The sequence below is a fragment of the Yoonia litorea genome, from assembly GCF_900114675.1.
GTDB classification, from domain to species: Bacteria; Pseudomonadota; Alphaproteobacteria; order Rhodobacterales; family Rhodobacteraceae; genus Yoonia; species Yoonia litorea.
In genome coordinates, this window is the sequence record NZ_FOZM01000001.1 from 1,747,643 (window position 1) to 1,976,622 (window position 228,980).

The following is a 228,980-nucleotide window of genomic DNA, read 5'->3' on the forward strand; positions in this document are numbered from 1 at the left end:
GCTGTCGCGTCACCGCAGCCGCAGCTTTGATGAGATGGAGGATTGGGGCGATGACCTGTCGTCCTTTGACCTCGTGCTGGCGCTATCACCGGCGAGCCAGCGTCGGGCGCTGGATCTGACGCGGTTTTACCATCTGGATGTGGAATACTGGCCGATCCTTGATCCGACCGGACTGGGCGACAGCCGTGAGGCCCGTCTGGCGTCATATCGGCAGGCCCGCGACCAGATCAGGGACAGACTGATTGCGCGGTGGGGGCCGGGCATTGAGGAGGAGGACGAGCATGCATGATGCAAGAGAGGTGCTGCGCGCCTATTTCGCGGCTTTCAACGCAGGCGACACCGAGGGGATGCTGGCGCTTTTGACAGATGATGTCGCCCACCACGTCAACGAAGGGCAAGTGCGGATCGGCAAGGACGCCTTTGGTGTGTTCTGCGCGCATATGCAGAAATGCTATGACGAGACCCTGACGGAGCTTGTCCTGTTTTCGGCAGAGGACGGCACGCGGGCTGCGGCTGAGTTCATGGTCAACGGCACCTATCTGCAAACGGATGCAGGACTGCCGGAGGCGCGTGGACAGACCTATCGCCTGCCCGGGGCCTCGATGATGAGCCTGCGCGACGGCAAGATTGCCCGCGTCACCACCTATTACAATCTGGCTGACTGGTTGCGTCAGGTCTCATGACGGTCGATGTGCGTCCGTTGGCTGGTGCGGACATTTCGCGTCATCTTGATGATGTGGCGCGTCTGCGCATGACAGTCTTTCGCGACTGGCCCTATCTTTATCAAGGCACCTTTGATTACGAGCATCGCTACTTGCAAAGTTACCGCGACAGTGCTGGCGCGATCCTTGTGGGTGCGTTTGATGGCGACCATCTGGTGGGGGCCGCGACCGGCACCCCGATGGAAGATCATGCCGATGATTTTGCAAAGCCTTTCGCGGCGATCTCGCAGCCGCTGACGGATATCTTTTACTGTGCAGAGTCCGTACTCTTGCCTGATTACCGCGGACGCGGGATCGGACATGCCTTCTTTGACGTCCGCGAGGATCACGCCCGCGCACTTGGCCGGAAGGTCAGCGCCTTTTGCGCGGTCGTTCGCCCTATAGATCATCCCTCCCGCCCAGCGGATTATGCCCCACTCGATCCCTTCTGGCGCAAGCGCGGTTATACGCCAATAGACGGGGTGGTCGCCTCGTTTGACTGGCGCGATGTGGGTGATGATCGCGAAACTACCAAGCCGATGCAGTTCTGGAGCAAAATCTTATGAAGATCGCGACCTGCGCTTATCAACCTCAGTGGCATCCCGACCGAGAGAGCCTACAAGCCAAGCTGGAGGCCCGCGTGGCAGATGCGGCACGGGACGGAGCGGAGATCATTGTCTTTCCGGAATATGCCGGGGTCGAGGCGGGACTGATCGGGCCGTCGCAAGACAATTCTCCGACGGGCTGGGTCGCATCTCTGATGCCTCACTATGACTGGTGGACCGAATTGCACAGCAATCTGGCCCAGAAATATGGGCTGCATATCCTTGCTGGCAGCTTGCCCCGCCACGCAGGGCGCAAAGCCACCAACGCGGCTTCTTTTTGTGCGCCAACTGGCAAGGTGGTCATTCAGGACAAGATGATCCTGACCCCCTATGAACGCCGAGAAATGAAACTGGCGGCGGGTGACGATTTGAAGCTGATTGACACGCCGCTTGGGAAGATCGGGATTCTGATCTGCTATGACAGCGAGTTTCCCTTGCTGGCCCGCACTCTTGTTGCCGCAGGCGCTGAAGTAATCCTCGTTCCATCCTGCACCGAAGCGCCTGCCGGCCAGACGCGCGTGCGCCAGTCCTGCCGCGCGCGGGCCATCGAAGGTCAATGTCTTGTGGTGCAAGCGCCATTGGCAGGCATTGTCTCCGATTGCGAGATTATCGACGTCAGCACCGGGCGCGCCGGGATTTTTTGCCCGCCAGACATCGGCCTGCCGCCTGACGGGATCATCGCCCAAGGTCTGACGGATGACACCGCATGGGTCATTGCTGATGTTGATCTTGCGCCAATCAGCGCCGTCCGCACAACAGGCCATGTAGGCAATTTCAGTCATTGGGAAGAGCAGGACAGCCGTCTCAATCATATCACAACGGTCAGTTTGCGCTGATTAGCCCTTGAAAAATACCCATTTCGAGCGCATTTAAGCGCCGTCCACGATGGGTGGATGAAACTATAGGAGATCACATGGCCAAGGAAGAACTGCTCGAATTCCCAGGTGTCGTGAAAGAACTTCTGCCAAACGCGACGTTTCGGGTCGAGCTGGAAAACGGCCATGAGATTATCGCGCATACGGCAGGCAAGATGCGCAAGAACCGCATCCGCGTTCTGGCAGGCGACAAAGTGCAGGTTGAAATGACGCCTTATGACCTGACCAAGGGTCGTATCAACTACCGCTTCAAATAGGCCGAAACGCATGTTTCGGCCCGCGCAGGTGAGCGATTGCCGTCTGCAATTCTGGCTGCGCCCGGTGGCATCCTGGATACTGACATGACCACCCTGCCCCCTGACACTTCATTGAAACTTGTCCTCGGCTCCGGCTCGCCGCGCCGGTTGGAGCTGTTGGCCCAGCTTGGGCTGACCCCATCGGACATCCGGCCCCCGGACATTGATGAGGATGCGCTCAAGGGTGAGCTGCCCCGCGACTACGTCAAACGCATCGCTGCCGAAAAAGCAGCCGCTGTCAGTGCTGCAGCAGATGAGGTCGTGCTGTGCGCAGATACCACCGTCGCGCTCGGCCGCCGCATCATGGGCAAACCTGCAGATTCGGATGAGGCTGCAGCCTTCCTGCGCGCCATGTCGGGTCGCCGTCATAAAGTGATCACGGCTTTGGCGGTCAAACGCGGGGCCGACATCTGGACAAAAGACGTGCAAAGCACTGTTGCTATGAAACGCCTGTCTGATGCCGAAATTGCCGCTTATATCGCAAGCGGCGACTGGCAGGGCAAAGCAGGCGGTTATGCCATTCAGGGGTCCGCAGGCGCGTTTATCCCCTGGATCAACGGATCTTATACAGCAATTGTCGGGCTGCCCCTGACCGAGACGGCGGGGCTGCTGACTGCAGCCGGACTGGTGATCTACGGAGAGACCGCATGAAGGGTCGCATGATCATTCTCGATCATATCGGAGAGGTCGAGGCCGCTGCTTTGATGGTGGATGGCAAGCTCGACGATATCCTGATCGACGCATCTGATGCGCCGCGCCCCGGTGCGATCTTCCGCGCGATCTGCGACCGTCCGATCAAAGGGCAAGGCGGGATGATGCTGCGCCTGCCCGATGGCGAGACTGCATTCCTCAGACAGGGTAAAGGCCTTCGCCCCGGTCAGCCGCTGCTGGTGCAGGTCACAGGCTATGCCGAAGGTGGCAAGGCCGTGCCAGTGACAGACCGTGTGCTGTTCAAGAGCCGCTATGCAATCGTGACGCCCGGCAAGCCCGGGATCAATGTCTCGCGCCAGATCGGTGACGATGACAAGCGCGATGCGATCCTCGCCATTGCGCATGATGTTTACGACGGCGCGCACGGGCTGATCTTGCGCTCGTCCTGCGAAACCGGCGCGGCTGAGGATATTGCCGAAGACATCGCCGCGATGGCGGCACTCGCAGATGCGGTGCTTGGGGATGCCGAAGGCAAAAACGCTGAGGCTCTGACCGAAGGTGACGGTCCGCACGCGCTGGCCTGGCGCGAATGGACGCGGCCCGCGCAGGTCGTGACAGAGGCAGGATCATTTGCCGATCTGGGTGTGCTTGATCAACTTGTCATGCTTGAAGATCCACATGTGCCGTTGGCCGAGGGCAATATGTATGTTGAACCCACACGCGCACTGGTGGCGGTCGATGTGAACACCGGCAACGACACCTCGCCCGCCGCAGCACTGAAAGCCAATCTGGCGGCGGCCCGTGCTCTGCCCCGCGCCTTGCGGCTGCGCGGTTTGGCCGGGCAGGTCAGCGTCGATTTCGTCTCGATGTCCAAAGCACACCGTAAACAGGTCGAACAATCCCTGCGCGCCGCTTTCAAGGCCGATCCGATCGAGACTTCGCTTGTCGGCTGGACCCCGATGGGTCTCTTTGAATTGCAGCGCAAACGCGAGCGCGCGCCGCTGCCGACCGCTTTGTTGAGGAACCTCTAGATGCCCTGCCCGATCTGTGACCGGCCGACCGTCAAAGACTACCGTCCGTTCTGTTCAAAGCGCTGTGCTGACAGGGATTTGGGCAAATGGTTGAGCGGCTCTTACGCGATCCCTGTTGAGACGCCCGAGGACGAGGAAGAGTTGGACGAAGCTCTTCAGGAAGCTCTTCGTCAAAAGCCGCACTGATGCAATATCGGCGGCGTTCGGTTGCAGCAAAATCCTATGTTCGCTTGGCTGAGACCTGAGCACTCAGAAAGCATTGATTTTCGCACAAATCCCTCTGGACACCCCCCAGCCTCGCGTCTACAACGCCGCTACCCAACGCGAGGGTTCGCGTTTCCCGTGCCCGGGTAGCTCAGGGGTAGAGCAGTGGATTGAAAATCCTCGTGTCGGTGGTTCGATTCCGCCCCCGGGCACCACTTTTTAAAGCAAAATCAATATTTTACACATCGCACAGTTTTCACTTCTTGCGTTACACACTCATCGCACAGTTTTGTGGTGCGTTGATACAGGGATTTGCGGGCTGAAGAAGCTGTGTCGAACACAGTGTTTGGAATCAATGTGTTGGCCAGAGCAAACCCATCACAGTTATTGTCCCACAGTAACTTCAACACAGTAGCTGAACTTACTCTTGGAACACATCAACTCAGCACCGTCTCCGACCACACCAACTCCAAACAAGCCAGAGCCACGCTCTAAACAGAAAGCAGACCTTCGCGCTTTGTTCGGCGAGCGGCAGCTAGGGGCCTAAACTGTGCGCAACTTGTAAAAACCAAGCCGGTCTGACACGGTTGATCTACAACGCATCATGATTGATCAAGGCACGCGAAAGGAAAGCAGAATGCCGTATCCAGATTTTATAACAGCATTTCCGAGTATTGACATTCCCTTCCCCGATGATGTCGTGCAGACAGCGGTGGTGCGGTCAGACAATGGTCTGGTGGCCTTCTTCACCTTCCTCAAGGATATGGAACTTCCCCCACATTCTCATGGTGCGCAGTGGGGCACTGTCGTCGAAGGGCAAATCGAGTTTACTATCGGTGGGGAGACGAAGATTTACAGAGCCGGTGACAGTTACTCAATTCCGGCAGGCGTTGAACATGGGGCTTTGATCAAGTCCGGAACGCGCGTCATAGACGTCTTCGAAGAAGCTGATCGATACTCAATCAAGCAGTAGCGTGCGTCCCTCCGTAGACGGACCAATGCCTCTGCCAAACGTTAGCCGACTCCTTCCCCGACTATGCGTATTGTTTGGTCCGTCCGCGGCACTGCTGGGGTCGCCTTTCATGGCATAAGGCGCACAAAAATTGTGGCCCCCGGATCTACGAATTTCCTCCCTTGATCGGAGGTCCTCCATACCGCTCGGCCACACAGTTCCCATCGACAACGCACGAGGAAGATAACCATTTCAGCGACCCAGCATCTTCATTTCAGGGTCTGCGGCGAGTGAGGGACGGTTCAGATTCATATTCGGTCAAGCATGCGCAACCAGCGTACTTGCAGAACGAGCTTTCACTGAAGCGGCTTTGCTTTGTCGATTTCAGGGGCTCCGTGCAACGCCTTAGTTCGCGCATCAGTTTATTTCTGCGGCTTGCGACCGTCCGGAACGCTGGATAGTGTCTGAGGGCAGTGCTTGGGCTAGATGAAATCGGAATGACGACAGCAGATGTCTTGGTGCTGCTTGCCGCAGGCATGTTTGTCCTCGGCTACCTGCTTATCAATCAGGTCTATCTGCGTCTCATGCTGTTGATCGGGACGATACTCTATATCTGGTACTATGCTGTTGTTGATGATGCGCCGCTCTGGTCTGCGATCTTCGCAAGTGCGGCTACCGGCACTGCCAATCTTGTCGGACTGCTGAACCTCCTTTATCGAAGTTCGCGGTTTGCGATTCCCAGAAAATATCGCGACATTTATAGCCGGTTTTCGGTTTTGCCTCCGGGTGATTTTCGCAATCTGATGGCGCTGGCAAAACGCGTCAGGCGCCCTGCCGGGCATCTCCTGACGACCAAAGGGCAACGCCCCGAAAACCTATATTTCATCATTGAAGGTCAGATAGAGTTGGAAAAATTTGGCAAAAAGTTCCACCTGCCTGACGGCATATTCGTGGGAGAAGTCGCCTATCTGAAGAACACCGGGGCATCAGCGACAGTCGTGCTGCACAGGGAGAGTGAGGTTCTGGAATGGGATACTATTGCCTTGCGGAAAAAGTGCAGACGGCATCCTCGCTTCCGCCTTGCGCTAGATGCGCTGCTGTCACTCGATCTGGTCGAAAAAGTAGCGCGCGCAGGACCACCAGATGACGTATCTCAGGCGTCTGTTGCCGGCTCCACATCTATGCGGGATTGAGCAACCAGCAAGTGATCTTGTCATTGCTGCTGATCGCACAAAGAGCTTTGATGGGCGGTCTCATTTCCTGCAATCAATAGCTGCCGGCCATCAAATTTCCATAGCGCTGGGGACAAGTGACGAGCAGAGACGGTTTCTTCGCGCCAAGCGCGGCTGGTTTTCAGGTAGGATCGCTTGCTGCCAGGGTCATTCATCAGGATGCAATGGCTTTAGGTTGGAGCTGCGCAAAGACTGAATGGTGTTACAATCACAAGCGCGCCATCCAGCAGGTTCAAAGCTGCGAAGCTCCAATTCACTCCCGCCACATGGCGCCTGCCCTCTTTATTCTGCTTTGACGACGAAGCCTTCATAGGCAGCGCGACGTGCGGGATCCGACGTAATTAGGCGTGATGCGATCAATGCAATGACGTAATGACCGAATTCGGGATGCTGACGATAGAGACCCATAAAGGTCTTGCCGTCGACTGCAGCAATGGTGCAGTCGCTGGCGCAGACAGCAGATGTCGTGCGTTCCGCTGCGTTGGTAAAATAGGCCATCTCACCAAACAAGCTTGGGCCCTCAAGGCGCACGTTGACCTCAGGCAGGCTGATTGCACCAGTTTCAAGCAGGTAAACCTTGTCCGGCTTATCCCCTTGGCTGAAAATTGTATCGCCTTTCTTATAGGCCTTTGTCTTCAGGAAAGGCGTCAGAACATCAAGAGGCTGCTTGCCGGAACGCACCTCCTTCATGCGTCTCATCCCGCGCTGAATCTCGTAGAGCCGAAATGCATTCAACGGGAAAAGGCCGAGATGCAAAACAAGCATGGGATAAACCGGGACCAAGGCTCCGTATGTCATAAAAGCGAGATTGGCAGCCAATGCGATAATCCGCAGAGGAAGCATATTTCGCATTGAATATGCCGTGAATGTCAACAGCGTGCCGAGCCAGCCTGCGATTTCGACATATGCCATCATTTATTCCTCTAGGACGCAGGAATTTCCGAGCGGTGGATGTCAGTTTGACGTACCAGTCGCGCCTCTACAGGTCCGCGACGTTGGTCAACTGTTACCGATCCGCATTTTGTCTGCCGCTCCCGCCTAATCAAAAGGGTCATAACTTTGCCAGAAGTTCGCGTGTCTGCGTTTCATGAAACTTCGCCCCACACCGACTGAAAATTTCGACTGCCCTTTGCAGCCTTTCCCGCGCTTGCGGCTTGCGCCGTTCAGCTTTGTCTATGAGGCCTTGAAAGACCAACAATCGCGCGAATTGAAAACCGTCCGTGTACCCCATCTTTTGATCCAGGTGCGAAATGATCTCTTTCACCATCGCGATCGCGCCGAAGCGTAGCCGCATTCCAAACACCAAATTAGACAAGGACATGCGCGGCGGCTTCACAGTCGGCGGTAAAAGGCCACGGATCGTCAACAACAACTCTGCCTTCTTGAGCCAGTACTGAGCCAAAAGACCGCGATCGAGACCATTTTCCATGACAACTTCGAGCTTTTCCAGCCGGTGCCATCCCTCGCGTAGCCGCCCCGACAAAATGTGGAGGCCGGCTGAATACCAACCAAGAAGAACAGCCACGGCAAACTCCGATGAGTTCATTAGGCTTTCGTAAGTTGCTTCCAACTCTTCATTGGTCGTTTCTGGCGCCCCTATCGCGATTTTTGTCCCCCGCAAGAACACATTTGCGGTGAAATGATCCAAGGTGCCAGGTATCGAATATTTCAGGCTTTCCTGACAATCGGACATTGTATCGTCGTGATGCTCCAGCATGGCGTGGACCGAAGCGCGGGTCCAATAGCCATAGGCATAGGCGTGCCTGTCGTCATGGCTTTCGCCGTATTGCAGCATCTCGTTGGCCGTTGCCATGGCCTTGGGGACATTACCTGTGCGCCTAAAGCATGAAGTCATGACGTAGAGCCGCTCAAGGGCCAGATGTGGGTCTTTCCCCGAGTTTGCGTAACTTTCGGTTTCGGCAAAAAGCTGCTGAATTTCAGCAAAATCACCAAGAAAACTTTCGTTCAGTAAGTGCATCTTGGCGATCTTTGCGCGTGCCGCGCTATCATCATCGCCAATCTCGTCCGCGATTTTCAGGGCAGCCTCGGCCGTTTCGAGTGCATCGTCCCATTGCAACAATTCGCTTTGTGCTTTCGCTTTCAGGGTCAGTAGATGCGACAGTGCAGCCTTATCCGATTGTTCTTGCAGGGCAGCCAGAAATTGCTCCGAGACATCAATCACCGTTTCGTACTTGCCGGAAATGTCCAGAACCTTGCAATAACTTACAATAAAGTCGGCAAGTATATGATCAGGAACACGAAAGCTGCTTTCCGCGATCATCTCTCTGATCCGCTCAAAAACCGCCCATGCTTCGTCCAGAGCATAAACGCGCCAGTGCGATCTTGCGACTGTCAGGTAGAAGCCAATTGCTTCTTCCGGCTTGCCTGCAAGATCAAGGTGGCGAGCAAGCGCGGGGGCAAGATCGTCGCGCCTTGCAACTTGAGTAGACTGGATAACGTTGGCGGCGTCAGCATGAAACGCCGGTAGATCCATATCGGGAATGCTCGCGACGATTGCGTCCCTGATAAGGACATGCGCGAAACGCCAGTGGAGCGTTCCAGGCGCCCTTTCGACCAACCCGTTTTCGATGGCCCCCTCAGCTATTTGGTCTGCTTTTTCATCAGTGCCCGCAAACCAGACCAAATGGTCCCGACGGATCAGACGACCGACTACTGCCAATTGCTTTAACAGGTGTTTATCTTCCGGCGAAAGCCTGTCGAAACGCGTGAAAATCAGATTCTGAATTGAGCCGATAGAGGTTTCACTCAGCGTCCCTGCCCCACTTTCTTTGTGAGCGGTCTTAAGGTGGCGCATGATCTCCTCGGCAAAAAGAGGATTACCTTCGCAGCGACGGGTCAGAAGCTGGATTATCGCTTCATCATTCGCGAGATCCGGTAAGGCCGACCGTACCAACTGGGTAACCTCTCCACTGGAAAGCGGTTCGAGGGAGATGGCCGCTTGCGCGGGTGCATCCAAATCATCGGTAGTGCGACTGGTAACAAGAAGCCGGGACCCAGCCGGAGCGCGCTGCAACGCCTGCGTCAAAACTTGACGGCTGATTGCGTCAAGCCAATGGGTGTCCTCAATCACCAGTCGCAAGTCCGGGCGCGCCAACAATGAGACCAGGATTGTTACAAGCTGTTCGCGCAGGGCGTCGGCAGAATAACCGTCCGTATTATTGTTGTGCGACGCGACACCCATCAGCAAATCCACCAACGCATCGCGCGGTGTCGCGCCGGACACGAGGTTTTGCCGAATCCATTCGGTCAGTTGATCGCGATTCTTCGCAGTCGTTTGCCCGGCCGCATCCCTGATCAAGGATACGACAGGTCGCAGCACGGCCGATTGATCTTCGCTTGCGGTATAGGCGAAAACGACTGACGGCCCGCCTTCAAGTTGATCAGCGACGTGGCGGACAAGGCGCGATTTCCCCATACCGGCGGGCCCAGAGACACACATCAACGTTGCTGTAGGTGCGTCATCAAGCAACCACTCCCGCAATGCTGCAACCTGATTATCACGGCCAACGAAAGCCGTCTTTGAACGCGCCATGCGCCCGCCAAGCGACGTCTGATCCTTGACCAAGGCCCCAACGCTAAAGAGCTGATTTTTTCCTTCAAATCCCTTGAGCGAGACTTGTTGCGCGAAATCGGTCGCCACAAAGCCTTCAAGTTCGGCCCTGACAGCTTCTGAACACAGAATCTGACCGGGGGCAGCAGCTGCTTGAATGCGGGCCGTCAGATTAACAGCGCTGCCAAGAGCATTCAGGCTTTCTTCTCCTGTAATGCCCATCTGCGCGACAAGCACTTCCCCGCCAGCCAATCCGATACGGATCTGAGGCTCAACACCATGACTCTTCAGGTATGCCGGCGCCGCCTCGCGCACCAGCGCCATGGCAGCCTGCGCGGCGCGGGCCGCTTGAATGGACGACTGTTCCATAGCGACTGGCGCACCAAATATCGCGAAGGTATTGTCACCTGCAAAGCTGATATTACGCCCGCCGTATTCCGTCACCACCGATGCAATCCGCGTCAGCAGATCCTTCACCAGCATGAACGTCTTTTCAGGCCCGAGTTTCTCGGTCAACTCAGTTGAGCCGACAATATCGGCCATAAACGTCGTCACCCAACGCTTCTCACCTGTAACGCTCTGGTTCAACGCTTCACTCTCAATAATCAATTGCTCCTGACTTTTGCGACGCAAGCCTATGACGAGACGTGGTTATTCCGCATCACAGCGGCCATCTTGACTGATATAAACTCCAAAGTTGCCCTAAGGGAAGCTTCTGACTAAGGTCAACCGTGAGTTTAGGATGGACCATTGCCTCATTATACGATTGTAGTGTCTGACTTTCATGCAGGTGCAAGCAATAGCCTGATCACGGAGTTGGCTGAAGACTACTCACCACGCACGGGTGAGATCAGCGAAACGGCAGCTACTTTCGCAGTTGCATTGAATCAGACACTGGCCAACTTCCCAGAAGGATCACGTTTCGATCTCATACTTCTTGGCGACATGCTGGATTTTTCACTTGCCCGCCCTGATGTCAGCAGCAACGTGTTGGCCTGTTTTCTGGACAAACTCGACTTTGTGAAGAAAGCAGATCGTGCCGTTTATGTGCCGGGCAACCACGACCATGCACTCTGGACCGCCGAAAGGTTCGGTGCGCTTGCCGGACACGGCACGGATCCCGGTACCGCCGAATTCTGGAGCCACATCACCCCGATGGCGGGAAGCGAGGCATACCTCGGGCATAGCACCATCATGGGTGCCGTCCTTGCTCAGGCCGGGTTTGGGGGACAGGCGCTGACCGCATACCCCAACTATGTGATGGGACGCTCTTCGAAGTCAGGCACGGAAAAGATGATTGCGTTTCATCACGGCCATTTCATCGAGGACGCCTACAGGGCGATGACAAACCTGCTGGAGGCATTGACCGGTGAACCAGCACCGCCATTGACCGTCGAACTCCTTGAGGGACAAAACGGCGCGTGGATTGATTTTGCTTGGTCCACTTTGGGCGACTTGGGCGCAATCGGGACAGACGGTGCTTTAGCACAAAGGTTCCTTGAGACAGGTGGCGCCGCGCATGCGTTTCAGTCCTATCTTGCCAGGCTGATGGCGCAAGCCGTCAGAACGCGTTTGCCAATCCCGTCATTTGATTTGATGGACAAGGCAATTGATTACGGTGCGGCCGGCCTTGTTGATTACACCGTCGGCGCATTTTCACAGCTTGAGCGTTTTTCTTATCAGGAAGTCCTGTCGCGGGCGTCCATTGAAGGGTTGAAGGACTACATCGGCGGTCCGCTCAGGCAACAAATGATTGATGATTTTGGTGAGGAGGCGCTGCCGAGGGAGTTAAGCTTTGTCTTCGGTCACACACACAAACCTTTCGCAGACCAGATTGTCGTGGATGCGTTCAAGCGCCCAGTGACGGTTTACAATAGCGGCGGGTGGGTTATGGACACCGTCCTGCGACACACGGTTGAAGGTGCCAGCATCGTGGTCATTGACGACGACCTACATACGGCGGCGCTTCAACTCTACCGTTTGACGGGCTCAACGGTCGCACCGCCCGAAGTTCAGTCAGCCGACCCCATACCGGATGCTGACAATCCCATGTATTCCACGCTGGATACGGCGCGCGCTGGTGCACAAGCCGCTTGGGCAAAATTCACAGAGTCCGTTGATCGTACGCTGGCACAGCGGCAGGACATGTATCTGGCCAATGGCCGTACCGCGGAATTGAAACTTCAAAGACAGGGCAAACTGCCATGAGCGTCACGATGGACCGGATTTCGCACGCTTTTGGCAAGGTGCTGAAAGATCCACCGAAAGGGTGGGATCTGGACGACATCCAGGACGCTATCGTCATCGGTTCGGGCTATGGCGGTGCAATTTCGGCATCACGGCTTGTGGAAATGGGGCTGACTCCGATGTTGCTGGAACGCGGTCGCGAGATCCTGCCAGGCGAATATCCGACAAATCTTGAAGAGGCGCGTCGGGAAACACAGCTGACACTGCGCCAACGCGGCAGGATAACCACAAACAACGGTCTGATGGATGTGCGCGTGAACGATGACATGCATGTTGTCGTCGGTTGCGGACTTGGAGGGACTTCGCTTTTGAATGCGAATGTTGCTTTGAGGGCGGACCCGGCTGTTTTTCAACAGACAGATGCGGATGGGCAGCTCCTCTGGCCCAGAAAGTTCAGCAAGGGCGATTTTCTGGGCGAAGCATACGATGAAGCCGAAAAAGGGCTGGGCACAACAAAAATTCCCAAAGATGTCACTTTGCCCAAGATGGAGGCCCTGAACGTTGCCGCAAAGGCGCTTGGCCGCAAGCTCAAGCGTGCACCGATCAACGTCACATTCGAAGAGGGCGCAAACTTCTTCGGGAACTATCAGGCCGCTTGTACGATGTGCGGCGACTGCTGTTCAGGCTGCAACTTCGGAGCCAAGAACACCACGCTGATGAACTACCTACCCCACGCCCAAGCAAACGGAGCACGCATCGTCACAGAGGCGGTGGTCCATTGGGTTTCGGTGGATGACGGACTTTGGACCGTGCATGTTGCACCTTGGGGAGATGACCACATCACGGAAATTCGGACAAAGCTGCTTGTCATTGCGGCGGGCACGCTTGGGTCGACCGAGTTGTTGCAGCGCTCTGCCCTAAAGGGGCTACCGCTTTCCGCCGCAAACCTTGGACGCGGCTTTTCTGGTAACGGCGACATTCTGGGTTTTGGTTTTGATGCCAACTACACCCATAAAACCGGCACCAACGCAAAAGCGAAACCGATCTATTCGGTCGGTGCCGGCGCCCACCAGAAAGACCTGATTGGCAGCGGCGGGAATGGTGATCTGGCGAAGTTCAAGCCAGGGCCCTGTATCACCGGATACATCGAGATTGATCAGGGCGACCCCATCAATGGCCTTGTGATTGAGGATGGCGTCGCACCCGGCCCGCTTTCAACGGTCTATCCGCCCCTTTTCTTCCTGCAGGATGCGACCACCGCCGACCTTATGGCCTTCCCCGACGCGGCGAGGCGTCTTCCAAGCCTGGCTGAACTCGGGACAGGTGTGCAAAATCACCTAGGCGCGGATGCGCTGACCTATGAAGGCGCGGTTTCACAGACGCAGTCCTATCTTGTGATGTCACACGACGACGGCAGTGGGTGGCTGCGTCACGACACTGACCTCGATATCGTCTATGTTGACTGGCCGGGCGTAGGACAGCGGTTTCCCTATCCACGCGACAACGAAATTCTAGAGAAGGCAGCTTCTGCAATCTGGGGCAACTACCTGTCAAATCCGGTCTGGTCAGGGCAGTTCGGCTGGAATCTGGTGACAGTCCATCCTGTCGGGGGATGCCGGATGGCTGACTCGGCCGCGGACGGTGTGGTTGATGGGGAGTGCCGTCTTTACAATGGCACCAAGGATCACGTCTACGAAAATGCCTTGGTTTGTGACGGGTCGGTGATCCCGACCTCGCTGGGCTTAAACCCGCTGCTGACGATTTCAGCCGTCACGATACAGGCCATGGACGCATTGAAGGAACGTCGTGGCTTTGGCGAAAAACGCGACCTCAAATACGCGGAAAGCTCTTATCCTGCCTCAGGTGCACCGTCGAAACCCGAAGATGATCCGTTCGCTGCGATGATCGCACAACTGATTTCGGCAAAAGCGGCAATCGAACGTGCCATCATAGGAATGGGTGTTGATCCCGAAAAAGTGCGTGAGTTCATTAAGACACAGGCCAACGCCTTTATCGACAGCTCAAACATGAACTTGTGGCAAAAAGGGATGGCCGAGACTGCCATTGACGGCGCGATTCAAAACGCCGACCTGGTAAAAGATGTCCCCGGCGCCTGTCGCACTCTGCTGGACTACATCCAGTCGCTGCTTGACGCGCTTGGGACAGAAGGAAGCGCAAGCGACCAGACCCGCGCCACACGGGCGCTTGAGGCACTGCGGAAAATCATCGGCAACGTCTCGGCCGGTGCTTCATTTGACGAACAAATGCGGGGCTCGGTGGCGCCGGTCATCCACAAGAATCAGACAATCGGTGACCGCTATGCCGTAGGTCGACGGCAGGGTGAGGCAGATGGCACCTGGATCGAGGCACAGCTTCACGTCGCGACACCCAATGCGGCGGATATGATCGATGATAAGAACAAGCAGTTTGCGGCAAAGCTTTCGGGTAAAATCGCCATTACCGGCGATGCGCCAATTGCCGGGACCCACAAAGTTGCCAATGGCACATTTAACTTGCTCAAGAACGACGCAAAAGCCGTTGAGTTGTGGGAAATGGACTATCAGTGCGACCTGACCGACACGCTGAAATTTGAAGGCCGGAAAACACTGCAAAAGCGCCCCGGCAGCCACTGGTGGACGGATCTGACCCATTTGTTCACAACGATCACGGATACTTCACAGAATCCACCCGTCGTTTACGAGGGACGTATCGACCTGAACCTTCAGGACTTTCTGACCGAACCGGGCAGTGTAGAGACACCGTTCAAAGCAGACCCCAATGAAGGCGCCCAAGAACTTGGCATGCAGTTAGCAGACGCGCTGAGCAGTCATGATTTCAGCAAACTGGTCGCAGACCAGAAATGGCTCAGTGGGCTTTTCCACTACGTCTTGGCCAACTATGGCAATGGTCCCGACGGGAAACCTCTGGCCGCGGTTTCGGCTTTGGGCCTAATGACTGCGATGCCGCTGGCACAACGAATCCCGATGCAGGTCTTCCGGACCTACGGCGGCCTTGCTGCGTATCTCAACAACTTCCCCGCGATCGACCAGCCGAGCGAACCCAACGATGCGTTTCCCTCTGCGGTCGATGGCAAGATCATCTTCGAAGGCATCATCGGCGAAGTCATCACTGAAGAGGCAGAGCCGCATTATCCAATCCGTCTGACCCGTTTCAAAGGCGGAGACTACGGTCCTGTCATCATCTCTTCGGGGCTTGGTGTGCGCGCGCTGAGCTTTGGGCTCAAGACGAACGAAAGCTCGATCCTGAAGGAATTGATTAAAGCGCGCTATGATGTCTGGGTCTTTGATCATCGATCGAGTCCTGCCAATCAGCTCCCCAAGAAGCCAGACTATGCCGTAGATAATATTGCGCTCTATGACTGGCCCTGGGCGATTGATACGGTGACAACCAAGACCGGCAAACCAACCGTCCAGATCATGGCGCATTGCCTTGGGGCACTGACAGTGATGATGTCACTTGCGGCGAAGCCCACATCCAAAGTGCGCCAGTTGGTCATCAATCAGTTTAGCCTCCACCCGGTCACCAACTGGTTCAATCAGCTCAAGGCTGACACCAACATGGCCGAGCTGATCCATGACGGCCTTCCGGAAACCTGGCGGATGGTGCTTGACTCAATCACCAACAATCCCGAGCTTGGCACGCTTTTAGCACCCCACCCGACCTTTGACCTGTCCACGCAGCCACCTGACTTGTCCGGGGGAAATACCACGGACATGACGATAGATGCTCTGCTTTATGGGATCCCTTTCCCGGACGACAATCCCTGTCTCAGCCCAACATGCCACCGTGTTTTTGGCGTCTTTGGTCCAGTCTGGCTGCACAAGAACCTCAATGAGGCAACACATAACGTTCTAGGTCTGACTTGCGGCACTGTTGCGACCTACCAGTTTGAACAGTTAGGTCTGATCATGAAGCTGGGACGCGCCGTGGATAAGGACGGGAATGACACATACCTCCGCTCTGCCAAGGGTCTGGACATGCCAATTCACTTCATGGCGGGGTCCGACAACCAGCTTGTGATGCCTGAAACCACGCTGCGCACACAAAGGTGGCTACAACAGGCCTTGCCCCATAGTGCCCACAAATTCACGCGCGAGGTCTTTGGGGGATATGGGCACCTTGATTGCTTCTTCGGACAAAACGCACATCAAGATATCTATGGTGCGATCCTTGGCGCGTTGGAGCAATTTAAGGACGGGTGATCTGACCTTCCATGGCCTTTGATGGCCTCCCCTCGCATATTCACCGTGCGGTAGCGAAGACATCCATGTAGGGCACTTGTTTTTGATATCCCTGCCGAGGATATGTTCAACACGGTCGCACCAGAGGTTAGCGAAGATGGCGCCTTGAGCTTCTGTCTTCAATACGCAGGGTCGCCTGAGAAGCATAAGTGTTGGTCGCACCGTCATTCGGCAACGTGCGCTGCTCCAAAAAGACTGTTTGCGGTGAGAACGATCCATGGAATCCGCTGGCTCTTAGAAGATCACTGCACGCGCTGACACCAGAAGCAAGTTTCGGCAGCACGCCGGGTGTCTGCCGTCTACCGCGAGCTTGAGCCACCAGAAGTTGTTTTGGATCAAATTGAAGCGCGTCTCTGACCGGTCTGTGCCGCTCTTTGTCCTACTACAACCCTAGCGAGGACGCACTACTGGCGTTGTGTCGCCATACTGCAATATGTGCTTGGATAGCCCATCTTCCTTGCTCGTGCAAAGCAAGTTCAGTCCAGCACTTGCCGCAGGAAGTCGATTGTGACACGCACTTTCCGCGGAAGGAAGCTGCGCGAAGGATAAAGAATCCACGCTGCTGTATCAAACTCGGTCGCGGTACAGTCGTGATCGGGGAACACGTCAACGAGGGTCCGATCCGCGATATCTCCTTTGACAAGCCAGTCCGCAAGCAATGCAGGACCAAGACCGTCGAGCGCGGCACGGCGCAGAGATAGCGCGTTTACGATAATCAAATTTCCTGACACAAGAACTTCAGTCGGGTCGTCGTTCATAGTCCGAAATCGCCACCTCGTTCGAAACTCGGGCATGGCAGATCGAAGACAGTTGTGGGACTGCAAGTCGGTTGGCATCGAAAGCGGGGCGCTTTCCGCCAAGTATTCAGGCGACGCCACAACACGATACCTCGTGTTCATTAACTTCGCGCTGATCAGGTCGCCTGTCGGTTCCGGAGCGAGGCGAATGGCCAAATCGATGGAATTGGCCGCCAAGTCGAGGTTCGCATCGCTGGGCAGGATCTCGAGCGAAATGTCCGGATATCGGGACGTGAAGTCAGCAAGATGTGGCACGACACAGGTATGCGCAAAAGCGACTGAGGTGGTTATGCGCACAGTCCCTGCTGGATGGCGCGACACAGCGCGCGCGTCGTCCTGGGCATGTTCCAACCCCTCAAGCAGTGGCACGAGGCGGCTGAGATAGACCTCTCCTTCTTCCGTGACCGACAAGGACCGTGTTGAGCGTTGGAACAAACGCAGTCCCAAAGCCGCCTCTACCGAAGCGACGGTTCGTGACACCGATGACGGATCAACCGAAAGTACACGCGCGGCCGCAGCGAAACTCCCCTGCTGGGCGACAAGTGCGACGATCTTGAGAGCTTCGATATCCGTTCGTGCATTTTTTGCACGACAATCACGCATTTAGAAGCATTTTTCGACAGTGTGCACATCAGTATCTCCATTGCATCGCAACACCAATTGGAGAACATCCATGCAAATCAAGAATTCAGTCGCTCTTGTGACAGGGGCAAATCGCGGCGTTGGTCGCCACTACGTCGCTCAGCTGCTCGAGAAAGGCGCGGCAAAAGTGTATGCCGCGGCCCGCAATGTCGACACCCTCGCCAAGATGGTCGCCCTTGACCCTCAGCGCGTTGTGCCGCTCACATTGGATGTCACCAACAGTGCCATCATCGAAGCAGTTGCAAGCAAGGCAGAAGACGTCACGCTTTTGATCAACAACGCTGGGTCGTTGACCTTTGGCGGAGCGCTTGACGTGACCGAAGCGAAATTGGCCAAGGATATGGCCGTGAACAACGATGGCCTCCGCGACATGACACGCGCCTTTACTCCGATTATCGAGGCAAACGGCGGTGGTGCTGTTGTTAACATGCTGACGCTGTTGTCGTTTGTTAGCGCGCCTGGGTTCGCCGGATACAATGCGTCAAAGGCGGCCGCCTAGTCGATGGCCATGTCTTTGCGCGCCTATCTTCGCCCCAAAGGCATTCAGGTCATCAATGCGTTTCCCGCTGGCATCGATACCGACATGCTGGCCGGCGTCGACGCACCAAAAGACAGCCCCGACGCTGTCGTGCGGGATGTGTTGGCCGCCGTGATGTCGGGGCAGGAAGATGTCTACCCGGCGTCTGCGTCTGATGTCTTTGAAGCTTGGCGCAAGGACCAAAAATCCGTCGAATCCGCCTTTGCCGAAATGATGTGATCCCCACAGAACTCAGGAACAGCCAGATGAACCAAGTCAGAAACAAGACCGTTGCCATCACCGGCGCCAGCCGCGGTATCGGAGAAGCCGCCGCGCGGCACTTTGCAGAAGCTGGCGCGCACGTCGTGCTCGCCGCACGTTCGGAAGCGCGGATCAACGAGATCGCGCAAGAGATCAAAGATGCCGGTGGCGCTGTAACGGCGATCCGCTGTGACGTCAGCAAGGCTGCCGACGTTGAGGCCCTGATTAATACGTCCATCGAAAAGACCGGCGCCATCGACGTGCTGATAAACAACGCCGGTACGATCAACCCCATCGCCCGATTGGCCGATAGTGATCCGGAGGCGTGGTGCCAAATTGTCGATGTCAATCTCAAGGGCGTGTACCACGGGCTGCGTTATGCCATCCCAAAGATGGTCCGCGCTGGCGGTGGAACGATCATCAACATCAGTTCTGGCGCCGCGACCAGCGCGCTCGAAGGCTGGAGCCACTACTGCGCGACCAAGGCTGCTGTCCTCTCGCTGACCCGCGTGGCGCACAAGGAATATGGCGATCATGGCGTGCGGGTTGTTGGCCTGAGTCCCGGGACTGTCGCAACAGATATGCAAGTGTCAATCAAAGCATCCGGCATAAACCCGGTCAGCCAGCTAGATCCTGACGCGCATATTCCGCCTGAATGGGTCGCGAGGGCGCTGATGTGGCTCTGTGGCGCAGAAGCCGACCGGCATCTTGGGACTGACTTCTCCATCAAAACTGACGAAGGGCGCGCTGCTGTGGGTCTGGCATTAGAGCTTTGAGGGTGGGTCGACTGCGCACTTTTGAAATCAGGGCAACATCAATTGGCGTTCATTTACTGGCACTGAGACAAGTCTCTAAAAAAGTTGAGAATTTCAAAAAATTACTCATCTAGCCAGTTGAGAGGTTTGTGAGCGTGACAGCCTATGCCAGAGCGTCGGTCTTTTAGTTGCAAAGAAACGGTAATGACCGTTATTTTGCACATTTCTGCAGCCTTCGTGGTTTGTAAGCTCCTGCCTTCTCAGCCTGGCACACCTAGGCAGTCACCCAAAGAAAATGGCCTCTGAAACCAGAGGCCATTTGCCGTGTTCGAAGCAGTCGAAGTTAAGCAAGTTCTGCAGAGACGTCTTGCAGAAAGTCGAGCAGGCTGTCGACGTTGATCGCTTCTGGGTTGACGTTTTCGCTCGGGAAGTAGCGCAGGAAGATCTTCTTGGTTTCTTCCCCCATGCCTTCGTGCAAGCCCATCGACCATGTCGGGAAGATACGTTCGCGGACATCTGAGGCAGACATCAGAATGATGTTGATGTGGCGGGGATCGGCAGCAATCCGGTGATAAATCGCACTTACCTCCGCGCGGCCGCCTTCCAGCACTTGCAGGAAGTAATTGCCGTTGAAGTGCAGGATGCCCGTGACGTTCATACGGGAGTTGTTGCGCTTGCAGACCTCTAAAAGCTCGGGGACGTTGAGGCTCATGGAAGGGTTGCGCTGGCTGTAGTAGACAAGTCGTGTCAGGTTCATTTCTTTGGCTCCAGTTTAAGCAATTTGGGAATGTCGGGCGACGGGTTTAGACGCGCTCCAGAGTTTTGGGGGTTTCAACAAGGCGTGGTGTCGGAGCGCGACGCGCGCCGGTTGCACCACGGATCGTGTCGCGGCGGCGTTTTTGGCGTTCACGCTCAATCTCAAGCTGCGCTTTACGCAATTCGGCCTTGGCTTGCTGAATCTTTCGGTTCGCTTGAAGCAGCTCGGCTTGGTAAAGCTGTTCCACCTCATCACGGACACTGTCTTTTGCAGCACTCGCGCTGAGCCGGACTGCGTATAGCGCCAGCACAAATGCAACGACCAAGGCAGCATCCGGAATTGGGAACTCGACGCGTAGAGTCCAGTCTGCCCATTGGCTCAGATTTGTGGTGATAGTGTCGAAGTCAGGCAAGTTTTCCATGAAACGGCCTCCGGTTAATGAACAAGGAATGCGATGGGTTGGCCATCTTCGGTCAAGACTGCCGGTGTCACTTTGTTACCGGTGCTTTCGATGACGGCGAGACTTAGGCTGGCTGCACTTCGGTTCCAGCTGACCTGCAAATCGGCGAGCGCAGTGGCGGCAAGGTCGAAGTCGCCGTCCAGTGTAAAAGTGGCAAGTTCACAATCCAGAACGGCCTGAACCGTGTCACGGATGTGCTGGCGTTTCGTGTCCCATTGCGTGCCAGTCACATCGGCCCGATACAGGTTGGTCAGATGACGTTCGACAGCGTTGACACAAGGGGGGAGAACCGGTCGCGGCGCAAAGACCTGTCTTTCCGGAACCGTCTGTATGGCAGGCGCGACTACTGCGGTCGCCGGTTCTGTAGCAAATGGCGCCGCTACGGGCTCAGGTACAGCGGTGTCATTCAGCGCAACTGCCTGTGTATTCTCCGGCTCTTGGATGATCGGCGACACAGCGCCACCTTCCTGGGCGTCCCCAAGTGCTGCAGCCGCACTCGGTGCGCCGCTCGAATAGAAGTAGCCACCAATACCGAGCAAAGTGACCGCAAGTATACCGACCACAGCAGGGGCGGCAGACTTCCTATTTGCACTTCGGGCTTCAGCCTGCTTTGCAAGGCGCTGTGCGCGGGCTAGCGGAACGCCTGCGCGAGCACGTCCGGCATTGTGGTTCTTGGGTTCCGCTACCATCACTGCATCCGTTGGAACTTGAATAGAACGCTGCCGTTGGCAGCCGCTATTTTCTTCATTTCGACACCCATGCCCGCGGCAACTTCGCTCAGCATGGCTTCGTTATCGGCCAGCGACACCGGAGAATTCTCATCCGTGAGGATCATATCCAAGCCAAGCTCGATCACGAGTTGCTGGAGAACGCCGGAAAATCGGTGTGAATAAACAATCATTGGCTTTCGTACTCACTTTCATATTGCTGTCGGTCCGGGTGTGAACGCGGGTCGCCGACGTTTTCTTCAATGGGCAGGTCCTACGGCACCCCGAAACGGTGGACTGCAGTCGGCACCGGTAGCTTTGGCCCTAGGAGTTTTTGTGGGTCGTTCGGTTAATGGGTCTTGGCCTCTTTTCAGAGTTCGAGCGCTTGGTTGAGCAGATCGGACGCTGTTTCGACGTCTCGATCTTCGTCTTTCGGTGCCCTCGTCTGAACAAGGACCGGCTCGTTGTCAGGGGGGCGTACGACCTGTGCTGGCGCATCCGAGGCGACCTTGATGACAAGTATCGAGACATTGTCCTGTTCCGGATCTTGAACCGCATGTACGCTTTGCAAGAGCGCCTTGGTAATATCGTCCGCAGAGCTTTTGCGATTGCGATAGATTGTAGAACGGATGCTTTCATCCTGCAGGGTCTGGATGCCGTCACTTGCAAGAACAAGGATATCACCGGCAGTCAGCGTGACCGGCTTTTCAGGACAATGCCGGCGTGCGATTTCATTTCCACATACCGCAGCGGTCAACTCGTGCCGTTGAGGGTGGTTTCGGCCTTGCTCAGCGTCCATGATACCGGAGGCAACCATTGCATCAATCTGGGCCGCCATTGAATGGTTGTGGTTCAACTGCTTCAATTGGCCATCCCGATAGCGATAAAGCGGTGAGTCACCGACAGACGCCCAGTAGAGATTTGGCCCAATGGTCGCCACGACGACCAAGGTCGTGCCCATTCCTTTCAGCTGCGGATCTCGGGCGATCTTTTCGCCCAGTGCAGCGTTGGCGCGGTCAACGGCAGCGCCTAAGGAACTCGGAATGGCCTCTTGCTCTAACCGTGATGCGATTAAACTGGTTTTGGCCACCGCGAAGGCAGTCGATGACGCGATGTTGCTCGCGATTTCACCGCCAACATGTCCGCCCATGCCATCTGCAAGAACAGCGATGCCAACGTCGTCACCGTTGACGAAATTTGAAATGAGAGCGTCCTGTTGATACAGACGGCACCCGATATCGATTGCCGAGGCGACATCAAAACGGTCCTTGATCGGGCGACCCGTAAAGGAAGCGACAGGCTCTGGTCGGCGCCGGAATGCTAGTGTCTTTGACATCATGGATTAGTCCCCCGCCTTGAGGGCAACATCTGCGATCCAGAGTGAATTGTTGCGTCTTACAGCGAACTGCATACTGGTCCGGCTTTCTGCCCATGCCTGTTCGGTGAACTCGGCAAGTGCCGTGGCGGACTCCAAGCGTTGGTTTTCAGGCAATAGAGCAATGATCTCGTCGCCCATCTGCAGTGCCACATCAGGATTGCCTTCCAGTCCGACCAGCTCAGTGCGCCACCCCTCGTCCATGAACCGAGATTCAAACGCCAGACCATTTTCAAACCTTGTCTGATAGACCACATCTGCCGCGACAGTCGTTGTGGCCATGTCAGCGCCCTGTGGGGCAGCCCATGCGAGGTTCAGCGTCACTGCGTGCCCGTCTGAATTGTTGACGGCCTCTTCAATCGCTGCCATCGCGGCATCTCGACTGTTCACGGGCAAACCATTGACGACAACCAGACGCGCTTGCGCCGGAATATCAAGCCGAGCGCCATCAATCCAAGTGACGGTTCCGCTCTCATCCAGTGCGAAGGGCAGATCAGCATGCCAGTCGATCGTGATCTGCCCTTCGGCCCAAACCGTGCGCAGGTCAAGGCGCTCAGGTGTCGGGCTGGATGGCTGCACAAGTGTTGGCGTTGGCTGTTGAACGGGTTCAACTGGAGCCTGAACCACGAGAGTCGTCGATTCATCAGTGAGTGGTGCCAGCACTGGTGCAGCGGGTGCTTCGGTGGAATTTGCATTTGAGATTTCTGGCAGGGAAGTCGCGACCACTGGCGCCGACGCCTCACCGCCATTGGGCGCCCACAGCGAACTAGCAACCAAGACTGCCAACGCCGCAGTTCCAATGGCCAGTGCAGGCAGACGCTTCGTCTTCTTTTTGGCAGCCTTGGTTGGCGTTGGCAGAATCGCCCTGCTGGGTTTCATCGTACGGACCTGCTCTGCCAAACGACGCGAGGGCACTTTCGGCATGCTGCGGGAGCCCTTGGACGTTTGCGCGACTTCCAGCAAATGTCGCCACTCATTGGCCGACTGAATTCGATCGCGCGGCAAAATCGCAAGCGCCTTGTCAATTGCTGCGCAAAAGGCAGCGTCATAGCCGTCTGTCTTGTTGCCCAAAGGCACGTAGGGGTCACCTTCGTTGGCTACATGGGCATTTAGACGAATCTGGCTGTCAGGCGGAATCTCACCCGAAGCCAGATGATAGAAAGTAGCTGCGAGCGAGTAGAGATCACTTGAAGGCGACTGGGTGCTGCCGGCGAGATAGAACTCTTGTGGTGAGTAGCCGTCCTTGACGACCCGCAATGCAGACAAAGCCTGTGTCGCCTTTGACGCCTTCTGGCGTGCAGCACCAAAATCGATCAGGATCGGCTCGAAAGACTTTGTGAGGATGATGTTATCTGGCGAAATATCACGGTGCAGAATGCCAGCGTCATGCACAAAGGCAATCGCGTCCAGAACCTTGGAGAGAGTGGTCCTGATCTGTCGCGGCGTAAGCTGTTTGCCGGGATTTTCGATGTAGGTCAGTAGATCGGCGCCATCGACAAAATCGAGAACCATGTATGCGGTCCCGTTTTCTTCGAACACCTGATGCACGCCAACGATGTTCGGATGCTCCAGCTTCGAAAGCGCCTGCGCTTCCTTGATGAACAGGCGTATGACGCTTTCAACATCCTTTTGATGGGCGCGCGAACGTGCCTGCACTGCAAGGCGGCTGCGGCGGCACATCGCTTGCGGAAAGCATTCTTTGATGACAACCGGGCGGCCAAGGCTGTCATTGGCCAGGTATGTCAGTCCAAAACCACCATGGTTGAGATACCCGGTGATCTCATACTGACCCGACATAAGCTTTGTGCCTGATGGCAATTCTTCATTCGAATCATATGCAAGTTCTGCATTACTCGTAGGGGACATAGTTCGACCTTAAAACTCATTACACGATCCTTATATTTTGAGAGATTGGAGAATTTAAGGCACAATTTTGCATCAAATCTGTCTAAAAAATATACAAAACATAACAAATAAGGAAAGTGAATCTTATTTTTTGAGATTTATCGCATTTTTTGACTGAATTGCAGGTTGTCTGTGCGTAAGATGACATCAGACATGCACAGATGCACAAAAGGGATAGAAATTAGGTGTCAAAATCGCATCTACAGCCTGCGGAATCTGAAGCTGACGCGTACACTTATGTTGGGCGTGAGTTGCGCAAGTTGCGACTCGAGCGTGGGATGACGCAAGCGCAGGTCGCAGAGATTATTTCTGTAAGTCCACAGCAGTACCAGAAATATGAAGACGCGCAGTCGAAATGCAGCCTGAACAACCTGATTGCCCTCGCTGACCATTACGGGACCTCCCTTTCCCGTTTTCTTCCCGGTAGTGCGGATGAGAACGAGAAGTCTCCAGAACCGATCGAGAATGAGGCCGACTTGCTCGCACGGCTTGTCACAGCTTTTGTCTCTCTTGACGATGGCCCTGAGAAACTGAGATTGGTGCAACTTGTTGAAGCGATCGGGGCGGCAAAGCAGCGTCCATACAAAGATGAAGTCGAATAACAGTCGTAATGAGTTTGAGGCGTTCCTACGCCTAAATGTTGATCCAGATACGCGCGAAGTTCTGCGTGGCAACTCGGCAGTGATTTGCCTGGCATCGTCCGGCACGCCCGTCATGTATGTCTCTGATGCTTTCGAGGCTCATACGGGTTACCCCGCCGCCGAGGTTATCGGCCGCTCTCTGAAAATCCTGCAAGGACCTGAGACGGAACCCGAGTCGATCTCCCACTTTCGTCGGCTGATCAAAGATGGTGTCTCTGGCATTGTGCGCATCACGAACTACAGGAAAAACGGCAGCCCGTTTTTGCATGAATGCGCCCTTCGCCCCATTCGGTCTGCCTCAGGCGAGTTAACCCATTTCGTCGCCATTCAGACCCCCGTGGTCTTTTGCCCGGAAGCAAATAGTTAGAAGGTGGCGGACGCAACTCTTGCTGGGTCTGTTTCAAGCCTCCAAGTCGTTACTAACCAAAACCTCTACGGCAAAGGCGTCATGTCATGACAGCCCCGAGCCCGTCTTGGTTTGACGCCTTGGAGACTGAGGTTGAAGAGATAACCGGGGTGGGAAAGCGCCCGGTGGCCCCCAATTTTCACAGCACGTCAGGAACGCTGCACCGGTCTAATTGCGCACGCAAATTGCCTGTGGCCAAACTGACCTTATGCGTTCACTCTTGCTATTGAACTCAAATTCAATTTGATCGCCGGCCACATGAATTTTTCCATAACTTATACTTGCAAGGACGTTCTGCCCGCTCGGCGCCTCTCGGGTCTGGCCTACGTCGGACCAGACATCGTTGTCGGCGATGAGGGCTATAAAAACTTTGCTGCCGAAAGACAGCAAACCATACGTCCTGGATCTGATGGCGCATATGTAGTCATCAATGAGCAACCTGACTGTTTCGAAATCGGAACGGACTTCGGCGGGTACTCTCAGATCTATGTTTATCAGGATGGCCCTCTATGGGCGTTTTCGAACTCTTTTTATGATCTGGCTCAGCGGGTCTCGGGTTTGGAGTTTCCGATGACTCTGTACGCACCGGGTGCTGCCAGCATGCATATCAGCGCTGCCCTTGGGCAGCAGCCACTTTCAGATCGGACACCAATTGCGCAAATCAAACTCCTGTCGCGATCTGAAGTTCTAAGAGTTTCTAAGGACCAACAGCCCCAACTGACCAGAGCACCTGCCCCTGACGATCTTGAAGGCTTTGCCCAAGTCGGGGTCGAATACGCAGATGCCTTGGAGCGATACGTATCAACCTGGGTTGGGCGCTACATCACTATACTGAATTCAGACGTGCACCTAACGTGCGATGTCACTGGCGGGCTGGATTCTCGTACTAATCTGGCAATGCTGATTGCAGCGGCGCAGATCGCGGATTTTGATTTGAATGAAACAGTTCACATCAACTCAAACGCTGGCCTGAAGAAAGATCGCGAGATTTCTGAGCAAATCGGCACGCTCTTCGACTTCGAAATTGGCCGCCAAAAGACAAAGTCTTACCGACGCCCGACCGTTGAGGGTTCGTACGCAAAATGGAAGTCGTATTACCTGCACTCTTACTGGCCAGCATATCTGCCGACAGTTGCTCGATCTTCGAAGCATTTCTGGACTGGTGGTGCAGGAGGTGAGGCGCATAGGTGGATAACCGGGATCGGCCTGGCAAGTTCGTTCGAAAAACTACTGGAACGTAAACGTGGTGACTGCCCCGACCCGCAGCAGTTTGAGCAGCTTATGGCAGACGCGAAACAAACTGTGACTGACTTGAGCAAAATGCGCGGACAGCCGGAGCATTCCCTTGTATGCCACTATCGAAACTTCCGTGAGAGATTTCACCATGGGCGGAGGAGCAATATACTGTACGCATTGTCGCCATTGGCGGGTGCTGGGCTGAGCGCGGTTTCACAGCATGCGCCCGTTAGGGTGCTAAAGACACAAAAGATATTTGCCGATATTATCGCAAACACGGCTCCAGAATTGTTGGGTGTTCCATTTGAAAAAGATTACCCCAACTTCGCCGGTCGAGATGCGCATTCACTCCTGGATTTCGGAGGTCTGGCGAAGCGTGTCAGTGTAAGCGGTAAGGTCTTTGGTGGTGACGCCGTCGAAGATTTAGGGGATTTTCGACAAGTGGACGCGCTAAAACTGATGCGAAGCGATTTTGAAGGATCAGTCGTCGGCGCGCGTGACACAGGACTGGTAACAGCATCGCAAATCATAAACGCCAGAACTTTACTTGAGACCGAAGAAAGACCGTCGGCGGCTGCGTTGAAACCAGTAGCAACGACGATCTTGGCTGGACACATTGCCAACTGGATCTGACCCCCACCACTGAAAGCCCATGCTGTGCCGAACCTGCTTTATGATACTTTGATCGCGCCTCACCGGGAGAATACGAATACGTTCTTGATCTCCGATGACGGCGAAAATCTGACTTATGCAGCGTTCTGTCAGCGTGCGTCCCAGATCGCGCATGTCATCGCTGAGGCCGGTCTTCTTCCGGGTGATCGGCTGGTCGTTCAAGCCCCGAAATCAGGACAAGCCGTAGCGCTCTATGCTGCCGCGTTGCAGGCTGGGGTGGTCTATCTTCCGCTCAATACCGCTTATACGCCTGCCGAAGTTGCCTATTTCGTCGAAGACGCCTCTCCGAGCTTGATTGTTTGTGATCCGGCGCGGGAAGGCGATATGACCGATCTGGCGGCCTCTGTCGGCGCAACCGTTCTGACGCTCGATGAGCTTGGTGATGGCTCGTTGCGCCGTGCGGCAGATGACAAGCCCGCGACATTCCAGACAGCCGATCGTGGGCCAGTTGATCTTGCAGGGCTGCTTTATACATCCGGGACGACAGGTCGGTCCAAGGGGGCGATGATGTCTCACCGCAATCTTTTGTCAAATGCGCGCGCCCTTACAGATCTGTGGCAGATCACCGACAAAGACCGACTTGTCCATGCCTTGCCGATCTTTCACACGCATGGGCTCTTTGTGGCACTCAACACGGCACTTCTGGCAGGTGCCTCAATCCGGCTCATGGCGCGTTTTGATCTCGATATGGTGCTGGAAGAATTGCCACGCTCCACGCTGATGATGGGGGTGCCAACATTCTACACCCGCATGTTGGCCGACCATCGCTTGACCGGTGAAGCCTGCCGGAACATGCGGCTATTCATATCTGGCAGCGCGCCACTTCTGGCAGAGACGCACGACGCTTTCACCGCGCGCACAGGTCACAAGATCCTTGAACGTTACGGAATGACCGAAACAAATATGATCACATCGAACCCTTACGACGGGGACCGCATCGCGGGGACCGTTGGGCATCCGCTGCCCGGCGTTGACGTAAAAATCACAGACAACGGAGCAGAGGTGCCGCGCGGCACAATCGGCATGATCGAGGTGCGCGGTGAGAATGTTTTCAAAGGCTACTGGAACATGCCTGAGAAAACGAAAGAAGAGCTGCGCAGCAACGGCTTTTTTATCACGGGTGATCTTGGCGTGATGGATGCCGATGGGCGTATCAGCATCGTTGGACGTCAGAAGGATCTGATTATCACCGGCGGCTACAACGTCTACCCCAAGGAGATTGAGGATGTTCTCAACCGCTGCGACGGGGTCGCTGAAAGTGCTGTTTTTGGTGTCCCGGATGCTGATTTTGGCGAAGCGATTGTTGCAGCCATCGTCGGAAGAGCCGACGAAGATACCCTGAGATCAGCTGTCGCGGATAAACTGGCCAAGTTCAAATGGCCTCGCCGTTATGTGATGATGGACACCCTGCCCCGCAACACGATGGGCAAAGTTCAAAAGAACATCCTTCGCCAGGATTACACTGGTGTTTGACCCGGCAAATTTGAAGTATCTCTTTACGCCAAATTAAGTCACCGCCCGCATAACATCTTTCGATGCAACACCAGCACGTGTTTTGTTTGAAAGACGGGGCCACATGCCAGAAGAACATTCCTCATTCGTCTTGCCGCCGGTCATGAAGGCGGAGGATTGCGTTTCATTGCACAAAGATCTCAGCAGACAACCAGACCTGCCAGTTTCGCTTGATGCCAGCGGCGTTGAACGGCTTGGCGGCCAAACTGTGCAAGTCATCGTGGCGCACATCCGACTGCGTTCGATGCGCGATATCAACATGGTGATTTCAGCACCGTCGCCGGCGTTTCTCGCCACATTTGCCACTCTCGGGCTTACCCAAGTGGTACAGGATGCAATGCAATGACCACCCATGTTCTTGCAATCGACGATTCACGTACGATACGCACCCTTCTGACGATGGCGTTGGAAGAAGCGGGGTTCAAGGTCACGACGGCTGTCGACGGCGTCGAAGGCGTTGAAAAGTTCGGGCAGGTTGATCCGGATCTGGTCATCACGGATGTCAACATGCCGAAGAAGGATGGCTTCGGTGTCATTGAGGATATCCGCAAAGGCGACAGGAACCGCACTGTTCCTGTACTTGTTCTGACAACCGAAAGCGGCGCTGCGTTGAAAGAACGCGCACGCGCCGCTGGTGCGACCGGTTGGATCGTCAAACCATTTGAAGATGCATCGCTGATCAGCGTCATCCGGCGACTGACAGGAGGCTAGGCATGGCAATGGACAACGCCATCCTCGACGCCTTCTTCGAAGAGTGCGAAGACTTGTTGGCCTCCCTCGTCGATGGGTTGGCCGAAATGTGCGCTGGCACAACTGATACCGAGACCATCAACGCGGTTTTCCGCGCTGTGCACTCAATCAAGGGGGCTGCGGGGGCCTTCTCGATGGATGCTTTGGTCAGTTTCGCTCATAAGTTCGAGACGGTTCTCGATGCCTTACGCGCTGGTCAGATAACAGCTGACGACACGCCACTCAAAGTTTTGCAAAGGGCTGGCGACGTGCTTTCAGATCTCGTTGAGGCTGAAAGAGATGGAACGATTGTCCCGGAAGATCGGGTTGACCCGGTGCTAGCGGATTTGAACGACTTCCTTGGTGATACGCAAACTGACGACGACGAGGCATTTTCCTTCGAAGCTCTCTCTCTCGATTTGGGCTCAGCCGACGTATCACACAGCTATCTATGCACTTTCACTCCTAGAAAGGCCTTCTACGATACTGGCCACGATCCTCTCTTGCTGATCAAGGCGCTGAAAACTCTTGGTCCCGTACAGGTCAGATGTGATCTGCAGACCCTTCCGACAAAGCTGGCCGATTTTGACCCTCAGGACGGCTACCTCACTTGGCAAGTTTCGGTCGGCGACCAAAGCGATGATCTGAAAATAAGGGAAGTCTTCGAATTTGTAGATGATCTTAGCGATCTACAGGTGACGCTGGCGGACGAAAGTGCCGACAGTGTTGACCATCGCGTTCAGTCACTGCCCGTCGAAGAAGGCGCCGCGCTAATCGATTTGCCGCCACCGCCGGCGTCCGATGATCTGCCAGTCCCCGAAGCGCAAAACACGCAAATCCCTCCAAAACCGGCCACCCCAGATCGTGGAACGCGAAAATCCTCCGCATCACTGCGCGTCGATCCTGAGCGCGTGGATCGACTGATCAATGCCGTCGGGGAGTTGATAATCAACCAGTCGGTTATTTCACAGCGCATACAAGAAGCGGCGCTGCCCACTTCGTCTGACATCTTCTCTGACCTTGACGACTACAAACTTCTTGCGCGTGAGATCCAGGAGGGCGTCATGGCCATTCGCGCCCAGCCAGTGAAACCGCTTTTTCAACGCATGTTGCGCATTGCCCGCGAAGCTGCTGATGCTACCGGCAAATCAGTATCGATCCTCACTGAAGGCGAAGCCACCGAAGTCGATAAAACAGTCGTCGAGCGGCTTGCCGACCCGCTGACGCACATGATCCGAAATGCCATTGATCATGGCCTTGAAGACCCCGAGACACGCCTTGCCTCAGGCAAAACAGAAACAGGGACATTACGTCTCACCGCAAGCCAGAAGTCAGGAAGCATCGTCATCGAAGTCAGTGATGACGGTGCGGGTCTTAATCGTGAACGTATTTTCGAAATAGCTGTGGAGAAGGGGTTGATTGAGCGTGACCTCCAACTTTCAGAACCCGAAATTGACCTCTTGCTGTTCGCACCCGGCTTTTCCACTGCGTCGGAAATTACAAACCTCTCTGGCAGAGGCGTCGGAATGGATGTGGTCAAGACAGCCATCACGGAACTGGGGGGCAAGATCTCGATCGCAAGTACAGCAGGCGAAGGCACGACTTTCACGATCAGCCTGCCACTAACCCTCGCGGTGATGGACGGTATGGTAATCAACGTCGGCGGACAGACAATGGTCGTGCCGATCGCAAGTATCATTGAAACTGTGAGGCCCACCGCGACAGACCTTGCGACGATAGGGTTACAAGGCAATCTGCTCCGGATCCGGGGGGAATACGTGCCGATCATCGATCTTGGCGCAAGACTTGGCGATCACCAGGCCTCATGCTCTCTAACCGACAAAGTGCTGCTTCTCATTCAAACCGAAGCAGTCCAGCAATGCGCTCTCGCGGTCGATGAAATATTCGATCAGCGCCAGATTGTCGTGAAAAGCATGCAAGGCAACTATGGCGAAATTCCTGGCATTTCAGGTGCAACAATCCTGGGTGATGGCAAGATTGCCTTGATCATCGATACAGACTCCATCGCGTCGCAATCGCCACCGCATATGCCTGACCCACAGAATTTGACGGAGGATTTCAGACGTGTTGGATAACGCAGCAAAAGGGGACGATCTTCAGCAGGAATTTGTGACCTTCATCGCTGGTGGTCAAAACTTTTGCATTGAGATTACACAGATTCGCGAAATTCGTCGCTGGGCGCCGGTAACCGTTCTGCCACACTCGCCACGGCATGTTCTCGGCGTGATCAACTTGCGCGGTGCCGTCATTCCGATTGTCGATCTTGCTGCCAAGCTCGGGTTTGCCCCCATCGAACCGACTGAGCGTCATGTCATCATCATCGTCGCAGTTTCTGACCGCATCATCGGGCTCCTGGTGGAATCTGTTTCCGAGATTCTCGGTGTCAGGCAGTCGATGGTGAAGGAAACACCCCGCACTCAGGAAGATGAAGCCGTGAAAGCGATTGAGGGGATCATTCCGCAAGAGCAAGACATGACAAAAATCATCAACCTGGGCATTCTATTGCCGCAAAGCGGGCACCTTGCAGCATGACAGCGCAATATCAACCCCCGATTGCGAGCCATCCGAGCTCCACTGATCTTTCTGATGCTGACTTCGAAACGATCTCAGAAATCGCAAAATCGCGTTTCGGCTTGGACCTGCAGCCGTCCAAGCGCCCACTCGTCCATTCACGACTGTCAAAGCGGTTGCGTGCGCTCAGCATTGATAGCTTTGCCGAGTACTGCGACCGTCTCAAACGCAAAATGGATGAAGGAGAGGAAGACCATCTTCTCAGCGCACTCACGACAAATGTCACACACTTCTTCCGCGAGCCACACCATTTCGCATTCTTGCGTGATAAGATCGCACCGCAACTGCGCAAGCGCGCAACGTCAGGACAACCCATTCGGATTTGGTCTGCGGCATGTTCCACAGGTCAAGAAGCATACTCTATTGCTGGCACACTGATTGATGCTCTCCCCGGCATCATAAACCAAGATGTTCGCATCCTCGCAACCGATGTTGACCCAGCAGTGATCCAGACCGCAAGAAGCGCGACTTATAAGGCAGATCAGCTCTCTCAGATACCTCATGCCATCCGCCCTCTCCTCTTGGATGGGGCGCCGAGCAATGGATATTTCACCATCAGACAAGAGGCGCGTAGGCTTGTGCGCTTTGCCCCCCTTAATTTGATGGACGAATGGCCGATGCGCCGCCGCTTCGATCTGATTTTCTGCCGCAACGCTGCGATCTACTTCGACAAACCGACCCAGAGCAGACTTTGGGAAAGGTTCGCACAAAGTCTCAATAACCAAGGTCATCTGATGATTGGACATTCTGAGCGGCTCAGCGGACCAGCGTGTCAAACCATGAAAAACGTCGGCACAACCACCTACCAAAAGAACAGCCTCGACTTCAATCTTGCCAAAGGAAATCACTCATGAGTCTCAAGGACAATTTGCGTGTCATGGTTGTCGACGACATGGGCGTCAGCCGTGGCCTTCTTATTCAGGCGATCGAAGAGTTGGGGATCTGGAAAAATGAAGCCGAAAAGGACGGGCGCGCCGCATTTGAAAGGCTCGCCAAGGATCCGGTCCACCTGGTGCTTTCTGACTATAACATGCCCGGGATGGATGGTTTGGCCCTGCTTCAGGCACTGCGGCAAAATCGGACAACCGCCCGCATCGGTTTTATTTTGGTCACAGGCAATCCGACTGCAGAGATAGTGGCCAAAGGCAAGGCGCTCGGCCTCAACAATATGATCAAGAAACCGTTTTCGACAGCAGCGCTGAAGCAATGCATCGAGAGTGTCGTAGGCCGCTTGTAATGCAACAGTCGTCCCCTGAGAACTGTCGGGATCCAAAACATACACAACATGATTTCGATCGTCTCTTAGTCGGGGCTGCCAATGTCGTGTCTATGATTAAATGTCAGTTGGCGGGTGCGGAAGCCGCCGCGCTTGCCGTTCTGCGGTCTCAACAAATTGATAACGAAACCCGACACAGCTTGCAGTCCTTCGACAGGCTTCTGCAGTCACTCAGTGAGGTCGAGCAGCTTCTGAGATGTTGTGCAGACGTCGATAGCTGTCAGACGGGCGTTTCGCGGTGTATCAATCAGATAAAGTTGGAAACAGTGCGTGCGTGCTTTGAAGACCAGACACCTCAACAGACCTCCATACGGCCCGAGAATACACCCGAGATCTTTCACGATTAAGAAACGGCACACGGTTTTGAACACTGCCGCTCATTTTCGGGAGCCTCTCGCCCCTTTTTGATCCGCGAAAATAAATTCTATGAAGGCACCGGATGACGAAAAAAATCTTGATTTGTCACAAGTCTCCAAACGCGTCCCGTCAGTTAAGAGACTCCATTAAGGAGGCCATCCCGGAAGCGCGACTAAATCACGTCGGAACACTGACAGAGGCATACAATCTCGTTGAACATCGCCTTCCTGACGCTCTCATTTTGCAAGAGGAACTCGCGCGACAGCCAGAGGCAGAGCTTCTGTTTGCCCTTGCCAGGCTCACCGAGGTCAGGGCAGTTATCGCGACAGATCGAGACAGCCAACCAGTATGTGAAACTCTCGTCGCCTACCCCCGATTGTCACTGACCAGCGGAAGCGATGACATAGCGCGCATTCTCCGCTGTGTTCGACGCACCTCCGAAAGTCAAATTCTCAGCAAACACGAGACGGTTTCCAACAACTATGACCCGGAGAAGATCATACTGATCGGGGCGTCCACAGGTGGCATTGATGCCTTGATGCGGGTGCTGTCACATTGGACAGCCACCTGCCCGCCAACCCTGATCGTCCAACATACCGGAGCATCGCATCTCAATAGCCTCGCAGGTTTGCTGAACCGGGCGTGCGACGCAAGGGTGCATCTGGCAACAGATGGCGAAAGCTTGCAAACAGGTTGCGTCTATCTTGCGCCTGGCGGTAGCGCGCATCTCTGTCTGACACCCGAAAAACGCCGACTACGGCTTGATCCAGCTCCGCCAGTCTCAGGACATCGGCCGTCAATTGACGCGCTGTTTCACTCTGCACGCCCCTATGCTGAGCACGTCGCAGCAGCACTTTTGACTGGGATGGGGCGGGATGGCGCGCAAGGGATACTCGCTTTGCGCGAAGCCGGCGCTCTGACCTTTGGTCAAGACCGCGCTACATCGGTGGTTTACGGTATGCCACGCGTCGCCAAGGAAATTGGCGGTATTGGCCAAGAACATCCCATCGACAAAATTGGCCCAGCGCTTTTGGCCGCATCACAGCGAAAACGGTCAGCCGCATGAGGGGCTCATCAAAAATCGTGACCGTCATTCAGGGCGAGTTCTCCATCTCAGCGGACCCTGACGTGACTCTCACCACGGTATTAGGGTCGTGCATTTCAGTGTGTCTTTTTGACCCTTTCCGGAAAGTCGGTGGGATGAACCACTTTTTGTTGGCGACGTCGCGAAACGATCAAAAAGGTGATCTCAAATACGGCGTTCACGCTATGGAATTGCTGATCAACCATCTGCTCCACGCCGGTGCCTCACGACAGGACTTACTGGCAAAGGTTTTCGGTGGTGCGCGAATGCTTGAGCATTCTGGCGATATCGGAAGGACGAATGCGTCCTTCGCTTTGGACTTTCTCGACAAGGAAGGCATCACTTGCCTGGCGCAAAGCGTTGGCGGGACAAGCGCCAGACGGATCAGGTTTCATCCGACCAGCGGGGCCGCACAGCAAATGCAGGTCAAGACCGCGGTTCGGGAAACGCCTGTTCCCGTCGCTCCGAAGGCTGATGTCACCCTCTTCTGACCAACCGCAAAAGTCTGAAGCAAAACGGCTCAAAACAGGAAAATGTCCGGTGAGCACAGACCTGCAGTCATCCACACTAGCCTTTCAACAAAGCGCAATCAGGAGTCGATGGCTTGCAACCGCTTTAGCAATGATGATGTGTCCCAACGACCGCCACCAAGCTTCTGCACGTCCTTGTAAAATTGATCCACCAACGCAGTGACCGGCAGGCTAGCACCGTTTTCGTCAGCCGTCGAAAGACAGATCCCGAGGTCCTTGCGCATCCAGTCGACAGCAAAACCGTGATCCCATTTGTCGTCAAGCATCGTCTCGTAGCGGTTTGCCATCTGCCAGCTTCCTGCGGCACCCTGGCTGATCACTTCGACCACAGAACGACCGTCGAGACCCGCTTTCTGCGCAAAATGAAGTGCCTCAGACAATCCCTGCACCAGTCCGGCAATCGCAATCTGATTGCACATCTTGGTCATCTGTCCCGCGCCGCTTTCACCGATCCTGCGGCACAGTTTGGCATATGCGCCGATGACGGCCTCAGCCTGTACATAATTGCCTTCGCTGCCACCACACATGATAGAGAGCTGCCCGTTTTCCGCGCCAGCCTGTCCACCGGAGACTGGTGCATCGACGAATCCGATGCCCTTCTCGGACGCTTTGTCATGCAGTTCACGCGTCACTGCTGCCGATACCGTCGTGTGGTCCACAAAAAGGGTGCCTTCGGCCATTGCCGCAAAAGCACCGTCTTCGCCGAGGCAAACAGAGCGCAGATCATCATCGTTGCCGACGCAAGCCATGACCATTTCAGCACTTGCAGCAGCCTCAGAGGGCGTCTTGCCAAGGGCACCGCCATGTTGGGAAACCCAATCCTCGGCCCTTGCCGTGGTCCTGTTGTAGACGGTGACATCGTGCCCCGCAGACTTCAGGTGCCCCGCCATCGGATATCCCATAACCCCGAGGCCCAGAAATGCGACTTTTGCCATTGCGCTGATCCTTCCCTTATCTTGTTGTCAGGGAACTTAGCTCGCGACCTCCCAAGGAACAGTATAGGCATTCAACGCATTGCCGATTTCTTCGTCGGTCGCGTCGCCGGTTTTCCGGATATGCGCAACGAGCCCGCGTTTCTTGTCTTCGGTCACTTCCTTTACCTCGGCAGACAAATCTACAAGTGCTTCGTCGAAGATCCGGGTGATAGCGCGTTTACGAAGATCAGGTTTGAAGATTTTTCCAACAGCCGTCTTCGGTAGCTCGTCCAGCACCTCAAGATGCTTAGGATGGGCTGCACGTTCATGGATATGGGACTTGGCAAATTCCATAAGGTCTTGCTCGGTCACGTCCGCGCCATCAACCAATTCGACGTAGACGCATGGGACTTCGCCAGCGTGTTTGTCGGGCTGGCCGATTGCACCGGCAAAGGCAACAGCATCATGTCCTGCCAAGGCTTCCTCGATTTCGGCCGGGTCGATATTATGGCCACCACGGATGATCAGGTCTTTCGCCCGCCCCGTGATCCATAGATAACCATCGGCATCCTTGCGCCCCAGATCGCCGGTGCGAAGATACTGCGTGTTGGACTTGTCGCCTCCGCGGTACAGATCAGCATTTTTATCAGGTTCGGTGTATGTGTCACCATAGGCGACGCCGGGGTTGCTGACGCAAATCTCACCGATTTCATCAACCCCGAGTTCTTCCCCGCTCGTTGGTGAAATAATGCGCACATCTGTGTATGGGAACGGCACACCAATCGAGCCTACACGCTTTTCCCCTTCAGGCGGGTTAATCGATACAAGACAAGTCGCTTCGGTCAGGCCATAGCCCTCACAGATCGTCACGCCGGCAGCTTCTTCAAACCGGCGGTACAGTTCTAGCGGCAAGGGTGCCGAACCGCAGAACGCCAGACGAAGGGTCGAGATGTCCGCATCGACCTTGCGCTGCATCAGCGCCGACATCGCCGTCGGCACCGTGATCATAAAGGTCACCTTATGCTTTTCGACCAGCTTCCAGAAGTTATCGAAGACACCTTCACCGCGGTAGCCTTGTGGCGTGGGAAACACGATCTGCGCACCGGACCCCAACGAGGCCCCGAGAGACACGATTGTCGCGAACACGTGGAAGAGCGGCAGCGGACAGATTTGCACGTCATTCTCGGTAAAGAGCAATCTGTCGCCTAACCAGGCATTGTAGATGATGCCTGAGTATTTGTGCTGAACGACCTTGGGCATTCCGGTCGTGCCGCCGGTATGGAAATATGCAGCGACGCGATCAGCCTTGCTGTCTTCGAATTTGAGGGTTTTGGGCTGCTTGGCCAGCTCTGCGTTGAAATCCAGAACCGTCGCTTTATGCGCTACCGGATTTTTGGGACGGATCAGCGGGACAATGAATTTTTTCAATCCGGTAAGATACCGCAGAAGATCAACTTCCAGAACGTGGGTCACATTCGGGGCAAGGCGCACAGCCTCTGCGGCCTTTTGTGCAACATCGGTTTTCGGGAAAGCCTTGAGCGTCACCAGCACTTTCGCTTTGGTTTCGCGCAGGATTGCCGCGATCTGCTCTGCTTCCAGAAGAGGGTTGATGGGATTGACGATGCCAGCGACCTGACCGCCAAGATAGGTCAGGATCGTCTCGGTCGCGTTGGGCATGAGATAGGCGACAACATCGCCTTCGCCCACGCCGAGATCGCGAAACATGTTGGCCGCCTGCGCAGAGTTGTCCCGCAACGTGTTCCAATCAAGCGTTTCACAAGGCGCATTTGGATCGGAGAGCAGACTAAAGCTGGTGGCCTTGCGTGTGCCGAATTTTTCGGCCGTCTGGGTCAGCAAACCGAATGTTGTTATTGGCTTGCTACGGTCTTCCCAAAGCTTTTCGTTTTCGATGGCGTTCCGGTCTGCGATTGTCGCAAATGCCATGGCGTCTCTCCCTGTCTTTATCGTCCGTGCAGCGCACGGCCTCCCCTTTCGGTGCAGGTTGGGGCAAGAACAGGGTCAACCACAAGTCTGACGCTGCGAAAAATTGCAATCTTACTCTGCGGCAACGCCTTCGGTGAATTGTAGCCGCGCAAGGCGCGCGTAAAGTCCACCTTGTGCGACCAGAGCATCATGCGTGCCCTGAGCAACAATTTTGCCGTGTTCCAGAACAATGATCCGGTCGGCCTTCTTCACCGTGGCAAGACGGTGGGCGACAATCAAAGTCGTGCGGGTCTTTGCCAGATCTTCGACGGCGCGTTGTACGGCATATTCGCTTTCGGCATCCAGTGCGCTGGTTGCCTCATCCAAAAGCAGCACAGGCGCGTCACGCAGGATTGCCCGCGCAATCGCAATGCGCTGTTTTTGTCCGCCTGAAAGCATGACGCCTCGCTCACCGACATAGCTGTCGTAGCCGTCTGGCAATGCAATCAGGAACTCATGGGCCGCAGCAGCCTTTGCTGCCTCCTCGACCTCGGCGTCCGTGGCGTCTGGTCGACCGAACCGGATGTTTTCGCGTGCCGTATCGGCGAAAATCACAGGGTCCTGCGGGACGAGTGCGATGTGCTTGCGGAATGCAGGGCGCTCCAGATCACGCAGATCGACACCATCAAGTTTCACCGCACCGCCCTGCGGGTCATAGAACCGCTGGACCAACTGAATAATGGTTGTTTTGCCCGCGCCTGATGGTCCGACCAACGCAACTGTCTCGCCTGCCGTGATATGCAGATCGATACCATCAAGTGCCGAGATATCCGGGCGCGAGGGGTAATGGAAATGCAATCCTTCGAACGAAAGCTCGCCTTTCACCGGCGGTGATAATGTTTGGGGGTTCGCGGGGTCCAGCACCGAATCTTCCGCCGTTAGCAATTCGACAAGACGCTCCGTCGCGCCTGCGGCGCGTTGCAACTCGCCCCAGACCTCGGAAAGTGCAGCGACCGCACCGCCGACCATAATCGTGTAGATCATGAACTGGACAAGACCACCTTCGGTGATTTCGCCCTGACTGACGTCTTCAGAGCCCATCTGCAGGAACAGAACGATGGCTGCAAAAACCATCATGATAACAATTGCTGTCAAAGCCGCGCGGGTCAGAATGCGTCGTCTGGCCGAGCGGTAGCTTTGCTCGGTGACATCATCGAATTTCGCGCGGCTGAGTTCTTCGTGTGTGAAAGCCTGAACAGTTTGTGCTGAGAGCAATTGCTCTGAGGCATCACCGCTCGATTCAGCAATCAGGTCCTGATTTTCCTTCGAAAGGCTTCTGACCCGGCGTCCCAGCAGCAGGATCGGGAACAGGACCACAGGGATGGGCCAAAGCACCATCAGGCTCATTTTGACGGAGGTCGTCAGCATCAGGATGACGCCGCCAAAGAATATCAGGATGTTGCGCAGAGCAATCGAAGCGGAGCTGCCGATGACCGACAGGATCAATGTCGTGTCTGTCGTGATCCGGCTGAGCACCTCTCCGGTCATGATCCGTTCATAGAATGCCGGACTCATCGAGATCATACGATTGAATACCGCCTTGCGGATATCAGCAACGACACGTTCACCCAACCGTGTCACGAGATAGTATCGCGCGGCCGTCCCAAGCGCGAGAAGGATCGCGATAACCATCATGAGGTTGAAGTATTCGCTCATCTGGTCGCTGCTCAGACCAAAAGTGTCCACCACCAGCCGCGCCGCAATTGGCAGTGTCAGAGCGACGGTCGCCGTAAAGACCAGCGCAAAACCCGCTGCAAAAAGATTGGCCTTATACGGTTTGATGAACGGCCAAAGCGCACGCAGCGCGCCAACCTTATTGCCGACGGGGCGATCCTCGGGTCGGGTTTTCTGCGTATCCGCCATGCGTGGTCCTTAGTCGCTTTGGTTCGACATAAAACTGAACCGAGCGTTTCACAAGCAGTGCGTGTGCATCTGTCTTATTTGAAAATGTATGGGATTGGAGCGGGCGACGGGAATCGAACCCGTATCTCTTGCTTGGAAGGCAAGGGTCTTACCATTACACAACGCCCGCGCTCTGCGCTTCTGGTATGCCAGCGTTTGTGTAACGTCAAGCGGGTCACAACGTCTGTTGCCCACTCTTATGCGACTTTCAGCCGCCCTTATCCAATAGATGATTGGGGCCAACATTCTGCCTTTCAGCGGCGGCGGAAGCGCCAATGGCAACCACATCAATATCTGCCAGCAATTTGTTAGCGCAAACCTTTCTGACCCTTCGCAAATAGCTTTCAGATGTGGCCTTTTGGGGGCTTTGTGCTTTACAAGCAGAGCAATCGCAGGCCGGACGCCGGATTCGCCACCCGATGCCCTCTGACCTGTGCAAGTAGCTAGCCGGGGGATCGCGTGTCACTCTTCATTATTGTTGCCCTGCCGTTCTTTGGGGCGCTTTTGCCCGGCTTGATGAATCCCGCAGGCCGATCTGCGACCGCAGGTGTGACGTTCACCGTGACACTGAGCGCTTTTATCGGTCTGCTCACAAACCTTCCGGCCATCATCGCAGGTGAGGTCGTCACGGCGCGGATCGATTGGATGCCGCTGCTGGGTCTCAACTTCACACTGATGCTTGACGGTCTTGGATTCTTTTTTGCCATGCTCATTCTTGGCATCGGCCTTTTGATTATTGCCTATGCCCGTCAGTACCTCAGCCGCGAAGACAACATGGGCGAATTCCTGACCTACCTGTTGCTCTTCCAAGGTGCGATGGTCGGGATCGTTCTGAGCGACAACATATTGCTTTTGTTGATTTTCTGGGAACTGACGTCGCTATCGTCATTCCTGCTTATCGGATATTGGAAGCATCTTCCCGAGGGGCGACAGGGTGCGCGTATGGCGCTGACCGTCACGGGGATGGGCGGCCTTGCAATGATCGGCGGGATGCTGATCCTTGGGAACATCGTTGGCAGCTATGACCTCAGCGTCATCTTGCAGAATCGCGAATTGATTCAGGCGGATCCGCTTTACCTTCCGGCACTGATCCTGATCCTGCTAGGATGCTTCACAAAATCAGCGCAGTTCCCATTCCATTTCTGGCTACCTCATGCCATGGCAGCGCCCACACCGGTGTCGGCCTACCTGCACTCCGCCACAATGGTAAAGGCCGGCATCTTTCTGATGGCGCGCATGTGGCCGGTTCTCTCAGGCACGCCGGAATGGTTTGTGATCGTGACAACCGCTGGCCTGATCACGATGGTTCTGGGCGCCGTGATCGCTGTCTTCAAGCATGATCTGAAGGCTCTGCTCGCGTTCTCAACTGTCAGCCATCTGGGCTTGATCACGATGCTTTTGGGGACAGGCACCGCTTTTGGTGCCATGGCCGCCGTCTTTCACATCCTCAACCACGCAACATTCAAAGCTGCCCTCTTTATGTCGGCAGGGATCGTCGACCACGAAGCGCATACCCGCGACATCCGACGGTTGGGCGGTTTGCGCAAACTGATGCCTGTAACCTTCGCAATCGTCACCTTGGCAGCACTATCGATGGCGGGCATTCCTTTCCTCAACGGCTTCCTTTCCAAGGAAATGATGCTTGAAGAAGCGACGCATACAGTGCTTTTCGATTTGCCACTGCTTGTGCCTGTCCTTGCGACGATCGGATCGCTGTTTTCCGCCGCCTACTGCTTCCGCTTGATTAGCCACACCTTCCTTGGGCCGGTCCGCGACGACTATCCGTCAAAGCCACATGATCCGAATGCTGCCATGTGGTTGCCGCCCGCGCTCCTGATTATCCCGGTGATCGTCATCGGTGTTGCGCCATTCCTTGTTGAGCCGTTTGTCCGTCTGGTCACCTACTCAGTGCTCGGTGGCGCGGCCGAGATGCCATATGCGCATCTGAAAATCTGGCACGGCTTTGGGCCGGCACTCTATATGTCGATGATTGCTGTGGTCGGTGGGCTGTTGGTACTGGCGCTCTTCAGACCGGCTTTGACTCTTTGGGACGCCACCCCGCGCCCGGAAGCGAAAACGATTTTCGAAGCGCTGATCGCCGCTGTTGTTGATCTGGCGCGAATGCTGACCCTCCCCCTGCACAATGGCGCATTCTCTCGCTATGCCGCTATCGCAACAATCTGGATTGTCGGTGCGGGTTATTTTGCCTGGCGCACAGGTACGGCAAGCCTTGCAGACTATCCCAACCAGACGACAGATCCCGTTCTGATTTCCGGTTGGGCGATGTTGGTTGCAGCGACGCTGGGTATGGTTTTCCTCCATCGCAACCGCTTCTTGTCGCTGATCCTCATGGGGATCGTCGGGCTGATGGTTTCCGTCGGCTTTGTCTTCCTGAGTGCGCCTGACCTTGCCATGACGCAGTTCACCGTCGAGGCAGTGACGATCATCCTGATGTTGCTTGCCCTGAACTTCCTGCCCGAGCGCACACCTGTCGAAAGCACGGTGCTGCGCCGGATGCGGGACACGGTTGTTGCAATCGCGGGTGGCTTGGCCGCCTTTGGCATGGCCTACTATTTCATGCTCCGCGATCCGGTCGCGCCGACCATTTCCGACTTCCACCTAGCAAACTCCTACAAGGGTGGCGGCGGGACAAACGTCGTCAATGTCATCCTGGTTGACTTCCGTGGTTTCGACACCTTCGGCGAGATTATCGTACTCAGCATCGCAGCACTTCTGATTTATGCACTGACAGAGGCACTTTTGGGCGGACCGATCCGGGCGCGCCTGCTCAACCGCAAACCACAGCGCCCGCAGGCCGGTGGTGTGCACCCGATGATGATGGTGGTGCTGACGCGAGGTATGATGCCAGTCGCATTGATGGTTGGTTTCTACATCTTCCTTGCCGGTCACAATGAGCCTGGCGGCGGCTTTATTGCGGGTCTCATCGTCTCAATCGCGGTCGTGATGCAGTATATGGCCAGCGGCTTTGCCTGGGCGTCCGATCGCCTGAGGTATCCTTACCATGGCGTAATCGGCGCAGGCGTTCTGGTCGCCGGTCTGACGGGGATCGGATCATGGTTCGTGAGCAAACCCTTCCTGACATCTGATTTCACCTACGTGCGCATTCCGCCTTTCAACGAGTTTGAATTGGCGACAGCGGCCTTGTTTGACGTCGGCGTGTTCTTGTCGGTTGTCGGTGCGGTGATGCTGTCGCTTGAAAGCTTCTCTCGCTTGGCACGGCGCAAGGACTCACCTGAGAGCGATTACGCGATGGATATCGACCCATCTCGGCATGATCCGGAACCGCAATCAGCACAGGAGGGCGTGTAAGATGGAATTCTTGATTGCCTCTGCCATCGGTGTGCTGACAGCCGCAGGTATCTACTTGCTGCTGCGACTGCGGACCTTTCCTGTCATTTTGGGAATCTCATTGCTGACCTATGCAGTGAACGTCTTTCTCTTTACGACGGGCCGCGTTGTGATCGGCGCACCGCCTGTCTTGCGAGACGATATCGACTTTTACACCGATCCCTTGCCGCAAGCACTTGTCCTCACTGCAATCGTGATCTCGTTCGGGATGACGGCGGTTGTCGTCATGATCGGGCTTGGCGCATTCCTCGGCTCTGACGATGACCACGTGGATGATCAGGTTACGCCCTCAAATGACGGTGAGAAGGAGGGCGCGAAATGACCCATTGGCTGATCGCTCCTATCCTGTTGCCCGCAATGATGGCACCTTTCATCGTTCTGGCGGCGCGCTACCACATCGGGATCCAGCGCGTTTTCTCGATTGCTGGCGTCCTGACGCTGGTGCTGCTGTCGGCGGGCCTCGCTTGGGCTACCTCTGACGGAACAATTCTGTTGTATCAGCTTGGCGATTGGGCCGCGCCATTCGGGATCGTCCTTGTCGGAGACAGGCTCTCGACGCTGATGATCCTGCTGACGTCTGTCCTGGCCCTCTTTGTCTTGGTCTATGCGATCAGCGCCCGCTGGGACGAGCGTGGGCGACATTTCCATGCCCTGTTCCAGTTTCAATTGATGGGGATACTCGGGGCATTTCTGACCGGCGACCTCTTCAATCTCTTTGTTTTCTTCGAGGTCCTGTTGATTGCCTCATACGGGTTAATGATCCACTCAGGTGGTACGCAGCGACTGCGGGCTGGCGTGCAGTATGTGCTGTTCAATCTGATCGGCTCGACACTGTTTCTCTTCGCACTCGGGGCGCTCTACGCAGAGACGGGCACCCTCAATATGGCTGATCTGGCCGAACGCGTGACATTGATTGGCCCAGACGAGACGGCTGGCATCCGTATCGCGGCAGTTCTGCTCTTGCTGGTTTTTGCCATCAAGGCTGCACTGGTGCCATTGCATTTCTGGCTCCCGTCCAGCTATGCCGAGGCCCCTGCCCCCGTTGCCGCGCTTTTTGCAATCATGACCAAGGTCGGGGCTTATGCGATCATCCGGGTTTACACGATGATCTTCCCCACCGATCTGGAGGCCACTTCCGGTCTGCATGATGTGTGGTTGCTTCCGGTTGCTTTGTTGACCCTCATTGTTGGGACCGTCGGCGTATTGGCAGCAAAACAGTTTGATCGGCTCATCACCTTTGCGATCATTGGATCAATGGGGATGGTTGTCGTCGCCGTGGGCCTGTTCAGCCAAGAAGGCATTGCAGCAGCACTCTACTACATCGTTCATTCGACACTGGCTGCCGCCGCGCTCTTTTTGATTGTTGATCTTGTCAGAGCCAGCCGCAGCGATCTCGCTCTTGAGGCTCGACCACCCATCAACGGCGCGATTCCGATCGCCGGGCTGTTCTTTCTGGCCGCGATTGCGATGGCAGGACTACCGCCACTGTCAGGCTTCTTGGGTAAGTTGCTTGTGCTGCAAGCGGCTTTCCCCACGCAATCCATGATCTGGGTCTGGGCTATCGTGCTGGTGACAAGCCTGATCAGTGTCGTTGGCTTTGCGCGCGCTGGCAGCACGATCTTCTGGAAGGCAAAGGCAATTCCTCTGCCTCCCGCTGATCCTGACGTACCAACACAAGCGACCGAACCTGCCACGATGTCCTATGTCGCAGTTGGCAGCCTTGTTGTCCTGCTTGCGCTGCACACAGTTCTGGCGGGTCCGATCCACGGATACACGACACAGATCGCGGCACAGCTGTTCAACCCTGCCCCCTACATCACCACCGTGCTGGAAACGCCGGGCAAGCTCAGCGATGGCGCCAAAGAGGAGGATCACTAGATGAAACGTGCATTCTACTGGCTGATCCCCCACCCGCTATTGACGCTGATCCTGACAATCACCTGGGTGCTGCTGCAAAACGAGCTTTCTGCCGGAATGCTGGTTTTTGGTTTCATTCTTGGCATCTTGATCCCGTGGATGACCTCCGTCTGGTGGCCCGATACACCCAAAAGCTTCCATCCTTTGCGGATGGTTAGCTACAGTTTCGTGGTGATCTGGGACATCATCGTCGCCAACATTGAGGTCGCTTGGATCGTGCTGACGGTTCCGGCCAACAAGCTCAAACCAGCTTGGATTGTCGTGCCTTTGCGCCTGCGCCAGCCAGAAGCGATTACGATGCTGGCTGGCACCATCACGCTGACGCCGGGAACAGTGTCAGCAGACCTGTCAGATCAGGGACGATGCCTGCTCGTGCATGTGCTGCATACAGAAGACCCGGACAGCATCCGTGATGATATCATCAATCGCTACGAAGCGCGGTTACTGGAGATTTTCGCATGATCCTGGCCACTCAATTCCTCAACATCGCGATTGCGATCACCTTTCTGTCTTTGGCGATCGGACAGATCATGTCGATGGTGCGCCTTGTGCTTGGGCCCACCTCGGGTGATCGCGTGCTGGCGTTGGATACAATGGTGATTAACGCCCTTGGGCTGATCATCACCCTCGGTATCTATAAGGGCGTTCAGATTTACTTCGAAGTCGCACTACTTATTGCGATGCTGGGCTTTGTGTCCACGGTCGCTTTGGCGCGCTTTATCTTGAGAGGAGACGTAATCGAATGACCCCTCAGATTATCGGCACCTATATTGCTTCGCTTTCGCTGATCATCGGATCAGGCTTCGTGCTGGTTGGCGCGATTGGACTGTTGAAGTTCAACGACCCCATGACGCGTCTTCACGCACCGACGAAGGTAGGAACCTTGGGGATCGGGATGCTGCTCGTCGCCTCGGTTATTCATTCGTTCGATATCGGGCGACCATCAATCCACGAGTTTCTGATTATGGCCTTTCTCTTTGTCACGGCGCCAATCTCGGCAAACTTTATTGCCAAGGTGAACATCCACCGCCGCGCTTGTGAAACGCCGCCTGATCCATCGCACGATACGACCTGGTCGACCCTGAGTGACGATCTGGACGAACAGGCAGTCGAGACAAAATAAAAAACGCGCCGCAGAAAACTACGGCGCGTTCTTCTTCTCAATAAACCTCTCGGCTTATTTCATTGTGATGCGGCCATCTGTGTATGGCTGGTAAGGCGCATTTTCAGCCAGATACTCTGCTGTCACATCAGCAAGGTCCGGTCCGAAGTCATAAGCGTTATTGGCATCTTCAAACATCGAATAACCGTCGCCGCCGTTGCGCACATAGTTGTTGGAGACAACACCATATGTGGCTGCAAGGTTGATGGCTTCGCCACCCACCATGACGTCAGAGATCCGCGAACCTGCCGGTGCTGAAGCGTCCACCGTAAAGGACATCCCCGCAACCTGAGGGAAGCGGCCTGCGCCTTCTTCGATCTGGCCGACACCGTTTTCAAGTGCTGCGACGATATCGCCACCGGTCACTTCAAACGTGGACAGCGTGTTCTGGAAAGGCAGAACGGTCAGGACTTCGCCCATTGTGATCTCTCCAGCGTCGATAGAAGCCCGCAGACCACCGCCGTTCTGGATTGCAATCTGGATGCCCTGATCAGCCACGCGTGCCAGCATCGCGTCTGCAACAAGGTTCCCCATCGGGCATTCCATCGCGCGGCAAACAGAGCGGTCGCCCTCGATCGCTTCGGCAGCATCAGCCACAACACGTGTCTTCATCTCTTCGATTGGACCGGCAAGCTCGGCAACACGTGCAACGGCTGCTTCATCTTCCGCGACGGACGCATCCAGCAGGATCGTGTCGCCGGTTGCAGACGTCACGTTGCCTGCGTCATCAAACTCAAGCGTCAGGTGACCGATATACTTGGAGTAGGCATAAGCCTGCACGACCGGCACACCGTCGACCATTGTCGGATAGGCCATCGCCCCTTCCTCGGTGTTCGAGAAAAGCGTGTGAGAGTGACCGCCAACGACCGCATCAACGCCATCGACAGCTTCGGCGATTGCCATGTCTTTCGTCATACCGACGTGGGTCAGCGCGATGATCTTATCGACGCCCTGTTCCTGCAAAGCGGCGACATCAGCCTGCAGGCTTTCAATCTCGTTAGTGAAGATCACAGCGTCGGATGGGCTCGACGTCTCTTGTGTGTCCACTGCCAGCGCCGAAATAATGCCGATCCGCTGGCCGCCAACTTCCAGAACGACATGGTTCTCGACCTGACCGGCCAAGACGTTCGAGCTCGAGACATCAATGTTGCCAGAAATCACAGGGAAGGAGACGTTATCGGTCAGCTTGCGCAAACCTTCGTCACCGTCGTCGAATTCATGGTTGCCGACCGCCATGACATCGTAGCCGATCTGTTCCATGAATTCAGCTTCGACGTCACCTTTGTAGGTCGTGTACATCAAGCTGCCCTGATACTGGTCGCCCGCATCAAGCAGGATGACGTTTTCTCCGGCGAGTTCTTCACGCAGTTCGTTGATCTTGGTGATGACACGGGCAATGCCGCCGAAGCATTTTCCTTCGGCATTATCTTCGGCGCTACAGGTCGAATCGAAGCGGTTGATTGGCTCGATCCGGCTGTGCAGGTCATTGGTGTGGATAATGTGCAGCGTGTAATCGGCGGAAGCCGCGCTGGCCATCAGCGCAACGCCGCAGGTGGTTGTAAGAATTCTTGTTAGCATTTGGATTTGATCCCCCAGTGTTGGAATACCAGCAGCTTGTCGAGGGCCAGAAAGAGAGTCAAATCCAATCCGCTTTGCCCCGACGTCACTCCCCCTGCCCGATGAGAAATTGGGCGAATGACAGCCGATACTTGACGATCCAAACGACACGCGCCATGACGCGGCCATGCTGATTTACAAGATATTCCGAGCTGACGAATGGGCGCATCTGCAGGCTGAGGGCGAAACCGCAGGCGCCCCGATCGATCTGGCTGATGGATACATTCATTTTTCGACAGCCGAAACCGTGCGCGAGACCGCAGAAAAATATTTTGCCGGCGTCGATGGTCTCATGCTGATCGCAGTCGAAGCCGACAATCTGGCACCTTTGAAATGGGAACCCGCCCGTGAAGGTGTCCTGTTTCCGCATCTCTATCGCAAGATGACCATCGCAGATGTCGTTTGGTCTGAGGCCCTGCCGCTGACGGATGGCAAACACCAGTTTCCGGGGCTTGCATGAAAGCGCTCGAATCTATCGGCCTTTCGGCGCTGCGCAGGATCGACCCGGAAACCGCGCATGGGTTGGCCCTTAAGGCATTGAACATGGGACTGGGACCACGGACTGGTCCTGTGACCTCGGCGCGCCTGAAAACCGATTTTGCGGGCCTGCGCCTCTCTAATCCCGTTGGGCTTGCTGCCGGTTTTGACAAAAATGCGACGGCACTTCACGCTCTCGCAAAAACCGGATTTGGTTTTCTCGAAGTCGGCGCAGCGACCCCGCGACCGCAGCCTGGCAATCCAAAACCGCGGCTCTTTCGCCTTGTAGAAGATCAGGCTGCGATCAATCGTTTTGGCTTCAACAACGACGGGATGAAGGCGATTGCTGGCCGCCTCGCCAATCGCCCGAAAGGAGCGGTGATTGGTCTGAACCTTGGCGCCAACAAGGATAGCCGCGACAAAGCCGCTGACTTCGCCACAGTCCTCGGGCGGTGTGGCGGTGCCGTCGATTTCGCGACGGTGAATGTCTCGTCGCCAAACACTGAAAAGCTACGTGACCTGCAGGGCAAGGCAGCCCTCTCGGCATTGCTCGAAGGTGTTATGTCCGCGCGAGACGCGCTGCAGGTGCCTGTTCCGGTGTTCCTCAAGATTGCGCCAGATTTGTCTCAGGGCGAGTTGGAAGACGTGGCAGAAGTTGCAGACAACAGTGGTGTCGCAGGCATCATAGCGACGAATACAACGTTGTCGCGTGACGGCTTGAAGGGGAGAGACAAGGCAGAAGCCGGAGGGCTTTCCGGCCAGCCTCTGTTTGAAAAATCAACACGGGTCCTCGCACAGCTTTCCGGTTTGACTGACCTTCCGATCATCGGGGTTGGCGGTGTCGGTTCTGCCGCACAGGCGTATGAGAAAATCCGCGCTGGCGCGTCGGCTGTCCAACTCTACACGGCCTTGGTTTATGGCGGCGTTTCTCTGGCCTCCGAAATTGCAACCGGCCTCGATGCCCTTCTCGCGCGCGACGGGTTTGAAACTGTCGCTGAGGCTGTCGGATCAGGTCGCAGCCGCTGGACCTGATCGGGGGCGATCCGCTTCGGCCTCAAGCGCCGGATACTTCCAGGCCAGCGTTAGCCCCCTTACAATAAAGTTCAACAGCAGCCCCAGCCAAAGCCCATGGTTGCCAAAGGCAGCCATGAGCGGAACGACAGTCGCAAAATAAGTGATTGCCGAGACAATCATCATGTTGCGCATATCTTTCGTGCGCGTCGCACCGATAAAGATCCCGTCCAACATCCATGCAGCTATCCCGACAATCGGGGCCGCGACCATATAGGGCAGATACGTGCGACTGGCCTCCCGCACATCGGGTGCAGTTGTCATGATATCGATCGCAATTGGACCAAAAATCGCAAAGCAGATTGAAAGCCCCACACAGATCACACCGCCCCAAAAACTTGCAAGCAGCGCCGAACGTCTAAGCGTGGCCCGTGCGCGTGCACCCAGCGCATTCCCGACAAGCGCTTCTGCCGAAAACGCAAAGCCATCGAGGGCATAGGCGGTCACCTGCAGAAACTGCATCAGGATCTGGTTTGCAGCCAGTTGCACGTCGCCGAAGCCAGAGCCAAAGAACAGAAAGCTCACAAAGATCGCTTGCAGCAAGACCGACCTGATCAGGATATCGGAGTTCACGACAGCCATATGTTTCAGGCGGACCAGATCGAAAATGCGCGCGGCCGTCCGCCATGCTGTGCCGGCAAACACATGCCTGCAAAACCAAAGGCCCAGCGCCAGACCACCCCATTCAGCAATAAAGGTGGCCCAGGCGACGCCTGATATGCCCCACCCCATTTGCAGGCCGAGCATATAGCTGAGAATGATGTTTCCGCCGTTCATCGCAACCTGCAGCACCAGAACCGTCTTTGTCCGTTCTTGTGCGATCAGCCATCCGGTGATGCCGTAGAGTGCGATGGTCGCAGGTGCCGACCAGATCCGGATTTCCATATAGTCGCGGGCGAGGCTTTCGACTTCGGCGCTTGCAGGCGACAACCAGAACGCACCTTGGAAGATCAGTGCCTGCCCCAAAATCATCACAAGGCCCGCCGTAACGCCGATGAGCAACGCACGCGACAAAAGCGCGTGGACTTCGTCAGTGTCGTCTGCGCCGACTGCCTGACTGGTCAGACCTGTCGTTCCCATCCGCAGGAAGCCAAAAATCCAATAGACGGCAGAGAGGATGATTGCTCCGATACCGACGGCGCCGATTGGTGCGGCTTCGCCAAGCTGACCAACAACGCCTGTATCCACGACCCCCAAAATTGGCACGGTCGCATTCGACAGCACAATCGGCAGCGCAATACCCAATACGCGCCGGTGGGTGACATTACGGACGTTAGCCATCGCGGCTTGGCATCAGGAAGTGACCTGTTCCTTGCGCGATAAGACGGTTGCGGTTGTCCTGCCATGCCTCGACGTGGACCGACGCAAACCGGCGACCGGAGCGATTGACGCGCGCCCGCGCGTAGGCATCGCGCGGCAGACCGGACCGCAGGTAATCAATTGTGAAATCGATTGTCTTTGGAAACGACAGACTGGGCGCGGCTTCATCCAGACGCCCGGCTTCAAGGTCATCCCAGATCATCGCCCAGCTGAGTTCAACGATGGCCGTCACCTCAAGAAATGCCGCAGTCACACCCCCATGAAGCGCAGGTAGCATCGGATTGCCAATCAGCTTGTCGGCGTAAGGCAGGATGGCAGTCAGTTCATCGCCCCGTCGATCCACCTGAATGCCCAAGAACTGGATATACGGTACGCCCGCAATAAGCGTCTGGAGTGCTGCATCGCGGCGCTGTTTGACCACCTGGACTGGCTCAGGCTTGCGGATCATGGCTTGCCCCTTTCCAAGGCAAATGCCCCTGTTGCTGTTGCCACCGGCCGTGATGGGTCTCCGTCCACGGCCGTTGCGCGGACAAATGCGACCGACCGGGTCACATGGTAGCATTCCGCCACTGCCGTGATCGTCTCACCAGGCGTTGCCGACCGCATATAGTCAATCCGCAGGTCAAGTGTCGCTGTCGCAACAGGCGAAGACGGATGCGCCATCACCGCCGCACCGGCACAGGTGTCCATGAGCGTGGAAACGGCCCCACCATGTATGACGCCGGTTTCAGGGTCTCCCACGAGCCGTTTGTCATAGGCCATGCTGATGGTCGCTTTCCCATCAGCTATTTCGCTCAATTTCATGCCAAGCTCGCCCGCATGGGGGATGGCCTCGATAAATTTACGCGCAATCATCTCGCGGCGGCTATCAGTCGTTTCTGACATTGCAGTCTCCGGTGTGTCAGGTTCCGCGTTACAGACTTTGGCAACCATTTGCCAGTTCTGCCGCCGGCGAGTTTGTGACCACAGGGCTGGATATGGCGTTGTGCACACCTACCCTTGACGCTACGGTATGGCGCAGGGAGGAATTAATGTCAGAAATACGCCTGTCATTTAAAGAAATGTGCGCGAAATTCGATGTGACACCGCGCACGCTCCGCTACTATGAATACATCGAACTTCTCTCGCCTGAGAAAGAAGGACGCTCGCGTTTTTACGGACCCAAAGAACTTGCGAGGATGACACTCATTCTGCGCGGGCGCCGTTTCGGGTTCTCGCTTGAAGACATCCGTCAATGGCTGCTGATCTACGAACACGAAGGTACTGAGGCGCAGATGCGCGAATGGGTGGCGCTGGCTGACAAGCAGTTGGTGGAGTTGGCCGACCAGAAAAAGCAGCTCGAAGAGACGATTCAGGAATTGCAGAATCTCAGAGACGAGACCGCCGAAACACTCGGATAAGCAGCGGCGCTTCGCCAAACGAACCTCACAATGAGATGAGTATTTGGGCAACCAATCGACCTGCCTCCTTGTCCTCCGGCGTTGATCCGACGTTTCTGGATGGACAACAAAGAGTCCAAAATCCCATACTTAAAACGTTTGCGGCGACAAAATTGAAAATCTTCCGAGAATTTTTATTGCGTCAATTCCACCTCGTTTTTTCCTGACCTTTCGTCAGCTTCGCTGTGACGCCACGTTACGTTTACGTGCGCGTCAACTTTGCTTGTATGGTGCCTATATCCTTCGCAAGTGCATGGCATTCGGAACACGCACATAGGAATGAACAGATGACGACCGAGACGCTGAATATTCGAGAAATGTGTGACGCATTTGATGTGACGCCACGCACACTTCGTTTTTACGAAGCCAAGGAACTGCTTTTCCCGATCCGCGAAGGGCAGAAGCGCCTTTTCACAAAGCGCGACCGCGCACGACTGAAGCTGATCCTGCGCGGCAAGCGCTTCGGCTTTAGCCTCGAAGAAATCCGCCAACTGCTCGACCTGTACCACATGAACGACGGTCAGGAAGCTCAGTTGTCAAAGACATACGTTCTTGCCGAACGGCACCTCGCAGCGATGGAGGCCCAAAAGGCCGAGCTGGAAGAAGCAATCGGTGAGCTGAAAGAGCAAATGGCCTGGGGCGCTGAAAAGCTTGCGCAACTTGCCAAGAAAAAATCCTCGGCTGCCTAAAGGCACGCCCGAGACCAACCCAAACGGAGAGACACAAGATGCCGATCTACAATGCACCCACAAAAGACATTCAGTTTGTGCTGCATGACCTGCTGAAAGTCAGCGAACAGGATATTCCCGGGTTCGAGGATCTCGACCGCGACTTTACCAATGCGGTTGTCGAAGAGGCCGGTAAGGTCGCATCTGAAGTGCTCCACCCGCTGAACGTCGTGGGCGACACGGAAGGTTGCGTTCTGGAAAACGGCGTGGTTCGTACTCCGACCGGTTTCAAAGAAGCGTTTGAGCAAATGAAAGAAGGCGGCTGGACCGCAATGGACTGCGATCCGGAATACGGCGGCCAGGGTCTGCCATATGTGATGCACACAGCGGCACAGGAACCGTTTGTCTCTGCCAACATGGCCTTCAATATGTATCAGGGCCTGACGCATGGCGCCTATTCGGCAATCCATGCGCATGGTTCGGAAGAGCAAAAGCAGAAATACCTGCCCAAGATGGTCACTTGCGAGTGGACCGGCACCATGAACCTGACTGAGCCGCACTGCGGCACCGACTTGGGTCTGATGCGCACCAAAGCAGTCCCTCAGGGTGATGGCAGCTACAAAATCTCCGGCCAAAAGATCTTCATCTCCGCCGGTGAACACGACATGGCTGAAAACATCATCCACCTCGTACTGGCCAAAATTCAGGGCGGTCCGGAAGGCATCAAAGGCGTCTCCCTCTTCATCGTGCCCAAGTTCCTTGTGAACGATGACGGCTCGCTGGGTCAGCGCAACGGTGTCGCCGTTGGCAAGATCGAAGAAAAGATGGGCATCCACGGCAACTCGACATGTGTGATGAACTACGACGAGGCCGTTGGCTATCTTGTCGGCGAAGAGCACAAAGGCATGCGTGCGATGTTCACGATGATGAACGAAGCGCGTCTTGGCGTCGGCCTGCAGGGCTACGCGCAAGCCGAAAGCGCCTACCAGAATGCGGTTGCCTATGCTGTTGATCGTCTGCAGGGACGCGATGTCACCGGCGCCAAGAACCCTGACGGTCCCGCCGATCCGCTGATCGTGCATCCTGATATCCGCCGCAACCTGATGGACCAGAAGTCCTTCGTCGAAGGTGCACGTGCTTTCACCTTCTGGGGGGCCTATCTGATCGACCGCGCCCACAAGAACAACGACGCGGACGCTGACGGCCTCATCTCGCTTATGACACCGGTCATCAAAGGTTTCCTGACCGATAAGGGCTTTGAGTATGCAACAGCGGCCCAGCAGGTCTACGGTGGCCATGGCTACATCGAAGAATGGGGCATGTCACAGTATGCGCGCGATGCGCGTATTGCCATGATCTATGAAGGCGCGAACGGCATTCAGGCACTTGACCTTGTGGGCCGCAAGCTCGCACAGGACGGCGGCAAGCATGTCATGGCGTTCTTTGAAATGATCAAGACTTTCATCAAAGAGAACGAAGGCAACGAAGCGCTGAAAAAGGACTTCCTTGATCCGCTGAAAGCCGCGTCGAAAGACCTGCAAGCCGCTGGCATGTATTTCATGCAGAATGGCATGAAGAACCCCAACAATGCGCTGTCAGGCTCTTATGACTTCATGCACATGATGGGTCACGTCTGCCTTGGTCTGATGTGGGCACGGATGGCGAAGGCTGCGATGGAAGCGCTGGAGGCCGGTGCATCTGACACCGCATTCTACGAAACCAAAATCGCGACTGGCCGCTACTACATGGCGCGCCAACTGCCAGCCACATCGATGCATCTTGCCCGCATCAATACCGGTGCCGACACTGTCATGGCACTTGAGGCCGCAAACTTCTAAGGCCTCGCTCTCGTGATACTGCAGGCGGCGCAATCCAGTGACCGGATCGCGCCGCCAGTGATACCCCTCGGAGCCTCCGGCGGGAGTTTTTAGGCCAAGATGAAGGTGGAAGCTCCACCCCGGCCTTGAGACAAGAACCGGGGCTTCACCTTGGACGCCAAGTCGCTCTCCAGCTATTGGCGCGCTCCGAGGGTCGGCCATTAGGGTTAACGTTCTGCTAACGCGGAATCGCCTCCCTTCATCTTGGCCAAAAACTCAAATCCGGCCCGCGAAAACGGGCCGCCGTTCTGGGAGGAGCGCGGACGATGAAACTGCATTGCTTTGGCGAAAGCGGAAACGCCTACAAGGCGGCGTTAACTCTGACACTGGCCGAAGAGCCGTGGGAGGTCGCCTTTGTGAATTTCTTCAAAGGCGCCACCCGCACACCGGAATACCGTGCCCTTAACGTCATGGGCGAAGTCCCTGTGTTGGAAGATGGCGATACTGTTCTGACCCAATCTGCTGTCATTCAGGATTATATCAGCAGCAAAACCGGCAAGCTGGGCGGGAAATCCGCAGCTGAGCGCCGTGAGGTCTTGCGCTGGATGTTTTTTGACAACCACAAGGTCAGCGGTGTCGCCGGTTCCTTGCGCTTCAACATGAATTTTCTGCCTGAAGAAAAGCGCAATGCGGAGGTGAACGATTTTTTGGCGATGCGCCTGGCCTCTGCGCTCAAGGTCATGGAGACGCATTTGGGCAGCCAGAAATGGCTTGCTGGAGACGAGATCACAATCGCTGACATCGCGTGCTGTGGATACCTCTTCTATCCCGAGCACTTTACGTTTGATCGTCAGCACTACCCGAACATCGACACGTGGCTGGATGCAATCGCTGACCAGCCAGGTTGGAAACACCCCTATGATTTGATGCCGCGCGCCTTGGGTGCCGTGGAATAACCGGAGGAAATAATGACCGAAGCCTATATCTTTGATGCAATCCGTACACCGCGCGGCAAAGGCCGCAAGGACGGCAGTTTGCACGAAGTCACCTCGGCACGCCTGTCGGCTGGCGTGCTGAACGCCCTCAAGGACCGCAACGGTCTTGAAGGCCATGCCGTCGAAGATGTGATTTGGGGCAATGTGACCCAAGTGGGCGAACAGGGCGGCTGCCTTGCCCGCACGGCTGTGCTCGCATCGGACCTTGACCAGTCGATCCCGGGTCTTGCGATCAACCGCTTTTGTGCTTCGGGCATGGAAGCGGTGAACCTTGCCGCAAACCAGGTCAAGGGCGGTGCCGGTGGGGCGTATATCGCCGGTGGTGTCGAAATGATGGGTCGTGTCGCGATGGGTTCCGATGGGGCGGCGATCGCTGTGGACCCGTCCATTGCGATGGAAACCTATTTCGTACCGCAAGGCATCTCTGCTGATATCATCGCGACGGAATACGGCTTTAGCCGCGATGATGCCGACCAGCTTGCCATGGAGAGCCAGAAGCGCGCCAAGGCGGCTTGGGACGATAACCGTTTTGAAAAGTCCATCGTGGCCGTCAAAGACGTCAATGGCCTGCCAATTCTCGACCACGACGAATACATGCGGCCTGAGACCAACATGCAGACGTTGGGCTCATTGAACCCTGCCTTCCAGGCGATGGGCGAGGTGATGCCGGGCTTCGATAAAGTTGCGCTGATGAAGTATCCGCATCTTGAGAAAATCAACCACATCCATCACGCCGGCAACTCGTCGGGAATTGTCGATGGTGCAGCAGGTCTGTTGATCGGTTCTAAAGAATGGGGCGAGGCCAACGGTCTGAAGCCGCGCGCGCGCATCAGGGCCACCGCGAAAATCGGGACCGACCCGACGATCATGCTGACGGGTCCTGTGCCGGTGACCGAGAAAATTCTGGCTGACGGCGGCATGGCCATCGGCGACATCGACTTGTTTGAGGTCAACGAAGCATTCGCTTCGGTGGTGCTGCGCTTCATGCAGGCCTTTGACGTGGATGACAGCGTCGTCAACGTCAATGGCGGTTCGATCGCGATGGGTCACCCGCTTGGTGCCACCGGCGCGATCATCATCGGTACCCTGCTGGACGAGCTTGAGCGCACTGGCAAAGGCACTGGTCTTGCGACGCTTTGCATCGCCTCAGGCATGGGTGCTGCGACAATCATCGAGCGGGTGTGATCATTGTCCGAGAGCAATCTCATCTCAGCAAGTGACATTGCCATGGCGGTTCTTGAGGTCACCGGCGAGGCGCTCCTCTCCGGTGATTTCGAGATGTTTGCCAGCGTCTTCCAGGTGCCGCAAACCATCGTGACCCTCGATCAAAGGATCAGCGTGGCAACGCTGGACGATCTGCGCCGGGTTTTCGAGGGCGTTCATGCCCACTACGTCGAAACCGGCGTTGTTGAACTGGACCGCAAGGTCGTTGAGGCCGCCTATCTGTCACCCACGAAGGTTGTCTCAACCCATACCACTGTGACGCGCTCCCCGACTCACGGGGAAACTGTCCGCCAACCTGTTTTTTCGACAATCGAGAAAATTGGAACGACGTGGAAAGTTACCAGCGGGGAATACGCTCTCGACAAGAATGACGGGCGCGCCAAGGCGATGGCCCTCGCAGCACAGAATGACGCGGGAACCGAGTGAGGATCCCGGATAAATTTTAACGGAGGCTCTGGCAGAGCCTGAACAGCGGAAAACGAAATGACAGACTTTACATTGAGCACTGACGCCGACGGCGTCGCCACAATCACCTGGGACACGGTTGGCAAGTCCATGAACGTCATGACCCTTGAGGCATGGGACGATCTGGAGGCACTTGTTGATCAGGTGCTTGAAGACGATGCGATCAAGGGCGCGATCATCACGTCGGGAAAGCCTGGCAGTTTTGCTGGCGGCATGGACCTCAAGGTCATTGCCAAGATGAAGGAAATGGCTGGCGATGATCCGGCCAAAGGCCTTTTTGATGGCATCATGAACGCCCACCGCATCATGCGCAAAATCGAGCGCGCTGGTATGGACCCAAAGACCAACAAAGGCGGCAAACCGTTTGTGGCCGCACTTCCAGGCACTGCATTGGGTATCGGCCTCGAGATTCCACTTTCATGCCACTACATCATCGCGGCAGATAACCCTAAGGCGAAAATCGGCTTGCCTGAAATTCTTGTTGGCATCTTCCCGGGTGCCGGAGGCACAACGCGTCTGTCACGCAAGCTTGGTGCAATGGGCGCGTCGCCGCTCTTGCTCGAAGGCAAGCTGAACGATCCCAAGAAGGCGAAAGCCGCAGGGGTCATCGACGAGGTAGTGCCTGCAGATGAATTGTTGAGCGCTGCAAAGGCATGGGTTCTGTCCGAGCCAAAGATCGTCAAACCATGGGACGAAAAGGGGTACAAAATGCCAGGCGGTGCCCCTTACCACCCGGCTGGCTTCATGACCTTCGTTGGTGCGTCCGCGATGGTGAACGGAAAGACCCAAGGTGTTTATCCAGCGGCCAAAGCGTTGCTTTCTGCCGTTTATGAAGGCGCACTGGTGCCATTCGACACGGCAATCAAAATCGAGGCACGCTGGTTCACCAACGTTTTGATGAACCCGTCGTCCTCTGCGATGATCCGCAGCCTCTTTGTGAACAAGGAAGCGTTGGAAAAGGGTGCAAACCGTCCAGATGCGGCTGATCAGAAGGTTTCAAAAGTCGGTGTCATCGGTGCTGGTATGATGGGTGCCGGTATCGCACTTGTCTCAGCCCTTGCTGGCATTGAGGTCGTTCTCATCGACAACTCTCAGGAAGCTGCGGACAAAGGTAAATCCTACACCGAAGCACATCTCGATAAGGGCATGGCACGCAAGAAAGTCACTCAAGAGAAGAAGGACGCGGTTCTTGGTCTGATCAATGCCACCACAGACTATGATGCGCTGGCCGGTTGCGATCTGATCGTTGAGGCTGTGTTCGAGGACGTGGGCGTCAAGGCCGAAGTGACACAGAAAGTGCAAGCCGTCACCGGACCTGACTGTGTCTTTGCGACCAATACGTCGACTTTGCCAATCACCGAGCTTGCCAAGGCCTCAGCCGACCCTGAAAAGTTCATCGGGATTCACTTCTTCTCGCCTGTCGACAAGATGTTGTTGGTCGAGATCATCAAGGGCAAAGAGACCGGCGACGTGGCGGTGGCCAAGGCGCTCGACTACGTGCGCCAAATCAAGAAGACACCAATCGTCGTCAATGATGCGCGCTTCTTCTATGCCAACCGCTGCATCATTCCTTACATCAACGAAGGTATTCGTATGGTGAAAGAAGGTGTTGAGCCTGCACTGATCGAAAATGCTGCCAAATTGGTCGGTATGCCGCTTGGTCCGTTGCAACTGGTTGACGAAACCTCCGTCGATCTGGGTGTGAAGATCGCGAAAGCGACGAAAGCGGCAATGGGCGACTCCTACCCTGACGGCGAAGTCGACGAAGTCCTTTTCTGGATGTTTGACGAAGGCCGTCTGGGTCGCAAATCGAACGCGGGCTTCTATGAATATGACGAGAAGGGCAAGCGTCAGGGCCTTTGGGAAGGTCTGGCCGCACAATACCCGGCTTCGGACGAGCAACCTGATCTGATTGAGGTCCAGCATCGCCTGCTCTTTGCACAGGTCCTCGAAGCTGTCCGTGCCTTGGAAGAAGGCGTTTTGGAAGACATCCGCGAAGGTGACGTGGGTGCGATCCTTGGCTGGGGTTTTGCGCCTTGGTCTGGCGGCCCATTCAGCTGGCTTGATATGATCGGCGCGCCTTACGCCGCTGATCGCTGCGATGCGCTGACAGAGGCCTACGGTGACCGCTTCAAGACACCGGCATTGTTGCGCGAAATGGCTGATAAGGGGCAAGAGTTCTACAAACGCTTCGGCTCAGATGCAAAAGCAGCTTAACCAAACAAGGGCGCCCCATCCGGGCGCCTTTTTTCATTCCGGGCTGTAACCGAACTGAGCGATGTCCTGCCCTGCGAGGTCAGCAACGATCTCAATCTCTTCGGGTCCATAGTAAACCCGCCAGTCTTTGGCGCGCTCTGATGCATTGAGATGGGGCAAGGTCAGGCGAAAGCCCAAGTGCTCCCAGACAGGTGCGAAATCGTCCGGAAATTCGATCCGGACAAAGACCGTCTGTCTGTTTGCGCCATCGGAACCCCTGACATAAGACTTGGCCGCGCTATTGCGTTCCGCGTTCTGGATTGACGGATCTCGCAGGAACGCTTTGAATTCCTGAGACTTTGCGATGGCTACGGCAGGATGCGAGAATGATTGTGCGCGAAGCCAGTAATAGTAACTGACCATGCGGTCCCACGGGTTTCGGACCAGCGCGCAGACCAAGAAGTCCTCACCAACCAGATCGCCGACGTCCGACATACGGCTGTGCTTCCATAGTCGGCCCGGGGTTTTCAGTCGGTCCAGTCGATGCCGCCTTCGTCGGGCTTTGGGAGTGTCTCCGATCAGGATGTCATCAGCAGCGGCACGGTCCTCATAAGCGCGCATGAAGCTCGTCCCACCTGTCTTCGGGATGTGCACGAAGGCAAACTTACGTTTCGGCGAAATGATCACGCTCTGCGCCTTAGCGTAACGATGACACCGGAGAGAATAATCAGTGCCATGCCCAAAAAACCCAGCGGCGGGATCGTCTGCCCCCACAAATACCAGGCCCAACCGCTGGCAAAGATCAGCAACGAATACTCAAAGACAGCCACATGGCTTGCCTCGCCGACTTGATAGCCGCGAAAAATGCAGAAAATACCAATCATTGCACCAACGGCCAGCACCGCGAGCCAAAGCAACATATCGCTGGTCAACGGCATCCACCCTCGCGCAGAAAATCCGTCTGGCCCACTGCCCGTGCCTGGAAGCACAATGCAACCGATCACGCCAAAGAGGCCCAGTGCCAAGAAGAACCCAGCGCTAAGCGTCATGGTCCCCTCCCCCTCGCACCAAGCACGCGTCGCGACTGCACCGACCGCATAACATAAACCTGCCAAGACAGGCAGGAAACTCACCCAATCGATTGCCTGAGGATCAGGACGGATGACCAGAACGGCACCGCAGAACCCCAAAGCCACTGCGACCCACTGACGGCCAGCCAAGGGCTTTCGCTGATAGATCGAAGAAATGAGCGCGACAAACAAAGGTGCTGTGAAGAAACCTGCGACCACAACACCGATGGGCATGATCGCAAGGCAGCCGAAATAGATCAAAAGGGCCACACCGAGGATCGCACTTCGCCCTGCAACTGCGGTCCACCGCCGTGGTCGCAACCCGCCAAAACCCGATGCTGCCACCAAGCCAAGCATGGCAAGAACCATCAGGCTGCGCATCAGATGGAACTGCCAAAGCGAGCTGTCGTCCGTCAGATGAACAATCAGATTATCCGAGAAGCCCAAGGTCGCCATTCCGACCAGCACCCAGAGGGCGGCTTTGGCCGGTGCCACATCTGTCGCCATCTATGATCCCTTTCCGGCCACAATTTCGTCTTTCAAACTCAACAATCTGACGCGATACTCAACCCTCAAAGTGCCGTATATGTAGGAGATCAGCATGGGTTGGATGCGCGAAGAAACCGGTCTGGGCAAAAGAGCGGCGAACTATGTACCGCTTACGCCGCTGTCGCATCTGCAAAGGGCGGCGCTGGTCTTTGCTGACCGTGAAGCCTTGGTCTATGGCAACACGCGCCTGTCTTACGGGCGCTATTACCGTCGCGTGTCGCGCCTTGCCTCAGCCCTGACCAAAGTGGGTGTTGAGCCAGGCGACGTGGTCGCAACCATCCTGCCAAACGTGCCAGCCCAATCCGAAGCAGCCTTTGGCGTTCCGGCATGCGGTGCCATTCTGAATACAATCAACACCAGACTGGATGTCGATACGGTCACCTACATCCTAGAGCATGGTGAAGCCAAGGTCGCGCTGGTGGACAGCCAGTTCCTACCTCTCGCCATGGAAGCGCTGGAGATTATGGAGACCGAGCCGCCACTGATTATCGAAGTCCCCGACACCGAAGCAGGCATCGCAGGGATCGGTGAACAGCAGGACTATGAGGACTTTCTGGCCACCGGCGATCCCGAGTTTCCTTGGGTGCTCCCACAGGATGAATGGGAAAGCCTTGCTTTGAACTACACGTCGGGCACCACGGGCCGTCCCAAAGGCGTGGTTTACCATCACCGAGGTACCTACCTAATGACCATGGGCACCCCGATCAGTTGGGAATTGCCGCTGTTCATGCGGTATCTTCAGATTGTGCCTTTGTTCCACTGCAATGGCTGGAACCATACCTGGATGATGCCAGCGCTTGGCGGAACCGTTGTGTGCTGCCGCGACATTACGGCAGAGAACATCTATGACGCGATCGCCAATGAAGGCGTGACACATTTCGGCGGGGCACCCATCGTGCTGAATATGCTGGTCAACGCCCGGCAAGAAGACCGCAAGCCATTTGACCACACAGTTGAGGTGTTCACGGCCGGCGCCCCGCCTGCCCCGGCAACGCTCGCTGCAATCGGCAAGCTCGGATTCAACGTCAAGCAGGTTTACGGCCTTACTGAGACATATGGTCATGTCACCGAATGTATCTGGGACGATGCATGGAATGACCTGCCTGATGACGAACAGGCCGCAATCAAAGCCCGCCAAGGTGTTGCATTTCCAATGATGGAAGACGTGACGGTCGTGGATGAAAACATGTGTCAGGTGCCAGCGGACGGCGCGACACAAGGCGAAATTGTCATGCGCGGCAATGCCGTCATGAAAGGCTATCTCAAAAACCCGCGCGCCACAGAGAAGGCATTTGCTGGCGGCTATTTCCATTCAGAGGACTTGGCGATCCAGCATCCTGACGGCTCAATTCAGATTTCAGACCGTGCAAAGGACATCATCATCTCGGGTGGCGAAAATATCAGCTCTGTCGAAGTCGAGGGCGCATTGATGCATCATCCAGCGGTAAACCTCTGCGCCGTGGTCGCAAAACCGGATGAAAAGTGGGGCGAGGTGCCGTGTGCATTTGTCGAACTGAAGGAAGGCGAGCAAGCGGACGAAGTCGACATCATTGCATTTACGCGCCAGCGCCTGGCGGGCTTCAAGTGCCCCAAGCACGTCATCTTTCAGGAACTCCCGAAGACGTCGACCGGCAAGATCCAGAAATTTGAATTGCGGAAGCTGGCAAAGGCGCTTTAGTCCCTTCCTCGCTTTCACTCGTCTGCGGCGTGTGCCGTCGCTTGCAGCGCACCGCGCTGCATGACAAACCGCCTGAAAGAAGCTAGGATTTCTGAAAAATGGCGGGCAGTAGATGACAGCGCTTGAACGGTATGTGCGGTTGGAAAGCGATGCGCTCTGGCGCGCGACGCCGGATGACCAACGCCGTGACGTCGTGATCTCGTTTGGAAAAGCCACACTTGTGATTGCAGATCAAGCCGGCCGGCCTTTGGCGCATTGGTCGCTCACCGCCCTCATCCGCAAGAACCAAGGGGTTCAACCTGCCCTCTATGTCCCCGACGAGGACGAAAGCGAACTGCTGGAGATCAGCGACGACACAATGGTTGAAGCCATCGAAGAGGTCCGCAAAGCACTTTCAAAGTCACGCCCTCACCCAGGCAAACTGCGTCTGTGGCTGACTGGACTGGGGATTACCGCTGCGGTTCTTCTTGCGACGCTCTGGTTGCCATCAGCGCTGACGCGTCAAACACTGGCTGTGGTTCCGCCCGCAAAACGCAGTGAGATCGGGATGGTCATGCTGGATCATATGACGCAAACGACCGGACCCGTCTGTGATGACCCAAGAGCAAAACGTGCATCTGGCCGACTGGCAGAGCGGCTTTTTGGGGCGGAAACGCCAGTCAAAATCTTCGTCGTGCCAAGTCTTCCGGCAAGAAGCTTGCGACTGCCTGGGGGCATCGTTGTGATCAGTTCCGACATGTTGCGCCTTATCGACGATCCAGCCTCCGCCGCCGGGTTCATACTGGCTGCCTGGATGGATGATGAGATGGATGATCCACTGGAACCGATACTCGATGAAACCGGCGTGGGATCGACGCTGCGATTGCTGACAACCGGCGGCATCGACGACGCAACTTTGCAGGCCTATGCTTTGCGTCTGGCACAGGAAGAGGCCCAATCACCAGAACCGCAGGTGATCGCAACTGCACTGGCAACTGCTGGTGTGCCTTTTGGCCCTTACGTGAATGCAATCGACAAACTGACGGGATCACGCCCTGAACTCGGACCTGATCCGCTGAGCGGTGTTGGCTACACTCCGATCCTGAATGACAGTGACTGGGTCAGCCTTCGGAATGCCTGCGACACCTGAACCTAACGCGTGCCGAACATCCGGTCGCCCGCATCGCCAAGTCCCGGAACGATATAGCCCTTCTCATTGAGGTGGCTGTCGATGGCTGCAGTGACGATTGGAACATCGGGGTGCGCCTCTTTCATCCGTGCGATGCCTTCCGGAGCTGCCAAGAGACAAAGAAACCGGATGTTCGTCGCGCCCGCCTCTTTGAGCAGATCAATCGCGGCGACCGATGAATTGCCGGTGGCCAACATCGGATCAACAGCGATGACCAAACGGTCCTCAAGGGCGGTTGGAACTTTGAAGTAATACTGAACCGGCTCCAAAGTTTCCTCGTCGCGGTAAAGACCCACAAAACCAACCCTTGCCGACGGGATTAGCTCAAGCACACCGTCAAGCAGACCGTTGCCCGCCCGCAAGATCGAGACCAGCGCGAGTTTCTTGCCGTCGATGACCGGTGCATCCATTGGTTCAAGCGGTGTCTCAATCGGCTTCGTCGTCATCGGCAACCCGCGCGTCACCTCATAAGCCAAAAGCTGGCTGATCTCTCTCAAGAGCTGTCTGAAGACGGCGGTCGAGGTGTCTTTCTGCCGCATCAGAGTCAGTTTGTGCTGCACCAAAGGGTGGGTGACGTGGGTGACATGCTCTGTCATTGCGTTTCCTCCAATTGTCTGCCGATCCGCTCACGGGTGTCTTCATCGCAAAACGCAGCCGCAATGGCCGTCCGGTTCAGGGCGTTGAAATCGTCCTCTTCCCAGCCGAAGGTGCGTTGCAGCATTTCGAATTCCTTTGTCATCGTTGTGTGAAAGAACGGCGGGTCGTCTGTCGAAACAGTCACCTTGACGCCTGCGTCTCTCAGCTTTGCAATCGGATGGCTTGGCCAGCCAGAAACAGCCTTCAGCACTACGTTTGAACCGGGACACACCTCAAGAACGATATCCTTTTCCATAATTTCATCAATCAGCGCGTGATCATCAGCAGCGCCGATCCCATGACCGATGCGCGACACACCGAGATCGCGGATCGTCTCGCGTACCATTGACGGCCCGCCCCATTCTCCAGCGTGACAGGTGAGGTTCAGCCCTGCTTCGCGCGCCAGATCAAAACTGTAAGCGTAATCGCCGGGCCGTCCGACCATCTCGCCTCCGGCCATGCCGTAACCTGTGATGAAGCGGCCTTTCGTTTCGGCGGCACAGCGCGCGGCAGGCTTGCACGCCTCTGGACCAAAATGCCTGATGCCAGTCACGATCCCACGCAGGGTAATCCCGAACTTGGTCTCGGCTTCATCGGCGGCATCGACAATGGCAGCAAGGTAATCCCTCCACGCGGCAAGGTCGCCGCCCCCACAGAAATCCGGTGAAACGAAGGTCTCCATATAGATCACGCCGTTTGCGGCCGTCTCTTCGAGGACTGCGAGCGTCAGCCTGCGGAAATCCTCTGGTGTTTGCAGCGTGGTGCACGCGGCTTCGTAGACTTTCAGAAAATGGTCGAAGTCGCGGAAGGCGTAGCCACCATCGGCGTCAAAGATACCGCCGATATCGATCTTTTTCTCGCGTGCGAGGCCGCGAATGAATGCAGGCGGCGCGCAACCTTCGAGGTGCGTGTGCAACTCGACTTTGGGAAACGACTTGAAACTCATAGAAAGCTCTTTCCTTCACCCGCATAGGGTACATTGAGGTAATCAGCGATAGATGCGGCCACATCTGTAAAGGCCAGAAGCCCCAGCTCGCGCGCGCCGATCCCATGGACAAGGACCGGCACACGCTCGCGTGTGTGATCTGTGCCTGACCACGTGGGATCGTTCCCGTGATCGGCTGTCACGATCAGCATGTCGTCTGAGCGAAGCGTTCCAATCAGATCGGCAAGGCGTCCATCAAACCACTCCAGGTGGTCGCGATAGCCTGCGGCATCACGGCGATGCCCGTATTCGCTATCGAACTCTACCAAATTGGCAAAAACAAAACTGCCGTCTGCAGCCTCACCGGACAGATCAAAGAGATGGTCCATCAGGGCCCGATCCCGTCCTTTGCGCAGATCATCAATCCCGCGCATTGAGAAAATGTCGCCGATCTTGCCGACCGCATAGACCTTGCGGCCTGCGGCATGAACATAATCACAGATCGTGTTTGACGGGGGTGCGATTGCGAAATCCTTGCGATGCGCCGTGCGTTCAAACGCCCCCTCATGGCCGATAAAGGGACGAGCGATCACGCGACCGACCTTCATCTCATGCAGCATCGGAGCGACGTCTGCACAAAGTTTCAACAGACGGTCGAGGCCAAATGCCTCTTCATGTGCCGCGATCTGCAGAACACTATCGACCGACGTGTAGCAGATGGGCCAACCAGAGCGCAGATGTTCTGCCCCGTAATCAGCAATCACCTCTGTCCCTGATGCATGGCAGTTGGCAAGAATGCCTTCGGTGCCTGCGGCTTTGCAAAGCGCCTCTGTGACCTTGGCGGGAAATGCAGGTGTCGCTTTCGGGAATGTATGCCAGTCCCAAGGGACGGGCACGCCTGCAAGCTCCCAGTGTCCTGATGGTGTGTCCTTGCCCTTTGATACCTCTGTCGCCGCACCCCACGCGCCGCTGGGCGAAGATGCAAAGCCGGGCAAGGCTATCCCGGATGCACAGGTGACTGCCTGGCCCAACCCAAGCTGCGCGAGTGTCGGGACGTTCAAACCGACATTCTGCGCGATATGCGCAACAGTATTGGCGCCGGTATCAGGCAAATCGCCATTGAAGAACTGATCTGCATCAGGTGCGCCACCGATGCCGACGCTATCAATGACGATCAAAAATACACGTCCCATCAGGCAAGCCCCTCCAGAATAAGTGGCCCGCGCGTAGTCGCCTCACCGATGGTGAAGGCAGCGCGCACCTTTTCTGCCACCGATATTGCCGTATCCTCGTCAGCCGCATGAAGCACACAGAGCGGATCACCCCGGTTCACATGTGCGCCCAAACCAATAACGTCGCTGAGCCCCACCGAGGGATCAATCTTATCGGTTTCGACCTGTCGTCCGCCGCCTAAAGCCACGACGGCAAGGCCGAGGGCTTCTCCGTTGATGGCGCTGATATGCCCGCTCGTTGCGGCCGTGACCTCACCGACGATTGGCGCTTTGGGAAGATGGGTCGGCCAATCCTGCGCCATGTCTGGCGGTCCACCCATTGCGGCGATCATATGCGCAAAACGCTCCATCGCCGCGCCAGAGCGCAATGCATCTTTGACTTTCCGACCAGCGACAGGGTTGTCCTCGCCTTGCATCATCAGCAACTGCGTGCAGAGCGCGACCGTCAGTTCATAAAGGCGTGGCGCGGCATCTGTGTTCCCGGACAGCACTTCCATGCAGACGGCAACCTCAAGCGCATTGCCCAGGGCTGGCGCCAGCGGTTCATTCATGTCTGTGATCAGGCCAGCGGTCCGGCACCCTGCCCCATTAGCCGTCGTCACAAGCGCCTGCGCAAGCGCGATCGCGTTTTGCGGGGTTTTCATAAACGCGCCTGTCCCGCATTTGATATCCAGAACAAGACTGTTGAGACCGGCTGCCAGCTTCTTTGAGAGGATCGAGGCTGTGATGAGGTCAACGCTTTCAACCGTCGAGGTCACATCGCGCACCGCATAAAGACGGCGGTCCGCTGGTGCAATCCGGCTAGTGGCGCTCACGATAGCGCAGCCGACTTCGCGCGTGATTAGGCGCAACTGTTGCTCGGACACGTTGATATTGACGCCCGGGATCGCCTCAAGCTTGTCGAGCGTGCCGCCGGTGTGACCAAGGCCCCTGCCTGAAATCATCGGCACATAGGCACCGCAAGCCGCCAAGACCGGCGCGAGGATCAGCGACACACAATCGCCAACGCCACCAGTTGAATGCTTATCGAGAACCGGACCCGGCAGGTCCCAGCGCAAGACATCGCCGCTGTCGCGCATCCCTTCGGTCAGTGCAATCCGCCCCTGTTCGTCCAAACCATTGAGGACAACCGCCATCGCAAATGCACCAGCCTGCGCATCGCTGACAGACTTGTCTGCCAAACCACGCGCAAACCACGCCAGTTCCTCTGGTGAAGGCGTCTTGTGGTCGCGGACCGCAGCTATGATGGCTCTGGCATCCACGAGGCTAGACGCGGCTCATGTAATCCGCGTCAAAGCTGCCGGGAAGCAGCGCTGCGACGGTCGTTTGATGGACCACACCGTCAGTCGTTGCCAGTGTCACCCTAACGTCTCCTGACGCGAACTCGGCGATTTTCTGACGGCATCCGCCGCATGGGCTGACAGGCTTGGGACTATCTGCGATCACGGCGATTTCGGTTATGCTGGTATCCCCGCCAGCGACCATCGCTGCGATGGCACCGGCTTCGGCACAGGTCCCCTCCGGATATGCCACGTTTTCGACGTTGCAGCCCAAATACACCTTTCCTGACCCGGCAATCAGTGCCGCACCCACCTTGAACTTCGAATATGGCGCATGCGCATTTTCACGCACCCGACGTGCGTCCTCGACCAGCGACATCAATGGCCTCCTTGATTGATCCGCACAGATTGTCCGCAGGCGCTGGCGGATGCAAGCCTGCCCAAGGAACCGCTGACGCACTTTTTGCGTTGAAACTGTAACGTCAACGGAGATGAAATATGTCGACACCTACAAAACCTATCCAAGATCCTGCCGAGGTCATCACCCCAAACAGTGCCGAGGCGACAATGACCGGCGATCAGGCTGACAAGCTGCGCGCATTGTGTGAGGCAACCGGCGAGCCATTTGATGACACGCTGAGCCAGGCACAGGCGGCAAAGCGGATCGCTGCGTTGAGCGAGATTGCAGAAAGCAACTAACGATCAGAAATCGTCTCAAACGCGCCGGACAAGGTGACTTCAAGCAGTTCAAGATCGTCAGTCGGATCTGAATAGCGTGTGCGCATGCCCGGCGGGATGACAAACGCATCACCGGGTGAAAGGGAAAACGGCTCTTTGCCTTCTCCCTCGAGCGTCATGCTCCCTTCCATCACAAAGGTAAAATGGATGTCAGCGTCGTGTTGTGCCCAAGTGGTCTTGCCGTCCCCCTTCCGCAGAACATTCACCCCCGCAACATTCCTTGTATTTGCTGCGATCGTTGTGTCCCGAGCCACAAAGCCGCTCAGCCTTGACGGGGTCCAAACGGCATCTTTGACTTGATTGAAAACGAACTTCTGACCCTGCCACTCTCGATCTGGACGCAGATGAGGCGTTGGCAAGCTCATCTCATGGTCGATCTCCGTGATATGCTCCGCCGGAACACCGATTTCGATCACTTCGATCCCGTCTGAAGCCTCCAAAACGCGGTGCCGGATTTCTGGAGGCTGAATAAAGCAGTCGCCAGCGGTCAGGCGGAGCGGCGGGCCCTGATCCTCGTAAACAACGTCGACCCAGCCGCGATAGCAAAAGATGAGTTGGAAACCGACCTTGTGAAAGTGGACCATATCCGGCACCGGCCCACCGTCAGGGATACGGATATGGCTGGCGATGATTGAACCGCCCAACCGGTTTGGGATCAGGTCGCGGTAATGCATGCCCGCACGACCAATGACCCAAGGCGCTTGATCAGCCAACCTGCGGACAACAAACGCATGTTCGGTCTCAGGCAGCTCCAGCGGCGGGTTCAGCGGATGGACCTCCACGCGTGTGCCACCAGGCGACGTCAAAACCTGCTGTCCGTCGGCGAATTCCTGACGGTCAGTCAGGATGCGCAGTATGCCCGGTGCACCACCCACCGTCTGATCTAGGCGCACACGTAACCCGTGACCGGAATAGACCGCAACCGTCGGATCGTCAGCCGGGTAAATCATATCTAGCCGCATCCCCAGGACAGATCCGAAGAACCCGAGATCGGATTTGAGATCAACCGTCGGCAGGCAAACTTCGGCGCGAATATCGTCAGAATGTTCCATAGCCGATACCCTGTCTTTGCACGGAATGAATTGCAAGATCGGGCGATCCGTGATTAATCACGGCGACGGCTTCCGTTGGGGAAAGAAAATGGTTTAATATTAAACCATCTGGAGGAACAAGCATGAGCGACGATACCAAAGACAGTTTCAGACAGGCGGCGCTTGACTATCATAAGTTCCCGAAACCCGGAAAACTTGAAATTCGCGCAACAAAACCGATGGCGAACGGGCGCGATCTGGCGCGCGCTTATTCACCCGGCGTGGCCGAAGCCTGCATCGAAATCAAGGACACACCAGACGCAGCCAGAGACTACACAGCACGCGGCAACCTCGTCGCGGTCGTCACGAATGGTTCTGCGGTTCTGGGTCTGGGCAACATCGGTGCGTTGGCCTCGAAACCCGTGATGGAGGGTAAGGCCGTTCTGTTCAAGAAATTCGCCAATATCGATTGCTTCGATATCGAATTGAACGAACCTGACCCTGAAAAGCTGGCTGACATTGTCTGCGCGCTTGAGCCGACGTTCGGTGCAATCAATCTTGAAGATATCAAAGCCCCGGACTGTTTTATCGTGGAAAAGATCTGTCGTGAGCGGATGAATATTCCTGTGTTCCATGACGATCAGCACGGCACCGCGATCGTTGTCGGCGCTGCCGCTTTGAATGCCCTGAAAATTGCTGGCAAGTCCTTTGAGGACATCAAGATCGTCAGCACAGGGGGTGGTGCGGCCGGGATCGCCTGCCTGAATATGCTCCTTAAACTCGGGGTTCAGCGCAAAAACGTCTACCTCTGCGACATCGAGGGCCTGGTTTATAAGGGCCGCGAAAAGGATATGACACCGCAGAAGGCGGAATATGCGCAAGGCACAACGCCAGCCTCCCTTGATGACGTCATCGCGGGCGCGGATCTTTTTCTCGGATTGTCCGGCCCGGGTGTTCTGAAACCCGAGATGGTCAAAAAGATGGCCGAGCGGCCCATCATCTTTGCGCTGGCCAATCCGAACCCCGAAATCGACCCTGACGATGCGCGCGAGGCCAGCCCCGGTGCGATCATCGCGACCGGACGCAGTGACTTCCCCAATCAGGTCAACAACGTCCTGTGCTTTCCTTTCATCTTCCGGGGCGCGCTTGATGCAGGCGCGACAGAGATCAACGATGACATGAAGATCGCGTGTGTCGAAGGGATCGCCGCGCTTGCCCGCGCGACAACCAGCGCAGAGGCCGCTGCGGCCTATCAAGGCGAACAACTGACCTTCGGGCCTGATTATCTGATCCCCAAGCCTTTCGATCCGCGACTGATGGGCGTCGTTGCAAGTGCTGTTGCCGGGGCTGCCGTTGAAACGGGTGTAGCCAAGCGCCCGATTGCCGACATCAAGGCTTATAAGGACGCTCTGGATGGTTCGGTTTTCAAATCGGCGATGATCATGCGCCCGGTCTTTGACGCGGCAAGGACCGCCGAACGCACGATCGTCTTTGCCGAAGGCGAGGATGAACGTGTGCTGCGAGCCTCGCAAGCGATGATTGAGGAAACAACGGATACGCCCATCCTGATTGGCCGCCCGGACGTAATTGAGCGTCGCTGCGAACGCGCCGGCCTGACCATCCGGCCCGGCGTCGATTTCAGCATCGTCAATCCTGAGAATGACCCGCGCTACCGCGACTACTGGGGCACATACCATGATCTGATGGCCCGCAAGGGGGTCACGCCCGATCTTGCAAAGGCGATCATGCGCACCAACACCACGGCAATTGCGGCTGTGATGGTCCACCGCGGCGAAGCTGAAAGCATGATCTGCGGGACCTTTGGTCAATTCCTGTGGCATCTGAACTACGCCTGCCAGATCCTCGGGACAGAGACCTTCCATCCTGTCGGTGCTCTGTCACTGATGATCCTTGAGGATGGCCCACTGTTTGTTGCCGACACACAGGTCCATGCCGAGCCGACACCGCAGCAGATTGCCGAAACCGTTGTTGGTGCTGCACGGCACGTCCGCCGCTTTGGGGTCGAGCCGAAGATCGCCCTGTGCTCACACAGCCAGTTCGGCAACCTCGACACCGACAGTGGCCGCCGGATGCGCGAGGCGATGGCAATTCTGGACAGCGCACCGCGCGATTTCGCCTATGAAGGCGAGATGCACGTTGATGCCGCTCTGGATGTTGAACTCCGCAACCGCGTGTTTCCTGCCGCACATTTGCCAGGTGCCGCAAACACACTGATTTTTGCAAATACCGATGCCGCATCAGGGGTGCGCAACATCCTCAAGATGAAAGGCGGCGGTCTGGAGGTCGGGCCGATCCTGATGGGCATGGGCAACCGCTGCCACGTGGTGACGCCCTCTATCACGGCGCGCGGTCTGCTGAATATGTGTGCCGTTGCAGGGACACCTGTCGCCCACTACGGATAGTCAAAAATTTTACTCCCCACCCCTTGGCCCAGCTTGTTTTCCTTGCTGGTCGTTTGCGCGCGGCGTAACACATTCGCGCAAGACCATTGGGAGGGATATCATGGGATACGCAGAGGTTTACGCAGCCGCAAAATCAGACCCAGAAGGGTTCTGGATGGAACAGGCCAAGGCGATTGACTGGGACGAGGCACCGACGAAAGCGCTGCATGATGCGAATGCCCCTCTCTACGAATGGTTCAAAGACGCAAAGGTGAACACCTGCTACAACGCTGTTGATCGGCACGTTGAAAACGGTCGAGGCGATCAGGCGGCCATCATCTATGACAGCCCCGTCACCGACACCAAAGAAACGATCACATACGCCGAGTTGCAAAAACGCGTCTCATCTCTTGCCGGCGCACTCAAGGCCAAAGGCGTGACCAAGGGTGATCGCGTCATCATCTACATGCCAATGATACCGCAAGCGCTGGAAGCGATGCTGGCTTGCGCACGGCTTGGCGCGATCCATTCTGTCGTGTTTGGCGGATTTGCTGCAAACGAGCTTGCGGTCCGCATTGATGACGCCACGCCGAAGGCCATTATCGCAGGCTCCTGCGGGATCGAGCCGGGCCGCGTTGTCCAGTACAAGCCTCTTCTGGATGGTGCGATCGAGCTTGCGACGCACAAACCCGATTTCTGCGTCATCTATCAAAGAGAGCCGGAAATCGCACCACTGACACCCGGCCGCGACTTTGACTGGCACGAAGTCCAATCCGACGTTGCTCCGGCTGACTGCGTTCCCGTCGAAGGCGACCACCCTGCCTATATCCTCTACACATCCGGCACCACCGGCGCGCCCAAGGGCGTCGTTCGTCCGACCGCTGGTCATCTGGTGGCGCTCAACTGGTCAATGAAAGCGATCTACAACATCGATCCCGGAGAGGTATTCTGGGCGGCCTCCGACGTGGGCTGGGTCGTGGGCCATTCCTACATCTGCTACGGGCCTTTGATTGCTGGCAACACCACCATCGTCTTTGAAGGCAAGCCCGTGGGCACACCTGACGCGGGCACGTTCTGGCGTGTCATCGACGAGCACAAGGTCAAATCCTTCTTTACTGCCCCGACCGCTTTCCGGGCCATCAAGCGCGACGATCCAGAAGGCAAATTGATCGAAAACTATGATATCTCGCACCTGCGTGCGCTCTATCTTGCCGGTGAACGCGCCGACCCTGACACCATCGAATGGGCCCAGCGCGTGATGGGTGTGCCGGTCTACGATCACTGGTGGCAGACAGAAACCGGGTGGAGCATCGCTGGCAACCCCGCAGGGATCGAACCTCTCCCCGTCAAGATCGGTTCACCGACGGTCGCGATGCCGGGTTATGACGTGCAAATCCTCGATGAAGCAGGTCACCCGATGCCCGCAGGGGAACTTGGGGCGATTGCTGTCAAACTACCGCTGCCACCAGGCACACTTCCAACGCTCTGGAATGCCGAAGAGCGGTTCAAGAAGAGTTATCTCAACACCTTCCCCGGCTATTATGAGACCGGCGATGCAGGGATGATCGACGAAGATGGCTACCTTTACATCATGGCGCGCACTGACGACGTGATCAACGTCGCAGGCCACCGCCTTTCGACCGGTCAGATGGAAGAGGTCATCGCAGGTCACCCCGACGTGGCCGAGTGTGCTGTGATCGGTGTGACTGACGCGCTCAAGGGACAATTGCCCATGGGCTTTGTATGCCTGAACAAAGGGTGCGACCGCGCTGATGATATGATCAAGGCCGAGGTGGTCAAACGCGTGAGAGACACCATCGGTCCGGTAGCTGCGTTCAAGTTGGTCGCTGTTGTCGACCGCTTGCCCAAGACACGTTCCGGCAAAATCCTGCGCGCAACCATGGTAAAGATCGCCGACAATGAAGAATTCAAGATGCCGGCGACGATTGATGATCCCGCCATTCTTGATGAAATCAAAGAGGCATTGGTCCCGATGGGGTATGCGGGCGCCTAGGACAGCAGCACTGCTAGAAAACCGCTGACACAAAGCTAGGTCAGGATCATGCGCATGATCCTGACCTTATTATTTTTGGCAACAACAGCCGGAGCGGACCCGATGCTGATCGAAGACTTTGGCCAAGATGCGACAGAGCGGTGGGGTTACACCAGCGACCGTGTCATGGGTGGCGTGTCGGATGGGCAGGCCGGGCTTGGCCGCGATGGTGATCTGGAATTCGCGCAGTTGCGCGGTCAGGTCAGCACCGCCAATAACGGCGGGTTCATCCAGATCCGCACGAACCTTTCGTCGCCCTTGCCGGAAGCCGCCACAGGTTTGGCCTTGAGGGTCAGGGGGAACGGTGCGCGCTACTACGTGCATCTGCGCCCCGATACCGCGCGGCGGCCGTGGCAGTTCTATCAAGCCGCATTTGACACCACTGAGGCGTGGGCCGAGGTGCGCATCCCCTGGGCAGCCTTCCGCCCACAAGGCGGACTTCAAGCACAATTCCGCCCGTCCGATATCCGAAGTCTTGGCATCGTCGCCTACGGCGCCGATTATGAGGCGGCGCTGGATGTGGATTGGATTTCAACCACCGACTAAGCGCTTGACTAGAGGCAAGCGGGTTGCGGCAGTTGAAGGACATACTTCGTGGGTGTTTCGCCACCTATGTGGCTGGCACTGCACTGCTTTTTGTGGCGGAAATCCCTGCAGCGATTATGGGCAACGCCATCTTTGGGCTGACAGAAAGCCTTTTCATACTTGTGTTCTACGGCGCGCTCCTCGCGGCACTTCTGACGCTGATCATTCTTGCCATCTGGCTGTGCTTGGCCTTTTTGCAGATACAGGTCCTTTTCCCCGTCGCCCCATTGGTAGCGGCCGTCCTCATCAGTCTGCCAATGACAGCAGAGGCCGGTGTTCCGGGGTTCCTGTTAGGTGTCTTCTTTGGTGCGCTTGCCGGGGTCCATTTCTGGTTCTGGGCATTTGGAACGGTCTGGCGGCAAGAGATGCGCTTTGGCGCGACAAGCAGTCTCGATCAGGTTGAGTAAGCAAGCCTCAGGCGAACTGTTCCCTGATCAACCGTTCCTCCAGCCCGTGGCCGGGATCAAAAAGAATGCGATGCCGGATGCTGGGCTCAGACCGGATTTCGACGCTCACAACATCGCGTACCGACTTACCATCCGCGTCGGCCATCACGGGCCGTTTGGTGGGATTGATCACGTCGAGCCGGACGACTGCCCTCTTGGGAAGCAATGCACCACGCCAGCGCCTTGGTCTGAAGGCGGCCATAGCGGTCAACGCCAAAACGTCAGAGCCAATCGGCAAGATGGGTCCATGCGCCGAATAGTTATAGGCGGTCGATCCCGCAGGCGTCGCAACAAGCGCCCCGTCACAGACGAGTTCATCCATGCGGAGCCGGCCATCAATCGAAATCCGCAACTTCGCCGCCTGAGGCCCGGCACGCAGAAGGCTCACCTCGTTGATCGCCAAGGCCTCATGCATCTCCCCATCCGCAGAAAGCGCTGTCATCCGCAGCGGGTTGATGACCTCTTCCTCGGCCTCATTCAGCCTTTCCTGCAAATCGTCCTGATGAAACTCATTCATCAAAAAGCCTACTGTGCCACGGTTCATCCCGTAGACCGGCACATCAAGGCCCTGCGTGGCGTGCAGCGTCTGCAACATAAATCCGTCACCGCCCAATGCGACAATGACCTCCGCCTGTTCGGGCGGCACGTCACCATGGCGCGCCGCCAGTGCTGCGCGCGCTTGCTCAGCAATCGGCACAGGACTGGCAACAAAGGCGATTCTGGAGCGTGGCATCGCACGAAATCCTTTTGGTTCCGATACGTTGTGCGGTGATCGGACCCGAAACGCAAGGCGGCCATCGGAAACAGCCGATGACGTGCTCATAAACATCATGGTCGTTTTGATGCTTTAGCGTACGCATTTTCCGCGCTATGAGAGCGCCAGATATCATTCCTGCACTCGCAAAGAGGACTGCACCCATGACTGCCAATGTGCGCGATAACGGCTTTTTCACAGAAACGCTTGCCACCCGCGATCCGGAACTCGACGCCGCAATGAAGGCCGAGCTGAACCGCCAGCGCAACGAAATCGAGTTGATTGCCTCAGAGAACATCGTCTCTGCAGCTGTGATGGAAGCCCAAGGCAGCGTCATGACGAACAAATACGCCGAAGGGTACCCCGGTCGCCGCTATTACGGGGGATGCGAGCATGTCGATGTTGCCGAGAATCTGGCCATCGACCGCGCCAAGCAGCTGTTCGACTGCGGTTTTGCGAATGTGCAGCCCAACTCAGGCTCGCAAGCCAACCAGGGTGTATTCCAGGCACTGCTGCAGCCTGGCGATACGATCCTTGGCATGTCGCTCGATGCAGGTGGCCACCTGACCCACGGGGCCAAGCCGAACCAGTCTGGCAAATGGTTCAACGCAGTCCAATATGGCGTGCGCAAGCAGGACAGCCTACTTGATTATGATGAGGTCCAGCGCCTCGCCACAGAACATCAACCAAAGATGATCATTGCAGGTGGATCAGCAATTCCCCGCATCATCGACTTTGCAAAGATGCGCGAGATTGCAGACAGCGTTGGCGCCTACCTCCTCGTCGATATGGCGCATTTTGCAGGACTGGTGGCTGCTGGTCTTTACCCTTCGCCCTTCCCGCACGCTCATGTTGCCACCACAACCACGCATAAAACACTGCGCGGTCCGCGTGGCGGCATGATCCTGACCAATGACGAGGCCATCGCCAAGAAGTGCAACTCAGCGATCTTCCCCGGTATCCAGGGCGGCCCGCTCATGCACGTGATTGCAGGCAAAGCTGTCGCATTCGGAGAGGCCCTGCGCCCCGAGTTCAAAAGCTATCAAGAGCAGGTCATCAAGAATGCCCAAGCGCTTGCCGATCAATTGATGAAGGGTGGCCTTGATATTGTGACAGGTGGCACGGACACCCACGTGATGCTCGTCGATTTGCGCCCCAAAGGCGTCAAAGGCAATGCGACCGAAAAGGCGCTCGGTCGTGCGCATATCACCTGCAACAAGAACGGCATTCCGTTTGACCCCGAAAAGCCAATGGTGACATCCGGCATCCGTTTGGGCTCACCTGCGGCCACGACACGCGGGTTTACCGAAGTTGAATTCCGTCAGATCGCCGACTGGATCGTTGAGGTGACCGATGGTCTTGCCGCAAATGGCAAAGATGGAAACGGCGAGGTGGAGGCGAAAGTCCGCGCCGAAGTCGAGGCACTTTGCGCAAACTTCCCCATCTACCCAGAACTGTAAACCGGATCAGGCCCACCCGCTGGTGGGCCTCATCGGCGCTGGCCGCATCGTCAGATGAACCCACGCCACCAGAGCGTGATGATGACGAGGACTATGGTGGTCAGGATTACAAAACCGACCGCCGCTGCCATGTTCAAAAGCGCGTCGCGCCTTTGCGCGGCAGGGTCGATGCCATCGAGGTAGTCCATCACAGCGCGATGCGCTTGCGTGACGGTGGCAGGCTCTACCAGCTTTGCCAGCTTGGGATTGTCAGCAACAGCCTCAGCACGTGCCAAAACGCGCACATCCTGCTTCACCGAGCGCGGCAGTAGCCGCCCACCATTGCGCAGTTGAACCTCGAGCGAACGCCCGCGCAGCTTGAGCTTTTGGCGCAAGGCATCGCGCACTTCAGCGATCATCTCGGCATGGGTCTGTTTCATTTGCGGTGCGGTACTTGCTTGCTGGCATTTGCTCAATCCCTCTGGCACGCGGGGGCAATGAAGGGTAGCAACAGATGCATGTTGAACACGGTGACATATGACGGACCTGACGCCACGCCGCTTTTGATTGCGCACGGGCTATTTGGGTCGGCGCGCAACTGGGGTGTTCTGGCGAAGCGCTTCTCCGAAGCGCGGCCGGTTGTGGTCGTGGATATGCGCAATCATGCGCTAAGTCCTTGGTATGAAACACACTCTTACCCCGACATGGCTGATGATCTGGCAGAGGTGATGGATCGCCCGATGCATGTGCTTGGCCATTCGATGGGTGGCAAGGCTGCTATGATCCTTGCCTTGCAACGCCCTGATATTGTTGAGAAATTGATCGTCGCGGACATTGCGCCGGTGACCTACTCTCACAGTCAGCAAGGGCCGATTGATGCCATGCGGGGGCTGAATCTGACGTCTGTCACAAACCGCGCTGAGGCCAAAGCGCAGCTGCAAGGGCTTGATCCCGGCGTCGATGACTTCCTGCTGCAAAGCCTTGATCTGAAAGAGAAACGCTGGCGTCTGAACCTCGACATTCTGGAAGCCGAAATGGACAAAATCATTGGTTTTCCTGAGGTTACGGGAGCATTTGAAGGCGAAACGTTGTTCCTCTCGGGGGCCAATTCGGATTACGTCCAGCGCGACGCGCGACCCCAAATCAAGGCGCTTTTCCCTGATGCAAAGTTCGCGAAGATCCCCGGCGCGGGACACTGGCTGCATGCGGAAAAGCCGCGCGAGTTTGCCGCCGCGGTGAGCGCATTTTTGGGCTGATCGGGGCGTACACCGCCCGTACACAAGCTGTACACAACCTGTACACCGCCTGTGCAGACAGGATGCACCGCGCAGCCTGCTTGCCGCCCCCTGACTGCGGCGCTAGATTACGCCACAACGCATGATCCAAAGAGGTTTGCCATGATCCGTATCGCCCTTGTCCTTGCCATTCTTGGCCTCGCCGCTTGCGAAACCATCCAAGGGGCCGGACGTGATATCACGGCCGCAGGCCAGACCCTCGACCGCACGTTCTAAAGACAGGGCGCACCGCCCTGCCGTCACATCATTGAGGTTGCCGATGCTTCGTCTCGCGCTTGTTCTGGCCGTGCTTGGCCTATCCGCCTGTGAAACAGTCAAAGGCGTCGGGCGCGATATCACCCGCGCGGCCTCGGCCGTGGATCGGGCGTTCTAGATCCACACCCGGTCTGCGCTTAGACTTCGCGCGCGTTGGGGTTCGGGATCGGGCCCACGTCTTCGACGCGGCGATGATCAAAGCCGTTGTCGTTGCGCTTGATCCGGCGCGACACGTAGTAGGATACCGGCCAGCTGAGTGCATAGCCAACGATCAACCCGCCGATGATGACAGGCCAGTTATAAAAACCCAGCGACATCGCGACGATGGCGATTGCGCCGCAAATGACGGCGCCGATGGGCAAAGTCAGAAAGATTGATAGACGGTCCATAATTGCCTCCTTTGTGAGAGGACCAACGGATCGCCGCGCGGTTCGTTCCGAAAAGTCGGAGCGGAAGGAATGTGTGTGGATGATTGATCGGCGGTCTGCGGGGGAGCGCGCTCAAGTCTCGCCCCCTGTCATCTGGACTTAAGCCGCGCCCGAACGGAGCAAGCCCCGCCCAACGTCAGACCTGCTGGGTGACGATGGCGCGTGCCACGAGGTAGGACACAGGCAGCGCCAAGACCGCTCCGATGCCCGCTGCAGCAAGGATCGGGATGAACTGGTCATTGCCGGTGACCAACGCCACGACCACCAGCGCACCCCCGAGGGCTGTGGCGATAATTGAGTAAAGTATCGAAGCAAGTCGGACCATCGTCGTCTCCATCAGTGATGTATTGGAGAGATGCTAGATGAGGCGGGCGCAGGGGTCGTTGATGTGGGTCAAGGGGGTGGTGAGAGGGCCTGTTTCTAAACGATGACCACAGTCAGGGAACCCGCGCCCGAACGGAGGAGGGCAGCAGCGCCTGCTCCGTGGGGGTGGGTGAAGCCCGTTTTGGAAACTGTCCAGCGGACAGTTTCAGGGCTGAACGCGCAAAGCGCTGAGTAGGGCGCTACCAAACCTAGAGGGAGTTTCGCAATTTAGTCTTTTGCGGTGCTTTCTTGTAGAATTTCATCGCAAATGACATTTCTTCACCTTTGAGGCCCATGTCGACGGGTCCTCTGATGAATTTGATACCAAAGTTTGCGATCTGACCTGTCGCGTCACACGAATAGAACTTGGACTTGATCTCTCGTAGGTATCGCTGCTCCGTCAGTTTCAGCTTGTTATTTTCAGAGCAGAAACTCTTGTGGAGAGCGTATGCTACTAGGTCTGCTATCGCCAAAGCAGGTTCGTCTTTCTTAGTCACGGCTTGAATGCTCACCGGCATCAAATACGCGAGTTTTGCCGCACGTGCATCAAGCGGTTTCTCAGCAATTGCTGTAAGAAAACGTGCCAACCGACCATAGTCGTGGCCGCGCTTTTGCTCAAAGATTATTGCTATATCCTAGGCGCCGAGTTCCTTTTTGCCGACGTATGCCCCGACCAATTCAAACAAGTATTGAGCACACTTATTGTAATAGTCCTGTGCTTGTTTCTCGCCTTCAATCGACTTTCTGTAGTCTCCGATTGTCGACTTCTTTGAAATTACACCGAAAGCCAACATCCTAAGCTTTTTGACTTCTCTTGCGCAAAAGGCAACTTGGCCATGACTCAAGTCAGTGCAATGAAGCTCCTTAGCATCAATCTTCCCTCTCATTAATTCCAAATCTTTTCGTATTTTCGGGAGGTTTATTGATGGAACTAGAACTGCCCCCATAGTCAGATATGATGAAGCACCAAACGGATTATCATGGGTCATAACTCGGTCGAGACCTTGGTCCCCACTTTCGTCGATTAAAAGTGTTAGTTTCGGAACCATACTTGCTCGCAAAGCTCGCTTTCGAATCCAAGGTTAAGCATGACAGATGCATGTAGTCTCAACCAAAGGTGGTGCTTAGGCAATCCTCGTAGGAGCAAGTAAACCAGATACACCGGATTCTGCTGACCTCGCGCTACGCTATCTATCTCTCCAGCGCATAGGTCTTGCCTCAGGCGTCGCGATCTGCATCCGGGAGAAAGTTACTCGTTCCCCTCACTCCGCCGCCAGCACCGGCTCCCCTGCCAGCAGCGCAGGCACCGAGATATCCTCGTCCAGCGTCTCCCAATGCAGCCCGAACGGGCTAATCTCAACTGCCGTCCGTTCCTCTGCCGTAGCTGCCATTAGCCTAGGAAACCATGCCAGTGGCACACCGAGTTGCCGCCCGTCTTGCAGGCTGACCCACATCAGGTCGTCGTCAAAGTGAACCTCAACCGCCGAAATGCTCATCCCATGCCTCTGAAATCAGTTTGCCATTCGACTCTATCATGCGCGCGAGTTTGCGCAAAGTGCGGGCGTCAAAGCCGTAAGATCGCTCGAGCCGGATCACCGGCCTAACCCAGAACTTGGCTTCAGCCCCGCCCTTCATCACATGGATATGGACCGGCTCGCGCGGGTCGCCTTCGTTCGAGTAGAAGAAGAAGCGATAGCCATCGAGCCGGTAGACGGTGGGCATCGCCCTAGCTATCCATCTTCAGCGCTGAAATAAACGCTTCCTGCGGGATATCCACTTTCCCGAACTGCCGCATCTTTTTCTTACCGGCCTTCTGCTTGTCCAGCAGTTTCCGCTTACGCGTCGCGTCGCCGCCGTAGCATTTGGCGGTTACGTCCTTGCGCAGAGCGGACAGCGTCTCGCGGGCGATCACTTTGCCGCCGATAGCCGCCTGTATCGGGATCTTGAACATGTGGCGGGGGATCAGGTCTTTGAGCTTTTCGACCATGGCGCGCCCGCGCATCTCGGCCCGGTCGCGGTGCACCATCATGGAGAGCGCATCCACAGGCTCTTCGTTCACCAGCACGGACATTTTGACCAGATTATCCTGTTGGTAACCTGTCATCTGGTAATCGAAAGAGGCATAGCCTTTGGTCACGGACTTCAGCCGGTCGTAGAAGTCAAAGACAACCTCGTTGAGTGGCAGGTCATAGACCGTCATTGCGCGGCTGCCTGCATAGGTCAGGTCAAGCTGGACGCCGCGACGCTCCTGACAGAGTTTCAGCACATCGCCGAGGTAGTCGTCGGGCACAAGGATCGTGGCCTTGATGCGGGGTTCCTCGACATGGTCGACATGGGTCAGGTCGGGCATGTCGGCGGGGTTGTGCAGCTCCATCATCTCACCGTCGCGCATGTAGACGTGATAGACGACCGACGGGGCGGTGGTGATCAGTTCGATGTCATATTCGCGCTCGATCCGGTCGCGGATGACCTCAAGGTGCAAAAGCCCCAAGAAACCACAGCGGAAGCCGAAGCCGAGTGCGGCTGAGGTTTCCATCTCGTGGCTGAAGGAGGCGTCGTTCAGGGCCAGCTTGTCGATGGCGTCGCGCAGGTCCTCGAATTCGGAGCTGTCCACGGGGAAGAGCCCGCAGAACACCACCGGCTGTGAGGGCTTGAAGCCCGGCAGCGGGGTGTCGGTGCCTTTTTTCTCGGACGTGATCGTGTCACCCACGCGGGTGTCGCGGACCTGTTTGATGGAGGCGGTGATAAAGCCGATCTCGCCGGGGCCAAGTTCGGCCACGTCCTGCATCTTGGGGCGGAAAACGCCGATCTTGTCGATCTGGTGGACGGTGCCGTTCGACATGAATTTGACGCGGTCGTTCTTTTTCATCACGCCATCGATGATGCGCACCAGAACGATCACACCGAGGTAGCTGTCATACCAGCTATCGACCAGCATCGCCTTGAGCGGCGCGTCACGCTCGCCCTTGGGCGCTGGCAGTTTGGTGACGATGGCCTCAAGCGTTTCCTTGATGCCCACACCTGTTTTCGCGCTGACCTGGATCGCGCCTGAGGCGTCGATGCCGATCACATCCTCGATCTGTTCGGCCACGCGGTCACATTCGGACGCTGGCAGGTCGATCTTGTTGAGCACAGGCACGATTTCGTGGTCGGCGTCGATGGCCTGATAGACATTGGCGAGCGTCTGCGCCTCGACCCCTTGGGTGCTGTCCACGACCAGCAGTGATCCTTCGACCGCGCGCATGGAGCGTGACACCTCGTAGGCGAAGTCCACGTGACCGGGGGTGTCGATCAGGTTCAGCACGTATTTTTCGCCATCATCGGCCAGATAGTCGATGCGGACGGTGTTGGCTTTGATGGTGATCCCGCGCTCGCGCTCGATATCCATCGCATCGAGAAGCTGTTCCTTCATCTCGCGTTCAGTGACGGTGTTGGTGGACTGGATCAGCCGATCGGCCAGGGTGGATTTCCCATGGTCGATATGCGCCACGATCGAGAAGTTACGGATATGCGAAAGCTCTGTCATGGCTGGGATATGGAGCGGATTTCAGGAGCGGTCAAGCGGGATGGTGAGGGTGCACACCGCGTCATTTTCAAAGCAATCTCTCAAAGCCTGCAATCGTGAATTGAAAGACTCGGCATTGGGCTACATAATTGACCCAAATGGACGAAATCCTGACTGACCACCCGCGCATGAACGTGGGGGCGAACAGAGGACAAAACGATGCGGTATATTCTTCTTGCCGGTGCAGTGGCATCGGCCGCAGCTTGCGGCGGTGGCAGTCGCGTCATCACCGGCGATATCTCGGCAGCCTGCCTTGAAGCGGACCGGCGCGCCGCCTCGCCTGCGCTCTGTTCGTGCATCCAGCAGGTGGCAAACCAGTCGTTGTCAGCCAGTGACCAGACGCGGGCGGCAAGCTTCTTTTATGATCCACAACTGGCGCAGGACACGCGTCAGTCGGACAGTTTCCGCGATGAGCGGTTCTGGGATCGCTATCGCGCCTTTACTGATCTGGCTGAACAGATTTGCAGGCCAGCAGGCTAGTCGCCGCCTCCTCAATCAAGTCAAGCGCGCCGTCAAAATCCCTTGTGTAGTAAGGATCAGGCACGTCCTTTTCCGCCATCAGCCGCACGGGTGTCGCATTGTCACGCGGTCTGAGCCGCTCAATGTCGGCAAGGTTCTGGCGGTCCATCGCAACAATCAGGTCAAATCTGTCAAAGTCTGCCGTCTGGAACTGCCGTGCCCTGAGGTCGCTGAGGTCAATCCCGCGCCGCTGGGCCGCTTGCTGCATTGGGCCGTAGGGCGGATCACCGACGTGCCATCCGCCAGTGCCAGCGCTGTCGATCACCCAGTCGGGCGCGCGCTGGCGCATCACACCCTCTGCCGCTGGCGAACGGCAGATATTTCCAAGACACACAAACAGAACCCGCATCAGCGCAAGACGCCTTTACGTGTCATGGCACGGGCATAAAGCCATTGCAGGACGAGAAGGACCGGGATCGCGATCAGAAAGGCGATTGCGGCAGGCCCACCTGTGGCCATCATCGACCCACCCTCAGACAGCCCGTAAGTATAGACAGACGAGGCCAGCAATCCGCCAAGCGAAAGCGCGAAGGCAGTCCCTGCCAAGCGGGACCGTGCGAGCAGCAGAATTGATCCCACCACCGAAAGCCAGACACCGGTGGCCCAAGCCACATGGAACCAAAGCGGCGCCTCTTGCAGCAGGCGCAACGAATCTTCGGGGAGTGCTGCGACATAATCCGGCACTTCGAGTTTCGTCATCAGATAATCAACGGCTCCGCCCGCGTTCCAGACAAGCGACAACACCCCGACGATCCAAAGATGCATTGGCGTTTTTGTCATATCCCTTCCTCCGGCCATGGTATGTGCGCCCCCAGCTTGCGCCCAAGGACAGCAGCCTGTCTAGTATGGCCATGAAGATCGCAATTCTCACAGGGGCGGGTGTGTCTGCCGAAAGCGGGCTTGGCACCTTCCGCGACAAGGACGGGCTCTGGACCAAGTATGACCTCAACGAGGTCGCAACCCCCGAAGGCTTTGCCCGCAATCCCTCATTGGTCCATGAGTTCTACAATGCCAGACGCCGCAATGCGTTAGAGGCCAGCCACAACGCGGCACATACGGCGCTTGCGGCCCTGCAACAATCGGGCAGGCACGATGTGACGTTGATCACGCAAAACGTCGATGACCTGCATGAACGTGCCGGTGCGCGCGGCGTCATCCATATGCATGGGGAACTTATGCGTGCCCTTTGCGCGGCCTGCGGGCATCGCTGGGACGCGCCAGAGGCAATGCATCCGCAAGACCCCTGCCCTGCCTGCACCGCGGCGCGCACACGACCGGATATCGTCTGGTTTGGCGAGATCCCCTATCACATGGACCGTCTGGCAGGCGCGGTCGAGACGGCCGACCTTTTTGTTGCAATCGGCACCTCGGCTGAGGTCTATCCTGCGGCCGGTCTGGTCGAGATCGCGCGCGGTGAGACGCTTGAGATCAACCTCGCTCCTTCGGCGCGCGCCAATGCGTTTGACACACATCGTTACGGTCCGGCATCAGAGGTCGTTCCGGCTTGGGTAGCCGCGTTGATCTGATCCTTCGGGCTGGACCTTTCCTAGCTGACCCGTATGAAGGAGCCATGAGCACGACACGCGATATTCCTGCATTGGCTGATGCGATCAAATCCGGCGAGCGGCGCGCCCTGGCGCGCGCGATCACCCTTGTCGAAAGCGGCCGCGCCGATCACCGCGCAGAGGCGCTGGATTTGCTGGATCGGCTCGGCACCGACAGGCAGGCGTTGCGTATCGGCCTCTCGGGCACGCCGGGCGTCGGCAAATCGACATTTATCGAAAGCTTTGGCCTGATGCTGACCGGCATGGGCAAGCGCGTGGCGGTGCTGGCGGTTGATCCTTCCTCTGCCCGGTCGGGCGGCTCGATCCTTGGTGACAAAACCCGCATGGACCAGCTTTCGCGTGATCCCAACGCGTTTATCCGCCCTTCGCCAAGCCAGTCCCAGTTGGGGGGTGTCGCGCGCCGCTCACGTGAGGCCGTGGCCTTGTGCGAGGCTGCCGGATTTGATGTTGTGCTGATCGAGACCGTGGGCGTGGGCCAGTCAGAAACCGTTGTGGCGCAGATGGCCGATTTATTCGTGCTGTTGCTGGCCCCAGCCGGAGGCGATGAGTTGCAAGGCGTCAAGCGCGGCATCATGGAAATGGCCGATCTTATTCTGGTCAATAAAGCCGATGGTGAACTGAAGTCCCAAGCCACGCGCACCTGTGCCGATTATGCCGGGGCGCTGCGGCTTTTGCGCAAGCGCCCGCAGGACCCTGAGGGGTTTCCCAAGGCGCTGACGATCTCTGCGCTGGAGGCCAACGGGCTGTCGGCGGCATGGGACGAAATGCAGACCCTTGCAGACTGGCGCAAGGATCAGGGTATCTGGGCGGCTACCCGCGAGGCGCAGGCGGGTTTCTGGTTCGGCGAAGACGTGCGCCACGGCCTGCTGTCGCTCTTGCAAAGTGATCCGCAAATGGCGGCGGCGGTGGCCTCTGCCGAAGCGCAGGTCAAGGCCGGCGCGCGCACCCCGGCAGCGGCGGCGGCAGAGGTTCTGGCCCCTTTGCAAAAGCGGCTTGCGGCCAATTCCTGAACTGACGCGGGGACGGAGTGACAGCACCGGCTGAAATTCCCGCTCAGGGCTGGCAAAGCGGGTTGACGGGGTCACGGAATCCGCCTATCTCGCGCTGATCTTATGCACGACCCTGCGGCTGCGGGGTTCTAACCCGACTCACGAGGCCCCGACGATTTGGTCGGCAGAGCCGCAAGAACAAGGAAGAAGCTCATGTCGCGCCGTTGCGAACTGACTGGAAAAGGCCCGATGTCTGGCAACAATGTCAGCCACGCCAAAAACCGTACCCGCCGTCGTTTTCTGCCAAACCTGCAGGATGTCACTCTGCAGTCTGACGTGCTTGGCCGGTCATTCAAATTCAAAGTATCAAGTGCTGCTTTGCGCACGGTAGATCACCGCGGTGGTCTGGACGCTTTCATGGCGAAAGCAAAGGATGCTGAACTTTCCGCTGAGGCGCTGAAGGTCAAAAAGCAGATCCTGAACGCAGCCGCCTAAATCGCAGCCGCACCAAAGATGATGTAAACCCGTCTGATCTTCAGGCGGGTTTTTCATTTCGGGCAGGCCAACTGGTCATGCCAGAGGTGATGTGGCACATCTGCCCTATGACCACCCTGCCGATTGATCCTGTCCTACCAGATGTGACGGCCGCGCTTGCGCGCCAGGGCCGTGTTGTCCTGCAAGCGCCGCCAGGGGCCGGCAAGACAAGCCGCGTGCCACTGGCGATCCTGCAGGCAGGGCTGACTGACCAGAAGATCATCATGCTTGAACCCAGACGGCTGGCGGCGCGCGCCGCAGCCGAACGGCTGGCAGAGGGCCTTGGGGAGCCTGTCGGCAAGACGGTGGGCTACCGGATGCGCGGTGACAGCAAGGCAGGCCAGCGCATCGAAGTCGTCACCGAAGGTATTCTGACGCGGATGGTGCAGTCAGATCCCGAATTGACCGGGGTCGGTGTCGTGATCTTTGACGAATTCCACGAACGCTCTCTGAACGCCGATCTCGGTCTGGCATTGACATGGGAAGTGCGCGAGGCCCTCAGACCCGATCTGATGGTGGTTGTCATGTCGGCCACGCTCGATGCAGCCCCTGTCGCGGCGATGCTGGATGACGCCCCTATCGTCACCTCCGAAGGGCGGACTTTTCCTGTCGAGACCCGCTATCTGGATCAGGCCGTCCCAAAGACAGTCAGGTTCGCGCAGGCAGCGACCGATCTTGTGCACAAAGCTGTATCAGAGACTGAAGGTGGCGTTCTGGTCTTTCTGCCGGGTGAAGGGGAGATCAGACGCGTAGAGGCCGGTTTGCGGGGACGGCTGTCGCCTGACTGCGTGATCAGGCCGCTGTTTGGTGCAATGCCGTTTGCACAACAGCGCAAGGCGATCAGGCCAGAACCACAGGGCCGCAAGATTGTGCTGGCCACATCCATTGCAGAAACCTCGCTGACCATCGAGGATATCCGCGTCGTCGTTGATGCCGGGCGCGCAAGACGCGCGCGGTTCGACCCCAGTTCCGGCATGTCGCGGCTTGTGACCGAAGCGGTCAGCAGCGCAGAGGCCACACAGCGCGCCGGACGTGCTGGCCGTGTGGCCGAAGGGTTTGCCTATAGGATGTGGACCAAAGGGGCACATGGGGCATTGCAACCGTTCCCGCCTGCCGAGATTGAAGCGGCTGATCTGGCGGGGCTCGCGCTTGAGCTTGCGATGTGGGGCAGCGAGGCGTTGAGTTTCCTGACACCCCCGCCAGAAGGGGCTTTGAAAGAGGCGCAATCCCTTCTGCAAAGTCTGGGGGCATTGGACGAGGGAAAGCGGATCACGGCGCACGGGCGCGCCTTGGCCGCAATCCCGTTGCATCCGCGTCTGGGTCACATGTTGCGCGTTGCAGGCGCACAAGCTGCCCCGCTTGCGGCGCTGCTGGCAGCACGCGATCCTTTGCGCGGCGCGCCGGTTGATCTGTCGCTGCGGATGAAAGCAATCGACGGGCACTATGACGGGCCCGGTGCGGTCAGCCATGCAGCCCTTGCCCAGATCAGGCCGGAGGCGAAGCGCCTCGCGCATGGCCTGACCGAAGGCGCACCGCTCTCGCTGGGGCAAATGGCAGCACTCGCCTATCCTGACCGTGTTGCGCTGCGCCGCAAAGGCAATGACGCGCGCTATGTCCTTTCGGGTGGCAAAGGCGCAGTGTTGTCAAACGAAGACCCGCTGGCTGGTGAACGGCTGCTGGTTGTGTCTGACCTTGATGGCGACACGCGTGAAGCGCGCATCAGGCAAGCCGTACCAATCGCAGATGCCGCCTTCAGACAGATCTTCGCCGATCAGATCGCGTGGCAAGACGTGTGTGTGTGGTCCAAACGCGATAGCCGTGTTCTGAGCCGGAGGCAGGAACGCTTTGGTGCGCTTGTCCTTGATGACCGGAGCTGGAGCGACGCGCCAGCAGAGGCTCTAGCTGCAGCCATGTTAGAGGGCATACGCCAGATCGGTCTGCCCTGGCGCGATGCCACGTTGCGGTTTCGGGCGCGTGTTGCCTTGGTTGACGGGCTTCCTGCGATGGACGACGACAGCCTGCTGGCAAACCTTGAGACATGGCTTTTGCCGCATCTGCGTGACGTGCGCACGGCAGAGCAATGGAAGTCATTCGATCTCTTGCCTGCTTTGCGGGCGATGCTGGACTGGGACCAGATGCAGCAGTTGGACCGCGCCGCACCCGCCCATTTTGAAACGCCGCTGGGGCGGCATATTCCCATCGACTATAGCGGGGACGCACCAGAGATTACCCTGCGCCTGCAAGAGATGTTTGGCGTGACGACACACCCTGTCGTTGCCGGCCGCCCTTTGCGGGTGACTTTGCTGTCTCCGGGACAAAAGCCTGTTCAGGTCACGCAGGATATTGTGGGGTTCTGGGCCACGTCCTATGCGGATGTCCGGCGCGATATGCGCGGGCGTTACCCCAAGCACCCGTGGCCTGAAGACCCTACGCAAGCGGATCCAACTTTGCGTGCCAAACCGCGCGGGCGTTGAGCCGGATTTGCCTTCGCCCTGTGGATATGTTACTTTTTATCAATAATAAGAGCATATTGGCGGGTATATGTCATCTGTTGACACATCCTATTGGACTGGACCCAAGGGTTTGGACCTTGATCCGGCTGCGATTTCGCAGGTCGGGGCGCTTTGCCTGCGTGACGGCGCGGCAGGGCCCGAGGTGCTTTTCGTCAAGTCCTCTCGCGGGCGCTGGATCATCCCCAAGGGCTGGCCGGAGGATCATCTGACTGATCGCGAAACGGCCCGCGCCGAAGCCTGGGAAGAGGCGGGTGTGCGCAAGGGCAAGATTAGCAAGACGCCGGTTGGCGGCTACATGACCGAAAAGCGGTACGATGACGGCCGCCGCATTCCCTGCCATGTCAGCGTTTATCGCATTGATGTCCGCAAGACGGCCAGGACCTATCCGGAGGCCGGTATGCGCAGGCGCAAATGGCTGCCGCTGAGCAAAGCGATCAAGAAAACCAAAGACCGCGGGTTGCGTGCGTTTCTAAAGGCTTATCTGGATCAGGCAGAGCCGCTGAAATCGGCAGCCTGATCCTCTTGCATCAGACACCCAAGCAGTAGCGCATGATCGCCTTCTGCGCGTGCAGGCGGTTCTCGGCCTCATCGAAAATCACCGAATGCGGGCCATCCATAACGCTGCTGGTCGCCTCGTCGTCGCGGTGGGCGGGCAGGCAGTGCATGAACAGGCTGTCCTCCTTGGCCTTGGCCATCAGCGCGTCATTCACCTGATACCCCCTTAGCTGGTTGTGCCGCCGCTCGCGCGCCGATTGGGGATCGTGCATGCTGACCCAAGTGTCTGTGACCACAAGATCGGCCCCTTCGACAGCCTCATTGGGATCGCGGACCGTGGTGTAAAGGCCGGTCAGAGCCGGTTCAGGGTCCAATGGCGGCGGGCCGGTAAAGACCAGATCGAACTCGAACTGTTTGGCGGCGTGAGCGAAACTGGCAAAGACGTTGTTGCCGTCACCTGACCAGACCACCTTTTTGCCTTTGATGGGGCCGCGGTGTTCTTCGAAGGTCATGATGTCAGCCATGATCTGGCAGGGATGCGTGCGGTTGGTCAGACCGTTGATCACGGGCACGGTGGCATATTCGGCCATATCCAGCAGCGTCTGTTCTTCAAAGGTGCGGATCATGATCAGGTCCACGTATCGCGACAGAACCCGCGCCGTGTCGGCGATGGTCTCGCCATGGCCAAGCTGCATGTCCGCACCGGATAGCACCATGGTCTGCCCGCCCATCTGGCGGACCCCAACATCAAAGGAAACGCGCGTCCGGGTTGAAGGTTTTTCAAAGATGAGCGCGACCATATGCCCGGCCAGCGGCTGTTCGGCGTCTGGCGTGCCTTTGGGTTTGCCTGCGCGCGCGGTTTTCATGGCTTGCGCGTTGTCGATGATGCCGCGCAAAGCGTCTGTTGGAGTGACGTTGATATCTAGAAAATGGTTCATTGTTTTCGCTGAAGATTTGGGGGCACCGGGGCCCGGAAACTCATAGATGGGTCATAACCTGCACAAGGCGCCCATCGCGGGTCGACGCCAGACGACGCTTCATAAAGCCGGACTGACTGAAAATACGGATGGCGCTGGTATCGGTGGTATTGGGACCGACTGCAACCATAGGATAGTGTCGTCGCAAATCGCGGACGTAACTGTCGATATAGCCCGCCGAATGCCCCTGCCCCAGAAACTGCGTGTCACCAACAAAGGTTGCCATCACCCGTGCACCTTGCGGCAGGTCCGCGTACTGCGGCAAATCGAACGCTCTGGCGTCGTGGTCATGCACATAGGCGAAAGGCTGATTGATCAGGCTTACCAGTGACATGTCGATCTGCGGATTATCCATATCCTGCTCCATCAGCGTAAGCTGCCGTTCCGCGTCGGGCCACCAGACCCTGACATGCGCCTCCTGTAGCCAGCGGCGCATGAGGGGCAGGTCTGACCGGCCCAGTCTGCGGAAGGTATAATTACGCATCGGCCTCCGTCATGGTTGTTGCGGCGGCATCGAGGCGTTTGATCGCCTCGTCAATCTCGGCATCTGTAATTGTCAGCGCAGGCAACAGACGGATCACGTTGTCGGCTGCGGGGACTGTCAGGATGTTCTGCGCATAGCCGGCTGCGACCACGTCGGTGTTTGTTGTCTTGCACTTCAGTCCCAGCATCAGCCCGGACCCGCGCACAGTTTCAAAGACGTCCGGATGAGCGGCCACAAGCCCTTCAAGCTTTTGGCGCAAGTGGCCCGCCTTGCGGTTCACCTCTGCCAGAAAGGCATCATCGGCCACGATTTCCATGACCTTCGCGCCGACCGCGCAGGCCAATGGGTTGCCGCCGTATGTGGATCCATGCGTTCCGGCGGTCATGCTGGAGGCCGCGTTCTCAGTGGCGAGGACCGCGCCAAGCGGGAAGCCGCCGCCGATCCCTTTGGCGACCATCATGATGTCAGGTGTAATTCCCGCCCATTCATGCGCAAAAAGCTTGCCGGTCCGGCCCATCCCGCATTGCACCTCGTCAAAGATGAGCAAGATACCGTGCTGGTCGCAAAGGTCCCGCAGCCCTTTGAGGCATTGATCCGGTAGCGGACGGATACCGCCCTCGCCCTGCACCGGCTCGACCAAAATCGCGGCGATCTTGTCAGAGACCGCCGACTGCAAAGCATCGTGGTCGCCAAACTCCAGATGCGTGAAGCCAGGCAACAACGGGCCAAAGCCTTTGGTCATCTTTTCGGAGCCGGCAGCAGAGATACCGGCGCTGGAACGGCCATGGAACGACCCTGAGAAGGTGATGATCTCCGTACGGTCAGGCTGGCCTTTGTCGTACCAGTATTTGCGTGCCATCTTGACGGCAAGCTCGCAGGATTCAGTGCCTGAGTTGGTAAAGAACACCGTATCGGCGAATGTCTGATCCACCAGCGCATCTGCCAGCTTTTGCTGCGCAGGGATGTTGTAGAGGTTGGACACGTGCCACAGCGCCTGCGCCTGATCAGTCAGGGCCGCAACCAAAGCAGGATGTGCATGGCCCAATGCATTGACCGCAATTCCAGCCCCAAGATCGAGAAAATGTCGTCCATCCGCCTCTGTCAGCCAGGAGCCTTCGCCGGAGACAAATGTCAGCGGCGCACGGTTATAGGTCGGCAGAATAGAAGCGATCATCGCGATCTTCCTTTGAGATATGCCCGATTGGTTCAGAACCTTTCAGGGGTGTCAACAATGTTAAGGGGTTATGAATGGCAGGACAAAAGGCGGCGCGGTTTAGCGTCGGCGTCGGGTTTCGTTTGTCGTCTGCATCATCATGCGCCTTCATTAGACGAGCGGCTGGCTTTGGGGAACCCCCTTTTTGGATGCAGTCGCACCTTGCCGGAATTTCTCACCTGACCAGCGCAAGTGTGATAAACTTGCCCGCAAACCGGGGGATTTATCATGGCACAACCGACTACGACGGTCCTTGTTGGGACGACCAAAGGCGCATTTCTCGTGCAGGCTGCGAAAGACCGGCAAGACTGGTCGGTCCGCGGTCCGTTCTGCAATGGCAAGTCAATCGGACATATCATCGGCGATCCGCAGACAGGGCGCATCTGGGCTGGTGGAGGCGGTGATTTCTTCGGCGCCAGCATCTGGCGGTCCGATGATGGCGGTGCCACATGGACACAAACCCGGCTGACAAGCGGCCAGATTGATCAATGGGCAGCGAGCGATCCGGAGTTTGCAAAATCCATGGGTGTCACAGGCGACCCCCTCCCCTTCGGTGACAGCTTCACAGATATCTGGTCGCTGCATTACGACAATGGCACGCTTTACATGGGCACAAAGCCTGCCTCGCTACTGCGCAGCACCGACAACGGCGAGACCTGGGAAAAGCTCGATGGTTTAACGGACCATCCTTCTGCCGAAAGCTGGAATCCGGGCGCTGCGGGGCTTGTTCTGCATACGATCGTGACGACACCGGAGGATCCGAAGAAGGTCTGGGTCGGCATTTCCGCCGCCGGTGTCTTTGCCACCGAGGATGGTGGCGCAACATGGGAGCGTCGCAACCGGCTGACCAATGCCGCAGCCTGCGAGGGTCACCATCATCCTGCAGCCCCGTCTGGCGGAGACGTAGGCCACTGTGTACACAACATGATGCGCGCGCCTGCTGACGGTGATGTGCTTTATCAACAGAACCACCACGGTGTCTGGCGGTCCCGTGATGGCGGGCGCAGTTGGGATGACATCAATGCGGGCCTGCCTTCGACTTTCGGGTTTCCCATCAGGGTGCATCCGCGTGATCCCGATACGGTCTGGACCTTACCGCTCAACGGTGACAGCGCTGGACGCTTCCCGCCAGATGCCGCGGCGGCTGTGTGGCGGACCAGAGACGCCGGCCAAAGTTGGGAAGCGTGCCGAAATGGTCTGCCTCAGGAGGGATGCTTCTTTACCGTGCTGAGGCAGGCGATGGCCGGCGACACACGCGATCCTGCCGGTGTCTATTTCGGCACCAACAGTGGATCGGTCTTTGCCAGCTTTGACGAAGGCGACAGTTGGGACGAAATTGCGCGTCACCTGCCGACGATCCTTGCCGTTGAGGTGCTTGAGGCGCACTAGCCCACTTGTCTCTGACCAAAGAGCGCGTCACAGAGGCGCATGAGTTTGCGCCCCCAGAATCCCCCTGTTGCCGTTGCCTTCATGCTGACGGCGACCGCGTTTATCGCGGCGACGATGCTGTTTGCAAAATCGCTGGGGACGGAGACGCTCGGTCCCCCGCTGCACCCGCTACAGATCAGTCACGGACGCTTTCTGTTCGCCTTTCTGACCATCGCGACGATGGCGGCTGTCCTGCGCCCTCGGATCAGCCGACCGCATTTCGGTTTGCACATCGGGCGGACCTTGTTCGGGTGGGGTGGCGTGACGCTGATGTTCGCAGCTGTCGCCTATATTCCGCTTTCGGATGCCACGGCGATCAGCTTTCTAAATCCAGTCTTCGGTATGTTGCTGGCCATCCCGCTTTTGGGTGAACGCGTTGGGCCGTGGCGCTGGTTTGCCGCCTTCACCGCGCTACTCGGTGCGCTTGTCTTGCTGCGCCCTGGCCCTGACAGTTTTCAACTGGCGGGGCTGCTGGCGCTGGGTGCGGCGGTTGTCATGGGCATGGAGCTGATCTTCATCAAGAAGCTTGCCAACCGCGAGGGGCCTTTTCAGATCCTGCTGGTCAACAACACCATTGGTCTGGTCATCGCCACCGTCGCGGTGCTGCCTGTCTGGGTCATGCCGACACCTGCACAATGGGCAGCCCTAGCAGGTCTGGGAATGCTGATGGCTGCGGCGCAGGCGTGTTTTGTGAACGCCATGGCGCGGGCGGATGCCAGCTTCATCACGCCTTTCAGCTATATCACGCTTGTGTTCGCGAGCCTTTATGACCTGCTGATCTTTGATGTTGTCCCCGATGCGGTCAGCATTTCAGGGGCCGCGATCATTCTGGGCGGCGCGTCCTTGCTTGCATGGCGGGAACGGCGGGCGAAAGCGGCGTCCTGAGACTGCACCAATACGGTCAAAATCAAGCCATGTTTCTGCTTTAGGCGCAAAGCATGAGCGATACGTTCGAATACCGCCACAAGCCCAAGCGGCCCGTGGTCTGGTTGGCGGCTGCCATGGCAGTGGCCATTGCCGTCATGGTTGTCGCACTCGATCTGCAGCAGCTGATTTGGCTGAGTGTTCTTTTCATCGCGATCACGGTCGGCTGGCTGATGCCGCGCCGCCCCGTTTACGGGATCAAACTGGACGGTGACCATCTGACACTTGCGGCATGGCGCAAACCGCGTCCCGTACCTCTGGACCGGATCGCCTATCTGCAAGCGGCAGAAACATCCGATGAGATCAGCTATGTCATCGTCTATCGTGATGGAGAACAGGAAGGGGTCTTTCCGCTTGATCTGCCGGATGACGACACATTGGTCGAGGTGATGGCCGAGCGCGGGATTCCCGTCAGAGGGCCACTTTAGGCTTTGAGACGGTAGCCGCTGTGCATCCAGCGCAGGCAGATGCCCACAACGACCAGACATGCCGCCAGCACCACAGCAAGCCCCACCCATGGGCTGCTGTCACTCACGCCAATCATGCCAAAGCGCACGCCGTCGATAATATAGAAGAACGGATTGGCATGGCTGAGTGTTTGCATGAGAGGTGGCAAAGCCTCGATCGAATAGAATGTCCCTGACAGAAACGCCAATGGCGTGATCAGAAAATTCGAAATCGCAGAAAGCTGATCAAACTTGTTGGCAAAGATGCCAGCGATCAGACCCAGACCGCCCATCAGGACTGACCCCAGAAAAACAAAAGTGATCACCCAGAGCGGCGATTGGACACCCACACCAAGCAAAAGCGCAGCACCGATCGCGATCACAATGGCAACAAGTGCGCCCCGCGCCACCGCACCTCCGAGATAGCCTGTCACAAGTTCCCCAGCCGAAAGCGGCGGCATCAGCGTATCGACGATATTTCCCTGCACCTTGGCAGAGGCGAGGCTTGAAGAGGTATTGGCAAAGGCGTTCTGGATGACCGTCATGGTCAAGATACCTGGCGTCAGAAACGTCATGAAATCCACGCCCATCACATCGCCCCTTTGCGGACCAATCGCGATGGTGAAGATCATCAGGAAAAGCCCTGCATTGATGAGAGGTGCCATCACGGTTTGTGACCAGACATTCATAAAGCGGCTGATCTCGCGCCGGACCAGTGTCCAGGTGCCCAGCCAGTTGACGCGTCCAAAGCGACGCACGCCCATTTGTGTCTGATCTTGCATGATGGTCCCTCTTCTTGGCCCAGACATAGCGAACCACACCGAAATGACCAGCCATCGCGAGACGGGCAAGAAAACCGCCGCGCTCGCCTTCACATCACCGCGCGCAATGACTAATATGCTGTGGATGCAAAAGACGGCGCCTGCCTGAAGGCTTGGGCGCAAGAGACGCAAAGGAACGTATATGTCCTGGACTGACGAGCGCGTTGAGACGCTCAAAAAGATGTGGGGCGAGGGCCAGTCGGCCAGCCAGATCGCCAAGGAACTCGGTGGCGTGACACGCAATGCCGTGATCGGCAAGGTGCACCGTCTTGGCCTATCGAACCGTGCAGGCTCAGGTGGCTCTGCCGCCAAAGCTGCGCCCAAGGAAAAGCCGGCAGCGGCAGCCAAGGCACCTGCCAAACCGAAGCCCGCGCCAAAGGCCGCCGCACCTGCGCCGGAAAAGAAGGAAGAGCCGGAACTCGACGAGAACGGTATCCCGATTTCTGCCGCGCGCCGCGCGATTATTCCTGCAGGGCAGCCGTTGCCTCCGCAGCCATCGGCCAATGAAATCAGCCCCGAGGCGCTTGCCAAGGTCAACGAGGTCGAAAAGTCAGCTAAAAAGCTCACTTTGATGGAACTGACGGAAAAGACATGCAAATGGCCTGTTGGCGATCCTGCGACAGATGACTTCTGGTTCTGCGGTCTGGCAGTGCAGCAAGGCAAACCCTATTGCGAGGCTCATGTCGGCGTGGCTTTCCAGCCGATGTCGTCGCGCCGCGACAGACGCCGCTGATCAGGTCAAAAATGATGCAAAGCCGCCCTTTGGGGCGGCTTTTTTGCTTTCGCGGGCATGCAGACCGCAGCAGGTGTTGATGTGACAAAAGTCGTGCCCACATGACAGGCAAGCACAGCAAAAGGATAGATCACATGCCAAACACTGCACTTGTCACAGGGGCGTCCTCGGGGATCGGGCGCGAAATTGCCCGCTATCATGCGAAGCGGGGCGGTGATCTGATCATCACGGCGCGCCGCGCTGATGAATTGTCAGCCCTGAAAGAGGAACTTGAACGCGATCACGAAGTCTCCGTAACCACCATTCCGCTCGATCTGGGTGCCGAGGGCGGCGCGCAAGCCCTTTATGACGCCACTGCAGGAGCCGAAATCAACATTCTGGTCAACAATGCAGGCTTTGGCGGACAGGGAGCGTTTCTCGCCCGTGATCTGGACAAGGATCTGGCGATGATCGACCTGAACGTGAAGGCTCTTGTCACCTTGTGCCATCTGGTCGGCAACGACATGGTTGCACGTGGTTCTGGCAAGATCCTCAACGTAAGCTCGACCGCGAGCTATATGCCAGGGCCGTTGCAGGCCACCTATTTCGCAACCAAGGCCTATGTCAGCAGCTTCAGTCAGGCACTGGACGCTGAGATCCGCGAGAAAGGCGTGACCGTCACCGCGCTTGAGCCGGGCTATGTGGAGACCGAGTTTGCCCAAAGCGCCGATCTGGAAGGCACCGGATTGACGGCGCAAAAAGGTGCGACACCGCAGGCTGTCGCCAAATTCGGCTATGACGCCATGCGCCGTGGTGAGTTGCGCGCCGTCAACGACGGCAAATTGCGGTTCATGCTGAACTGGATCATGCCGTTCCTGCCAAGGCGGACCGCGTTGAACATGATCAAGAAGATGCAGTCCAAGTAAGGCACGACAGCACTGGCAACGGTGATGGCTGCGCGGGCAGCCATCGCAGCCGCTTCCCAACGCCCCGACCCCGCGCTATATGCGCGCCATGACACAGAACCCGACGCCGCCCAATCTGGGACCCCGCCCCGATCTTGCTCCTAAAGCGCAACTGACCGACGCCCCGCGCGACGGGCAACCGACCATTGGCATGGTCTCGCTTGGCTGTCCGAAAGCTTTGGTCGATAGCGAGCGCATCCTGACAAGGCTGCGGGCCGAGGGTTATGCGATTTCGCCCGACTATGCAGGGGCCGAGGCGGTCATTGTGAACACCTGCGGGTTCCTCGACAGTGCCAAGGCTGAAAGCCTCGATGCCATCGGCGAGGCACTGAAAGAGAACGGCAAGGTCATTGTCACTGGCTGTCTGGGGGCCGAGCCCGACTACATCCGCGAACACCACCCCCAGATCCTCGCCGTGACAGGCCCGCATCAATACGAACAGGTGCTGGATGCCGTGCATGGTGTTGTCCCGCCGGCACCTGATCCGTTTATTGACCTGCTGCCTGCCAGCGGTGTCACCCTCACCCCGCGCCACTACAGCTATCTGAAGATTTCAGAGGGGTGTAACCACAAGTGCAAGTTCTGCGTCATCCCCGACATGCGCGGGCGTCTGGCCAGCCGTCCGGCTCATGCAGTCCTGCGCGAGGCGGAAAAGCTGGTCGAGGCTGGCGTTAAGGAACTGCTAGTCATCTCTCAGGACACCAGCGCCTATGGTCTGGACCGCAAGTATGACCTGAACCCATGGAAAGGCGGCGAGGTGCGCAGCCATATCACCGACCTCACCCGCGAGTTGGGGCGGTTGGGTGCTTGGGTGCGCCTGCACTACGTCTACCCCTACCCCCATGTGCGCGAGCTGATCCCGCTGATGGCGGACCCCGCGAACGGAGTCCTTCCCTATCTCGACATCCCCTTCCAGCACGCACACCCTGACGTGCTGCGGCGCATGGCGCGGCCTGCGGCGGCAGCGAAGACCCTGGACGAAATCGCTCGCTGGCGCGCCGATTGCCCCGATATCACGCTGCGGTCCACCTTCATCGTCGGCTATCCGGGCGAGACCGAAGCCGAGTTCCAGCATCTGCTCGACTGGCTGGACGAGGCGCAACTGGATCGCGTGGGCTGCTTCCAATACGAAAACGTCGCCGGCGCGCGTTCAAACACCCTGCCAGACCATGTGCCCGCCGAGGTCAAACAGGAACGGTGGGAGCGGTTCATGGAGAAATCGCAGGCCATCTCCGAGGCAAAACTGGCCGCGAAACTGGGCAAGACGCTGGAAGTGATTGTGGACGACATCGACGAGGACGGTGTGGCCACCTGCCGGACATGGGCCGACGCGCCAGAGATCGACGGGAACCTGTTTATTGACGAGGGAACCGAGGGGTTGAGCGTGGGGGATGTGGTGCAAGTGACCGTCGATGAGGCGGGGGAGTATGATTTATGGGCTTGCTTGGCTTCCCGGAAATGATCCAGTGGATCATTTCGCCAAGCAAGGGGCGGAGCCCTAGCGGGTAAAGAAACGATCCGGGGGATCGTTTCCCGCGTTGACGGGCGGAGCCTTCACACTGACGGACGTCCTTCGCTTGACCCAAGTAACGTTAGGCTATGACCACCCGAAGTGAGCGTTTCGTGAAGCTCAATTCCCGCCGCCGATAACAAAACTTCCCACAGTTTATCTTCATCTTCTCTGCATCGGTTCATAAAGTCCTGCTGAACTGATTTCTCCCACTGCGCTTGTAGCGCATCCCAGACTTCTGGTTCTACGTCGGTGACTTTGGTCTCATCGACAATTTCTGGTTTGCCGTGTGCAAGCGTGTCGCGAAATCGCTTCAATTGTGCAATTGTCTGTAGCGGCCGCTGTGACCAGTCGATTTCTAGACCCAATGTCTTTTTGAGCAAGTCGATCTTTTCGCGCAGATTGGCTCTTTCGGGCCAACCATCTTGTAATGTCTTCCAGCCGATGAAGTTCACCTTCGCTTCAACGCTGAATGCGCAAAAGACAAGTGCTGCCATCATGTCCAGTGCACAGCCTTCGCGCTCTCCTGTCTCAATTTTGTTGTTTGCCACACCTTGGAAATGCCAAGCACAGGTCGATAGTTCATTGTGAATAAAGCGCTCTGCAGTTGTTCGGACTTCATATTTTTTGGTCAAACGTAGACTCCGTGTTTCTCATTCTCTCTTGGCACAACTTTATATCCTCGCCCGGCATCGCCGGGCAGCGCCCGGACCTCCCCCATGGGGAGGGCGCTCTTGCAACCTAGCACGCTGCGGATCGCTTGATCATTGTTGTGCTGCCCCACACTGCGGAAAAGGTGCTGCGCCCGCCCCGAGGTCCGCGCCCTGCCCTCTGCTGCGCTCCACCTCAGACGCCCCCGGAACTCCGCCCGTCTGACCCTCAAACCTTCCACCGGACGGTTTGCGAGACGGGCCAAACCCCCTCGGTCCGCGCCCTGCCCTCGGTCGCACTCAGGGCTTCACCTCATCCAAATAAACCCGCACCGCGTCCTGCACCCTGCGAAACCGATCCCCGCCCAGCTTCACCCCGCCGAACCAGCGCGTGACCACCACGATGTGCCCCTCCAGCCCTTCGCGTTCGAGCATCCGCAGGATCACCATGCCCGCCCCGGCCTCTCCGTCGTCGTTCTTGAGCGGGCCGTCAGGCAGCAGCACAGCCCATGTGTTGTGGGTCGCCTTGGCGAATTTCTTTTTCCGGCAGAGTTGTTTGACAAAAGCCCGCGCCTCTTCGGCGCTGCTGACAGGCCCGCCAGCGACCGCATATTTGGAGCCGCGGTCGCTGAGGGCATTTTCAATGATCTTCAGAGTGGCCTCTGACCTTTACGAGGTCACTTCGCGGACAGCGCTGTAGCTACAGCCCATCTTGCCGCCAGCGTGGGTAGTCATGTCGCTTTGTGCGGGGATTGCACAGGCGTTGGCTGCGCTATCCCAGGCAAACCCGTCAGGGCAGCTTTGGGTCTGGGCCACAGGCTCGGTTGGGATGGTAATCGTCGTCTCTTGGGCCTGCGCCGCAACAGGCAATAAAACAAAGGCAAGTACTGTAAGACGCATAAAGTCCTCCGTGCATTGCGAATGACGTAAGGTTAGCGTCCCCGCCCGACATTTCAAATGACGCAAAGTCGCAGGGTTTGCGCCATGTCAAGGCGCAGCCCTGCCATCCGTGCTAGCCGTCCTGCAAACAGCAGATGGAGACGCAGATGAAAGACGCCGTGATTGACGCCCCGCAAGCCGAACCGGTCCAAAAGCGCACCGTGCGCCGTTCCGCGAAACTGGCCCGCCGCCCTTACGAGGCCGAGAAGGCCCAACTGCAGGCAGAGCTGCTTAAGGTTCAGCTTTGGGCGCAAGAGACCGGGCAGCGCTTTGTCCTTTTGTTCGAAGGCCGCGATGCTGCCGGTAAGGGCGGCACGATCAAACGGTTCACCGAACACCTCAACCCGCGGGCGGCCCGTGTCGTGGCGCTGAACAAACCAACCGATGAGGAACGCGGCCAGTGGTATTTCCAGCGCTACATCGACCATCTGCCCACTTCGGGCGAAATGGTCCTTTATGACCGCAGTTGGTACAACCGCGCCGGTGTCGAACGTGTCATGGGTTTCTGCGAGCCTGAAGAATACCTCGAATTCATGCGCCAGACGCCAGAGCTTGAACGGATGCTGACCCGCTCTGGCATCCGGCTTTACAAATACTGGTTCTCGGTCACGCAAAGTGAACAGAAGCGGCGCTTTGACAGCCGCGCCACCGATCCTTTGAAGCAATGGAAGCTGTCGCCCATCGACAAGGCCAGCCTAGATAAATGGGACGACTACACCGAGGCGAAAGAGGCGATGTTCTTTTACACCGACACAAAGGATGCGCCCTGGACGGTGGTCAAATCCAACGACAAGAAGCGCGCACGACTGAATTGTATGCGCCATTTCCTGTCAACGCTGGACTACCCCGGCAAGGATCTTGAGGTCGCCAAAGCGCCAGAGCCTGAGATCGTGGGCAGCGCCAAAAAGGTCGTTCACCATGCCGACCATATCCTCGGCACGGCGCTGCACCCTGACACGCGCCGCGTGAAAGCCTGAAGGCTGACGTGACATGGCTGCCGCGTTGGTCGCAAAGACGGCCAGTGCGGACAGCTTAAGGGTGCTTCTGTCAGTTTTCTGTTTGAAAAACGCACAAGCGAAAGGGTGCCGCACGCTACAGCACCCTTTCTTTTGCGCGATAGGTTACGGTCAGCCCGTTTTGAGCTCCGCGAATGTTTCGCGATTGACGCAATACTCAGGCGCTTCCCCCAAGCGCGGTGCATCCTGGAGCAGCCTGTCGCAACGGTCCACTTGTGTGCAGCCCCGGCAGCCTGTGATCATCGCGGCGTAGTCTTCGACCGTGATCGCACCGTCGTCCAACGCGTTCGACAGATTGACACGATTGGCTTTCGCCATCTTGATGACCCGCCAGAAATGATCTCTCGCATTGCCAAGCGTCTGCATGAGCTATCCTCCAAATGGTGTCATGACCCTAGCGGCGCTGTCAGGCACACGCCTTGCGCTGGATCAATCGCGTTTGGAAAATAAACTTGATCTATGTCTAGTAGGTGTAGCCCACGCCCGAGGAAATCGCCTGCCGCAAGGAAAACTCCGCCCAGGTGCCACGTCCGCCACGTGTGCGGATTTCTGTCAGTTCCGCCTGCGCGAGGTCCATCTGGCCAGCAGCCGCAAACCCCTGCCCCATGTAAGACCGCGCGAGGATATTGTCGGGATCAACCCGTAAGGCCGCCCTGTAGTAAGCAAGCCCCAGGTCGGTGTTTCCCTGCGAACGATGCACAAAGCCGTAATAGGTCAGGACCATGCTGTCATTCTGGTCCTCCATGGTCTCAAGCACGTCGAGGGCGGCTTGCAAATAACCCTCATAGGCAAGCTCACGGGCATCATCGAGGCGGGCGCTGTCGTCATTCGTGCTTTCAGAAGGGGTCAGGCAGCTTTGCGTGGCTTCATCCCAGACCAGACCCTCGGCGCAGACGGTCGTTGTCTCGGACGGTTCAGGCGGTGTCATCGAGCCGCCACCGGCGGCTAAAGCAGCCACCGGAAACAAGGCAAGCGTGAGGGTCGTCATTCGCATGGGTCTCTCCTGTTCAACTGGACAGTCAACCTAGGGCGCGCTTCGCGAAAGTGCAGGCGATGCGGCATTATTTCATTAAATGATCAACCCGCCGATGACACAGACCCAGCCTATCCCGACGCCAACCGCCGTCACCGCCACAGCGGCAGAGCCGCAGTCCTTGGCCTGCTTGGCCGCATCGCGATGTTCGGTGCTGATATCATCGACGACACGCTCAATCGCCGTGTTCATGCACTCCGCCGCCAGAACGATCACGCCACCCATCAACAGAAATCCGCGCTCACCGGCAGAAAGCGGCAGAACAAACGCAAGCACCGCAAAAGCCGCGTTGGCGACAAGCCACTGCATCAGCGAGCCTTCCGTGCGGTAGACATGGACAAAACCATCCCAAGACCAGATTGCCCGCTGTTTGATACGCTCAAGCTGTTGCAGGATCATGTTGCCGCCCTCGTATTGCTGATACCCACGGCATACTGCGTCAGGCAGTCCTGCGAGCCAAGCCTGACCATGACCTTACGAAACATTTGCTTAAGTCCCAATGCGGTATATCTTTTTTACTATGAAAGCGAACCGCACCGGCCTTTATCCAACTGACGCGCTGTCCGAGCGTATTGCCGACGGCGCGGTCCATGCCATTGGCGTGCTGGCTGCCATCACCGGTGCGATCCTGCTGATCAGCTGGTCTGTCTTTCACGCCTCCGAAGGCCAGATCCTCGCCATTGCAATCTACGGCGCAACGCTGATTGCGACATTTGCGGCCTCGGCGTTCTATCACCTGACCCCGTGGGACAGCATCCGCCCTCTGCTGCGCAGATTTGATCACGCCGCGATCTACCTCAAGATTGCCGGGACCTACACACCGTTGGTTGTGATGATCGGCAATGGTTTTGCCTATCTTGTCTTGGGTGTCGTCTGGACACTCGCAGTTGTGGGTGTGGTTCTGAAATTGTTTTTCTGGCGGACACCGGGCCGGTTCGGGCCTGTGCTTTATCTGATCATGGGCTGGCTGAGCCTCGCGCTGATCTGGTCGCTCTGGCCGATTGTGCCACTGTCCGCGATGATCCTGATTGGCGTGGGCGGTCTGCTTTATACAGCCGGTGTGCCGTTTTACGCCACGCACACGATGAAATATTCGACCGCCATCTGGCACGGATTCGTGCTTGCGGCCTCGGCATGTTTCTTTGCTGCGATCGCGATTGGCGCTGCATCTATGGTCTGATCATCTTCGCGACAAACCGTGATTGCGCAGGTCGCGGCCCGCAGCTAGGCTTTGATCATGTTTACAATCGAACACGAATACGACGCCACCGTCGTGACGCTGGTGGATGAAGGGCAAGCGCCGCTTCAGGAAGATGTCATCATCAATGCTTTTGAGGATTGCGTCACTGTTTCACAATTCGACCCGCGCAGCGAAAAGATGATCCAGATCACGCTTTCCATCGCGCAATTGCGCGATCTTGAGGCGGCACTGGACCTGCCCGAAGGGGTCTATCGCTTGCGCAAGGACTAGCAGGGTTTGGGCTTTGCCCCTGACAGGACACCCCCAAGGATATTAGAAAGATAGAAAGACGAGGGCCTGATGACGACAGGGTTTTTCTGGGACGAGCGGTGCTTCTGGCATGCTGGCGGAAATTACGCGGGCATGCTGCCCGTCGGAGGGCTTGTGCAACCGCTTGACGGCGGACTGCCTGAAAACCCTGAAACCAAAAGGCGGCTCAAGAACCTGATCGAGGTCACAGGGCTTGCCGGTGATCTGCAAATGACCGGCGCGCCCTCTGCAACACGCGAGGATCTTTTGCGTGTGCATCCTGCAAGCTACCTTGATGCGTTCAAGGCGCTTTCTGATGCCGGCGGCGGAGAGATGGGACGCAGAACACCCTTCGGGCCCGGCGGTTACGAGATCGCCACCCACTCAGCCGGTCTCGCCAAAGCCGCCGTGGCCGCTGTGGCCAGAGGCGACATCGACAACGCCTATGCGCTGTCACGCCCGCCAGGTCACCATTGTCTGCCGAACTATCCCAATGGCTTTTGCCTTTTGAACAATATCGGTGTCGCAATCGAAGCGGCCAAGGCCGCAGGGCTTGCCCAGCGCTTTGCCGTGCTCGACTGGGATGTACATCACGGCAACGGCACCGAGGCTGTGTTTTATGACCGTGACGATGTGCTGACGGTCTCTTTACATCAGGAACGCAACTACCCGATGGACACAGGGGATTTCGCTGACCGCGGCAACGGGGCTGGTGCGGGCTTCAACCTCAATGTGCCACTGCCACCCGGGACCGGCCACAAAGGATACCTCTCAGCGATGGAGCGCATTGCCTTGCCAGCGATCCGCGATTTTGCACCTGACATCTTGATAATCGCCTGCGGGTTCGATGCGGCTGCCAATGATCCTCTGGGACGGATGCTCGCCACGGCCGAGACGTTCCAGATGATGACGCGGCAAGTGATGGCGCTTGCTGCTGATGTCTGTGGCGGCAAACTGGTGATGGTGCATGAAGGCGGCTATTCGGAAACCTATGTCCCCTTCTGCGGCCATGCGGTTCTGCAGGAAATGTCCGGCAGTGCCATCAGCGCACCGGATCCATTTGCCGAGGTCTTCCCGTTGCGACAGCCCGATGCACGGTTTGACGCGTTCCTTGAGGCATGGCTGGACGACATGGAGGGGGCGCTAGGCTATGCCTGAGGGCGCATCTGTCCTCCTCTATGGATACCGCTATAGCGTCTACACATGGATCGCGAGGTTCATCCTGACCGAAAAAGCCATCGACTTTCGCGAAATCGCTGTCGATCCATTTTCGTCTGAACCAGACCCACGCTATCTGAAGTTGCAGCCCTCCGGGCGCGTGCCAACCTTGGACCATAACGGCTTCGCCCTCTATGAAACGGCAGCAATCACACGCTACTGCGACGCCGTGATGCCCGGACGACCTCTCACGCCCACTGATCCAAAGCGGGCCGCCAGAATGGCGCAAGTGATCGCCATCGCCGACCATGAAGGGTATGTGCCGCTGGTCAGACAAGTTTTTGCGCATGCGGTTTTCCGCCCCGCAGAGGGGTTGTCCGCCGATGCCGACACCGTGCAGCAGGGCCTCACCACTGCAAAGACAGTCCTGTCGGCACTTGAGGCCATCGCCGCTGAGGGTCTGGTGCTCGACGGGGAAACTTTCACACTGGCCGACGGTCATCTGGCCCCGATGATTGCCTATTTTGCCCAAGCGCCTGCGGGCCTGACCGCCCTACAAGACTATCCGTCGCTGTTTGCGTGGTGGGAGCAGATCAAAACGCGACCCAGCCTTGTCAAAACCGATCCCAGCCTGCCCGACCAGTTGCCTTGACCACGCGCTGTGCATATCTGCCAGAGAGATAGTGAAGGACCCTGCTCATGCCCGCCGAAAACCCAGCCGCTCTCGACTTTCTTCTCACGCGGCGCTCGCGTCCTGCAAAGACGCTGACCTCACCTGTTCCGGGACGCGAGACCATCCAGACCCTTCTGACCGCAGCGGCCCGCACGCCTGATCATGGCAAGCTGGAACCTTGGCGCTTTCTCGTGCTTGAGAAGGATGCGCTGACACGTCTGGCCGATCTGGTCGTAACACGCGGTGAGGCAACCGGGATCGACCCTGACAAGATCAAGAAGGCGCGCGCGCAGTTTGGTGATGCCGATCTTGCCATTGCAGTGATCAGCAGCCCCAAGCCTTCTGACAAGATTCCGCAGATCGAACAGGTCTATTCGGCTGGCGCCGTCTGTCTGGCCTTGCTGAATGCAGCCCTCGCGGCGGGATGGGGCGCAAACTGGCTCTCCGGCTGGGTCAGCCATGACCGGACATTCGTCACCGACGGCCTTGGTCTGGCGTCCCACGAAAGCGTCGCAGGCTTCATCCACATCGGGACAGAGACGAATACACCCCCTGAACGCCCCCGCCCTGACCTCGAAAGCATCACCACATGGGTCTCCGCATGATCTTGCGTGCGTTCTTTGCGGCCCTCGGCCAACTGCCGGATCCGCGGTTTCGCGGCGTGCTGTTGCGTGGCATTGGCCTCACGATTGCACTTTTGATCGCAGTCTACGCCGCCTTGTTGTGGGTGATCGACCGGCTGACAACAGAACCACTGGTCTTGCCGTTTGTCGGCGAGGTGACTTGGGTCGGCGATTTGCTGGGCTGGGGATCGCTCGTCGTGGTCCTGCTAATGTCGGTTTTCCTGATGATCCCCGTTGCCTCTGCCATCACGTCGATGTTTCTCGATGAGGTCGCGCAAGCGGTCGAGGATCAGCACTATCCGCATCTGCCACCGGTCCAAGGCGTCGGCTTTACGGATGGGTTAAGGGACACGGTCAGCTTTCTGGGTTTGCTCATCGGGGCCAACCTTGGCGCGCTGGTACTTTATCTGATCTTTCCCTTTGCCGCGCTCTTTATCTTTTACGGGCTCAACGGATTTTTGCTGGGGCGTGAATATTTTCAGCTTGCAGCCATGCGCAGGCTGGGGCGGGCCGGCGCCAAAGCATTGCGCAAACAGCATCAGGCCACGATCTGGGTTGCCGGATGCTTGATGGCACTGCCGCTATCCGTCCCGCTTTTGAACCTGATCGTGCCAATCCTAGGTGCGGCGACTTTCACGCACCTTTATCACAACCTTAATCGAGACTGACCTCTGGCGTCGACATCCGCTCGAACCAGTCGATATCGCGGACACTGACCGCACCGGTCAGCAGGACCGCCGCGATCACAGCCCAGATCGGGAAGGCAAAGATCGTGGTGATCTTTGCTTTCTTCTTGAAGCTGAAATCAGCAGGCGAAGAGGCATGCGTGCCGGGCACGATCTCGCCTTTATCGCCTTGGGTCTCTAGCCGCAGCGGCAGCACGATAAAGAAAACCACCGTCCAGATGACAGCAAAGAGAACAAGACCGGAAACAGGACCCAACGGGCATTCCTTTCAGCAATATGACTTACGGCGAGAGATACGTCGCTGAGGGCTGACGACAAGGTCTAGACCTGCTCCAATTCGACAAGACACCCGTTGAAATCCTTGGGATGCAGAAACAGGACAGGCTTGCCGTGCGCCCCGATCTTCGGCTCACCATTGCCAAGCACACGCGCACCCTCTTTTTGCAGATGATCGCGCGCCGCAAGAATATCGTCCACCTCATAGCAGACGTGGTGAATGCCGCCTGACGGGTTCTTGTCCAGAAAACCCTGAATGGGCGAGCCTTCCCCAAGCGGGTAGAGAAGCTCGATTTTCGTATTCGGCAGATTGATGAAGACGACCGTGACACCGTGATCGGGTTCATCCTGTGGCGCGCCGACGTCAGCGCCCAGCATGGTACGGTATTGCGCGCTTGCCGCCTCCAGATCAGGAACTGCAATCGCGACATGGTTCAGGCGGCCAATCATAGGGTATCTCCTTTGTTTGGCGCTTTATGCCGCAACTGCGAAATAGGCGCAACGGGCGTGACGGTTAAGGATCTGTTCACTCTGTCCTGCTTTGGTTGAGAGGACAGCAACCAAAGGGAAGAATCGCGATGGACGCTCAGGAAGACCTGCTTTTGCACCGCACACCAACGGCCAGACGCCCGCTTTTGGGAACAACGGTTCTGGTGGTCGAGGATAGCCGCTTCGCAAGCGAGGCAATCCGCCTGATGTGTCTGCGATCTGGCGCGCGCATCAGGCGGGCCGACAGTATCGAAACTGCCCGACGGCACCTTGCAATCTATCGCCCCACGGTTCTGATCGTTGATCTGGGTCTGCCAGACGGTTCCGGCCTTGCGCTGATCCAATCCCTGTCAGAGGCGGCATCGCGCATCGACGTTATCCTCGGGACCAGCGGCGATCCCCAACGCGGGGCAGAGGTGATGGCCGCCGGTGCAGACGGTTTCATTGCCAAACCCATTGAAAGCCTTCTGTCATTCCAGCACGAAATCCTGCGGCACCTGCCAGCCGACAGGCAACCGCCATTGCCACGGGTGTTGAACGACGAACACATCCACCCTGATCCGGTGGCCTATCAGGATGACCTCAACCACATCGCTCAGGTGCTTGAAGGGGCCGACGGGGATCAGACCCTCGATTATGTCACGCAGTTTCTGGGCGGTGTTGCGCGCAGTGCCCACGACCATGACCTCGACGCGGCGGTCACGCATCTTGCACAGTTGCGCCTGTCAGGGGGTGATCCGGCAAAGGGGGTCGCTGCGCTTTCGGACATGGTGCAACTGCGGATCGCGCGCGCGGGACCGATCTAGACCTCAGTCGTCGAAGCGAAATCCGGCCGGATAGGCGTGAAGCCCGTCAAAATCGGCCTTGCCGATGTCGACGCCGGCCTGCCGCAGCACCGCATAGACCATCGCCAAATGAAACCACATGTTCGGTAGGGCAAAGCACTGCAGATATTCGACGGCAGGCTGGGTCAGGTCTGCAAAACCGGCGCGATGGGACACCACCCGCGCTTCGGCGCCGTCAAAATCATCATGCGCCAGCGCCTCGACCGCTTCGCGCGCGGCGCTCAACGCGGCCTTCGCTCCGCGCGGCAACTCCGGCACCTGACGTCCGATCAACGGATAGGTCGCGCGCATTGCGACAGAGGCCACAACCTCAAAATGCTGCTCGCAGGTGAACATACCGGCAGCAAGGCGCGTTGACAGCATGTCGTCCGTCGCCTTGCCCAACAGATGCTCTGCCTGTGTCAGCGCTTGCAGGACGGGCGGAACCGCCAGTGCAAACATCAGTTTTCAGGCGGCAAAACGCGCAGGCGCAACTCGCGCAACTGTTCGTTCATCGGCTCAGACGGGGCCCCCATCATCAGGTCTTCGGCCCGTTGGTTCATCGGGAACATGATGACCTCGCGGATGTTGGAGGCATCCGCAAGCAACATCACAATCCGGTCGATGCCAGCCGCACAGCCACCGTGGGGCGGCGCGCCATATTGGAAGGCATTGACCATCCCGCCAAAGCGCTTGCGCACCTCATCCTCGCCATAGCCAGCAATCTCGAAGGCTTTGAACATGATCTCGGGGCGGTGGTTCCGGATCGCACCCGACACCAGTTCGTACCCATTGCAGGCAAGGTCATACTGATAGCCCTTGACCTCCAGCGGATCGCCCAAAAGCGCATCCATCCCGCCCTGCGGCATGGAGAACGGGTTGTGCTCGAAGTCGATCTTGCCGGTTTCGTCGTCACGCTCGTAGATCGGGAAATCCACGATCCAGGCAAAGGCGAAACGCTCCGTGTCCGTCAGACCCAGTTCATCACCGATCACGGTCCGGGCTTTTCCGGCCACCCCTTCAAAGGCTTTTGGCTTGCCACCAAGGAAGAATGCCGCATCGCCAAGACCAAGGCCCAACTGCTGGCGGATCGCCTCGGTCCGCTCAGGTCCGATGTTCTTGGCCAGCGGGCCAGCCGCTTCCATGCCACCTTCGACCTCGCCCGATTTCAGTTTGGCCTGCGCCTCTTTGACCGAGATACCCAGCTCTTGCGCAACGGCATCCGCCGTCTTTTCCCGCCAGAAGATATAGCCCATCCCCGGCAGGCCCTCTTTCTGGGCAAAGGCGTTCATCCGGTCGCAGAACTTGCGCGACCCACCGGTCGGCGCAGGAATCGCGCGCACCTCGGTGCCGTCCTGTTCCAGCAGCTTGGCAAAAATCGCAAATCCAGAACCACGGAAATGCTCCGAGACCACCTGCATCTTGATCGGGTTGCGCAGGTCAGGCTTATCGGTGCCATACCACAAGGCCGCATCGCGATAGGAAATCTGCGGCCACTCAGCAGGCGCATCGACCTTGCGGCCACCACCGAAGTCTTCAAAGACACCGGCAATCACAGGCGCGATGGTGTCGAACACGTCCTGCTGCTCGACAAAGGACATCTCCATATCCAGCTGATAGAAATCAGTGGGCGAGCGGTCCGCGCGCGGGTCTTCATCACGGAAACATGGGGCAATCTGGAAGTATTTGTCATAGCCCGAAACCATGATCAGCTGCTTGAACTGCTGCGGGGCCTGCGGCAACGCATAGAACTTGCCGGGGTGCAGACGGGACGGGACAAGAAAGTCACGCGCACCTTCAGGGCTTGAGGCCGTGATAATCGGCGTCTGGTATTCGCGGAAATCACGATCCCACATCCGCTTGCGGATCGAGGCCACCACGTCAGAGCGCAGCTTCATGTTTTCCTGCATCGCCTCACGACGCAGATCCAGATAACGGTACTTGAGGCGGGTTTCCTCAGGGTATTCCTGATCGCCAAAGACCATCAGCGGCAGTTCCTTGGCCGGACCCAGCACCTCGATGTCGCGGATAAACACTTCGATCTCACCGGTCGGCAACTTGGCATTGACCAACTCAGGGTCACGCGCCTTCACCTCACCGTCGATGCGGATACACCACTCCGACCGGACTTTCTCCACTTCAGAGAACGCCGCCGAGTCAGGGTCGCAGAGCACCTGCGTGATCCCGTAGTGGTCGCGCAGATCAATAAAGAGGATGCCGCCGTGGTCACGCACCCGATTGACCCATCCCGACAGGCGAACGGTCTCACCGACGTTGGCAGAAGTCAGAGCGGCACAAGTATGGCTGCGATAGGCGTGCATGGGTTGGGTCCTCAAAGGGGTTATTCCGGTCGGCCCGATACATCCCTTTGACTGCGCGATGTCAACCGTCCGGCTTATCATTTTGCCCCAAATACTCCCGCCGGAGGCCTCAAGTTTCTAGAAACTTAGGTTGCGCGCGAGCGCAAAGCGGCATGCGTCATGCCCCGTCGCGCAGCATTCCGTTTCCTGACAGCGCAAGCGCGCGTCCACCAGCGTCCGGAAAAGGGTCTCGAAGACCGCCCTGTGCCAGTGGCAAAGCGGCACCTCGCTGACCTCGCCGCGCACGATCGGATTGTCCACAATCGCAAAGCGCAAAGCGCCCTCGCGTGCAAAGCGCCCTGAGCCCGCAAAGGTCCAGGCATGTTTTGCAATCGCCTTTGACAGAAGCGGCGCTGCCAAAGCCGACGGCAAGGCCTTTAACACGGTCTGGGCCGGTGACGGAATGCGGTGCGCCATGATGTAATAGGCGGTCCGCACGCCCGCTTCCCATGCAAGTGACGGCGCCATTTCCGGCTCAAGCGTGCGCAGCGCCTGATGCATCCGCGCCGCAGGCCCCTCTGGCATCATGCCCTGATCTGATGGGGGCGCGAAAACCCCCGCCATCGCCATCACCTGATCGCGAAATCGCCTGCCGCCGGCTTGTTCCAAGACCGGTAAAAGCTGCAAAATGGCATTCGGCCCGATCTGTCCCTGCCCCGCACGAACATCCCTAGGCCTCCTCCATTTGGCCAGATCCCCCGCCGCAGGCTTTCACCGCGGCACCGTTTGGCATCTTGAAATCGGCATTGCGCTGCACGGCGCGCTCCTTGCCTTGGGCACGGATCGCTGCGCGGCGCTCTGCGGCCTTTGCAGCCTTGTCGGCGCTGGCCTCCCAATCCTCCATCTGCGCCTCGGCGATGGTGCGGGTGTCGTCAAACTGGAAGTCGAGCCGCCCTTTTGACTGTGGCCCCGTATAGCCCACCTTGCCAAGGTCGTAGAATGTCCGTGCAAACCCCGCCTTCATAAAGGCCTTGAGGCAGCCCAAGAGATACCGCCTGCGGAACCCTGTCCCGCGCCATGGATAATGGAACAGCGCCTTTTTCATGTAGAACCGGCGGTAGTTATTCATCACACCGTCCAGCAATTCGCCCCGCTCCATCGCTTTTGGTTTCATGATAGGCGTCACGAAGTTGTAACGGCTGAAGTCGAAGACCTCGACCTTGTCTTTCAGTTCCTGAAACAGCGGCGTGAAAGGCCAGGGTGTATACATCGCCCAATTCGCCAGATCAGGCTGCCAGTCCCACGCCATCTTGTAGGTCTCGTTCAGGGTTTCCGGTGTTTCATTGTCGAGCCCCACGATAAACTGCGCCTCGACCAGAATATCCGCCTCGCGCAACAGGCGAATGGCGGTCTTGTTCTCTTCGACTTTGGTTTCCTTGTTGAACTGGTCAAGCTTCATCTGGGCGGCGGCCTCTGTCCCCAGACTGACATGCACCAGCCCCGCCTTGCGATAAAACTTCAGCAATTCGCGGTCGCGGTAGATATCCGTCACCCGCGTGTTGATCCCCCATTTAACGCGATCGGGCAGGCCGCGGGCGATCAGCTCCTCGCAGAACTGCACAAACTTCTTGCGGTTAATGGTCGGCTCTTCGTCAGCAAGAATGAAGAACCCGACACCTTGTTCATTCACAAGACGTTCGATCTCATCCACGACCTTTTTGGGATCACGCACGCGGTAGTCGCGCCAGAACTTCCACTGGCTACAGAAGGAACAGGTGAACGGACAACCGCGCGCCATATTTGGAATGGCCACACGGGTGTTAAGCGGGATGTAGATGTATTTCTCCCACTCCAGGATCGTCCAATCAGGGTCGATGCCATCGAGGTCTTTGACTGTGCTGGCCGCTTGCGTCGCGACAATCTCGTCCCCGTCGATAAAGGCAAGGCCGTGGATCTTGCGCTTGTCCGCCGGCCAGCTGCCATCGCGGACGGCCGTCATCAGCTCTGTGACGATCTCCTCGCCTTCACCGCGCACGATCACATCGACCCAAGGGGCCTCGGAGAGCACCTGTTTGTACATAAAGGTCGCATGAACTCCGCCCAGCACGCGCAAGGCGTCAGGCGCATGCTCCTTGGCCAGTCGCAGGACCTCTTCTGCTTTGTAGATGGACGGGGTGATTGCCGTGACGCCGACCACATCGGGTTGCAAGGCCGCGATCTTCTCGGCCACAACTTCGTCAGAATAATCATTCGTCATAGCGTCGATGAAATGGATATCTTCAAAACCCGCACGGCGCAGCGAGCCTGAGAGATAGGCCACCCATGCCGGAGGCCAGTTGCCTGCGATTTCCGCGCCACCGGATCTGTAATTTGGGTGGACAAATAGAATACGCATGGGGCAACTCCTCTTTGTGTAAATCAAAACTGACACATTAGCTGTCAATCTTGATTGACACAGATCAAACGGCCTTTGCTTTATTGCTTGATTTTTTCTGCGATACGCCGATTCAAGCGCCCGCACCCTCTTGCGCTGCGGCCCGCCATCCCTATAACCCACGACAATTTGGATAACTGGGGGCACTGCCATGCCAAAGCGTACCGACATTCAGTCGATTATGATCATCGGCGCGGGCCCCATTATTATCGGACAGGCCTGCGAGTTTGACTACTCCGGCGCACAAGCCTGCAAGGCGCTGCGCGAGGAAGGCTACCGCGTCATTCTGGTCAACTCGAACCCGGCCACCATCATGACAGACCCCGGTCTGGCCGACGCAACCTATATCGAGCCGATCACCCCCGAAATTGTGGCCAAAATTATCGAGAAAGAGCGCCCCGACGCGCTCTTGCCGACGATGGGTGGACAGACAGGGCTGAACACCTCTCTGGCGCTGGCCGATATGGGTGTGCTGGAAAAATTCGGCGTGGAGATGATCGGTGCCAAGCGCGAGGCCATCGAAATGGCCGAAGACCGCAAGCTTTTCCGCGAAGCCATGGACCGTCTGGGTATCGAGAACCCCAAGGCCACCATCGTCACCGCGCCCAAAGGTGATCTGAATGCGGGCGTGAAACTGGCCATGGACGCGCTGGAAGATATCGGTTTGCCAGCCATCATCCGCCCTGCCTTTACCCTTGGCGGCACAGGCGGCGGCGTGGCTTACAACCGCGAGGAATATGAATTCTATTGCCGCTCCGGCATGGACGCCTCTCCGGTCGGGCAGATCCTGATTGATGAGTCACTTCTGGGCTGGAAAGAATACGAGATGGAGGTCGTGCGCGACAAAGCCGACAACGCCATCATCGTCTGCTCCATCGAAAACGTCGATCCCATGGGCGTGCATACGGGCGACTCGATCACTGTCGCCCCCGCCCTGACGCTGACCGACAAGGAATACCAGTTGATGCGCACGCATAGCATCAACGTGCTGCGCGAAATCGGCGTGGAAACCGGCGGATCCAACGTGCAATGGGCGGTGAACCCTGACGATGGCCGTATGGTCGTGATCGAGATGAACCCGCGCGTGTCGCGGTCGTCTGCGCTGGCGTCCAAGGCCACAGGTTTCCCGATTGCCAAGATCGCCGCGAAACTGGCCGTTGGCTATACGCTCGACGAACTCGACAACGACATCACCGGCGTCACACCTGCGTCATTCGAGCCGACAATTGACTATGTCGTCACCAAAATCCCGCGCTTTGCCTTCGAGAAATTCGCAGGCTCCGAACCCTACCTGACCACGGCCATGAAATCCGTGGGCGAGGCCATGGCGATCGGCCGCACGATCCACGAATCCATGCAAAAGGCGCTGGCGTCGATGGAAACCGGCCTGACCGGCTTTGACGAAATCGACATTCCAGGCGCCCCTGATCAGGCCGCCATCACCAAGGCGCTGGCCAAACAGACCCCCGACCGTATCCGTGTGATCGCGCAGGCCATGCGGCACGGGCTGTCTGACGACGAGATCTTCGCCGTGACGAAATTCGATCCGTGGTTCCTCGCCCGAATCCGCGAGATCATCCAGAAAGAGGCCGAACTGAAGGTCAACGGTCTGCCGGTCTCCGAAGAGGGGCTGCGCCGCGTCAAGATGATGGGTTTCACCGATGCCCGTCTGGCCAAGCTGACGGGCCGCGACGAAGATCAGGTACGCCGCGCGCGTCAGAACCTCGGCGTGAATGCAGTTTTCAAGCGGATCGACACCTGCGCTGCCGAATTCGAGGCCCAGACGCCTTACATGTATTCCACCTATGAAACGCCGGTGATGGATGACGCCGAATGCGAGGCGCGCCCGTCAGACCGCAAGAAGGTTGTGATCCTTGGTGGTGGCCCGAACCGGATCGGACAGGGGATCGAGTTCGATTACTGCTGTTGTCACGCCTGTTTCGCCCTGACCGATCAGGGCTACGAGACGATCATGATCAACTGCAACCCCGAGACGGTTTCCACCGATTATGACACCTCTGACCGGCTTTACTTCGAACCGCTGACCTTTGAACACGTCATGGAAATCCTGCGGGTCGAACAGGAAAACGGCACTTTGCACGGTGTTATCGTGCAGTTCGGCGGACAGACCCCGCTGAAGCTTGCCAATGCGCTCAATGATGCCGGCATCCCGATCCTTGGCACAACGCCTGATGCGATCGACCTCGCCGAAGACCGCGAAAGGTTCCAGGACCTTGTGAACCGCCTCGGCCTCAAGCAGCCCAAGAACGGCATCGCCCATTCCGATGCCGAAGCGCTTGAGATCGCCGATGGCATCGGCTTCCCGCTGGTCATCCGGCCCTCTTACGTGCTGGGCGGACGCGCAATGGAAATCGTCCGCGATCAGGCACAGCTTGAACGCTATATCTCTGACGCCGTTGTCGTCTCGGGCGACAGCCCCGTGTTGCTCGACAGCTATCTTTCGGGTGCGGTCGAGGTGGACGTGGACTGCCTGTCAGACGGCACAAACACGCATGTTGCGGGCATCATGCAGCACATCGAAGAGGCCGGCGTCCACTCGGGCGACAGCGCCTGCTCCTTGCCGCCCTATTCGCTGTCTGACGCGATGATCGCCGAAATCCGCCGCCAGACCGAAGCGCTGGCAAAGGCCCTCAACGTTGTCGGCCTGATGAACGTGCAATTTGCCGTCAAGGACGAAGAAGTCTACCTCATCGAGGTCAACCCCCGCGCCTCGCGCACCGTGCCATTTGTCGCCAAAGCGACCGATTCAGCCATTGCGTCGATTGCCGCACGCCTGATGGCTGGCGAACCGCTGACGAACTTCCCGCTGCGCGAGCCTTATCCGCCAGCGGACAACCCGATGGATGTGCTGCCACTTGGCGATCCGTTCCAACTGGCCGACCCGCATACACCGTGGTTCAGCGTGAAAGAGGCCGTGTTGCCATTCGCCCGCTTCCCCGGCGTCGATACGATCCTTGGCCCCGAAATGCGGTCAACCGGAGAGGTCATGGGCTGGGACCGGTCCTTCCCGCGCGCATTCCTTAAGGCGCAACTTGGCGCAGGGACCAACCTGCCAGAGGAAGGCACCGTGTTCATTTCGATCAGGGACGCCGACAAGACGGCAGATATGATTGAAGCTGCGCAAATCCTCCTCAAGCTGGGTTTCGAAATCGTGGCCACACGGGGCACCGCCCGCTGGCTCACTGAAAACCAAATTGATTGCGAAGTGGTGAACAAGGTCTATGAAGGTGGTCTGACCATCGTTGATCGTCTCAAAGACGGCCATATCGCACTGGTCTTCAACACCACCGAGGGCGCACAAGCCGTCGAGGACAGCCGCGATATCCGCGCCGTCACCCTTTACGGCAAAATCCCCTACTTCACGACCGCCGCCGCCGCTCACGCCGCAGCACTTGCCATGCAAGCCGGCTTCGAAGGCGACGTCGGCGTCAGGGCGTTGCAGGGCTAATCAACCGGCAAGTTCAGTCGGGGGGCAACCGTCACAACAGTCGCCCCCCGCTCACCAGCCGGCGTCTTGCCCGTTCGCCCAGCGCAGCGGGTCGTCGTCTTCGCACTCTTGCGCTTCTCTGATCCGGTCAAGCCGCGCACCGATCTCTGCACGGATCTGGTCGAAATCGAGCTCTTTTTCCTCTGCCTTGGCTGCCGCATCCTCAGCCCCCTCGCGGAAAAATCTGGCGGTCGCGGTGCCTGTCTCCGGTCCTTCCACCACACCGGCCAGCCGGAAATACATGAACGCCCGCAATGCCGCGTTGATCCGCGGCTGATAGCCCTCCCCCATCGCCTTGAAGAACTTGACCACATCCGCATCCAGCCGGATTGTCACACGCTCCGTGCGGGTGTCGCGATGGGCGCGGGTTTTCCAGATGTCATCCCAGCCTGCAGGCAATCCGCCTGCCGCGATAAGCGTCGCGTGCTGGTCCCATTCGATCCGGCGCATCGCATCGACAGCATAGCCCCATTGCGTGCGTTCGGTCTTGGTCATTGGCTTGGGCTTGGTCATAGTGGCCTCCTTGCTGGGACCAGACTGCCTCAAAGGGTTAAAAACCCGGTAACACCAGCGTACGCACAGGCTGTGTACAGTTGGTGCACGGCCTGTGTACGCGTAGTGTACGCTTGGTGCAGCCACTGTTCCCCTACGTCACTCTTGCACCTCACGCCCCCTTCTGGACATGACCTCATGACCGGAATTAGGCTTTGGCCCAGCGCACGGGGGAACGGTTTATGCATAATGTCGCCATCACAGGAACAGGGGTTTTCACGCCCAGCCAGGTCATCACCAATGACGAACTGGTTGCCGCCTTCAACGCCTATGCCGACCGCTGGAACGCCGAGAATGCCGATGCGATCGCCGCAGGAGAGGTCGAGGCCAAACAGCATTCCTCATCCGAATTTATCGTCGCGGCCTCAGGCATCGAGAACCGCTATGTTCTTGATAAAGAAGGCGTTCTCGACCCGTCCCGCATGCACCCCCGCCTTGATCCGCGCCCCGATGACCAGCCGGGCTACATGGCCGAGATCGGCGTAGACGCCGCAACGAAAGCGCTGGCGGCTGCCGGTGTTGAGGCTTCAGAGGTTGACCTGATCTTATGTGCCGCCTCCAACATGGAGCGCGCCTACCCGGCCATTGCCGTGGAAATTCAGGCACTTCTCGGCGCTGGCGGCTTTGCCTATGATATGAACGTCGCCTGTTCCAGCGCCACATTTGGCATCCAGACGGCAGCGGATATGATCCGCGCAGGCTCCATCCGCCGCGCCCTCGTCATCAACCCGGAAATCTGTTCCGCCCATCTGGAATGGCGCGACCGCGACTGCCATTTCATCTTCGGCGATGTGGCAACTGCGACGTTGCTGGAACGTGACGAAGACCTCGACAAACCGAAATTCAAAGTCCTCTCGACCCGCTGCGCGACCCAGTTCAGCAACAATATCCGCAACAATAACGGGTACTTGCGCCGCACACAGGACCAGATGGAAGACCGCCGTGACATGCAGTTCATGCAAAACGGGCGCAAGGTGTTCAAAGAGGTCTTGCCGCTCGTCAGCAAGCACATTCTCAGCCATCTGCAAGAGACTGGCGTTGCCGCCGGCGACCTGCGTCGCCTCTGGTTGCATCAGGCCAACAAGACGATGAACGACTATATCGGCAAAAAGGTTCTCGGCCGTACGCCCGCGCCACACGCACAACCCAATATCCTGCAAGACTACGCCAACACCTCCTCCGCTGGCTCGATCATCGCCTTCTCGCAAAACTCGTCTGATCTTGCACCGGGCGACAAAGGGCTGATTTGTTCTTTCGGGGCGGGGTATTCTGTGGGATCAGTGGTTGTCGAGCGCGCCTGAGCGCCCGCAATCACGGAGGAACTGACGATGAAGGTTATCTTTACCTTTTCCGCGCTAGTCTTGCTGGCAGCCTGCGGTGTGCCATTCGTGCCGTTTGTCTAGCTGCTGACGCGCTTGTGCACAGCGGCAAGTGTTTCAACCTGCTCTGAATAGCGGTCGGTCAACATCTCAGTCCGCCCGCGCGTCATCACGGTAAAGCGGGCCAGCTCCTGCATCACATCGACGATGCGGTTGTAGTAGGGTGACGGCTTCATCCGGCCGCCCTCGAACTCTTGCCAGGCTTTCGCAACGGAAGACTGGTTGGGGATCGTCACCAGACGCATCCAGCGCCCCAGAATGCGTAACTGGTTGACAACATTGAAGGATTGCGAACCCCCGCAAACCTGCATGACGGCGAGTGTCTTGCCCTGCGTGGGCCTGATCCCGCCAATCGGCGAAAGCGGGATCCAGTCGATCTGGGTTTTCATGATCCCCGTCATGGCCCCGTGACGTTCCGGGCTGGACCAGACCATGCCCTCGCTCCACATCACCAGATCACGCAGCTCTGCGACTTTGGGATGTGTGGCCTCTGCATCATCAGGCAAAGGCAAGCCGGATGGGTTGAAAAACCGCGTCTCGCAGCCGAGCGCCCGCAGAACCCGCGCACCTTCTTCGGCAGCAAGTCGCGAATAGCTGGTCTCGCGCAACGACCCGTAGAGCAACAGGATACGTGGCGGATGGTGCGGGCCGTCAGGTCCCGCCAGGCCCTCGATATCCAGCGGTGACAAAGCCTCTGGCTGGATGTGCGGCAGATCGGACAGATCACGCGCCATCGCTAGGTCTCTTCCAGATGCAACTTCATATCCAGAAGCACCTGCTGCAAGGCAACCGTTTCCCGCAGAAGCCGCTTTGCCTCGTTGATGGAAATAACACCATCAGCGATTGACTGATTGTATTCTGCCATCAACAGCGCAAAGCGCTGGCTGAGCTTGATCACATCGGAATTGATCTCGCCTTCGTCGGTGTTAGCCCTTGCGCGGTCATAGGAAATCGAAACGCCCCGCAATTCGGCGAGCGCAGCCGTGACATGGGGAAAGCCTGATTTCGCCTCAAGGGCTGCAACGACATCAACCGGCATGAACCGGTCGGCATGTTCATCGCGGTCAGAATAGTACCGGCCCAGCGTCGCCTTCGACTTGCCCGACAGCACACAGGCCGTTTTGATGCCCACGTCTTTGACAAGGGCCTCAGTGTGTTTTTTGAGGTATCTGGCAGGCAAGGCCATCGGCGGTCATCCTTTTCGGGCGCGTCAAGATATTGCGGGGAAACCGCAGGTCACATTCCCATTAAAGCGCCCGCGCGCTGATGTCATTCTTTTCCCGTCCTCGTGTGGTGAGGATGCTTGTAACGAGTGTCACGAAATTAGGCGTGAGGGGTGTTGGTGGCGATCAACCACTTCAGCAGGGCTATTGCGCCCTGCGTTCCCTCAACGTGGGGTCGCCACCTTTCCTTTGGCTTGCACCGCTTCAGGCAAGCGGCGATATAGCGCGGTATGGCCAAGCTCTATTTCAATTACTCCACAATGAATGCCGGTAAATCGACCGTGCTGCTGCAAGCTTCACACAATTACATCGAGCGCGGCATGCAGACCTATCTGATGACAGCGCAATTCGACAATCGCGCAGGCGAAGGCCGGATCGGCAGCCGCATCGGGATCGGCGCTGATGCGGATACATTCACCGCTGGCGAGGACCTCTTTGCCAAGATCGCGGCACGCCTGGAGGCTGGCCCTTGTGCCTGCGTCTTTATCGACGAAGCACAGTTTCTGGAACGCGAACAGGTCTGGCAACTTGCGCGTGCTGTCGATGATCTCAAAGTGCCCGTCATGGCCTTCGGTTTGCGTGTCGATTTTATGGGCGAGCTGTTCCCGGGCTCTGCGGCCCTGCTCGCTCTTGCCGATGAAATGCGCGAGGTCCGCACCATCTGCCATTGCGGGAAGAAGGCGACGATGGTTGTGCGCAAGGATGATCAGGGCAATGTGCTGACCTCAGGCGATCAGGTCGCGATTGGTGGAAATGACCGCTACGTCTCGCTTTGTCGCAAACACTGGCGCGAAGAAACAGGCACGCGTCAACCTGACGGCCAATAGCCGGATTTCTTGTTATTGCTGGCCGATAAATATCCCCGCCGGAGGCATCTGCCTGCCGGGTTTGGCGGGCGGTCTCAGTAAAAGCTCTGCGGGTCGATATCGATGGCCATCCGCAAGTTCGACGATAGCCGGAACTGTCCCACCCATTCCGACAGGGCGGCCTGCAGTGGTGCGCCTTTCTCGGCCTTGACCAAAAGCCTCACACGGTGACGCCCCCGCACCCTGGCAATCGGTGCCGGGGCGGGGCCAAAGACCTGTGCCCCGATCTGCCGCAGCGGCGCATCACGGCGCGCCATTTCACCGCCCAGATCAAAGACCTCCTGGACATTCGTGCTCGACAGGATGATGCCCGCCATACGGCCATAGGGCGGGACACCGGCACCGCGCCGCTCTGCGGCTTCCGCGGCCCAGAACCCTTCTTCATCACCGGCAAGTATAGCGCGGATCACAGGGTGCTCCGGCTGATAGGTCTGCAACAGCGCTTCTCCCGGCACCTCGGCGCGGCCAGCACGACCAGCCACCTGCCGCATCAACTGGAACGTCCGCTCAGCGGCGCGCAGGTCAGACCCTTGCAGGCCGAGATCGGCATCAATGACGCCCACCAGTGTCAGATTGGGAAAATTGTGCCCCTTTGCGACAATCTGCGTGCCGATGATGATGTCGGCACCACCCTTTGCGATGTCCTCGATATGAGCCTTCATGGCGCGCGCCGACCCGTAAAGATCGGATGACAGCACGGCGATTCGCGCCTCGGGAAAGAGACCTGCGACCTCCTCACCCATCCGCTCAACGCCGGGCCCCACCGCATTCAGCTTTCCTTCCACCTCGCAAGACGGGCAGACGGTGGGCATGGGTTTCGTCTCGCCGCATTGGTGGCACATCAGCCGTTTGAGAAAGCGGTGCTCGACCATGCGTGCATCGCATTGATCGCAGCCGATCTGGTGACCGCAGGCCCGACAGATCGTCACCGGCGCGTAACCGCGGCGATTGAGAAAGATCAGTGATTGCTCACCTTTCTCCAGCCTGTCGGTGATCTTGGCGCGCAGGCTTGGCGAGACCCACTCACCTGACGACAACGCCTCGGCACGCATATCGATTGCGGTCATGTCAGGCAGCACTGCCGCGCCGAACCGTGAGGTCAGCTCAAGGCGTTGATACTTGCCGCTTTCCACATTCGCCCAGCTTTCCAGAGACGGTGTGGCCGAGGCCAGCACAACCTGCGCCCCGTTGATCGCCGCACGCAGCACGGCCATATCGCGGGCGTTGTAAAGCACGCCGTCCTCTTGCTTGTACGAGGTGTCGTGTTCTTCATCGACGACGATCAGCCCAAGGTTCTGGTAAGGTAGAAACAGCGCCGAGCGCGCGCCCACGACAAGCTGCGCATCCCCCTGTCCGACCATCCGCCAGCAGCGCCGCCGTTCGGTCATCGTGACACCTGAATGCCATTCCGCAGGACGCATCCCGAAGCGTTCTTCGACACGGGCAATAAATTCGCCTGACAGCGCAATCTCGGGCAAAAGCACAAGGGCCTGACGCCCCATGCGCAAAGCCTCCGCGACTGCCTCAAGGTAGACTTCCGTCTTTCCTGACCCTGTCACGCCTTTCAGCAACGTTGTACCATAGTGATCACTGCGCAGCGCCTGACGCAGCATCTCTGCCCCTTTCGCCTGATCGGCACTCAACGCCTTGCCGCCGTAGTCCGGGTCAAGCCGTGGATAGGGCGTGTCGCGCGGGGCTTCTTCCTCTGATACAGCACCGAGCTTGACCAGACCTTTCACGACAGAGGTACCGACGCCTGCCATCTCTGCCACTTCGCCCAGCGTGAACGAAAGGCCGCCATAGTCGCGCAATACGTCAAGCACCTTGGTGCGCGCCTCCGTCATGCGGTCCGGCACGGCCCCGCCGAGCCGGTAAACCTTGCGCATCGAAACAGCATCACCCAGCCCCGGCGCACGGGTCGCCAGCCGCAACATCGCCGAAAGCGGCGTGAGCGTGTATTCAGCCGCCCTTTGCAGAAACACGCGCATTTCCTCGCGCATCGGGGCAACATCGAGAACACGCACAACACTGCGGATCTTTGAGATATCGTAATCGCCCTTGCCAGCGCCCCAGACAACACCAAGCACCTTGCGCGGCCCCAAGGGGACCTCAACGAAATCACCGATGCGACACCCGCCCTCAGGGGCCTTGTAGTCCAGCACGCGGTTGATGGGTTGCGTTGTCAGCACGCCCACCAAGTCACCTGTCTGGAAAAAGCTGTCAGTCATCTTTGCCTAAGGGTTTTCGCCACCTGCGCTTTGAGGTAAACGCTCACTGAGCAAACACCAACCCACCTTCGGAGAGAAGAGATGAAGTTTTTTGTGGATACAGCCGAGATCGACCAAATCAAGGAACTCAATGACCTTGGGATGGTCGATGGTGTGACAACCAACCCGTCCCTGATCGCGAAATCTGGTCGTGACATCCTCGAAGTGACCAAAGAAATCTGCGATATCGTGTCAGGCCCCGTCTCTGCCGAAGTCGTGGCACTTGATGCCGACACGATGCTTGCCGAAGGGCGCAAGCTTGCGAAAATCGCTGACAACATTGCTGTGAAAGTGCCTTTGACATGGGCTGGTCTGAAAACCTGCAAGGCGCTCAGTGACGACGGGATCATGGTCAACGTGACACTGTGCTTCTCGGCCAACCAGGCCATTCTGGCCGCAAAGGCCGGTGCGACATTCATCAGTCCGTTCATCGGTCGTCTTGATGATCTGAACATGGATGGCCTCGACCTGATCGAAGATATCCGCACCATCTACGACAACTACGGTTTCGAGACGAATATTCTGGCCGCATCAATCCGCTCGGCCAATCACATGAGCGAATGCGCCAAGATCGGCGCCGATGTGGCGACGGCTCCTCCCGCCGTTATCAAGGCAATGGCAAACCACGTCCTGACCGACAAGGGCCTTGCCGGCTTCATGGCTGATGTCGAGAAGGCCGGGATCAAAATCCTTTAAAACGCTGATGGGCAGGCCAAGGGTCTGCCCTACGCCCCTCTGGGGCAAATGTGCCACGCCAATAGGCGCAATGGGACAAAAGGGCAGGACAAACCCTGCACGACCCTGCTAGTTTGCAAAAAAACAAATGAGAGCAGGCCCATGACCGAGACAGCTATGGCCGATGATCTTCGCGAAAAGATCATCGCAAATCCCGATGTATTGTTGGAAGACGCAGACGTAATGCGTGCGCTCGTCGGCGCGAATGACGAAGCCCAAGGCGGCAATGTCGTCGATCTGCGCGCCATTGCGATGGACCGGCTTGAGGCACGTTTGGACCGCCTTGAGGATACCCACCGGACCGTAATCGCCGCAGCCTATGAAAATCTCGCTGGCACCAATCAGGTCCACCGCGCGATCCTGCGGATGATGGACGCCAGCACCTTTCCGCAGTTCTTGGATGATCTGCACGGCGATGTTGCCGATATCCTGCGCGTCGATGCCCTGCGACTGGTCGTTGAAAGCGACGACCCCGACAAGGCAGGGGTGAGCGACACACATGTTTCGGTCATGCCTGAGGGTTTCGTTGACGGCTACATCACACTCGGGCGCAATATGCCGGCCCGTCAGGTCACATTGCGTCCATTCCACAAAGCCGGAAGCGCGCTCTATGGCGAACGGGGTGGCTACATCAAGTCAGAGGCCTGCCTGAAGATTGATCTCGGCCCCGGCAAGATGCCGGCGATGCTCGTGATGGGAAGCGAGGATGAGACCCTCTTTACTCCGCAGCAAGGGACCGACCTCTTGGCCTTTTTTGCGGGTGTATTTGAACGGGTAGTGCGCCGCTGGATGGCCTGATCCGATGATCTCTCCCGCCCTGACCGATGCTTTGGACCGCTGGCTTGATCACCAACGCGGGCTGGCCGGTGCAGCGGAGAACACACTGAAAGCCTACCATACGGATGTGCTGGGGTTCCTTTGCTTCATGGGGCAACACCATGGCGGCGCGCAGGGGCTTGCGGCAATTGCTGATATTTCGGTCCGCGATATGCGGTCTTGGATGGCACACGAACGCGGGCGCGGCATTGGGGCGCGGTCTCTGGCGCGCAGCCTTTCCGCTGTCAAATCCTTCTATCGCTGGCTGGCAGACCGCGAAGGGTTCGAACCGACGGCCGTGCTGTCTGTCCGCGCACCAAAGTTTCAACGCAAACTGCCCCGCCCTCTCGAAGAAGGCGCAGCAGCCGCCATGATCGAACGCGTCGGCCTGCAGGCGTCAGAGCCTTGGGTCGCGGCGCGTGATATTGCGGTCGTCACACTGCTTTATGGGTGCGGGCTGCGTATCTCGGAAGCCTTGGGGCTGACCGGCAAGGATGTCCCGTTGCCGGAGGTGCTGCGCATCAAGGGCAAAGGTGATAAGGAACGGCTTGTCCCGGTTATTCCTGCCGCGCGTGATGCCGTGGCCGAATACCTGCAACTTTGCCCTTATCCGGTATCAGATGATGCGCCGATTTTCCGCAGCCTGCGCAGCAAACCCCTCTCAGCGCGCGCCATTCAAAAAGTGATGGAACAAGCGCGTTTGCAACTGGGCCTGCCAGCGACGGCCACACCGCATGCGATGCGTCATTCTTTTGCCACACACCTTCTGGCCGCCGGGGGAGATCTGCGGAGCATTCAGGAATTGCTCGGTCATGCCTCGCTCTCGACGACGCAAGCCTATACCGCGGTCGATGCAGCACATCTCATGGCGGTTTACGACAAGGCACATCCGAAAGCCTGATTAACTGTTTGCCCTGAGTGGCATTTTCCAGCATGACTGCGCGAATGAAGATCGAGACCAAAGCCCTGCTTGTTCACCTGCTCACCGCAACCGGTGCTGTTTTCGCAATGCTCGCCATGCTGGCCGCTGTGGAAGAACAATGGAGCCTGATGTTCCTCTGGCTGGTCGTCGCCTTCTTTGTTGATGGCATCGACGGTCCGCTTGCGCGGCGCTATCACGTCAAAAAGAATGCTCCTGAATTTGACGGTGTCTTGCTTGACCTCATCATCGACTACCTGACGTATGTCTTTGTGCCAGCCTATGCCCTGTTTAAGTCGGGGCTTTTGCCGGGCTGGACGGGGTGGATTGCTATCATCATCATCACATTCACCTCAGCGATGTATTTCGCTGACACGCGGATGAAGACCAAGGACAACTCCTTTTCCGGCTTCCCCGGGTGCTGGAATATGCTGGTTTTGGTGATCTTCGCCTTGCAACCGAATTTCTGGGTCTCGCTGGTTCTGGTTGCGGCCCTCGCGATCACGATGTTCCTGCCTTTGAAGTTCGTCCATCCGGTGCGCACAGAGCGCTGGCGCGTCGTGACGCTTCCTATGGCATTGGCCTGGACGTTCTTTGCCGGCTGGGCCGCTTGGGTCGATTTCTATCCTGACAGCTGGGCGCATTGGGGATTGATCGTCACGTCAGTTTATCTGCTGCTTGCGGGCATTGCACAGCAGGCGATCCCTCAACGCAACGCCTAAATCAGCAGGCCTGCCGCACCTTCTAGCCGCAGCAATGCAACCTTGGCTTCAATGCCGCCTCGTCCCGAGTAGCCACCCAGACCATTTGCCGCCAGGACACGGTGGCACGGGATCAAGACAGGGATCGGATTGGCACCGCAGGCCTGACCGATAGCTTGGGCCGTTACGCCAAGTGTTTTTGCAAGATCGCCGTAGGTCCGTGTCTCTCCATAAGGAATGGCGCAGAGTGCTTCGTAAAAACGCAACTGGAATGCGCTGCCGCGCGGGGCCAGTGGTACGGAAAACTCTGTGAGTTCCCCGCCAAAATAGCGGGCAATCTCGTCACTTAGCTGATTGAATAACTGTCCCTCAGTCAGGGTGCCTGCCCTGCCCCAAACGAGCGCGCTAATGGCCCCGTCAGATGCGTCGGCACCCAATGGACCGACGGGTGAGGACTGGCAGATCAACATACGGCCAGCCCCCGAATGCTTAGCTCAGCGCTTCGTCGCAGCGGCCACAGACCCCGGCGTGGGCATGGCTGCCGACGTCAGGCAAGATCTTCCAGCAACGCTGGCATTTCTCGCCCTCGGCCTTGGCGAAAACCACGGCAATACCGGCTACATCTTCGATTTTGAACGCATCAGCCGGTGCGGCGTCGGTCGACACATGGATGCCGGATGTGATGCAAAGATCGTCGAAGGCGACCGTTTCAAGCACTTTGGCGGTTTCAGCATCGACATAGACAGTCGGAGCCGCCTCAAGGGACGCACCGATCACTTTCGCAGTCCGCTGGACCTCCAACGCGCCTGTCACGACACGACGCACCTTGCGTACGATAGCCCATTTGGCGGCAAGTGCCTCATCGCGCCAATCCGCTGGCGTCTCGACAAAGTCTTCAAGATGGACGCTGCTGTCCTCCCCACCGAACCGCTCCAGCCAGACCTCTTCCATGGTGAAGGTCAGCATCGGCGCCAGCCATTTGGTCAAACGGTGGAACAGGATATCGAGCACTGTCCTTGCAGAACGGCGGCGCAGTGTGTCGCCGTCGCAGTAAAGTGCATCCTTGCGAATGTCGAAATAGAACGCCGAAAGATCAACAGTGGCAAAGGTAAAGACTGCCTGAAATACACCCTGGAAGTCGTATTTGGCGTAACCCTCACGAACGGTTTGATCAAGCTCGGCCAACCGGTGCAGGACCCAGCGCTCAAGCTCTGGCATTTCGGCAGGCGCAACACGGTCGCTTTCGGTGAAATCAGCCAACGATCCCAGCATGTAACGCATTGTATTGCGCAGGCGGCGATAGCTGTCGGCCACACCTTTAAGGATCTCATCACCGATGCGCAGGTCGACAGTGTAATCGGACTGCGCCACCCATAGCCGCAGGATATCAGCGCCATATTGCTGGACAACCTGTTCCGGTGCGACCGTGTTGCCGATGGATTTCGACATCTTCATGCCGTTCTGGTCCAGCGTGAACCCATGTGTCAGCACACCGCGATAAGGTGCGTGCCCTTTCGTGCCGCAGGCCTGCAACATGGATGAATGGAACCAGCCACGGTGCTGGTCTGTGCCCTCAAGGTAGAGATCAGCCATGCCGTCCTCGGACCCGTCCTCGCGGTCACGCAAGACAAAGGCGTGGGTTGAACCGCTATCAAACCAAACATCCAGAATGTCGAAGACCTGTTCATAGTCGTCGTGGTTGACTTCATTGCCAAGGAACCGCTCTTTCGCGCCTTCCTTGTACCACGCATCCGCGCCTTCGTTCTCGAATGCTTCGAGAATGCGGGCGTTGACAGCAGGATCGCGCAGCAAGTAGTCGGGGTCGGTCGGCTTGGCCCCTTTCTTGGTAAAGCAGGTCAGCGGCACGCCCCAGGCGCGCTGTCGTGAAAGCACCCAATCAGGCCGCGCCTCGATCATGGAATAAAGCCGGTTCCGCCCTTTCTGGGGCGTCCATCTCACCAATTCGTCGATGGAGCGCAGCGCGCGCTCGCGGATGGTCGTGCCGTAGGTGTCCTGCCCGTCACCGACGGGCTTGTCGATGGCGGCAAACCATTGCGGTGTGTTGCGGTAGATCACCGGCGCTTTTGAGCGCCAGGAATGCGGGTAGGAATGCTTGATCTTGCCACGGGCCAGCAAACCGCCCACCTCGGCCAGTTTGGACATGATGGCAGCGTTTGCATCACCTTCCCAGTTACCCTTCTTGGCCTTCTCACGCAGGATGCGCTTGCCGCCAAAGAACGGCAGGTCCTCGCGGAAGGTCCCATCGTCCATGACGTTGTAGGTGATGACCTGCTGCAGCATCCCCAGATCACGGTAAAGCTCGAATTCCTCCATTCCGTGAGAGGGCGCACAATGCACGAAACCTGTGCCTTCTTCGTCAGTCACGAAATCAGCGGCACGGAAGTCGCGTGGATCGTCCCACTCGCCTTGAGCACCTTCGGCGCCGGCCAATGGATGCTGCAAGGTCATCGCTTCAAGCTGTGCGTTGGTCACATCACGCACGCGCCGCCATTGGCCTTCCTGCAGACGCGCCTTGGTAAAGACCTGAGCGGCCAGCTTGTCAGCGACGATGAACCGCTCACCTTTTGCCGCCCAGCACTCTTCTGGCGTGTCCGTCACTTCATAAAGGCCGTAAGAATAATCCGCGCCCCAGACGACAGCCTTGTTCGATGGGATTGTCCAAGGCGTCGTGGTCCAGATCACGACCGAGGCCCCTTCAAAGTCCTGCGCGAGTTCGGCTTCGATCGAGGCGGTGCTCGTGCGATCATCCAGCGCCACCTCTTCACCCGCTACATCGAGATCGGGCAAAGCGAATTTGGTGACTTTGAATTTCACCCAGATCGTGAAGCTTTCCTTGTCGTGGTATTCCACCTCGGCTTCTGCAAGTGCGGTCTTTTCGACAGGTGACCACATGACCGGCTTGGACCCCTGATAGAGCGTCCCGGTCATGAGAAATTTCTGGAATTCCTCGGCGATCACGCGTTCGGCGTGGAAATTCATCGTCAGATAAGGGTCTTCCCAGTTGCCAGTGATGCCAAGACGCTTGAACTCATCGCGCTGGATATCAACCCAACCTTCGGCAAACTTGCGGCATTCCTGACGGAAGTCGACGACGTTGATCTCGTCCTTGTTCTGGCCCAGCTCGCGGTATTTCTCTTCGATCTTCCATTCGATGGGCAGACCGTGGCAATCCCATCCCGGGATATAGCGGGCATCCTTGCCCATCATCTGCTGGGAGCGCACCACCATATCCTTGAGGATCTTGTTGAGCGCATGGCCGATGTGCAGGTGGCCGTTTGCATAGGGCGGACCGTCATGCAACGTGAAGGGTTGGCGGCCGGTCTTTTCGCGCAGGCGGTCATAGACCCCGATCTTTTCCCAGCGGGCAAGCCATTCCGGCTCGCGCTTGGGAAGGCCCGCGCGCATCGGAAAATCGGTGCGAGGCAGGTTCAGGGTGTGTTTGTATTCAGGGGTGTCGGCGCACATGGGTGGCGTCCTTTATTGCGGAATTCTCAAAAAAGCATGATTGGTCGGTGCGCCAAAGCTGACACCTTTTCCCGGCCGGTCGTCTGGAAGTCAGACCGCCGGGCAAATAATGCGAATGATCATCTGCCACATCATGTGGCGGCTTATAGGATGCCGCCTCGACGGGGTAAAGACTGAGGCGTCTATCATCTTGCCAAAAATACTCCCGCCGGAGGCTCCGGCTTCTGCATCTTGCGGCACCGCGTGGTTAGTCACCTGAGCGGACGAAATCCCAGACCTTCGATATCGCAACCGATCCCTCACCCACGGCAGAGGCGACGCGCTTGACCGACCCTGCCCGCACATCCCCGACCGCGAAGATCCCGGGATGCGAGGTCTCATAAGGCGAATCCTTCTCGACCGCTGGTCCGGTCAGGACAAACCCCTTGTCATCAAGTGACACAAGCCCCGACAGCCACGCGGTATTGGGTGCGGCTCCCACCATGATAAAGGCCGCGCGCGCATCAATGGTCTGGCGTGTCCCGTCACCGCTGTTGCTCACGGTGACCTGCTCCAGATGCTTGTCTCCATGCAATTCTGCGATCTGGGTCTGATAGTGGATCGTGATCGCGGGATCTGCCTCCAGCCGTGACACAAGATAGTCTGACATGGACGCCGCGAGGCTTTCGCCTCTGACGAGGACATGCACATGGCCTGCTGTGCGGGAGAGATACATCGCCGCCTGTCCCGCAGAGTTGCCGCCGCCGACGACGACTGCGTCAGTGTTTCTGCAATAGCGGGCTTCGACGTCTGTTGCGGCATAGTAGATGCCGACCCCTTCAAAATCCTCCAGACGCGGGATGTCCAACCGCCGGTACTGCACACCGGTTGCGACAATCACAGCGCGGGCGCAGACCTCGACACCGTCATCAAGCGTGGCACAAAAGACCCCATCAGACCGCCGCTCCAACGCGCGCACACGGCGCGGGACGGCAAACTGTGTGCCGAACTTCAGGGCCTGCACCTCACCGCGCCAGACAAGATCGGCTCCTGAGATACCGGTCGGAAACCCCATATAGTTTTCAATGCGTGACGAGGTGCCGGCTTGCCCGCCAATCGTCAAATCCTCGACCACTAGCGCGCGCAGCCCTTCTGCCCCGGCATAGACACCGGCCGCCACACCAGCAGGGCCACCGCCAACGATCAGAACATCAAAGACCGTATCGGCATGCACCGCGAGGTCGAGGCCCAAAATTCGCGCAATTTTTGACGGAGTCGGATCGTCAACCACCAATGTCTTGCCGAAAATGACTGCGGGCTTGGCCGCACCGATATTGCACGAATGCGCCACCGCCTCTGCCTCATGTTCGCCAAGGGTCAAGCTACGGAACGGGATCCGGTTGCGGGCTGCGAACGCTGCGATCTGGCGGATGGTCCGGTCCTCTTCTGCCCCGATAAGCGTCAGGCTGGCGTCACCGCTTTCAAGCAGACGACGCCGGCGGGCAGCAAACACCGTAATAATGATATCCGACATCTCGGGAATGCGGGACATCAGATCGAGCATGTCGCCACGATCAAGGGTCAGGATTTCGGATGGTTCCAGACAACGTGCGCCCAGCATCGCCGTGCCACCTGTCAGAAAGCTGATCTCTCCGTAAAACTGCGTCGGGCCCAGGTGACCGGTGCCGTATTGACCGCCTGTCCGCGGGTCGATTGCGGCAACAGCACCGTCGATGACGTAGTGGAAGCTGTCGATCTGATCGCCAGCTTTGACAACGTCCTGACCTTTGTCGAAGTGCGTAACCCGCCCGATTTTGCGCATCTCTGCGACATGCTCGTCATGCAGAGGTGTGCGCACCATCGTCGCGAGATCTTGGGCAAGGGATTCCATGAACGGCTCCTGTTGGTTCGCGCCAGCTTAGACCATCGATTGCCAAAGGTAAGCCCTTTCAGCGGCAGTACCGCCCACTGCGATAGCGCGCTGTATCAAAGTGGAAATGGTCCCGGTGGAAGCGGTTTGCATCAGGCCCCAGAACAGTGCCGAAAGGACCGCAGGCCGCCCGCCACATCTGCCGCAAGCGTGCTGCATGCTGGCTCGAATTCCAGTCAGTGAGAAGCGTGATCTCGGACCCGTCGCGCAGGCGAATCCCCGCGATATCGATCGCCCGTCCAAAAGCGTGTTCCGACAATCGTGCCCCTGACTGATTGTTTCGGGTGCGGCAAGCGTAATCGGAAACCACACGCAGCGATGAGACGCCGCCACCTTCAGCCCCGACGGCTGGCAGCACACCGTTTTCCACCCAGGTCTTGAGCGCCTGAGCGGTCGGGCAGTCGATTGTCGCGCGCGGGCTGAGCGTGACGCCTGCAACAGCGCGCACCTTCACCGCGTCTTCGATCCCGCAAGCCCCCGCGCCGTTGATGCGCCCCATGCGCTGCCCTTGGATTGCGGGGTCCCCACAGACCTGCCCTCGCACCCTCGCTAGGCGTCGCGCGGCGGCAGCCTCTTCGATGACACGTGGCCTGCGTTCCGGCCGCATTGATGTCGCGGTTGCAGACGGACTGAATGCAAAAAGGTCTTGCTCAGCGCGCAGTTGCGGGTCCCGTTGCGCGGCAACACTCAGGTCCGGACGTTGAAAAGGCCTAATTTCGGGACGCACCGTGTAACGCGGCTCTGCCGCCTCGATCTGACGCGGGATGGGTCTGACATCCTGTGCAGCCAACGGCAAGGCCAGCAGCGCGGCGACGCTGAAAGCCGCCCAGCGCATCAGTCCTTGCGGCCCGGTGCACGCCCGAAATTCGGCGCATCGGTGTCCTGCCCGGCCTCGATAATGCCACGGCGGATCGCGCGGGTGCGGGTGAAATAATCATGCAGATGATCGCCGTCACCGCGGCGGATGGCACGTTGCAAGGCAAACAACTCTTCGGTGAAGCGACCGAGGATTTCCAGCGTCGCTTCCTTGTTGTTAAGAAACACATCGCGCCACATCGTCGGGTCGGAGGCCGCGATGCGCGTAAAGTCACGGAAACCCGTGGCCGAGTATTTGATGACTTCGCTTTCACTGACACGTCCCAGATCGTCGGCAACGCCAACCATCGTATAGGCAATCAGATGCGGAGTATGACTTGTCACTGCAAGTACGCGGTCATGCCGTTCGGCATCCATGATTTCGGTCAAGGCGCCCATGCCTTGCCAAAGCGCATCAAGCTGCGCGACCGCGACAGGATCGCTGTCCTTGACCGGTGTGATGATGGTGTAACGGTTGTCGAAAAGCTCGGCAAAACCGGAACGCGGGCCGGAGTGTTCGGTCCCCGCCAGCGGGTGCGCGGGGACAAAATGCACGCCTTCGGGAAGGTGCGGACCAACTGCGTCAATCACAGCGCATTTGACGGAGCCGACGTCACTGACTGTAGCACCGGCTTTCAGAGCGGGGCCGATTTCGCGTGCGACCGCCTCCATCGCACCAACTGGCACGCACAGAACAACCAGATCTGCATCGGCCACCGCGTCACTGGCACTGTCAACCACACGATCACAGAGCCCTATTGCGCTCGCGATCTCGCGGGTTTCGGCGGATCGCGCATAGCCCACAATCTCGCCCACCATCCCAGCGCGTCGCATGGCATGGCTCATGGAGGAGGCAATGTGTCCCAAGCCGATCAGCGCGACGCGATCATAGATCTGTGCCATTATTTGACCCCTTTGAACTTGCCGACAGCATGGGCCACGCGGCGACAGGCGGCTTCATCGCCTACGGTGATCCGCAAGCAGTTTGGCAACCCATATCCGGCTACGCGGCGGACGATGATGCCTTCGGATTTCAGGTGATCGTCGCAGGCGTTCGCCTCGTCTTCCGACCCGAAACGCGCGAGAATGAAATTCGCGGTCGATGTGTCGGACGGCACGCCATGGGCGGCCAAAGCATTCGCCAGCCATTCGCGCCATTTGGCGTTCTCGGTCCGGCATTTTTCAGTGTGAGAGGTATCACGCACCGCGGCCTCAGCCGCCGCGAGAGCCGCAGTGGAAAGGTTGAATGGGCCGCGAATGCGGTTCAACACGTCAATGATCGCCTGTGGGCCGTAACCCCAGCCGACACGCATCCCGCCCAATCCGTAGATCTTGGAAAACGTGCGGGTCATCACAACGTTATCGCGGGCTTCGACCAGCGCCTTGCCTGCATCATAACCATCGACAAACTCGGCATAGGCCCCGTCCAGCACCAGCAGCGCCTGCGGCGGGATGCCTTCGGCCAGTCGCTGCAACTCGCCGCTGCCAATCATCGTGCCAGTCGGGTTGGCGGGGTTGGCGATCAGGATGAGCTTGGTCTTCTTGGTGCAGGCCGCAAGGATCGCGTCCACATCGACCACGCGTTCCTTCTCAGGCACCACGACAGGCGTCGCTCCGCAGGCATGGGCATAGATTGGATACATCGAGAACCCGTGCTCGGTGAATAGCACCTGGTCGCCCTTTCCGGCGTAGGCTTCGGACAAAAGCTTCAACACCTCGCCCGAACCGACACCGCAGAAAACGCGGGCCGGATCAACGTCCCAGACCTCGGCAATCGCCTCGCGCAAGGCGGCGTGATCAGTGGACGGATAACGATGCAGATCATGGCTGGCACGCACAACCGCTTCTTTCGCGGCGTCGCTGGGGCCAAGCGGGTTTTCGTTGGAGGACAGCTTCAGCACATTGCTGATCCCGTCCAGCTTGGAGGCGCCGCCTTGGTAGAGCGCGATCTCCATGATCCCTTTTTGTGGGGTGATACCTTTGGCCATTTCCGGTCGTCCAATTCGCTGTCGGCCCGTTCTATGCGGGTGAGCGGACATTGGGCAACCCAAATCGCGGACCTGCGGCAAAGGATTCTGCCGCAGGCGGTTTTGCAATGACGATCAGGTCGCCAACACGTTGCGGAACTGCCAGGGGTCGCTTTCGTCGATGTCCTCGGGGAACAGCTCCCACCGATCCTGCAATGGCGTCCAGTCGGTGTAATGCGCCTCAACGGGGCCAAGGTAAGGACGCTGCACTTCCAGACACCGGACGTGGTCCATCTCGTCAGTCTCGACGATCCCTGCCTCCGGGTTTTCCAATGCCCAGACCATGCCGGCCAGCACAGCCGAGGTCACCTGAAGGCCGGTCGCATTCTGATATGGCGCGAGGCCCTTTGCCTCTTCATTCGACAAGCGCGATCCGAACCAGAGCGCGTTCTTTTCGTGTCCGAAAAGCAGCACGCCCAGCTCGTCAATGCCGGTGACAATCTCGTCGGGTTCGAGGATTTCATGGACGGTCTGCTGCTGGCCCGAGCCGAACATCTCGTGCAGCGACAGCACCGCGTCGTCAGAGGGGTGATAGGCGTAATGGCAGGTGGGACGGAACTCAGGGTTCGCCGCATCACCGACGGTGTAATAATCCGAGATGCTGATCGCCTCGTTATGGGTCACAAGGAAGCCGAACTGCGGTCCCGGTGTCGGGCACCATGTGTGCACGCGGGTGATCGCACCGGGGCGCTCGAACCAGATGCCTGCCTGACAGCCCGTGTCATAGGAGTGTGCGGTTTCAGGCATCCATTTCTCGTGCGTGCCCCAGCCAAGCTCGGCGGGCTGGAACCCTTCCGAGATGAAGCCTTCAACCGACCATGTGTTCACAAAGGTCCCGCGCGGTTTTGGTTTGGCGCGGGCCTGCGTGTCGCGTTCGGCGATATGGACGCCCTTGATGCCCAAGGATTGCATCAGCTTGGCCCAACCTGTCCGGTCTGTTGGCATCGCGTCATCGCGGCCAAGGTCCGCAACAAGCGTCATCATCGCCTCTTTCACGAACCAGCTGACCATGCCGGGATTCGCCCCGCAGCACGAAACCGCCGTCGTGCCGCCGGGGTTGGCGGCTTTTTCGTCGCGCACTTTCTGGCGCAGGGCATAGTTGGTGCGATCGGCGTTCTCGGTTGTCTCGAAATAGAAACCGGCCCACGGCTCGACCACCGTGTCGATGTAGAGCACACCCAATTCGCGGCAGAGCTTGAGGATATCAAGCGAAGAAGTATCGACGGAGAGGTTCACGCAGAAGCCTTTGCCTTCGGGGAACATACCCGTCAGCACGTCGCGATAGTTCTCTGGTGTCAGGGCGATCTGGTGGTGGGTGATACCCTGTTCAGCCAGAAACTCAGCGGCGGCAGGATTGGGTTCAATCACGCTCAGCTTATCGGCGTCATAATCAAAATGGCGCTGGATCAGCGGCAAGGTTCCCTTCCCGATCGAGCCGAGTCCGATGATGACAATATGTCCGTCGATACGGCCATAGTTTGCATGCTGTGACATAGCGGTCCTTTCCTTTGACTTAAGCCGACACCTAGCTTTTCGCAGCGCGAAAGCCAATTGCGCAGCACGTGCAACGACAAAGGCCGCCCCATTGGACGGCCCTTGCAAATAACGGTGAAGAACCGATTAGTTCTTCGCGTAGAATTCGACCACGAGGTTTGGTTCCATTGTGACAGGATATGGCACATCGCCCAGACCAGGGGTCCGTGTGAATGTGGCTGTCATCTTGGAGTGATCAACGTCCATGTAATCAGGCACGTCACGCTCTGGCAGTTGCGCAGCGACCAGAACCATTTCCATCTGCTTGGACTTCTGACGCACTTCGATCACATCGCCTTCCTTCACGCGATAGGAAGGGATGTTCACTTTCTTGCCGTTTACGGTGACGTGGCCGTGGTTGACGAACTGGCGTGCGGCGAAAACGGTCGGCACGAACTTGGCGCGGTAAACAACGGCGTCCAGACGGCGCTCCAGCAGACCGATGAGGTTTTCACCGGTGTCGCCCTTGACGCGCTCGGCTTCGGCGTAGATGCGGCGGAACTGCTTTTCTGTCAGGTCGCCGTAGTAGCCCTTCAGCTTCTGCTTTGCGCGGAGCTGCGTGCCGAAGTCGGACAGCTTGCCCTTGCGGCGCTGACCGTGCTGGCCGGGGCCATATTCACGACGGTTGACTGGTGACTTTGGACGACCCCAGATGTTTTCGCCCATCCGGCGGTCAATTTTGTACTTGGCAGCGGTGCGTTTGGTCACGGCTGATCTCCTTCTGTATGTTACGAAGGGCGTTGTCCTTTCTCCGGATTTTGCCAGAGCGACAGGGTTCCGCTTGCGCGGTCCACCAACACCAATGAATGCGCGGCTTATAGACAGGATTCGCCAGGTGTCAACGCCCCTGTCTGCAGTGGTTTGCCATTGCGCTGCCCCGCAAAACCATGACAGTGCGCCACATGCAAGACCGCCCTGCCAATAGCATTCATTTCGTGGCTGCCTTCCTGACAGGCGGGCTCTTGTCGCTGATGGTTCTGTTCAATGGTACGCTGGCCACCTATGGCTCATTGTTCTTTGCGTCTTGGGTGCCGCATCTGACAGGCACAGTCGCTGCTTTGCTCTTTCTGGCCGTCATGCGTCCCAAACGGGCCGAGGCCGCGCGCCCGCCGCTCTGGGTCTATCTGGGCGGTGTTTCAGGCGCGATTACGGTGATGCTGACCTCCGCCACTTTGAATTCTGCCCTCGCCCTTTCAGGAACCATTGCCTTGGGGCTCGCGGGGCAGATGATCTTCAGCCTGATTGCGGACATGCGCGGTATGTTCGGCCTGCCGCAGCGGATGCCCGTGAGTCGCGATTTTGTCGCCGTCGCCCTTGTGATCGGCGGAAGTCTGATCCTGATCTTCTTCGGGGGTGCGCCATGATTTTCTACGCAGCGCTTGCGGTGCTGGCAGGCGTGCTGGTTTCGCTCTCGCGCCAGATCAACGGACGGTTGGCCCTCTCGACCTCGGCGATGGAGTCCTCTTTCTGGAACCACCTTGTCGGATTGGTCTTCATCACGGCCGTGGCTCTTCTGATCGGTGGGCTATTCGCAGGCGATCCACTCGCCTCGCCATGGTGGGCCTATCTGGGCGGGACCGTGGGTGTGATCTTCATCGCGATGGGCAGTTGGCTGATCCAGCGGATCGGGGCGGCGCAGACGGCGCTGATGATTATCGCGGGGCAGATGGTGTCAGGCGTGGTGCTGGATGTGGTGATGGGCGCGCCGGGAAATGTCTGGGCGCGGATTGCAGGTGTTGGCTTGATCCTTGCAGGGATGCTTGTGGCGCAGACGGGGAAGCGCAAAATCAGGCAGGTGCCAGCCGGGGCGAAACGCTAGGCCGCCTCAGGTTTTCTTCCTGTCATCGACGATGCCCATACTGGCCGTCCCGGAATTCCCTAACTCAACCGTCGCAAACGGCCCACCAATACACAGGTTCGCAAGGTCTTTGTTATCGAGCGGCGGGGTCTTGGCAAAAACCTCTTTCGCGTAAACCTCGGCGTTGTCCTTGGGCCGGTAGCCCAGATGCCCCGCCTTGGTGTTGTCGACGACCGCGCGGTCATTGTTCGAGATGCCATAGACAATCGTGAACCCCACCACGGGGCTGTCGATCGAGCGTTCCACCAGATGGATCAGGTCATCATAGGACAGCCACGTCCCGATGCTGCGGGAATTCGTTGCCTGCGCACATGAGAATATCCGCATACAAACCGCTTCAACCCCGCGCTTGTCCCAGTAAAGGCTCGCCAGATCCTCGGCAAAGCACTTGGCGAGGCCATAATAGGTGTCTGGGCGATGCGGCGCATCCAGACCGATGGTGTCGGTCTTCTTGTGCATCCCCACCGCATGGACCGAGCTGGCATAGACCACGCGTTTCACGCCGTGGCGATAGGCGGCCTCCCAGACGTTGTAGGCACCGATGATGTTGGATTGCAGGATATTGTCCCAAGGGGCCTCGTCCCCGATGGCCCCGAAATGAACAACCATGTCCGCACCGGCGATCACTTCCATCATCGCATCAAGGCTTGCCAGATCAGCTTTCACATAGCTCTCGCCCTCGTAAAGCGCGCCGATGTCATCGACGATATCGGTCGAGACCAGTTCGTCACACATCTTGGTCAGCGGCTCGCGCAGGTAAGACCCCAGACGGCCCGCAGCCCCTGTCAGCACCAGTTTCTTCATTGCTCAGTCCTTTCCCATCGCTTTGCGCATTTTGGCCGCGAGCGCATCGGCTCCCTTGGCCAGCACATCTGAATCGAGCCCGCAGGCCACAAAGTCGAACCCCTCTTCCAGCAGGCTTGCCGCATGATCGGGGTTAGTCGAAAGCGTGCCTGTGCGGATGCCATCCGCACGCAGTTTGGCGGCCGTTTCGCGGATCAGGTCCCAAACGGCTGTTGTGTCAGCGGCACCCAACAGGCCCATGTCGGCCCCGATATCAGCAGGGCCGAAGAACACACCATCCACACCATCAACCGCTGCCATTTCGTGCGCGATGGAGACGGCGTGCTGTGTTTCAGCCTGAATGATCACACCGATATTGGCATTGGCCTGCCGGTGGTAATCCTTGATGCGCCCGAACTGTGTGGCGCGGATCGAACCAGCGACGCCTCGGATGCCCTCTGGCGGATAGCGGGTCGCGGCGACGGCGGCTTTTGCCTCTTCCACTGATTGCACCATTGGGAACAGCAGGTTCTGAGCCCCTGAATCCAGCAACCTCTTGACCATCACCGCATCATTCCACGGCGGGCGCACGATGGCCGAAGACCCATGTGGCGCGATGGCCTGCAACTGACCCACGACCGTCATCACATCAGTCGGTGCATGTTCCATATCGACAAGCAGCCAGTCGAAACCGGAAGAGGCGACCACCTCAGCCGAAAGGTTATTGGCAAGGCTGACCCAGAAGCCGCTTTGCTGGCGGCCTGCGCGCAGGTTCTCAAGAAAGGGATTGGGGGGCATGTTCATATGACGGCCTTTTCAACAAAGGGGCGGTTTTCCAGCACACGCTCATAGCCGAAGGGGGAAAGGTCAAGGGTGCGATATTCGCCGTGGGTAATCAATTCAGCCAGCCCGCGCCCGATTGCTGGGGATTGCTGCAGACCATGCCCCGAGAACCCATTGCAGAAGACGAAGTTCTGCGTCTGCGGATGCCGCCCCAAAATCGTGTTCTGATCAAGCGTATTGTAGGCATAGTGTCCGACCCAGCTTTGGCGCAGCTTGATGGCTTCAAACTGTGGCACACGCGTCGCGAGGATCGGCCAGACCTTGTCTTCCCAGATCGCATGATCCTCGACGAAGTCGGTGTAATCCACAGGCCCGTCATCGTCAGGCGGGCATCCGGCCATGTAGTATTTCCCGTCCGTCCGCATATGCACGCCAGATGGATCAATCGTCAGCGGCAAATCGCGGTCGAGCGGCTGGGCTGCCTCGAAGACAAAGGTAAAGCGCTTGCGCGGCTCCACCGGTATCTCGATCCCCGCCATGCGTGCGGTCAGGGCCGCGCGCGGGCCCGCGCAGTTGACGACCGTGCCGCAGGACACAACCTCACCCGAGGCGAGGATGACGCTTTCCACTTCTGTTTCGGCCGCATTGCGGTTCATGGCGATAACTTCGTTGGTCAGAAATTCGACGCCCTTTTGCTTCGCCTTCCGCTTCCACCAGTCAAAGAGGCTGTTACCATCGAAATAGCCCTCGTCGGTCAGATTATGGTTGCCTGCAATGATGCCGTCGAGATTGTAGAAGGGATAAGCGGCGGCGATCTCATCCGCCGTCATGTGCTTGGTGCCCGCACCAAGGGATGCCTGAATCCGCTGGTTTTCACGCAGGACCGCAGCGAACCCTTCGTTATCCGCCAGATAGAGGTAGCCGAAGGAATGTAGCCGCAAAGCGGGCACCTCAGGGTCATTACCCATGAAGCTGCGAAAGTTTTTCACATATTCCGCTCCGAACTGCGAAATCTGCACGTTGATCGGCTCGCTGAACTGCTGGCGGATGCAGGAATTTGTGTGGCTGGTCGACGCGAACGCGTAGGTCGGGTCGCGTTCGACCACCAGAATGCGGCCCTGAAAGTCAGGGTTGCTGACCAGAAACCACGCAACGGCAGAGCCATAGATGGCCCCGCCCACAATCACCACATCATAGCTGTCGTGGCTTGGTGCCTGCATCAACCGGTTTCCCCCCTCGCGACGGCGGCTCCCACGGCAGCGATGTCATCCGCGCTGAGGCCATAGTCCTCTGCCGCAGCTTTGGCGGAAATGTAGCCGCGTGCAAGGTCGCGTTTGATAAGATCGGGGTCGCGGTCAGCAGGATTGCCGTAGCCCGCACCACCCGGCAGCCCCAGCATCACGCGCCGGCCTTCGGGCACATATTGCTTACCCTTGCCTTGCATCGGCGTTCCGTCATCCTGCACAATCGTGGTTGCCCCGCCGTCGCGTCCGCCCTGCCGCCCGCGCGCGGGGTGGTTCACGCGGTCAAACATGGCGGAAAAGTCGAACTCGTGCCCTTCAGTCGCGCCTACTTCCATATATTGCCCAAGGCCGCCGCGCATTGCACCGGCCCCACCACTGTCAGGCCGCAGCTCTTTGCGCCAGATGATCACCGGCCCTGTATGCTCGGTCGCCTCGACCGGCATCGTCATCACGCCTGACGGAAAGGCCGTGGCGTTCAGCCCATCCACCGTAGGCCGCGCGCCCGCGCCGCCAGAGTTAAAGGCCAGCACCTCGGCCCGCCGCCCTGCCCCGTGGGTGGTGGGCCTGAGCGAGACCTGAAAGTTGCACAGACAGCCCGCGCCCTCGGCAGGCACCGTCGCGGGCAGGATTTTGTCGAGCGCGTCATAGACCGTGTCGGGGATCATATGTCCGATCACATGGCGCAAGGCGACAGGCGCCGGATGGGTCGCGTTGACGATACTGCCTTCAGGCGCGGTGATACGGAACGGCTCAAGCGAGGCCGCGTTGTTCGGGATTTCCGGCGCAATCGCGCATTTGAGCGCATAGCAGGCATAGGCCTTGGTATAGACCAGCGGCACGTTGATACCCTTTTTGTCGATGCCCGATGTGCCCGCAAAATCACAAAGCAGGTGATCCTCGGCAATCGCAAGGCGGACCTTGAGGTCAATCGGCGTCGCAAACCCGTCGATCCGCATCGCACCATTGGCCGTCTGACGTGGCAGGGCTGCGATTTTCTCCAGCGTGGCACGGCGCGAGTTTTCGAGGATGAACTTACCGATCCCTTCCAGATCACCGAGCGCAAATTCCGCCATCATCTCGGTCAGGCGGCGGTGGCCGATCTCGTTGCAGGTGGCCAGCGCGTAAATATCGCCCACCACCTGATCGGGTTCGCGCACATTGCCACGCACGATCCGCACCAGCGTTTCGTCAACGCGGCCCTGATCAGCGAACTTCATGATGGGGATATAGAGACCCTCTTCATAGACGCTCGCCGCATCGGCCCCGAACCCACGCCCGCCGATATCGACCACATGGGCGGTGCAGGCAAAAAAGCCGACGTGACGGCCCTTGTGAAACGAAGGGCTGACGACGGTGATGTCATGCAGATGCCCGGTGCCCTCCCACGGGTCGTTTGTGATGTAGACGTCACCCTCGCGGATATTCTCCCGCCCGATACGGCGGATGAAATGCGGGACAGCATCAGCCATGGCGTTCACATGACCGGGGGTTCCTGTGACGGCTTGCGCCAGCATCTGACCTGCCGCGTTATAGACACCAGCCGATAGATCACCCGCCTCGCGCACGGAGGTGGAAAACGCGGTTCGGACCAGCGCCTGTGCCTGTTCCTCGACCACCGAGATCAGGCGGTTCCACATGACCTGATAGGCAACGCTGCTCATGGGGTGACCTCCGTGATATCAATGGTGCCGTCGGGGCGGGCGATGGCGTGGCGGCTGGCGGGGACGACGATTGTGGTCTTATCCTCGGTGATCAGGGCGGGGCCAGCGACGGTATCGCCTGCGGCCAGACTGTTCCGCGGGACGACGGCGGCATCGGTCAGGGTTTCTGAGCCCGGATCGAAAAGCGGGCGCGTGGACTTGCGCGGGGCTTCGCTCCCTGCGGGTGTCTTGCTCAATGGGGTCGCTGCGGCGGCTTCGGTCGTGGCGTTCACGGCCCAGACGGTGATTTCGATATCCATGCCCGCAACTGTGCGCCCGAATAGCGTGGTGTAATCGGCCTCGAAAAGCTGCTGGAAGGTCTCTGCATCGGGGTTGGCGGCCTGTTCGGCCGTCAGCATCACGGGGATTTCCCAACCCTGCCCCGTATAGCGCATATAGACCTTGAACTCCGCATGGATCGGCGCCGTGGCGTCGCAGGTGCGCACAAAGCCTGTGGCCTCATCCTGCAAGGTGGCAAGCAGGTCTTTCACGGCATCCGCATCAAAATCTGAGAGCTTCATGTAGACGCTGCGTGTCGCCTCGAAACTGAACGGCGCACGCAGGAACCCAATGGCAGAGCCGACGCCCGCGCCCGTTGGCACCAGCAGGCGTTTGACGCCCAGTTTCTCGCAAAGGCGACCAGCGTGGAGGGGGGCCGCACCGCCGAAAGCGATCATGGTGTAATCGGCGAGGTCCTCGCCATTCTCGACCGCATGAACGCGGGCGGCGTTGGCCATGTTTTCATCCACGACTTCGGCCACGCCGAAAGCGGCTGTCAGGGCATCCATCTGCAGCGGTGCGCCAAGCGCATCCAGCGCAGATTCTGAGCGGTCCACGTGCAGTTTGATCGACCCGCCCGCGAAGCTGTCAGGATCTAGCTTACCCAAGGTCAGATCCGCATCGGTCACCGCAGGGCGTTCTCCGCCCCGCCCGTAGCAGGCTGGCCCTGGTTCTGACCCTGCACTTTCCGGCCCGACCCTGATCTGCAGCATCCCATCCACATGGGCGATACTGCCGCCCCCTGCCCCGATCTCGACCATGTCGATGACGGGGATCGAGATGGGCATGCCTGAGCCCTTCTTGAACCGATAGGTCCGCGCGACCTCGAAGACACGTGCGGTTTTGGGGGTCTGGTCCTTGATCAAGCAGATTTTCGCGGTGGTGCCGCCCATGTCGAAGGACAGCACCTTGTCCAACCCATAGCGTGCCGCGATGTTGGCGGCGAAAACGGCACCCCCTGCGGGGCCGGATTCCACCAGACGCACGGGGAATTCGGCGGCACTCTCCAGACTGATGATGCCGCCGCCAGAGTGCATCAGGTAAATCGGGCAATCCGCGCCCTCATCCGCCAGCCGCCCCTTCAGACGACCCAGATAGGATTTCATCAACGGCTTGATATAGGCGTTGGCGACGGTGGTGTTGAACCTTTCGTATTCGCGCATCTGCGGCGAGACCTCGGAAGAGATCGAGACCATGACATCGGGCAGCGCCTCGGCCAGCACCTCGCGGATCATCTGCTCATGTGCGGGGTTGAGGTAGGCATGCATGAGGCCGATGGCGATGCTCTCGAACCCGTAGGAGCGGATGTGGTCGGCAAGGGCCGCGACCTCGGAACGCTCAAGCGGGATCAGCACCTCACCGCCGGCCCCGACACGCTCTTTCACGGTGAAGCGATGCTGGCGCGGCAGGAGCGGTTCAGGCAGGACAAGGTTCAGGTCGTATTGCTCAAAGCGGCTCTCGGTGCGCATCTCAATCACATCGCGAAAACCTTCGGTCGTGATCAGCGCGGTCTTGGCCCCGCGCCGTTCGATCAGCGCATTGGTGGCAAGCGTCGTGCCGTGGATGATCTGGTCGATCTGCGCAGGTTTGATCCCTGCCTTGTCACAGACCTGATGCATCCCGTCGATGATCGCGTCCTCGGGTGCGGCATAGGTCGTCAGCACTTTGGTCGAGAATTGATCGCCCCCGACCTCCAGCACCACGTCGGTGAAGGTGCCGCCGATATCAACGCCAAGACGGATGTGATGGGCCATGCTGCCTCTCCCTGATTGCGGTCAGGCTAGACGGATCAATACATCACTTCCAATTATTTGATTTTATATATTCGATTGAATTTTGTGATCTTTTGCCTGAGCCACCTCAGCCGCGAGCGCTGCCGCGTCGGCCACAACACGCGGCGTGCGGTCGGCGTCATAGCGGGCAAAGAAATGTAGTGGCTCGGGCGTCCAAGGATAGGCGAGTGTCACCAACCGCCCCTCGGCCACATCCTCGGCCACCATCGCCTCGGGTAGCGCGGTGATCCCCAGCCCGTCGAGCGCCATGGTCTGACAAAGCGCGAGGTTGGTGGATGGCACAAGGCGCGGCGTGATCTGGTGGCGCGTCGCCAGATGGGCGGCGATTTCGTCATAAAGGCGCGTGTCGCGGGCGTGGGTCAGGATCGCGTGGTGGGATAGCAACCTGTCCGACAGTGCGCGCTCTGCCGTCAGGCCGGGGGCCGCGACCCAGACCAGCGGATAGGCCCCGATCTCCACCACGCCGCTAAAGGCCCGCGCAAAGGGCTCGTTCTGCAGGGCAAGGTCCAGCGTCCTGTCGGCCAGCGCCTTTTCCAGATGGACCGAGAAATCAACTGTTACCTCAACGGTCAGACGCGGGAATTTGTGGTTGAGCGCGCGCAGGTAGGCCCGCAGCCATGTGTGCACGATCATCTCGGTCACACCGAGCCTGAGCGTGCCTGTCGTCAGCGCCTTCTGATCCGCCGCCGCCGCAAGCCCGTCAGTTGCATCAAGCACGCGGCGCGCGTGGGCGAGCAGTTCCTGCCCCTTGGCCGTCAACCGCACGGCACCCGCATCGCGGGTCATCAGTTCCGCGCCCAACGCCTCTTCCAGTTTGGCGATCCGGGCCGAGATATTCGGCTGTGTCGTGTTCAGCCGCTCTGCTGCGCCGCGAAAGCTTTGCAGATCAGCGACCCAGACAAAGGCTTCGAGTTGTTTGAGGTTGAATTGCATCGCTGAGGCCAGACGGAAAGTGATTTCCCCCCAAAGTGACAAGCACGCGACCGTGAAACCAGCGATTTCTGCTGAGCTGTTGCATTTAGTACGATATCGTACTACTTAGTTCGATATCGTACTAAATGGAGAGCCCTGATGAATCGTCGTAAATTTCTTTCTCTGACTAGTGGTGGTGTCATTCTTGCCGCGACGGCCAGCGTCGCGACCGTTGCCACGCGGTCCCCTGCTGCGGCCTTGGCGCCCTGGGATCAGGCCGGTGTCGGCTATGCAGACCCACGCATGCGCGCCCTGTCCTATGCAATTCTCGCGCCCAACCCGCACAATCGGCAGCCCTGGATGGTTGACCTGTCGCAGCCGGACACCGTTGTCCTGCTGGCAGACACGGACCGGCTTCTGCCACATACCGATCCTTTCAACCGGCAGATCATCATTGGACTTGGCTGTTTTCTTGAAATCATGGTCATGGCCGCTGCCGAGGATGGTCTTGCGGTTGATCCGGATGTGTTTCCTGAGGGCGCGGATGCTGCGGCATTGGATGGCCGTCCGGTCGCCATCGCACGGTTCCGCGCGGATGCGCGTGTTCGCCCTGATCCGCTGTTTCGGCATGTTATGGACCGTCGTTCCAACAAGGAACCATTTGACGTGGACCGCACAGTCTCTGCAGATGCAGTCACGCAAATCGCCATGGCCGCCGAAAACCGCACCCGCGTGGACGGCAGTGTCACACCAGAGAGTATCGCGAGCTTGCGGCAATTAACGACCGAGGCGCTGATGATCGAGATTGAAACGCCGCACACCTATAAGGAAAGCGTGGACCTCTTTCGGATCGGCAAAGCCGAGATTGAAGCAAACCCTGACGGCATCGACTTTAGCGGCCCGATGTTTGAAACGCTGGGTGCCGCAGGGTTGATGACGCGCGACGCGGCATTGGACACCTCTTCCACAATCTACAAGCAAGGCATTGCTGCCGTCGTCGAGAACACCGATACGGCCATGGGGCATCTTTGGTTGACGACGCCCGGAAACACGCGCGCAGACCAAATCAACGCGGGCCGCGACTGGGTGCGGCTGAACCTCGCCGCCACATCCCTTGGCGTTGCGATGCAGCCCCTTAGTCAGGCGTTGCAGGAATACCCGGAAATGTCTGACCACTATCAGTTGGTGCATGAAATGCTCGCGCATGACGGGGAAACCGTGCAAATGCTGTGCCGTCTGGGTTATGGTATCAGAATTGACCGCAGTCCGCGCTGGCCGTTGGAGGCGAAACTGATCTGAGGGGAAAATGGACGACAACGACCTCGCACTCTTTGCGGTCTTTAACGAGATCGGGATCATCAACCAGCTGAGCAGCACCGTCTTTCAGTCTCGGTTGCCTGATGGGCTGCTTGTTTCCCATTTCAGTGTCTTGAACCATCTGGCGCGACTGGGCGATGGACGCACACCTTTGTCCATCGCCAATGCCTTTCAGGTGCCAAAGACAACGATGACCCACACACTTGGAGCGCTGGAAAAGCGCCGTCTGATCAAGATGGCCCCAAATCCTGCAGACGGCCGCAGCAAAGTGGTGGTTTTGACGGAAGCCGGACAAAAGGCGCGAGAAGATGCCATCGCGGCTATGACCGGCCCGCTTCACCGCTTGGCCGAAGGGGTTGGGCGCGACGCCTTGATGGACCTGTTGCCCCGCCTTGCTGCTTTGCGTGAATTTCTGGATGACAATCGGAATATCTGATGCGCAAGCCACTGTCGGCATATTCTGGTGACGAACGCCGACAGATCGCAGCGCTGGCCAAACGCAACCTGAAAGCGGAGGTGCGGCTGATCCTCGGCGGTGGGTTTGCGCTCGTCATGATCGCGATGTCCTTTGTGGCCGAGCAAACGTTTTTGCCGCTCTCGTTCGCCTTGGGGCTGCGCCCGACTGTGGTCTGGGTGGGTCTATCCTTTGGCTGCGCGGTCGTTTGGGCATGGTGGCACCACAGCCAGGCCAAGCCGCGCATCATGGCAGCACAAGTTCTGGATGCAGCGTTCCTGCATGACTATCAGGCACAACGGCGTCGCGAACATCGCAAGAAATGAGTGCATGAGCACAAAGGGTGTGACCGCGTCTTGCCCGCTTTCGCTACACCACTGGATACTACCCATCGGCCCCATCATTTGGTAAGTATAGCCTGTAAACTTGTTGGTGTTATTCGTTCAAAATGTCCTTGTTAACACTTACATTTCCGATCGGAACAGTTGCGACAGTCAGCAAGATCCGCGGGCGCTGGGTTGTTACTTCCGTCAATCAAGAACCGGTCACGCTGACGATCAACGATTTCGACGGTGACGGTTTCATCTCGAACAACGAATGGGACCCCGTGGCAGGCGGTGGTGGCGGGAACGATCGCGGTCAGACGAACTATCTTTACGCCGGCGGCGGTAGCGCTGGCACGCTTTACTTCACGACAGGCGGAACATTCTCGGTCGGTCAGAACGTCTCTGGCATTATGTCGAGCCTTTCCAACTTCTTTGAGGCTGATGTCAGCGGACTGATCTGTTTTGCGAACGGAACTGTGATCGAAACCGCGAACGGTCCACTGGCAATCGAGCACCTGAGTGTTGGCGATCTTGTCGTCACGCGCGACAGAGGGTTGCAACCCATTCGCTGGATCGGCCAAAGACAGGTGACGGCCTCGGATATGGCAAGCAACGCAAAGCTGGCTCCGGTGCGCATTGTTGCAGGTGCTTTGGGTGAAGGAATCCCAAAGCGCGATCTATGTGTGTCACGGCAACACCGGATCATGCTTGCATCACCGATTGCCGAACGCATGTTCGGGCGGCGCGAAATTCTGGTGGCAGCCATCAAACTCACCGACTGGCCAGGCATATTTCTTGATGGTCAGCTGTCCGGCGTGACCTACTACCATATGCTTTTTGATCGCCACGAGGTGGTGATGGCTGAAGGCGCATGGACCGAGAGCCTGTTCACTGGTCCCGAAGCCCTCCGTAGCTTGCCTCCGGCAGCACGCGAAGAGATTGACCTGCTGTTTCCCGATCTGATCTCAGGGGAGCCGCTGACTGAACCTGCGCGTCCGATTGCTGAGAATGGCGCGCGTCTGCGCAGGTTGGTTGCGCGCCACATGGCAAACCAGAAGCCTCTTTTCTCTTAGTGGAAGTCCCGTGACTTCGGAATCACCCGCGCGTCGCGTGGGTGCCCGCTCCGGCGGTCTTGCGGGATGGGTTTGCGCACCTCGTCCGCATGCGCAAGAGGGGCCGTCATACGCAGATCCGTGTTCAGCCGTTCCAGCGCGTCAGTGCGGTTTTCCAGATGGGTGGCGACCACGTGGATCACGTCCTGATCCTTTTGCAGATAGCCGCGCACATCGATCAGATGGGCGCGCATGATCACCTTGCGGTAGGCCTCCATCACCTTGGGCCAGACCACAAGGTTGGCCACCCCCGTTTCATCCTCAAGCGTGATGAAGCACACACCCTTGGCGCTGCCGGGGCGCTGGCGGATCAGGACGATGCCCGCCAGTTTGACCCGCTGGCCGTTCGCCATGTTGTCGAGCGCCCGCGTTGTGGCGTAGCCCTGTCTGGCCATGCTCCGCCGCAGGAATGACATCGGGTGTGCCTTCAACGACAGCCGTGTCGTCTGATAATCCGCCACCACATGTTCGCACACGGGCATCTGCGGCAGCTCGAAGCGCACCTCTGCCCCCTCATCCCGCGTGTCTTGGAACAGCGGCAGGTCAGGCGCATCGCGCAGCGCGCGCGCATCCCAAAGCGCCTGTCGCCGGTCAAGTCCCATCGAGCGCGCTGCATCGGCTGCCGCCAATCGCCGAATGGTGCCCGCGTCAAGTTTCGCCTGTTCTTTCAGGTCCTTGAGGTCAGTAAACGGTCCCGCCCGCGCAGCCATGATGCGCTGCCCCATCTCGGCCCGCATCCCGTCGATCTGGCGCAAGCCAAGGCGCACCGCAAAGACCCCTGCCCCGACCGGTTCCAGCGTATTGTCCCAGTCGGAATAGTTCACATCCGGCGCGCGCACGATCACCTGATGCTCGCGCGCGTCGCGGACAATCTGGGCGGGCGCATAAAACCCCATGGGCTGTGAATTGAGCAAGGCCGCGCAAAACACATCCGGATAATGCCGTTTGATCCAGCAGGAAACATAGACCAGATGCGCGAAACTGGCCGCATGGCTTTCAGGAAAGCCGTAATCGCCAAACCCCTTGATCTGGTTGAAACAGCGGTGCGCGAATTCGGGATCATAGCCGCGGTTGATCATGCGGCTGACCATCTTGTCCTCAAGCTTGCCGATTGTCCCGCGTGAGCGGAAGGTGGCCATCGCCTTGCGCAGCTGGTTGGCCTCTTTGGTGGAAAATTCGGCGGCGACCATGGCGATTTTCATGGCCTGCTCCTGAAAGATCGGCACGCCGAGGGTCCGGCCCAGCACTTTGCGCAATTCATCAGGGTCATGGGGTGGCGCGGGGGACGGGTATTCGGTGGGCTCGGTCCCGTTGCGGCGGCGCAGGTAGGGGTGGACCATATCGCCCTGAATGGGACCGGGGCGGACGATAGCGACCTGAATGACGAGATCATAAAAGGTACGCGGCTTCATGCGCGGCAGCATGTTCATCTGCGCGCGGCTTTCGACCTGAAAGGTGCCAAGGCTGTCACCACGGCAAAGCATGTCGTAGACGGCCGGGTCCTCTTGCGGGATGGTCGCAAGGCTAAACCGCTTGCCATAATGCGCATCTATCAGATCAAAGGCCTTGCGGATGCAGGTGAGCATGCCCAGTGCGAGCACATCGACCTTGAGGATGCGCAATTCATCAATGTCATCCTTGTCCCATTCGATGAAGCTGCGGTCGGGCATGGCGCCGTTGCCGACGGGCACGGTCTCGATCAGTTTCTTCTCGGTCAGGATGAAGCCACCCACATGTTGACCCAAGTGGCGCGGCATCCCGATCATCTGGTCGGCCAGTTTGATCGTGCGCGCCATGAGCGGATCGGAGAGGTCCAGCCCCGCCTCTGCCGCCTCTTTCGCGCCGATCTCGCGCCCCCAAGAGCCCCAGATGGTTTTGGCGAGCGCGCTGGTGATATCCTCGGACAGGCCCATGACCTTGCCCACCTCGCGCACCGCCATGCGCGGGCGGTAGTGGATGACGGTGGCACAAAGGGCCGCACGGTCGCGACCGTATTTGTCGTAGATGTGCTGGATCACCTCCTCGCGCCGTTCGTGTTCGAAATCGACGTCGATATCGGGGGGTTCTTTACGTTCCTCACTGATGAACCGCTCAAACAGCAGGTCGTTCTTGCTCGGATCGACCGAGGTGATACCCAGCACATAGCACACTGCCGAGTTCGCCGCGGACCCCCTGCCCTGACAGAGGATTTCAGGTGTGGCCTCGTAGCGTGCGAAATTGACGATCTGGTGGATGGTCAGGAAATACTGCGCGATATCGAGTTTCTCGATCAGCGCGAGTTCCTTGCCAAGGACCGCCTTGATATCACTTGGCACGCCTTCGGGATACCGGTTGGCCGCCCCCTTCCATGTGATCAGTTCAAGGTATTCCTGCGGGGTGTAGCCACCGGGGACGGTTTCCTTGGGGTATTCATAGGCAAGTTCCGTGAGATTGAAATTGCAGGCATCCGCCACCTGACGGCTGGCACGGATCGCATGGGGCCATTCGGCAAAAAGGGCCACCATCTGCGCAGGCGATTTCAGATGCCGCTCGGCATTAGCCTCCAGAAGATAACCCGCTTTGTGGATCGTCGTCTTGTGCAGGATGCAGGTCATCACATCCTGCAGGGGCCGCCGTTCGGGGGCGTGGTAATGGACATCATTGGTGGCAAGGATCGACAGCCCATGCGCCTTGGCAAGCGCATCAAGGCGGTTGATCCGCGCGCGGTCATCGCCACGATAGAGGTAACTGGCAGCGATATGCTTCATGCCGGGCAATGCACGGCGCAAGCGGCGGAAACCGGCCTCGAAATGGGCAAGATCGTCACCGGGCACGGCGATCAATTGCACGCCTTCGCTCTGGCGTGCCAGATCATCAAGGGTGATATCGCAGGCCCCTTTGGCCTGCCATGCCCCGTCCACATCATGCATCTTGCCTTTGGAGAGCAGCGTGCATAACCGCCCATAGGCCGCACGGTCGCGGGGGTAGGCCAGAAACGCCTCGCCCGTGACCAGTTGCAAACGGCACCCGATGACAGGGCGCATTTTGGCCTTGGTCGCCTCGCTGTGGAGACGCACGACACCCGCCATGGTGTTCAGATCGGCACAACCCAGCGCGTCGTATCCTAGCGCATGGGCGGTTACTGCGAGATCCACCGCGTCAGAGGCCCCGCGCAGGAAGGAAAAACAGGTGGTCAGCCCCAGCTCGACAAATGGTGCGCGGGGGTTGGCGGGGAAGTCCTCGTCCTCAAGCGTGCGACGGGGGTGCTGGTGATCGTTCTCAGGCATGATCCAGCTCCCACAGGCCCATCTTCATCTTGGCCCAAAAACTCCCGCCGGAGGCTCCCCAACTCTCACCCCACGCCTTAGAGACGATCAAACGCCCCGCCCGGCAACGCCGGACATCGCCTGTCCGGAGTGCCGTCCTTTGTTGCTTCACCCCAATCACCCGAAAAACCCATGCACAAACCAGCGCGGCTCCGCCCCGCGCCCGTCACCCAGAACACCTTCGCGATAAAGCCAGAGCCTGCGCCCCGAAGCATCCTCGACCTTGAAATAATCCCGCAGCCGTGTGCCGGGGCGGTCTTTCCACCACTCTGGCGCGATCCGCTCGGGTCCCGCATAGCGCGCCACGCGACAGGTCTGCCGCCGCCAGATGAACTGCGCAGGCGGGCCTTCGGGAACGGCGTAAAGCACGCGCACCTCTTCGGGATGATCCAGCAGGCGCAAGGGGCGTTCCTTGGTCACCTCTGTCTGATCGGCGGGCGCTTTGGCCAATGCAGCCAACGCACCTTCAGCCCGTTCGGGCACATGGCTTTGGTGCAAAACGGGGTGCGTCACGGAGCGGGGTCCGAATTTGGCGCTGAGGCGGTCGATCAGCCGGGACAGATGCAGGTCATCGTCGCTGTCGCCATCCAGACGGGTCTGGCGCTCTTCCACCTCCTCCACCCCGCCGGCGGCAAGGGTGATCAGATCAAAGCCAAATCCAGGGTTGATCCGTTCGAGCTTGTCACGAAAGAGGCTATGCAGATGCGCCGGATCACGGGTCGGGGCGGATGTCCTGACCGTCACCTCGGCCACATCGCCATCAGTGCGGTAGACCACGAGATGCAAGGCGCGGCAGCCCAGACCCGCCACCTTGAGCTGCTCGCAAAGATCTTCGCACAGCTCCGGCAGATGCGGGCTGGGGTCAAAGATCGGCTCGGCCAGACGGGCGGTCGCGCGAATGGGCGGGCGGGCCTCGACGCTGGCCACAGGCTCGGCCAGCTTGCCCAACGCCTGATCGAGGCGCATGAGCGGGTTCGCCTCCAACCCCGCTTTCACAAAACGGCGGGTGAGCGACAGGCGCGGCACATCCATCACCGCGCCGATGGTTTTCAGCCCCAGACGGCGCAGCAAAAGCACCGTGTCAGCATTCAGCCGCAGCCCCGCCACAGGCAAGGGGCCGAGTTTGAAAAACGCCTCGTCTTCCTTGCAAATACTGCGCACCGGCCCGAACCGCGCCAGCGCCCATGCCGCCCCCCATGTAGGGGCAACCGCCAGCCGTGCGCTCAGGCCCAGCAAGGCAAGCTGGGTTTCGATTTCGACCAGCATCGCAGCCTCGCCGCCCCAAAGATGATCAGATCCGGTGGTGTCGAGAATGATCCCGTCGTCCCCGTCACGCACGGTCCATGGACAGAACCGCCGCGCCCAGAGGACCAGCCGATCCAGCACTGCACGATCCCCCGCAGGATCGGCATATTCCACCTGCAATTCCGGACAGATCGCGCGCATATCCACAACGCGCGCGCCTGGGTTCACCCCGTCCATCCGCGCCTTGCGGTTGGCGGCGTGGATCACAGGGCCATGATGCCCCTCACGCGCCAGCACAACGGGAATATCATCCGGCGGCGCGTTGCCTTGCCGCTCCATCACCTTTGTCCACCGCTCGATCGCCAGTTGCGGCAGCGAGATGGAGACGATCCGCCGCCCGCTCATAAGTCGCCACCCATTGCCCGGGTTTGGAGCGGCGCGAGCGGAAGAGGTCGAGCGCCCAGCGCGGATCGCCGGGGGCTTGGGCATCGTGCGGATGCGTGGCCGAGGGCAGGCTGGCAATGCGCCAGCGGTCGCGCGCCGCGCTGAGGTCCGGTGAGGCCGCCCGCCGGATCAGCCAACAGGAGACATCCGCGGCCTCGGCTCGCATCGCAAGGCGCTTGGTCGCAGTGAAATCCAAGGCCGGCGGATCGCCCCAGACCTCGCCCACAACGGCGGCGAGGGCGCGGCAGCGCAATCCATCCTCCATCGCCCAGAGCACATCTGATGCGCGCGACAGATCGACCATGATGATCGGGTGCTGCAGTCCAATCCCGGCCAGCGAGGGATACCCCGCCTCTTTGCGCGAGAGCCTGTCTTGCACCCAAAGGATCGGGGCGTTTGTCTTTGGCAGGCGTGAAAGCATGAAGGCCGTGGCACTGGCATCCGCAGGGGCGGCAGGAAACACTTCGGCCAGCGTATGAGGCATTGCGGCAGGGCGTATCCCCTGCCCCGCCAACCCTTGCTGCATCCGAAGCACACCCATTCACCTGACACCGAATCCGCTATTTGTTCCTGTTTTGTTCTAATTCATTTTGACCGTTTTCGCAACGGCGTGAGACAGGCGAAAATGCGGGTTTTGCATGGCGCGGCAACAAACACCCCCAAAGGGCAGATTCCGCTTGTGATCCCAAGAAGGTTCCTGCTAGACCCGCCAGCGGAGACGTGGCCGAGTGGTCGAAGGCGCTCCCCTGCTAAGGGAGTAGGCGGGAAACCGTCTCGAGGGTTCGAATCCCTTCGTCTCCGCCACAATGGCGAATGCACCATAAGACACTGTTATTTATACATTTTAGTTATAACTTGGAGGCGCAACCATATACGCTTACCACACACGTCACCCCCACCTCTGAAGTCGTATCTTAAACAAACGCAGTCTTCGGTCTCATCACCGCCCACACCTTCCTGTAGGAAGAATTGAACCAGCGACTTACACCTCGATCAAGCACGAGTTCTTTAACGAAATAGGTCCATGACCGACTTTCAGCTTCTGAATCTGGTGTTCCAGTCGAAGCCAGCATGACCGACACTCACCGAGAGCACGGAATGGGGCGTTCGACGAAGCTGCAGCTCGCCAACTTAGCATTTCCTAATTCGCTTCGGCAGAATAATAGCTCCGGCTTGAGGTTGTGCTGTCTGACAAACTGTCAATCACAAGGCCACAGCTGCGACGATCAAACGTCGTCTTGAACTCGGAACGGGCGTTTCGATATCGGCAATCTTGCTACACGATCCCCAATATTTCCCGTGCTTGCATATGGTTCGCAACAGGTCTTCCGTGCTGTGCACAAATTTCGGCCAACCGCTTCACGAGGGCTGCGTTGGAAGGCGCCAAAGTGTGTTTGTCGAGCCTGATGTTGTCCTCAAGCCCGGTCCGGGCGTGGCCGCCTGCGGAGACCGACCACGCGTTTAGAAGAGACTGGTTTGCCCCGATTCCTGCCGCACACCACGGCGCGTCATCGCCGAACAAACGCTTCACTGTCTTCACATAAAAATCAAACACATCTCGATCAGCAGGCATGGCGTTTTTTACACCCATCACGAATTGGACATAGGGAGTGGCTTCGATCTGGCCGTTCCTGTGCATCTCGGCTGCCTTGAGAATGTGCGACAAATCGAAAGCTTCGATTTCGGGTTTCACGCCATAGGTGCGCATCTCGGACGCGAGCCAGTCGACGAGGTCAGGCGGGTTTTCGTAGACCCGCGTCGGGAAGTTGTTGGACCCGACGGACAGCGATGCCATGTCTGGTTTCAACTTCAGCGCGCCGCCACGCTCTTTGCCTGCTCCGGACCGCCCGCCGGTCGAAAACTGGATAATCATCCCTGGGCAGTGTTTTTCTACACCTTCTTTGAGCGCTGCAAACTTGTCAGGGTCGCTTGATGGGCTCTCATCATCGTTGCGCACGTGGGCGTGGACAATGGTGGCCCCTGCCTCGAACGCGGCATGGGTGCTTTCGATTTGCTCGCTGACCGTGATGGGCACCGCGGGGTTGTCGGACTTGCGTGGCAGGCTGCCCGTGATGGCCACGCAGATGATGCAAGGTGTCGTCATGATGCAGGCGCCAGCACGAAGTCGTGAATCACTTCGTAGTATGGTCCATCAAAGCCAGCGTCTGCGATTTTCGCCGGATCTTCGATCAGGTCAAACTTCGCCAAAAGGCTTTCCTTGACGCCGAAAACAGCGTCCGAGTGGATGTAGGGATCGTCAGGGTCGAAGATGTGCGTAATGAGAGTCTCATAGCCTTCAGCTTCAAGAATGTAGTGCAGATGTGCGGGCCGGAAGGGATGCCGCCCAAGCTTTTCAAGCAATTGACCAACCGGACCATCATCCGGGATCGGATAGAATTTCGGCTTCACACCCTTGAAGTGATAGGTGCCATCAGCGCCAGTACGAAACACGCCCCGCAGATTGAAATCGGGCTGCAGACCCTTTTGCTGCACGTCATAGAAGCCTTCGTCGTTGGCCTGCCAGACGTCGATCTTGGCAGCGTCTATGGGTTGCCCGTCTGTGCCAAGGATCCGGCCCTTGACCAGCATCGGATCCCCCTTTTGATCAAGGCAGATGTCCGATCCCATGGGCAGTTCCGGTGCGTCTGGCACGTGGAACGGCCCGAGCACCGTGGATTCCGAAGCACCGGAAGGTTTGCGATTATTGATCGCGTCTACCAGCATCGACACCCCGAGGCTGTCGCTCAGCAAAATGAATTCCTGCCGCCAGTCATTACACATATGACCGACCTTGGTGAGAAACTGGATCGCCTCGAACCATTCCTCTTGGGTAGGCTCGATCTCTTTGACGGCGGCGTGCAGATGTCTGGTAATGGCCTCCATCACTTCGGCCAAGCGTGCGTCCTTGGCGTTTGCATTGCGGCTGATGACAACCTCGGCGGAGTTGGCTTCGGTAAAATACCCTTGTTCCTGTGCTGACATGGGTGACCTCCTAGCGTGCGAGGATGTGTGTGAGAACGCGGGTCAATTCTGCCGTCGGATCATCCGGCATAGCGTCATTTCGCCAGCAGACGTGCTGGTCGGGGCGCGTGAGGATACAGCCGGCGTCACCGATTTCGCGCGCGCGAGCCCAGTCGCCTGTGTGGTCGATGTATTCCTGACGCGGACCGATCACGTGTGTCCGCAGCTTGATGCCGAAGTCCTCGGCTACTTTTTCGGCCGCATCAGCCCACGCCTTGCCACCCAAACCGGTAAACAAGGTGAACGCACCGCCACCGGCCAAGTCCAGCGTCGAATGTTTGCCACCCTCGGCGTCAAAGAGCCACGCATGTGGAATGCGCGCGCCCGGCCAAGTCGTCGGCTGATAGTGAAGGTCGGCGTCGAGGGCAAAGTCAGGCTCGATCTGGCCGTCCGTGACGATGGCGTCCGATTTGTAGCGCTGGTTCATCTCGACACCGTGGGCGTCAAACTCGTACTTCTTGAACGCAATTGCAGCGTTCAGCGCATCCCGTTGCGCCTCTGCCTCAGGCGTGGTGCCACAACGGGCGTCCATGTTGGCCTTGATCTTTTCGATATCGGTGCCGCCGGTCATGCCCAACGCCTCAAAGATCGGGCCAAATTCGCCAATTGACTGGTTGGCACGGGTAACGATCTGCTTGGCAACCGGCGCGCGTTCTTCGTTGTAGCTTTCGAGGAGTTTCTCTCCAGCCTGTCCTTTCACCACAGCAGCAAGCTTCCACGCCAGATTGTAGGCGTCCTGAATCGACGTGTTCGATCCAAGCCCGTTAGAAGGCGGGTGGCGGTGTGCCGCGTCACCCATGATAAAGACACGGCCCCTGGACATTTGCGTGGCGTAGGCATCGTTGACCGTCCAGGTGTTTGCGCTGATCAGGTCGATCTCCAGTTCAGGATCCCCCACCAACTGACGGGCCACTTCCGTTGCCATCTTTTGATCCACGTCGGGCGCAGGTTCGTTGATGTCGTATCCCCAGACGATCAGCCACTCGTTCCACGGGCGAATACAGCGCACTAGACCCATTCCAATGCCGCCCACATCTGCGCCGGGCTGCATTACCCAATAAAGTACCGATGGCCTGTGTGCCACGTATTTGGACAGGTCCGCGCGGAAGTAAATGTTCATCGACCCGCCGACGCCCATCTTGCCTTCGATCGGCAGGTCCTCGTTCTCGGCCACCAGCGAGTTACCGCCATCGGCACCGATCAGATACTTTGAGCGGATGGTAATTTCCTGGCCTGTCATCCGGTCCAGACAGGTCGTCGTGACCCCGTCGGCATCTTGCACGTGGCTTTTGTATTCAGTGCTCATCCGCGCCCTGGTCCCACGTTTGCAGGCGGTCTTGAACAGGATCGGTTCCATAAATGTTTGCGGCAGATCGTTCATGAAAGATGGTGAAGACAGCAGATGCTCGGCCTTGGACAGAGGGTGCGTGCCCCATGACTTCATCCGACCGATTTCTTCTCCGGCAAGGCTTTCGCAGAAGACATTCTCACCCATGATACTTTGGTCCATGGCGTTAAGATAAACCTCGTCCTCCACCTCGCGGCCCAGATCGCGCAGCACTTCCATTGTCCTCTGGTTCGTGATGTGCGCGCGCGGCGTGTTGGCCAACCAGTGATAGCGGTTGATCACTATGTTTTCGACGCCATAGGTCGATAGCAAGGCAGCAGCCGTTGAACCGGCCGGTCCGGTTCCGATCACCAGGACCTCAGTCGTTATATCAGCCATGTTCATTCCTCCGAAGTTGTGAGTTGTCCACCGGACAAGCGGCGGCGAATTGGGAAAAGGTGCAGACCCGTGCGTTCAGACAAGAGCCCCCACAGACCGCGGGGTGCGATCAGCATGATCACGATGGCCAAGACGCCGAGTGTCATCAGGTACCAGCTGCCGAAGTCAGCAAGCAGCGCCTGCAAGGCAAAGAACACCAGCACGCCGATGATCGGGCCTTCGATGGTGCCAATACCGCCAATCACGACGATAAAGATGACGTATGCCGTCCAGTCGGTGACACTGAATGCGGCATCGGGGCTGATCCGCGCCTTTTGCATGTAGATAAGTCCACCTGCGAGGCCGGTGCCGAACGCTGAGGTGAGAAATACGGTCCATTTCATGCGTGCGGCGTCAACACCCACCGATTTCGCAGCTTCCGTGTTGTCGCGCACAGCAGCCAAAGCGAGCCCGCGCCGTGTCCGCAGCAGCCAGTAGATACCACCGATTGTTGCCAAGGCGAGGGCCAGTGCCAGCCAATAGGCGAGGATATCACGGGCGGCTGCAGATCGCACGCCGAGCATCTCCTCAATCCCCTCGACGAACCACATATCGCGGGTTGCATCGCGCGGCAGCGACGTGCCTGTGCCGCCGCCCAGGGTTTTCCATTGGGCGACCAGCAACCGGACAACCTCGGCAATGACCCAAGTGCCGATGGCGAAGTATGCTCCGTTCAGTCGGAACGCAAAGAAGGCCGTTGGCACCGCGATCACAAGGGCCGCGACACCGGCGAGCAGGATGGATGGAACCGGATCAAGGCCCAACAGGATCACAGCGCCGAAAAGCGCATACGCCCCCATACCCACAAACGCCTGCTGCCCAATGCTCACCAGTCCGCCATAGCCTGCCAGCAGGTTCCAGAACTGCGCCAGAACCAGCATCGTGAGGATAAAGAACATATCCTGGATCGTCCCGCGCCCGGCAAAGAATGGGAGCACGATCAGAACAACGACTAAAATGGCGCCAAGGATCGTTGCAATGCGCGATGCGGGCGTTTGGGTGGTAACAGTGTAAGCCATCAGTCATTCGCTCTTGGGAAAAGGCCGCGCGGGCGGACAAGAAGGACAACCAGAAATGCGACATGTCCCGCAAGGATTTGCCATTCGGGGTTGACCGCGGCGCCTACGGTCTGCGCGACCCCAATGATGATGCCGCCCAACAGCGTGCCCCAAAGCGATCCAAGCCCGCCGATGATGACCGCTTCAAAGGCATAGATCAGCCGCGCCGGACCGATGTTGGGATCGAAATTTGCCCGCAGCCCAAGATACAGCGCAGCGATCGTGACAATCACGAGCGCGATACCGGTCGCGGTCGCAAAGATGTTGGCGGGTTTGATGCCCATGAGGCTGGCCGTGGTTGCGTCGTCAGATGTTGCGCGGAAAGCCCGGCCAAGCTCGGTCCGGTAGAATAACTGGTTCAGACCGATGATGACCAGAACGGCAGAGGCAAAAGTCAACAACGGCATGACACCGAGCGTGATCGGGCCAACATCCACAGATGCCGTCGTTAAGGCATTGGTCGGCAGACGTTGGCTGTCAGCAGAGAACCCTTCTAACAGAGCATTTTGTAGCGCAATCGATAGACCGAACGTCACCAGCAGCGGCGGAAGGATGTCGTCGCCAAGCGTTCGGTTCAGCAGAAACTTCTGCAAAACCCATCCCAATACGAACATCAATGGCATTGCTATGAACACTGCCAAGAACGGCGACAGACCCAGCAAGGTCACCAACACAAGCATCAGGTAGGCGCCCATTACGATCAGATCGCCGTGGGCAAGGTTCACCAGCCGCATGATCCCGAAGACGAGGCTCAATCCTGCGGCAAACAGCGCGTAAAGTCCGCCCAGCAGAATGCCCTGAATGATTGTATCGACCCAGATCAATGGTTTGCTCCGAAATAGGCGTTGTGAATATCATCGCGCGACAGGCTGTCGGGGGTGCCGGAAAGCGTCACGCGGCCCTCCATCATGCAGTACACGCGATCTGCGACGGCCATGGCCTGCGCGATGTCCTGTTCAACCACGATCATGGAGGCGCCCGCTGCCTTGATCTGTGGAATGGCCTTGTAGATGTCCTTGATCACCACAGGTGCGAGGCCGAGGCTGATCTCATCGCATAGCAGAACGCGTGGATTGCTCATCAGCGCGCGCCCGATGGCCACCATTTGTTGCTGTCCGCCGCTGAGGGCCGTGCCGGGGTTGTGACGTCGCTCGGCAAGGATCGGGAACAGGTCATAAACGGTCTTCAGGTTCCAATGGCCATCGGTTTTACGGCCATAGGTCCCGATCAACAGGTTTTCCTCGACCGTAAGCGATGGGAAGAGTTTCCGTCCTTCAGGCACCATTGCAACACCCTGCGCCATGATCTCATCTGCTGCTAGCGCACCGATGTTTTTGTTGTCGAAAGAGACTGCACGGGGATCATTCTGCAAAACGCCTGCGATCGAGCGCATGAGCGTCGTTTTCCCAGCTCCATTCGCGCCGATGATGGCGACCGTTTCGGCCTTGCCCAGTTCGATATCCACACCAAATAGCGCCTGAAAGTCGCCGTAGTGCGCGGTGAGGTTCTGAGTTTGTAAAAGGGCCATCAGACTTCTATCCCCAGATAGATTTCCTGAACCTCTTTGCTGGCCATGATTTCATCTGGATCGCCAAGCCCGATCACCTTGCCGAAGTCTAGAACCAGCAGACGCTCGACGACCGAGGTCAGCGCGTGCAACACATGTTCGATCCAGATGATCGTGACGCCCTGCGCATGAATGTCCTTGATGGTGCGGATGAGCGCCTGACACTCGCCCTCAGTCAAACCGCCCGCAATCTCGTCGAGCAGAAGCAGTTTGGGCTGCGTCGCCATGGCCCGCGACAATTCTAACCGTTTGCGTTCCAGTAACGAAAGCTGCCCCGCTGGCGTATTTGCCCGTTTGATCAGTTCCGTCCGCTCCAGCACCTCTGCACAGTCATCGCGCACATCGCGCTCGGACAGATTGCGCCCGTGGGTCGCGGCGACAAGGAGGTTTTCGTAAACGGTCAGCTTTTCAAACGGTTGCGGGATCTGGAAAGATCGTCCAATGCCGGTCAGGCACCGCTCCATTGCGGAAACCTTGGTCACGTCGCGCTCTTGAAAGTGGATACTTCCCTCGTCGGGTCGTAGGTTTCCGGTGATCAGATTGAACAGCGTTGATTTGCCGGCGCCGTTGGGTCCGATGATGCCAAGCGCCTGCCCCTCGGGCACCTCGAAGCTGGCGTCATCGGTCACGGTCAACGCGCCAAAGCTCTTTGAGACATTCTTCAGTGCAAGCATCGTCATCAAGCGTTACCCGCCCCGCGTTTACGCCGGGCTCAGTCAGAAAGTAGTGGTGGAGGCCCCGGTCAGCAGCCGGGGCCCGGTTTATTGGCTTAAGAAGGGATTTCTTCCATTGACCCACCCGTCGGAATGTCGGGGTGGACGGAATTGTCAACGATTACCAAATCGTAGCCGCCTCCGTCCTTCAGGCGCCATTGGCCGCCGACAAGTGGCGTCTTGGCGACGTTCTGGGTCGCAAAGGGCGGAAGCCCAGCGCCATCGAAAGCAATCCGTCCAACAATGGAAGAGAGCTGTGTTGCCGCAATCGCGGCTGTGACTTCATCGGGATCGCGGCTGTCTTCAACACGGCCCATAACGTTAGCTGCCATTTCAAAGAGCGCGTGAACAAAGCCAATGGGTTGGGTCCACTGCTTGCCTGTTGCGGCCTCATAGCCAGCGGCCAGATCGCCTGCCGATTGACCGGTCAGCGAGGAAGCAAACGGGTGGGATGGTGACCACCAAACCTCGGAGCTGAGGTTATGTCCCTGATCGCCTAGTGCTTCTACAGCCTGCGGGAAGAGGATCGCCTTGCCAATGCTGGCGGCTTTGGGGTTGAACCCCTGCTGTTTGGCTTGCGTCCAGAAGGTCGTGAAATCCGGTGGGATTGGCACGCCGGTGACGATTTCGCAGTTCGCGGCCTTGAAGGCATTGATTTGGGCGCTGAAATCATCCGTGAGGTTCTGATAGCGCCCCGTGTCAGTCAGCGTATAACCCTGCGCATCCAGCACTGGCGGGAAACCCACGACTGGGTCGCCCCATGCGTTGCCGTCCCCGTCGTTGGGGAAGATCGCGCCAACCGATTTGTTCGTATCGAGCTGGTTCCACATTGCCGTAAAGACGGAAATCACATCCTCGAGCCCCCAGAAGAAATGGAAGCTGAAATCAAAGGGCTGCCAACTTCCGGGGTCGCCTGGGTTGCCCTGCTGGCCGATGAAATAGGGCTGCCACGGAGCGACGGTCGAGATCACGGGAATTTCTTCTGCCTCACAGGTCGTGGCGACCGGGTTGGTGGTTTCGGGGGTGGACGCAACAAGCATCATGTCGATCTCATCGTCGATGATCAGTTCCTTGGCGACTTCGGCAGCGCGGTTCGGATTCGATTGGCTGTCCTTGACGATGACCTCGAAGTTGGACCCCGCATCAGAGGCGAGAAACCCGTCGATGATGAACTGGTCTGCTTCTGAGAACGCCGCCAGCGGTCCCGATTGCGGGCTGACATAGCCCAGCCGGATTTTCGCCCCTTGAGCCAAGGCCGGAGCAGAAAGACCGCCTGCCGCCAGTGTAAGCCCCGTTGCTGCAGTGGATTTCAGTAGTCTACGGCGTGTGATCATGATGTCCTCCCAAACGTCGTCTCAATTATTCGATAGGTGTGTCGCCCGCCCAGGCCGCCTGCAAAAGCGCGCGGATGTCGTCGCGCGTCACAGGTTGCGGGTTGGGGTAAGGTTTCGTGGTGGCCAGATCGGCGGCGCGATCAAGATCGGCTTCCGCCATTCCCAGGTCGCGCAATGCTGTTGGTGCGTTCATGGATGTCGCGAAGTTGTGCAAGGCCGTTCCTGCATTATCTCCGCCCAACAGATCGCAAATCGGTCGCAGGTCCTTGGCAACTGCACGGGCATTGTAGGCAATGGCGTGAGGCAAAATGATCGCGTGGGTTTCGGCATGAGGCAGGTCGAACGAGCCGCCCAGTGTGTGGCAAAGTTTATGATGAAGCGCCATGCCGACTTGCCCAAGAACAGTGCCGCAGGCCCAGGCTCCGCGTTGTGTCGCCTCGCGCGCGGCAAGGTCGGATGGGTCGTCCAGAACCTTCGGCAACCCATTTACAAAAGCCTTCAAGCCGTCAACGGCCATCGCTGTCGTCCCGGCTGTACGGTCGGTGGCGTAGAGCGCTTCTGCCGCATGTGCCATCGCATTCAGGGCAGACGTCACAGTCATCGCGACGGGAAGCGTTTTGACGAGTTCTGAGTCGTAGATAATGACTTCAGGCAACACCTTCGGGTCACTCAACGTTGTTTTCACACCATTTTCTGTCTGACCAAGAATGGGCGTGCATTCGCTGCCAGCATAGGTCGTTGGAATGACAATCTGCGGCAGGTCGGTCCGGTAGGCGATGGCCTTCCCGAGGCCGGTTGTCGAACCACCCCCGATCGCCACAACACAGTCGGCCTGGGTTTCTGCCACATGGCTCATCGCAACTTCGGTGACCTCTACCGGTGTGTGCATCGCCGCTTTGCAAAAGACACCCGCCGCCAGTTCTCCAAGATATTCAGCGATTTCCAAAGCCGCGTCACCTTGTTGCGGTGTCGCGAGGATCAACGCTTTCGACAGGTTCAGCCTGCGAAGCTCGGCGGCGATATTGCTCCGCGTGTTGGCTCCGAACACGACTCTGACGTCTGAACTGATATCTTGGGCAGCGTGTCCCACTATACTGATCTCCACCTCATTCGCGCCCAGATTAGCAGCAGAATTTGATGTGTTGATCGAATGTATGGCAAACAATATATCATGATGTTATGAAAATTGATCCTAATCACCTTCAGATGCTCGCAGCGATCATCGACTCGGGCGGCCTCAGCGAAGGCGCTGCCCAACTGAACAAATCGCAGCCCAGCGTCTCGAGGTCTCTGGCCATGCTTGAAAAGCGCCTCGGGTCGCGACTGTTCGAGAAGGGAAAGAGGCCGCTCAGGCCAACTGAACTCTGTCAGACATTGGCAGAGCAAGGTCGTGTCATTGGGGCGGCAAGCGCCGCCGCGCAGACGGCTGTAGAGCTTTATTCAGGCGGCAAGGCGGGGACGGCGCGCATTGCCGGCACGCCAATTTTCATGGATGGCGTCATCTCGAACATGATGGCCTCATTTCAGAGCGCCTTTCCGGAGGTCGCAATCCATCAGACCTACGGCTACCTGGCTGACTTGTCCGATCAGTTGAGCGTCGGCAACATCGATCTCGCAATTTGCCCTGTCAGCCCAGAAGGGGTTCCGCCGCCTTTGAAATTCAGGCCTATCCTACGTGGCCGCAACGTTATCGCTTGTGCTTCATCGCATCCGCTCGCACGGCAATCGGCGGTCAAGCTGGAAGACATTGCCGCCTATCCATGGATCGCTCCGCCCGCAGGCAGCCCCTTGTATTCTGATTTGAAGGCAGCTCTGGACAGTATCGGGATCACCGATTTTCGTGTCAGCTTTACCGGGGGATCCCTCGCATCGATCTTAAGCGTCATGGCGGGGTCCGACGCTTTGACTGTTTTGCCATATTCAGTCGTGTTCATGCAAAGGGCGGCTAAAACGATCACCGCGCTTCCGGTGCGGCTCGAACACCCCGATCGTGAGTTGGGCCTGCTGTGGCACGAAGACCGGCCCATGCGACCGGCTGTTCGGAGGTTTCAAAAGTTTCTCGAAGCCGAATTCAAGGGTCTCGCGGACCGAATTGATGAACGCGGCCGCGAAAACGTATGGCGTCGGTGAAATTCAGACATGACTGCCAGACCACATTTGGCAGCAGTCCCAAAACCGACTTCTTGTCCAACGCGGAGGTCCCTAATCTATCATCCCTCGCTTTGTAACGCAGTGCGCTTCGGTCCAACAAACCTGCCTTTTCGTTGGGCTTGAGGGACCAATGCCTCCTGAATTGTCAGCAATACGGGACTTAGCCGCCCAATGACATTCCGAACTGTCAGTCCGCTTTGGAGCGGGTCCGGTTCGATCATATCCTTTGGGCAAGTTCCACCAGCGAGCTGGCGCGCCTACCGTGCCTGATCTTCCGGCATGTCTTCACGCTCCATGACGGCCTCGACCTCTGCCATCGTGGCGTTTGACAAAGGACCAAACCGCAGAGCTCCCGCGAGCTCCTCAATCTGCTCGACCGTCCTTGCGCCCGGAATTGGCAGGTTCATCGCCCCACGCGCCCAGAGCCAGCATATTGCCCCCTGCGCAAGGGTGCGGCCGTCCACCATAAGAAGTTCGCGAACCGTATCGAGCATGCGCAGATAGTCCGCTCCAGGTTTTGCGTCCGTAAAGTAGGGCGTCTTCGCCTTGCCTGTGCTGCGAATATCGGTCGAGGGCATAACGCTCGACGCGTCGTATCTCCCGCCCAAGAGACCCATGGCGAGGGGTGACCGGATCAGGGCGATCAATCCTGCGTCAGACGCAGCACGCTGCACCCGCGGAACGTCGAGGAACACGTTCATGGCGTGCTCGACGATCGCAAAGCCCGCGCGCGGCGCGGCCGCGGCTACAGACTGCGAAAAGTCCGTGCTCCAGCCATATGTGCGGATTTTACCAGCGTCGCGGGCACGCTCCATCTGGTCGAAGATGGGTGCAGCCTCGTCAACAGATAGGCCGTTCTGGTGCAACAATACGGCGTCGATCCGGTCCCGGTCCAGCCGCGCAAGGCAGCGGTCGATCGCGAGAAGGACGTTCGCCGGATCAATGTCGTCACCGGTAAGTTGCTTGCTCTCCTCGTCGATGGCGATGCCGATCTTGGTGACGATGATTGCCTCGGGCCGGTCCTTAAGCGCTTTCCCAAGCAGGCGTTCAGCATGGCCCGCCCCGTAGGCGGCAGCGGTGTCGAAGAGCGTGATGCCACAGTCTAGCGCGGCATGGATCGAACGGATCGATTCTCTATCGTCCGCACCGGCATAGCCGACGGGCTCCTCGCCCGCGAACATGGGTCCACCGATGGGCCAGCACCCCATGCCGAGCGGTTCGATCGTCCGGTCCAGAAATTGCATGGTGGGCCTCCTCATAGGTTCGCCACAGAGGATAGCCCACGTGCGGTGGCTACATCCATGCAACAATCTGAAACGGTCATTTCATGAGTGACACTAATTTCATTTTAAATGATCTGCGTCCAAAGCTTGCTATTACCCGACAAGACGGGCTCGCAGCGGCGGCCTCAACCACCGGAACAGCTCTCGCACGCTCAGCCGTCGCATGCCCGCTTTGGAGCAGCGTTGAAAGCGCAAATTGCTCCGCCCACTGCCGCGTAGCCGAGATCGCGCGGCAAAAGGCGCTGATCGGTGTGCGCATCGAGCCGATAGCCGCAAGAAACGTGGAACTTCTTGAGCAGCCCAAGCAGAGGTTTCTTTGTTGTGCATAAGCGTTGCCAGGGAGTGTTCGGTGCTTCAGCCACTGACCTGCCGACGATATGCAAAAAGTCGGAAACTATCATTCCTGCTCTGTGCTGCATTGTTCAAGATGGGGTCTTGGTCGTCGCCAGACCAATCGCAGCACATCCGCAGTGCAAATCGTGTACCGAACTCGGGGCCACGTCCAAACAACCGACTGCTGGTTATTACACAAATGGTTGCTTCCACCGACCTGCGCGCCCCTACCCCTCCAAGGTTGGCTTCGAGCCCATGCTCGACGGCAAGTCGAGTTGATCAATAATGCTGTTTCAGTCGGGTTTTCTGATGGGTTACCCTTCGGTGGCGTAGTCGCCCGTGAGATTTCGGTTGATTATAACTATAATGTTGGTTATGTAGTGGGCTATGAACCAGACAGCCGCCACCGCCCGCGCTCTCGCCGCACTCGGCCATGAAGCGCGACTTGACGTCTACCGCCTCCTCGTGCGCGCGGGTGAAAACGGATTGATTATCGGCGACATAGCGAACCATACCGGCCTGCCGCTCTCGACGCTCGCGCATCACCTTCGTCAGCTCGTTTCCGCAGGTCTCATCGTTCAGGAAAAACAGGGCCGGCAGGTGATCAACAGAATCGACTTTGCGGTGATGAACCGGACGTTACGCTTCTTGACTGAGGAATGCTGCAATGGCGTCAGCCTTCGGGAAGACGCGGCGTAATGACTGTTCGCGTTTTTTTCGACCCAATATACCTATAAAACTAGGACTATTTATATGACAGATGCCTCTCTACACCTCACCGATCGCGGCCGCGCGGCACTCAGCCATGTATGGCAGAGCGGGCGGATCTGGATTGCAATCATGATGATCCTTTTCGTGACAGCGCTGTTCGATCCTGCACAAGGTCGTGAGAGCTTGGCCTTTACGGCACGCGCCCTCTTGGAAACCGCGCCCTACCTGTTGCTGTCCATCGGCCTCGCCGCCTATGCAGGAGCCACAGGGGCTGACGGGCTTATCGCGCGTGCCTTTACGGGAGCTCCTGTTCTCATGATCGCGCTGGCGGCGGCTCTAGGGGGCCTGTCACCTTTCTGTTCTTGCGGGGTCATTCCGCTGATCGCCGCGCTCCTCGCTATGGGCGTGCCGCTCTCGGCGGTGATGGCCTTCTGGCTTGCGTCACCTGTCATCGACCCGTCTATGTATGCTTTGACCGTTGGGGTTCTTGGTTTCGAGTTCGCCACAGCCAAGACGCTGGCGGCAATCGGTCTCGGCCTGTTTGGAGGTTATATCACGCTGATCCTGACCCGAGCGGGAGCCCTATCCACCCCCTTGAGAGAGGGTGTCGGGAACGGAGGCTGCGGCGCGTCCTCGATCCGCGACCCCAAGCCGCCAGTCTGGGCCTTCTGGCAAGACGACGCCCGGCGCGTGAAGTTCGCCCGAGAGGGTCTGACGACCACGCTGTTCCTTGCGAAGTGGCTTACGCTCGCCTTCGTCCTCGAAAGCCTGATGGTCGCCTATGTTCCTGCCGATTGGGTTGCCTCCGCAGTTGGCGGCGAGGGGATCGGATCCGTACTGGTGGCCACCCTTGTGGGTGTGCCGGCCTATCTCAACGGCTATGCGGCGCTGCCACTCGTGTCCGGCCTGATCGAGCAAGGCATGGCGCCGGGCGCCGGGCTGGCCTTTCTGGTGGCCGGCGGAGTGACGTCGCTGCCTGCAGCTATCGCGGTCTGGGCGCTGGCACGCCCGCAAGTCTTTGCCCTTTATGTCGGATTGGCGCTGACCGGCTCGCTGACCGCTGGGCTCCTGTTCCAAGCTTGGATTGGCGCATGAGACCGGCACTGCGGTCAAAGGTGGACGTCCACGTCGTGGACGCCTTCACCACCACGCCGGGGCATGGAAACCGTGCTGGCGTCGTCCTTGATGCTGGAGGTCTGGACAGAGGCGCTATGCAGGCTGTCGCTGCCTTCGCGGGCTATTCAGAGACAGCCTTCGTGCTCGCACCCGAAGACGCAACTCATCGCCTACGCGTGCGATATTTCACGCCGACCGCCGAGGTACCGATCTGCGGGCACGCAACAGTTGCGGCCCACTTTTTGAGGGCATCTTTGGGCCATGCGGCAGATTACCCGTTGATTGCAAGGACTGGCGCAGGCGACCTGTCGGTCGGGCTGGAACAGGCCGACGGACGCATCCGCGTCTCGATGATGCAGGGGACACCGCATTTTGAGGACCCGCTTGAACCAGCGGTTTGCGCTGCGCTGACGGAGGCACTCAGGATTGCGCCGGATGAGATCGGTAGCTCGCCGATCCAGATCGTCTCGACCGGGCATTCGAAGGTTTTGGTGCCCGTGAGGCGGCGTGCGGTTCTTGATGCCTTGCAGCCGGACATGCCACGGCTGAGCGCGGTCAGCGCGCAGATCGGGTGCAACGGATTCTTCCCTTTCGTATTGGAAGGGAGCGCGCGCAAACCGTTGACCTACGGGCGGATGTTCGCACCTGCCATCGGCATTGATGAGGATCCCGTGACCGGGAACGCAAACGGCCCTCTTGGGGCGTATCTCGTCCACCATGGTCTTGTCGAAACCCTCGGCAAGCTGACCTACCCCGGCCATCAGGGCATCGCGATGGGAAGGCCCGGCGTTGTCCATGTGACAGTAGACCGGCGAGGCACAGATGGGCGGATGAGCGTCTCGATCGCAGGCGATGCCGTTGTCGCTGGTATCAGGACCTATGCGAAACCCTGAATCGCGGCACCGCCAAGTCAGCTTGGTCCTTAGGGCGATGTGATCTGCGTCAGTCCGGCAATTGCCAATGGCCGATGATTGGCTGGAACGTCCTGCGATCAACGCAACGGCCAGATGAAGATGGTCGTCAGAGGTTCTTCGGGCTGTCTGAAAACCAATCCAAGCCAGTGTGCGGCAGATCGCAGCCCCCACATGCCGCGACCCATTGGAGGGCGAGGGGCGACATTGAAATATGTGGACGTGACACATTGCCTACTCCGATGCGCCGTGGTTGCCAAAAACATATCTGTAGCACTGGGTGTCCGCAGCCTTTGACCCACTTTGCGGATTGGATTTTCGCTATTGAGCCATGCAGCAATGGCAACGGGCATGGTTGTTTATCATTTGCCCTTTGGCCCTGCGCCTACTCTCGGGTGCACGCGGGTGCCATCGGATAGCGCGACGCCGAAAACCAATTCATCTGCGCGAGGCGCGTCCGCGATGCTCAGCGTCATCGTGTCTATAAAGTCGAACGCCCATGGGGCGTCTTTATGCCCGAGCGGCAGGTCGATCCGGTCGCCCATAACCCCAACCTTGTGATTAGAGGGCATTAAAGCTTGACCACCCCCAATTGCCGCCCGCACAGGTGCGCCCAGTTTGGGGTGCAGTACCGCTGCGCCATGCTCCATCGCACCAGCTGCGCCGACCAGCGCTGCCTTTCCATAGCTCACGGCTGGACCTGACAACATCTCGACCAGTTCGGACATCATTCTTGGGCCAAGCTCTGTCGCCAACTCGAACAGTTCAGAGAGATCCTCCTGATCCTGTCCGGCGAAAGGGTTTCGCACCACTGACATAGCCGCAACCCGGGTTATCGGTTGACAGGATTTGCCGAACTCATCCGAGGTGATGACTTCTTTGGTGAAAACGGTCTTGCGAACAATCATGCAGTTTGCTCCGTGTGGTGCACATCTTTGGCACGCGTCTTCAAAAGGGTGAATGTGAGCGCCAGAGGCACAACACTTGCGAAAAGAACCATAGCCAACAGGATCGGTCCCTTGGGTTGGCCCGTTGCATCGAGTATCGCGCCAGCGACTGGAGGCGTGGCCAACATTATTGCGTAGTAGACCGTGAAAAACACACCCATTCCAAAGGCGCGGGTCTCCGGTCTAAGCGCCAATCCTGCAAGGGAGATAATCACGCCAGCCGGGGCCATGCCCACCAGACCAAAGAGCAGACTGGCGGCGACACCTGCGTTAGGCAGATTCAGCATCCAAAGTGCGACCACAGCGCCTGACATGCAAATTGCTAAGGCCAGATCCCGGCGGCCAAAGCGATCGACGATCTGGCCACAAAGCGCCCCGGAAACGATCATCAACCAACTACCGATACTGATGATCCCCGCTGCCGTCACAGCGGAGGTGCCGGATGTTTCAAGCACCTTTGGCCCGAAGGTCAGGTAGATGACATAGCCCGCATTAAATACGCCCCAGGCCCCAGCCGCGCAGATCACCAGTCGCCATTCCTGTGTGGTCAGTCGGGACGCAGTCTTGAAGCCGATTGCACTCTGATCCTGCGGCGCGCGGTACAAAGCAAACATAGCCGCAGCCGCCAGCAGGCAATAAACGGAAGCCACCTGGAAGGGCGCGCGCCAGTCAAAGGCGTGCTCCAACCAAACATGGCCAATTTGCCCCATGGCAATTCCGAAGGGCCAAGACATGACCAGGATGCTCATCGCCGTGGCAATCTCCCGGCCCTCAAACCAGTCAGCAACCATCTTGGTGAAATAAAGGGTCGTGAACAGAAACCCTGCGCCAGCGATCACGCGGCCAATACCGATGCCGCTGCTGCTTTCGGCCATAGACGAAATCAGCCCTCCAATCGCAAGGGCAACCAAGCCCAAAACCACCATGTCACGGTCGGCAATAAGACGCCCCAGGTAGCCCGCCGGGAGGGCAAGTAAGAGACCTGGCGCCATAAAGAGGCCTACCAATAGCCCCACCCCCGCATAGTCGAGCCCAAAGGCGACCACCAATCCGTCGCCTACCGAAGACACGGTTTGAAACTGAAACCCTAACCCGGTCCGGGCAAAGAACAAAAGTGCGAGAATTTTCCAGCGCATCACGACCAGCCCAAACTGCGGAGCGCGAGGACGTCATTCCAGATTTTCGTCATGTGGGCGATCCTGTCGCCTTCAAAGTGCATCACGTATGCGTAGTCAGAGGCCACAGCCTTGCCAGTTGGCGCCACAGGTCCTCCTTCACCCGTTTGCGTCCCGTGAAATTTGGCTGCTGCCACAGCAGTCTGGCGCACTTCGTCCCATGCAAAGGCAGTCAATTCGTATCGCCCATCTGGCACCGGTGTCAGGAGACCCTTCATCCAATCGCAATAGGCGGCGAGTGTCTTGGTCTCAGCAAGGGCATCCGCCTGGCAGGCAAATGTCGCATCCGCATTGCACCAAGCCTTGCAGGTGTCCCAGCCCCGCCCTGTCTCACAGGCTTCGAAGAAAGCTTTGGCGGTTTCAGAGTGTTGCATGACGATTTCCCATAGCTGTCATCAATTGCTTGGAAGCTATCCGGCCGGAACCAAACGCCCTATCCGGCAGATGCTGTAAATCTGGCTTGGGTGCTGCAGTATTTAACTACTGCATCTGCAGGATTGTTCGGCCTGACGCATTTTGCTTAGCTCGGAGGTGGATAGGAGGCGGACATCACATCATGCAAGACAGCAATGACCTGAGCCGAAGGGAAAACCAGATCGCAGAGAGCTATGCTGCCGGCTGTAGCTACCAGGAAATCGCAGCTAACCTGCATATTGCACCTTCTACCGTGCGGACGCACTTGGCGACGATCTACCGAAAGCTTGAAGTCTCATCCAAAGTTGAGTTGGCCAGCCGACTGGCTGGAACCAGTCCAATGCCACGCGACACTGTGGATAATGCGGCCATTATCTCTGAACTCGCACTCAGCCTGGAAGAAGCACTCAGCCGGGAGAAAGCGCTTACCGAGGTCCTGCGTATCATCGGTGCTTCACATGGCGATCTGAATTTGGTGATGCCCGCGATCTTGCGCTATACGTTGGACCTTTGCGATGCGGAGTTCGGCATCCTTTTTGAGTACCGCGACAAGAGGCAATTTTGCGCCAGCTTTACTCTTGGCATCCCAGAGGCTTTTCAAATCTGGCTGGACGACAGCGGAACCTTCGCCGTGGGCAGTCAGACGGGCCTCGGTCGCATGACCGCGCAGCGCGAGGTCATACATATCATCGACGTGAAATCCGAAGCGATTTACCGATCCGATGATCCGCTACGGTTCGCCACTGCTGATCTGGGAGGTGCACGGTCATTTGTGGCGATCCCCATGCTTGCCGCAGACCGCCTGGTTGGCGCATTCACCATCTATCGCCAGTCAGTACGTCCATTCTCTGATGACGCGCTGCGGTTGGCCCAAATCTTCGCCGCGCAAAGTGTCATCGCACTTGAAAATGCGCGTCTGCTCGGTGGGGCGAGACCGTGACCGATGTCCTAACAGGTCGCGAGGCGCAAATTGCCAGGCATTATGCGGCAGGTCAGAACTACCAGCAAATTGCTGATGAACTTTGCCTTGCACCGTCCACGGTGCGTACCCATTTGGCCGCGATCTACCGCAAACTTGAGGTCTCGTCGAAGCTAGAACTACGTGACGTGATGCGTGACAAGATCGACAACGGGCAACCGGCTACACATGTAGCCATCCCAGTCCCGCGATTGCCTGAACGGCCCTCAATCGCTGTTCTTGCTTTTGAGAATATGTCGCGAGATCCCGATCAGGATTATTTGTCAGATGGCATTGCCGATGACATCATCACCGCACTCTCCCGCTCGCCGTGGCTCTTCGTAATCGCGCGCAACACCACGTTCACCTATCGCGGCACAAACGTCGACCTCAGAAAGGTCGCAAATCAACTTGGCGTCCGATTTGTTCTGGAAGGCAGCGTGCAACGTGCAGCAAACCGCGTACGTGTCTCGGCTCAGTTAATCGATGGCGCAACTGGAGGCCATCTCTGGTCAGAACGCTATGATGGACGGATCGAGGATGTCTTTGATTTGCAGGATGAGATCACACGCAAGGTCGTCGCATCCATCCAAACCGTTGTTCAGCTCAACACAATCTCAGAACCCGTGGAACGCACGGCGCGTCCTGAACTGACCGTTTGGGAACTCACGATGCGTTCTTGGCGGCTGCTATATGAGTTTTCTCCCGAGGCTTACGCCCATGCCAAAGCGCTGCTTGAGCGCGCCTTGGCCCTGGATCCTGAAAGTGCCGAGGCGAATATGATGCTATCCTTGATCAATCATCATATTGCCTTGCTCGGGTTTGCGCCTGATCCGCGTCCGTCGGTCGAGGCCGCTTATGCTTTGGCCCGGCGCGCTGTCACGCTGGACGCCCGCAATGAGTATGCCCATTGGGCCTTAGGGATTAGTTGCTGGGGGCTCGAACGATTTGACGAGTCTCTTGCTGCGCTTGATCGGGCCGTCGCGCTCAATCCAAACTGTTCGCTCGCCTATGGCAGTCGAGGCACGCTGCTCGCCATCTTGGGGCAATCGGATGCAGCCATCGAAGACCAAGAGATTGCGATCAGATCCAATCCACTGGACCCCAGCATATTTTTTCGTTTTTCCGGCGTGGCTATGGCGCATTACGTGGCAAACCGTTTCGATCAGGCTATCGAGTGGTCAGACAAAGCGCTCCATCGCAATGATGAATGGTATCTCGCGCATTTCCTGAAAATAGCGTCATACGCAGCCATGGAAGACATGCCGAAAGCGCAGGGCGCAAGACGTGTCTGCCAAAAGTCACTCCCCGAGGTCAGCGCCGGGTTGTTGGAGAGAATGCCTTTGCAAAACAAAGCTGCGATGAACGAATTTCGGTCCAGACTGGCAAGCGCAGGCATGCCGAAGTAGGGCCAAACCGCAAGACTGTCTCGATACACCGAATAGTTGGGATCGGGGATGACTGGCACAGATCAACTGGTATCGCACTGCGCGCATTGATCATTGGTGTGAAACGTCAATTTGGTCGAGATCCGCTGTCTAGGCGCGAATTGAATGGTATTTCGGATCGACGTTCCTGATCTTGCGAAATACGCCGCAAGCCGAGTCGCATTTGCTGCAGTGCGGCAATATTTGACTACCTTATTGACATGTCTCGTTTTGTTCAGGCGATCACTTTTTGTGCAACTGCAGAAAAGGCGTAGGATAATTGAGCGCAAATCCGTCAATACGCGCGAACAACAGCACACTTATTGGCATTGCAGCATCTGCTGTGTCTTCGTGCGAGTGCCCGTATCCGGGCGCTGAAACGTCCCGCAGGGCCCATCCTGGCAGATAGTATCCCCGCGAGACGACAACATCACTGCTGTGGGTCTCAGATATGACGACTGTGACCGTTTTCAAAGTGCTACGAAGCATCTTTTGAAACTGCCCTCTTGGCCCATGGCACAACTTGGGACCTGAATAATGGCTAAAATCCTCCCCCTTGCATCTTTGCTGACCGCTGGGCTGCTCTCATCGACTGCTGCATTTGCATGCGATGACCCGATCAAAGTTGGTGTCTTGCACTCGCTTTCTGGCACGATGGCGATTTCGGAAACTACGCTCAAAGACACAATGGAGCTTTTGATTGAAAACCAGAACGCAGCGGGCGGTTTGCTTGGTTGCGAAATCGAGGCTGTCGTCGTCGATCCGGCATCCGACTGGCCGCTTTTTGCTGAGAAAGCCCGTGAACTTCTGACGGTTTCAGAGGTCGATGTGATCTTTGGCTCCTGGACGTCTGTGTCGCGCAAATCGGCACTGCCCGTGCTGGAAGAGCTGAACGGCCTGATGTTCTACCCTGTCCAGTATGAAGGTGAAGAAAGCTCACGCAATGTGTTCTATACGGGCGCTGCTCCAAACCAGCAGGCGATCCCGGCGACTGATTACTTTCTTGAGGAACTGGGCGTTGAAAAGTTTGCGCTGCTTGGGACGGACTATGTCTACCCACGGACAACCAACAACATCCTCGAAGCCTATCTGATGGATAATGGCATCGCCGCCGAAGATATCTTCGTGAACTATACGCCCTTCGGCCATTCTGACTGGGCAACCATCGTGGCCGACGTCGTAGCTCTCGGCGCTGACGGAAAGCAGGTCGGTGTCATCTCAACCATCAACGGTGACGCAAACATCGGTTTCTACAAAGAGTTGGCGGCCGCCGGTGTCTCTGCCGATGATATTCCTGTTGTCGCGTTTTCGGTGGGAGAAGAGGAACTCTCTGGGCTGGACACAACCAACCTTGTCGGCCACTTGGCAGCTTGGAATTATTTCCAATCCGCTGAGTCAGAGCTGAACGACGAATGGGTCGCCGCCTGGAAAGCCAAAATGGGCGAGGATCGTGTCACCAACGACCCGATGGAAGCACATTATATCGGCTTTAACATGTGGGTGAACGCTGTGACTGACGCAGGCACGACCGATGTCGATGCCGTGCGTGAGGCCATGTACGGCCAAGAGTTTCCGAATTTAACGGGTGGTACGGCCGTGATGCTGCCAAACCACCACCTCGCCAAACCGGTACTGATTGGCGAGATCACAGCAGATGGTCAGTTCGACATTATCAGCCAGACCGAAGAAGTGCCTGGAGATGCATGGACAGACTATCTGCCAGAGTCGGCCGTTCTGGTCTCTGACTGGCAAGAGCTTGGCTGCGGTATGTACAATACCGAAACCGAGACCTGCGTTCAGCTGACGTCAAACTACTAAGACAAAATGGCGTGCGGGCCGGTAGGCTCGCGCGCCTGACTTCCTGAATAACAGGCCTCGCATAATGCTCCGAAAACTGCTGATGGCACTCGCCTTATGTTGCGCCATGCCTGCTTTGGCGACAGCCCAAACACTGCAATCCATCCTGCAAACCCATTCTGAAGAAGTGGCCAAACCCGGTCGCCGGACGGTAGGTGTGCTGCTTGATGATCTGGTCGCGAGCGAATTGCCACAGGCGGTGCCCTTCCTTGAGGCATGGCGTGACCGTGAGATCGTACTGCGCGAGGATGACGGTCTTTTCTTTCGTCAGCGTGACGGTGATCTCTTTGATCTGGATACTGGCGAGGTCGTAGGCGCTTCAGATGGGGTCGCCTTGGCTGAGGCCCGTCCCAATGGGGGTGTCCGCCGCGCCATTGGTGATGTTTTGGTCCAGTTCCAGCTTTCTGATCCGGATATTACCAAACGGCAGGCCGCAGTGGACGCAATCGCGCGGAGCATGGACGCCAGCCAGTTAGCGCCGCTTGCCGCTTCTGTGGCGGGAGAGCCAGATCCCACGCTGCGCGCCACCAAAGAACGCCTTATCGGTCTGCTGCAAGCCAGTTTCGCCCCAACCGCCGATGCGCGTATTCAAGCCATTGCCGACCTAGGGAGCGATCTCTCAGTTGATACACGCGCGGTCCTGAGCAAGATACTCGCAACCGAGCCGGGCGTCGCCGTGACACTGCCGGAGGGCGCAAACATCGCTGCGATCCTCACACCTGGCGTCGATCTGGGGACGGATGAGGCCTATGCACAATTGGTTAAGGCGAGTCTTGCCCCGCCCGTCACCAGCGCAGCAGACGTACGGCGCGCACTAGAGGCCAATATCGTCGACGGCACGGTCGGTGGTCTGCCAGTGGCGACGATGGATACACAAGAGGCTCGCGCGGCAGCATATCAGGTTTTGGCAGAAGCCGGGACAGTGCCGCCGCTTGTCACACCGGACGACCAAGCCGCCGCCCTGAACGCCCATGTCTTTTACCTCTCATACAGTGAACCCGACGTAGCAATCACCGATGCGGCGCGCGCCTCGCTCGATGCGATCGAGACGAAGGTGGCTCTCAGTCAAGCCGCCGATTTGGGGCTTGATGCGCTGTCGCTGGCGTCAATCTACTTTCTTGCAGCGATTGGCCTTGCAATCACCTTTGGTGTGATGGGGGTGATCAATATGGCCCATGGCGAATTTATTATGATGGGGGCCTATACCGGCTATGTCGTCCAGCTGTTTGTGCCGGACTACACGGTGTCGATCATCATTGCCTTGCCACTGGCGTTCGCGGTGACCTTTGGTGCAGGGGTGGCGATGGAACGCCTTGTCATCCGGCATCTCTATCATCGACCGCTTGAGACCCTGCTGGCCACATTCGGCATTTCAATCGCGCTGCAGCAGCTTGCCAAAAACATCTTTGGCACCCAAGCGCGGCCTCTAACCTCGCCGAGCTGGTTGGATGGCGCTTTGGTCTTCAACGATGTCATTGCAATCAGCTACATCAGGATCGCGATTTTCGTGCTGGCGCTGATCTTTCTGGCATTGATTGTCTACGTCTTGCGCCGCACACGGCTAGGCCTCGAAGTCCGTGCGGTGACACAAAACCCAGGGATGGCCTCTTCGATGGGGATCAATCCCGACCGCATCAATATGATGACCTTCGGACTTGGGTCGGGCATCGCCGGGATCGCAGGTGTAGCGATTGGGCTCTTTGCACAGGTAACCTCGGAGATGGGACAAGCCTACATTGTGCAATCCTTCATGACCGTGGTGGTCGGCGGGGTCGGCAGCGTCTTTGGGACACTCGCCGGAGCCGGCCTGATCGGTGGTCTTCAAAAAGGGATCGAGTGGCTGAACCCCTCCAACACGCTGGCCGCCCAAACTTACATGATCCTGTTTATCATCCTTTTCATTCAATTCCGTCCCAAGGGCATCGTTGCCCTCAAAGGTCGGTCGTCGGCGGACTGAACCATGGGCAAATCATTCCTTTCTCAAAACCCCTCTGTCTTGTGGTTCCTGATAGGCCTGTCAGTCTTTACCCTTGTGGTGACACTGCTGTCAGAGGTCACCGGCATTGCCTTCATCTCGACCAGCTTTGTGAAGACATTGGGCAAAACGCTTTGCTTGTGCCTAATCGCGGTCGCCATGGATGTGGTCTGGGGGTATTGCGGCATTCTGAGCCTTGGCCACTTCGCCTTTTTCGGGATCGGCGGCTATGCCATCGGGATGTGGCTGATGTATGCGCGCACGGAAATCATCGTGCTTGAGAGCCTTGCGGGGCAAGTCCTCCCACCGACGCCGCAAGAGGTTTCGGACGCTATTGGGACGCAGATCTTTGGTGTCGTCGGCAGTTCGGAGTTTCCGCTGATCTGGGCGTTTGCTGACAGTCTGGCTTTGCAACTGCTGATGGTTGTTCTTGTCCCGGGCGCGCTGGCGCTTGTCTTTGGATGGCTTGCCTTCCGCAGCCGCGTGACCGGCGTTTACCTTTCGATCCTCACGCAGGCGATGACACTCGCCCTCGCTCTCTATTTGTTCCAGAATGACAGTGGATTGCGCGGCAACAACGGCCTTTCGGGTCTGCAGAACATCCCGGGGTTTGAGGACACATCGCAGGCCACCATTTCGATCATCTTCTTTTGGGCATCCGCACTCGCACTTGGGTTGGGGTATGTGTTCTTTGCCTGGGTCGTTTCCGGCAAGATGGGCAGCGTCATCAAGGGTATCCGCGATAATGAGGCGCGCGTGCGCTTTCTTGGGTATCACGTGGAAAGCTACAAGCTGTTTATCTTTACGATCACAGCCGTCGTTTCGGGCATCGCAGGCGCGCTTTATTATCCGCAGGCGGGCATCATCAATCCCGGAGAGATCGCCCCGATTGCCTCGATCTATCTGGCGGTCTGGGTAGCGATCGGCGGACGCGGCAGGCTTTACGGTGCTGTGATTGGCGCAGCTTTCGTCTCGCTTTTGTCGAGTTGGTTTACGGGCGGTGGTGCGCCCGATGTCCCGCTGGGGTTCTACACGATCAAATGGACAGATTGGTGGCTGGTGTTGCTGGGCCTGAGCTTTGTTGCTGTCACGCTCTTCTTTCCCAAGGGCATTGGCGGTCTGTTCGATAAATTGGTGAGGAAGCCATCATGACAACGCTCCTCGAAGTTTCAGGCGTCTCGGTCAGTTTTGACGGGTTTCGGGCGATCAACAACCTCTCAGTCCAATTTGCCGAGGCCGAATTGCGCGCCATCATCGGGCCCAACGGCGCGGGCAAAACGACATTTATGGACGTTGTGACCGGCAAGACGAAACCCGATGAAGGGAGGGTCATTTGGGGGGAAAAGAACATCTCGCTCTTGGGGATGTCGGAAAGTGAAATCGCGATGGAGGGGATCGGCCGGAAGTTCCAGAAACCCACGGTCTTCGAGGATCAAACCGTCCGCCAGAACCTTGCCATGGCCCTGAAGAATCCGCGTGGGCCCTTTGCTGTGCTGTGGCACAAGCGCACCAAGGCAAATGGCGCGCGTATCGAAGCCATCGCCGAGCAGATCGGCCTGACGGCGCAGCTGACTCGGATCGCGGGCGAACTGAGCCACGGACAAAAGCAGTGGCTTGAAATCGGGATGCTGCTAGCCCAAGAGCCACGGCTGCTGCTTGTCGATGAGCCTGCTGCGGGCATGAGCGTCGAAGAACGCGAAAAGACCACCAACATCCTGCGCGAAGCAGCCAAAACACGGGCCGTTGTGGTCGTCGAACATGATATGGAATTTGTCCGCCGACTGGGCTGCAAAGTAACCGTTTTGCATGAAGGATCAGTGCTGGCCGAAGGCAGCCTTGATCATGTGACACGCAACCAAAAGGTCATCGACGTCTATCTGGGGCGCGGGCATGCTTAAAGTCGACAACCTCAGCCTGAAATACGGTCAAAGCCAGATCCTCTTTGATGTTTCTTTGGTCGCAAAGCGCGGCGAGATCACCACCTTAATGGGCAACAATGGTGTCGGAAAAACCAGCTTTCTTAAGGCTATTGCAGGCAGGCATCCTTATAGCGCAGGCAAGCTTGAAGTTGACGGCACTCACCTGTCGCATCCAAGCGCGTTCGCGGCGGCCCGCGCGGGCATCGCCTATGTTCCGCAAGGGCGCGAGGTTTTTCCCCTGATGACCGTGCTGGAAAATCTTGAGACGGGCTTTGCCTGTCTGCCCAAATCCGAGCATGTGATCCCTGACGAGATTTTCGCGCTCTTTCCGGTTCTCCAAGAGATGCAGGCAAGGCGTGGCGGGGATCTTTCAGGCGGGCAGCAACAGCAATTGGCGATCGCGCGCGCGTTAGTCACGCGCCCGAAGGTGCTGCTTTTGGATGAGCCGACCGAGGGCATCCAGCCCAATATTATCCAACAGATCGGCGATGCGCTACAACAACTGCGCGGCAAAGGCGAGATGGCAATCCTTCTGGTCGAACAAAACGCAGACTTTGCTTACGGAAATGCGGATCAGATCTACGTCATGGAACGCGGGACCATGAAACTGGATGTGCACAAATCGGAGATATCAAAAGCGTCGCTCTTGGAACACTTGTCGCTTTAGTCCTTGGCAACTGGATCACGCGATTGCGTTTAGAGAATTCTAACAATGAGCAGAAGACGATTTGATGCAGGAATTGGGCCGAAGCCAAAATCTGATTTCTTTGCATCCAACTCTTCTCTTACAACTTCAGCGAACGGCTTCTAGCTGCCCCATCACAGTCTTTCTGAGTTGGGAGCCGCCCGTCCAATCCGGTGTTAAGCCACATGACCTGTGGACAAACCAAGGTGATCTGCTCGCTTGCTTTGCCGCGTCCAACGACACGGTATGCAGCGCGATCGTGGCTGAAAGGAAAGTCAATAACGTGATCGCCGACCGGCCCGGCACTTGTCTATGGGACAGCAGGGCTCGCCTACGCCGAACTGACCATCGAACAAGGCACAACCGAGATTGCGCTGAAAGACAGCGCGCCTTTCTTTGGCGTCGGTGCGGATTTGATGGTGTCCGATAACTTCTCGGTCGGTGCAGAATACCTGATCCACAGCTTCGACAATATGGATGATAGCCAGGTCGATATCGATCTCAACACTGCCAGCTTGCGGGTGTCCTACCACTTCTGATCCTGAAGTTGGCCGTCTTTCGCGCGGTCAACTTGACTACCGAATTGTGCGATCCTTAAAGCAGGATCGCACAGTTTGTCTGCTTGGCGAACGAACCTAACCGCCAGCAGAGCGGCGTGCCAACAATCGCTTTCGCACGATCAAGACAAAGGCAATGACGCAGCCAAGCACTAGCAATCCGCCAATGCCTTTCAGCATCATCCAGCCGAGCGTGAAGTAACTTGAAAACCAGCCTGACATAATCATGGCTGCGCTCACGCCAACGGTGCGGCTTCGACATCAAAGCGGTCTGCGATGCGATCCAGTGTTCTGCGGCAATGCGCGATATCAGCCGCAGCGGTTGATTTCATCCGCATCAGGCCAAGCATCCGGCGCGGAAAAGGGTACCAGCGGTCGAGATCCAGACCACACCGATCAAGCAACATCAACGGCAACGTCTGCACCGCAATGACCTGATTCATATAGGCCTGCGCCGCAGATGCACCGACCCAGGCATTCCTGTTCTGACGGAAGAGGCCCTCTTGATCGAGTGTATAGAACCCCTGCCCTCTCAGCGCATTGCGGAACCACAGATGCGTGGCAAAGAAACCCGAAACGCTGGTTAGAAAATGAAAGGCGGAACGCGCATTGATACTGAGGATACATCCTTCGGGGCTGAGAATGGGTTGATAATCGGCAAGCGTATCGTCCCGAAAGAAACTGCCGGTGCAGTTCACAAAGATTGCACCGTCATCGATTGGCATCGTCTGACCGGACCTCAGCACCATCTGCTGACCGTCCGGCGTCTCGACCACATCCTCAAGATAGTCAGATACGGCCTGCTCTACTCCTGATTTGATCTTCGTGTGTTCCTGCTCTGATTGGAGCCCATAAAGGAATACACCATTGTTCGCACCTGGATCGGTTGAATAGTTTCGGCGAAAATGGGCGAGCGCCTCGTCTTCGTTATCGCCGTTGAAATTCAGCGCCATATCCCGAAACAGGCGTGAGACGAGTTCGCCTGATGTCCACCGTTTGATCCCTGTCGGAATATACTTCGTGCGGTTGAGGAAGTTTGTGCCACGCCCCTGAAACAGGATAACCCTGCGGGCGGGATTGAAGGCGAGTGTCGCCAGGACCGTGTCCATCCCGGTTTTGCCACCGCCCACCACAACAACTGGCGCATGCGGATGCGCTTGCAAAGTCGCACGCAGGTCTTGCGGAATGATGGAGACAAGGTTGTCGCTCGAAAACTGCAGCGGTGTCGTCAGACCATAGTTCAATCCTGGGGCATGAATTGCTTGCTTTGCGTGAACTTTTTGCGTTTCGCTTTGGTCATCATTTGCATGAAACACAATCTTCGCCATGGTCCCTTCGTCTGTTCTGACCTCGGCCAGCGACGACACGGTTTGCCCAAAAGCGGTCTGCAGACGCAGGCTCTGTCCGACAGGGCTCAGCGAACTTGCCAGATGCGATTGCACCTCGTCCCTTGCGGCAAGGTAGTCACGTGGTTTGCGCCAGTCCCATGCCATGTTGCCGACGGTGAACATCGGATGCGGTTGATGCAGCCGCACATAGTCATAAGCGGTGTTCCACATGCCACCTGCTGCATCCTTTTGGTCCAGCAGCAAAACACGCGCGCCTTTAGGCAGGTATTCAGTTGCCGCATTCAGCGCATTCAGCCCGGCAATCCCTGCACCGATGACCACAAGATCAAAATTCTGGCCGTCAAATTGATCCGCGCCGGACTTCACCGGTTGCTGCAACTGGTCAAGCATGAAATCCCTCCTGTTCACTTTCAGGTTTTATGAGGACAGGGTCAGGCTGCCCCTAGGGCAATTTTACCCAAATCACCCTATAAATTGACCTTAGGTCATCCAGTCTCTAGCCTCGGGTGTGGACAGGGGGAAATTCAATGACGCGAAGTTTGTCTGTGGCCGAGGCCAGCGATCTGATTGGCATCGTCTACGATGCCAGCTTGGAAAAGAACCAATGGGCAAGCCTTGTGGGCGCGCTCATTGCGCAATGTCCCGGTCATGTCGCGGCGGTTGTAACATTTGAAGATGCAAGGTGGGTCTCAAGCCATGTACCCACGTTGCCGGATGGCGAACACGGGGCGCAGATCAGCGAACTGATGGAAGATGTCGAGAAAGGAGATGTCGCCCAGCCCGATGATCTCAATGATACGCTGTTTCATCGCCAACCCCTTGAAATCGGAACGCTTTACAGCACACGGCGCATTTTTTCAGAAGAGGAGTTCCGCAACTTCGAAGGCTACAAAGCAACGATGAAACCGATCGGTGCGGGGCATTGGACCGGCACCCACTTTTCCATCACAGGCGGTCGTCGCGCTGCAGTCATGGTCGTTGAAAACGACTTCGACGAGACACCGAAGGACAATGCGCGCGTCGAAGATATCATCCGCCTGATCGCACCGCATATGATCCGTGCAAACACGTTCGCGCGCGCGCTCAGCATGGCAAAAGATGCCGCAGAAACTTACTCGGCCTTCATCGACGCCATTGCGCTCCCCATGCTGATCATGACACGCGACGGTCAATTCCAAATGGCAAATACGATAGGTCAGCGATTGCTCGACACCGGCGAACTGGTGCAGCTCGACACGGCAACAAACCGGATCGCACTGCCCGAAACACAGGATACGGCAAAGCTCAGCCACGCAATAGCACAGGCCCAGGAAGATGGTGGCCCCCACGCGTTTCAGGCGTTTGCTTCTGACACGAGCATCGCCGTTTGTGTGTGTCCTTACCGGCCTGCACTTGCCTTCGCGTCTGAAATTGACCGTAAGCTTTTCAAAGGTCAGCAGCTTTTCGCGGTTTTTATTGGTGCGAAACCGCAAGGCGATGTCAGTTCACGCCTGTTGCAGGATGCGTTTGGGCTGACCCAGCGCGAAGCCGAGGTGTGTGGTGGGTTGCTCGGCGGACGAAAGCCCTCGCAGCTCGCCGTTGAGATGGGGCGTTCAGAAAAGACAATCCGCAACCAGATTCAGGCCGTGCACGAAAAGGTTGGCGTGACCAGCACACGCGACCTGACCGAGGCGCTGTCAGTTTTCCGGACTGTCGGCGCGATGTTTGCCGAAGACGGCGGAGCCGCTTGAATTCAAGCGGCCCAGCAACGTTTTATTAGCACTCCCGCGGCGCTTGTCTGTCAGTTATGCCAGTCGGCAATTACGTCGAAGCCTTCTGGCGTGGGCGGCTGCTCCAAAAAGCCAGCAAACTGCCCCCACATGGCTTGCACGGTCTCATTATTGGCATCTGAAGTCTCTTTGCTGTCTACAACTGAAACGACATAGCCTGCACCGGTTTCATCCATTGCGTTGATAAAATGGACCACGCCGGGCATGGCCATGATCTGTGGCTTCAGTTCTTCAAGCAGGGTTGTCGCCGCTGCGATGCTGTCTTCTTTCATCTTATAGTGGGTGATGCGTGCAAACATTGTCTTTCCTCCAAATGTAGATCGGGCAGTGTGATCAATGCTGCGGCGGTGCCGTGGGCATCGCCAGTCCATTGGATCAACGTAGATTTCGCCCATACTTCCCTGTCATCGTGCCTCGCTTCGGTATTGCAAGGACAAGGAATGCTAAGAATGTTTGTTGAAGCTTGGCTTGAGCAATCTTGCCTAAAAGCAAAGCTTTGGCCGCTGCCGCCGGAATGGCTGGTTTGACCCAGGCAACGCGAATTCGCACCAGGGCGCAGACATTTTGGGGGATCATTCCCGACAGATTTGGGCAATCTTGCTCAATCCGGCGCGCCGCGACTTCCTTAACGTCACCCCATAAAGCCAAAGATTAAGGAATGACTCATGCCGCGCCTCAGACCCTCTACCGCTTCCATGATTGCTGCCGTTTTCATTCTGGCAGCCGCCACACCTGAAAAACCGCTCCTTGCGTTAGGTATCGGCGCTCCGTTTCCGCCGTCACTGGACTTCCCTCAAGAAGGTGCGTTCTCAAGCAAGAGCCTGTGGTGTGTTTTGCTATCATGCCCCGAGATTCCGAGTTCTGAAACAACAGACGCGGCCGCGCAGGCCGAAGCTGAATAGGAGGTCCGACCGGACAACCGGTCCCAAGGGCTCGGACGCAACAGTCGGAAAATGATGCGCAGGTCTACTCCGCCGCGAAGTTGCTTTGTCGTCCAAATCTTGCCACGAATTGAAATTATCTCGAATAAAGTTCTTTTCATTTTGTGGGTTTAGATGGCTGTTTTTGACGGAACAACTGACGCAGACCGATTAACTGGCGGCGCAGAAGATGATGTGTTTTTCGGCATGGCCGGGGACGATACCATCAAGGGCGGTGGCGGCACTGACACTGCGCGCTTTAGCGGATTGCTTACACAGTATTCGTGGACGACCACGAACAAGGGCTATCAGATCACCGGGCCGGACGGCACGGATACGCTCGAAAGCATCGAGGTTCTTCAGTTCGATGATTTTACGTGGAACCTAGACGGACAGAACGACGCCGTTTTCAACTACGACGCGCTGGTGTTCGAGACAGACGTCAATACGCCGTTTACATTCGAGATCAGCGGTTATGACATTGATGATGCGGGATTTTTCGGCTTTACATATTCCACGCCCTACATCAACGAATTGCTTCGGACCTCGCTTGAGCAATACGATGTAGGCTATGGCAAAGGGTTTACGGCAACCTACGAATATGATCCCCGCAAGCGCGGCGATTATCAAAACCAGATCCTGGCCCAAGGCGAAACTGAGACGCTGAATTTTGTCTACCGCTACGGCTCAAGCTCTGCAGGCTACACTGATATTCCCGCAAGCATCGTCATAACAGGCGTGAACGACGCCCCTGAGGTCATCAAAACTGAACACGCGGACCTGACCACTTTTGTTGTCGAGGATGCGGGCGAGGTTGGCTTTGCGCTTGAGGCATTCGCGGATGATCCCGACAGCGATGACGACAGCGCGACCCTCTCATGGGAAGTCGTCAGCAAGCCTGACACAGTGTCAGCATGGTTTGACGGCAGCACATTGTTCGTCGATCCAGGCGCGAATTATCAGCTGTTGTCAGAGGACCAGTGGACCACCGAAACCATCGAAGTTCGCGCAATCGACAGACACGGCGCACCGTCAGAGACACTGGCTTACATGATCAGGATCTATGGGGCTGACGATCCACAACCAAACTATCTGACTGAAGGCGGTGCGCCGGATTACGCAGCCATCGGGATTGATCCGGCGAGCACCTCGAAGTTGGGCGTAATCTCAGGACTGATCAATGACCCTGCGAACCTTGACTATTTGGCGCATACGGCTGGAGACGACACACTCGTCGTTCACGCACAATCTTTTGCCTACTTCTACAGCAGGGACTTTCTTTACACTCAGTATGAACTGCCTTGGACCGATCTCTCGATCGACATGGGGGATGGTAACGACAAAGCGGTCTTCAAGCTTTCAGGGATCGAATCCGCGCTGAGTGATGTTGAACTGGACATGGGTGCCGGTGAGAACCTGATTTCCTTTGAAATTGAAGCGACGGGCTATGCCTATTTATCTGGTAATGAGTTCAATGCAGGGCAACACAGTAGCCAGATCATTGGCGATATAACCTCTGCCGGTGGTGCCCGGTTTGTCGGCAACAGCTTTGCCTTCGGCGACGGGAACGATCTGCTTCATCTTACATTCAACGTGAGAGGGACCAGTAGTCAAATTCCGCTGCCGTCCATCTTCAACTTCAACAACAGCTATTTCATGGGGAGCGGCAAAGACACCATCATCCTCGACTTCTTCGTCACGGACGGTGGTGAAATGGAGTTTAGCGACAGGATCTCGACCTGGGATGGTGATGACTATGTGCGCATGAATAACCTCGACTCCGTCATCGGCGCAGGCTTCCCTTACAGTGGCAACACAGGGTTCACCGGAAGCATCGATACAGGTCGCGGTGACGATGTCATCGATTTCTTCTGGACTGCGAACACAACCGAGACGGCACTTGGATATCTCAATGCAGGCGAAGGGACGGATACGCTGAACCTTTGGGGGGATGCGCAGGACTGGACGCTTGTTGAAGACATCGGATGGCGGATCACGCTGAAGAATGGTGGACAGAGCATTGCGGTCTCGGGGGTTGAAGAAATCAACTACCTTGGAAACGCGCCCGTCGGGGGTGACCCCACAGACCCAACCGATCCGACAGACCCGACTGATCCGACCGACCCGACCGATCCCGTCGACCCCGGTCTTGGCACATCGGACGCAGACCGGCTGACCGGAACGGCCGCAGATGACACGCTGCAAGGCGCTGGCGGCCACGACACGCTGTCAGGACTGGCTGGTGGCGACATGCTTTATGGTGGTCAGGGACATGACAGGCTTCTGGGTGGCGCGGGGGCCGACCAATTTGTTTTTGCAGCCGATGGTGGCTTTGACATCGTTTACGACTTTGAGGACGGCACTGACCAAATCGCACTTCTGAACCTGCAGTTTGCAGATTTGACGATTGCGGCACATCGCGAAACGGATACGCTGATCTCAAGCGGGGAGGCGCATATGATCTTACGTGGTGTTGATGTGGCAAAAGTTGATGCGATGGATTTCTTGACGATCACCGAAAGCGATATCGCATGATGGGCAAGCATATGTCGTGCCGTGCAGTCGTGATCATGACACCGTTCCTGCTTGCAGCCTGCGGCGGCGGAGGTGGGGGCGGAGCCAACACCGAACCGGTGGACTTCAGCACAGCTGACGCTGCTGCTGCGGCATTGATCGATCAATATGTCGATGCAAATGGGAACGCGGCAACCGGACAGACGCGTAGCAACAGCTTCTTGCAGACCGGCACCGTCAATTATGCTGGAGCATTCAACGGCAACCTGGGCGGAAACGGTGTTGTCGGCGACGTCACGATTGCAGTTGCCTTTGGCGGTGGCGACGTCACCGGATCGTTGCGCAATCTGCAAAACGAGGCCAGCGGAGCCTATACGGGTAGTCTGCAGGCATCTGGTAGCCTGAACAAAGACGCGACGGCACTAGAACCCCAGATGAGCCTGACCTTCGATGGCAGTCTGGGAAACAGCAGTGGTGCGCAGGCGGTGACGCTTTTGCTTGATGGCAACTTCTTTGCCCACGATGGCAACCCCGAAGGCGCTGTGGCCGGACCCGTTGATGGCACGATCGGCGGCGTCCTGCTAGACGATGGCCTGTTCGCGGCCGAAGACTGAGGGCAGATCGCGCTTGGCGCACGATGCCAGAACATATCTGCCCCGCTCGATGATCCAAAGGATCAGGACGTGATCGTACGCGCCTCAATCGTGGCCTCTACAGCCTTGAGATAGGTGTCGCTCACAGGCAGCTCGCGCCCATCGCTCAGCTTTGCAAAAGCGCGGTTGCCACGCCTTTTGGTGTCCACCAGATGCTTCTCGGCAATCCAATGGGAGCGATGCAGGCGAAGACCATTGACCCCTTTCACCTCGTCAATTGCATCGGCAAAGCGGCTCAGGACCAGTTCTTTCCCAGCGCTCGTCGTCACCTCAACGTAATGGTCCTGCATCGACATCGAGATGATGTCAGCGGTCGTTGTTGAGCGAAACCGGTCATGCAGTTTCGTCCTCACAACCGGCGTCGCGTCTTCCGCTGGCGGCAACACCCGCCAATCCATGTATTCAACAACACCGATAATGAAGCCGATCACGGTCACCTGCAGCCAAATCACCGGCATTCCGTCAGCAGAAACCAATGGGGGCCGAAAGACGGCATTTACAAAAACGACAATCGCAGCCCCTGGCAAGGCACCCAGAGCCGCGCTGATCAGCAACCTGAAGGTCTTGGACATCCGGCCAAGAAGCGGTGTCTTGAGGCCCACGGTCATGGTGACATGCATGCAAAAGCCCACGCCACCAACAATCATCACCCAAAAGACGAACCGGCTCCAGAAGTCGAGGTCGGCGTAGGTGCCGAATGGTCCCAGCAGGGTCAAGACAATCAGCGCTCCGAAAAATACAAGCAGCTTCTTTTCCCAGCCTATGTCTCCGAAAATTTGGCGCATCGTGAATTCAAATGTTTCAGAACTCGCGAAGTCAAGCCGGATTTCACGAAGAACGCTTTGGTTTTGCTGGGTCTGCGTGGCTCTTTGTGCCCGTCTCTGGGCGGCGACGGTCCCCGACCGATCCAATTCTCCGTGCAGAGCCCAATCACACAAACTGGGCAACATGGGGTAAAGATATGCTTCGCAAAGCGCACCGAAATGCAGAGGCACTGAAGAAAGAATTGGTGTCTTTACGGCCAATGACTTCGCTTGTGGAAAAAGAACTGGCCATCGTCACCGGGGCCATCAAAAGAGAAACGGTCAACTGGGTCCCCATGTGGGTCGATTGGGACAACGCGGTGCGCGCTGGGGCCTCTCTGGCGACGGCAGTCAGGGCCATCACAGACGCGGGCGAACTGCTTTGGTATGTCCGCCATGACACCAAGAAGCATGGCTATCACTCCAGTGCCGATGACCCTTTCCACGCCGTCGAGCAGGCAGAGGATGCATGGAACCACAGGCGGCGCGTTCGGCGGGACTGGGCAAGGGTCGAAGTCGTCCGAAAGGACCTGTTGTGGGGGCGGCGAAAATTCAGAGTGTTGGTGCAGGATGCCTACGACAGTGCGCTCTGCTCTTTGGGGATTCAGTGGTTTTTGAAGCGCATGCGCTTGTCGCATGTCGACGGCATTTCAGGAAGAACTGCCGCAATCCTAATGAAAATCGAACCGCAATTGGGTTTTGTCATCCATCAGGCGCTCGAACGTGAAACGGCGGCGGTTCTCTTTCCTGATGACCCAACCCCGGGAAGAGTGGATATCATCCCATCGTGATCCCTGGCCTTGCTTTTAACGTCTAGGCTTCGCCTGAAAGGTCAAAGCTCTTCCCGTCCGCACACCGCGACCTTCCGAAAGCGCAACGCAAGACAAACCTCAGTTACACGTCAAACAGATGTATGATTTATCACCCATCGATGTATGATTTCTTTATAGTCGACGGAAAGAATTTGAATAATTGGATCATCCCCGAAAATCAGGCAAAACTGACGTTAAGGTAAAAGCCTAGTATCTACAGCGTTGTTACAGAGTTTGTAATGAGTGCTTCGTTGAACGAGTTTGTTTTTGGTTTGCTGGCTGGTTTTTGCTTTTGGGTCGCGTCTAATTTTGTGAGTGGACGGGCGTGATCTTTATATTGTTAGAGTAATTTGTGCTGCATCAGTCTCTGACGTCACGAATAAAAGCAGCCATCACGTTCAGGCAGCGACTTAGCTAGTCGCTGCCTTTTTTCTTTTCTTAATCAAATGAAAAAAATGCCGTGAGGCACTATTTCGCGGCACACCGCGCAAGTGCAGTCGCGGCCATCAGGGCATCGTGGATGCACTGTTGCGACATGTCGATCGCACAGACCTGTTTTTGGCCCGGACCAACCTGGAACAGGCTGGGGCAGTAAACGCCGTCTTCAACTTGCATGACGCATGGCACCCAGCGACCGCCCTGCCCTTCAACCGGCTTGCCACGCAAGACGTTAACGGCACCACTTGGCGGTTGGGTAAACCCAATGGAGATACGAAAAGACTCAATAGTACTCATGACAGATCCTCTGCCCCCTAAAGAGACAGGGCAAATTGTCTAAACGAAGGCGGGAATTTGAAATCTCTGTTTCGAAAAACCACAATTTTCATGATCGTCCGGCAGTCCAAGGTATCTGCGCGGTCCCAAGAACTCCCTAACAAGGATAAGATTTCGACTTTTTTCCTCCATCTTTGCTACCTACTACTTTCAGTCGAGCTTGGGGCACCTTCGTATTGCAGCCCTTAGAGCGACTTTAGCGTTGAGGTATCAGGTGAATCAGTCCAAGGCGAACAGTGGCGTATCGGTTGCAATGATCCGCGCGTTTGTTTGCGTCAGCAAACATCTCAACATCTCGCAAGCATGCCTCGAACTTCGCGCGACCCGCCAGACCGTACGTCGCCACATCAATGACCTTGAATTCATTCTTGGCGGTGACCTCTTTGAGGTCGTGGATCGCCAATACCAGTTGACCAGTTTCGGCGCAAAAATGCTGGAGGGTGCAAAATCCCTGCTAACGCAGATTGATGCGTGGTCAGGGCAATCCCCGCTGACGCGGCACGCAACCGACGGTCTTGAAAGCCAACGCTACACTGATGCGCAGGGACGGGTTTATTATTCCCAGCAACACCCTGTGTCGCAGATCGCGCGGGAAGGCTTGCCGCTTATGAAACAGGCCTTCAAGGCCTGGGGCACTGCCGAAACGCAGATTGATCACGAAGCGATGGACGCCATCCGCCCTTATGCCGTGCTCTACCGTAAGAGCGCGCTCGGCTGGGTTTATGTGCACGTTGGCGAAGAATCGGCTTACGCCAGATGGCTTGGTCCGACGATTGCGCGAAGTGTGATCGGTCGCTTGATCTCCGACGACAGTGCGAGCGAAGACTACGATGAGTTCATGGGCGGCGCTTATTCACGGATCTACGAGGAAGGCGGCGTCCGCTTTGACCATATTCTGGCACACATGCCGCGCGAAAGCGGAGAGACGAAAGCCGGCTCGTTCCAGAGACTGCTGATGGGCGGCGTTTTCCCCGATGGAACCCACGGGCTTATCATCATCGCAGCGCTGACAGAAAACATCGTCATTGACGCGCTTTGCGCCGAAGATCGGCCAAAACTTCCTGAGTGTCTTTTGATGGACCGGGTTCTGCAGTCTGCAGACTAGAGTGGTGCTTTCGCCACAATCTCGCTTCAATTACACCCAAGGGGCGAGAAAGTTATCCACATCTCCAATTTGCGTTGTATGACGATCAAAACAAACACGTCGATTTTGCAACGACTTACAGGGAGAAATTAAATGTCGGCGCGCTCAGTCTTTAAGATGGCCAAGAATGTCTCCCTTATTGTCAGAGAGCTCGAGGATGCCGGTATGCGCATCGAGCTTGGTGATGATTTTGCGACTTATCGTGCATATCGCAGCAACTGCGCAGGGCGTTCCATCGATTTTCCGATCTTTGACGCGGCCACATCGTTTATCGATGCAAGCAACGGTTTCTGGATTTGTGGATTCGACAAAAACGATCAGCTGGTTCACACGCAAGCTGTGCGGCTGCTGGATCTCGGTGACCTGACTTTGGCGGAGCATCTGGACACACATCGTCACAAATACATTGTTGCAGACTCAACGCCTGATCCCGATCAGACATTCTTTCGCGGCCCCGAAGCACTCCGTCTTGTGACAGGTCGCGTAGGGTATTGCGGCGATTTCTGGCTGGCACCACAAGGCTTGGGCGGACCGCGCAGTCAGGGTGCCACAAGTCTTCTGGCGCGCCTCGTCTTTGAGGTGATGGAAAAAACATGGCGTCCGGACTTTGCCTTTGCCTTTGTCCCCAAGCAACTGGCGGCCAAAGGAGCACACCTCAGATATGGCTATAGCCATTGCGAGCCCGGCCGGTGGATTGGCCCTGACCAGCAGATCACCCACGAAGAATATCTGATCTGGATGAGCGCATTCGATATCGACAATCTCGTCGCACGCGACCTGCCAACGTTGAAGACAGCGTCTCAGATCGCGAGCGTCGGGCTGTCGGTCGCAGCAACAGAAGGCAAAGGCTAAACCGTCTTTGCGATCCTGCGCACGGCTCTTAGATGCGCCGGTATATCATGTCCCTGACTGGCAGAGTGGCCTTCAAATTGGCCGCGATCAGAAAGACGCCTGCTAGTTTGCGCTGAATAAACAGCACATCTGCTGACACGGGCGGCGGAACAAAGCCCGCTTCTGCGAGCGCCATACCCTCTCGATTCAGGGTCTGCTGGAGGGTGCGATCGTTAAAATCGAACTGGGGGTTCTCGTTAATGGCGCCAAAGACCAGTCGCATCATCTGCATCAGCTGCGCCACATGCGCAGGCGCGGAATCCGCACCCCAGACACCCAGCTTCTGCGAAACCCCGTACAAGGCATCACTATCGTCTTCCAGACCAGCGCGGATCAACTGGCGGTAAGTCTCGATTGTCTCTTCGTTTGGCCTGCGGGTCGCCCCGAAATCAAGAAGCACCAGCTTGCCACTGTCTGCATTGTAGCGGAAGTTCGCGAAGTTGGGGTCCGTCTGGACAATCCCGAACTCGAAAAGCTCTCTCAGCGCGAGATCAACCACGTCGGAGGCGATCTGATTCCGCGTCGCTTGATCGCAACGCTCCGCCGCCTCCAGTGGATCGCTTTCGACAAACGACATGGTCAAAACGGACGGCACCGTCAGATCATCGTAGACGTCTGGCAATTCATAACGTTCTGACCTGCCGAGAAGTCCTTTGAACGTGCGCAGATGATCCGCCTCGCGCAGGTAATCCGTTTCTTCATGCAGCTGAAGACGCGCTTCTTCCACATATCTATCGATTTCAAAGCCGCGCGGAAGCAAACCGGAAAGCCTGATCAGACTGGCGACATTCGCAACGTCACTGTCAATCGAAGCTGCGACGCCGGGATACTGGACCTTGATTGCCACATCCCGACCGTCACGAAGCGTCGCCCGATGCACCTGTCCGATCGACGCCGCCGCAATCGGCCGCACGTTGAAGGATTTGAAACCTTTCAGCCAATCCGACCCCCACGCAGCAGTCAGCACCTTCTTGAGTTGTGACGGCGGCATAAAGTCAGCCTCAGCGCGCAGACGTGCCATGATTTGCGCCAACTCAGGCGGAAGGATATCGCCTGCATCCATCGAGACCAATTGGCCCAGCTTCATCGCAGCGCCACGCATCCGCGCCAACTCATTGGTCACGCGCCCGATATTGGCAGGGGTCACGATCAAGTCCCGCAAGTTTGCAGGTTCGCCCGAAATGAGGCCTCGTGCGCGACCAGCCGCCACGTTCGTGGCGACCCCCAGCGCCATCCCACCAAGCCGCGCCGCCCGCCACGCACGGTGCCGCGGCACGGCAACTGCACGACCGAATTTTTCCGTCTCAGACATTCGAGCCTCTCCGTTTGGGAAAGCAGCTAGCGGTTGTCCAGACCGGGGCAAGTTTGGGTTTTGCGACTGACCCCACGATGATCCTGGCAACGCGCGGACATCCAATCGTCGCTGAACAAAGTCCGAAGGGGCTGGAGGCATACCTTCAAAGATATGCCAGACGGTCAGTCCTTTGGGGCCAAGGTCGATCGCATGACCGGATACGCCAGAAGCTCGACGGTGTTGGGAGGTGTGCCATCCTTGAGCCAGCCAATCAGAGCTGCGGCGGCCAGCCTGCCCATTTCGCGATGCGGTACATGAACCGTTGTCAGTGGCGGATATGCCACTTGGGCCAGCTCGATATCGTCAAACCCGATGATCGACACGTCATCGGGCACATGAATGCCGCTATCACGCGCTTGCCTGAGCGCGCCGACCGCCAGAACATCGTTACCACAAAAGACGGCTGATGGTGGGTTGCTGGCGGACATCGCCTGCTTGAAGGCAATCGCCCCTTCCTCGATCCCGTAGCTTGTTTCGATGAACAACAGGTTCTCTTCAGGCAATCCTTTGTCCTGCATTGCCGCCTGAATACCAAGGTAGCGTTCCATCGCGCGGTCGTTTGAGGCGGTTTCAGCCGAAATGAGCGCCAACTGCCTGTGGCCCATGTCAATCACCTGACGTGCCATGTCGCGCATCGCAGCGGCGTTGTCGAAGCCCACTGACGGTCTGCCTGAGCTTGGATCGAAGGCCCATGTAATGATCGTAGGAATGCCTTGAGCTGCGAGAAAGTCATAAATGGCCTGATCGCGCTTATGTCCGATCAAAAGCAAGGCATCGGCGCCACGTGCGACCAGCGCCTTGACCTGTTCGGCTTCGTTCGCAGCACTGTATCCGGTACTGGCCACCAGCATCGTATAGCCATGCGCCGATAATTCGTCCTGAAACGCCTGCAGCCCCCTTGCGAAAACCGCGTTTTCCATCGTGGGGATAATCGCACCAACCGTGTTTGTTCTGCGTGCGGCCATCACGCGCGCACCGAAGTGGGGCGAATAGCCCAATTGTGCGATTGTGGCTTCGACCTTTGCCCGCGTCGCCGGCGCGACCTGTGCAGGGAAATTGATCACCCTTGAGACCGTCGCAGTCGAGACGCCGGCCGCCGCTGCCACGTCCTGAAGCGTCGGTAGTGATGTGGTATTCGCCATAACTATTTCACATTGCCCATAAATTTCAATTCGTCCAGCCACTTCGGTCATTATCTTACCCTACGGCATGTAAAAGCTTGCACGAATCGCATGTAAGCGCTTACACTTTCTACACCGGACCATACATCAATGGAGATTCCTGATGTTCCTTCTCGCTTCTGCTGCTGTCTTTGCGCTGTTTTTTACAAACGTCGCTTTGGGCGCATTTGCAGACAGCGCAATTCTTGGGGATGTCGGAGAGATGCTGGTTTTGTTTCTCGCGTCGCTGCTTTTCGTCGTCGCGATTTTGAAAAAGGAAGCTGATCGAAAGAATAAAAACGACAGCTAGGACGATCCAATGGGAGGAGAACCAAATGGATACCAAAGACCGCAATGAACTTGCGTCGGCAGAGCGCCGGAACTTTCTCAAGCTGACAGCAACAGGTGGCTTCACAGCCGCATTGGTTGCTGGCGCAGCAGGAACGCTCTGGTCAACAGAAGCAGCGGCACAATCTGCAAACGAAGAACGCGAGCGTGAAGCGGCAGCTGATCACGTGATGACGATTGCCACAGCCTATGTGCTGGGCGCATCACGCAGCTATCCGATCATGCAGCTGGATCTTAAAGAAAACATCCAGAACGCAACCAACGGTAAGGTCTACGTAAAACTCGCACCTGGTGGTCAGCTTGGTGCAGGCGGTGCGCTTGTTCAGGCGGTACAGGGTGGCACCATTCAGGCCGCACAGCACTCGCTTTCGAACTTTGCGCCTTTCGCATCGACCGTTGACCTGATCAACATGCCTTACCTTTGCGGCTCCAACCAGCGTTTCACCAACCTCGTGACATCCGACTTCTGGAACAGCAACGTCACTCCGCGCATCGAAGAGAACGGCTTTAAGCCACTGTTCTATGTCAACATCGACCCACGTGTCGTTGCGGTACGCAAGGGCGGTAACGCCGTCATCACACCGGGCGATATGGAAGGGATCAAGTTCCGCGTTCCCGGTTCCGCGATGCTGCAGCAGTACTACCGCCTTGTCGGTGCAAACCCGACACCTGTTGCATGGGGCGAAACGCCGTCCGCGATCCAGCAGGGTGTTGCAGACGCCCTCGACCCATCGGTTGGCGCGCTCTTCGTCTTTGGCTTCAAGGACATCTTGTCCCACGTGACCTTCACGCAGGCGGTGCCGGACAGCCAAGTTTATTCTTGTAACCTTGAGTGGTTCAACTCAATGCCATCCGACGTACAGGAAGGCATTATGTGGGGTTCAGAGATGACAGCCCATCAGAACCTCGCCAAAGTTCCATCAGCCCGCGCCTATGCGATGGCCGAACTGGTCAAGGCCGGCGTAGAGTTCCATTCGCTGACCGACGACCAGCTGGCCGAATGGCAGGAAGCTGGTGGCTACCAGCGCTCCGAATGGGACGAGTTCAAAGTCGAGCTGGCCGGTTCCATGGACAACTTTGCCCAGATGGAAGAGGCCGCAGGCACGATGGGCAAGTATTTCGTCCACGACGCCTAAAAGACCCGAGGGGTGCCCGTTCGGGGCGCCCCCACCCCCCTTTTTCAAGCATGTCAGATTGAACGCGCCGCCGGTGCCGTCTCTTGATGTGCGAACTGATCGGGATCCGCCATGGAAACCTTGCGCAAAATTGACAAGAACGCCGAGCGCTGGATGCTTCTGACCTTCTACGTGATGCTCGTCATCACGATGGCCATCGAAGTGCTGCGCCGCGAGATCTTTGCTTACTCGTCAATCTGGGGCGAAGAGATCGTCCGCTACTCATTCATCTACCTTGCCTGGATCGGTGCTGCTGCTGCGGTCAAAGAACGTGCACACATCCGTATTGATGTGATCATGCACTATCTGCCGACCCGCCCGAAGGCAGTTCTCTATATTTTCGGGGACATCGTGATGCTCGTCGTCGCGCTGATTGCAGTCTACTGGTCGTGGGAAGCGGTTCACGTCTCTTGGAAGTTTGGCTCTGTGACAGACGGGCTGCGCATTTCCAAAGTGTGGTTCCTGTTGGCCGTGCCACTGGGCTTTGCCCTGATGATCTGGAGACTTCTCCAGTCCATGCGCCGTGACTTTATTTCGCTCAAGACAGGCAAGCCTGTCTACGAGGGCGACACTCTCTTCGATTAGGGGCCAGCCAGATGCTTTGGAATACTGTTCAACAAACCGTCGAGCTGGGCTGGGACTTCTATGTTCCCGTCATCCTCTTCGTTGCTCTAATCGCGCTCGCAGTCCCTGTCTGGGCCGCTATCGGCTCTTCGGCGATCCTGATGCTGCTCATGTCCGGCGACTTGCCGCTCAGCCTTGTCGGTGAGCGTCTCTTTACTGGCATTGATGCCTTTGCCCTCACGGCGATCCCCCTCTTTATTCTGACCGGCGACGTGTTGGTGCGGACGGGGTTGTCGCGAAAATTCCTCGACGTGGCCGAGGCGCTCACCTGCTTTACCAAGGGCGGCTTCGGCTCTGCGACTGTTCTTGTCTGCGGTATGTTTGCTGCCATTTCCGGTTCTGACGCGGCGGGTGCGGCTGCGGTGGGACGCATGACCATCGCGCGGCTGGTCGAGGCGGGATATCCTCGTCCATATGCATGTGCGCTGGTGGCTGCGGGTGCCTGTACCGGCATTCTGATCCCGCCATCCATCGCCTATATCATCATCGGCCTTGTTCTGGGGATATCGGCATCAACCCTGTTTCTGGCCGCATTGATCCCCGGGCTTTGCATTCTCTTTGCGATCCTGATCACCAACCTCGTGATGAACCGCATCTACGCCTACGAAGGCGGCGGCAACATGACATTTGGTGAATGGCTGGCCAACCTTGGCCGTTCGCTGAAGTCAGGCTGGTATGCCTTCATCGTCCCTGGCATCATCTTTTACGGCATCTTTTCGGGCCGTCTGACCCCGACCGAAGCCGGTGCGACGGCGGTGGTCGTGACGATCATCATGGGCTTTATCCTAGGCACGCTGAAATTTGCCGACTTCCCGGCGATGTTGGTCAGCTCGGCCAAGGTGAACGGTGTCATCCTGCCGATCATCGCCTTCTCGGCACCACTCGCCGAGGCGCTGGCGATCATGGGCGTGCCACAGGGCTTCGTGACAGCTGCAACAGGTCTCTCAGACGAGCCTTGGGTTCTGATCCTGCTGATGATCGGCATCCTGATTGCTGCAGGCTGTGTGATGGAAACCACCCCGAACATCGTGATCCTCGCACCGATCCTGATGCCACTGGCCGAAAACATCGGCATGAACGAAATCCAGTTCTGCGTGATGATGATCACCGCGCTGGGGGTCGGTTTCATCACGCCGCCGCTTGGCCTCAACCTCTTTGTTGTCTCCGGGATTACGGGTGAATCGATCCTCAAGATCGCAGTAAAGGCCGTGCCCTTTGTGCTGTGTATGTTCGTGGTCGTTCTCTTCATCGCCTACGTTCCGGCCGTTTCGACAACGCTTCTTCCTGACATCTACAAGTAGGACCAAACCCAATGACACGCGAATACCTCAAGAAAGCGACCCTGACGGCGCAGTCCGGTGCTTCTGATGTGCACGAGCTCGTGCAGGGCATTCTCAACGACATCGAGGCTGGCGGCGATGCCAAGGCGATGGAATATGCGGCCAAGTTCGACAAATACGATGGCAATGTCATCCTGACCGACGAAGAAGTCGCGGCTGCCGAAGCTTTGGTTCCTGCAAAGCTGAAAGAAGACATTCAGTTCGCCCATGACAACGTCAAGCGATTTGCAGAGGCGCAGAAAGCAACGGTCAGCGATATTCAGTACGAAATCGCACCAGGTTTCATCGCAGGCCAAAAGGCAATCCCCGTCGATGCAGCCGGTTGCTACGTCCCCGGTGGGCGTTACAGCCACATCGCATCGGCTATCATGACCGTGACAACTGCCAAGGTCGCAGGCTGCAATCATATCGCTGTGGCGTCACCTCCCCGCCCCGGTGTCGGGATTGCGCCTGCGATCGTTTATGCCGCCAAGATTTGCGGTGCTGACAAAATCATCGCCATGGGCGGTGTGCAGGGTGTTGCCGCAATGACGTTCGGCCTCTTTGGTCTGCCGAAGGCCAACATCCTTGTTGGCCCGGGAAATCAGTTTGTCGCCGAGGCAAAGCGTATTCTGTTTGGCCGTGTCGGTATCGATATGATCGCTGGGCCAACAGACAGCCTGATCCTCGCCGACAAGACCGCCGATCCGCATATCGTCGCAACTGACCTCGTGAGCCAGGCCGAACATGGCTACAACAGCCCCGTCTGGCTGGTCACCGACGACCGTGCTCTGGCTGAGGACGTCATGAACCGCGTCCCTGAACTGATCGAGGATCTGCCCGAGCTCAACCGCGACAATGCCCGCGCTGCTTGGCGCGACTATGCCGAGGTGATCGTCTGCAAGGATCGTGAAGACATGGCAGCCTGTTCCGACGAATACGCGCCAGAGCACCTGACAGTGCAGGCCGAAGACCTGCCTTGGTGGCTGGAGCGTCTGTCCTGCTACGGCTCGCTCTTTCTTGGTGAGGAGACCACCGTGTCCTATGGCGACAAGGCATCCGGGACGAACCACGTACTGCCTACCTCGCGCGCGGCGTCCTATACGGGTGGCTTGTCGGTGCACAAGTACATGAAGATCGTCACGTGGCAGCAGACCACCCGTGAGGCCTCCAAGCGTGTTGCCGAGGCGACTGCCCGCATTTCACGTCTGGAAGGTATGGAAGGGCACGCCCGCGCAGCAGATGTGCGTCTGGCCAAATACTTCCCCGGCGAGAACTTCGACCTGACACCCCATGAGTGACCCTGCCCAACTCTTCGACCTTACAGGCCGTGTTGCTTGCGTCACCGGCGCAAGTGCGGGTCTGGGCCAGCGCGCGGCAACCGTGCTTGCCGCCGCGGGGGCAAAGGTCGTCGGCGTGGCACGCCGCGCCGAGATGCTGGACGACTGGGTCGCCGGTATCGGGGACAACGCGGCAGCAGTTTCGGCTGATCTGTCCAAGCGTGCGGAAATTAGTACGATATCGAACGAAATTGCCGAGTCTTTCGGGCCGCCAGATATTCTCGTGCATGCCGCAGGCATCAACACCAGAGAAACAGCCGATGAGGTGACGCCAGAAGGGTGGGACATCACAATTGATCTCAACCTTGCAGCGCCGTTCTTTCTGTCTCAAGCCTTCGCGCCAGCGATGAAGGCCAAAGGCTGGGGGCGGATTGTGAATTTCGCATCACTCCAGACCACACGGGCCTTCCCGGGCGGGATCGCCTATGGTGCCTCAAAGGCAGGGATCGGTCAGCTGACCCGCGCCATGGCAGAGGCATGGTCCAAGGACGGGATCACCGCCAATGCCATTGGTCCGGGGTTCTTTCCGACAGAACTAACGGGTCCAGTTTTTGCCGACCCTGAACGCGCGGCGCGCAATGCTGCACAGACCTGCATCGGCCGCAACGGGGAACTGTCAGATATTGACGGGCCGATCCTGTTTCTGTGCTCTGAAGCATCGTCCTACGTGACCGGTCAGGTGCTGATGGTGGACGGGGGGTTCACGGCAAAATGAAAGCGCTGGTTTACGACGGTGTTGAAGAACTCGGGTTCCGCGATGTGCCTGACGCGGTGCCGCAGGATGGAGAGCACCTCATCAAGATCGCGGCGGTCGGCATATGCGGGTCCGACATGCACGCCTATCTGGGCCATGATGCACGTCGCCCTGCCCCGCTGATCTTGGGTCATGAGGCTGCTGGCACGATTATTGGTGGTCAACACGACGGAATGCGCGTGACGGTCAATCCGCTAGTCACCTGCATGGAATGTCCTGCCTGCAAAGCCGGGCGCGAGAACCTTTGCCCCAACCGGCAGATCATCTCGATGCAGCCGCGCGAAGGGGCCTTTGCACAATACGTCGCCATGCCGATGCGCAATCTGGTCGAAGTGCCCGACGAGGTACCGCTCGACAAAGCCGCCCTCGCCGAACCTCTGGCTGTCAGTTGGCACACGGCACGTCTGGCCATCGAAGCGCTGCATCCCACGATGGAGCGCCGTGCGATCGTGATTGGCGGCGGTGCGATCGGTCTCGCGGCAGCACTGGCGCTGAAAGCGATGGGTCTCGACGACGTAACCATTGCCGAGCCAAATGACACCCGCCGCGCTTTCCTGACCGAACGGTGTGGCCAGAAGGCCGTCGCGAAGGCCGAAGGTGATGCTCCAATGGTGATTGATGCCGTTGGTTTCGGCGGCACGCGCGCCATTGCCTCTGCCATTGTTCAACCCGGCGGCGTCATTGCTCATGTTGGCCTTGGTGACAGCAAAGAAGGCTTTGACGTGCGCCGCGCGACGCTACAGGAAATCATCTTCATCGGGACCTATACCTACACGGCGCAGGATTTCCGTGATACCGCAGCAGCGATCTTCGACGGGCGGCTTGGCTCGCTTGACTGGACCGAGGAGCGGCCCCTTTCCGAAGGCGCGCAAGCCTTTGCCGATATCCGCGCGGGTGTTGTTGCTGCCCCCAAGATCATCCTTTCACCCTGGCCATAGGCCTACTCAGACGAACTGGAGCGTATGATGTACAACAAAATTCTTGTTCCCATGGCCCTCGATCATGGTGTGTCAGAGCAAACCATCAAAATTGCGCAGGGTCTTTCGGGTGGCACTGGCGAGATTATCGCACTGCACGTCTATGAGGCACCGCAGCGTTCCGTGGCCGCCTATCTTGACGAAGCAGCCGTCAAGGAGAGCATGGCAACGGCCAAATCCAACCTTGCCGAGAAGACCGCGCAATATGCGGGCGTGCGTGCTGAACTGGTGCAGGGCCATAGCGCCCGCACGATCATCGACTATGCCGCTGACAACGGGATCGACTGCATTGTCATGGGCTCCCACAAACCGGGGCTGAGCGATTATTTCCTCGGCTCGACCGCGGCCCGCGTCGTCCAGCATGCACCTTGCGCGGTGCATGTTGTCCGCGACCGGCCATAACCCTCAATTCGTCACTCAGGCCATTTCCGGCTCAATCAGGAGAGTAAGACCCTTGAACATCGATAAGAAAATCGTGGACGATCTGGTCGCCAACGATGTTTCGTTTGTGACCACCGTCCCTTGCAAGCAACTTGCAGGCGTGATCGAAGAAGTCGATCAACGCCCTGAAATCTTTCACATTCCATCCAACAAGGAAGACGAGGGCATGGGCCTTTGCGCCGGTGCTTTCATGGGCGGCAAGCGCCCTGCGATCATCATGCAGAACACCGCCATTGGTGTGACCATCAATACGCTGGCCACTTTGACCCAGTTCTACAGGATGCCTTTGCCCATGATCATCAGCTACCGGGGCGAGTTGCGTGAACCCGTCGCCTGTCAGGTGGAAATGGCTGTGCATACCAAAGCACTGCTGGAACAGATGCTGATACCGACCTACCACTTCCACTGGCAAAAGGATGTCGAGGAATTCGACAACATCCTGAAATACACATTCATGGCGAATAAACCTGTGGCGATCCTGACCGACGCCAATTTCTGGGGAGGCTACGGCGACCAATGATCCGTTCCGAAATTCTCAAAGAGATCGCACCGATCCTGAAAGACCAGCTTATCGTCTGCAATATCGGTATTCCAAGCCAGGAATTGCATGCCATCATGGACCAGCCCAGCAACTTCTACATGTTGGGCACAATGGGTCTGGCGTCGTCGATTGGTCTGGGTCTGGCGCTCGCACAACCAAAGACCGTGATTTCCATCGATGGTGACGGCTCGATCCTGACAAACCTGGGCACATTGCCGACCATCGGTAACAACTGCCCCAGCAACTACATCCTGATGATCATCGACAACGGGTCTTACGGATCAACCGGTGACCAACCGACCTACACGGGGCGCAAGACCGACCTTGCCGGTATGGCGCGTGCGGCTGGCTGCGACAACGTTGTTGAAGTGCAGGACGTAGATTGCGGCAAGGCGCTGCAAGAGGCGATCGATGCCCAGAACGGCACTGTACTGGTCGTCAAATGCGATAGCGGCAACGCCAAGATGCCTGTCATCACAATGGATCCTGTAGTGATCCGCCACCGCTTTATGGAAGCTGTCAAAGCGTAAGATGGCACCAAAGATCCACTCCAGCGCGGATGCCCGCCGTCTTGCACGCCGCCGTCTGCCCTGGATGGTCTTTGACTATATCGACGGTGCCGCAGGCACCGAAACAGGGGCCGCACGCAATCGTGCGGCCTTTGACGCGATCGACCTGACACCGCGCGTTCTGCGCGATGTAAGCAAACGGTCACTTTCTGTCCCTCTTTGGGGCAAGCCAACCAAAGCCCCCTTCGGCATCAGCCCGATGGGGATGTGCAACCTCTCAGGACCTGGCGCCGATCTGATGTTGGCCCGCCTTGCCGCGCGCGAAGAGGTGCCGGTGGGCGTCTCGACCGTCGCCTCTACCCCGATGGAAAAGATGATAGAGGTGGCGCAAGGGCATGCGTGGTTTCAGCTCTATTTCTCGGGTGATGGCACTGGCACGTTCAAACTGGTCGAGCGGGCCAAGGCGGCAGGTTATGAAACCATCGTTCTGACAGTCGACGTGGCCGAGGTGGGACGCCGTCCGCGTGAGTTGCGTCACGGGTTCACCATGCCTTTCAAGATTGGTGTCAAACAGTTCATCGACTTTGCCCTACACCCGCAGTGGTCGATTTCCTCGCTGATTGCCGGCAAACCGCAAATGGCGAACTTTCTGATGGATGGCTACGATTTCGATCGCACGGAAAGCCGCGCGAAAGCCGATTTCGAGACGCTCAAGCGCCTGCGCGCGATGTGGCCGGGCAAGCTGGTCGTGAAAGGTGTGCTTGACGTCGATGACGCGCGGATGCTCAAGGCTGAAGGCGTGGATGCCATACAGGTCTCCAGCCACGGCTCAAGACAGCTCGACAGCGCGCCGCCCCCGATCCTGAAACTTGCCGAGATCCGCGAGGCGCTAGGCGCGGACTACCCGCTGTTCTACGACACCGGCTTGCGCGGCGGCGAGGACATCGTCAAAGCCTATAGGCAGGGTGCGAACTTTACCTTCTTCGGGCGAGTCCTACAGTTCGCGATTGCAGCAGGCGGAGAAGAAGGTCTGCGTCAGCTCTGGGATGTGCTCAAATCGGAAACCAGCATCACCCTCGCACAAGTCGGCGAAACGCGCTTGTAGTCACCGATCCATGTCTGGCGACATTAAACGTCCGCTCTCATCGATCACGTAATAGCCGGCCAACTCTCTCAGCGCATCAGCCGCCGGTTTCTCATTCTGCCACGCCATCATGGACAGTCCTAACATGCGTGGCATGAGCATGGGCCACATCTGGGAATCCTCGGTGGTGAACTCCGACCAGAATGCCCCCTGCACGCCAATGATACGGTCTGACAAATCTTCCTCTGGCACGGGATCCCAGTTCACGGTGTCTTCGAGATCGACAAACGCAGCCCAGCTTGCACCCCAATCATCGGGATCGCCTGTGTGGGCCATGTCAAAGTAAAGATGTTGCGCAGGGGTCATCACCACGTCATAGCCCGCTCTCGCGGCCTCCAGTCCTGGCCCCTGACCTGTCCAACTGAACAGGATCGCATTGCTTCCGATCCCGCCATTCGATCCTTGCGCGGCTTCTTCCCAGGCTGCGGGTCGAAGCCCCTTGCTTGACGCGTATGCTGCAAGTTTCGCAATGGTCCAGCCTTGCAGGTCCTGAGTTGTCTGCAGGTCGTGCTCCTGCATGAGTGCCAAGGCGCGCGGCGTATGCATCCATGTGTTCTTAGGAAGTTCATCACATCCTAGGTGCAGATGACCGAACGGAAACAACGCCGAGATGCCATCAACCAGTTTTTCAAGGACGTCCCAAGTCTTGGGCATCGCGGGGTTCAATACATTGCCGCGATACCCCTGTACCGACGTCTCACCGCCGGTGTCGTCAGGGTCGCGGGTGTCAGGATAAACGGCGGCAAGGCCAAGCGCATGGGCCGGTGCTTCGATTTCAGGCAGTACCTCGATATTGAGCGCCGCGGCATGTGCGATGATCTGTCTGACAGTCTCATGGTCATAACTGCCACCTTGCATCGGTGCCGCCGTGAAGAGGCCCGGAAGGAATTGGCCTTCTCCGCGAAAGGTCAGGTGCTGTTCCAGTTCAGGCAGGGCCGGCACTGGTATTCGGAAAGCTTCGTCATCGGCAAAGTGCCAGTGAAACCGGTTCAACTTCAGCATGGCCATCAGATCAAGAAGCGCGCAGATCGTATCAGGTGCATAAAAATGCCGCGCTGTATCGAGATGCTGGCCGCGCCAATCAAAACGAGGCCCATCAGAGATTTCTCCGATCGGTAACTCCCCCGATCTCAGCAACGTCATCAGGGTGACTAGCGCATAAAATTCGCCGCCGTATGAGGCCGTTTCGATGATGACCTGCTCTGGCGTGTTGCGAAGACGATAGGCATCCTGAGGGAGATCACGCTTGTTCACGACCACCGGGAACGTGCCTCGAAAAGCCAGTTTCTGGCGGTCTGCAAGCGCGGCTGCGTTTTCGTAGGCGCGGCCCGAACCCGACACGCCATCGACGGCAATCGTTTCTCCTTGAGGGTCCCAACTTGTCGGTTGCGGAACGACTGCGAGGCCATCAATGGGTAAGACAGGCAGGTTTCGTGACACGTCACGGCCAGCATGAGTTGGCGGCAAAGGCAGCAGCTCTCCGCCCATGCGGATCGCGGGGCCGATAGGCAACCACGCGCGATTGGCAGGCGTGAAACCTCCTGCATAGCGCAATGTGAAATGATGGACCTCGCCGGGGTTCAGATCGGGCAACGAGACCTCGATATAGCTGCCAAGCGCACGTTTTTCGGTGCCACCAGAGACGACCTGCAAAGGCGCCATCCCCGAACAGCAAAATACTGCGGCCTGCAACTTGCGGTCAGGGATCAGCGAACAAAGCAGATCATCCCCGTCTATGTGACAGTTGTAGTCCATCTCAGTCCAATCTCAGTTCAGATACAAAGTCGTAGAGGTCAGAGCGGTAATAGCCGCTGGTGAACTCGACAGGTCGGCCCGATTGCAAATATCCCGTACGTTCGATTTGCAGGATCGCTGTTCCTTCTGGCAGCTCCAGCAACTCCGCAACGGAGGCCGTCGCGTTTATCGCGGTGACGCGCTGTATCGCCCGGTTAGGGGCCATGCCGCGGGCGCGAAGGAGCTCATAGAGCGACACATCGACTTTGTCGGGACGCGGCAAGACATCTTCTGGCAGCGAAGAGTGCTCAAGCGCCATTGGAACCGCATCACCGCTACGCAAACGATGGATGCGCGCAACCCGATGATGCGGCGATAAGCCGAGCACCATCGCCTCGGTCGGGGTCGGCACAAACAACCCTTTGAGAAGTACACGGCTTGATGACTGTAGCCCGCGGGCTTGCAGGTTTTCCGTAAAGGACACCAGCGAGGTCAGCGATTGCTCTGTTCTTTCGCCTGTCTTGCGGACAAATGATCCCGCACCTTGTCGCTGTTCAATCATGCCATCTGCGACGAGTTCGGCGATGGCCTTGCGCACTGTGACGCGACTGACATCGGCGATGTCCGCGATCTCGCGTTCTGAAGGAAGCTGATCTTCGGCAGCAAGTGCGCCCGAGGCCACCATGGCGCTGATATGACGACAAAGCTGCTTGTACCGTGGACCGCGCCCTTCGCGGTACCATTCGCTTTGCTCCAGCGCATCAACAAGGTCAGTCATGGCCGTTTCCTTTCCGCAATGGCTGGTATGCAAAAACAATACCATTCGCAGACCAATTTACAATCATGTATTTACATGCAAACGTCAATACGCTGATATAAAATACTTTTTTCGAGATTTTCTAGACTGGTATTATATTGGTAGCAAAATGGCATTTGTCGAGTAACCTTGATTCAACAAGGTCGATTCGTCGACAAACACCGGGGGGGATCACAATGACAGAGATGACGCAGTCTTTGCCGCAGGGTGTTGCAAAGCCAAAGACAAAGACGCTGTCAGAGGCCGTTTTTGCGTGGCTGCTCATTGGCCCTGCCATGCTCTTCATTGCTGTCATCGTGGCATGGCCACTTGCCGAAACAATCCGGCTTTCGTTCATGGAAGCTGGGTTGGGCGGCGAAGAGTATGTAGGCCTTGCCAACTACCAGGATCTCGTCGAAAGCCGGAAGTTCCGTGATACGATTGTCCGGACGTTCTACTGGATGTTTCTCTCCGTCGCGCTCAAGCTCGTGCTTGGCCTTATCGGTGCGACGCTTTTGAATGCCGCCGTTCCCGGTCGCGGTCTGTTCCGCGTTCTGGTCATGCCGCCTTGGATCATCCCGATGGCGATCGGCATGATCGGCTGGCTGTGGCTCTATAACGGATATTTTGGTGTGCTCTCCGGCACGATGATGACCCTTGGCATCACGGACGGACCGTTTGAGTTTCTGGCCTACAAGCAATCCGCCTTCTATTCGGCCGTCGTCGCTGACGTCTGGGTGGGCACACCCATGGTGACGCTCTTTTTCCTTGCCGCGATGCAAGGTGTCAGCCGTGACCTTTACGAGGCCGCATGGGTCGATGGTGCAGGTCGCTGGTACCGTTTCCGTCGCATCACGATCCCGCAGATCATGCCGGTGATCGTGTCAATGTCCCTGCTTTCTGCCATTTTCACCTTCAACAGCTTCGAGATCATCTGGATCCTGACCGAAGGCGGACCGCGCGGCGCCACAACGACGCTGATCGTGGACACCTACAAGACCGCTATCGGCAACTTCAAATTCGGCGAAGGCTCCGCCCGCGCTGTGATCATCGTGATCCTGCTGGGGGTGTTCTCGCTGCTTTACCTGAATGTGCTCAAGTTCGTGAACCGCAAGTACGGGACCAAGTAAGATGATGGACAAATACACAAAACTTCAGCTTGTCGGCATCTATGCAGCGGTCACGGTGTTCCTGATCTTCATCCTGCTGCCATTCTTCGAGATGTTCATGGCGTCACTGCGCCCTCTCGAGCACCTGTTTCGCAGCCCTTATCAGTTCTGGTCAGATGACTTCAGCTTTCAGGCCTACAGCGACATGTGGGAGACGGTGCCGCTCTTGGGTCGCTACATCTTCAACTCGGTATTCATCGCAACTGCCGTCACGCTGCTCACGATGATCTTTGTAGTGCCAGCCGCCTATGCCTATGCCCGTCTCGATTTTCCGTTCAAGAACGGCTCTCTCGCGATTTTTCTGGGCGTCAACATGTTCACTGGTGCGGTTCTGCTGATCCCGCTTTACCGTGTGTTGCGCAGCATAGGCCTGTTGAACACCTACTGGGCCATGATCATTCCGGGCGTCGCGTTCCTGATCCCGACCGGCATCTGGCTGCTGCGGTCTTACCTTGAAAAGATCCCGCGCGAGCTTGAAGAAGCTGCTTTCGTCGATGGTGCGAGCCGCTTGTACACCCTGCGCCGTGTTGTCCTGCCGCTGGCAACGCCTGGCCTGATCGTCGTCGGTACCGCCGTCTTCATCGGCGCTTATGCCCAGCAATTCCTCTTTGCGATCACGTTCAACCAGCAACGTGAACTGCAACCCCTGCCAGCCGGCCTCTTTGAGTTCATCGGCTATCAGGATGTCACCTGGAACCAGATGATGGCCGCTGCCCTGACAGGCATCCTGCCAGTCATGGTCATCTTCCTGTTCCTTCAGAAATACCTCGTGGCGGGTCTAACGGCCGGTGCGGTCAAAGAATAGCCAACAACCAACTTAGGGAGACTACTATGAAATTCACGAAACTGACACTTGGTGCGGTGCTTTTGTCCAGCGGGGCCAGCATGGTCTTTGCCGACAGCCACGCGACAGAATTGCACTTTATCATGTGCGGCGGCGAAGTTCGCGAAGCGGACCAGGCCGTGGTTGACCAGTTCATCGCCGACCATGAAGGCGTGACCGTCAATCTGGAGGCTGTGCCATGGGGTACCTGCCAGGACAAGTCGCTGACGCTCGCCGCAGCCGGTGATCCGCCATCCATCGCCTACATGGGTTCGCGCACCCTGCGCCAGTTGGCAAACAACGACCTGATTGTGCCTGCTGAGATCCCTGCAGACGCCCCCTACCAGCCTGGTGTTCTGAACACGGTCACCATCGAAGGCACAACATGGGGCTACCCGCACGCTTTCTCGACCAAGGCGCTTTATATCAACTGTGATCTGGTCGAGGCCTCCGGTCAGGAATGTGTCGCGCCAACCACTTGGGACGAGATGTTCGCAATGGCACAGGGCGTTGTCGATAACACTGACGCCGCCGGTGTTGGCCTTGCTGGGAAGGACTTCGACAACACGATGCACCAGTTCCTGAACTACCTCTATTCCAACGGTGGTGTGGTGATTGATCCGGTAACCGGCGAAAACAAGCTCGACAGCCAGCAGACACGCGAAACGCTTGACTTCTATGGCCGTCTGGCAACCGTTTCTCAGGAAGGTCCGACCGCTTGGGAACGTGACCAGCTCAAGGATCTGTTCAACGACGGCCAGATCGCAATGTATGTCCAGGGTCCTTGGGGCTATGGCCAGCACAACGAAGACATCAACCAGCTGGTTGTCCCGGTCCCTGCAGGCCCTTCCGGTGAAAGCGGTTCGATCCTGATCACAGACTCGATTGTTGTCTTCAAAGGCTCCGGCCATGAAGAACTGGCACAGGAACTGGCACAGCGGATCACGTCCGGTGATGCACAGTATGACCTTGACAGCTCATGGGGTCTGACACCGATCTTTGACTATGCCGCGATGGGCAAAACAGACCTCTACTATGAAAGCGGTGTCTGGCCGAACTTCACAGCGTCAATCTCGACCGGTGGTCCAGAGCCAATCGTAGAGGACTTCAAGTCACTGCAGTCCGTCTTCACCAACATGGTGCAGGGCATCCTGCTGGAAGACGACACCGTCGACAATCTGGTGACAATCGCCGGAGAAGAGCTGGACGAAGCTCTCTAAGTTTCCTCCCGAGTTGGGGCGGCGGTGCGCTGCCGCCTCAATATACGCCAACAAATTCAGATAGGTAGACAACGCCATGGCCACCCTTGACCTAATGTCCATCAGCAAGTCCTTCGGTTCTGCAAAAGTGCTGCATGACATCAGTCTTGCGATCAATGACAAGGAATTTGTGGTTTTCGTCGGCCCTTCAGGTTGCGGCAAGTCCACCCTGCTACGGATCATCGCCGGGCTGGAAGAGGCAACCTCAGGTCAGATCATGATCGGCGGCGAGGATGTCAGTACCGCGCATCCCGTTGATCGTGGCATCTCGATGGTCTTCCAGTCTTACGCGCTCTACCCTCATCTGAGCGTCTATGAAAACATCGCCTTCCCGCTGCGCGTGCAAAAGATGGAAAAGGCGGAACTCGACGCCCGCGTGCAGCAGGCCGCCGGCATCCTGCAACTGACCGACAAGTTGCAGTTGAAGCCCGGCCAACTTTCTGGTGGTCAGCGCCAGCGCGTTGCGATCGGCCGTTCGATTGTGCGCAACCCCAAGGTTTTCTTGTTTGACGAGCCTCTTTCCAACCTCGACGCCGCTTTACGCGGTGACATGCGGGTTGAACTCAGCCAATTGCACCGCAGTCTTGACGCCACGATGGTTTACGTAACCCACGACCAGATTGAGGCGATGACCATGGCCGACCGGATCGTGGTTCTAAATGGTGGCCGTGTCGAACAGTTCGGCACACCTATGGAGCTTTATCATCATCCAAAGACAAAGTTCGTGGCCCAGTTCATCGGGCAACCGAACATGAATCTCATCCCAGCAACGGTCAGTGCTGCTGATCCGACGGGCGTGAAAGTCGCCCTCTCCGGCGGTCACGAGATGGTCCTTCCGGTAGACGGGGGTCACATCTCAACCGGAGATCGCGTCGAAGTCGGCATTCGCCCAGAGCATGTCCATATTGGCGACGGGGGCTTCCCGATTTCCGTCAATGTGCTTGAGCGCCTCGGCGGCGTGTCGATCACTTATGGCACCGTCGGCGACGGCGTGCGTTTCTGCGCATCGCTTCCCGGTGATGCGCAAGTGCAAGAGGGCCAGCCGCTTGCGCTGAACGTGTCGCCGGAAGACTGCCATGTATTTGATGCCTCAGGCGATGTTCTGCGTCGCAAAGCGGCCCCTGCAATCGCCGTAAACGGATAAGATCATGCGCGTCGTGACAGCCGGACTGGGCCTGCGTGCAGGACATGTCCTTTCGATTCTTTGTGAGGCGATGCCGGAAGCTGAGTTGGTGGGTTACTACGACCCTGCCAAGGATAACGCTCTTGACCTTCATGGCGCGACTCTCAGCGATGCCGCAATTGCGGAGTTGGTGGCCGACCAGACCTTCCCCGGCTTTCCAACGGCACAGGCAATCAGCCAGCAACGCAAGAGCTTTCAGGCCTGCGGCAAGATGCGGCGCGAAACGCCACGATTTGACGATCTTGAAACGATGCTGGCCGAGACAAAGCCCGATCTGTTCTTTGTTGGCTCGCCGAATATGTACCATCTGGAACACATCAAGTTAGGGCTGGCCGCTGGGGTCCGCATCTTCACAGAAAAGCCTGTCGTGACAACGAAGGCCGAAACGATGGAACTGGCCGCACTTTTGGCTAAGCATGGGACTGACAGTGTCATGGTGGGTCTGGTGCTGCGTTATTCCCAGCACATGGTCGACCTGCGGGCTGTGCTGGACGACCTAGGAGAGATCACCTCGCTTGAGGCCAATGAACACATTGCCCCCTATCACGGCGCATTCTTTATGCGGGACTGGCGACGTATGGTGTCTTGGTCTGGCGGCTTCATGCTTGAGAAATGCTGCCACGACATTGATATCTACAACATGGTGACCGGCTCGCGGCCCACGAGGGTCGCAAGTTTTGGTGGCCGAAAGTCCTTCGTGCCTGCCAATGCGCCCAGCGCGAACGTTGAAAACCAGATCATGCACCAGAAGCCTTCGATCTGGAACAGCGCACCTGACGCATTTCATTCCGACGGCGACATCATCGATTTCCAGACAGCACTATTGCAATACGAAAGCGGCGCATCCCTGGCGTTCCACACCAACCTCAACGTCCCCGACGAGCACCGCCGCTTTTGCGTGATGGGCACGCATGGCATGGCCGAGGGTGATTTCGTCCGTGGCACACTGAAGGCCACGGCGCGTGACGGCAGCACGATTGCAGCCCATGACTATACACAGATGGATCAGGCCCGTGCCTCTTCGCACTACGGTGCCGATCACATGATGATCGACGACATTGCCGCCTTCTTGCGTGGACAGACCGACACACTCCCCGTTGGTGTCGTTGATGCGATGGAGGCGGGTCTGGTGGCGATGGCACTCGACGAAGCACGGATTAAAGGTTCCATGATCGACCTTACCGCGACATGGCAGGAATTTGATGGATATGGACTGCGCGGATGACACTTGAGAACAACACGCCCGGCCGGCTGATGGCAGCAGAGTCCGCACAGAGTTTTGCTGTGTTTGCAGCCTCAGCGGTCCAAGAGATTGAAAACCCGCTTAGCGTGCCGAGGGCTATCTACACGGTGGCGCGGGGGTCATCCGATGCGGCGGCCAACGTGCTGTCCTACGAATTTATGCGAGAGCTTGGCATTCCTGTCACATCGCTGCCGCCTTCTGTGTTTTCGCGCGGTCAGGGTGTGGACCTGAACGGGTGTGCTGCACTGGTGATAAGCCAATCTGGTGCCAGTCACGATCTGGTTTTGTCAGCAAAAGGCGCGGCAAAATCAGGGGCAACCGTCATGGCGTTGACAAATCAGCCAGACAGCGCGGTTGAAGGCGCATCAGACGTCACCCTTTCGATCGGGGCCGGACCCGAACTTGCGGTTCCAGCCACAAAATCAGTCATCGGCTCAATCGGGGCAGGTATGGCACTGCTTGGTAAACTTAAACCCGCATATGCCGAAGATGCCGCGCGATCAGCAAAAGCTTTTGCCACCATGAAGCCAGAACACCCTGAGGCCGAAAAGCTGCAGTCTGCTTTTCTCAGAGCGCGCCATGTCTACGTGATCGGTCGTGATACAGGTTATGGCGCAGCTCATGAGGTTGCATTAAAGCTCAAGGAATGCTGCGCAATCCACGCGGAAGCCTATTCCAGTTCAGAGGTTCTGCACGGCCCGCTGCAGCTTGCGACAAACCCATTGATGGTCTTGATGCTTGATACCGGTCTGCCACAAACACAGGAAAGCCTCGATCAAGCCGAAGCCCGCTTTCAGCAAGCTGGCTGCGATGTGCACCGCATCCGCGTCAGCGATCTGAACCTTGATAACCTCACACCTGCCGCTGCAGCAGCGGCCCTGCTCGCTGTCATCTATCCTGTTATTCTGCGCACGGCTCTTGCATTGGGCCTTGATCCAGATGCGCCTGAGACGCTGTCCAAGGTCACGCAAACGACATGAGGGAACCGTTAGACAAATGGGCAACCTGGCGCGAGATCCATCGCCAACCGGATATCTGGCGGGCCTGGGGTCAAACGTTCGACGTGACCGCAGTCCGCGCATGGATTGCCGATCAGGACTTCGACACAGTTTGGTTCTGCGGCGCTGGCACAAGCGCCTACATCGGTGACATCATCGCAACGCAGGTCAAAGGGACCCGCTCCGTCCCGACAACGGACATTGTAGCGAACCCATCGCTTGTTTTGCGCGGCGAGCGCCCTCTGGTCGTCAGCTTTGGCCGGTCCGGAAACAGCGCCGAAACGCTCGGCACGCTTGATGCGCTCGACGTGTTGGCTCCCAAAGCGCCACGCCTTAACATCACGTGCAACAAGGATGGCGCTCTGGCGACGCGCGCTTCGGACGCTCCGACAAAGGTGATCCTGCTGCCGGATGAGACGCACGACGCGGGGTTTGCGATGACATCCAGCTTTTCGACAATGCTGCTGACGGCTCTCGCTGTGTTTGATGAACCCTGTGATCTGAACGAACGCATGCTGGCACTTGCCTCGGAGCTGGAGCGATTGCTTCCCCTCTTTCAAAGCAGCAACCTTCCTGCCCGCGCGGTCTTTGTCGGCTCTGGCCCGCTCGCCTTTGCTGCAAGAGAAAGCGCGCTGAAGGTGATGGAGCTCTCTGCTGGGCAGATTGCAGCCCTTTGGGACAGCAGCCTCGGTTTCCGGCACGGCCCAAAGTCCTTTGTCGATCCTGCAACCCATATCACGATATTCACAAGCCCGGATGCACCAACTGGCCGCTATGACCATGATCTGGCAGCCGAACTCCGCGCGCAGTTTCCATCGGTGGATGTCCAGACAATCGGGGCAGATGGCGATATCGCCATTGCAATGCCGTTCGGACCTGCATGGTCAGCACCGCTTTGCGTTGCCGCAGCGCAGGTGCGCGGTGCAATGTGGTCGCAGGACCTCAAGCTAGATGTTGACAACCCCTTTGACGGCCAAGGCACGCTGAGCCGGGTCGTCGCTGGCGTCACACTTTACCCGGTGACCCCATGACAGCTGTTGGGATCGACCTTGGCGGCACGAAGATCGAAACACAGGTCTTTGATGGCAACTGGAACGTCGTTGCGCGAAACCGGCAGAATACGCCTGCGGACTACGCTGATCTTGTGGCCGCAATGGCAGCACAAATCGCATGGGCTGACGGCCAGAGCGACGGCCCAGCGCCAGTGGGGATCGGCGCGGCAGGCTTGGTCAATCCTGTCGATGGGCGTGCGCTGACCGCCAATCTGGCGGCAACCGGTCGACCGTTTCCCGCAGATATCATGCAAGCGGCGGGGCGGCGCATTACCTACATCAATGATTGCCGCGCTCTGGCACTGTCAGAGGCTGTCTTTGGCCAAGGCCGGGGATATCGCACTGTGATGGCGTTGATCCTTGGCACGGGTGTCGGTGGCGGTATCTGCGTTGACGGACGCATCCTGCAAGGGCCGACACTTACTGGGGGCGAGTTTGGTCATACGGCGGCTCCGGCGCATCTGGTCCAACAATATGATTTGCCGATCGTCACCTGTGGATGTGGGCGCCAAGGGTGTATCGAGACCTATATTGCCGGTCCCGGCCTCAGCCGGTTGGCGAAGCGGTTCACAGGCGAAGATGTCTCCCCACCCCAGATTGCGGCCAGACGTGATGCTGACCTTTCCGAAACCTGGCAGGTCTGGTGCAAGCTGACAGCCGAGCTGCTGCATACGCTCACGCTGACAGCCGACCCTGACATTATCGTGCTGGGCGGTGGGTTGAGCCAGATCGATGGGATTCTGAAAGACCTCTCAGCCGCCACCAAATCTGCCCAACTGGATGGTTTTGCCATTCCCAAACTGGCCCTTGCAGAAGGTGGCAATACCAGCGGTGCACGTGGTGCGGCCTATGCGGCATGGCAGGCAGAGCAAGATGGTTGAGCAGTTGCGCAATATCATCCGGCGCAACCGCGCAGGCGAAGCCGTCGCCATTCCATCCGTCTGTTCGGCACATCCCGACGTTCTGCGGGCCTCACTATCGCTTGCTGCCGACCTTGGACGGCCTGTCGTGATCGAGGCCACATCCAATCAGGTTAATCAGGACGGCGGTTACACCGGGATGACGCCGTTGTCATTTGTTGACTTCGTTCATGCGAGGGCTGACGAAACGGCCATTGATCGCGCCCAGATTATCTTTGGCGGCGATCATTTGGGGCCGCAGGCATGGCGCGCAAATGAAGCATCCATTGCAATGGCCAAGGCGGAACAATTGGTCAAAGACTACGTTGCCGCAGGCTTCCACAAGATTCATCTCGACTGCTCAGAAGGCTGTGCGGGAGAGCCGGCACAACTCGGTGACGATGTCACTGCAGCACGCTCCGCTCGGCTCGCAAAGGTGTGCGCAGAGGTTCACGATGATCTTCTATTCGTGGTCGGGACAGAAGTGCCTCCTCCCGGCGGGGCGCGCGTTGATGAAGATGGAGACATTCCAGCCACCTCACCCGATGCAGCACGAGAGACACTCGTTGCCCATGACGCAGCCTTCGGCAGTCTTGCGGATCAGATTGGCGGTTTGGTTGTGCAGCCGGGAGTGGAATTCAGCCCGACAAAGGTCCATGACTTGCCACGCGACCGTGACCCCAAGTTGCTTGCAGCCTTAGCCGACCATCCACACATCTGTCTGGAAGCGCACTCCACAGACTATCAGGACGCGTGTGTGTACCCGCGACTTGCAGAACTCGGCTTTGCGTTTCAGAAGGTCGGCCCTGCCCTGACGTTTGCCTACCGCAAGGCGCTTTATGCCTTAGATCAGCTACGGGACAACAAAGGCGCGCTTGAGAGGGCAATGGAGACGGTAATGCAGGGTGATCCATCAAAGTGGAACGGCCACTACAGCGGCAACGCAGCCGAGTTGTATCATCAGCGCCACTTCGGCCTTGCTGATCGGATCAGATACTATTGGCCACAAAAGGCAGCGCAGGCGGCCGTTCAGGACTTGATTGCCGATTTCAGCGGCACACTCCCAGATCATGCACTGGCAGAGGTTTTCTCACCTGACGTTCTGGCAAGAGCCGAAAAGCTCAACGGGCCACAAACACAACGGCTGATTGACGCGGAAATCCAATCCGCCTTGGCCCCCTATTTCTTTGAGGAAGCGGCATGAAAGACACATGGATCGCACCGCAGACGCTATTTGATGGCCAGCAAGTCCTGACAGATCAAGCCATTCGGATCATAGACAACCGCGTCTCTGAAATCGCTCCGGCACCAAAGGGTGCGATTTCTGTTGATGGCTGCCTGTCCCCCGGCTTCATCGACTTGCAGGTCAATGGCGGTGGCGGCGTCATGGTCAACAGCACCCCCACCAGAAAAGGAATGGCCGCAATTGCGGCCGCTCACCGGCAATTTGGCACGGTTGGCATTCTACCGACTGTCATCACAGATGCGCCCGACGTACTTGATCAGGCAGCGACCGCAGCCATTGAGGCCCGCAACGACCCGGGCGTGCTGGGATTGCATATCGAAGGCCCGCATATCTCGGTTGCGCGACGGGGCACACATGATGCGCGGTTTATCCGCGATCTGGATGACCGGACCATTGGTGTCGTTGAAAACCTGCGACGCCATGATGTGTCCGTGATGATCACCGTCGCGCCCGAGGCCGCGACGCCTGAGCAGATTGCGAAACTTGTTGCATTCGGCGCCGTGGTGTCGATCGGACACACAGACGCTGACGCAAAGACTGTCGAGCAAACCATCCGTGCCGGTGCGTCTTGCGCGACACATCTTTTCAACGCCATGTCCCCCATGATCGGACGTGCGCCCGGAGCGGTGGGTGCCATCATCAACTCTCACCTGTCTGCAGGGATCATCTGCGACGGCCATCACGTTGACGATCGCATGATTGCACTGGCCTGCCGAGCACGGCCCGCGCCAGACCTGATGTTTCTGGTCTCAGACTCCATGGCGACGGTCGGCGGACCGGATGAGTTCGATCTTTACGGTCACGAAATTCATCTTGAGAACGGACGTCTGATCAATGCCGAGGGAAGCCTTGCTGGCGCGCACGTCACCCAAGCGCAAGGCGTCGCCCGATTGGTGTCAAAGGTCGGCCTGACTTTGCAAGAGGCTTTGCGCATGGCCATCACGACGCCAGCACGTGTCGTGCAGCAGCCGCATCGGGCGCAGCTTGTCGGACGCGACATTCGTGATCTTGTCGTGCTGTCTGATGGTGGCTCGGAAACGATCGCCTTTGCAGATGCCGTCGCCCTGGCTATTACCCAAGATGCCGCGGAATAACGCGTACACGTTCGAGATTTGCGTGAGCACGTCGCAGGCACTGATAGCCGCCGCGCCTTATGCCGACCGCATTGAATTGTGCATCGGCCTCGATATCGGTGGGCTGACGCCGGACTACGGTCTGATGGCGCAAGCCGCCGCATCAGGACTTGAGACCCACGTCCTGATCAGGGCGCGCGCCGGTGACTTCACAATGAACGCCGAGGACCTCGAAGCCGCCTGCGCGAATATCAAAGTGGTTCGCGATCTCGGCCTCAAAGGTATCGTGATCGGTGCCGAACGCGGTGGGCAACTTGATCTCGATCCATTGCGCGTGATGGCAGATGCGGCGGGCCACCTTGATCTGACGCTTCACCGTGTGATTGATGTCGTGGATGACCCGCTATCGGCTCTTGATGCGGCGATATCCTTAGGCTTCAGCCGTATTCTGACATCAGGTGGTGCCCCTTCTGCGCCGGAAGGTTTGACAGGACTTCGGCAACTGCACGATGCGGCGGCTGGCAGGATCGAGATCATGGCCGGCGGCGGGATCCGAAGCGCAAATCTTGGCGAACTCATCGAAAATCTGCCAGTGACGTCATTTCACGCGTCATGCACCGCGTCTCGACCTCTCGCCCAGCGCTACCAAAGTTTCGGGTTTGGGCGAGAGCAACGCCGCTTTGACGAAGACGAGGCGCGCGCGATTGCACAGATCCTGGGTAGACCGATACGTGATGGACGACACGCATGAATGATGTCGCCGCAATCCGTTGGGTTTTCCTGCTACAACCCCTTATCCTGGGGGCGTGGTTTCCGCGTATTCCGCAGGTCCAGCAGACCATAGGGCTGAGCGAAGGGGCTCTGGCATTTGCCTTGATCGGCATGCCCATTGGGCTTCTGATCGCGCTTTCTTTCGGCAGCAAAATCGCTGAAAGACTTGGCTCCAGATCGCTCCTGACCCTCGGACTGGGTGGCTACGTGATCTTGATGCCCATTCCGGCTTTCACGACGAGCTGGCTGACGCTCTTCGGGACTTTGATGCTGGCCGGTGTCGCGATGGCAATCGCACAACTTAGCCTGAATGTGACCGCTTCAGAGGTCGAGGAACGCAGCGACAAGCTCATCATGAACGGCTGCCACGGCTTCTGGTCGGTGGGTGTTCTCTGCGGTGCAATCATCGGATCCTTCATGGCGGGGCTTGCGGTGCAACCCGGTCCGGCTCTTGTCGGGGTGGCGGTATTGAGCGGCGGTCCTCTTTTGTATGCGGCCAGAGCCATCACCGATTTCGATCTCAAATCGAATGACGCCGTCGGGGCGCCCACAAAGAAACCGTCACGCCAATTAATCAACATCGCTCTCTTTGGCTTTGGTGCCGCGACCACCGAGGGTGCCATGGCGGATTGGCTCGCCGTCTTTATGACAAATACCTTTTCAGCCGCGCCCGGTATCGCCGGTGCAAGCTATGCAGTGTTTGCGCTTTGTCTGGCTGCGGGACGCTTTTCGGGCGACAGTCTGAAAGCCCGCTTCCGCGTGGAGGCACTTGCGCAGGCGCTTGTCATGCTCGCGCTTGCCGGACTGTTTGTGGCGATTGCCAGCCCTGTTCTGTGGCTTTCCTTTTTCGGAGTGGCGATGATCGGGTTTGGCGTGTCGATCGGTTTTCCAGTTGCAGTCAGCGCAGCCAGCGCACTGAAAGACCGATCAAGCGCCGCGAACGTGGCAGTGCTCACCCAGATCACACTTTGCGGGTTTCTTGTCGGACCGCCTGTCATCGGACTGATCGCAGAAGCATCAAACATGCGCATCGGTTTGGCCGGTTTGGTGCCGGCACTGCTACTCGCCTTTCTGATGGCCCCTGCATTGAAGCCCGCGTCGCGACCTGTACTCGCCTGACTTCAACAGCCGGACTGCCTTGAGGTAGCGATGGAACGTCCAGCGAGGATGGCCGTTGTCCTACAAATCTGAATGGGAGAACGCTGTGTCATCATCGAAATCGCATGAGCAAATCTGGGATGAGTGGAAAGACCTCGTCAATATGCAGCCAGCAGAACTGGAAGACTGGTTGGACACCGAAGAGTCCAAATCAGTCGGTGATAGCGATGATGGGGAAAGCACAGGCCACAAATCGGGCCGCCGCATTGTCAAGATCAAGCGGACAAACAAGGATGACCTGTCCGATGATCAATGGGATCACATGGGCAAGGTAGTCGGCTACATCAAACGGCATCTTTCTCAAGGAGGGCCGGAGGATGACGTCAAAGACTCAAGCTGGCGCTATTCATTGATGAACTGGGGGCATGATCCTCTCAAGGACTAAGCAAACCAGGGCTCGGTTTGCTCAGGCCGCAGCCCCTGAGCGCAGCGCCTTCGAAGCATGAAAAATGCAGAACCGGATTGATCGCATCCAATCCCGTCGCTGCCCATTTGTCCGCGCCCCTGTCAAAAACGCGCATTCGTTCTAGTTCAACCTCAGTTAGTTGGTTTTCACCTGTCTCCAAAACTGAGCTCGAGGTTTTACATGCGCATTCATTCCGTGATTGCAGGCATTCTCTTGGCCGTTGCTTTACCCTCCCTCGCCTTCGCGCAGGGACGCCCCGCTGGTGTGCAGACGAAAGTCATCGAAATGGAAGAAATGACCGAAACCGTAAGCGTTTTCGGTCAAATCGTGGCTGTCCGACAAAGTGCAGTCGCGACACGTGTTTCGGGCGTGATTGCATCCGTGCCCATTCAGATCGGCTCAACAGTCGCGGCGGGCGACACACTGGCCCAGATGGACACCTCGCGCCTACAAATTGAGCTTGCCAGCGCTCAGGCACAGCTTGAAATAGCCATTGCTGGCCTGGAGGTCGCGCAAGCCGTATCGGATCGCGCAACAAAAGCTTTCGAGCGGGCGGACGAACTTGCGGCCAGTGCATCCATCTCAAGTGCGGCTCTCGAAGAACGTGCAAGTGCCGTGGCGGAGGCGCAGGGCGGATTGGCACAGGCAGAGGCGCGGATCGCGGCGGCCCAGAATGCGATCTCGCTGGCAGAGTATAACCTTTCCAATGCAACTATTCGCGCACCCTTCGATGGGGTGGTCTTGGATATTTTCGCCCAGCCAGGGCAGTTCGCCGCAACCGGCAGCCAGATCACAACGCTTCTGGACATCAGCAACGTCGAGGTAGAAGCAAACATCCCCGCCAGATATGTCGCTTCGCTTTCACCCGATCGGACGGTCGCCGGAGCAACTGGGGGTGGCGCCACCTTTACAACAACGCTGCGTGCGGTCTTGCCGACGGAATTTTCCGAAACGCGCACACGTCCTGTCCGCTTTGCTGTCGACACTTTCGACCCCAGCTTTGCCATTGGACAGCCGGTAACACTTGATGTGCCCATCGGTGACGCAAGAGAGGTACTCGCCGTTCCGAAAGATGCATTGGTGCAGGCGCGCGGGGGCTGGACAGCCTATGTCAACGACGGCGGCAAAGCCTCGCCGCGCACCGTGACCGTTGGTGCACCGATTGGCGACAACTTCGAAGTTCTCTCAGGATTGGCGCCTGGCGATGAAGTTGTGGTGCGTGGCAACGAACGCTTGAGACCTGGACAGGACATCGCGCCGATGGGTGCAGGCGGCCCTCCGGGTGGACGGCCAGGTGGCGGGCCCCCGGCTGCCGCAAGCGCGCCTGAAGGCGGCGGTGGCCCCGATGATGAAGCCAGCACCGAGGAGGGTTAAACCATGAACCCGATCCGCCTTGCCATTGAGCGCCCCACCGCCGTGATGGCCGTTGTCATCATGGCCGTCCTTTTCGGTGCGCTGGCACTGACACGCATTCCTGTGCAGCTTGCACCGGACGTGCGCAAACCGGTGGTTGTGGTGCAAACCAGCTGGCCTGGCGCTGCTCCAGCCGAAATCGAGCGCGAAATCGTCAATCCTCAAGAAGATGCCTTCCGAGGCCTCGAAGGGTTGGAGCGTATGACAAGCCGCTCACGCAGCGGGCAGGGATCTGTGTCACTGGAGTTCGCCGTAGGCTCTGACATGGGTGATGTGCTGTTGCTCGTGTCCAACCGCCTCGATCGCGTCGGCGGATATCCGGCCGAGGCTGGCGAACCGACGCTTAACACCTCTGGTTCTGACGACAGCCCGATTGCCTGGGTGATGGTGAGCGCTGGCGAAGGCAATACGCGCCCGCTGCAGGAATATGGCGACTTTCTGGAAGATGAAATCAAAGAACGTCTTGAGCGCATTGATGGCGTCTCGACGGTCAACGTTTTCGGCGGCGTGGCGCGTGAGTTGCAAATTGTTATCAACCCCGAAGACCTCGCAAGATACAACCTGACCATCCCTGCTGTCGTCGCAACTTTGCGCTCAGAGAATATCAGCGTCTCCGCCGGGGAGGTCGATGAGGGCAAGAGGCGCTACATCGTGCGCGCTGACGGCAAGCTCGACACGGTCGAGGCGATTGAAAACGTGGTTTTGCGCAGTGAAGGTCAAGGCAATACCGGTATCCTCGGGCGGGTTTTGGTCTCTGATATCGCTGACGTCACCTTTGCCTATAAGGAAAACTCCGCTCAACTGCGTTTCAGAGGAGAGCCTGCGCTCGCCTTCAACCTGATCCGTGAGCAAGGCGCCAACGTGATCTCGACGATGGAAGAGGTCAAAGCTGTTCTGACTGAACTTGAGGCCGGACCAATAGCGCGCGAAAACCTTGTCCTAGAACAGATCTACGATGAGACGATCTATATCGAGGCCGCGATTGATCTTGTTGTTCAGAATATCTGGATTGGCGGCCTACTCGCCGCGATCATCTTGCTTTTGTTCCTGCGAAGCCCGCGCGCGACACTCGTTATCAGCCTCGCGATCCCTGTCTCGATTGTTGCAACTTTCGTGGCGATGGCTGCAACCGGACGCACATTGAACGTGATCTCCTTGGCAGGCATCGCCTTTGCGATCGGCATGATCGTCGATGCTGCGATCGTTGTCCTCGAAAATATTTATCGCCTGCGTGAAAAAGGCATGAGCCGACGTGAGGCCGCCTACCATGGCGCCCGTCAGGTTTGGGGGGCGATCCTTGTTTCGGCTCTGACAACGGTGATGGTTTTCATCCCTATCCTTATCATGGAGTTGGAAGCCGGCCAGTTGTTCAGGGATATCGCGGTCGCCATTTCCGTTTCGGTCCTTTTGTCGCTTGTCGTCGCAGTTACGGTTATCCCGGCACTCTCCAGCCGCTTGTTTGCCGATGGCGAAACCAAGACGCTTGGCATTCCGGTCGTGGATCACATTGCCCGCGGCTTCAGTCGGATGGTCATGGCCTATGTTAAGCTGACCGTCCGCTTCCGTGTCGTGGGCCTGATATTTGTGTCTGCCATTGCGACAGGTGCTGCCGCAGCGGCCTTACTCTTCCTGCCCAAGCTTGAATATCTCCCCGAAGGCAATCGCAACCTCGTCTTCGGTCTGTTGATCCCGCCGCCGGGCTACAATCTGGCAACGACCGAAACGATTGCAGAGCGGATTGAGGGGGTTGCACGCCCCTTGTGGGAAGCAGCGCCAGCACCCGCAACCGAAGAGGGCGTGCCATCCCTCGACAGCTTTTTCTTCGTGGCCACGCCCGGCAACAGTTTCGTCGGCGCGGCCGCAGTTGACAGTGACCGCGTGGGTGAACTGATCCCCGTTTTGTCGCGTCCAATCTTTGCTGAGCCCGGGACATTCGGGTTTATGACCCAACCCTCGCTCTTTGGCCGTGGTGTCGGCGGTGGACGCACGATCGAGCTCAATATCACCGGTAACGAGCTTGAAGAGATCCTCGAAGTGGCCGGTCAGGCAGCCGGTGTCGTCGCACGACTTCTTCCACGCTCCGAGGGTCACCAGTTCAGGCCGATCCCTGGATTGGAGCTTGGCGCGCCTGAGGTCCGCCTGATCCCGGACCGTGTCAGGTTGGCGGACGCCGGTCTGACGACACAATCGCTTGCCGCGACAGTCGACGCCTATAATGACGGTATCAGGGTCGCAGAGATCAGTGTCGGAAACCGCCGCATCGACCTGACATTGAAAGGCGATGAGACGGTGCAAAGCGCATTGCGCACGCAAGACATCGGCTCTTTTCCTGTCGTCACGCCTTCCGGCCAGATCGTTCCTGCATCAGAACTCGCAGAAGTCCGCGTGACCGCCGGACCGACAGAGATCAGGCATCTCGAACGGCTCAGAACCGTGACGCTTGAAGTCAGGCCGTCTGACGCGCTGCCATTGGAAGCGGCTGTTGAACTGCTCGAAAACGAAGTCATCGCCCCGCTTGAAGAACAAGGTCTGCCCCCTGGTGTCAGGCTGTCTGTATCAGGGACCGCCGATCAGCTTTCGCAGACATGGAACGCGATCCAGATCAATCTGATCGTCGCGCTTTTGATTGTATACCTTGTCATGGCCATCCTGTTTGAAAGCTTTGTACTGCCGCTTGTTGTGCTGATTTCAGTGCCCGTCGCAGCCGCTGGCGGCGTCGGGGGGCTGGCAGTATTGAATCTGATAGGGACCCAACCCCTTGATATGCTCACGCTTCTCGGATTCGTCATTCTCGTCGGGATTGTTGTTAACAACGCGATCCTGATTGTGCATCAATCGCTCTATCTGCTGCGGGAGGAAGGGCTGCAACCCGTCGATGCCATCGAGGAGGCAACGCGCAACCGCATCAGGCCGATCTTCATGTCGACGCTCACGTCCGTCTTTGGAATGTTGCCCTTGGTGATATTCCCCGGGGCTGGCTCTGAACTCTATCGTGGATTGGGCGCCGTAGTCGTTGGTGGGCTGTCAATGTCAGCCTTCCTTACGCTGCTAACGGTGCCGCCTTTGCTGCGCCTTGTCCTGACATCCAATCAGGCCAAGGAAACTGCCGCAGCGCCCGTCCCTGCTGAGTGATCGTCCATGCGCGTTGAATTGAAAACTGCTTGCGCTAACATATCCAAAGCGCTTTAAAACGTGCGATGAACCACAAGAAGAGGCTTTATGTCCAACCGACCGCCGCATCTGCAGCAGGATGATATCAACGCGCTACTCGACGCGCGCCATGAAGCACCTTTCTCTGTATTGGGGATTCACAAGTCCGGACGCACATCATGGTGCGTGGCCCTTGTCCCCGATGCAGAAGACGTCACCGCCAAAGTTGGCAAGAAAACCGTTCCGCTTCAACGCATCGAAGGACCCCTCTTCGGTGGGAAGGTCCCCGCTTCGCAGTCGCATTATGAATTGATGGCGACATATGCAGACGGGACCGAACACAGCTTCCTCGATCCTTATCAATTTGGACCGGTGCTGGGTGAGGTCGATCAATATCTGATCGGAGAAGGCACGCACCGGCAGCTTTGGAAGGCTTTAGGCGCCCATGTCACAGAGCACGAAGGTGTGGCCGGCACGCATTTCGCTGTCTGGGCACCCAACGCGAAACGTGTCTCTGTGGTTGGAGAGTTTAACCAGTGGGACGGGCGGCGACATCCCATGCGGCGGGTCGGCGGCACCGGGGTCTGGGAGGTATTTCTGCCAGGGATCGGTGAAGGGGCGCTCTACAAATACGAAATTGCGCCAGCCGAAGGTGCACCGTTCCTCAAGGCCGATCCAGTCGGTTTTGGCGCACAACACCCGCCCGAAACCTCTTCGGTCGTGCGGGATATCACAGGTTACGGCTGGGATGATGATGACTGGATGCAATCGCGCGGCAAGGCACAGCAACGCGATCAACCTATCTCGATCTACGAAGTTCACCTCGGCTCTTGGCGCAGAACGGCTGAAGGGCGCAGACTGAGCTACAAAGAACTTGCGGAAGAGCTTGTCGGCTACGCCAAATGGATGGGTTTCACCCACCTCGAGTTTCTGCCGATCAGCGAGTTTCCGTTTGATGGGTCTTGGGGATACCAACCCTTGGGTATGTATGCGCCGACGATCCGCTTTGGTCCGCCACATGAGTTCCGCGACCTGATCGAAGCGGCGCATAAGGCCGGGTTGGGCGTGTTGCTTGACTGGGTTCCGGGCCATTTCCCCTCTGACGCGCACGGGCTTGCGCAGTTCGACGGGTCGCACCTCTACGAACACGCGGACCCTCGTGAAGGATACCACCAGGACTGGAACACGCTGATCTACAATTACGGCCGCACGGAGGTTAAAAACTACCTCGTCGCGAATGCGCAGTATTGGCTTGAGGAATACCACGTCGACGGTCTGCGCGTGGATGCGGTGGCCTCAATGCTCTACCGCGACTATTCCCGCAAAGACGGGGAGTGGGTGCCGAACCGCGATGGCGGTCGCGAAAACTACGAGGCAATCGACTTTCTCAAAGAGATGAACGTCGTCTGCTACGGTGCGGTTGACGGGATCATGACTGTGGCCGAAGAATCCACCGCCTTTCCCGGCGTCTCGACTCCGGTTGATGCGGGGGGTCTTGGGTTCGGCTTCAAATGGAACATGGGGTGGATGAATGACACCTTGCGTTACATCGAGAAGGACCCGATCTACCGCCAGTACGATCATCATCTGATGACCTTCCCGATTGATTATTCTTTCTCGGAAAATTTCATTCTGCCCATCAGCCACGACGAAGTTGTGCATGGCAAGGGATCAATGATTGCCAAGATGCCGGGCAACGAATGGGAGAAGTTTGCCAACCTGCGGGCCTACTACGGTTTCATGTGGGGCCACCCGGGCAAGAAGCTGTTGTTCATGGGCTGCGAATTTGCTCAGTGGGAAGAGTGGAACCACGATGTTTCGCTCGATTGGGATGCGCTTCATGGCGACAAGCAGCGCGGTATTCAGTCACTGGTGCGCGACCTCAATCACCTTTACCGCGAGACACCTGCACTGCACCGCAGAGATTGCGATCCATCAGGCTTCCGCTGGCTCGCAAATGATCCGGCCCAGTCACTGTCTGCCTTCGCGCGGTTTGGCGAGGCAGAAGATGCGCCAGTGATCGTCGTCTGCAACTTCACGCCGGTTGAACGATCATGGTCCGTCGGCACACCGGAAGCCGGCCTCTGGGAGGAGGTTCTGAATACAGATGCCGCCATCTACGGCGGTGGCAACAGAGGAAATCATGGTGCTGTCCAAACAACCGAAACCGAAAGGGACGGGCACCCGCAATCC

At 57.7% G+C, this 228,980-nt stretch carries 225 protein-coding genes, 3 tRNA genes and 1 pseudogene (2 of these 229 running past the window's edge); 134 read left to right on the forward strand and 95 right to left on the reverse strand.

What is annotated here, in order from left to right; all coding sequences use genetic code 11:
- From BM316_RS08965 to BM316_RS09015, 11 genes are all read left to right on the forward strand, one after another.
- On the forward strand, positions 1-289 hold the 3' portion of the coding sequence (locus BM316_RS08965) for an arsenate-mycothiol transferase ArsC (protein WP_242649801.1). 122 nt of this gene lie to the left of the window's left edge; only the last 289 of its 411 coding nucleotides appear in the window; its start codon lies off the left edge, out of view; the stop codon is at positions 287-289.
- Positions 282-683 carry a ketosteroid isomerase-related protein gene (locus tag BM316_RS08970; protein ID WP_090206668.1) on the forward strand — a complete coding sequence of 134 codons (402 nt, stop codon included), beginning with the start codon at positions 282-284 and terminating at the stop codon, positions 681-683. The genes BM316_RS08965 and BM316_RS08970 overlap by 8 nt, the downstream gene beginning before the upstream one ends.
- Positions 680-1,267 carry a GNAT family N-acetyltransferase gene (locus BM316_RS08975; RefSeq protein ID WP_090206671.1) on the forward strand — a complete coding sequence of 196 codons (588 nt, stop codon included), beginning with the start codon at positions 680-682 and terminating at the stop codon, positions 1,265-1,267. The genes BM316_RS08970 and BM316_RS08975 overlap by 4 nt, the downstream gene beginning before the upstream one ends.
- Complete coding sequence (locus BM316_RS08980) at positions 1,264-2,142, forward strand: carbon-nitrogen hydrolase family protein (protein WP_090206674.1); 879 nt, start codon at positions 1,264-1,266, stop codon at positions 2,140-2,142. Before BM316_RS08975 ends, BM316_RS08980 begins: the two co-directional genes overlap by 4 nt.
- 77 nt (positions 2,143-2,219) lie before the next feature.
- Positions 2,220-2,438, forward strand: coding sequence for a translation initiation factor IF-1 (gene infA, locus BM316_RS08985; protein WP_007205486.1), 219 nt, complete (start codon positions 2,220-2,222; stop codon positions 2,436-2,438).
- An 84-nt stretch (positions 2,439-2,522) separates the two neighbouring features.
- Entirely contained in the window at positions 2,523-3,128 is a 606-nt protein-coding gene (locus BM316_RS08990) for a Maf family protein (protein WP_090207806.1), read from the forward strand.
- Positions 3,125-4,159 (forward strand): ribonuclease E/G, encoded by a 1,035-nt coding sequence (locus BM316_RS08995; RefSeq protein WP_090206676.1) that lies wholly within the window; start codon positions 3,125-3,127, stop codon positions 4,157-4,159. Before BM316_RS08990 ends, BM316_RS08995 begins: the two co-directional genes overlap by 4 nt.
- On the forward strand, positions 4,160-4,345 hold the full coding sequence (locus tag BM316_RS09000; RefSeq protein ID WP_090206678.1) for a DNA gyrase inhibitor YacG: 186 nt from the start codon (positions 4,160-4,162) through the stop codon (positions 4,343-4,345). It begins immediately after the preceding gene.
- A gap of 158 nt (positions 4,346-4,503) precedes the next feature.
- Positions 4,504-4,578: transfer RNA gene (locus tag BM316_RS09005), tRNA-Phe, on the forward strand.
- Between the two features lie 422 nt (positions 4,579-5,000).
- Positions 5,001-5,336: a cupin domain-containing protein gene (locus BM316_RS09010; RefSeq protein ID WP_090207810.1), complete on the forward strand. Its 336-nt coding sequence runs from the start codon at positions 5,001-5,003 to the stop codon at positions 5,334-5,336.
- Between the two features lie 476 nt (positions 5,337-5,812).
- Positions 5,813-6,508, forward strand: coding sequence for a cyclic nucleotide-binding domain-containing protein (locus tag BM316_RS09015; protein WP_131802558.1), 696 nt, complete (start codon positions 5,813-5,815; stop codon positions 6,506-6,508).
- 321 nt (positions 6,509-6,829) lie between these two features.
- On the opposite strand, the gene BM316_RS09020 is transcribed toward BM316_RS09015, so the two are convergent.
- Both BM316_RS09020 and BM316_RS09025 read right to left on the reverse strand, forming a co-directional pair.
- Positions 6,830-7,462, reverse strand: a complete 633-nt coding sequence (locus tag BM316_RS09020) for a Crp/Fnr family transcriptional regulator (protein ID WP_090206682.1) — start codon at positions 7,460-7,462, stop codon at positions 6,830-6,832.
- 136 nt (positions 7,463-7,598) lie between these two features.
- Positions 7,599-10,727 carry an ATP-binding protein gene (locus BM316_RS09025; RefSeq protein WP_131802559.1) on the reverse strand — a complete coding sequence of 1,043 codons (3,129 nt, stop codon included), beginning with the start codon at positions 10,725-10,727 and terminating at the stop codon, positions 7,599-7,601.
- 162 nt (positions 10,728-10,889) lie between these two features.
- On the opposite strand from BM316_RS09025, the gene BM316_RS09030 reads away from it, so the two are divergent.
- Both BM316_RS09030 and BM316_RS09035 read left to right on the forward strand, forming a co-directional pair.
- Positions 10,890-12,326: a hypothetical protein gene (locus BM316_RS09030; protein ID WP_090206685.1), complete on the forward strand. Its 1,437-nt coding sequence runs from the start codon at positions 10,890-10,892 to the stop codon at positions 12,324-12,326.
- Positions 12,323-16,528, forward strand: coding sequence for a GMC family oxidoreductase N-terminal domain-containing protein (locus BM316_RS09035; RefSeq protein ID WP_090206688.1), 4,206 nt, complete (start codon positions 12,323-12,325; stop codon positions 16,526-16,528). The genes BM316_RS09030 and BM316_RS09035 overlap by 4 nt, the downstream gene beginning before the upstream one ends.
- Positions 16,529-17,043: 515 nt before the next feature.
- Here the strand turns inward: BM316_RS09035 and BM316_RS09040 are convergent.
- Positions 17,044-17,967, reverse strand: a complete 924-nt coding sequence (locus BM316_RS09040; RefSeq protein WP_090206691.1) for a LysR family transcriptional regulator — start codon at positions 17,965-17,967, stop codon at positions 17,044-17,046.
- 70 nt (positions 17,968-18,037) lie between these two features.
- Between BM316_RS09040 and BM316_RS09045 the strand changes: the two genes are divergently transcribed.
- Genes BM316_RS09045 through BM316_RS09055 form a run of 3 tightly spaced genes read left to right on the forward strand, consistent with a single transcriptional unit; the run spans position 18,038 to position 19,560 of the window.
- Complete coding sequence (locus BM316_RS09045; protein WP_090206694.1) at positions 18,038-18,505, forward strand: SDR family NAD(P)-dependent oxidoreductase; 468 nt, start codon at positions 18,038-18,040, stop codon at positions 18,503-18,505.
- Between the two features lie 3 nt (positions 18,506-18,508).
- Entirely contained in the window at positions 18,509-18,763 is a 255-nt protein-coding gene (locus BM316_RS09050; protein WP_090206698.1) for a Rossmann-fold NAD(P)-binding domain-containing protein, read from the forward strand.
- A gap of 26 nt (positions 18,764-18,789) precedes the next feature.
- Positions 18,790-19,560, forward strand: coding sequence for an SDR family oxidoreductase (locus tag BM316_RS09055; protein ID WP_090206699.1), 771 nt, complete (start codon positions 18,790-18,792; stop codon positions 19,558-19,560).
- 322 nt (positions 19,561-19,882) lie between these two features.
- Here the strand turns inward: BM316_RS09055 and BM316_RS09060 are convergent, their stop codons facing one another.
- The 6 genes from BM316_RS09060 to BM316_RS09085 all read right to left on the reverse strand — a co-directional run bounded on the left by BM316_RS09060 (position 19,883) and on the right by BM316_RS09085 (position 24,635).
- The gene (locus BM316_RS09060; protein WP_090206705.1) at positions 19,883-20,296 is read right to left on the reverse strand and encodes a BLUF domain-containing protein; all 414 of its coding nucleotides are present in this window, start codon (positions 20,294-20,296) and stop codon (positions 19,883-19,885) included.
- Positions 20,297-20,342: 46 nt separating this feature from the next.
- Positions 20,343-20,717 carry a hypothetical protein gene (locus BM316_RS09065; protein WP_090206707.1) on the reverse strand — a complete coding sequence of 125 codons (375 nt, stop codon included), beginning with the start codon at positions 20,715-20,717 and terminating at the stop codon, positions 20,343-20,345.
- Positions 20,718-20,731: 14 nt separating this feature from the next.
- A complete protein-coding gene (locus BM316_RS09070; protein WP_090206709.1) occupies positions 20,732-21,445 on the reverse strand; it encodes a hypothetical protein in 714 nt (237 codons plus the stop codon).
- Entirely contained in the window at positions 21,445-21,657 is a 213-nt protein-coding gene (locus BM316_RS09075) for a hypothetical protein (RefSeq protein ID WP_090206710.1), read from the reverse strand. The genes BM316_RS09070 and BM316_RS09075 overlap by 1 nt, the downstream gene beginning before the upstream one ends.
- A gap of 176 nt (positions 21,658-21,833) precedes the next feature.
- Complete coding sequence (locus BM316_RS09080) at positions 21,834-22,802, reverse strand: PP2C family protein-serine/threonine phosphatase (protein ID WP_090206712.1); 969 nt, start codon at positions 22,800-22,802, stop codon at positions 21,834-21,836.
- A 3-nt stretch (positions 22,803-22,805) separates the two neighbouring features.
- Positions 22,806-24,635 (reverse strand): serine/threonine protein kinase, encoded by a 1,830-nt coding sequence (locus BM316_RS09085; RefSeq protein WP_207493642.1) that lies wholly within the window; start codon positions 24,633-24,635, stop codon positions 22,806-22,808.
- Positions 24,636-24,928: 293 nt separating this feature from the next.
- Here BM316_RS09085 and BM316_RS09090 point away from each other — a divergent pair, with 293 nt between their 5' ends.
- The 12 genes from BM316_RS09090 (at position 24,929) to BM316_RS09150 (ending at position 35,739) form a co-directional block, all read left to right on the forward strand.
- Positions 24,929-25,345, forward strand: a complete 417-nt coding sequence (locus BM316_RS09090; RefSeq protein WP_131802560.1) for a helix-turn-helix domain-containing protein — start codon at positions 24,929-24,931, stop codon at positions 25,343-25,345.
- Complete coding sequence (locus tag BM316_RS09095; RefSeq protein ID WP_090206721.1) at positions 25,332-25,751, forward strand: PAS domain-containing protein; 420 nt, start codon at positions 25,332-25,334, stop codon at positions 25,749-25,751. The genes BM316_RS09090 and BM316_RS09095 overlap by 14 nt, the downstream gene beginning before the upstream one ends.
- A gap of 297 nt (positions 25,752-26,048) precedes the next feature.
- Positions 26,049-27,659: a hypothetical protein gene (locus BM316_RS09100; RefSeq protein ID WP_090206723.1), complete on the forward strand. Its 1,611-nt coding sequence runs from the start codon at positions 26,049-26,051 to the stop codon at positions 27,657-27,659.
- A 24-nt stretch (positions 27,660-27,683) separates the two neighbouring features.
- Complete coding sequence (locus tag BM316_RS09105; RefSeq protein ID WP_090206726.1) at positions 27,684-29,171, forward strand: malonate--CoA ligase; 1,488 nt, start codon at positions 27,684-27,686, stop codon at positions 29,169-29,171.
- Between the two features lie 103 nt (positions 29,172-29,274).
- Complete coding sequence (locus BM316_RS09110) at positions 29,275-29,556, forward strand: STAS domain-containing protein (RefSeq protein WP_090206727.1); 282 nt, start codon at positions 29,275-29,277, stop codon at positions 29,554-29,556.
- Positions 29,553-29,921, forward strand: coding sequence for a response regulator (locus tag BM316_RS09115; RefSeq protein ID WP_090206730.1), 369 nt, complete (start codon positions 29,553-29,555; stop codon positions 29,919-29,921). The genes BM316_RS09110 and BM316_RS09115 overlap by 4 nt, the downstream gene beginning before the upstream one ends.
- Before the next feature lie 2 nt (positions 29,922-29,923).
- On the forward strand, positions 29,924-32,035 hold the full coding sequence (locus tag BM316_RS09120; protein WP_242649803.1) for a chemotaxis protein CheA: 2,112 nt from the start codon (positions 29,924-29,926) through the stop codon (positions 32,033-32,035).
- Positions 32,025-32,492, forward strand: coding sequence for a chemotaxis protein CheW (locus BM316_RS09125; RefSeq protein WP_090206733.1), 468 nt, complete (start codon positions 32,025-32,027; stop codon positions 32,490-32,492). Before BM316_RS09120 ends, BM316_RS09125 begins: the two co-directional genes overlap by 11 nt.
- The gene (locus BM316_RS09130; RefSeq protein ID WP_090206736.1) at positions 32,489-33,385 is read left to right on the forward strand and encodes a CheR family methyltransferase; all 897 of its coding nucleotides are present in this window, start codon (positions 32,489-32,491) and stop codon (positions 33,383-33,385) included. The genes BM316_RS09125 and BM316_RS09130 overlap by 4 nt, the downstream gene beginning before the upstream one ends.
- The gene (locus BM316_RS09135) at positions 33,382-33,768 is read left to right on the forward strand and encodes a response regulator (protein ID WP_090206738.1); all 387 of its coding nucleotides are present in this window, start codon (positions 33,382-33,384) and stop codon (positions 33,766-33,768) included. Before BM316_RS09130 ends, BM316_RS09135 begins: the two co-directional genes overlap by 4 nt.
- Before the next feature lie 478 nt (positions 33,769-34,246).
- Positions 34,247-35,230 (forward strand): CheB methylesterase domain-containing protein, encoded by a 984-nt coding sequence (locus BM316_RS09145; RefSeq protein WP_090206743.1) that lies wholly within the window; start codon positions 34,247-34,249, stop codon positions 35,228-35,230.
- Positions 35,231-35,364: 134 nt separating this feature from the next.
- Positions 35,365-35,739 carry a chemotaxis protein CheD gene (locus tag BM316_RS09150; protein ID WP_242649804.1) on the forward strand — a complete coding sequence of 125 codons (375 nt, stop codon included), beginning with the start codon at positions 35,365-35,367 and terminating at the stop codon, positions 35,737-35,739.
- A 98-nt stretch (positions 35,740-35,837) separates the two neighbouring features.
- On the opposite strand, the gene BM316_RS09155 is transcribed toward BM316_RS09150, so the two are convergent.
- The 4 genes from BM316_RS09155 to BM316_RS09170 all read right to left on the reverse strand — a co-directional run bounded on the left by BM316_RS09155 (position 35,838) and on the right by BM316_RS09170 (position 40,707).
- On the reverse strand, positions 35,838-36,713 hold the full coding sequence (locus tag BM316_RS09155) for an NAD(P)-dependent oxidoreductase (RefSeq protein ID WP_090206746.1): 876 nt from the start codon (positions 36,711-36,713) through the stop codon (positions 35,838-35,840).
- 36 nt (positions 36,714-36,749) lie between these two features.
- Complete coding sequence (locus BM316_RS09160) at positions 36,750-38,636, reverse strand: acyl-CoA synthetase (RefSeq protein WP_090206749.1); 1,887 nt, start codon at positions 38,634-38,636, stop codon at positions 36,750-36,752.
- A 111-nt stretch (positions 38,637-38,747) separates the two neighbouring features.
- On the reverse strand, positions 38,748-40,538 hold the full coding sequence (locus BM316_RS09165) for an ABC transporter transmembrane domain-containing protein (protein WP_090206755.1): 1,791 nt from the start codon (positions 40,536-40,538) through the stop codon (positions 38,748-38,750).
- 95 nt (positions 40,539-40,633) lie between these two features.
- A tRNA-Gly gene (locus tag BM316_RS09170) sits at positions 40,634-40,707 on the reverse strand.
- Between the two features lie 329 nt (positions 40,708-41,036).
- Between BM316_RS09170 and BM316_RS09175 the strand changes: the two genes are divergently transcribed.
- The 6 genes from BM316_RS09175 to mnhG are packed head-to-tail and all read left to right on the forward strand — an operon-like array spanning position 41,037 to position 46,986.
- Positions 41,037-43,907 (forward strand): monovalent cation/H+ antiporter subunit A, encoded by a 2,871-nt coding sequence (locus BM316_RS09175; protein WP_090206758.1) that lies wholly within the window; start codon positions 41,037-41,039, stop codon positions 43,905-43,907.
- A gap of 1 nt (position 43,908) precedes the next feature.
- The gene (locus BM316_RS09180; RefSeq protein ID WP_090206761.1) at positions 43,909-44,268 is read left to right on the forward strand and encodes a Na+/H+ antiporter subunit C; all 360 of its coding nucleotides are present in this window, start codon (positions 43,909-43,911) and stop codon (positions 44,266-44,268) included.
- Positions 44,265-45,824, forward strand: coding sequence for a monovalent cation/H+ antiporter subunit D (locus BM316_RS09185; protein ID WP_090206764.1), 1,560 nt, complete (start codon positions 44,265-44,267; stop codon positions 45,822-45,824). Before BM316_RS09180 ends, BM316_RS09185 begins: the two co-directional genes overlap by 4 nt.
- The gene (locus BM316_RS09190) at positions 45,825-46,325 is read left to right on the forward strand and encodes a Na+/H+ antiporter subunit E (RefSeq protein ID WP_090206767.1); all 501 of its coding nucleotides are present in this window, start codon (positions 45,825-45,827) and stop codon (positions 46,323-46,325) included.
- Positions 46,322-46,609 (forward strand): K+/H+ antiporter subunit F, encoded by a 288-nt coding sequence (locus BM316_RS09195; protein ID WP_090206769.1) that lies wholly within the window; start codon positions 46,322-46,324, stop codon positions 46,607-46,609. Before BM316_RS09190 ends, BM316_RS09195 begins: the two co-directional genes overlap by 4 nt.
- Complete coding sequence (mnhG, locus tag BM316_RS09200) at positions 46,606-46,986, forward strand: monovalent cation/H(+) antiporter subunit G (protein ID WP_090206772.1); 381 nt, start codon at positions 46,606-46,608, stop codon at positions 46,984-46,986. Before BM316_RS09195 ends, mnhG begins: the two co-directional genes overlap by 4 nt.
- A 54-nt stretch (positions 46,987-47,040) precedes the next feature.
- On the opposite strand, the gene BM316_RS09205 is transcribed toward mnhG, so the two are convergent.
- The gene (locus BM316_RS09205) at positions 47,041-48,603 is read right to left on the reverse strand and encodes a bifunctional metallophosphatase/5'-nucleotidase (protein WP_090206774.1); all 1,563 of its coding nucleotides are present in this window, start codon (positions 48,601-48,603) and stop codon (positions 47,041-47,043) included.
- 166 nt (positions 48,604-48,769) lie between these two features.
- Here BM316_RS09205 and BM316_RS09210 point away from each other — a divergent pair, with 166 nt between their 5' ends.
- Positions 48,770-49,102, forward strand: a complete 333-nt coding sequence (locus BM316_RS09210) for a DUF952 domain-containing protein (protein ID WP_090206777.1) — start codon at positions 48,770-48,772, stop codon at positions 49,100-49,102.
- The gene (locus BM316_RS09215; RefSeq protein ID WP_090206779.1) at positions 49,099-50,151 is read left to right on the forward strand and encodes a quinone-dependent dihydroorotate dehydrogenase; all 1,053 of its coding nucleotides are present in this window, start codon (positions 49,099-49,101) and stop codon (positions 50,149-50,151) included. Before BM316_RS09210 ends, BM316_RS09215 begins: the two co-directional genes overlap by 4 nt.
- Here BM316_RS09215 and BM316_RS09220 read toward each other — a convergent pair.
- From BM316_RS09220 to BM316_RS09230, 3 genes are read right to left on the reverse strand one after another with little or no spacing between them, the layout of a single operon-like run.
- On the reverse strand, positions 50,128-51,471 hold the full coding sequence (locus BM316_RS09220) for an MATE family efflux transporter (RefSeq protein ID WP_090206782.1): 1,344 nt from the start codon (positions 51,469-51,471) through the stop codon (positions 50,128-50,130). The two genes, BM316_RS09215 and BM316_RS09220, sit on opposite strands and share 24 nt — an antisense overlap.
- Positions 51,464-51,958, reverse strand: a complete 495-nt coding sequence (locus tag BM316_RS09225) for a PaaI family thioesterase (RefSeq protein WP_090206785.1) — start codon at positions 51,956-51,958, stop codon at positions 51,464-51,466. The genes BM316_RS09220 and BM316_RS09225 overlap by 8 nt, the downstream gene beginning before the upstream one ends.
- On the reverse strand, positions 51,955-52,395 hold the full coding sequence (locus tag BM316_RS09230) for a PaaI family thioesterase (RefSeq protein ID WP_090207819.1): 441 nt from the start codon (positions 52,393-52,395) through the stop codon (positions 51,955-51,957). The genes BM316_RS09225 and BM316_RS09230 overlap by 4 nt, the downstream gene beginning before the upstream one ends.
- Positions 52,396-52,541: 146 nt before the next feature.
- Here BM316_RS09230 and BM316_RS09235 point away from each other — a divergent pair, with 146 nt between their 5' ends.
- The 7 genes from BM316_RS09235 to BM316_RS09265 all read left to right on the forward strand — a co-directional run bounded on the left by BM316_RS09235 (position 52,542) and on the right by BM316_RS09265 (position 60,335).
- Positions 52,542-52,910 carry a MerR family transcriptional regulator gene (locus BM316_RS09235; RefSeq protein ID WP_090206788.1) on the forward strand — a complete coding sequence of 123 codons (369 nt, stop codon included), beginning with the start codon at positions 52,542-52,544 and terminating at the stop codon, positions 52,908-52,910.
- 326 nt (positions 52,911-53,236) lie between these two features.
- Complete coding sequence (locus tag BM316_RS09240) at positions 53,237-53,638, forward strand: MerR family transcriptional regulator (RefSeq protein ID WP_090206790.1); 402 nt, start codon at positions 53,237-53,239, stop codon at positions 53,636-53,638.
- 38 nt (positions 53,639-53,676) lie between these two features.
- Positions 53,677-55,455: an acyl-CoA dehydrogenase C-terminal domain-containing protein gene (locus BM316_RS09245; protein WP_090206793.1), complete on the forward strand. Its 1,779-nt coding sequence runs from the start codon at positions 53,677-53,679 to the stop codon at positions 55,453-55,455.
- Between the two features lie 305 nt (positions 55,456-55,760).
- Positions 55,761-56,390 carry a glutathione S-transferase family protein gene (locus BM316_RS09250; protein WP_090206797.1) on the forward strand — a complete coding sequence of 210 codons (630 nt, stop codon included), beginning with the start codon at positions 55,761-55,763 and terminating at the stop codon, positions 56,388-56,390.
- A gap of 12 nt (positions 56,391-56,402) precedes the next feature.
- The gene (locus BM316_RS09255; protein ID WP_090206800.1) at positions 56,403-57,614 is read left to right on the forward strand and encodes an acetyl-CoA C-acetyltransferase; all 1,212 of its coding nucleotides are present in this window, start codon (positions 56,403-56,405) and stop codon (positions 57,612-57,614) included.
- Between the two features lie 42 nt (positions 57,615-57,656).
- A complete protein-coding gene (locus tag BM316_RS09260; RefSeq protein WP_090206803.1) occupies positions 57,657-58,079 on the forward strand; it encodes a hypothetical protein in 423 nt (140 codons plus the stop codon).
- Between the two features lie 57 nt (positions 58,080-58,136).
- Positions 58,137-60,335: a 3-hydroxyacyl-CoA dehydrogenase NAD-binding domain-containing protein gene (locus BM316_RS09265; protein WP_090206805.1), complete on the forward strand. Its 2,199-nt coding sequence runs from the start codon at positions 58,137-58,139 to the stop codon at positions 60,333-60,335.
- Positions 60,336-60,368: 33 nt separating this feature from the next.
- On the opposite strand, the gene BM316_RS09270 is transcribed toward BM316_RS09265, so the two are convergent.
- Together BM316_RS09270 and BM316_RS09275 are read right to left on the reverse strand one after the other, a co-directional pair.
- The gene (locus BM316_RS09270; protein WP_090206806.1) at positions 60,369-61,001 is read right to left on the reverse strand and encodes a sulfotransferase family 2 domain-containing protein; all 633 of its coding nucleotides are present in this window, start codon (positions 60,999-61,001) and stop codon (positions 60,369-60,371) included.
- Positions 60,998-61,891, reverse strand: coding sequence for a DMT family transporter (locus BM316_RS09275; protein ID WP_090206809.1), 894 nt, complete (start codon positions 61,889-61,891; stop codon positions 60,998-61,000). Before BM316_RS09275 ends, BM316_RS09270 begins: the two co-directional genes overlap by 4 nt.
- 94 nt (positions 61,892-61,985) lie before the next feature.
- Here BM316_RS09275 and BM316_RS09280 point away from each other — a divergent pair, with 94 nt between their 5' ends.
- On the forward strand, positions 61,986-63,611 hold the full coding sequence (locus tag BM316_RS09280; RefSeq protein ID WP_090206811.1) for an AMP-binding protein: 1,626 nt from the start codon (positions 61,986-61,988) through the stop codon (positions 63,609-63,611).
- A gap of 112 nt (positions 63,612-63,723) precedes the next feature.
- Positions 63,724-64,740: a hypothetical protein gene (locus tag BM316_RS09285; protein WP_090206813.1), complete on the forward strand. Its 1,017-nt coding sequence runs from the start codon at positions 63,724-63,726 to the stop codon at positions 64,738-64,740.
- A gap of 2 nt (positions 64,741-64,742) precedes the next feature.
- Here BM316_RS09285 and upp read toward each other — a convergent pair whose 3' ends face one another.
- Genes upp through BM316_RS09310 form a run of 5 tightly spaced genes read right to left on the reverse strand, consistent with a single transcriptional unit; the run spans position 64,743 to position 69,234 of the window.
- Positions 64,743-65,375: a uracil phosphoribosyltransferase gene (upp, locus tag BM316_RS09290; RefSeq protein ID WP_090206816.1), complete on the reverse strand. Its 633-nt coding sequence runs from the start codon at positions 65,373-65,375 to the stop codon at positions 64,743-64,745.
- Positions 65,372-66,361 carry an adenosine deaminase gene (locus BM316_RS09295; protein WP_090206819.1) on the reverse strand — a complete coding sequence of 330 codons (990 nt, stop codon included), beginning with the start codon at positions 66,359-66,361 and terminating at the stop codon, positions 65,372-65,374. The genes upp and BM316_RS09295 overlap by 4 nt, the downstream gene beginning before the upstream one ends.
- Positions 66,358-67,533, reverse strand: coding sequence for a phosphopentomutase (locus BM316_RS09300; RefSeq protein WP_090206821.1), 1,176 nt, complete (start codon positions 67,531-67,533; stop codon positions 66,358-66,360). Before BM316_RS09300 ends, BM316_RS09295 begins: the two co-directional genes overlap by 4 nt.
- On the reverse strand, positions 67,533-68,834 hold the full coding sequence (locus BM316_RS09305; RefSeq protein ID WP_090206823.1) for a thymidine phosphorylase: 1,302 nt from the start codon (positions 68,832-68,834) through the stop codon (positions 67,533-67,535). The genes BM316_RS09300 and BM316_RS09305 overlap by 1 nt, the downstream gene beginning before the upstream one ends.
- Positions 68,835-68,838: 4 nt before the next feature.
- A complete protein-coding gene (locus tag BM316_RS09310) occupies positions 68,839-69,234 on the reverse strand; it encodes a cytidine deaminase (protein ID WP_278246875.1) in 396 nt (131 codons plus the stop codon).
- A 116-nt stretch (positions 69,235-69,350) separates the two neighbouring features.
- Here BM316_RS09310 and BM316_RS09315 point away from each other — a divergent pair, with 116 nt between their 5' ends.
- On the forward strand, positions 69,351-69,551 hold the full coding sequence (locus BM316_RS09315) for a DUF3072 domain-containing protein (protein ID WP_090206829.1): 201 nt from the start codon (positions 69,351-69,353) through the stop codon (positions 69,549-69,551).
- Here the strand turns inward: BM316_RS09315 and BM316_RS09320 are convergent.
- Positions 69,548-70,642: a cupin domain-containing protein gene (locus tag BM316_RS09320; RefSeq protein ID WP_090206832.1), complete on the reverse strand. Its 1,095-nt coding sequence runs from the start codon at positions 70,640-70,642 to the stop codon at positions 69,548-69,550. The genes BM316_RS09315 and BM316_RS09320 overlap by 4 nt on opposite strands.
- Positions 70,643-70,764: 122 nt before the next feature.
- Here BM316_RS09320 and BM316_RS09325 point away from each other — a divergent pair, with 122 nt between their 5' ends.
- From BM316_RS09325 to BM316_RS09340, 4 genes are all read left to right on the forward strand, one after another.
- Positions 70,765-73,044 (forward strand): NADP-dependent malic enzyme, encoded by a 2,280-nt coding sequence (locus tag BM316_RS09325; RefSeq protein WP_090206834.1) that lies wholly within the window; start codon positions 70,765-70,767, stop codon positions 73,042-73,044.
- Between the two features lie 100 nt (positions 73,045-73,144).
- A complete protein-coding gene (locus BM316_RS09330) occupies positions 73,145-75,037 on the forward strand; it encodes a propionyl-CoA synthetase (RefSeq protein WP_090206837.1) in 1,893 nt (630 codons plus the stop codon).
- 54 nt (positions 75,038-75,091) lie between these two features.
- A complete protein-coding gene (locus BM316_RS09335) occupies positions 75,092-75,622 on the forward strand; it encodes a CIA30 family protein (RefSeq protein ID WP_165606564.1) in 531 nt (176 codons plus the stop codon).
- A gap of 32 nt (positions 75,623-75,654) precedes the next feature.
- Positions 75,655-76,068, forward strand: a complete 414-nt coding sequence (locus tag BM316_RS09340) for a hypothetical protein (RefSeq protein WP_131802561.1) — start codon at positions 75,655-75,657, stop codon at positions 76,066-76,068.
- Between the two features lie 7 nt (positions 76,069-76,075).
- Here BM316_RS09340 and BM316_RS09345 read toward each other — a convergent pair whose 3' ends face one another.
- A complete protein-coding gene (locus BM316_RS09345) occupies positions 76,076-76,840 on the reverse strand; it encodes an NAD kinase (RefSeq protein WP_090207821.1) in 765 nt (254 codons plus the stop codon).
- A gap of 185 nt (positions 76,841-77,025) precedes the next feature.
- On the opposite strand from BM316_RS09345, the gene glyA reads away from it, so the two are divergent.
- Entirely contained in the window at positions 77,026-78,321 is a 1,296-nt protein-coding gene (gene glyA / locus BM316_RS09350; protein WP_090207824.1) for a serine hydroxymethyltransferase, read from the forward strand.
- A 50-nt stretch (positions 78,322-78,371) separates the two neighbouring features.
- On the opposite strand, the gene BM316_RS09355 is transcribed toward glyA, so the two are convergent.
- Positions 78,372-78,740, reverse strand: a complete 369-nt coding sequence (locus tag BM316_RS09355; protein WP_090206845.1) for a hypothetical protein — start codon at positions 78,738-78,740, stop codon at positions 78,372-78,374.
- A 78-nt stretch (positions 78,741-78,818) separates the two neighbouring features.
- Here BM316_RS09355 and BM316_RS09360 point away from each other — a divergent pair, with 78 nt between their 5' ends.
- The 3 genes from BM316_RS09360 (at position 78,819) to BM316_RS09370 (ending at position 79,968) form a co-directional block, all read left to right on the forward strand.
- Positions 78,819-79,556 carry an alpha/beta fold hydrolase gene (locus tag BM316_RS09360; RefSeq protein WP_090207827.1) on the forward strand — a complete coding sequence of 246 codons (738 nt, stop codon included), beginning with the start codon at positions 78,819-78,821 and terminating at the stop codon, positions 79,554-79,556.
- Positions 79,557-79,697: 141 nt separating this feature from the next.
- A complete protein-coding gene (locus BM316_RS09365) occupies positions 79,698-79,811 on the forward strand; it encodes an entericidin A/B family lipoprotein (RefSeq protein WP_090206847.1) in 114 nt (37 codons plus the stop codon).
- Between the two features lie 43 nt (positions 79,812-79,854).
- A complete protein-coding gene (locus BM316_RS09370) occupies positions 79,855-79,968 on the forward strand; it encodes an entericidin A/B family lipoprotein (protein ID WP_090206849.1) in 114 nt (37 codons plus the stop codon).
- Positions 79,969-79,987: 19 nt separating this feature from the next.
- On the opposite strand, the gene BM316_RS09375 is transcribed toward BM316_RS09370, so the two are convergent.
- The 7 genes from BM316_RS09375 to lepA all read right to left on the reverse strand — a co-directional run bounded on the left by BM316_RS09375 (position 79,988) and on the right by lepA (position 84,167).
- A complete protein-coding gene (locus tag BM316_RS09375; protein ID WP_090206852.1) occupies positions 79,988-80,239 on the reverse strand; it encodes a hypothetical protein in 252 nt (83 codons plus the stop codon).
- A gap of 175 nt (positions 80,240-80,414) precedes the next feature.
- A complete protein-coding gene (locus BM316_RS09380) occupies positions 80,415-80,603 on the reverse strand; it encodes a CTP synthetase (RefSeq protein WP_090207830.1) in 189 nt (62 codons plus the stop codon).
- Positions 80,604-80,850: 247 nt separating this feature from the next.
- Positions 80,851-81,228, reverse strand: a complete 378-nt coding sequence (locus BM316_RS09385) for a hypothetical protein (protein ID WP_090206854.1) — start codon at positions 81,226-81,228, stop codon at positions 80,851-80,853.
- A 48-nt stretch (positions 81,229-81,276) separates the two neighbouring features.
- Complete coding sequence (locus tag BM316_RS09390; protein WP_131802562.1) at positions 81,277-81,630, reverse strand: hypothetical protein; 354 nt, start codon at positions 81,628-81,630, stop codon at positions 81,277-81,279.
- A gap of 273 nt (positions 81,631-81,903) precedes the next feature.
- The gene (locus BM316_RS09395; protein ID WP_090206860.1) at positions 81,904-82,137 is read right to left on the reverse strand and encodes a DUF2442 domain-containing protein; all 234 of its coding nucleotides are present in this window, start codon (positions 82,135-82,137) and stop codon (positions 81,904-81,906) included.
- On the reverse strand, positions 82,118-82,363 hold the full coding sequence (locus BM316_RS09400) for a DUF4160 domain-containing protein (RefSeq protein WP_090206863.1): 246 nt from the start codon (positions 82,361-82,363) through the stop codon (positions 82,118-82,120). The genes BM316_RS09395 and BM316_RS09400 overlap by 20 nt, the downstream gene beginning before the upstream one ends.
- Positions 82,364-82,367: 4 nt before the next feature.
- Positions 82,368-84,167, reverse strand: a complete 1,800-nt coding sequence (lepA, locus tag BM316_RS09405) for a translation elongation factor 4 (protein WP_090206867.1) — start codon at positions 84,165-84,167, stop codon at positions 82,368-82,370.
- 198 nt (positions 84,168-84,365) lie between these two features.
- Between lepA and BM316_RS09410 the strand changes: the two genes are divergently transcribed.
- Positions 84,366-84,686, forward strand: coding sequence for an arginine transporter (locus BM316_RS09410; protein ID WP_090206870.1), 321 nt, complete (start codon positions 84,366-84,368; stop codon positions 84,684-84,686).
- On the opposite strand, the gene BM316_RS09415 is transcribed toward BM316_RS09410, so the two are convergent.
- Both BM316_RS09415 and BM316_RS09420 read right to left on the reverse strand, forming a co-directional pair.
- Entirely contained in the window at positions 84,646-85,074 is a 429-nt protein-coding gene (locus BM316_RS09415; protein WP_090206873.1) for a low molecular weight protein-tyrosine-phosphatase, read from the reverse strand. The two genes, BM316_RS09410 and BM316_RS09415, sit on opposite strands and share 41 nt — an antisense overlap.
- Positions 85,074-85,505, reverse strand: coding sequence for a hypothetical protein (locus BM316_RS09420; protein ID WP_090206876.1), 432 nt, complete (start codon positions 85,503-85,505; stop codon positions 85,074-85,076). Before BM316_RS09420 ends, BM316_RS09415 begins: the two co-directional genes overlap by 1 nt.
- 65 nt (positions 85,506-85,570) lie before the next feature.
- Here BM316_RS09420 and BM316_RS09425 point away from each other — a divergent pair, with 65 nt between their 5' ends.
- The 5 genes from BM316_RS09425 to BM316_RS09445 all read left to right on the forward strand — a co-directional run bounded on the left by BM316_RS09425 (position 85,571) and on the right by BM316_RS09445 (position 90,843).
- Positions 85,571-86,251, forward strand: a complete 681-nt coding sequence (locus BM316_RS09425; protein ID WP_090206879.1) for an NAD-dependent deacylase — start codon at positions 85,571-85,573, stop codon at positions 86,249-86,251.
- A 44-nt stretch (positions 86,252-86,295) separates the two neighbouring features.
- Complete coding sequence (meaB, locus tag BM316_RS09430) at positions 86,296-87,300, forward strand: methylmalonyl Co-A mutase-associated GTPase MeaB (RefSeq protein WP_090206883.1); 1,005 nt, start codon at positions 86,296-86,298, stop codon at positions 87,298-87,300.
- A gap of 192 nt (positions 87,301-87,492) precedes the next feature.
- Positions 87,493-87,774, forward strand: a complete 282-nt coding sequence (gene rpmB, locus BM316_RS09435; protein WP_090206886.1) for a 50S ribosomal protein L28 — start codon at positions 87,493-87,495, stop codon at positions 87,772-87,774.
- Between the two features lie 107 nt (positions 87,775-87,881).
- Positions 87,882-90,287 (forward strand): ATP-dependent helicase HrpB, encoded by a 2,406-nt coding sequence (gene hrpB / locus BM316_RS09440; RefSeq protein ID WP_090207835.1) that lies wholly within the window; start codon positions 87,882-87,884, stop codon positions 90,285-90,287.
- A 67-nt stretch (positions 90,288-90,354) separates the two neighbouring features.
- On the forward strand, positions 90,355-90,843 hold the full coding sequence (locus BM316_RS09445) for an NUDIX hydrolase (RefSeq protein ID WP_090206889.1): 489 nt from the start codon (positions 90,355-90,357) through the stop codon (positions 90,841-90,843).
- 10 nt (positions 90,844-90,853) lie between these two features.
- Here the strand turns inward: BM316_RS09445 and argF are convergent, their stop codons facing one another.
- From argF to BM316_RS09460, 3 genes are read right to left on the reverse strand one after another with little or no spacing between them, the layout of a single operon-like run.
- Positions 90,854-91,759 (reverse strand): ornithine carbamoyltransferase, encoded by a 906-nt coding sequence (gene argF, locus BM316_RS09450; protein ID WP_090206891.1) that lies wholly within the window; start codon positions 91,757-91,759, stop codon positions 90,854-90,856.
- Positions 91,760-91,799: 40 nt separating this feature from the next.
- Positions 91,800-92,282 carry a GNAT family N-acetyltransferase gene (locus BM316_RS09455; RefSeq protein WP_090206894.1) on the reverse strand — a complete coding sequence of 161 codons (483 nt, stop codon included), beginning with the start codon at positions 92,280-92,282 and terminating at the stop codon, positions 91,800-91,802.
- Entirely contained in the window at positions 92,275-93,456 is a 1,182-nt protein-coding gene (locus BM316_RS09460) for an aspartate aminotransferase family protein (protein WP_090206897.1), read from the reverse strand. Before BM316_RS09460 ends, BM316_RS09455 begins: the two co-directional genes overlap by 8 nt.
- Positions 93,457-93,723: 267 nt before the next feature.
- Here BM316_RS09460 and BM316_RS09465 point away from each other — a divergent pair, with 267 nt between their 5' ends.
- Genes BM316_RS09465 through BM316_RS09475 form a run of 3 tightly spaced genes read left to right on the forward strand, consistent with a single transcriptional unit; the run spans position 93,724 to position 96,275 of the window.
- Positions 93,724-94,884 (forward strand): WD40/YVTN/BNR-like repeat-containing protein, encoded by a 1,161-nt coding sequence (locus BM316_RS09465; protein ID WP_090206900.1) that lies wholly within the window; start codon positions 93,724-93,726, stop codon positions 94,882-94,884.
- 39 nt (positions 94,885-94,923) lie between these two features.
- Complete coding sequence (locus BM316_RS09470) at positions 94,924-95,808, forward strand: DMT family transporter (protein ID WP_090206903.1); 885 nt, start codon at positions 94,924-94,926, stop codon at positions 95,806-95,808.
- A gap of 53 nt (positions 95,809-95,861) precedes the next feature.
- A complete protein-coding gene (locus tag BM316_RS09475; RefSeq protein WP_090206906.1) occupies positions 95,862-96,275 on the forward strand; it encodes a hypothetical protein in 414 nt (137 codons plus the stop codon).
- On the opposite strand, the gene BM316_RS09480 is transcribed toward BM316_RS09475, so the two are convergent.
- Complete coding sequence (locus BM316_RS09480) at positions 96,272-97,075, reverse strand: ABC transporter permease (protein WP_242649805.1); 804 nt, start codon at positions 97,073-97,075, stop codon at positions 96,272-96,274. The genes BM316_RS09475 and BM316_RS09480 overlap by 4 nt on opposite strands.
- A 181-nt stretch (positions 97,076-97,256) precedes the next feature.
- Between BM316_RS09480 and BM316_RS09485 the strand changes: the two genes are divergently transcribed.
- The 3 genes from BM316_RS09485 (at position 97,257) to rimO (ending at position 100,253) form a co-directional block, all read left to right on the forward strand.
- A complete protein-coding gene (locus BM316_RS09485) occupies positions 97,257-97,847 on the forward strand; it encodes a GcrA family cell cycle regulator (RefSeq protein ID WP_090206909.1) in 591 nt (196 codons plus the stop codon).
- Between the two features lie 134 nt (positions 97,848-97,981).
- The gene (locus BM316_RS09490) at positions 97,982-98,752 is read left to right on the forward strand and encodes an SDR family NAD(P)-dependent oxidoreductase (protein WP_090207841.1); all 771 of its coding nucleotides are present in this window, start codon (positions 97,982-97,984) and stop codon (positions 98,750-98,752) included.
- 88 nt (positions 98,753-98,840) lie between these two features.
- On the forward strand, positions 98,841-100,253 hold the full coding sequence (gene rimO, locus BM316_RS09495; protein WP_090207844.1) for a 30S ribosomal protein S12 methylthiotransferase RimO: 1,413 nt from the start codon (positions 98,841-98,843) through the stop codon (positions 100,251-100,253).
- A gap of 92 nt (positions 100,254-100,345) precedes the next feature.
- On the opposite strand, the gene BM316_RS09500 is transcribed toward rimO, so the two are convergent.
- The 3 genes from BM316_RS09500 to BM316_RS09515 form a co-directional block, all read right to left on the reverse strand.
- A complete protein-coding gene (locus tag BM316_RS09500) occupies positions 100,346-100,936 on the reverse strand; it encodes a hypothetical protein (RefSeq protein WP_090206912.1) in 591 nt (196 codons plus the stop codon).
- 315 nt (positions 100,937-101,251) lie between these two features.
- Positions 101,252-101,605 carry a YigZ family protein gene (locus tag BM316_RS09510; RefSeq protein WP_090206918.1) on the reverse strand — a complete coding sequence of 118 codons (354 nt, stop codon included), beginning with the start codon at positions 101,603-101,605 and terminating at the stop codon, positions 101,252-101,254.
- A 15-nt stretch (positions 101,606-101,620) separates the two neighbouring features.
- Entirely contained in the window at positions 101,621-101,851 is a 231-nt protein-coding gene (locus tag BM316_RS09515; RefSeq protein ID WP_090206921.1) for a hypothetical protein, read from the reverse strand.
- A gap of 146 nt (positions 101,852-101,997) precedes the next feature.
- Here BM316_RS09515 and ppk2 point away from each other — a divergent pair, with 146 nt between their 5' ends.
- The gene (ppk2, locus tag BM316_RS09520; protein ID WP_090207847.1) at positions 101,998-102,867 is read left to right on the forward strand and encodes a polyphosphate kinase 2; all 870 of its coding nucleotides are present in this window, start codon (positions 101,998-102,000) and stop codon (positions 102,865-102,867) included.
- A gap of 150 nt (positions 102,868-103,017) precedes the next feature.
- On the opposite strand, the gene BM316_RS09525 is transcribed toward ppk2, so the two are convergent.
- The 3 genes from BM316_RS09525 to BM316_RS09535 form a co-directional block, all read right to left on the reverse strand.
- Positions 103,018-103,272 (reverse strand): DUF6455 family protein, encoded by a 255-nt coding sequence (locus tag BM316_RS09525; RefSeq protein WP_090206924.1) that lies wholly within the window; start codon positions 103,270-103,272, stop codon positions 103,018-103,020.
- A gap of 97 nt (positions 103,273-103,369) precedes the next feature.
- Positions 103,370-103,900 (reverse strand): tetratricopeptide repeat protein, encoded by a 531-nt coding sequence (locus BM316_RS09530; protein WP_090206927.1) that lies wholly within the window; start codon positions 103,898-103,900, stop codon positions 103,370-103,372.
- 75 nt (positions 103,901-103,975) lie between these two features.
- The gene (locus BM316_RS09535; RefSeq protein WP_242649806.1) at positions 103,976-104,338 is read right to left on the reverse strand and encodes a diacylglycerol kinase; all 363 of its coding nucleotides are present in this window, start codon (positions 104,336-104,338) and stop codon (positions 103,976-103,978) included.
- A gap of 121 nt (positions 104,339-104,459) precedes the next feature.
- Here BM316_RS09535 and trhA point away from each other — a divergent pair, with 121 nt between their 5' ends.
- The 6 genes from trhA to BM316_RS09565 all read left to right on the forward strand — a co-directional run bounded on the left by trhA (position 104,460) and on the right by BM316_RS09565 (position 108,550).
- A complete protein-coding gene (trhA, locus tag BM316_RS09540; protein WP_090206930.1) occupies positions 104,460-105,119 on the forward strand; it encodes a PAQR family membrane homeostasis protein TrhA in 660 nt (219 codons plus the stop codon).
- Between the two features lie 57 nt (positions 105,120-105,176).
- Positions 105,177-105,410: a DUF8831 family protein gene (locus BM316_RS09545; protein WP_090206931.1), complete on the forward strand. Its 234-nt coding sequence runs from the start codon at positions 105,177-105,179 to the stop codon at positions 105,408-105,410.
- A gap of 69 nt (positions 105,411-105,479) precedes the next feature.
- Positions 105,480-106,586 carry a histone deacetylase-like amidohydrolase gene (locus BM316_RS09550; RefSeq protein WP_090206934.1) on the forward strand — a complete coding sequence of 369 codons (1,107 nt, stop codon included), beginning with the start codon at positions 105,480-105,482 and terminating at the stop codon, positions 106,584-106,586.
- A complete protein-coding gene (locus tag BM316_RS09555) occupies positions 106,579-107,238 on the forward strand; it encodes a glutathione S-transferase family protein (protein WP_090206938.1) in 660 nt (219 codons plus the stop codon). Before BM316_RS09550 ends, BM316_RS09555 begins: the two co-directional genes overlap by 8 nt.
- Positions 107,239-107,285: 47 nt before the next feature.
- Positions 107,286-107,864: a nitroreductase family protein gene (locus BM316_RS09560; protein WP_090206941.1), complete on the forward strand. Its 579-nt coding sequence runs from the start codon at positions 107,286-107,288 to the stop codon at positions 107,862-107,864.
- Positions 107,861-108,550, forward strand: a complete 690-nt coding sequence (locus BM316_RS09565; RefSeq protein ID WP_090207854.1) for an EI24 domain-containing protein — start codon at positions 107,861-107,863, stop codon at positions 108,548-108,550. The genes BM316_RS09560 and BM316_RS09565 overlap by 4 nt, the downstream gene beginning before the upstream one ends.
- Here the strand turns inward: BM316_RS09565 and BM316_RS09570 are convergent.
- A complete protein-coding gene (locus tag BM316_RS09570) occupies positions 108,537-108,824 on the reverse strand; it encodes a DUF1467 family protein (protein ID WP_090206943.1) in 288 nt (95 codons plus the stop codon). The two genes, BM316_RS09565 and BM316_RS09570, sit on opposite strands and share 14 nt — an antisense overlap.
- Positions 108,825-108,889: 65 nt before the next feature.
- Complete coding sequence (gene mce / locus BM316_RS09575) at positions 108,890-109,294, reverse strand: methylmalonyl-CoA epimerase (protein WP_090206946.1); 405 nt, start codon at positions 109,292-109,294, stop codon at positions 108,890-108,892.
- 128 nt (positions 109,295-109,422) lie between these two features.
- Between mce and BM316_RS09580 the strand changes: the two genes are divergently transcribed.
- Entirely contained in the window at positions 109,423-110,139 is a 717-nt protein-coding gene (locus BM316_RS09580) for a response regulator (RefSeq protein ID WP_090206948.1), read from the forward strand.
- Positions 110,140-110,142: 3 nt separating this feature from the next.
- Here BM316_RS09580 and BM316_RS09585 read toward each other — a convergent pair whose 3' ends face one another.
- The 4 genes from BM316_RS09585 to bchE form a co-directional block, all read right to left on the reverse strand.
- Positions 110,143-110,619, reverse strand: a complete 477-nt coding sequence (locus BM316_RS09585) for a DUF1993 family protein (RefSeq protein WP_090206951.1) — start codon at positions 110,617-110,619, stop codon at positions 110,143-110,145.
- Positions 110,619-112,478, reverse strand: coding sequence for an aspartate--tRNA ligase (aspS, locus tag BM316_RS09590; RefSeq protein ID WP_090206954.1), 1,860 nt, complete (start codon positions 112,476-112,478; stop codon positions 110,619-110,621). Before aspS ends, BM316_RS09585 begins: the two co-directional genes overlap by 1 nt.
- A gap of 117 nt (positions 112,479-112,595) precedes the next feature.
- The gene (bchJ, locus tag BM316_RS09595; RefSeq protein ID WP_090206957.1) at positions 112,596-113,210 is read right to left on the reverse strand and encodes a bacteriochlorophyll 4-vinyl reductase; all 615 of its coding nucleotides are present in this window, start codon (positions 113,208-113,210) and stop codon (positions 112,596-112,598) included.
- A complete protein-coding gene (gene bchE / locus BM316_RS09600; RefSeq protein ID WP_090206960.1) occupies positions 113,188-114,852 on the reverse strand; it encodes a magnesium-protoporphyrin IX monomethyl ester anaerobic oxidative cyclase in 1,665 nt (554 codons plus the stop codon). Before bchE ends, bchJ begins: the two co-directional genes overlap by 23 nt.
- A 190-nt stretch (positions 114,853-115,042) precedes the next feature.
- Here bchE and carB point away from each other — a divergent pair, with 190 nt between their 5' ends.
- Positions 115,043-118,360, forward strand: coding sequence for a carbamoyl-phosphate synthase large subunit (carB, locus tag BM316_RS09605; RefSeq protein ID WP_090206963.1), 3,318 nt, complete (start codon positions 115,043-115,045; stop codon positions 118,358-118,360).
- 51 nt (positions 118,361-118,411) lie between these two features.
- Here the strand turns inward: carB and BM316_RS09610 are convergent, their stop codons facing one another.
- Entirely contained in the window at positions 118,412-118,912 is a 501-nt protein-coding gene (locus BM316_RS09610) for a BrnA antitoxin family protein (RefSeq protein ID WP_131802563.1), read from the reverse strand.
- A 221-nt stretch (positions 118,913-119,133) separates the two neighbouring features.
- Here BM316_RS09610 and BM316_RS09615 point away from each other — a divergent pair, with 221 nt between their 5' ends.
- A complete protein-coding gene (locus BM316_RS09615; RefSeq protein WP_090206965.1) occupies positions 119,134-120,252 on the forward strand; it encodes a beta-ketoacyl-ACP synthase III in 1,119 nt (372 codons plus the stop codon).
- 98 nt (positions 120,253-120,350) lie between these two features.
- Here the strand turns inward: BM316_RS09615 and arsH are convergent, their stop codons facing one another.
- Entirely contained in the window at positions 120,351-121,064 is a 714-nt protein-coding gene (gene arsH, locus BM316_RS09620) for an arsenical resistance protein ArsH (protein WP_090206968.1), read from the reverse strand.
- A 2-nt stretch (positions 121,065-121,066) separates the two neighbouring features.
- Entirely contained in the window at positions 121,067-121,516 is a 450-nt protein-coding gene (locus BM316_RS09625) for a phage regulatory CII family protein (RefSeq protein ID WP_090206970.1), read from the reverse strand.
- A gap of 267 nt (positions 121,517-121,783) precedes the next feature.
- On the opposite strand from BM316_RS09625, the gene BM316_RS09630 reads away from it, so the two are divergent.
- Positions 121,784-122,380, forward strand: a complete 597-nt coding sequence (locus tag BM316_RS09630) for a thymidine kinase (protein ID WP_090206974.1) — start codon at positions 121,784-121,786, stop codon at positions 122,378-122,380.
- A 74-nt stretch (positions 122,381-122,454) separates the two neighbouring features.
- On the opposite strand, the gene BM316_RS09635 is transcribed toward BM316_RS09630, so the two are convergent.
- Complete coding sequence (locus tag BM316_RS09635; protein WP_090206982.1) at positions 122,455-124,647, reverse strand: primosomal protein N'; 2,193 nt, start codon at positions 124,645-124,647, stop codon at positions 122,455-122,457.
- 81 nt (positions 124,648-124,728) lie between these two features.
- Between BM316_RS09635 and fsa the strand changes: the two genes are divergently transcribed.
- The 4 genes from fsa to BM316_RS09655 all read left to right on the forward strand — a co-directional run bounded on the left by fsa (position 124,729) and on the right by BM316_RS09655 (position 127,878).
- Complete coding sequence (gene fsa, locus BM316_RS09640; RefSeq protein WP_090206985.1) at positions 124,729-125,382, forward strand: fructose-6-phosphate aldolase; 654 nt, start codon at positions 124,729-124,731, stop codon at positions 125,380-125,382.
- Positions 125,383-125,523: 141 nt separating this feature from the next.
- The gene (locus BM316_RS09645; protein WP_090206988.1) at positions 125,524-126,219 is read left to right on the forward strand and encodes a DUF484 family protein; all 696 of its coding nucleotides are present in this window, start codon (positions 125,524-125,526) and stop codon (positions 126,217-126,219) included.
- Between the two features lie 4 nt (positions 126,220-126,223).
- On the forward strand, positions 126,224-127,138 hold the full coding sequence (locus tag BM316_RS09650; RefSeq protein WP_090206991.1) for a tyrosine recombinase XerC: 915 nt from the start codon (positions 126,224-126,226) through the stop codon (positions 127,136-127,138).
- Between the two features lie 44 nt (positions 127,139-127,182).
- Positions 127,183-127,878, forward strand: coding sequence for a CDP-alcohol phosphatidyltransferase family protein (locus BM316_RS09655; protein ID WP_090206993.1), 696 nt, complete (start codon positions 127,183-127,185; stop codon positions 127,876-127,878).
- Here BM316_RS09655 and BM316_RS09660 read toward each other — a convergent pair.
- From BM316_RS09660 to rpsD, 8 genes are all read right to left on the reverse strand, one after another.
- Positions 127,875-128,327 (reverse strand): methylated-DNA--[protein]-cysteine S-methyltransferase, encoded by a 453-nt coding sequence (locus BM316_RS09660; protein ID WP_090206996.1) that lies wholly within the window; start codon positions 128,325-128,327, stop codon positions 127,875-127,877. The two genes, BM316_RS09655 and BM316_RS09660, sit on opposite strands and share 4 nt — an antisense overlap.
- Positions 128,328-128,346: 19 nt before the next feature.
- Positions 128,347-131,343, reverse strand: coding sequence for an isoleucine--tRNA ligase (gene ileS, locus BM316_RS09665; RefSeq protein ID WP_090206999.1), 2,997 nt, complete (start codon positions 131,341-131,343; stop codon positions 128,347-128,349).
- A 247-nt stretch (positions 131,344-131,590) separates the two neighbouring features.
- Positions 131,591-133,213, reverse strand: a complete 1,623-nt coding sequence (locus BM316_RS09670; protein WP_090207001.1) for an FAD-dependent oxidoreductase — start codon at positions 133,211-133,213, stop codon at positions 131,591-131,593.
- A 58-nt stretch (positions 133,214-133,271) separates the two neighbouring features.
- On the reverse strand, positions 133,272-134,087 hold the full coding sequence (locus BM316_RS09675; RefSeq protein WP_165606565.1) for an extensin-like domain-containing protein: 816 nt from the start codon (positions 134,085-134,087) through the stop codon (positions 133,272-133,274).
- Complete coding sequence (locus BM316_RS09680) at positions 134,087-135,010, reverse strand: prephenate/arogenate dehydrogenase family protein (RefSeq protein WP_090207007.1); 924 nt, start codon at positions 135,008-135,010, stop codon at positions 134,087-134,089. Before BM316_RS09680 ends, BM316_RS09675 begins: the two co-directional genes overlap by 1 nt.
- Positions 135,010-136,095, reverse strand: a complete 1,086-nt coding sequence (gene hisC / locus BM316_RS09685) for a histidinol-phosphate transaminase (RefSeq protein WP_090207010.1) — start codon at positions 136,093-136,095, stop codon at positions 135,010-135,012. Before hisC ends, BM316_RS09680 begins: the two co-directional genes overlap by 1 nt.
- 114 nt (positions 136,096-136,209) lie before the next feature.
- The gene (locus BM316_RS09690) at positions 136,210-137,628 is read right to left on the reverse strand and encodes a homospermidine synthase (RefSeq protein ID WP_090207012.1); all 1,419 of its coding nucleotides are present in this window, start codon (positions 137,626-137,628) and stop codon (positions 136,210-136,212) included.
- 126 nt (positions 137,629-137,754) lie between these two features.
- Complete coding sequence (gene rpsD / locus BM316_RS09695; RefSeq protein ID WP_090207014.1) at positions 137,755-138,375, reverse strand: 30S ribosomal protein S4; 621 nt, start codon at positions 138,373-138,375, stop codon at positions 137,755-137,757.
- 194 nt (positions 138,376-138,569) lie between these two features.
- Here rpsD and BM316_RS09700 point away from each other — a divergent pair, with 194 nt between their 5' ends.
- The gene (locus tag BM316_RS09700; protein WP_165606566.1) at positions 138,570-139,031 is read left to right on the forward strand and encodes a DMT family transporter; all 462 of its coding nucleotides are present in this window, start codon (positions 138,570-138,572) and stop codon (positions 139,029-139,031) included.
- Positions 139,028-139,486, forward strand: a complete 459-nt coding sequence (locus BM316_RS09705; RefSeq protein WP_090207019.1) for a DMT family transporter — start codon at positions 139,028-139,030, stop codon at positions 139,484-139,486. Before BM316_RS09700 ends, BM316_RS09705 begins: the two co-directional genes overlap by 4 nt.
- A gap of 6 nt (positions 139,487-139,492) precedes the next feature.
- Here the strand turns inward: BM316_RS09705 and BM316_RS09710 are convergent, their stop codons facing one another.
- From BM316_RS09710 to BM316_RS09735, 6 genes are all read right to left on the reverse strand, one after another.
- Positions 139,493-140,329 carry an NAD-dependent epimerase/dehydratase family protein gene (locus BM316_RS09710; protein WP_090207021.1) on the reverse strand — a complete coding sequence of 279 codons (837 nt, stop codon included), beginning with the start codon at positions 140,327-140,329 and terminating at the stop codon, positions 139,493-139,495.
- Positions 140,330-140,332: 3 nt separating this feature from the next.
- The gene (locus tag BM316_RS09715; RefSeq protein WP_090207025.1) at positions 140,333-141,112 is read right to left on the reverse strand and encodes an HpcH/HpaI aldolase family protein; all 780 of its coding nucleotides are present in this window, start codon (positions 141,110-141,112) and stop codon (positions 140,333-140,335) included.
- Entirely contained in the window at positions 141,109-142,311 is a 1,203-nt protein-coding gene (locus BM316_RS09720; protein WP_090207027.1) for an NAD(P)/FAD-dependent oxidoreductase, read from the reverse strand. The genes BM316_RS09715 and BM316_RS09720 overlap by 4 nt, the downstream gene beginning before the upstream one ends.
- On the reverse strand, positions 142,311-143,996 hold the full coding sequence (locus BM316_RS09725) for a hydantoinase B/oxoprolinase family protein (protein WP_090207030.1): 1,686 nt from the start codon (positions 143,994-143,996) through the stop codon (positions 142,311-142,313). Before BM316_RS09725 ends, BM316_RS09720 begins: the two co-directional genes overlap by 1 nt.
- The gene (locus BM316_RS09730) at positions 143,993-146,068 is read right to left on the reverse strand and encodes a hydantoinase/oxoprolinase family protein (RefSeq protein ID WP_090207033.1); all 2,076 of its coding nucleotides are present in this window, start codon (positions 146,066-146,068) and stop codon (positions 143,993-143,995) included. Before BM316_RS09730 ends, BM316_RS09725 begins: the two co-directional genes overlap by 4 nt.
- Before the next feature lie 63 nt (positions 146,069-146,131).
- Positions 146,132-147,082, reverse strand: a complete 951-nt coding sequence (locus tag BM316_RS09735; RefSeq protein ID WP_242649810.1) for a LysR family transcriptional regulator — start codon at positions 147,080-147,082, stop codon at positions 146,132-146,134.
- 96 nt (positions 147,083-147,178) lie between these two features.
- Between BM316_RS09735 and BM316_RS09740 the strand changes: the two genes are divergently transcribed.
- From BM316_RS09740 to BM316_RS09755, 4 genes are all read left to right on the forward strand, one after another.
- Positions 147,179-148,318, forward strand: a complete 1,140-nt coding sequence (locus tag BM316_RS09740) for an Acg family FMN-binding oxidoreductase (RefSeq protein WP_090207038.1) — start codon at positions 147,179-147,181, stop codon at positions 148,316-148,318.
- A gap of 7 nt (positions 148,319-148,325) precedes the next feature.
- Entirely contained in the window at positions 148,326-148,772 is a 447-nt protein-coding gene (locus BM316_RS09745) for a MarR family winged helix-turn-helix transcriptional regulator (RefSeq protein WP_090207043.1), read from the forward strand.
- On the forward strand, positions 148,772-149,116 hold the full coding sequence (locus BM316_RS09750; protein ID WP_090207046.1) for a hypothetical protein: 345 nt from the start codon (positions 148,772-148,774) through the stop codon (positions 149,114-149,116). Before BM316_RS09745 ends, BM316_RS09750 begins: the two co-directional genes overlap by 1 nt.
- Positions 149,117-149,244: 128 nt before the next feature.
- A complete protein-coding gene (locus BM316_RS09755; protein ID WP_242649811.1) occupies positions 149,245-150,189 on the forward strand; it encodes a Hint domain-containing protein in 945 nt (314 codons plus the stop codon).
- Here BM316_RS09755 and BM316_RS09760 read toward each other — a convergent pair.
- The 3 genes from BM316_RS09760 to BM316_RS09770 all read right to left on the reverse strand — a co-directional run bounded on the left by BM316_RS09760 (position 150,186) and on the right by BM316_RS09770 (position 155,763).
- The gene (locus BM316_RS09760; protein WP_090207052.1) at positions 150,186-153,494 is read right to left on the reverse strand and encodes an error-prone DNA polymerase; all 3,309 of its coding nucleotides are present in this window, start codon (positions 153,492-153,494) and stop codon (positions 150,186-150,188) included. The genes BM316_RS09755 and BM316_RS09760 overlap by 4 nt on opposite strands.
- Positions 153,495-153,650: 156 nt before the next feature.
- Positions 153,651-155,117, reverse strand: coding sequence for a Y-family DNA polymerase (locus BM316_RS09765; protein ID WP_242649850.1), 1,467 nt, complete (start codon positions 155,115-155,117; stop codon positions 153,651-153,653).
- Positions 155,086-155,763, reverse strand: coding sequence for an ImuA family protein (locus BM316_RS09770; RefSeq protein ID WP_090207057.1), 678 nt, complete (start codon positions 155,761-155,763; stop codon positions 155,086-155,088). Before BM316_RS09770 ends, BM316_RS09765 begins: the two co-directional genes overlap by 32 nt.
- 173 nt (positions 155,764-155,936) lie before the next feature.
- On the opposite strand from BM316_RS09770, the gene BM316_RS09775 reads away from it, so the two are divergent.
- Positions 155,937-156,026: transfer RNA gene (locus BM316_RS09775), tRNA-Ser, on the forward strand.
- Between the two features lie 472 nt (positions 156,027-156,498).
- On the opposite strand, the gene BM316_RS09780 is transcribed toward BM316_RS09775, so the two are convergent.
- The 9 genes from BM316_RS09780 to BM316_RS09820 form a co-directional block, all read right to left on the reverse strand.
- Positions 156,499-157,326, reverse strand: coding sequence for a 3-oxoadipate:acetyl-CoA acetyltransferase (locus BM316_RS09780; RefSeq protein WP_090207060.1), 828 nt, complete (start codon positions 157,324-157,326; stop codon positions 156,499-156,501).
- Positions 157,323-158,204, reverse strand: coding sequence for an intradiol ring-cleavage dioxygenase (locus BM316_RS09785; RefSeq protein ID WP_090207063.1), 882 nt, complete (start codon positions 158,202-158,204; stop codon positions 157,323-157,325). Before BM316_RS09785 ends, BM316_RS09780 begins: the two co-directional genes overlap by 4 nt.
- A 10-nt stretch (positions 158,205-158,214) precedes the next feature.
- Complete coding sequence (locus BM316_RS09790; RefSeq protein WP_090207859.1) at positions 158,215-159,969, reverse strand: FAD-dependent monooxygenase; 1,755 nt, start codon at positions 159,967-159,969, stop codon at positions 158,215-158,217.
- A gap of 2 nt (positions 159,970-159,971) precedes the next feature.
- The gene (locus BM316_RS09795; RefSeq protein WP_090207065.1) at positions 159,972-161,027 is read right to left on the reverse strand and encodes a branched-chain amino acid ABC transporter permease; all 1,056 of its coding nucleotides are present in this window, start codon (positions 161,025-161,027) and stop codon (positions 159,972-159,974) included.
- A complete protein-coding gene (locus tag BM316_RS09800) occupies positions 161,027-161,890 on the reverse strand; it encodes a branched-chain amino acid ABC transporter permease (RefSeq protein WP_090207068.1) in 864 nt (287 codons plus the stop codon). The genes BM316_RS09795 and BM316_RS09800 overlap by 1 nt, the downstream gene beginning before the upstream one ends.
- Entirely contained in the window at positions 161,887-162,594 is a 708-nt protein-coding gene (locus BM316_RS09805; RefSeq protein ID WP_090207071.1) for an ABC transporter ATP-binding protein, read from the reverse strand. The genes BM316_RS09800 and BM316_RS09805 overlap by 4 nt, the downstream gene beginning before the upstream one ends.
- Complete coding sequence (locus BM316_RS09810; RefSeq protein ID WP_311135663.1) at positions 162,594-163,307, reverse strand: ABC transporter ATP-binding protein; 714 nt, start codon at positions 163,305-163,307, stop codon at positions 162,594-162,596. Before BM316_RS09810 ends, BM316_RS09805 begins: the two co-directional genes overlap by 1 nt.
- Positions 163,308-163,402: 95 nt before the next feature.
- Positions 163,403-164,680, reverse strand: a complete 1,278-nt coding sequence (locus BM316_RS09815; RefSeq protein ID WP_090207076.1) for an ABC transporter substrate-binding protein — start codon at positions 164,678-164,680, stop codon at positions 163,403-163,405.
- A gap of 25 nt (positions 164,681-164,705) precedes the next feature.
- The gene (locus BM316_RS09820) at positions 164,706-165,770 is read right to left on the reverse strand and encodes a maleylacetate reductase (RefSeq protein WP_090207862.1); all 1,065 of its coding nucleotides are present in this window, start codon (positions 165,768-165,770) and stop codon (positions 164,706-164,708) included.
- Positions 165,771-165,859: 89 nt separating this feature from the next.
- Between BM316_RS09820 and BM316_RS09825 the strand changes: the two genes are divergently transcribed.
- On the forward strand, positions 165,860-166,810 hold the full coding sequence (locus BM316_RS09825) for a LysR family transcriptional regulator (protein ID WP_090207079.1): 951 nt from the start codon (positions 165,860-165,862) through the stop codon (positions 166,808-166,810).
- Between the two features lie 278 nt (positions 166,811-167,088).
- Here BM316_RS09825 and BM316_RS09830 read toward each other — a convergent pair whose 3' ends face one another.
- The gene (locus BM316_RS09830) at positions 167,089-168,075 is read right to left on the reverse strand and encodes an aldo/keto reductase (protein ID WP_207493644.1); all 987 of its coding nucleotides are present in this window, start codon (positions 168,073-168,075) and stop codon (positions 167,089-167,091) included.
- Between the two features lie 759 nt (positions 168,076-168,834).
- Between BM316_RS09830 and BM316_RS09840 the strand changes: the two genes are divergently transcribed.
- The 3 genes from BM316_RS09840 to BM316_RS09850 are packed head-to-tail and all read left to right on the forward strand — an operon-like array spanning position 168,835 to position 171,167.
- Positions 168,835-169,146 carry an ArsR/SmtB family transcription factor gene (locus BM316_RS09840; RefSeq protein ID WP_090207084.1) on the forward strand — a complete coding sequence of 104 codons (312 nt, stop codon included), beginning with the start codon at positions 168,835-168,837 and terminating at the stop codon, positions 169,144-169,146.
- Between the two features lie 54 nt (positions 169,147-169,200).
- Positions 169,201-170,253, forward strand: a complete 1,053-nt coding sequence (locus BM316_RS09845) for a permease (RefSeq protein WP_207493645.1) — start codon at positions 169,201-169,203, stop codon at positions 170,251-170,253.
- Positions 170,250-171,167, forward strand: coding sequence for a PhzF family phenazine biosynthesis isomerase (locus BM316_RS09850; protein WP_090207089.1), 918 nt, complete (start codon positions 170,250-170,252; stop codon positions 171,165-171,167). Before BM316_RS09845 ends, BM316_RS09850 begins: the two co-directional genes overlap by 4 nt.
- A gap of 380 nt (positions 171,168-171,547) precedes the next feature.
- On the opposite strand, the gene BM316_RS09855 is transcribed toward BM316_RS09850, so the two are convergent.
- The 3 genes from BM316_RS09855 to BM316_RS09865 are packed head-to-tail and all read right to left on the reverse strand — an operon-like array spanning position 171,548 to position 173,681.
- Positions 171,548-172,093, reverse strand: a complete 546-nt coding sequence (locus BM316_RS09855) for an amino acid synthesis family protein (RefSeq protein WP_090207093.1) — start codon at positions 172,091-172,093, stop codon at positions 171,548-171,550.
- Positions 172,090-173,268 carry an MFS transporter gene (locus BM316_RS09860; RefSeq protein ID WP_090207095.1) on the reverse strand — a complete coding sequence of 393 codons (1,179 nt, stop codon included), beginning with the start codon at positions 173,266-173,268 and terminating at the stop codon, positions 172,090-172,092. The genes BM316_RS09855 and BM316_RS09860 overlap by 4 nt, the downstream gene beginning before the upstream one ends.
- Entirely contained in the window at positions 173,268-173,681 is a 414-nt protein-coding gene (locus tag BM316_RS09865; RefSeq protein ID WP_207493647.1) for an ester cyclase, read from the reverse strand. Before BM316_RS09865 ends, BM316_RS09860 begins: the two co-directional genes overlap by 1 nt.
- Positions 173,682-173,863: 182 nt before the next feature.
- On the opposite strand from BM316_RS09865, the gene BM316_RS09870 reads away from it, so the two are divergent.
- The 8 genes and pseudogenes from BM316_RS09870 to BM316_RS09910 form a co-directional block, all read left to right on the forward strand.
- Positions 173,864-174,661: a LuxR C-terminal-related transcriptional regulator gene (locus BM316_RS09870; protein WP_090207101.1), complete on the forward strand. Its 798-nt coding sequence runs from the start codon at positions 173,864-173,866 to the stop codon at positions 174,659-174,661.
- Positions 174,658-176,088 (forward strand): LuxR C-terminal-related transcriptional regulator, encoded by a 1,431-nt coding sequence (locus BM316_RS09875; protein WP_090207103.1) that lies wholly within the window; start codon positions 174,658-174,660, stop codon positions 176,086-176,088. The genes BM316_RS09870 and BM316_RS09875 overlap by 4 nt, the downstream gene beginning before the upstream one ends.
- Before the next feature lie 555 nt (positions 176,089-176,643).
- Positions 176,644-177,924, forward strand: a complete 1,281-nt coding sequence (gene urtA / locus BM316_RS09885) for an urea ABC transporter substrate-binding protein (protein WP_090207107.1) — start codon at positions 176,644-176,646, stop codon at positions 177,922-177,924.
- Positions 177,925-177,988: 64 nt separating this feature from the next.
- Positions 177,989-179,920, forward strand: coding sequence for an urea ABC transporter permease subunit UrtB (gene urtB / locus BM316_RS09890; protein WP_090207110.1), 1,932 nt, complete (start codon positions 177,989-177,991; stop codon positions 179,918-179,920).
- A 3-nt stretch (positions 179,921-179,923) separates the two neighbouring features.
- The gene (urtC, locus tag BM316_RS09895; protein ID WP_090207111.1) at positions 179,924-181,090 is read left to right on the forward strand and encodes an urea ABC transporter permease subunit UrtC; all 1,167 of its coding nucleotides are present in this window, start codon (positions 179,924-179,926) and stop codon (positions 181,088-181,090) included.
- A complete protein-coding gene (urtD, locus tag BM316_RS09900) occupies positions 181,087-181,836 on the forward strand; it encodes an urea ABC transporter ATP-binding protein UrtD (protein ID WP_090207114.1) in 750 nt (249 codons plus the stop codon). Before urtC ends, urtD begins: the two co-directional genes overlap by 4 nt.
- Positions 181,829-182,524 carry an urea ABC transporter ATP-binding subunit UrtE gene (urtE, locus tag BM316_RS09905; protein WP_090207117.1) on the forward strand — a complete coding sequence of 232 codons (696 nt, stop codon included), beginning with the start codon at positions 181,829-181,831 and terminating at the stop codon, positions 182,522-182,524. Before urtD ends, urtE begins: the two co-directional genes overlap by 8 nt.
- Before the next feature lie 329 nt (positions 182,525-182,853).
- Positions 182,854-183,081, forward strand: a pseudogene (locus BM316_RS09910) (outer membrane protein); the annotation flags it as partial.
- 96 nt (positions 183,082-183,177) lie between these two features.
- On the opposite strand, the gene BM316_RS16710 reads toward BM316_RS09910, so the two are convergent.
- Both BM316_RS16710 and BM316_RS09915 read right to left on the reverse strand, forming a co-directional pair.
- Complete coding sequence (locus BM316_RS16710) at positions 183,178-183,339, reverse strand: hypothetical protein (protein WP_165606567.1); 162 nt, start codon at positions 183,337-183,339, stop codon at positions 183,178-183,180.
- Entirely contained in the window at positions 183,336-184,838 is a 1,503-nt protein-coding gene (locus tag BM316_RS09915; RefSeq protein WP_090207122.1) for an FAD-dependent oxidoreductase, read from the reverse strand. Before BM316_RS09915 ends, BM316_RS16710 begins: the two co-directional genes overlap by 4 nt.
- A gap of 137 nt (positions 184,839-184,975) precedes the next feature.
- Here BM316_RS09915 and BM316_RS09920 point away from each other — a divergent pair, with 137 nt between their 5' ends.
- Positions 184,976-186,178: a helix-turn-helix transcriptional regulator gene (locus BM316_RS09920; protein WP_090207125.1), complete on the forward strand. Its 1,203-nt coding sequence runs from the start codon at positions 184,976-184,978 to the stop codon at positions 186,176-186,178.
- 50 nt (positions 186,179-186,228) lie between these two features.
- On the opposite strand, the gene BM316_RS09925 is transcribed toward BM316_RS09920, so the two are convergent.
- Positions 186,229-186,516 (reverse strand): hypothetical protein, encoded by a 288-nt coding sequence (locus BM316_RS09925; RefSeq protein ID WP_090207128.1) that lies wholly within the window; start codon positions 186,514-186,516, stop codon positions 186,229-186,231.
- Between the two features lie 366 nt (positions 186,517-186,882).
- On the opposite strand from BM316_RS09925, the gene BM316_RS09935 reads away from it, so the two are divergent.
- The 3 genes from BM316_RS09935 (at position 186,883) to BM316_RS09945 (ending at position 190,265) form a co-directional block, all read left to right on the forward strand.
- A complete protein-coding gene (locus BM316_RS09935) occupies positions 186,883-187,119 on the forward strand; it encodes a hypothetical protein (protein WP_131802564.1) in 237 nt (78 codons plus the stop codon).
- Between the two features lie 153 nt (positions 187,120-187,272).
- A complete protein-coding gene (locus BM316_RS09940; protein WP_090207136.1) occupies positions 187,273-189,672 on the forward strand; it encodes a calcium-binding protein in 2,400 nt (799 codons plus the stop codon).
- Complete coding sequence (locus BM316_RS09945; protein WP_131802566.1) at positions 189,669-190,265, forward strand: hypothetical protein; 597 nt, start codon at positions 189,669-189,671, stop codon at positions 190,263-190,265. The genes BM316_RS09940 and BM316_RS09945 overlap by 4 nt, the downstream gene beginning before the upstream one ends.
- A gap of 62 nt (positions 190,266-190,327) precedes the next feature.
- Here BM316_RS09945 and BM316_RS09950 read toward each other — a convergent pair whose 3' ends face one another.
- On the reverse strand, positions 190,328-191,089 hold the full coding sequence (locus tag BM316_RS09950) for a LytTR family DNA-binding domain-containing protein (RefSeq protein ID WP_165606568.1): 762 nt from the start codon (positions 191,087-191,089) through the stop codon (positions 190,328-190,330).
- 176 nt (positions 191,090-191,265) lie between these two features.
- On the opposite strand from BM316_RS09950, the gene BM316_RS09955 reads away from it, so the two are divergent.
- Positions 191,266-191,898: a hypothetical protein gene (locus tag BM316_RS09955; RefSeq protein ID WP_090207141.1), complete on the forward strand. Its 633-nt coding sequence runs from the start codon at positions 191,266-191,268 to the stop codon at positions 191,896-191,898.
- A 489-nt stretch (positions 191,899-192,387) separates the two neighbouring features.
- On the opposite strand, the gene BM316_RS09960 is transcribed toward BM316_RS09955, so the two are convergent.
- Positions 192,388-192,654, reverse strand: coding sequence for a hypothetical protein (locus BM316_RS09960; protein ID WP_131802567.1), 267 nt, complete (start codon positions 192,652-192,654; stop codon positions 192,388-192,390).
- A 253-nt stretch (positions 192,655-192,907) separates the two neighbouring features.
- Between BM316_RS09960 and BM316_RS09965 the strand changes: the two genes are divergently transcribed.
- Entirely contained in the window at positions 192,908-193,798 is an 891-nt protein-coding gene (locus tag BM316_RS09965) for a helix-turn-helix domain-containing protein (RefSeq protein WP_131802568.1), read from the forward strand.
- Positions 193,799-193,930: 132 nt separating this feature from the next.
- Positions 193,931-194,689, forward strand: a complete 759-nt coding sequence (locus BM316_RS09970; protein WP_090207149.1) for a hypothetical protein — start codon at positions 193,931-193,933, stop codon at positions 194,687-194,689.
- 28 nt (positions 194,690-194,717) lie between these two features.
- Here the strand turns inward: BM316_RS09970 and BM316_RS09975 are convergent, their stop codons facing one another.
- Both BM316_RS09975 and BM316_RS09980 read right to left on the reverse strand, forming a co-directional pair.
- Entirely contained in the window at positions 194,718-196,040 is a 1,323-nt protein-coding gene (locus tag BM316_RS09975) for an ABC1 kinase family protein (protein WP_090207152.1), read from the reverse strand.
- Between the two features lie 164 nt (positions 196,041-196,204).
- Entirely contained in the window at positions 196,205-197,224 is a 1,020-nt protein-coding gene (locus BM316_RS09980; protein WP_090207158.1) for a LacI family DNA-binding transcriptional regulator, read from the reverse strand.
- Between the two features lie 142 nt (positions 197,225-197,366).
- On the opposite strand from BM316_RS09980, the gene BM316_RS09985 reads away from it, so the two are divergent.
- The 11 genes from BM316_RS09985 to BM316_RS10035 all read left to right on the forward strand — a co-directional run bounded on the left by BM316_RS09985 (position 197,367) and on the right by BM316_RS10035 (position 206,375).
- A complete protein-coding gene (locus tag BM316_RS09985) occupies positions 197,367-197,552 on the forward strand; it encodes a hypothetical protein (RefSeq protein WP_090207161.1) in 186 nt (61 codons plus the stop codon).
- A 25-nt stretch (positions 197,553-197,577) separates the two neighbouring features.
- A complete protein-coding gene (locus BM316_RS09990) occupies positions 197,578-198,726 on the forward strand; it encodes a TRAP transporter substrate-binding protein (protein ID WP_090207164.1) in 1,149 nt (382 codons plus the stop codon).
- Between the two features lie 111 nt (positions 198,727-198,837).
- Complete coding sequence (locus tag BM316_RS09995) at positions 198,838-199,350, forward strand: TRAP transporter small permease (protein ID WP_090207166.1); 513 nt, start codon at positions 198,838-198,840, stop codon at positions 199,348-199,350.
- Positions 199,351-199,361: 11 nt separating this feature from the next.
- Positions 199,362-200,690 carry a TRAP transporter large permease gene (locus BM316_RS10000; protein ID WP_090207170.1) on the forward strand — a complete coding sequence of 443 codons (1,329 nt, stop codon included), beginning with the start codon at positions 199,362-199,364 and terminating at the stop codon, positions 200,688-200,690.
- Positions 200,691-200,701: 11 nt separating this feature from the next.
- Positions 200,702-202,009, forward strand: coding sequence for a histidinol dehydrogenase (gene hisD / locus BM316_RS10005; protein ID WP_090207173.1), 1,308 nt, complete (start codon positions 200,702-200,704; stop codon positions 202,007-202,009).
- Complete coding sequence (locus BM316_RS10010) at positions 202,002-202,763, forward strand: SDR family NAD(P)-dependent oxidoreductase (RefSeq protein WP_090207176.1); 762 nt, start codon at positions 202,002-202,004, stop codon at positions 202,761-202,763. The genes hisD and BM316_RS10010 overlap by 8 nt, the downstream gene beginning before the upstream one ends.
- Positions 202,760-203,740 carry an alcohol dehydrogenase catalytic domain-containing protein gene (locus BM316_RS10015; RefSeq protein WP_090207178.1) on the forward strand — a complete coding sequence of 327 codons (981 nt, stop codon included), beginning with the start codon at positions 202,760-202,762 and terminating at the stop codon, positions 203,738-203,740. Before BM316_RS10010 ends, BM316_RS10015 begins: the two co-directional genes overlap by 4 nt.
- A 27-nt stretch (positions 203,741-203,767) precedes the next feature.
- On the forward strand, positions 203,768-204,181 hold the full coding sequence (locus tag BM316_RS10020; RefSeq protein WP_090207181.1) for a universal stress protein: 414 nt from the start codon (positions 203,768-203,770) through the stop codon (positions 204,179-204,181).
- A gap of 52 nt (positions 204,182-204,233) precedes the next feature.
- Entirely contained in the window at positions 204,234-204,740 is a 507-nt protein-coding gene (comD, locus tag BM316_RS10025) for a sulfopyruvate decarboxylase subunit alpha (RefSeq protein WP_090207184.1), read from the forward strand.
- Positions 204,737-205,291: a sulfopyruvate decarboxylase subunit beta gene (gene comE / locus BM316_RS10030; RefSeq protein ID WP_090207186.1), complete on the forward strand. Its 555-nt coding sequence runs from the start codon at positions 204,737-204,739 to the stop codon at positions 205,289-205,291. Before comD ends, comE begins: the two co-directional genes overlap by 4 nt.
- Position 205,292: 1 nt before the next feature.
- The gene (locus BM316_RS10035; RefSeq protein ID WP_090207189.1) at positions 205,293-206,375 is read left to right on the forward strand and encodes an alpha-hydroxy acid oxidase; all 1,083 of its coding nucleotides are present in this window, start codon (positions 205,293-205,295) and stop codon (positions 206,373-206,375) included.
- On the opposite strand, the gene BM316_RS10040 is transcribed toward BM316_RS10035, so the two are convergent.
- Together BM316_RS10040 and BM316_RS10045 are read right to left on the reverse strand one after the other, a co-directional pair.
- On the reverse strand, positions 206,376-208,169 hold the full coding sequence (locus tag BM316_RS10040) for a beta-N-acetylhexosaminidase (RefSeq protein ID WP_090207191.1): 1,794 nt from the start codon (positions 208,167-208,169) through the stop codon (positions 206,376-206,378).
- 1 nt (position 208,170) lies between these two features.
- Positions 208,171-208,926, reverse strand: a complete 756-nt coding sequence (locus tag BM316_RS10045) for a GntR family transcriptional regulator (protein ID WP_090207868.1) — start codon at positions 208,924-208,926, stop codon at positions 208,171-208,173.
- 215 nt (positions 208,927-209,141) lie between these two features.
- On the opposite strand from BM316_RS10045, the gene BM316_RS10050 reads away from it, so the two are divergent.
- The 16 genes from BM316_RS10050 to glgB form a co-directional block, all read left to right on the forward strand.
- A complete protein-coding gene (locus tag BM316_RS10050) occupies positions 209,142-210,074 on the forward strand; it encodes a carbohydrate ABC transporter permease (RefSeq protein ID WP_090207194.1) in 933 nt (310 codons plus the stop codon).
- Position 210,075: 1 nt separating this feature from the next.
- Positions 210,076-210,918 (forward strand): carbohydrate ABC transporter permease, encoded by an 843-nt coding sequence (locus tag BM316_RS10055; protein ID WP_090207197.1) that lies wholly within the window; start codon positions 210,076-210,078, stop codon positions 210,916-210,918.
- 26 nt (positions 210,919-210,944) lie between these two features.
- The gene (locus BM316_RS10060; RefSeq protein WP_090207200.1) at positions 210,945-212,156 is read left to right on the forward strand and encodes an ABC transporter substrate-binding protein; all 1,212 of its coding nucleotides are present in this window, start codon (positions 210,945-210,947) and stop codon (positions 212,154-212,156) included.
- Between the two features lie 76 nt (positions 212,157-212,232).
- Entirely contained in the window at positions 212,233-213,339 is a 1,107-nt protein-coding gene (locus BM316_RS10065) for an ABC transporter ATP-binding protein (RefSeq protein ID WP_090207202.1), read from the forward strand.
- Positions 213,340-213,343: 4 nt separating this feature from the next.
- Positions 213,344-214,603 carry a Gfo/Idh/MocA family protein gene (locus tag BM316_RS10070; RefSeq protein ID WP_242649812.1) on the forward strand — a complete coding sequence of 420 codons (1,260 nt, stop codon included), beginning with the start codon at positions 213,344-213,346 and terminating at the stop codon, positions 214,601-214,603.
- Positions 214,600-215,601: an SIS domain-containing protein gene (locus BM316_RS10075; RefSeq protein WP_242649815.1), complete on the forward strand. Its 1,002-nt coding sequence runs from the start codon at positions 214,600-214,602 to the stop codon at positions 215,599-215,601. The genes BM316_RS10070 and BM316_RS10075 overlap by 4 nt, the downstream gene beginning before the upstream one ends.
- Positions 215,598-216,650 (forward strand): SIS domain-containing protein, encoded by a 1,053-nt coding sequence (locus tag BM316_RS10080; RefSeq protein ID WP_090207205.1) that lies wholly within the window; start codon positions 215,598-215,600, stop codon positions 216,648-216,650. Before BM316_RS10075 ends, BM316_RS10080 begins: the two co-directional genes overlap by 4 nt.
- Positions 216,647-217,552, forward strand: coding sequence for an ROK family protein (locus BM316_RS10085; protein ID WP_090207208.1), 906 nt, complete (start codon positions 216,647-216,649; stop codon positions 217,550-217,552). The genes BM316_RS10080 and BM316_RS10085 overlap by 4 nt, the downstream gene beginning before the upstream one ends.
- Entirely contained in the window at positions 217,545-218,774 is a 1,230-nt protein-coding gene (locus BM316_RS10090; protein WP_090207211.1) for a class II D-tagatose-bisphosphate aldolase non-catalytic subunit, read from the forward strand. The genes BM316_RS10085 and BM316_RS10090 overlap by 8 nt, the downstream gene beginning before the upstream one ends.
- Positions 218,771-219,910: an N-acetylglucosamine-6-phosphate deacetylase gene (gene nagA, locus BM316_RS10095; RefSeq protein ID WP_090207213.1), complete on the forward strand. Its 1,140-nt coding sequence runs from the start codon at positions 218,771-218,773 to the stop codon at positions 219,908-219,910. Before BM316_RS10090 ends, nagA begins: the two co-directional genes overlap by 4 nt.
- A complete protein-coding gene (locus BM316_RS10100; RefSeq protein WP_165606569.1) occupies positions 219,897-220,640 on the forward strand; it encodes a copper homeostasis protein CutC in 744 nt (247 codons plus the stop codon). Before nagA ends, BM316_RS10100 begins: the two co-directional genes overlap by 14 nt.
- Positions 220,637-221,779, forward strand: coding sequence for an MFS transporter (locus BM316_RS10105; RefSeq protein ID WP_090207220.1), 1,143 nt, complete (start codon positions 220,637-220,639; stop codon positions 221,777-221,779). Before BM316_RS10100 ends, BM316_RS10105 begins: the two co-directional genes overlap by 4 nt.
- 85 nt (positions 221,780-221,864) lie before the next feature.
- Complete coding sequence (locus tag BM316_RS10110) at positions 221,865-222,203, forward strand: DUF3140 domain-containing protein (RefSeq protein ID WP_090207878.1); 339 nt, start codon at positions 221,865-221,867, stop codon at positions 222,201-222,203.
- Positions 222,204-222,404: 201 nt separating this feature from the next.
- Positions 222,405-223,598, forward strand: a complete 1,194-nt coding sequence (locus tag BM316_RS10115) for an efflux RND transporter periplasmic adaptor subunit (protein ID WP_090207222.1) — start codon at positions 222,405-222,407, stop codon at positions 223,596-223,598.
- A gap of 3 nt (positions 223,599-223,601) precedes the next feature.
- Entirely contained in the window at positions 223,602-226,769 is a 3,168-nt protein-coding gene (locus tag BM316_RS10120) for an efflux RND transporter permease subunit (RefSeq protein WP_090207225.1), read from the forward strand.
- 87 nt (positions 226,770-226,856) lie between these two features.
- Positions 226,857-228,980 carry the 5' portion of a 1,4-alpha-glucan branching protein GlgB gene (gene glgB, locus BM316_RS10125; protein ID WP_090207228.1) on the forward strand. 54 nt of this gene lie beyond the right edge of the window, so the window shows 2,124 of its 2,178 coding nt (coding positions 1-2,124); the start codon lies at positions 226,857-226,859; the stop codon falls past the right edge of the window.

Coding starts and splice junctions, on each gene's coding strand:
- BM316_RS09040 (WP_090206691.1), bottom strand. CDS start 17,967: ATGCGTGATTGTCGTGCAAAAAATGCACGAACGGATATCGAAGCTCTC.
- BM316_RS09370 (WP_090206849.1), top strand. CDS start 79,855: ATGCTTCGTCTCGCGCTTGTTCTGGCCGTGCTTGGCCTATCCGCCTGT.
- BM316_RS09840 (WP_090207084.1), top strand. CDS start 168,835: ATGAACCAGACAGCCGCCACCGCCCGCGCTCTCGCCGCACTCGGCCAT.
- BM316_RS09130 (WP_090206736.1), top strand. CDS start 32,489: ATGACAGCGCAATATCAACCCCCGATTGCGAGCCATCCGAGCTCCACT.
- BM316_RS09705 (WP_090207019.1), top strand. CDS start 139,028: ATGATTTTCTACGCAGCGCTTGCGGTGCTGGCAGGCGTGCTGGTTTCG.
- BM316_RS09645 (WP_090206988.1), top strand. CDS start 125,524: ATGACCGAGACAGCTATGGCCGATGATCTTCGCGAAAAGATCATCGCA.
- BM316_RS09490 (WP_090207841.1), top strand. CDS start 97,982: ATGCCAAACACTGCACTTGTCACAGGGGCGTCCTCGGGGATCGGGCGC.
- BM316_RS09850 (WP_090207089.1), top strand. CDS start 170,250: ATGAGACCGGCACTGCGGTCAAAGGTGGACGTCCACGTCGTGGACGCC.
- BM316_RS09565 (WP_090207854.1), top strand. CDS start 107,861: ATGATCTTGCGTGCGTTCTTTGCGGCCCTCGGCCAACTGCCGGATCCG.
- carB (WP_090206963.1), top strand. CDS start 115,043: ATGCCAAAGCGTACCGACATTCAGTCGATTATGATCATCGGCGCGGGC.
- BM316_RS09745 (WP_090207043.1), top strand. CDS start 148,326: ATGGACGACAACGACCTCGCACTCTTTGCGGTCTTTAACGAGATCGGG.
- BM316_RS09680 (WP_090207007.1), bottom strand. CDS start 135,010: ATGGCACAGATCTATGATCGCGTCGCGCTGATCGGCTTGGGACACATT.
- BM316_RS09215 (WP_090206779.1), top strand. CDS start 49,099: ATGAAAGCGCTCGAATCTATCGGCCTTTCGGCGCTGCGCAGGATCGAC.
- BM316_RS09780 (WP_090207060.1), bottom strand. CDS start 157,326: ATGACGACACCTTGCATCATCTGCGTGGCCATCACGGGCAGCCTGCCA.
- BM316_RS09720 (WP_090207027.1), bottom strand. CDS start 142,311: ATGCAGGCACCAAGCCACGACAGCTATGATGTGGTGATTGTGGGCGGG.
- meaB (WP_090206883.1), top strand. CDS start 86,296: ATGAGCACGACACGCGATATTCCTGCATTGGCTGATGCGATCAAATCC.
- BM316_RS09265 (WP_090206805.1), top strand. CDS start 58,137: ATGACAGACTTTACATTGAGCACTGACGCCGACGGCGTCGCCACAATC.
- BM316_RS09225 (WP_090206785.1), bottom strand. CDS start 51,958: ATGATCCGCAAGCCTGAGCCAGTCCAGGTGGTCAAACAGCGCCGCGAT.
- BM316_RS09740 (WP_090207038.1), top strand. CDS start 147,179: ATGAATCGTCGTAAATTTCTTTCTCTGACTAGTGGTGGTGTCATTCTT.
- arsH (WP_090206968.1), bottom strand. CDS start 121,064: ATGGCGCGTGATCTGTCCGATCTGCCGCACATCCAGCCAGAGGCTTTG.
- BM316_RS09805 (WP_090207071.1), bottom strand. CDS start 162,594: ATGGCCCTTTTACAAACTCAGAACCTCACCGCGCACTACGGCGACTTT.
- BM316_RS09675 (WP_165606565.1), bottom strand. CDS start 134,087: ATGCGCTGGGCGGCTTTCAGCGTCGCCGCGCTGCTGGCCTTGCCGTTG.
- BM316_RS09980 (WP_090207158.1), bottom strand. CDS start 197,224: ATGGCGAATACCACATCACTACCGACGCTTCAGGACGTGGCAGCGGCG.
- BM316_RS09465 (WP_090206900.1), top strand. CDS start 93,724: ATGGCACAACCGACTACGACGGTCCTTGTTGGGACGACCAAAGGCGCA.
- trhA (WP_090206930.1), top strand. CDS start 104,460: ATGAAAGCGAACCGCACCGGCCTTTATCCAACTGACGCGCTGTCCGAG.
- BM316_RS09185 (WP_090206764.1), top strand. CDS start 44,265: ATGACCCATTGGCTGATCGCTCCTATCCTGTTGCCCGCAATGATGGCA.
- BM316_RS09045 (WP_090206694.1), top strand. CDS start 18,038: ATGCAAATCAAGAATTCAGTCGCTCTTGTGACAGGGGCAAATCGCGGC.
- BM316_RS09480 (WP_242649805.1), bottom strand. CDS start 97,075: ATGCAAGATCAGACACAAATGGGCGTGCGTCGCTTTGGACGCGTCAAC.
- argF (WP_090206891.1), bottom strand. CDS start 91,759: ATGAACCATTTTCTAGATATCAACGTCACTCCAACAGACGCTTTGCGC.
- BM316_RS09470 (WP_090206903.1), top strand. CDS start 94,924: ATGAGTTTGCGCCCCCAGAATCCCCCTGTTGCCGTTGCCTTCATGCTG.
- BM316_RS09120 (WP_242649803.1), top strand. CDS start 29,924: ATGGCAATGGACAACGCCATCCTCGACGCCTTCTTCGAAGAGTGCGAA.
- nagA (WP_090207213.1), top strand. CDS start 218,771: ATGAAAGACACATGGATCGCACCGCAGACGCTATTTGATGGCCAGCAA.
- BM316_RS09070 (WP_090206709.1), bottom strand. CDS start 21,445: ATGGTAGCGGAACCCAAGAACCACAATGCCGGACGTGCTCGCGCAGGC.
- BM316_RS09610 (WP_131802563.1), bottom strand. CDS start 118,912: ATGACCAAGCCCAAGCCAATGACCAAGACCGAACGCACGCAATGGGGC.
- BM316_RS09060 (WP_090206705.1), bottom strand. CDS start 20,296: ATGAACCTGACACGACTTGTCTACTACAGCCAGCGCAACCCTTCCATG.
- BM316_RS09700 (WP_165606566.1), top strand. CDS start 138,570: ATGCAAGACCGCCCTGCCAATAGCATTCATTTCGTGGCTGCCTTCCTG.
- BM316_RS09250 (WP_090206797.1), top strand. CDS start 55,761: ATGAAACTGCATTGCTTTGGCGAAAGCGGAAACGCCTACAAGGCGGCG.
- BM316_RS09050 (WP_090206698.1), top strand. CDS start 18,509: ATGGCCATGTCTTTGCGCGCCTATCTTCGCCCCAAAGGCATTCAGGTC.
- BM316_RS10000 (WP_090207170.1), top strand. CDS start 199,362: ATGCTTTGGAATACTGTTCAACAAACCGTCGAGCTGGGCTGGGACTTC.
- BM316_RS09650 (WP_090206991.1), top strand. CDS start 126,224: ATGATCTCTCCCGCCCTGACCGATGCTTTGGACCGCTGGCTTGATCAC.
- BM316_RS09975 (WP_090207152.1), bottom strand. CDS start 196,040: ATGTCTGAGACGGAAAAATTCGGTCGTGCAGTTGCCGTGCCGCGGCAC.
- BM316_RS09915 (WP_090207122.1), bottom strand. CDS start 184,838: ATGCTTGACCAGTTGCAGCAACCGGTGAAGTCCGGCGCGGATCAATTT.
- BM316_RS10105 (WP_090207220.1), top strand. CDS start 220,637: ATGAATGATGTCGCCGCAATCCGTTGGGTTTTCCTGCTACAACCCCTT.
- BM316_RS09195 (WP_090206769.1), top strand. CDS start 46,322: ATGATCCTGGCCACTCAATTCCTCAACATCGCGATTGCGATCACCTTT.
- BM316_RS09935 (WP_131802564.1), top strand. CDS start 186,883: ATGCCGCGCCTCAGACCCTCTACCGCTTCCATGATTGCTGCCGTTTTC.
- lepA (WP_090206867.1), bottom strand. CDS start 84,167: ATGACAGAGCTTTCGCATATCCGTAACTTCTCGATCGTGGCGCATATC.
- BM316_RS09415 (WP_090206873.1), bottom strand. CDS start 85,074: ATGCGGGTTCTGTTTGTGTGTCTTGGAAATATCTGCCGTTCGCCAGCG.
- BM316_RS09410 (WP_090206870.1), top strand. CDS start 84,366: ATGCGGTATATTCTTCTTGCCGGTGCAGTGGCATCGGCCGCAGCTTGC.
- BM316_RS09285 (WP_090206813.1), top strand. CDS start 63,724: ATGACAGCGCTTGAACGGTATGTGCGGTTGGAAAGCGATGCGCTCTGG.
- BM316_RS09420 (WP_090206876.1), bottom strand. CDS start 85,505: ATGACAAAAACGCCAATGCATCTTTGGATCGTCGGGGTGTTGTCGCTT.
- BM316_RS09135 (WP_090206738.1), top strand. CDS start 33,382: ATGAGTCTCAAGGACAATTTGCGTGTCATGGTTGTCGACGACATGGGC.
- upp (WP_090206816.1), bottom strand. CDS start 65,375: ATGACAGAGCATGTCACCCACGTCACCCACCCTTTGGTGCAGCACAAA.
- fsa (WP_090206985.1), top strand. CDS start 124,729: ATGAAGTTTTTTGTGGATACAGCCGAGATCGACCAAATCAAGGAACTC.
- BM316_RS09390 (WP_131802562.1), bottom strand. CDS start 81,630: ATGACCCATGATAATCCGTTTGGTGCTTCATCATATCTGACTATGGGG.
- BM316_RS08995 (WP_090206676.1), top strand. CDS start 3,125: ATGAAGGGTCGCATGATCATTCTCGATCATATCGGAGAGGTCGAGGCC.
- BM316_RS10100 (WP_165606569.1), top strand. CDS start 219,897: ATGCCGCGGAATAACGCGTACACGTTCGAGATTTGCGTGAGCACGTCG.
- BM316_RS09155 (WP_090206746.1), bottom strand. CDS start 36,713: ATGGCAAAAGTCGCATTTCTGGGCCTCGGGGTTATGGGATATCCGATG.
- urtD (WP_090207114.1), top strand. CDS start 181,087: ATGACAACGCTCCTCGAAGTTTCAGGCGTCTCGGTCAGTTTTGACGGG.
- BM316_RS09245 (WP_090206793.1), top strand. CDS start 53,677: ATGCCGATCTACAATGCACCCACAAAAGACATTCAGTTTGTGCTGCAT.
- BM316_RS09990 (WP_090207164.1), top strand. CDS start 197,578: ATGGATACCAAAGACCGCAATGAACTTGCGTCGGCAGAGCGCCGGAAC.
- BM316_RS09180 (WP_090206761.1), top strand. CDS start 43,909: ATGGAATTCTTGATTGCCTCTGCCATCGGTGTGCTGACAGCCGCAGGT.
- BM316_RS09810 (WP_311135663.1), bottom strand. CDS start 163,307: ATGCTTGCACTGAAGAATGTCTCAAAGAGCTTTGGCGCGTTGACCGTG.
- BM316_RS09555 (WP_090206938.1), top strand. CDS start 106,579: ATGCCTGAGGGCGCATCTGTCCTCCTCTATGGATACCGCTATAGCGTC.
- BM316_RS08975 (WP_090206671.1), top strand. CDS start 680: ATGACGGTCGATGTGCGTCCGTTGGCTGGTGCGGACATTTCGCGTCAT.
- urtB (WP_090207110.1), top strand. CDS start 177,989: ATGCTCCGAAAACTGCTGATGGCACTCGCCTTATGTTGCGCCATGCCT.
- BM316_RS10035 (WP_090207189.1), top strand. CDS start 205,293: ATGGCACCAAAGATCCACTCCAGCGCGGATGCCCGCCGTCTTGCACGC.
- BM316_RS10040 (WP_090207191.1), bottom strand. CDS start 208,169: ATGGACTACAACTGTCACATAGACGGGGATGATCTGCTTTGTTCGCTG.
- BM316_RS09670 (WP_090207001.1), bottom strand. CDS start 133,213: ATGGAATCCCTTGCCCAAGATCTCGCGACGATGGTGCGCACACCTCTG.
- BM316_RS09545 (WP_090206931.1), top strand. CDS start 105,177: ATGTTTACAATCGAACACGAATACGACGCCACCGTCGTGACGCTGGTG.
- BM316_RS09625 (WP_090206970.1), bottom strand. CDS start 121,516: ATGGCCTTGCCTGCCAGATACCTCAAAAAACACACTGAGGCCCTTGTC.
- BM316_RS09345 (WP_090207821.1), bottom strand. CDS start 76,840: ATGCCACGCTCCAGAATCGCCTTTGTTGCCAGTCCTGTGCCGATTGCT.
- BM316_RS09400 (WP_090206863.1), bottom strand. CDS start 82,363: ATGCCCACCGTCTACCGGCTCGATGGCTATCGCTTCTTCTTCTACTCG.
- BM316_RS09815 (WP_090207076.1), bottom strand. CDS start 164,680: ATGATCACACGCCGTAGACTACTGAAATCCACTGCAGCAACGGGGCTT.
- BM316_RS09295 (WP_090206819.1), bottom strand. CDS start 66,361: ATGAGTTTCAAGTCGTTTCCCAAAGTCGAGTTGCACACGCACCTCGAA.
- BM316_RS09355 (WP_090206845.1), bottom strand. CDS start 78,740: ATGAAACAGACCCATGCCGAGATGATCGCTGAAGTGCGCGATGCCTTG.
- BM316_RS09985 (WP_090207161.1), top strand. CDS start 197,367: ATGTTCCTTCTCGCTTCTGCTGCTGTCTTTGCGCTGTTTTTTACAAAC.
- BM316_RS10090 (WP_090207211.1), top strand. CDS start 217,545: ATGGTTGAGCAGTTGCGCAATATCATCCGGCGCAACCGCGCAGGCGAA.
- urtA (WP_090207107.1), top strand. CDS start 176,644: ATGGCTAAAATCCTCCCCCTTGCATCTTTGCTGACCGCTGGGCTGCTC.
- BM316_RS09830 (WP_207493644.1), bottom strand. CDS start 168,075: ATGCAATTTCTGGACCGGACGATCGAACCGCTCGGCATGGGGTGCTGG.
- infA (WP_007205486.1), top strand. CDS start 2,220: ATGGCCAAGGAAGAACTGCTCGAATTCCCAGGTGTCGTGAAAGAACTT.
- BM316_RS10050 (WP_090207194.1), top strand. CDS start 209,142: ATGACAGAGATGACGCAGTCTTTGCCGCAGGGTGTTGCAAAGCCAAAG.
- BM316_RS09300 (WP_090206821.1), bottom strand. CDS start 67,533: ATGGGACGTGTATTTTTGATCGTCATTGATAGCGTCGGCATCGGTGGC.
- BM316_RS09260 (WP_090206803.1), top strand. CDS start 57,657: ATGGCGGTTCTTGAGGTCACCGGCGAGGCGCTCCTCTCCGGTGATTTC.
- BM316_RS09330 (WP_090206837.1), top strand. CDS start 73,145: ATGGGATACGCAGAGGTTTACGCAGCCGCAAAATCAGACCCAGAAGGG.
- BM316_RS09795 (WP_090207065.1), bottom strand. CDS start 161,027: ATGGCTTACACTGTTACCACCCAAACGCCCGCATCGCGCATTGCAACG.
- BM316_RS10085 (WP_090207208.1), top strand. CDS start 216,647: ATGACAGCTGTTGGGATCGACCTTGGCGGCACGAAGATCGAAACACAG.
- BM316_RS10115 (WP_090207222.1), top strand. CDS start 222,405: ATGCGCATTCATTCCGTGATTGCAGGCATTCTCTTGGCCGTTGCTTTA.
- BM316_RS10015 (WP_090207178.1), top strand. CDS start 202,760: ATGAAAGCGCTGGTTTACGACGGTGTTGAAGAACTCGGGTTCCGCGAT.
- BM316_RS09715 (WP_090207025.1), bottom strand. CDS start 141,112: ATGAACATGCCCCCCAATCCCTTTCTTGAGAACCTGCGCGCAGGCCGC.
- BM316_RS09275 (WP_090206809.1), bottom strand. CDS start 61,891: ATGGCGACAGATGTGGCACCGGCCAAAGCCGCCCTCTGGGTGCTGGTC.
- BM316_RS09785 (WP_090207063.1), bottom strand. CDS start 158,204: ATGTCAGCACAGGAACAAGGGTATTTTACCGAAGCCAACTCCGCCGAG.
- BM316_RS09335 (WP_165606564.1), top strand. CDS start 75,092: ATGATCCTGACCTTATTATTTTTGGCAACAACAGCCGGAGCGGACCCG.
- BM316_RS09660 (WP_090206996.1), bottom strand. CDS start 128,327: ATGTTGATCTGCCAGTCCTCACCCGTCGGTCCATTGGGTGCCGACGCA.
- BM316_RS09825 (WP_090207079.1), top strand. CDS start 165,860: ATGAAAATTGATCCTAATCACCTTCAGATGCTCGCAGCGATCATCGAC.
- BM316_RS09360 (WP_090207827.1), top strand. CDS start 78,819: ATGTTGAACACGGTGACATATGACGGACCTGACGCCACGCCGCTTTTG.
- rpmB (WP_090206886.1), top strand. CDS start 87,493: ATGTCGCGCCGTTGCGAACTGACTGGAAAAGGCCCGATGTCTGGCAAC.
- BM316_RS09690 (WP_090207012.1), bottom strand. CDS start 137,628: ATGTCACAGCATGCAAACTATGGCCGTATCGACGGACATATTGTCATC.
- rimO (WP_090207844.1), top strand. CDS start 98,841: ATGACACAGAACCCGACGCCGCCCAATCTGGGACCCCGCCCCGATCTT.
- BM316_RS10010 (WP_090207176.1), top strand. CDS start 202,002: ATGAGTGACCCTGCCCAACTCTTCGACCTTACAGGCCGTGTTGCTTGC.
- BM316_RS09085 (WP_207493642.1), bottom strand. CDS start 24,635: ATGTCGGGTCAGTATGAGATCACCGGGTATCTCAACCATGGTGGTTTT.
- BM316_RS09485 (WP_090206909.1), top strand. CDS start 97,257: ATGTCCTGGACTGACGAGCGCGTTGAGACGCTCAAAAAGATGTGGGGC.
- comE (WP_090207186.1), top strand. CDS start 204,737: ATGATCCGTTCCGAAATTCTCAAAGAGATCGCACCGATCCTGAAAGAC.
- ppk2 (WP_090207847.1), top strand. CDS start 101,998: ATGAAAGACGCCGTGATTGACGCCCCGCAAGCCGAACCGGTCCAAAAG.
- BM316_RS09710 (WP_090207021.1), bottom strand. CDS start 140,329: ATGAAGAAACTGGTGCTGACAGGGGCTGCGGGCCGTCTGGGGTCTTAC.
- BM316_RS09000 (WP_090206678.1), top strand. CDS start 4,160: ATGCCCTGCCCGATCTGTGACCGGCCGACCGTCAAAGACTACCGTCCG.
- BM316_RS09145 (WP_090206743.1), top strand. CDS start 34,247: ATGACGAAAAAAATCTTGATTTGTCACAAGTCTCCAAACGCGTCCCGT.
- BM316_RS09865 (WP_207493647.1), bottom strand. CDS start 173,681: ATGCAACACTCTGAAACCGCCAAAGCTTTCTTCGAAGCCTGTGAGACA.
- BM316_RS09240 (WP_090206790.1), top strand. CDS start 53,237: ATGACGACCGAGACGCTGAATATTCGAGAAATGTGTGACGCATTTGAT.
- mce (WP_090206946.1), bottom strand. CDS start 109,294: ATGATTGGCCGCCTGAACCATGTCGCGATTGCAGTTCCTGATCTGGAG.
- BM316_RS09320 (WP_090206832.1), bottom strand. CDS start 70,642: ATGGAACATTCTGACGATATTCGCGCCGAAGTTTGCCTGCCGACGGTT.
- BM316_RS09020 (WP_090206682.1), bottom strand. CDS start 7,462: ATGATGGCATATGTCGAAATCGCAGGCTGGCTCGGCACGCTGTTGACA.
- BM316_RS09010 (WP_090207810.1), top strand. CDS start 5,001: ATGCCGTATCCAGATTTTATAACAGCATTTCCGAGTATTGACATTCCC.
- BM316_RS10080 (WP_090207205.1), top strand. CDS start 215,598: ATGAGGGAACCGTTAGACAAATGGGCAACCTGGCGCGAGATCCATCGC.
- BM316_RS09115 (WP_090206730.1), top strand. CDS start 29,553: ATGACCACCCATGTTCTTGCAATCGACGATTCACGTACGATACGCACC.
- BM316_RS09280 (WP_090206811.1), top strand. CDS start 61,986: ATGGGTTGGATGCGCGAAGAAACCGGTCTGGGCAAAAGAGCGGCGAAC.
- BM316_RS09065 (WP_090206707.1), bottom strand. CDS start 20,717: ATGGAAAACTTGCCTGACTTCGACACTATCACCACAAATCTGAGCCAA.
- BM316_RS09080 (WP_090206712.1), bottom strand. CDS start 22,802: ATGATGTCAAAGACACTAGCATTCCGGCGCCGACCAGAGCCTGTCGCT.
- BM316_RS09725 (WP_090207030.1), bottom strand. CDS start 143,996: ATGAGCAGCGTTGCCTATCAGGTCATGTGGAACCGCCTGATCTCGGTG.
- BM316_RS08970 (WP_090206668.1), top strand. CDS start 282: ATGCATGATGCAAGAGAGGTGCTGCGCGCCTATTTCGCGGCTTTCAAC.
- hrpB (WP_090207835.1), top strand. CDS start 87,882: ATGACCACCCTGCCGATTGATCCTGTCCTACCAGATGTGACGGCCGCG.
- BM316_RS09845 (WP_207493645.1), top strand. CDS start 169,201: ATGACAGATGCCTCTCTACACCTCACCGATCGCGGCCGCGCGGCACTC.
- BM316_RS09635 (WP_090206982.1), bottom strand. CDS start 124,647: ATGACTGACAGCTTTTTCCAGACAGGTGACTTGGTGGGCGTGCTGACA.
- BM316_RS09015 (WP_131802558.1), top strand. CDS start 5,813: ATGACGACAGCAGATGTCTTGGTGCTGCTTGCCGCAGGCATGTTTGTC.
- BM316_RS09255 (WP_090206800.1), top strand. CDS start 56,403: ATGACCGAAGCCTATATCTTTGATGCAATCCGTACACCGCGCGGCAAA.
- hisC (WP_090207010.1), bottom strand. CDS start 136,095: ATGGCCAAAGGTATCACCCCACAAAAAGGGATCATGGAGATCGCGCTC.
- BM316_RS09560 (WP_090206941.1), top strand. CDS start 107,286: ATGCCCGCCGAAAACCCAGCCGCTCTCGACTTTCTTCTCACGCGGCGC.
- BM316_RS09375 (WP_090206852.1), bottom strand. CDS start 80,239: ATGGACCGTCTATCAATCTTTCTGACTTTGCCCATCGGCGCCGTCATT.
- BM316_RS09190 (WP_090206767.1), top strand. CDS start 45,825: ATGAAACGTGCATTCTACTGGCTGATCCCCCACCCGCTATTGACGCTG.
- glyA (WP_090207824.1), top strand. CDS start 77,026: ATGACTGCCAATGTGCGCGATAACGGCTTTTTCACAGAAACGCTTGCC.
- BM316_RS09580 (WP_090206948.1), top strand. CDS start 109,423: ATGGACGCTCAGGAAGACCTGCTTTTGCACCGCACACCAACGGCCAGA.
- BM316_RS09970 (WP_090207149.1), top strand. CDS start 193,931: ATGTCGGCGCGCTCAGTCTTTAAGATGGCCAAGAATGTCTCCCTTATT.
- BM316_RS10060 (WP_090207200.1), top strand. CDS start 210,945: ATGAAATTCACGAAACTGACACTTGGTGCGGTGCTTTTGTCCAGCGGG.
- BM316_RS09870 (WP_090207101.1), top strand. CDS start 173,864: ATGCAAGACAGCAATGACCTGAGCCGAAGGGAAAACCAGATCGCAGAG.
- BM316_RS09790 (WP_090207859.1), bottom strand. CDS start 159,969: ATGGCTGATATAACGACTGAGGTCCTGGTGATCGGAACCGGACCGGCC.
- BM316_RS09530 (WP_090206927.1), bottom strand. CDS start 103,900: ATGCGAATGACGACCCTCACGCTTGCCTTGTTTCCGGTGGCTGCTTTA.
- BM316_RS09855 (WP_090207093.1), bottom strand. CDS start 172,093: ATGATTGTTCGCAAGACCGTTTTCACCAAAGAAGTCATCACCTCGGAT.
- BM316_RS09920 (WP_090207125.1), top strand. CDS start 184,976: ATGACGCGAAGTTTGTCTGTGGCCGAGGCCAGCGATCTGATTGGCATC.
- BM316_RS09100 (WP_090206723.1), top strand. CDS start 26,049: ATGAATTTTTCCATAACTTATACTTGCAAGGACGTTCTGCCCGCTCGG.
- BM316_RS09960 (WP_131802567.1), bottom strand. CDS start 192,654: ATGAGTACTATTGAGTCTTTTCGTATCTCCATTGGGTTTACCCAACCG.
- BM316_RS08990 (WP_090207806.1), top strand. CDS start 2,523: ATGACCACCCTGCCCCCTGACACTTCATTGAAACTTGTCCTCGGCTCC.
- BM316_RS09035 (WP_090206688.1), top strand. CDS start 12,323: ATGAGCGTCACGATGGACCGGATTTCGCACGCTTTTGGCAAGGTGCTG.
- BM316_RS09950 (WP_165606568.1), bottom strand. CDS start 191,089: ATGCGCCAAATTTTCGGAGACATAGGCTGGGAAAAGAAGCTGCTTGTA.
- BM316_RS09770 (WP_090207057.1), bottom strand. CDS start 155,763: ATGGGTGTGCTTCGGATGCAGCAAGGGTTGGCGGGGCAGGGGATACGC.
- aspS (WP_090206954.1), bottom strand. CDS start 112,478: ATGCACGCCTATCGCAGCCATACTTGTGCCGCTCTGACTTCTGCCAAC.
- BM316_RS09955 (WP_090207141.1), top strand. CDS start 191,266: ATGCTTCGCAAAGCGCACCGAAATGCAGAGGCACTGAAGAAAGAATTG.
- BM316_RS09460 (WP_090206897.1), bottom strand. CDS start 93,456: ATGATCGCTTCTATTCTGCCGACCTATAACCGTGCGCCGCTGACATTT.
- BM316_RS10065 (WP_090207202.1), top strand. CDS start 212,233: ATGGCCACCCTTGACCTAATGTCCATCAGCAAGTCCTTCGGTTCTGCA.
- mnhG (WP_090206772.1), top strand. CDS start 46,606: ATGACCCCTCAGATTATCGGCACCTATATTGCTTCGCTTTCGCTGATC.
- BM316_RS09395 (WP_090206860.1), bottom strand. CDS start 82,137: ATGAGCATTTCGGCGGTTGAGGTTCACTTTGACGACGACCTGATGTGG.
- BM316_RS09655 (WP_090206993.1), top strand. CDS start 127,183: ATGAAGATCGAGACCAAAGCCCTGCTTGTTCACCTGCTCACCGCAACC.
- BM316_RS09055 (WP_090206699.1), top strand. CDS start 18,790: ATGAACCAAGTCAGAAACAAGACCGTTGCCATCACCGGCGCCAGCCGC.
- BM316_RS09365 (WP_090206847.1), top strand. CDS start 79,698: ATGATCCGTATCGCCCTTGTCCTTGCCATTCTTGGCCTCGCCGCTTGC.
- BM316_RS10055 (WP_090207197.1), top strand. CDS start 210,076: ATGATGGACAAATACACAAAACTTCAGCTTGTCGGCATCTATGCAGCG.
- BM316_RS09205 (WP_090206774.1), bottom strand. CDS start 48,603: ATGCTAACAAGAATTCTTACAACCACCTGCGGCGTTGCGCTGATGGCC.
- BM316_RS10020 (WP_090207181.1), top strand. CDS start 203,768: ATGTACAACAAAATTCTTGTTCCCATGGCCCTCGATCATGGTGTGTCA.
- BM316_RS09095 (WP_090206721.1), top strand. CDS start 25,332: ATGAAGTCGAATAACAGTCGTAATGAGTTTGAGGCGTTCCTACGCCTA.
- BM316_RS09995 (WP_090207166.1), top strand. CDS start 198,838: ATGGAAACCTTGCGCAAAATTGACAAGAACGCCGAGCGCTGGATGCTT.
- BM316_RS10070 (WP_242649812.1), top strand. CDS start 213,344: ATGCGCGTCGTGACAGCCGGACTGGGCCTGCGTGCAGGACATGTCCTT.
- BM316_RS09585 (WP_090206951.1), bottom strand. CDS start 110,619: ATGTTTGCACTGGCGGTTCCGCCCGTCCTGCAAGCGCTGACACAGGCA.
- BM316_RS09765 (WP_242649850.1), bottom strand. CDS start 155,117: ATGGAGCGGCAAGGCAACGCGCCGCCGGATGATATTCCCGTTGTGCTG.
- BM316_RS09535 (WP_242649806.1), bottom strand. CDS start 104,338: ATGATCCTGCAACAGCTTGAGCGTATCAAACAGCGGGCAATCTGGTCT.
- BM316_RS10120 (WP_090207225.1), top strand. CDS start 223,602: ATGAACCCGATCCGCCTTGCCATTGAGCGCCCCACCGCCGTGATGGCC.
- BM316_RS10075 (WP_242649815.1), top strand. CDS start 214,600: ATGACACTTGAGAACAACACGCCCGGCCGGCTGATGGCAGCAGAGTCC.
- BM316_RS09925 (WP_090207128.1), bottom strand. CDS start 186,516: ATGTTTGCACGCATCACCCACTATAAGATGAAAGAAGACAGCATCGCA.
- BM316_RS09150 (WP_242649804.1), top strand. CDS start 35,365: ATGAACCACTTTTTGTTGGCGACGTCGCGAAACGATCAAAAAGGTGAT.
- BM316_RS09425 (WP_090206879.1), top strand. CDS start 85,571: ATGGCCATGAAGATCGCAATTCTCACAGGGGCGGGTGTGTCTGCCGAA.
- BM316_RS09235 (WP_090206788.1), top strand. CDS start 52,542: ATGTCAGAAATACGCCTGTCATTTAAAGAAATGTGCGCGAAATTCGAT.
- BM316_RS09615 (WP_090206965.1), top strand. CDS start 119,134: ATGCATAATGTCGCCATCACAGGAACAGGGGTTTTCACGCCCAGCCAG.
- BM316_RS09380 (WP_090207830.1), bottom strand. CDS start 80,603: ATGGTCCGACTTGCTTCGATACTTTACTCAATTATCGCCACAGCCCTC.
- urtE (WP_090207117.1), top strand. CDS start 181,829: ATGCTTAAAGTCGACAACCTCAGCCTGAAATACGGTCAAAGCCAGATC.
- BM316_RS09315 (WP_090206829.1), top strand. CDS start 69,351: ATGTCGACACCTACAAAACCTATCCAAGATCCTGCCGAGGTCATCACC.
- ileS (WP_090206999.1), bottom strand. CDS start 131,343: ATGTGCGCCGACACCCCTGAATACAAACACACCCTGAACCTGCCTCGC.
- BM316_RS09455 (WP_090206894.1), bottom strand. CDS start 92,282: ATGCGTAATTATACCTTCCGCAGACTGGGCCGGTCAGACCTGCCCCTC.
- BM316_RS08980 (WP_090206674.1), top strand. CDS start 1,264: ATGAAGATCGCGACCTGCGCTTATCAACCTCAGTGGCATCCCGACCGA.
- BM316_RS09550 (WP_090206934.1), top strand. CDS start 105,480: ATGACGACAGGGTTTTTCTGGGACGAGCGGTGCTTCTGGCATGCTGGC.
- bchE (WP_090206960.1), bottom strand. CDS start 114,852: ATGCGTATTCTATTTGTCCACCCAAATTACAGATCCGGTGGCGCGGAA.
- BM316_RS09730 (WP_090207033.1), bottom strand. CDS start 146,068: ATGGCCCATCACATCCGTCTTGGCGTTGATATCGGCGGCACCTTCACC.
- BM316_RS09220 (WP_090206782.1), bottom strand. CDS start 51,471: ATGGCTAACGTCCGTAATGTCACCCACCGGCGCGTATTGGGTATTGCG.
- BM316_RS10045 (WP_090207868.1), bottom strand. CDS start 208,926: ATGACTGACCTTGTTGATGCGCTGGAGCAAAGCGAATGGTACCGCGAA.
- BM316_RS09525 (WP_090206924.1), bottom strand. CDS start 103,272: ATGCAGACGCTTGGCAATGCGAGAGATCATTTCTGGCGGGTCATCAAG.
- BM316_RS09110 (WP_090206727.1), top strand. CDS start 29,275: ATGCCAGAAGAACATTCCTCATTCGTCTTGCCGCCGGTCATGAAGGCG.
- BM316_RS09860 (WP_090207095.1), bottom strand. CDS start 173,268: ATGCGCTGGAAAATTCTCGCACTTTTGTTCTTTGCCCGGACCGGGTTA.
- BM316_RS09160 (WP_090206749.1), bottom strand. CDS start 38,636: ATGGCATTTGCGACAATCGCAGACCGGAACGCCATCGAAAACGAAAAG.
- BM316_RS09940 (WP_090207136.1), top strand. CDS start 187,273: ATGGCTGTTTTTGACGGAACAACTGACGCAGACCGATTAACTGGCGGC.
- BM316_RS09210 (WP_090206777.1), top strand. CDS start 48,770: ATGCTGATTTACAAGATATTCCGAGCTGACGAATGGGCGCATCTGCAG.
- BM316_RS09230 (WP_090207819.1), bottom strand. CDS start 52,395: ATGTCAGAAACGACTGATAGCCGCCGCGAGATGATTGCGCGTAAATTT.
- BM316_RS09515 (WP_090206921.1), bottom strand. CDS start 101,851: ATGCGTCTTACAGTACTTGCCTTTGTTTTATTGCCTGTTGCGGCGCAG.
- hisD (WP_090207173.1), top strand. CDS start 200,702: ATGACACGCGAATACCTCAAGAAAGCGACCCTGACGGCGCAGTCCGGT.
- BM316_RS09325 (WP_090206834.1), top strand. CDS start 70,765: ATGAGCGACGATACCAAAGACAGTTTCAGACAGGCGGCGCTTGACTAT.
- BM316_RS09945 (WP_131802566.1), top strand. CDS start 189,669: ATGATGGGCAAGCATATGTCGTGCCGTGCAGTCGTGATCATGACACCG.
- BM316_RS09075 (WP_090206710.1), bottom strand. CDS start 21,657: ATGATTGTTTATTCACACCGATTTTCCGGCGTTCTCCAGCAACTCGTG.
- BM316_RS09750 (WP_090207046.1), top strand. CDS start 148,772: ATGCGCAAGCCACTGTCGGCATATTCTGGTGACGAACGCCGACAGATC.
- BM316_RS09760 (WP_090207052.1), bottom strand. CDS start 153,494: ATGCCTGAGAACGATCACCAGCACCCCCGTCGCACGCTTGAGGACGAG.
- urtC (WP_090207111.1), top strand. CDS start 179,924: ATGGGCAAATCATTCCTTTCTCAAAACCCCTCTGTCTTGTGGTTCCTG.
- BM316_RS09165 (WP_090206755.1), bottom strand. CDS start 40,538: ATGGCGGATACGCAGAAAACCCGACCCGAGGATCGCCCCGTCGGCAAT.
- BM316_RS09475 (WP_090206906.1), top strand. CDS start 95,862: ATGAGCGATACGTTCGAATACCGCCACAAGCCCAAGCGGCCCGTGGTC.
- BM316_RS09630 (WP_090206974.1), top strand. CDS start 121,784: ATGGCCAAGCTCTATTTCAATTACTCCACAATGAATGCCGGTAAATCG.
- BM316_RS09445 (WP_090206889.1), top strand. CDS start 90,355: ATGTCATCTGTTGACACATCCTATTGGACTGGACCCAAGGGTTTGGAC.